210 protein-coding genes and 5 tRNA genes (1 of these 215 only partly in view) are annotated in these 224,722 nt (G+C 63.9%); 119 read left to right on the top strand and 96 right to left on the bottom strand.

What is annotated here, in order from left to right; genetic code table 11:
• Positions 1-692: the 3' portion of a dicarboxylate/amino acid:cation symporter gene (locus tag ACSQ27_RS17045; protein ID WP_436156676.1), read on the top strand. Its footprint begins 664 nt before the window's first position; the window shows 692 of its 1,356 coding nt (coding positions 665-1,356); its start codon lies beyond the left edge, outside the window; the stop codon is at positions 690-692.
• 90 nt (positions 693-782) lie between these two features.
• Here ACSQ27_RS17045 and infA read toward each other — a convergent pair whose 3' ends face one another.
• From infA to ACSQ27_RS17025, 4 genes are all read right to left on the bottom strand, one after another.
• A complete protein-coding gene (gene infA, locus ACSQ27_RS17040; protein WP_092132708.1) occupies positions 783-1,040 on the bottom strand; it encodes a translation initiation factor IF-1 in 258 nt (85 codons plus the stop codon).
• Positions 1,041-1,100: 60 nt separating this feature from the next.
• The gene (locus tag ACSQ27_RS17035; RefSeq protein WP_436156675.1) at positions 1,101-1,337 is read right to left on the bottom strand and encodes a hypothetical protein; all 237 of its coding nucleotides are present in this window, start codon (positions 1,335-1,337) and stop codon (positions 1,101-1,103) included.
• A gap of 468 nt (positions 1,338-1,805) precedes the next feature.
• Positions 1,806-2,861: a response regulator gene (locus ACSQ27_RS17030; protein ID WP_436156674.1), complete on the bottom strand. Its 1,056-nt coding sequence runs from the start codon at positions 2,859-2,861 to the stop codon at positions 1,806-1,808.
• Complete coding sequence (locus ACSQ27_RS17025; protein WP_436156673.1) at positions 2,845-6,375, bottom strand: hybrid sensor histidine kinase/response regulator; 3,531 nt, start codon at positions 6,373-6,375, stop codon at positions 2,845-2,847. The genes ACSQ27_RS17030 and ACSQ27_RS17025 overlap by 17 nt, the downstream gene beginning before the upstream one ends.
• 168 nt (positions 6,376-6,543) lie before the next feature.
• Here ACSQ27_RS17025 and ACSQ27_RS17020 point away from each other — a divergent pair, with 168 nt between their 5' ends.
• From ACSQ27_RS17020 to ureG, 10 genes are all read left to right on the top strand, one after another.
• The gene (locus ACSQ27_RS17020; RefSeq protein ID WP_007874763.1) at positions 6,544-6,846 is read left to right on the top strand and encodes an urease subunit gamma; all 303 of its coding nucleotides are present in this window, start codon (positions 6,544-6,546) and stop codon (positions 6,844-6,846) included.
• Between the two features lie 70 nt (positions 6,847-6,916).
• Entirely contained in the window at positions 6,917-7,519 is a 603-nt protein-coding gene (locus ACSQ27_RS17015; protein WP_436156768.1) for a HupE/UreJ family protein, read from the top strand.
• A 9-nt stretch (positions 7,520-7,528) separates the two neighbouring features.
• On the top strand, positions 7,529-7,834 hold the full coding sequence (locus ACSQ27_RS17010; RefSeq protein ID WP_436156672.1) for an urease subunit beta: 306 nt from the start codon (positions 7,529-7,531) through the stop codon (positions 7,832-7,834).
• A 24-nt stretch (positions 7,835-7,858) separates the two neighbouring features.
• Complete coding sequence (locus tag ACSQ27_RS17005) at positions 7,859-8,548, top strand: LysE family transporter (RefSeq protein WP_436156671.1); 690 nt, start codon at positions 7,859-7,861, stop codon at positions 8,546-8,548.
• A 15-nt stretch (positions 8,549-8,563) separates the two neighbouring features.
• Positions 8,564-10,282 carry an urease subunit alpha gene (gene ureC, locus ACSQ27_RS17000; RefSeq protein WP_436156670.1) on the top strand — a complete coding sequence of 573 codons (1,719 nt, stop codon included), beginning with the start codon at positions 8,564-8,566 and terminating at the stop codon, positions 10,280-10,282.
• A gap of 20 nt (positions 10,283-10,302) precedes the next feature.
• Positions 10,303-10,638: a hypothetical protein gene (locus tag ACSQ27_RS16995; RefSeq protein WP_436156669.1), complete on the top strand. Its 336-nt coding sequence runs from the start codon at positions 10,303-10,305 to the stop codon at positions 10,636-10,638.
• Positions 10,639-10,842: 204 nt separating this feature from the next.
• A complete protein-coding gene (locus ACSQ27_RS16990; protein WP_436156668.1) occupies positions 10,843-11,778 on the top strand; it encodes a hypothetical protein in 936 nt (311 codons plus the stop codon).
• A 16-nt stretch (positions 11,779-11,794) separates the two neighbouring features.
• Positions 11,795-12,436, top strand: a complete 642-nt coding sequence (ureE, locus tag ACSQ27_RS16985) for an urease accessory protein UreE (protein WP_436156767.1) — start codon at positions 11,795-11,797, stop codon at positions 12,434-12,436.
• 7 nt (positions 12,437-12,443) lie between these two features.
• Positions 12,444-13,151, top strand: coding sequence for an urease accessory protein UreF (locus ACSQ27_RS16980; protein ID WP_436156667.1), 708 nt, complete (start codon positions 12,444-12,446; stop codon positions 13,149-13,151).
• Positions 13,152-13,194: 43 nt separating this feature from the next.
• Positions 13,195-13,866, top strand: a complete 672-nt coding sequence (gene ureG / locus ACSQ27_RS16975; protein WP_436156666.1) for an urease accessory protein UreG — start codon at positions 13,195-13,197, stop codon at positions 13,864-13,866.
• Between the two features lie 55 nt (positions 13,867-13,921).
• Here ureG and ACSQ27_RS16970 read toward each other — a convergent pair whose 3' ends face one another.
• Both ACSQ27_RS16970 and ACSQ27_RS16965 read right to left on the bottom strand, forming a co-directional pair.
• Positions 13,922-14,230 carry a hypothetical protein gene (locus tag ACSQ27_RS16970; RefSeq protein WP_436156665.1) on the bottom strand — a complete coding sequence of 103 codons (309 nt, stop codon included), beginning with the start codon at positions 14,228-14,230 and terminating at the stop codon, positions 13,922-13,924.
• Positions 14,231-14,661: 431 nt separating this feature from the next.
• Positions 14,662-14,751: transfer RNA gene (locus ACSQ27_RS16965), tRNA-Ser, on the bottom strand.
• Positions 14,752-14,983: 232 nt separating this feature from the next.
• Here ACSQ27_RS16965 and ACSQ27_RS16960 point away from each other — a divergent pair.
• Entirely contained in the window at positions 14,984-16,051 is a 1,068-nt protein-coding gene (locus ACSQ27_RS16960) for a hypothetical protein (protein WP_436156664.1), read from the top strand.
• Positions 16,052-16,206: 155 nt separating this feature from the next.
• Positions 16,207-16,512, top strand: coding sequence for an I78 family peptidase inhibitor (locus ACSQ27_RS16955; protein WP_436156663.1), 306 nt, complete (start codon positions 16,207-16,209; stop codon positions 16,510-16,512).
• Positions 16,513-16,544: 32 nt separating this feature from the next.
• On the opposite strand, the gene ACSQ27_RS16950 is transcribed toward ACSQ27_RS16955, so the two are convergent.
• From ACSQ27_RS16950 to ACSQ27_RS16925, 6 genes are all read right to left on the bottom strand, one after another.
• Complete coding sequence (locus ACSQ27_RS16950) at positions 16,545-16,757, bottom strand: hypothetical protein (RefSeq protein WP_436156662.1); 213 nt, start codon at positions 16,755-16,757, stop codon at positions 16,545-16,547.
• 20 nt (positions 16,758-16,777) lie between these two features.
• Positions 16,778-17,968, bottom strand: coding sequence for a radical SAM family heme chaperone HemW (gene hemW / locus ACSQ27_RS16945; RefSeq protein WP_436156766.1), 1,191 nt, complete (start codon positions 17,966-17,968; stop codon positions 16,778-16,780).
• A gap of 8 nt (positions 17,969-17,976) precedes the next feature.
• On the bottom strand, positions 17,977-18,597 hold the full coding sequence (gene rdgB / locus ACSQ27_RS16940) for an RdgB/HAM1 family non-canonical purine NTP pyrophosphatase (protein ID WP_436156661.1): 621 nt from the start codon (positions 18,595-18,597) through the stop codon (positions 17,977-17,979).
• Positions 18,598-18,609: 12 nt separating this feature from the next.
• Entirely contained in the window at positions 18,610-19,338 is a 729-nt protein-coding gene (rph, locus tag ACSQ27_RS16935; protein WP_436156660.1) for a ribonuclease PH, read from the bottom strand.
• A gap of 91 nt (positions 19,339-19,429) precedes the next feature.
• Positions 19,430-20,332: a PP2C family protein-serine/threonine phosphatase gene (locus tag ACSQ27_RS16930; RefSeq protein ID WP_436156659.1), complete on the bottom strand. Its 903-nt coding sequence runs from the start codon at positions 20,330-20,332 to the stop codon at positions 19,430-19,432.
• On the bottom strand, positions 20,329-21,336 hold the full coding sequence (locus tag ACSQ27_RS16925) for a serine/threonine protein kinase (RefSeq protein ID WP_007874747.1): 1,008 nt from the start codon (positions 21,334-21,336) through the stop codon (positions 20,329-20,331). The genes ACSQ27_RS16930 and ACSQ27_RS16925 overlap by 4 nt, the downstream gene beginning before the upstream one ends.
• A gap of 72 nt (positions 21,337-21,408) precedes the next feature.
• On the opposite strand from ACSQ27_RS16925, the gene ACSQ27_RS16920 reads away from it, so the two are divergent.
• From ACSQ27_RS16920 to ACSQ27_RS16905, 4 genes are all read left to right on the top strand, one after another.
• On the top strand, positions 21,409-22,326 hold the full coding sequence (locus ACSQ27_RS16920) for a YicC/YloC family endoribonuclease (RefSeq protein ID WP_436156658.1): 918 nt from the start codon (positions 21,409-21,411) through the stop codon (positions 22,324-22,326).
• Between the two features lie 61 nt (positions 22,327-22,387).
• Positions 22,388-23,008 carry a guanylate kinase gene (gene gmk, locus ACSQ27_RS16915; RefSeq protein WP_436156657.1) on the top strand — a complete coding sequence of 207 codons (621 nt, stop codon included), beginning with the start codon at positions 22,388-22,390 and terminating at the stop codon, positions 23,006-23,008.
• A gap of 41 nt (positions 23,009-23,049) precedes the next feature.
• The gene (rpoZ, locus tag ACSQ27_RS16910) at positions 23,050-23,253 is read left to right on the top strand and encodes a DNA-directed RNA polymerase subunit omega (RefSeq protein ID WP_348046396.1); all 204 of its coding nucleotides are present in this window, start codon (positions 23,050-23,052) and stop codon (positions 23,251-23,253) included.
• A gap of 110 nt (positions 23,254-23,363) precedes the next feature.
• Positions 23,364-25,610 (top strand): RelA/SpoT family protein, encoded by a 2,247-nt coding sequence (locus tag ACSQ27_RS16905; protein ID WP_436156656.1) that lies wholly within the window; start codon positions 23,364-23,366, stop codon positions 25,608-25,610.
• 11 nt (positions 25,611-25,621) lie between these two features.
• Here ACSQ27_RS16905 and greB read toward each other — a convergent pair whose 3' ends face one another.
• The 3 genes from greB to ACSQ27_RS16890 all read right to left on the bottom strand — a co-directional run bounded on the left by greB (position 25,622) and on the right by ACSQ27_RS16890 (position 26,703).
• The gene (gene greB / locus ACSQ27_RS16900; RefSeq protein WP_436156655.1) at positions 25,622-26,188 is read right to left on the bottom strand and encodes a transcription elongation factor GreB; all 567 of its coding nucleotides are present in this window, start codon (positions 26,186-26,188) and stop codon (positions 25,622-25,624) included.
• A 44-nt stretch (positions 26,189-26,232) separates the two neighbouring features.
• On the bottom strand, positions 26,233-26,487 hold the full coding sequence (locus tag ACSQ27_RS16895; protein ID WP_436156654.1) for a hypothetical protein: 255 nt from the start codon (positions 26,485-26,487) through the stop codon (positions 26,233-26,235).
• 139 nt (positions 26,488-26,626) lie between these two features.
• Positions 26,627-26,703 (bottom strand) — tRNA-Arg (locus tag ACSQ27_RS16890).
• Positions 26,704-26,970: 267 nt separating this feature from the next.
• Here ACSQ27_RS16890 and ACSQ27_RS16885 point away from each other — a divergent pair.
• From ACSQ27_RS16885 to ACSQ27_RS16850, 8 genes are all read left to right on the top strand, one after another.
• Positions 26,971-28,338 carry a tyrosine-type recombinase/integrase gene (locus ACSQ27_RS16885; RefSeq protein ID WP_436156653.1) on the top strand — a complete coding sequence of 456 codons (1,368 nt, stop codon included), beginning with the start codon at positions 26,971-26,973 and terminating at the stop codon, positions 28,336-28,338.
• A 31-nt stretch (positions 28,339-28,369) separates the two neighbouring features.
• Positions 28,370-28,927, top strand: coding sequence for a hypothetical protein (locus tag ACSQ27_RS16880; protein WP_436156652.1), 558 nt, complete (start codon positions 28,370-28,372; stop codon positions 28,925-28,927).
• 28 nt (positions 28,928-28,955) lie between these two features.
• Positions 28,956-29,663 (top strand): hypothetical protein, encoded by a 708-nt coding sequence (locus ACSQ27_RS16875; RefSeq protein ID WP_436156651.1) that lies wholly within the window; start codon positions 28,956-28,958, stop codon positions 29,661-29,663.
• Positions 29,664-29,951: 288 nt separating this feature from the next.
• A complete protein-coding gene (locus ACSQ27_RS16870) occupies positions 29,952-30,323 on the top strand; it encodes a hypothetical protein (protein WP_436156650.1) in 372 nt (123 codons plus the stop codon).
• A 67-nt stretch (positions 30,324-30,390) separates the two neighbouring features.
• Positions 30,391-31,083: a DUF6988 family protein gene (locus ACSQ27_RS16865; protein WP_436156649.1), complete on the top strand. Its 693-nt coding sequence runs from the start codon at positions 30,391-30,393 to the stop codon at positions 31,081-31,083.
• A gap of 145 nt (positions 31,084-31,228) precedes the next feature.
• Positions 31,229-31,732 carry a helix-turn-helix transcriptional regulator gene (locus ACSQ27_RS16860; protein WP_436156648.1) on the top strand — a complete coding sequence of 168 codons (504 nt, stop codon included), beginning with the start codon at positions 31,229-31,231 and terminating at the stop codon, positions 31,730-31,732.
• Entirely contained in the window at positions 31,729-31,941 is a 213-nt protein-coding gene (locus tag ACSQ27_RS16855) for a hypothetical protein (protein WP_436156647.1), read from the top strand. The genes ACSQ27_RS16860 and ACSQ27_RS16855 overlap by 4 nt, the downstream gene beginning before the upstream one ends.
• A gap of 638 nt (positions 31,942-32,579) precedes the next feature.
• Positions 32,580-33,464 (top strand): type IV toxin-antitoxin system AbiEi family antitoxin domain-containing protein, encoded by an 885-nt coding sequence (locus tag ACSQ27_RS16850; protein WP_436156646.1) that lies wholly within the window; start codon positions 32,580-32,582, stop codon positions 33,462-33,464.
• Here ACSQ27_RS16850 and ACSQ27_RS16845 read toward each other — a convergent pair.
• The 3 genes from ACSQ27_RS16845 to ACSQ27_RS16835 all read right to left on the bottom strand — a co-directional run bounded on the left by ACSQ27_RS16845 (position 33,441) and on the right by ACSQ27_RS16835 (position 40,372).
• Complete coding sequence (locus tag ACSQ27_RS16845) at positions 33,441-34,343, bottom strand: nucleotidyl transferase AbiEii/AbiGii toxin family protein (RefSeq protein WP_436156645.1); 903 nt, start codon at positions 34,341-34,343, stop codon at positions 33,441-33,443. The two genes, ACSQ27_RS16850 and ACSQ27_RS16845, sit on opposite strands and share 24 nt — an antisense overlap.
• Positions 34,344-34,505: 162 nt before the next feature.
• Positions 34,506-38,306: a hypothetical protein gene (locus ACSQ27_RS16840; protein WP_436156644.1), complete on the bottom strand. Its 3,801-nt coding sequence runs from the start codon at positions 38,304-38,306 to the stop codon at positions 34,506-34,508.
• Between the two features lie 560 nt (positions 38,307-38,866).
• A complete protein-coding gene (locus ACSQ27_RS16835) occupies positions 38,867-40,372 on the bottom strand; it encodes a hypothetical protein (RefSeq protein ID WP_436156643.1) in 1,506 nt (501 codons plus the stop codon).
• Between the two features lie 272 nt (positions 40,373-40,644).
• Here ACSQ27_RS16835 and ACSQ27_RS16830 point away from each other — a divergent pair, with 272 nt between their 5' ends.
• On the top strand, positions 40,645-43,482 hold the full coding sequence (locus tag ACSQ27_RS16830; RefSeq protein ID WP_436156642.1) for an AAA family ATPase: 2,838 nt from the start codon (positions 40,645-40,647) through the stop codon (positions 43,480-43,482).
• A gap of 362 nt (positions 43,483-43,844) precedes the next feature.
• Here the strand turns inward: ACSQ27_RS16830 and ACSQ27_RS16825 are convergent, their stop codons facing one another.
• The 4 genes from ACSQ27_RS16825 to ACSQ27_RS16810 are packed head-to-tail and all read right to left on the bottom strand — an operon-like array spanning position 43,845 to position 50,614.
• The gene (locus tag ACSQ27_RS16825; RefSeq protein WP_436156641.1) at positions 43,845-45,032 is read right to left on the bottom strand and encodes a DUF3322 domain-containing protein; all 1,188 of its coding nucleotides are present in this window, start codon (positions 45,030-45,032) and stop codon (positions 43,845-43,847) included.
• The gene (locus ACSQ27_RS16820; RefSeq protein WP_436156640.1) at positions 45,029-48,478 is read right to left on the bottom strand and encodes an ATP-binding protein; all 3,450 of its coding nucleotides are present in this window, start codon (positions 48,476-48,478) and stop codon (positions 45,029-45,031) included. The genes ACSQ27_RS16825 and ACSQ27_RS16820 overlap by 4 nt, the downstream gene beginning before the upstream one ends.
• The gene (locus ACSQ27_RS16815; protein WP_436156639.1) at positions 48,478-49,167 is read right to left on the bottom strand and encodes a DUF4194 domain-containing protein; all 690 of its coding nucleotides are present in this window, start codon (positions 49,165-49,167) and stop codon (positions 48,478-48,480) included. Before ACSQ27_RS16815 ends, ACSQ27_RS16820 begins: the two co-directional genes overlap by 1 nt.
• Entirely contained in the window at positions 49,151-50,614 is a 1,464-nt protein-coding gene (locus ACSQ27_RS16810) for a DUF3375 domain-containing protein (protein WP_436156638.1), read from the bottom strand. Before ACSQ27_RS16810 ends, ACSQ27_RS16815 begins: the two co-directional genes overlap by 17 nt.
• A 597-nt stretch (positions 50,615-51,211) precedes the next feature.
• On the opposite strand from ACSQ27_RS16810, the gene ACSQ27_RS16805 reads away from it, so the two are divergent.
• The 5 genes from ACSQ27_RS16805 to ACSQ27_RS16785 all read left to right on the top strand — a co-directional run bounded on the left by ACSQ27_RS16805 (position 51,212) and on the right by ACSQ27_RS16785 (position 57,924).
• Positions 51,212-53,551, top strand: coding sequence for an ATP-dependent nuclease (locus ACSQ27_RS16805; protein ID WP_436156637.1), 2,340 nt, complete (start codon positions 51,212-51,214; stop codon positions 53,549-53,551).
• A complete protein-coding gene (locus tag ACSQ27_RS16800; RefSeq protein WP_436156636.1) occupies positions 53,548-55,449 on the top strand; it encodes a UvrD-helicase domain-containing protein in 1,902 nt (633 codons plus the stop codon). Before ACSQ27_RS16805 ends, ACSQ27_RS16800 begins: the two co-directional genes overlap by 4 nt.
• 131 nt (positions 55,450-55,580) lie before the next feature.
• Positions 55,581-56,000: a hypothetical protein gene (locus tag ACSQ27_RS16795; protein ID WP_436156635.1), complete on the top strand. Its 420-nt coding sequence runs from the start codon at positions 55,581-55,583 to the stop codon at positions 55,998-56,000.
• A 231-nt stretch (positions 56,001-56,231) separates the two neighbouring features.
• Complete coding sequence (locus ACSQ27_RS16790; RefSeq protein WP_436156634.1) at positions 56,232-56,438, top strand: helix-turn-helix domain-containing protein; 207 nt, start codon at positions 56,232-56,234, stop codon at positions 56,436-56,438.
• Positions 56,439-56,955: 517 nt separating this feature from the next.
• Positions 56,956-57,924, top strand: coding sequence for a DUF2726 domain-containing protein (locus tag ACSQ27_RS16785; RefSeq protein ID WP_436156633.1), 969 nt, complete (start codon positions 56,956-56,958; stop codon positions 57,922-57,924).
• A 405-nt stretch (positions 57,925-58,329) separates the two neighbouring features.
• Here ACSQ27_RS16785 and ACSQ27_RS16780 read toward each other — a convergent pair whose 3' ends face one another.
• The 5 genes from ACSQ27_RS16780 to hrcA form a co-directional block, all read right to left on the bottom strand.
• Positions 58,330-59,025, bottom strand: a complete 696-nt coding sequence (locus tag ACSQ27_RS16780; protein ID WP_436156632.1) for a hypothetical protein — start codon at positions 59,023-59,025, stop codon at positions 58,330-58,332.
• A complete protein-coding gene (locus ACSQ27_RS16775; RefSeq protein WP_436156765.1) occupies positions 59,025-59,240 on the bottom strand; it encodes a helix-turn-helix transcriptional regulator in 216 nt (71 codons plus the stop codon). The genes ACSQ27_RS16780 and ACSQ27_RS16775 overlap by 1 nt, the downstream gene beginning before the upstream one ends.
• Before the next feature lie 124 nt (positions 59,241-59,364).
• Complete coding sequence (locus ACSQ27_RS16770) at positions 59,365-60,081, bottom strand: hypothetical protein (protein ID WP_436156631.1); 717 nt, start codon at positions 60,079-60,081, stop codon at positions 59,365-59,367.
• A 103-nt stretch (positions 60,082-60,184) separates the two neighbouring features.
• Positions 60,185-60,261: transfer RNA gene (locus ACSQ27_RS16765), tRNA-Ile, on the bottom strand.
• Between the two features lie 46 nt (positions 60,262-60,307).
• The gene (hrcA, locus tag ACSQ27_RS16760) at positions 60,308-61,327 is read right to left on the bottom strand and encodes a heat-inducible transcriptional repressor HrcA (protein WP_436156630.1); all 1,020 of its coding nucleotides are present in this window, start codon (positions 61,325-61,327) and stop codon (positions 60,308-60,310) included.
• Between the two features lie 48 nt (positions 61,328-61,375).
• Between hrcA and ACSQ27_RS16755 the strand changes: the two genes are divergently transcribed.
• Genes ACSQ27_RS16755 through rapZ form a run of 3 tightly spaced genes read left to right on the top strand, consistent with a single transcriptional unit; the run spans position 61,376 to position 64,777 of the window.
• A complete protein-coding gene (locus ACSQ27_RS16755) occupies positions 61,376-62,251 on the top strand; it encodes an NAD kinase (protein WP_436156629.1) in 876 nt (291 codons plus the stop codon).
• Between the two features lie 16 nt (positions 62,252-62,267).
• Positions 62,268-63,911 carry a DNA repair protein RecN gene (gene recN / locus ACSQ27_RS16750; RefSeq protein WP_436156628.1) on the top strand — a complete coding sequence of 548 codons (1,644 nt, stop codon included), beginning with the start codon at positions 62,268-62,270 and terminating at the stop codon, positions 63,909-63,911.
• Positions 63,911-64,777 (top strand): RNase adapter RapZ, encoded by an 867-nt coding sequence (rapZ, locus tag ACSQ27_RS16745; RefSeq protein ID WP_436156627.1) that lies wholly within the window; start codon positions 63,911-63,913, stop codon positions 64,775-64,777. The genes recN and rapZ overlap by 1 nt, the downstream gene beginning before the upstream one ends.
• Before the next feature lie 12 nt (positions 64,778-64,789).
• Here rapZ and mutY read toward each other — a convergent pair whose 3' ends face one another.
• The 3 genes from mutY to mutM form a co-directional block, all read right to left on the bottom strand.
• A complete protein-coding gene (gene mutY / locus ACSQ27_RS16740) occupies positions 64,790-65,872 on the bottom strand; it encodes an A/G-specific adenine glycosylase (protein ID WP_436156626.1) in 1,083 nt (360 codons plus the stop codon).
• A gap of 62 nt (positions 65,873-65,934) precedes the next feature.
• Positions 65,935-67,911, bottom strand: a complete 1,977-nt coding sequence (locus ACSQ27_RS16735) for a dynamin family protein (RefSeq protein ID WP_436156625.1) — start codon at positions 67,909-67,911, stop codon at positions 65,935-65,937.
• A gap of 78 nt (positions 67,912-67,989) precedes the next feature.
• Complete coding sequence (gene mutM / locus ACSQ27_RS16730) at positions 67,990-68,805, bottom strand: bifunctional DNA-formamidopyrimidine glycosylase/DNA-(apurinic or apyrimidinic site) lyase (RefSeq protein WP_436156624.1); 816 nt, start codon at positions 68,803-68,805, stop codon at positions 67,990-67,992.
• 136 nt (positions 68,806-68,941) lie between these two features.
• On the opposite strand from mutM, the gene ACSQ27_RS16725 reads away from it, so the two are divergent.
• The 7 genes from ACSQ27_RS16725 to pth all read left to right on the top strand — a co-directional run bounded on the left by ACSQ27_RS16725 (position 68,942) and on the right by pth (position 75,192).
• Entirely contained in the window at positions 68,942-70,723 is a 1,782-nt protein-coding gene (locus ACSQ27_RS16725; RefSeq protein ID WP_436156623.1) for a tetratricopeptide repeat protein, read from the top strand.
• A gap of 15 nt (positions 70,724-70,738) precedes the next feature.
• Positions 70,739-71,260 carry a lipoprotein insertase outer membrane protein LolB gene (locus ACSQ27_RS16720; protein WP_436156622.1) on the top strand — a complete coding sequence of 174 codons (522 nt, stop codon included), beginning with the start codon at positions 70,739-70,741 and terminating at the stop codon, positions 71,258-71,260.
• Between the two features lie 43 nt (positions 71,261-71,303).
• Positions 71,304-72,224, top strand: a complete 921-nt coding sequence (locus ACSQ27_RS16715) for a 4-(cytidine 5'-diphospho)-2-C-methyl-D-erythritol kinase (RefSeq protein WP_436156621.1) — start codon at positions 71,304-71,306, stop codon at positions 72,222-72,224.
• 85 nt (positions 72,225-72,309) lie between these two features.
• Positions 72,310-72,386: transfer RNA gene (locus ACSQ27_RS16710), tRNA-Gln, on the top strand.
• Between the two features lie 231 nt (positions 72,387-72,617).
• Positions 72,618-73,592, top strand: coding sequence for a ribose-phosphate pyrophosphokinase (locus tag ACSQ27_RS16705; protein ID WP_436156620.1), 975 nt, complete (start codon positions 72,618-72,620; stop codon positions 73,590-73,592).
• A 111-nt stretch (positions 73,593-73,703) separates the two neighbouring features.
• Positions 73,704-74,399 (top strand): 50S ribosomal protein L25/general stress protein Ctc, encoded by a 696-nt coding sequence (locus tag ACSQ27_RS16700; protein WP_436156619.1) that lies wholly within the window; start codon positions 73,704-73,706, stop codon positions 74,397-74,399.
• Positions 74,400-74,550: 151 nt separating this feature from the next.
• Positions 74,551-75,192, top strand: coding sequence for an aminoacyl-tRNA hydrolase (pth, locus tag ACSQ27_RS16695; protein ID WP_436156618.1), 642 nt, complete (start codon positions 74,551-74,553; stop codon positions 75,190-75,192).
• 4 nt (positions 75,193-75,196) lie between these two features.
• Here pth and ACSQ27_RS16690 read toward each other — a convergent pair whose 3' ends face one another.
• The 5 genes from ACSQ27_RS16690 to ACSQ27_RS16670 all read right to left on the bottom strand — a co-directional run bounded on the left by ACSQ27_RS16690 (position 75,197) and on the right by ACSQ27_RS16670 (position 79,599).
• Positions 75,197-75,466 (bottom strand): YfhL family 4Fe-4S dicluster ferredoxin, encoded by a 270-nt coding sequence (locus tag ACSQ27_RS16690; protein WP_436156617.1) that lies wholly within the window; start codon positions 75,464-75,466, stop codon positions 75,197-75,199.
• A 2-nt stretch (positions 75,467-75,468) separates the two neighbouring features.
• Positions 75,469-75,978, bottom strand: a complete 510-nt coding sequence (gene coaD, locus ACSQ27_RS16685) for a pantetheine-phosphate adenylyltransferase (RefSeq protein WP_436156616.1) — start codon at positions 75,976-75,978, stop codon at positions 75,469-75,471.
• Between the two features lie 87 nt (positions 75,979-76,065).
• Positions 76,066-76,719, bottom strand: coding sequence for a 16S rRNA (guanine(966)-N(2))-methyltransferase RsmD (rsmD, locus tag ACSQ27_RS16680; RefSeq protein WP_436156615.1), 654 nt, complete (start codon positions 76,717-76,719; stop codon positions 76,066-76,068).
• Positions 76,716-78,080: a M16 family metallopeptidase gene (locus tag ACSQ27_RS16675; protein ID WP_436156764.1), complete on the bottom strand. Its 1,365-nt coding sequence runs from the start codon at positions 78,078-78,080 to the stop codon at positions 76,716-76,718. Before ACSQ27_RS16675 ends, rsmD begins: the two co-directional genes overlap by 4 nt.
• A 19-nt stretch (positions 78,081-78,099) precedes the next feature.
• Positions 78,100-79,599 carry a M16 family metallopeptidase gene (locus ACSQ27_RS16670; protein ID WP_436156614.1) on the bottom strand — a complete coding sequence of 500 codons (1,500 nt, stop codon included), beginning with the start codon at positions 79,597-79,599 and terminating at the stop codon, positions 78,100-78,102.
• A gap of 73 nt (positions 79,600-79,672) precedes the next feature.
• On the opposite strand from ACSQ27_RS16670, the gene ftsY reads away from it, so the two are divergent.
• Entirely contained in the window at positions 79,673-80,797 is a 1,125-nt protein-coding gene (gene ftsY / locus ACSQ27_RS16665) for a signal recognition particle-docking protein FtsY (protein WP_436156613.1), read from the top strand.
• Positions 80,798-80,807: 10 nt separating this feature from the next.
• On the opposite strand, the gene ACSQ27_RS16660 is transcribed toward ftsY, so the two are convergent.
• The 3 genes from ACSQ27_RS16660 to ACSQ27_RS16650 are packed head-to-tail and all read right to left on the bottom strand — an operon-like array spanning position 80,808 to position 83,482.
• Positions 80,808-81,821, bottom strand: a complete 1,014-nt coding sequence (locus ACSQ27_RS16660; protein ID WP_436156612.1) for a YeiH family protein — start codon at positions 81,819-81,821, stop codon at positions 80,808-80,810.
• A gap of 51 nt (positions 81,822-81,872) precedes the next feature.
• Positions 81,873-82,658 carry an inositol monophosphatase family protein gene (locus ACSQ27_RS16655; protein ID WP_436156611.1) on the bottom strand — a complete coding sequence of 262 codons (786 nt, stop codon included), beginning with the start codon at positions 82,656-82,658 and terminating at the stop codon, positions 81,873-81,875.
• Complete coding sequence (locus ACSQ27_RS16650) at positions 82,655-83,482, bottom strand: GntR family transcriptional regulator (protein WP_436156610.1); 828 nt, start codon at positions 83,480-83,482, stop codon at positions 82,655-82,657. Before ACSQ27_RS16650 ends, ACSQ27_RS16655 begins: the two co-directional genes overlap by 4 nt.
• A gap of 86 nt (positions 83,483-83,568) precedes the next feature.
• Between ACSQ27_RS16650 and ACSQ27_RS16645 the strand changes: the two genes are divergently transcribed.
• The 12 genes from ACSQ27_RS16645 to ACSQ27_RS16590 all read left to right on the top strand — a co-directional run bounded on the left by ACSQ27_RS16645 (position 83,569) and on the right by ACSQ27_RS16590 (position 95,902).
• On the top strand, positions 83,569-83,850 hold the full coding sequence (locus ACSQ27_RS16645; protein ID WP_007862870.1) for a UxaA family hydrolase: 282 nt from the start codon (positions 83,569-83,571) through the stop codon (positions 83,848-83,850).
• A 148-nt stretch (positions 83,851-83,998) separates the two neighbouring features.
• On the top strand, positions 83,999-85,174 hold the full coding sequence (locus ACSQ27_RS16640; protein WP_436156609.1) for a UxaA family hydrolase: 1,176 nt from the start codon (positions 83,999-84,001) through the stop codon (positions 85,172-85,174).
• Positions 85,175-85,186: 12 nt separating this feature from the next.
• Entirely contained in the window at positions 85,187-86,113 is a 927-nt protein-coding gene (locus ACSQ27_RS16635) for a hydroxyacid dehydrogenase (protein ID WP_436156608.1), read from the top strand.
• Positions 86,113-87,123: an Ldh family oxidoreductase gene (locus tag ACSQ27_RS16630; RefSeq protein ID WP_436156607.1), complete on the top strand. Its 1,011-nt coding sequence runs from the start codon at positions 86,113-86,115 to the stop codon at positions 87,121-87,123. Before ACSQ27_RS16635 ends, ACSQ27_RS16630 begins: the two co-directional genes overlap by 1 nt.
• A gap of 27 nt (positions 87,124-87,150) precedes the next feature.
• On the top strand, positions 87,151-88,125 hold the full coding sequence (locus tag ACSQ27_RS16625; RefSeq protein ID WP_436156606.1) for a Bug family tripartite tricarboxylate transporter substrate binding protein: 975 nt from the start codon (positions 87,151-87,153) through the stop codon (positions 88,123-88,125).
• Positions 88,126-88,260: 135 nt separating this feature from the next.
• The gene (locus tag ACSQ27_RS16620) at positions 88,261-88,725 is read left to right on the top strand and encodes a DUF962 domain-containing protein (RefSeq protein WP_436156605.1); all 465 of its coding nucleotides are present in this window, start codon (positions 88,261-88,263) and stop codon (positions 88,723-88,725) included.
• Between the two features lie 83 nt (positions 88,726-88,808).
• Positions 88,809-89,099 (top strand): hypothetical protein, encoded by a 291-nt coding sequence (locus ACSQ27_RS16615; RefSeq protein ID WP_436156604.1) that lies wholly within the window; start codon positions 88,809-88,811, stop codon positions 89,097-89,099.
• Positions 89,100-89,354: 255 nt separating this feature from the next.
• Entirely contained in the window at positions 89,355-90,101 is a 747-nt protein-coding gene (locus tag ACSQ27_RS16610) for a GntR family transcriptional regulator (protein ID WP_436156603.1), read from the top strand.
• A gap of 78 nt (positions 90,102-90,179) precedes the next feature.
• Entirely contained in the window at positions 90,180-91,151 is a 972-nt protein-coding gene (locus ACSQ27_RS16605; protein ID WP_436156602.1) for a Bug family tripartite tricarboxylate transporter substrate binding protein, read from the top strand.
• A gap of 101 nt (positions 91,152-91,252) precedes the next feature.
• Positions 91,253-92,629, top strand: coding sequence for an MmgE/PrpD family protein (locus ACSQ27_RS16600; protein WP_436156601.1), 1,377 nt, complete (start codon positions 91,253-91,255; stop codon positions 92,627-92,629).
• A 338-nt stretch (positions 92,630-92,967) separates the two neighbouring features.
• Entirely contained in the window at positions 92,968-93,903 is a 936-nt protein-coding gene (gene rpoH, locus ACSQ27_RS16595; protein ID WP_436156763.1) for an RNA polymerase sigma factor RpoH, read from the top strand.
• Positions 93,904-94,102: 199 nt separating this feature from the next.
• Positions 94,103-95,902 carry a diguanylate cyclase gene (locus ACSQ27_RS16590; protein ID WP_436156600.1) on the top strand — a complete coding sequence of 600 codons (1,800 nt, stop codon included), beginning with the start codon at positions 94,103-94,105 and terminating at the stop codon, positions 95,900-95,902.
• An 18-nt stretch (positions 95,903-95,920) separates the two neighbouring features.
• Here ACSQ27_RS16590 and ACSQ27_RS16585 read toward each other — a convergent pair whose 3' ends face one another.
• Genes ACSQ27_RS16585 through ACSQ27_RS16565 form a run of 5 tightly spaced genes read right to left on the bottom strand, consistent with a single transcriptional unit; the run spans position 95,921 to position 100,128 of the window.
• Positions 95,921-96,550, bottom strand: coding sequence for an SCO family protein (locus ACSQ27_RS16585; RefSeq protein ID WP_436156599.1), 630 nt, complete (start codon positions 96,548-96,550; stop codon positions 95,921-95,923).
• A 6-nt stretch (positions 96,551-96,556) separates the two neighbouring features.
• Positions 96,557-97,477, bottom strand: a complete 921-nt coding sequence (gene cyoE / locus ACSQ27_RS16580; protein ID WP_436156598.1) for a heme o synthase — start codon at positions 97,475-97,477, stop codon at positions 96,557-96,559.
• A gap of 9 nt (positions 97,478-97,486) precedes the next feature.
• A complete protein-coding gene (locus tag ACSQ27_RS16575) occupies positions 97,487-98,626 on the bottom strand; it encodes a COX15/CtaA family protein (protein WP_436156597.1) in 1,140 nt (379 codons plus the stop codon).
• A gap of 39 nt (positions 98,627-98,665) precedes the next feature.
• Positions 98,666-99,370, bottom strand: coding sequence for a hypothetical protein (locus tag ACSQ27_RS16570; RefSeq protein ID WP_436156596.1), 705 nt, complete (start codon positions 99,368-99,370; stop codon positions 98,666-98,668).
• On the bottom strand, positions 99,367-100,128 hold the full coding sequence (locus ACSQ27_RS16565; RefSeq protein WP_436156595.1) for an SURF1 family protein: 762 nt from the start codon (positions 100,126-100,128) through the stop codon (positions 99,367-99,369). Before ACSQ27_RS16565 ends, ACSQ27_RS16570 begins: the two co-directional genes overlap by 4 nt.
• Positions 100,129-100,146: 18 nt before the next feature.
• On the opposite strand from ACSQ27_RS16565, the gene ACSQ27_RS16560 reads away from it, so the two are divergent.
• Positions 100,147-100,377: a twin transmembrane helix small protein gene (locus ACSQ27_RS16560; RefSeq protein WP_436156594.1), complete on the top strand. Its 231-nt coding sequence runs from the start codon at positions 100,147-100,149 to the stop codon at positions 100,375-100,377.
• A 351-nt stretch (positions 100,378-100,728) separates the two neighbouring features.
• On the opposite strand, the gene ACSQ27_RS16555 is transcribed toward ACSQ27_RS16560, so the two are convergent.
• The 8 genes from ACSQ27_RS16555 to ACSQ27_RS16520 form a co-directional block, all read right to left on the bottom strand.
• Complete coding sequence (locus tag ACSQ27_RS16555; protein ID WP_436156593.1) at positions 100,729-101,646, bottom strand: cytochrome c oxidase subunit 3; 918 nt, start codon at positions 101,644-101,646, stop codon at positions 100,729-100,731.
• Between the two features lie 77 nt (positions 101,647-101,723).
• On the bottom strand, positions 101,724-101,936 hold the full coding sequence (locus ACSQ27_RS16550) for a DUF2970 domain-containing protein (protein WP_436156592.1): 213 nt from the start codon (positions 101,934-101,936) through the stop codon (positions 101,724-101,726).
• Positions 101,933-102,535: a cytochrome c oxidase assembly protein gene (locus ACSQ27_RS16545; protein ID WP_436156591.1), complete on the bottom strand. Its 603-nt coding sequence runs from the start codon at positions 102,533-102,535 to the stop codon at positions 101,933-101,935. Before ACSQ27_RS16545 ends, ACSQ27_RS16550 begins: the two co-directional genes overlap by 4 nt.
• 21 nt (positions 102,536-102,556) lie before the next feature.
• Positions 102,557-102,670 carry a cytochrome oxidase small assembly protein gene (locus tag ACSQ27_RS16540; protein ID WP_436156590.1) on the bottom strand — a complete coding sequence of 38 codons (114 nt, stop codon included), beginning with the start codon at positions 102,668-102,670 and terminating at the stop codon, positions 102,557-102,559.
• A gap of 24 nt (positions 102,671-102,694) precedes the next feature.
• On the bottom strand, positions 102,695-104,332 hold the full coding sequence (gene ctaD / locus ACSQ27_RS16535) for a cytochrome c oxidase subunit I (protein WP_436156589.1): 1,638 nt from the start codon (positions 104,330-104,332) through the stop codon (positions 102,695-102,697).
• Positions 104,333-104,436: 104 nt separating this feature from the next.
• Positions 104,437-105,615, bottom strand: a complete 1,179-nt coding sequence (coxB, locus tag ACSQ27_RS16530; RefSeq protein ID WP_436156762.1) for a cytochrome c oxidase subunit II — start codon at positions 105,613-105,615, stop codon at positions 104,437-104,439.
• Between the two features lie 137 nt (positions 105,616-105,752).
• Complete coding sequence (locus ACSQ27_RS16525) at positions 105,753-106,253, bottom strand: DUF2244 domain-containing protein (RefSeq protein WP_436156588.1); 501 nt, start codon at positions 106,251-106,253, stop codon at positions 105,753-105,755.
• Between the two features lie 188 nt (positions 106,254-106,441).
• The gene (locus ACSQ27_RS16520) at positions 106,442-107,344 is read right to left on the bottom strand and encodes a methyltransferase domain-containing protein (RefSeq protein ID WP_436156587.1); all 903 of its coding nucleotides are present in this window, start codon (positions 107,342-107,344) and stop codon (positions 106,442-106,444) included.
• A gap of 59 nt (positions 107,345-107,403) precedes the next feature.
• Between ACSQ27_RS16520 and ACSQ27_RS16515 the strand changes: the two genes are divergently transcribed.
• The 3 genes from ACSQ27_RS16515 to ACSQ27_RS16505 all read left to right on the top strand — a co-directional run bounded on the left by ACSQ27_RS16515 (position 107,404) and on the right by ACSQ27_RS16505 (position 109,187).
• Positions 107,404-108,180: a ComF family protein gene (locus ACSQ27_RS16515; protein WP_436156586.1), complete on the top strand. Its 777-nt coding sequence runs from the start codon at positions 107,404-107,406 to the stop codon at positions 108,178-108,180.
• Between the two features lie 30 nt (positions 108,181-108,210).
• Positions 108,211-108,687: a tRNA (cytidine(34)-2'-O)-methyltransferase gene (locus ACSQ27_RS16510; protein ID WP_436156585.1), complete on the top strand. Its 477-nt coding sequence runs from the start codon at positions 108,211-108,213 to the stop codon at positions 108,685-108,687.
• A 179-nt stretch (positions 108,688-108,866) separates the two neighbouring features.
• Positions 108,867-109,187 (top strand): hypothetical protein, encoded by a 321-nt coding sequence (locus ACSQ27_RS16505; RefSeq protein WP_436156584.1) that lies wholly within the window; start codon positions 108,867-108,869, stop codon positions 109,185-109,187.
• A 21-nt stretch (positions 109,188-109,208) separates the two neighbouring features.
• Here ACSQ27_RS16505 and ACSQ27_RS16500 read toward each other — a convergent pair whose 3' ends face one another.
• Positions 109,209-109,664 carry a MaoC family dehydratase gene (locus tag ACSQ27_RS16500; RefSeq protein ID WP_436156583.1) on the bottom strand — a complete coding sequence of 152 codons (456 nt, stop codon included), beginning with the start codon at positions 109,662-109,664 and terminating at the stop codon, positions 109,209-109,211.
• A gap of 72 nt (positions 109,665-109,736) precedes the next feature.
• Positions 109,737-110,354, bottom strand: coding sequence for an AAA family ATPase (locus ACSQ27_RS16495; protein ID WP_436156582.1), 618 nt, complete (start codon positions 110,352-110,354; stop codon positions 109,737-109,739).
• A 71-nt stretch (positions 110,355-110,425) separates the two neighbouring features.
• On the opposite strand from ACSQ27_RS16495, the gene ACSQ27_RS16490 reads away from it, so the two are divergent.
• Complete coding sequence (locus ACSQ27_RS16490) at positions 110,426-111,130, top strand: NAD(P)H-dependent oxidoreductase (RefSeq protein WP_436156581.1); 705 nt, start codon at positions 110,426-110,428, stop codon at positions 111,128-111,130.
• Complete coding sequence (gene kefC, locus ACSQ27_RS16485) at positions 111,130-112,980, top strand: glutathione-regulated potassium-efflux system protein KefC (RefSeq protein WP_436156580.1); 1,851 nt, start codon at positions 111,130-111,132, stop codon at positions 112,978-112,980. The genes ACSQ27_RS16490 and kefC overlap by 1 nt, the downstream gene beginning before the upstream one ends.
• A gap of 48 nt (positions 112,981-113,028) precedes the next feature.
• Here kefC and ACSQ27_RS16480 read toward each other — a convergent pair whose 3' ends face one another.
• From ACSQ27_RS16480 to ACSQ27_RS16450, 7 genes are all read right to left on the bottom strand, one after another.
• Positions 113,029-115,182 (bottom strand): serine/threonine-protein kinase, encoded by a 2,154-nt coding sequence (locus ACSQ27_RS16480; RefSeq protein WP_436156579.1) that lies wholly within the window; start codon positions 115,180-115,182, stop codon positions 113,029-113,031.
• Between the two features lie 172 nt (positions 115,183-115,354).
• Positions 115,355-116,245, bottom strand: coding sequence for an adenylate/guanylate cyclase domain-containing protein (locus ACSQ27_RS16475; RefSeq protein WP_436156578.1), 891 nt, complete (start codon positions 116,243-116,245; stop codon positions 115,355-115,357).
• A gap of 174 nt (positions 116,246-116,419) precedes the next feature.
• Complete coding sequence (locus tag ACSQ27_RS16470; protein WP_436156577.1) at positions 116,420-117,175, bottom strand: sulfite exporter TauE/SafE family protein; 756 nt, start codon at positions 117,173-117,175, stop codon at positions 116,420-116,422.
• Positions 117,176-117,257: 82 nt separating this feature from the next.
• The gene (locus ACSQ27_RS16465) at positions 117,258-118,238 is read right to left on the bottom strand and encodes a Bug family tripartite tricarboxylate transporter substrate binding protein (RefSeq protein ID WP_436156576.1); all 981 of its coding nucleotides are present in this window, start codon (positions 118,236-118,238) and stop codon (positions 117,258-117,260) included.
• 13 nt (positions 118,239-118,251) lie between these two features.
• Positions 118,252-119,454 (bottom strand): 3-oxoadipyl-CoA thiolase, encoded by a 1,203-nt coding sequence (gene pcaF, locus ACSQ27_RS16460; protein WP_436156575.1) that lies wholly within the window; start codon positions 119,452-119,454, stop codon positions 118,252-118,254.
• 31 nt (positions 119,455-119,485) lie between these two features.
• Entirely contained in the window at positions 119,486-120,130 is a 645-nt protein-coding gene (locus ACSQ27_RS16455; protein ID WP_436156761.1) for a 3-oxoacid CoA-transferase subunit B, read from the bottom strand.
• A 2-nt stretch (positions 120,131-120,132) separates the two neighbouring features.
• A complete protein-coding gene (locus tag ACSQ27_RS16450; RefSeq protein WP_436156574.1) occupies positions 120,133-120,849 on the bottom strand; it encodes a 3-oxoacid CoA-transferase subunit A in 717 nt (238 codons plus the stop codon).
• 112 nt (positions 120,850-120,961) lie between these two features.
• Here ACSQ27_RS16450 and ACSQ27_RS16445 point away from each other — a divergent pair, with 112 nt between their 5' ends.
• Entirely contained in the window at positions 120,962-121,765 is an 804-nt protein-coding gene (locus ACSQ27_RS16445; protein WP_436156573.1) for an IclR family transcriptional regulator, read from the top strand.
• Between the two features lie 152 nt (positions 121,766-121,917).
• Here ACSQ27_RS16445 and ACSQ27_RS16440 read toward each other — a convergent pair whose 3' ends face one another.
• A complete protein-coding gene (locus ACSQ27_RS16440; RefSeq protein ID WP_436156572.1) occupies positions 121,918-122,139 on the bottom strand; it encodes a hypothetical protein in 222 nt (73 codons plus the stop codon).
• Positions 122,140-122,334: 195 nt separating this feature from the next.
• On the opposite strand from ACSQ27_RS16440, the gene ACSQ27_RS16435 reads away from it, so the two are divergent.
• Positions 122,335-122,769 carry a DUF1841 family protein gene (locus ACSQ27_RS16435; protein ID WP_436156571.1) on the top strand — a complete coding sequence of 145 codons (435 nt, stop codon included), beginning with the start codon at positions 122,335-122,337 and terminating at the stop codon, positions 122,767-122,769.
• Positions 122,770-122,941: 172 nt separating this feature from the next.
• On the opposite strand, the gene ACSQ27_RS16430 is transcribed toward ACSQ27_RS16435, so the two are convergent.
• A complete protein-coding gene (locus tag ACSQ27_RS16430; protein WP_436156570.1) occupies positions 122,942-123,679 on the bottom strand; it encodes a c-type cytochrome in 738 nt (245 codons plus the stop codon).
• A 134-nt stretch (positions 123,680-123,813) separates the two neighbouring features.
• Here ACSQ27_RS16430 and ACSQ27_RS16425 point away from each other — a divergent pair, with 134 nt between their 5' ends.
• The 10 genes from ACSQ27_RS16425 to ACSQ27_RS16380 all read left to right on the top strand — a co-directional run bounded on the left by ACSQ27_RS16425 (position 123,814) and on the right by ACSQ27_RS16380 (position 136,405).
• Positions 123,814-124,668 (top strand): AAA family ATPase, encoded by an 855-nt coding sequence (locus ACSQ27_RS16425; RefSeq protein ID WP_436156569.1) that lies wholly within the window; start codon positions 123,814-123,816, stop codon positions 124,666-124,668.
• A 15-nt stretch (positions 124,669-124,683) separates the two neighbouring features.
• Positions 124,684-124,905, top strand: a complete 222-nt coding sequence (locus ACSQ27_RS16420; protein ID WP_436156568.1) for a hypothetical protein — start codon at positions 124,684-124,686, stop codon at positions 124,903-124,905.
• A 27-nt stretch (positions 124,906-124,932) separates the two neighbouring features.
• Positions 124,933-125,709 (top strand): hypothetical protein, encoded by a 777-nt coding sequence (locus tag ACSQ27_RS16415; RefSeq protein ID WP_436156567.1) that lies wholly within the window; start codon positions 124,933-124,935, stop codon positions 125,707-125,709.
• A 31-nt stretch (positions 125,710-125,740) separates the two neighbouring features.
• Positions 125,741-126,328: a GNAT family N-acetyltransferase gene (locus tag ACSQ27_RS16410; RefSeq protein ID WP_436156566.1), complete on the top strand. Its 588-nt coding sequence runs from the start codon at positions 125,741-125,743 to the stop codon at positions 126,326-126,328.
• 28 nt (positions 126,329-126,356) lie between these two features.
• On the top strand, positions 126,357-127,571 hold the full coding sequence (locus tag ACSQ27_RS16405; RefSeq protein ID WP_436156565.1) for a vWA domain-containing protein: 1,215 nt from the start codon (positions 126,357-126,359) through the stop codon (positions 127,569-127,571).
• Positions 127,572-127,680: 109 nt separating this feature from the next.
• Positions 127,681-129,621 (top strand): autotransporter assembly complex protein TamA, encoded by a 1,941-nt coding sequence (locus ACSQ27_RS16400; protein ID WP_436156564.1) that lies wholly within the window; start codon positions 127,681-127,683, stop codon positions 129,619-129,621.
• A complete protein-coding gene (locus tag ACSQ27_RS16395) occupies positions 129,621-133,541 on the top strand; it encodes a translocation/assembly module TamB domain-containing protein (protein WP_436156563.1) in 3,921 nt (1,306 codons plus the stop codon). Before ACSQ27_RS16400 ends, ACSQ27_RS16395 begins: the two co-directional genes overlap by 1 nt.
• Before the next feature lie 68 nt (positions 133,542-133,609).
• Positions 133,610-133,684, top strand: a tRNA-Arg gene (locus ACSQ27_RS16390).
• Positions 133,685-134,114: 430 nt separating this feature from the next.
• Positions 134,115-135,629 (top strand): hypothetical protein, encoded by a 1,515-nt coding sequence (locus ACSQ27_RS16385; RefSeq protein ID WP_436156562.1) that lies wholly within the window; start codon positions 134,115-134,117, stop codon positions 135,627-135,629.
• On the top strand, positions 135,626-136,405 hold the full coding sequence (locus ACSQ27_RS16380; RefSeq protein WP_436156561.1) for a C1 family peptidase: 780 nt from the start codon (positions 135,626-135,628) through the stop codon (positions 136,403-136,405). Before ACSQ27_RS16385 ends, ACSQ27_RS16380 begins: the two co-directional genes overlap by 4 nt.
• 349 nt (positions 136,406-136,754) lie before the next feature.
• Here the strand turns inward: ACSQ27_RS16380 and ACSQ27_RS16375 are convergent, their stop codons facing one another.
• The 3 genes from ACSQ27_RS16375 to ACSQ27_RS16365 form a co-directional block, all read right to left on the bottom strand.
• Positions 136,755-137,789, bottom strand: a complete 1,035-nt coding sequence (locus ACSQ27_RS16375) for a hypothetical protein (RefSeq protein WP_436156560.1) — start codon at positions 137,787-137,789, stop codon at positions 136,755-136,757.
• A gap of 168 nt (positions 137,790-137,957) precedes the next feature.
• Positions 137,958-139,397, bottom strand: a complete 1,440-nt coding sequence (locus ACSQ27_RS16370; protein ID WP_436156559.1) for an N-acyl-D-amino-acid deacylase family protein — start codon at positions 139,395-139,397, stop codon at positions 137,958-137,960.
• Positions 139,398-139,403: 6 nt separating this feature from the next.
• On the bottom strand, positions 139,404-140,384 hold the full coding sequence (locus ACSQ27_RS16365; protein ID WP_436156558.1) for a Bug family tripartite tricarboxylate transporter substrate binding protein: 981 nt from the start codon (positions 140,382-140,384) through the stop codon (positions 139,404-139,406).
• Positions 140,385-140,489: 105 nt separating this feature from the next.
• Between ACSQ27_RS16365 and ACSQ27_RS16360 the strand changes: the two genes are divergently transcribed.
• A complete protein-coding gene (locus tag ACSQ27_RS16360; RefSeq protein WP_436156557.1) occupies positions 140,490-141,398 on the top strand; it encodes a LysR substrate-binding domain-containing protein in 909 nt (302 codons plus the stop codon).
• A gap of 15 nt (positions 141,399-141,413) precedes the next feature.
• Here the strand turns inward: ACSQ27_RS16360 and ACSQ27_RS16355 are convergent, their stop codons facing one another.
• From ACSQ27_RS16355 to ACSQ27_RS16325, 7 genes are all read right to left on the bottom strand, one after another.
• Positions 141,414-142,133: an aspartate/glutamate racemase family protein gene (locus tag ACSQ27_RS16355; RefSeq protein WP_436156556.1), complete on the bottom strand. Its 720-nt coding sequence runs from the start codon at positions 142,131-142,133 to the stop codon at positions 141,414-141,416.
• 42 nt (positions 142,134-142,175) lie between these two features.
• The gene (locus ACSQ27_RS16350) at positions 142,176-143,453 is read right to left on the bottom strand and encodes an NAD(P)/FAD-dependent oxidoreductase (RefSeq protein ID WP_436156555.1); all 1,278 of its coding nucleotides are present in this window, start codon (positions 143,451-143,453) and stop codon (positions 142,176-142,178) included.
• Positions 143,454-143,524: 71 nt separating this feature from the next.
• Positions 143,525-144,250 carry an amino acid ABC transporter ATP-binding protein gene (locus tag ACSQ27_RS16345; RefSeq protein ID WP_436156554.1) on the bottom strand — a complete coding sequence of 242 codons (726 nt, stop codon included), beginning with the start codon at positions 144,248-144,250 and terminating at the stop codon, positions 143,525-143,527.
• Between the two features lie 16 nt (positions 144,251-144,266).
• The gene (locus ACSQ27_RS16340; protein ID WP_436156553.1) at positions 144,267-144,917 is read right to left on the bottom strand and encodes an amino acid ABC transporter permease; all 651 of its coding nucleotides are present in this window, start codon (positions 144,915-144,917) and stop codon (positions 144,267-144,269) included.
• 11 nt (positions 144,918-144,928) lie between these two features.
• Positions 144,929-145,597 carry an amino acid ABC transporter permease gene (locus tag ACSQ27_RS16335; RefSeq protein WP_436156552.1) on the bottom strand — a complete coding sequence of 223 codons (669 nt, stop codon included), beginning with the start codon at positions 145,595-145,597 and terminating at the stop codon, positions 144,929-144,931.
• Positions 145,598-145,687: 90 nt separating this feature from the next.
• Positions 145,688-146,488 carry an ABC transporter substrate-binding protein gene (locus tag ACSQ27_RS16330; protein WP_436156551.1) on the bottom strand — a complete coding sequence of 267 codons (801 nt, stop codon included), beginning with the start codon at positions 146,486-146,488 and terminating at the stop codon, positions 145,688-145,690.
• A 50-nt stretch (positions 146,489-146,538) separates the two neighbouring features.
• Complete coding sequence (locus ACSQ27_RS16325; RefSeq protein ID WP_436156550.1) at positions 146,539-147,075, bottom strand: Lrp/AsnC family transcriptional regulator; 537 nt, start codon at positions 147,073-147,075, stop codon at positions 146,539-146,541.
• Positions 147,076-147,347: 272 nt separating this feature from the next.
• Between ACSQ27_RS16325 and ACSQ27_RS16320 the strand changes: the two genes are divergently transcribed.
• A complete protein-coding gene (locus tag ACSQ27_RS16320; RefSeq protein WP_436156549.1) occupies positions 147,348-147,689 on the top strand; it encodes a helix-turn-helix domain-containing protein in 342 nt (113 codons plus the stop codon).
• Between the two features lie 68 nt (positions 147,690-147,757).
• On the opposite strand, the gene ACSQ27_RS16315 is transcribed toward ACSQ27_RS16320, so the two are convergent.
• The 3 genes from ACSQ27_RS16315 to ACSQ27_RS16305 all read right to left on the bottom strand — a co-directional run bounded on the left by ACSQ27_RS16315 (position 147,758) and on the right by ACSQ27_RS16305 (position 162,550).
• Positions 147,758-150,568: an autotransporter outer membrane beta-barrel domain-containing protein gene (locus tag ACSQ27_RS16315; RefSeq protein ID WP_436156548.1), complete on the bottom strand. Its 2,811-nt coding sequence runs from the start codon at positions 150,566-150,568 to the stop codon at positions 147,758-147,760.
• A gap of 190 nt (positions 150,569-150,758) precedes the next feature.
• Positions 150,759-154,904 (bottom strand): OmpA family protein, encoded by a 4,146-nt coding sequence (locus ACSQ27_RS16310; protein ID WP_436156547.1) that lies wholly within the window; start codon positions 154,902-154,904, stop codon positions 150,759-150,761.
• Positions 154,901-162,550 carry an SdrD B-like domain-containing protein gene (locus tag ACSQ27_RS16305; protein WP_436156546.1) on the bottom strand — a complete coding sequence of 2,550 codons (7,650 nt, stop codon included), beginning with the start codon at positions 162,548-162,550 and terminating at the stop codon, positions 154,901-154,903. Before ACSQ27_RS16305 ends, ACSQ27_RS16310 begins: the two co-directional genes overlap by 4 nt.
• A gap of 298 nt (positions 162,551-162,848) precedes the next feature.
• On the opposite strand from ACSQ27_RS16305, the gene ACSQ27_RS16300 reads away from it, so the two are divergent.
• The 3 genes from ACSQ27_RS16300 to ACSQ27_RS16290 all read left to right on the top strand — a co-directional run bounded on the left by ACSQ27_RS16300 (position 162,849) and on the right by ACSQ27_RS16290 (position 167,250).
• The gene (locus ACSQ27_RS16300; protein WP_436156545.1) at positions 162,849-163,556 is read left to right on the top strand and encodes a response regulator transcription factor; all 708 of its coding nucleotides are present in this window, start codon (positions 162,849-162,851) and stop codon (positions 163,554-163,556) included.
• Positions 163,557-163,632: 76 nt separating this feature from the next.
• Complete coding sequence (locus ACSQ27_RS16295) at positions 163,633-165,306, top strand: FecR domain-containing protein (RefSeq protein WP_436156544.1); 1,674 nt, start codon at positions 163,633-163,635, stop codon at positions 165,304-165,306.
• Between the two features lie 6 nt (positions 165,307-165,312).
• Positions 165,313-167,250 carry a CHASE2 domain-containing protein gene (locus tag ACSQ27_RS16290; protein WP_436156543.1) on the top strand — a complete coding sequence of 646 codons (1,938 nt, stop codon included), beginning with the start codon at positions 165,313-165,315 and terminating at the stop codon, positions 167,248-167,250.
• 21 nt (positions 167,251-167,271) lie between these two features.
• Here ACSQ27_RS16290 and ACSQ27_RS16285 read toward each other — a convergent pair whose 3' ends face one another.
• From ACSQ27_RS16285 to ACSQ27_RS16275, 3 genes are all read right to left on the bottom strand, one after another.
• A complete protein-coding gene (locus ACSQ27_RS16285; RefSeq protein WP_436156542.1) occupies positions 167,272-168,219 on the bottom strand; it encodes a succinylglutamate desuccinylase in 948 nt (315 codons plus the stop codon).
• On the bottom strand, positions 168,219-169,211 hold the full coding sequence (locus tag ACSQ27_RS16280; RefSeq protein WP_436156541.1) for a Bug family tripartite tricarboxylate transporter substrate binding protein: 993 nt from the start codon (positions 169,209-169,211) through the stop codon (positions 168,219-168,221). The genes ACSQ27_RS16285 and ACSQ27_RS16280 overlap by 1 nt, the downstream gene beginning before the upstream one ends.
• Positions 169,212-169,298: 87 nt before the next feature.
• A complete protein-coding gene (locus ACSQ27_RS16275) occupies positions 169,299-170,192 on the bottom strand; it encodes a LysR substrate-binding domain-containing protein (protein WP_436156540.1) in 894 nt (297 codons plus the stop codon).
• 273 nt (positions 170,193-170,465) lie between these two features.
• On the opposite strand from ACSQ27_RS16275, the gene ACSQ27_RS16270 reads away from it, so the two are divergent.
• The 20 genes from ACSQ27_RS16270 (at position 170,466) to ACSQ27_RS16175 (ending at position 188,238) form a co-directional block, all read left to right on the top strand.
• Positions 170,466-171,254: a beta-ketoacyl synthase chain length factor gene (locus tag ACSQ27_RS16270; protein ID WP_436156539.1), complete on the top strand. Its 789-nt coding sequence runs from the start codon at positions 170,466-170,468 to the stop codon at positions 171,252-171,254.
• Positions 171,247-172,038, top strand: a complete 792-nt coding sequence (locus ACSQ27_RS16265; protein ID WP_436156538.1) for a lysophospholipid acyltransferase family protein — start codon at positions 171,247-171,249, stop codon at positions 172,036-172,038. The genes ACSQ27_RS16270 and ACSQ27_RS16265 overlap by 8 nt, the downstream gene beginning before the upstream one ends.
• Positions 172,013-172,285 (top strand): phosphopantetheine-binding protein, encoded by a 273-nt coding sequence (locus ACSQ27_RS16260; protein WP_436156537.1) that lies wholly within the window; start codon positions 172,013-172,015, stop codon positions 172,283-172,285. The genes ACSQ27_RS16265 and ACSQ27_RS16260 overlap by 26 nt, the downstream gene beginning before the upstream one ends.
• Before the next feature lie 20 nt (positions 172,286-172,305).
• Positions 172,306-172,569 carry an acyl carrier protein gene (locus tag ACSQ27_RS16255; protein WP_436156536.1) on the top strand — a complete coding sequence of 88 codons (264 nt, stop codon included), beginning with the start codon at positions 172,306-172,308 and terminating at the stop codon, positions 172,567-172,569.
• Positions 172,562-173,128: a hypothetical protein gene (locus ACSQ27_RS16250; protein WP_436156535.1), complete on the top strand. Its 567-nt coding sequence runs from the start codon at positions 172,562-172,564 to the stop codon at positions 173,126-173,128. The genes ACSQ27_RS16255 and ACSQ27_RS16250 overlap by 8 nt, the downstream gene beginning before the upstream one ends.
• 4 nt (positions 173,129-173,132) lie before the next feature.
• Positions 173,133-174,911: an AMP-binding protein gene (locus ACSQ27_RS16245; RefSeq protein ID WP_436156534.1), complete on the top strand. Its 1,779-nt coding sequence runs from the start codon at positions 173,133-173,135 to the stop codon at positions 174,909-174,911.
• Complete coding sequence (locus ACSQ27_RS16240) at positions 174,904-175,644, top strand: glycosyltransferase family 2 protein (RefSeq protein WP_436156533.1); 741 nt, start codon at positions 174,904-174,906, stop codon at positions 175,642-175,644. Before ACSQ27_RS16245 ends, ACSQ27_RS16240 begins: the two co-directional genes overlap by 8 nt.
• Positions 175,641-176,636: an LpxL/LpxP family acyltransferase gene (locus tag ACSQ27_RS16235; RefSeq protein WP_436156532.1), complete on the top strand. Its 996-nt coding sequence runs from the start codon at positions 175,641-175,643 to the stop codon at positions 176,634-176,636. Before ACSQ27_RS16240 ends, ACSQ27_RS16235 begins: the two co-directional genes overlap by 4 nt.
• Entirely contained in the window at positions 176,626-178,170 is a 1,545-nt protein-coding gene (locus tag ACSQ27_RS16230) for an HAL/PAL/TAL family ammonia-lyase (protein WP_436156531.1), read from the top strand. Before ACSQ27_RS16235 ends, ACSQ27_RS16230 begins: the two co-directional genes overlap by 11 nt.
• Entirely contained in the window at positions 178,163-178,615 is a 453-nt protein-coding gene (locus tag ACSQ27_RS16225; RefSeq protein ID WP_436156530.1) for an acyl-CoA thioesterase, read from the top strand. Before ACSQ27_RS16230 ends, ACSQ27_RS16225 begins: the two co-directional genes overlap by 8 nt.
• The gene (locus tag ACSQ27_RS16220; RefSeq protein WP_436156529.1) at positions 178,612-179,241 is read left to right on the top strand and encodes an outer membrane lipoprotein carrier protein LolA; all 630 of its coding nucleotides are present in this window, start codon (positions 178,612-178,614) and stop codon (positions 179,239-179,241) included. The genes ACSQ27_RS16225 and ACSQ27_RS16220 overlap by 4 nt, the downstream gene beginning before the upstream one ends.
• A complete protein-coding gene (locus tag ACSQ27_RS16215) occupies positions 179,238-181,565 on the top strand; it encodes an MMPL family transporter (protein WP_436156528.1) in 2,328 nt (775 codons plus the stop codon). The genes ACSQ27_RS16220 and ACSQ27_RS16215 overlap by 4 nt, the downstream gene beginning before the upstream one ends.
• Positions 181,562-182,794: an NAD(P)/FAD-dependent oxidoreductase gene (locus ACSQ27_RS16210; protein WP_436156527.1), complete on the top strand. Its 1,233-nt coding sequence runs from the start codon at positions 181,562-181,564 to the stop codon at positions 182,792-182,794. The genes ACSQ27_RS16215 and ACSQ27_RS16210 overlap by 4 nt, the downstream gene beginning before the upstream one ends.
• On the top strand, positions 182,782-183,345 hold the full coding sequence (locus ACSQ27_RS16205; RefSeq protein ID WP_436156526.1) for a DUF3261 domain-containing protein: 564 nt from the start codon (positions 182,782-182,784) through the stop codon (positions 183,343-183,345). Before ACSQ27_RS16210 ends, ACSQ27_RS16205 begins: the two co-directional genes overlap by 13 nt.
• Positions 183,342-184,526: a beta-ketoacyl-ACP synthase gene (locus ACSQ27_RS16200; RefSeq protein ID WP_436156525.1), complete on the top strand. Its 1,185-nt coding sequence runs from the start codon at positions 183,342-183,344 to the stop codon at positions 184,524-184,526. The genes ACSQ27_RS16205 and ACSQ27_RS16200 overlap by 4 nt, the downstream gene beginning before the upstream one ends.
• Positions 184,527-185,000: an ApeP family dehydratase gene (locus ACSQ27_RS16195; protein WP_436156524.1), complete on the top strand. Its 474-nt coding sequence runs from the start codon at positions 184,527-184,529 to the stop codon at positions 184,998-185,000.
• Positions 184,997-185,725, top strand: coding sequence for a 3-oxoacyl-ACP reductase FabG (gene fabG, locus ACSQ27_RS16190; RefSeq protein WP_436156523.1), 729 nt, complete (start codon positions 184,997-184,999; stop codon positions 185,723-185,725). The genes ACSQ27_RS16195 and fabG overlap by 4 nt, the downstream gene beginning before the upstream one ends.
• Positions 185,722-186,951 (top strand): beta-ketoacyl-ACP synthase, encoded by a 1,230-nt coding sequence (locus ACSQ27_RS16185; RefSeq protein WP_436156522.1) that lies wholly within the window; start codon positions 185,722-185,724, stop codon positions 186,949-186,951. Before fabG ends, ACSQ27_RS16185 begins: the two co-directional genes overlap by 4 nt.
• 154 nt (positions 186,952-187,105) lie before the next feature.
• Complete coding sequence (locus ACSQ27_RS16180; protein ID WP_436156521.1) at positions 187,106-187,522, top strand: hypothetical protein; 417 nt, start codon at positions 187,106-187,108, stop codon at positions 187,520-187,522.
• A gap of 17 nt (positions 187,523-187,539) precedes the next feature.
• Positions 187,540-188,238 carry a 4'-phosphopantetheinyl transferase family protein gene (locus ACSQ27_RS16175; protein ID WP_436156520.1) on the top strand — a complete coding sequence of 233 codons (699 nt, stop codon included), beginning with the start codon at positions 187,540-187,542 and terminating at the stop codon, positions 188,236-188,238.
• Positions 188,239-188,869: 631 nt separating this feature from the next.
• On the opposite strand, the gene ACSQ27_RS16170 is transcribed toward ACSQ27_RS16175, so the two are convergent.
• On the bottom strand, positions 188,870-189,190 hold the full coding sequence (locus ACSQ27_RS16170) for a hypothetical protein (protein WP_436156519.1): 321 nt from the start codon (positions 189,188-189,190) through the stop codon (positions 188,870-188,872).
• Positions 189,187-189,894 carry a class I SAM-dependent methyltransferase gene (locus ACSQ27_RS16165; protein ID WP_436156518.1) on the bottom strand — a complete coding sequence of 236 codons (708 nt, stop codon included), beginning with the start codon at positions 189,892-189,894 and terminating at the stop codon, positions 189,187-189,189. Before ACSQ27_RS16165 ends, ACSQ27_RS16170 begins: the two co-directional genes overlap by 4 nt.
• Before the next feature lie 616 nt (positions 189,895-190,510).
• Between ACSQ27_RS16165 and ACSQ27_RS16160 the strand changes: the two genes are divergently transcribed.
• From ACSQ27_RS16160 to ACSQ27_RS16135, 6 genes are all read left to right on the top strand, one after another.
• Positions 190,511-190,840 carry a hypothetical protein gene (locus ACSQ27_RS16160; RefSeq protein WP_436156517.1) on the top strand — a complete coding sequence of 110 codons (330 nt, stop codon included), beginning with the start codon at positions 190,511-190,513 and terminating at the stop codon, positions 190,838-190,840.
• Entirely contained in the window at positions 190,837-191,454 is a 618-nt protein-coding gene (locus tag ACSQ27_RS16155) for a hypothetical protein (protein WP_436156516.1), read from the top strand. The genes ACSQ27_RS16160 and ACSQ27_RS16155 overlap by 4 nt, the downstream gene beginning before the upstream one ends.
• Positions 191,455-191,484: 30 nt before the next feature.
• Positions 191,485-191,691 (top strand): hypothetical protein, encoded by a 207-nt coding sequence (locus tag ACSQ27_RS16150; RefSeq protein WP_436156515.1) that lies wholly within the window; start codon positions 191,485-191,487, stop codon positions 191,689-191,691.
• Complete coding sequence (locus tag ACSQ27_RS16145) at positions 191,688-192,326, top strand: hypothetical protein (RefSeq protein WP_436156514.1); 639 nt, start codon at positions 191,688-191,690, stop codon at positions 192,324-192,326. Before ACSQ27_RS16150 ends, ACSQ27_RS16145 begins: the two co-directional genes overlap by 4 nt.
• A gap of 26 nt (positions 192,327-192,352) precedes the next feature.
• A complete protein-coding gene (locus ACSQ27_RS16140; RefSeq protein ID WP_436156513.1) occupies positions 192,353-192,565 on the top strand; it encodes a hypothetical protein in 213 nt (70 codons plus the stop codon).
• 67 nt (positions 192,566-192,632) lie between these two features.
• The gene (locus tag ACSQ27_RS16135; protein WP_436156512.1) at positions 192,633-193,694 is read left to right on the top strand and encodes a calcium-binding protein; all 1,062 of its coding nucleotides are present in this window, start codon (positions 192,633-192,635) and stop codon (positions 193,692-193,694) included.
• Between the two features lie 136 nt (positions 193,695-193,830).
• Here the strand turns inward: ACSQ27_RS16135 and ACSQ27_RS16130 are convergent, their stop codons facing one another.
• Genes ACSQ27_RS16130 through hutC form a run of 5 tightly spaced genes read right to left on the bottom strand, consistent with a single transcriptional unit; the run spans position 193,831 to position 198,623 of the window.
• The gene (locus ACSQ27_RS16130; protein ID WP_436156760.1) at positions 193,831-195,219 is read right to left on the bottom strand and encodes a formimidoylglutamate deiminase; all 1,389 of its coding nucleotides are present in this window, start codon (positions 195,217-195,219) and stop codon (positions 193,831-193,833) included.
• A gap of 9 nt (positions 195,220-195,228) precedes the next feature.
• Entirely contained in the window at positions 195,229-196,068 is an 840-nt protein-coding gene (gene hutG, locus ACSQ27_RS16125; RefSeq protein ID WP_436156511.1) for an N-formylglutamate deformylase, read from the bottom strand.
• On the bottom strand, positions 196,065-197,279 hold the full coding sequence (hutI, locus tag ACSQ27_RS16120) for an imidazolonepropionase (protein ID WP_436156510.1): 1,215 nt from the start codon (positions 197,277-197,279) through the stop codon (positions 196,065-196,067). Before hutI ends, hutG begins: the two co-directional genes overlap by 4 nt.
• Positions 197,276-197,854 carry a HutD/Ves family protein gene (locus ACSQ27_RS16115; protein ID WP_436156509.1) on the bottom strand — a complete coding sequence of 193 codons (579 nt, stop codon included), beginning with the start codon at positions 197,852-197,854 and terminating at the stop codon, positions 197,276-197,278. The genes hutI and ACSQ27_RS16115 overlap by 4 nt, the downstream gene beginning before the upstream one ends.
• 58 nt (positions 197,855-197,912) lie before the next feature.
• Positions 197,913-198,623, bottom strand: coding sequence for a histidine utilization repressor (gene hutC, locus ACSQ27_RS16110; protein ID WP_436156508.1), 711 nt, complete (start codon positions 198,621-198,623; stop codon positions 197,913-197,915).
• A gap of 189 nt (positions 198,624-198,812) precedes the next feature.
• Between hutC and hutU the strand changes: the two genes are divergently transcribed.
• Genes hutU through ACSQ27_RS16070 form a run of 8 tightly spaced genes read left to right on the top strand, consistent with a single transcriptional unit; the run spans position 198,813 to position 207,550 of the window.
• Positions 198,813-200,519, top strand: a complete 1,707-nt coding sequence (gene hutU / locus ACSQ27_RS16105; RefSeq protein WP_436156507.1) for a urocanate hydratase — start codon at positions 198,813-198,815, stop codon at positions 200,517-200,519.
• Positions 200,520-200,524: 5 nt separating this feature from the next.
• The gene (locus ACSQ27_RS16100; RefSeq protein ID WP_436156506.1) at positions 200,525-201,538 is read left to right on the top strand and encodes an ornithine cyclodeaminase family protein; all 1,014 of its coding nucleotides are present in this window, start codon (positions 200,525-200,527) and stop codon (positions 201,536-201,538) included.
• Between the two features lie 22 nt (positions 201,539-201,560).
• Entirely contained in the window at positions 201,561-202,388 is an 828-nt protein-coding gene (locus ACSQ27_RS16095; protein WP_436156505.1) for a phosphate/phosphite/phosphonate ABC transporter substrate-binding protein, read from the top strand.
• The gene (locus ACSQ27_RS16090; protein WP_436156504.1) at positions 202,388-203,353 is read left to right on the top strand and encodes a Bug family tripartite tricarboxylate transporter substrate binding protein; all 966 of its coding nucleotides are present in this window, start codon (positions 202,388-202,390) and stop codon (positions 203,351-203,353) included. Before ACSQ27_RS16095 ends, ACSQ27_RS16090 begins: the two co-directional genes overlap by 1 nt.
• A gap of 42 nt (positions 203,354-203,395) precedes the next feature.
• Positions 203,396-204,940, top strand: a complete 1,545-nt coding sequence (gene hutH / locus ACSQ27_RS16085) for a histidine ammonia-lyase (RefSeq protein ID WP_436156503.1) — start codon at positions 203,396-203,398, stop codon at positions 204,938-204,940.
• 52 nt (positions 204,941-204,992) lie between these two features.
• Positions 204,993-205,949: an ABC transporter substrate-binding protein gene (locus tag ACSQ27_RS16080; protein WP_436156502.1), complete on the top strand. Its 957-nt coding sequence runs from the start codon at positions 204,993-204,995 to the stop codon at positions 205,947-205,949.
• Between the two features lie 12 nt (positions 205,950-205,961).
• The gene (locus ACSQ27_RS16075; RefSeq protein WP_436156501.1) at positions 205,962-206,741 is read left to right on the top strand and encodes an ABC transporter permease; all 780 of its coding nucleotides are present in this window, start codon (positions 205,962-205,964) and stop codon (positions 206,739-206,741) included.
• On the top strand, positions 206,738-207,550 hold the full coding sequence (locus tag ACSQ27_RS16070) for an ABC transporter ATP-binding protein (protein WP_436156500.1): 813 nt from the start codon (positions 206,738-206,740) through the stop codon (positions 207,548-207,550). Before ACSQ27_RS16075 ends, ACSQ27_RS16070 begins: the two co-directional genes overlap by 4 nt.
• Here the strand turns inward: ACSQ27_RS16070 and ACSQ27_RS16065 are convergent.
• A complete protein-coding gene (locus ACSQ27_RS16065) occupies positions 207,547-208,509 on the bottom strand; it encodes a YeiH family protein (RefSeq protein WP_436156759.1) in 963 nt (320 codons plus the stop codon). The two genes, ACSQ27_RS16070 and ACSQ27_RS16065, sit on opposite strands and share 4 nt — an antisense overlap.
• A 428-nt stretch (positions 208,510-208,937) precedes the next feature.
• On the opposite strand from ACSQ27_RS16065, the gene ACSQ27_RS16060 reads away from it, so the two are divergent.
• Genes ACSQ27_RS16060 through ACSQ27_RS16040 form a run of 5 tightly spaced genes read left to right on the top strand, consistent with a single transcriptional unit; the run spans position 208,938 to position 213,607 of the window.
• A complete protein-coding gene (locus ACSQ27_RS16060; RefSeq protein ID WP_436156499.1) occupies positions 208,938-209,819 on the top strand; it encodes a glycine betaine ABC transporter substrate-binding protein in 882 nt (293 codons plus the stop codon).
• A gap of 41 nt (positions 209,820-209,860) precedes the next feature.
• Complete coding sequence (locus tag ACSQ27_RS16055) at positions 209,861-211,381, top strand: HAL/PAL/TAL family ammonia-lyase (RefSeq protein ID WP_436156498.1); 1,521 nt, start codon at positions 209,861-209,863, stop codon at positions 211,379-211,381.
• Positions 211,378-212,001 (top strand): ABC transporter permease, encoded by a 624-nt coding sequence (locus ACSQ27_RS16050; protein WP_436156497.1) that lies wholly within the window; start codon positions 211,378-211,380, stop codon positions 211,999-212,001. Before ACSQ27_RS16055 ends, ACSQ27_RS16050 begins: the two co-directional genes overlap by 4 nt.
• Before the next feature lie 17 nt (positions 212,002-212,018).
• Complete coding sequence (locus tag ACSQ27_RS16045; protein ID WP_436156496.1) at positions 212,019-212,660, top strand: ABC transporter permease; 642 nt, start codon at positions 212,019-212,021, stop codon at positions 212,658-212,660.
• Positions 212,657-213,607, top strand: coding sequence for an ABC transporter ATP-binding protein (locus ACSQ27_RS16040; RefSeq protein ID WP_436156495.1), 951 nt, complete (start codon positions 212,657-212,659; stop codon positions 213,605-213,607). The genes ACSQ27_RS16045 and ACSQ27_RS16040 overlap by 4 nt, the downstream gene beginning before the upstream one ends.
• On the opposite strand, the gene ACSQ27_RS16035 is transcribed toward ACSQ27_RS16040, so the two are convergent.
• From ACSQ27_RS16035 to ACSQ27_RS16025, 3 genes are all read right to left on the bottom strand, one after another.
• The gene (locus ACSQ27_RS16035; RefSeq protein WP_436156494.1) at positions 213,604-214,995 is read right to left on the bottom strand and encodes an MFS transporter; all 1,392 of its coding nucleotides are present in this window, start codon (positions 214,993-214,995) and stop codon (positions 213,604-213,606) included. The two genes, ACSQ27_RS16040 and ACSQ27_RS16035, sit on opposite strands and share 4 nt — an antisense overlap.
• Positions 214,996-215,211: 216 nt before the next feature.
• On the bottom strand, positions 215,212-215,784 hold the full coding sequence (locus ACSQ27_RS16030) for a hypothetical protein (RefSeq protein ID WP_436156493.1): 573 nt from the start codon (positions 215,782-215,784) through the stop codon (positions 215,212-215,214).
• Between the two features lie 66 nt (positions 215,785-215,850).
• The gene (locus ACSQ27_RS16025) at positions 215,851-216,072 is read right to left on the bottom strand and encodes a CsbD family protein (protein ID WP_436156492.1); all 222 of its coding nucleotides are present in this window, start codon (positions 216,070-216,072) and stop codon (positions 215,851-215,853) included.
• 209 nt (positions 216,073-216,281) lie between these two features.
• Here ACSQ27_RS16025 and ACSQ27_RS16020 point away from each other — a divergent pair, with 209 nt between their 5' ends.
• Complete coding sequence (locus tag ACSQ27_RS16020) at positions 216,282-216,698, top strand: MarR family winged helix-turn-helix transcriptional regulator (protein WP_436156491.1); 417 nt, start codon at positions 216,282-216,284, stop codon at positions 216,696-216,698.
• An 86-nt stretch (positions 216,699-216,784) separates the two neighbouring features.
• Complete coding sequence (locus ACSQ27_RS16015) at positions 216,785-217,183, top strand: tautomerase family protein (protein WP_436156490.1); 399 nt, start codon at positions 216,785-216,787, stop codon at positions 217,181-217,183.
• A gap of 10 nt (positions 217,184-217,193) precedes the next feature.
• On the opposite strand, the gene ACSQ27_RS16010 is transcribed toward ACSQ27_RS16015, so the two are convergent.
• A complete protein-coding gene (locus ACSQ27_RS16010) occupies positions 217,194-218,813 on the bottom strand; it encodes an ABC transporter permease (protein WP_436156489.1) in 1,620 nt (539 codons plus the stop codon).
• A 112-nt stretch (positions 218,814-218,925) separates the two neighbouring features.
• On the opposite strand from ACSQ27_RS16010, the gene ACSQ27_RS16005 reads away from it, so the two are divergent.
• Positions 218,926-219,999 carry an ABC transporter ATP-binding protein gene (locus ACSQ27_RS16005; protein WP_436156488.1) on the top strand — a complete coding sequence of 358 codons (1,074 nt, stop codon included), beginning with the start codon at positions 218,926-218,928 and terminating at the stop codon, positions 219,997-219,999.
• Positions 220,000-220,100: 101 nt separating this feature from the next.
• On the opposite strand, the gene ACSQ27_RS16000 is transcribed toward ACSQ27_RS16005, so the two are convergent.
• The 6 genes from ACSQ27_RS16000 to ACSQ27_RS15975 are packed head-to-tail and all read right to left on the bottom strand — an operon-like array spanning position 220,101 to position 224,699.
• Positions 220,101-220,850, bottom strand: coding sequence for a lysophospholipid acyltransferase family protein (locus ACSQ27_RS16000; RefSeq protein ID WP_436156487.1), 750 nt, complete (start codon positions 220,848-220,850; stop codon positions 220,101-220,103).
• A gap of 15 nt (positions 220,851-220,865) precedes the next feature.
• Complete coding sequence (locus ACSQ27_RS15995) at positions 220,866-222,164, bottom strand: dihydroorotase (RefSeq protein ID WP_436156486.1); 1,299 nt, start codon at positions 222,162-222,164, stop codon at positions 220,866-220,868.
• Positions 222,161-223,123: an aspartate carbamoyltransferase catalytic subunit gene (locus ACSQ27_RS15990; RefSeq protein WP_436156485.1), complete on the bottom strand. Its 963-nt coding sequence runs from the start codon at positions 223,121-223,123 to the stop codon at positions 222,161-222,163. The genes ACSQ27_RS15995 and ACSQ27_RS15990 overlap by 4 nt, the downstream gene beginning before the upstream one ends.
• Positions 223,124-223,174: 51 nt before the next feature.
• The gene (gene pyrR, locus ACSQ27_RS15985) at positions 223,175-223,687 is read right to left on the bottom strand and encodes a bifunctional pyr operon transcriptional regulator/uracil phosphoribosyltransferase PyrR (protein ID WP_436156484.1); all 513 of its coding nucleotides are present in this window, start codon (positions 223,685-223,687) and stop codon (positions 223,175-223,177) included.
• The gene (gene ruvX / locus ACSQ27_RS15980; RefSeq protein ID WP_436156483.1) at positions 223,684-224,115 is read right to left on the bottom strand and encodes a Holliday junction resolvase RuvX; all 432 of its coding nucleotides are present in this window, start codon (positions 224,113-224,115) and stop codon (positions 223,684-223,686) included. The genes pyrR and ruvX overlap by 4 nt, the downstream gene beginning before the upstream one ends.
• On the bottom strand, positions 224,112-224,699 hold the full coding sequence (locus ACSQ27_RS15975) for a YqgE/AlgH family protein (protein ID WP_007864998.1): 588 nt from the start codon (positions 224,697-224,699) through the stop codon (positions 224,112-224,114). Before ACSQ27_RS15975 ends, ruvX begins: the two co-directional genes overlap by 4 nt.
• Positions 224,700-224,722 lie beyond the last annotated feature (23 nt).

Below are 224,722 nucleotides of genomic sequence, written 5' to 3'. Positions count from 1 at the left end.
GCGTCGACAGCCTGGTGTCGCTGGGCAAGCTGATGGCCGCTTTCTACGCGACCTGCCTGATCTTCATTTTCGTGGTGCTGGGCACCATCGCGCGCATCCACGGCTTCAGCATCTGGAAGTTCATCAAGTACATCAAGGAAGAGCTGCTGATCGTGCTGGGCACTTCTTCCTCCGAGTCCGTGTTGCCGCGCATGATGGAGAAGATGGAGAACCTGGGCGCGAAAAAGACCACCGTGGGCCTGGTGATCCCGACCGGCTACTCCTTCAACCTGGACGGCACGTCCATCTACCTTACGATGGCGGCGGTGTTCATCGCGCAAGCCACCAACACGCCGATGACGCTCACGCAGGAGCTCACGCTGCTGGCGGTGCTGCTGCTCACGTCCAAAGGGGCGGCCGGCATCACCGGCAGCGGCTTCATCGTGCTGGCCGCCACGCTGTCGGCCGTGGGCACCGTGCCCGTGGCCGGACTGGCACTGATCCTGGGCATAGACCGCTTCATGTCGGAGGCACGGGCGCTGACCAACCTGATCGGCAATGGCGTGGCCACGCTAGTGGTGGCCAAATGGACCAACGAACTGGACACCGACAGGCTCAAAGCCGGGCTCGACAATGAGAGCTGGGTCGAGGCCCAGGAACCCGAGGTGCTGCTCAACAAGAAGACCGAACACATGGCGACCGGCCGCCACTGAAATAGCGCTGGAAAAATGACAAAGCCCGGCAGGCGGAGAAAAATCTCCACCTGCCGGGCTTTGTGCTTTGTGGCGCGGCGAGCCGCCGGCTTAACGGGCCTGGCGTGGCGCGGGGCCTGGGCCGCGGCCTGCGATGTGTCGGAAGGTGATCCGGCCCTTGCTCAGGTCGTAAGGCGAGAGCTCCAGCGACACCTGGTCGCCGGCAAGGATGCGGATGTGGTTCTTGCGCATCTTGCCCGAGGTGTAAGCCACAAGCTTGTGGCCGTTGTCGAGCGTGACGCGAAAGCGCGAATCCGGCAACACTTCGTCGACCAGCCCATGCATTTCAATCAGTTCTTCTTTGGCCATGATGTAACTCCTAGGGAATTGAAAAAATTGTCGATGATGTCTGTTGCGTCGGGCAAGGCTTCAGGCGCAGGCGGGCGCCGAGCGCTCATTGATCCAGCGCAGGGCGTGTTCCGTCGCGTAATGCACGGCCGCGGCCGCGCTGTCGAAGAGGCCGCTGAAACGCAGCACGCGGTCGTGCGTGGCGCTGCCGCGGCCTGAGCGGATGGAGACCGATGCAGCGTAGCCTTCGCCTTGCTGTTTGGCCAGTGGTGAGACAAGGTACTTGCCCACCGCGATTTTGGTGTGATCTACGTTCATAAAAAGTCCATGCCGGGTATGTGTCCCGGCTTGATAAATAAGGAGAATCGGCTTGCGAGCAAGCCGGCGGGTGTTCGGTGTCCACCCACCTGGCCCTTGGCAGGGGCTGGGCTGGTTGAGCCATGCGTGGGCACTGTCGGGAATAGTGCTCGCCGGGAAAACGGAACAATGTTGAGAGGGTTCAGGGCTGTATGGGCACTGAAAACACTGTGGATTCGGGCTCTGGGAAGCGCCGCAATTGAGAAGGAAACCTGTTGGGAAAAGGCTTCGATGAAAAAAGCTGATGCTTTACCGAAGCTCTCATTATAACCGCCCGACGCAAATCGCGCTTTTGACCCGGCACAGCCAACGGCGGGCCCTGTCTTCTTGCAAGTAGGGGCCGCGGAACCGGCTTTGCCGGGCCGCAGGCGCAGCGCCCCCTCGGGGGGCAGCGCAGTACGCGAAGCGACAAGCGTGGGGGCTCTATCTTTAGCCTTCAAACTGCGGGTGCAATTGCCGGATCCGGTTCATGGCCATGCCCGCGGCGGCGGTGCGGGTTTCCACGCCCAGCTTGGCGTAGACGCGCTCCAGGTGCTTCTTCACGGTGGCCGGGCTGGAGCCCAGGATGTCGCCGATGTCGCGGTTGGTCTTGCCCTTGACCACCCAGTACAGCACTTCGGCCTCGCGGGCCGTGAGCTTGAAGCTCAGGCTCATGGCCTCCACCACCGCATCGTCGGAGATCTCGCGCATCACGATCAGCCAGTCGCCGCTGACACCTCCTCCACTTCCAACGCCGCCTTCGCCGTCGCCGGTCTGCCGGTGCAGCCGGAAGGTCAACCGGCGCGGCCCCTGCTCCACCGCCAGGCGCGGCGGCTCGACCTGGCGTTCCGCGTCCGCCATGTGGCTGCGCAGCCAGTCCAGCACCGGTTCGGGCGTCTGCGGCGCCGAGGTACCGTAGTAGCGCATCAGCAGCTCGCGCGCCAGCGGCGTCTGCCAGACCAGCCGGCCGTCGGCCGAGCCGCCCATGCGCACCGTGATGCTGGCATAACCGAAGGCGTCCAGCGCGTTGCGCGCCTGGCCGGCCTGGCGCGCCTCCTGGCGGGCGCGGCGCGCGCCCTGCAGGTGCACACCCATGCGCGCCATCACTTCCTTGGGCTTGATGGGCTTGGTCACGTAGTCCACGCCGCCGGCCTCCAGCGCGGCCACCAGGTGCTCGGTTTCAGTGAGGCCGGTCATGAAGATGATGGGGATGTGGTGGGTCTCGGCCATGGCCTTGAGGCGCTTGGCGACCTCAAAGCCGTCCATGCCAGGCATCATGGCGTCCAGCAGCACGATGTCGGGCCTGGCCTGCAGCGCGCGCTGCAGCGCGGCCTCGCCGCTGGTGGCCACCAGCACGGTGTAGCCCGATTCATCGAGGGCGTCGTGCAGCACCGACAGGTTATCGGGCACGTCGTCCACGATAAGCACGACGTCGCTGTTGGCCCGGTCCAGCGTGCGGTCCAGGCTGCGGTTGAGCAAAGGGGAATCTTCAAGCACGCGGCTCATGGTCGGCCTCCTGGTTGGCGAGCTGGCGGCCCATGGCTTCGAACTGGAACTGCCGCGCCAGCACCCGCATGTCGTCGACAAACGCGGCGGTGTCCGGCTGCTGCCGCTCAATTTCCGCCAGCATGTTCATGATGCCGCGGTAAAAGCCGAGGCTGACCACCTCCTGCAGAGCGGCCAGTTGCGAGTCGTTCGGCAGCACGCGCCGCGGGGGCGTTGCCGCGGGCGAAGCCTCCGCGGCCGGCGTTTCATAACACCACACCAGCGACAGGCGCCGCTCCAGCCAGGCGATCAGCTCGGTGTGGCGCACGGGTTTGAGGATGAAGTCTTCGGAGAGGATGCCGGCATCGTTCTCCATGCCCTTGTCAAAGGCATTGGCCGACACAATGGCCAGGTGAATGCCTTCATGGCCGGAACCGCGCACGCGGCGCAGCGTCTCCCAGCCGTCTATGCCCGGCATGGCCAGGTCCATGAAGATCACGTCGGGCTGGTAGCCGGCGGCCAGCAGGTCCAGGCAGTCGTGGCCGCTGGCGGCGGTGCGCAGCTCAAAGCCCATGGGCTGCAGCAGTTGCACCAGCAATTCGCGGTCGGGCTCCTCGTTGTCAACGACCAGCAGCTTGCGGCGCACGCCCTCGTAGCCGTGCGGCCGGCGCCGCACCGGCGGGGCGGCGGTGTCCCTGGCGGCGCCCGCCGGCAGATGCACCTCGGGCAGGAACAGCCGGATGCGGAAGACGGAGCCCTGGCCCGGCGTGCTCACCACCGTCATCTCGCCGCCCATCAGGTCGGTCAGCATCTTGGCGATGGTCAGGCCCAGGCCGGCGCCGGGCGTGCCTTCGGCGCTCTGGCCCGCGGCCGCGCCGCGCGCGAAGGGCTCAAAGATGCGCGCGAGCTCGGCCTCGCGCATGCCGGGGCCGGTGTCCTCAATATCGATGTAGGCCATCTCGCGCGCATGGCGCAGCCGGAAGGTCACCTGCCCCTGCACCGTGAACTTGATGGCATTGCCCAGCAGGTTGATGAGGATTTGCCGCACACGCTTTTCGTCGGCGCGCACCAGTTCGGGCAGGTTGCCGCTGGCCTCGAAGTGGAAGGCCAGGCCCTTGGCCGCGGCCTGCAGCTCGAACATGCCGGCCATCTCATGCACACAGTCGGCGAATTGCATGGGCTTGACGTTGAGCGTGAGCTTGCCGGCCTCAATGCGCGCGATGTCCAGCGTGCCTTCGATCAGCGACAGCAGGTGCTCGCCGCCGCGCTTGATGACGCTGACGGCCTGCTTGCGGTGCGGCGGGATGGCGTTGTCCTCACCCATGAGCTGGGCATAACCCAGGATGCTGTTGAGCGGCGTGCGCAGCTCGTGGCTGATGGCGCTGATGTAGCGGCTCTTGGCCTGGTTGGCCTGGTCGGCGTGATGGCGCGCCTCCTCGGCCACCTGCTTGGCCTGCTGCAGCGCCTCGTCGGTCTGGCGGTGTGACTCGATCTCGCGCATCAGCAGATGCGTCTGGCGATTCGATTCCTCCTGCGCGACCTGCCGGCTCTTGTGCGCCAGCACCAGCCACCAGGCGACCAGGCCGGCGATCACCAGCAGCGCCATATAGGCTTTGAGGAAACCCGACTTCAGGGCCGGCTCGGACGGCGTCAAATCAGTCAGCGCGCTGAGTTCCTGGTGGTAAAGCAGGCCGAACACGCTGGCCAGCAGCGGCACGATGATCAGCATCAGCAGCAGGAAGTGGCCCAGCCCGGTGTCCAGGTAAGGCCAGGCGCGGCGCGGCAGCAGCCAGCGCAACGCCCCCGACCACTGGGCCGACAAACTCGCATGCGGCTTGCACAGGTCGCCGCAGCGCGCGTCCAGTGTGCAGCACAGCGAGCAGATGGGCCCCTGGTAGGCCGGGCAATGCGCCATGTCCGGGCCCTCGTAGGCACGCTCGCAAATCACGCATTGCTGCGTCGCATAACGTTTGTAGGCGCCCTCGCCAGCCGCAGCAACTGAACTACGAGCGATGTAATAACGGCCCTTGGTCGCCCAGGCAATCAGCGGCGCCGTGACAAACGCCGTGCCCATGGCGATCACCGCGGAAAAGGCCTGCGCCATTTCGCCGTACAGCCCCAGGTGCGCCGTGATGGACAACACCGAGGCCAGGGCCATGGCGCCGACACCGACCGGGTTGATGTCATACAGGTGCGCGCGCTTGAACTCGATGCCCGGCGGGCTCAGGCCCAGCGGCTTGTTGATGACCAGGTCGGCCACCACCGCCATCACCCAAGCAATCGCGATGTTGGAGTACAGGCCCAGCACGTCGCCCAGCGCCTGGAACACGTTCATCTCCATCAGCATGAAAGCGATCAGCGTGTTGAACACCACCCACACCACGCGCCCCGGATGGCTGTGCGTGATGCGCGAGAAAAAATTCGACCAGGCCAGGGAGCCCGCGTAGGCGTTGGTGACGTTGATCTTGAGCTGCGACACCACCACGAAAAGCGCGGTCGCGGCCACGGCCATGCCGTAGTGCGGAAACACGTATTCGTAGGCCGCGAGGTACATCTGGTTGGGGTCCACCGCGCGGTCCAGCGGCACCATGTTGGAAATCGCCAGGTAGGCCAGGAAGGCGCCGCCCAGCATCTTCACCACGCCCAGGAGCACCCAGCCCGGCCCGCCGGCCAGCACACCGCCCCACCAGCGCCAGCGGTTGGCCGGCGTCTGCACCGGCATGAAGCGCAAATAGTCGGCCTGCTCCCCCATCTGGGTGATCAGCGCGATACCCACCGTCAGAGCAGCACCAAATAGGTGCAGATTAAACTCGCCGCCCGTGCCCCTCTCACCGCCATAGTGCAGCACGCCGGAAAAAGCACCAGGATCGCGCAGCAGCACAAACACAAAGGGCACAACCAGCATGACCAGCCACAAGGGTTGCGTCCAGACCTGCAGGCGCGAAATGGCCGACACGCCGTGGGTGACCAGCGGGATCACCACCAGCGCGCAGATCAAATAGCCCCAGCTGGGTGGGATGCCCAGCGCCAGGTCCAGCGCATAGGCCATGACGGCCGCCTCCAGCGCGAAAAAGATAAAGGTGAAGGAGGCGTAGATCAGCGAGGTCAGCGTGGAGCCTATGTAGCCGAAGCCGGCGCCGCGCGTCAGCAAATCCATGTCCACGCCGTAGCGCGCCGCGTAGATGCTGATGGGCAGGCCGGCCAGGAAGATGATGAGGCCGGTGGCGACGATGGCCCAGAAGGCGTTGGTAAAGCCGTACTTGACCAGCAGCGTGGCGCCCACCGCCTCCAGGATCAGGAAAGAGGCCGCGCCGAAAGCGGTGTTGGCGACCCGCCATTCCGACCACTTGCGAAAGCGCTGCGGCGTGAAGCGCAGCGCGTAGTCTTCCATGGTTTCGCTGGCCACCCAGCTGTTGTAGTCGCGCCTGACCTTGATGATGCGCTGCAGCGGCGCTTCGACGCCGGCCGCCAACGGCGCGGCCGTGGCCGCATCGGGCGGCGGTGGCGGCGGCAGGGGCGTGAGCGGGGCGTCCATGGGTGGGCAGATGCGCCGGGCGCGTGGTGATTGACCCTGCTCAAGTGCATGTTCTGTGCCATGCCCCCGCTCAGCCCGGCCAGGCTGGACCGTGGACGGCTTCTTATGGCACCATTCTTGCACCCCGGCAAGCATCCCCAAGCCGGCAGCCTGCCCTGAGAGAGCCCCATGGAATTGACGCCCCGCGAAAAAGACAAGCTGCTTATTTTTACGGCTGCCCTGCTGGCCGAAAGGCGCCGCGCCCGCGGCTTGAAGCTCAACTACCCCGAGTCCGTGGCGCTGATCAGCGCCGCCGTCATGGAAGGCGCGCGCGACGGCAAGTCCGTCGCCCAGCTCATGAGCGAGGGCCGCACGGTGTTGACCCGCGCCGACGTGATGGACGGCATCCCCGAGCTGATCCCCGACATCCAGGTCGAAGCCACCTTTCCCGACGGCACCAAGCTGGTCACCGTGCACCAGCCCATCGTCTGAGCGCCGCACCCCATTTTTCGCCTCAAACTGCCACATCGCTCAACAGGAGATTGCCGTGAGTTTTTCCTTGATGCCTTCATCCCGCAGCCTGCGCGCCTTGCTCCCTCTCGCGGCTGCGCTGCCCGCCGCCGCCTTTGCGCACACCGGCGTGGACGGCCACTCGCACCTGGATTTCATGACCGGCTTCCTGCACCCGCTGACGGGCATGGACCACCTGGCGGCCATGGTGGCCGTGGGCCTGTGGAGCGCGCTGGCTGCGCGCCGCGCCGGGCCTGGGCTGCTGTGGGGCCCGCTGGGTTTTGCCGGCATGCTGCTGGCGGGCGCAGTGCTGGGCCTTCAGGGTCTGCAGCTTCCGGCGGTGGAGCCCATGATCGCGGCCTCGCTGCTGGTCACCGGCCTGCTGGTCGTCACGCGCTGGCATGTGCCCGGCTTCGCGGCCGCGCTCATCGTCGGCATGTTCGCGGTCTTCCACGGCCTGGCCCATGGTCATGAACTGGCCGGGTCGCCCAGCGCGTTGGTCACGCTGTCGGGCATGCTGGCCGCCACTGTACTGCTGCACCTGGCGGGCCTGGGTGCCGGCTGGGCGCTGCGCAGCGCCAATGCATGGCTGCCGCGCGCGGCCGGCGGCGCCGTCGCGCTCTTCGGTGTGGCCCTGCTGGCCCGGCTGGCCTGAGGACGCAGCATGATTCCCGGCGAACTCATCACCGACGGCGCGGACCACACGCTTAACGCGGGCCGGCGCACGCTGACCATCGTCGTGCAAAACACGGCCGACCGGCCTATCCAGGTCGGCTCGCATTACCACTTCGCCGAAACCAACGGCGCGCTCGGCTTTGACCGCGACGCGGCGCGCGGCATGCGGCTGAACATCGCGTCAGGCACGGCCGTGCGGTTTGAGCCGGGACAGCAGCGCACCGTCGAGCTGGTGGACTTCGCCGGTGAACGAAACGTCTACGGCTTTCGCGGCCTGGTCCAGGGCGGGCTCTGAGCCCCGCCAACCCAGGGCAAAGCCATGACGACACTGTTCATCTCCGCGTTTTTCCTGGGGCTGGTCTTTAATGCCGCGCCCGGCGCGGTATTTGCCGAGACGGTGCGCCAGGGCGTGCGCGGCGGCTTCCGGCCGGCCTTCCAGGTGCAGGCGGGCTCGCTGGTGGGCGATGCCGTCTGGGCGGTCCTGGGCCTTGCAGGCATAGGCATGGCCATGCAATTCGACGCCTTGCGCTGGCCGCTGGGCCTGGCGGGCGCCGCCTACCTGGCCTGGCTGTCCTGGGACAGCTGGCAAGCCGCGCGGGTCGAACACACGATGGACAACGCCGGCGCGGCAACAGCCGGCCAGGGCGCCCTGAAAAAAGGCATGGCGCTGTCGCTGACCAACCCGCAGAACATCGCCTACTGGGCCGCCATGGGCGGCGCCATGGGGACGGTAGGCGTGGCGCACCCTGGCGCCGCGGACTATGCCGTCTTTTTTGCCGGCTTCATGGTGGCGTCCGTCGTGTGGTGTTTTGTGTGTGCCGCCGTGGTTGACCGCGTGTTCCGCCGCCTGGGCGCGCGCTGGGCCCGCTTCACCTATCGCCTCTGCGCAGTGGCCCTGCTGGCCCTGGCCCTGGGCACGCTGCGCGAACTCTTTTACCCGGTGGCAGGCGGTGAGACCAACGGGCCGCGCACCGGCCAGCCCACAACGCCGGCACCGAAATTTTTCTGAATCAAGGACACAACGATGGCAACGATTGGACGCCGCGCCTACGCGGAAATGTTCGGCCCCACGGTCGGTGACCGCCTACGCCTGGCCGACACCGAGCTGCTGGTCGAAGTCGAGGCCGACTACACCTTGCGCGCCGGCAGCTACGGCGAGGAAGTCAAGTTCGGCGGCGGCAAAACCATTCGCGACGGCATGGCCCAGTCGCAGAAGACCCGGGCTGAAGGCAGCATGGACTGCGTGATGACGAATGCGCTCATCATCGACCACTGGGGTATCGTCAAGGCCGACATCGGCCTCAAGGGCGGGCGCATCGCCGCCATCGGCAAGGCCGGCAACCCCGACACCCAGCCCGGCGTCGACATGATCATCGGCCCCGGCACCGAAATCATCAGCTGCGAAGGCATGATCGTCACCGCCGGCGGCATCGACTCGCACATCCACTTCATCTGCCCGCAGCAAATCGAGGAAGCGCTGGCATCCGGCATCACCACCATGCTGGGCGGCGGCACCGGTCCGGCCACCGGCACCTTCGCCACCACCTGCACGCCCGGCCCCTGGAACATCGAGCGCATGCTGCAGGCGGCCGACGCCTTCCCCATGAACCTGGGCTTCCTGGGCAAGGGCAACGCCAGCCTGCCCGCCGCGCTGCATGAGCAGATCAACGCCGGCGTGATCGGCCTGAAGCTGCACGAGGACTGGGGCACCACGCCGGCCGCCATCAGCAACTGCCTGGACGTGGCCGAAGAAACCGACACGCAGGTTGCCATCCACAGCGACACGCTCAATGAATCGGGTTTTGTCGAGAACACGATTGCCGCGACCAAGGGCCGCAGCCTGTGCGCCTTCCACACCGAAGGCGCGGGCGGCGGCCATGCGCCCGACATCCTGCGTGTGGTCGGCGAGGAGAACTTCCTGCCCTCCTCCACCAATCCCACCATGCCTTACACCGTCAACACGCTCGACGAGCACGTCGACATGCTGATGGTGTGCCACCACCTGGACGCCGGCATCGCCGAAGACCTGGCCTTTGCCGAAAGCCGCATCCGCAAGGAAACGATTGCCGCAGAAGACGTGCTGCACGACCTCGGCGCGATCAGCATGTTCAGCTCCGACAGCCAGGCCATGGGTCGCGTCGGCGAGGTCATCATCCGCACCTGGCAGACCGCGCACAAGATGAAGCTGCAGCGCGGCAAGCTGCCCGGCGACAGCGAGCGCCACGACAACTTCCGCGCCAAGCGCTACATCAGCAAATACACCATCAACCCGGCGATCGCCCACGGCATCTCGCACGAGGTCGGTTCGGTCGAGCCCGGCAAGTGGGCCGACCTGGTGGTCTGGAAGCCGGCCTTCTTCGGCATCAAGCCATCGGTGATCCTCAAAGGCGGCTTTATCGCCATGGCGGCCATGGGCGACCCCAACGCCTCCATCCCCACGCCGCAGCCGGTGCACTACCGCCCCATGTTCGGCAGCTTCGGCAGCGCCATCGCCAGGGGCTCGCTGACCTTTGTCTCGCAGGCCGGCCTGAACGCCGGCGTCAAGGAACGCTTCGGCCTGGCCAAGACCCTGAGCGCCGTGAAAAACGTGCGCGGCGTGCGCAAGCAGCACATGGTCCACAATGCCTACCTGCCCAGCATGGAAGTCGACCCGCAGACCTATGCTGTGCGTGCCGACGGCCAGCTGCTGACCTGCGAGCCGGCCAGCAGCCTGCCGATGGCACAACGCTATTTTCTTTTTTAGATGAAAGCCCCTTAAAAACCGTGGACCTGGAAGAACGTTTTGTCTGCACCGTGATGGGCGCCATCTGGGGCGCCCTGCTGGGCCTGATGCAGGCCATGGCGCTGTCGCTGGTCCGGCCGCTGTTGAACCACAACGACTATCTGGTCTTCAACTGGGTCGAGCTCATTGCCGCGTGCTCGGCGCTGTTTGCCGTGCTGGGCCTGCTGTTCAAGACATCGATCGCGGCCATCCTGGGAAACCTGATCGCGCTGACCTACACCCACGGCCTGCGCCGCGAAGCGCCCGATGGCCTGCCCTGGTGGATCCAGGTCTTGTTTTTCGCCGCGGTGGCGGCGCTGGCCTACTGGTTTTTGTGAAGCCCGGACGGGGCCCGGCCCTCTCCAGGATGCACGCTTGTTCCCTGTTCTGATCTGATGCACGCCTCAAGACGCCCCAAGCCTTTTACGTTCTGGATGCATACGTGCGTCGTGTTGGCGGGAGGGTTTCTGCCGTCGCTGTCGCAGGCGACCGCCCCGTGCGAGGGAATCTGGTCGGGCACGCTCGGGGCCATCCCCATCACGATGGAAATCACCGGAACCTATGGCCGGTATTACTACCGCGAAAATCTCTCGGATCTGGTGCTGGTGTCGACCAACTCTCTCGCCACCGAATGGCAGGAGTCGGACTCCAAAGGCAAACAAACGGGCCGCGCCTATTTCAACTGCGAGCCGGGAAAACTCCAAGGCATCTGGATGAGCGCGGACGAAAGCAAAACGCTCTCGATCAACGCGGTCTCGAGCACATCCTATGACGCCCGTAGAACGGCCAGGTTGCCCCTCAAAGTACGCAAAACACAAACATGGGGGTCGCGTTCGATTGACACGGTCTTTGTCAACGGCATTCCTTCCTTGAATTCACTTCGCCTCCGCGGGGAAGGGCCTGGAATACAGCGGGTTAACAGATTGCTGCAAAAAGACCTGGCCGACAACGTCAACAGTCACCTGCGCTGCGTCGCCGGGAGCCTGGCGACCGGCCGGTTCGAGGATCCCTGGGGCGACGAGCTTGACCAGCAAGCCGTATTCTGGGCGGGAGATGTTTTGTCCGTCCAGACTTCATACGGCGGTTACTGCGGAGGAGCGCATCCTTATCATGGGCAGTCTTACCAGACCTATGACACATCGACAGGCAAGGCCATACCCATTGCGAACTGGCTGGACACCGCCTATCGCAAGAAGGTGGACCTGGAATCCACCCTGGGAAAGATGATCAAGGCAAAGCTGCTGGGTGGAAAAAAATCCCCAGAGGGCTTGCCTACCGATGAGCGGGAATGCGTCGAGGAAGCCTTGACCAAGGCTGCGTACATTACCGCTATAGAGAAGCAGGGGATTGGCTTTAGTTTTCCTTTCTCCTACGCGATGAGTCCTTGCCAGTTGGATCACTTCATCCCATGGACCAAAATGCGCCCTTTCCTGTCCGAAGAAGGAAAACGCCTCTTGAACGAAATCGAACGGAATTAGCATGAGCACCGCACCCCTGACATCCTGCAGCAAGATCATCCCGCGCGGCCAGGGCCTCGCCCCCGTGCTCGTCAAACGCGCCGCCAGCGTCGAACTTGACTGGGACGTGCGCCAGAAAAGCCGCTTTGACGCAACCGACTCGCTGGGCCGCCAATTAGGCGTGTTCCTGCCGCGCGGCACGCTGGTGCGCGGCGGCGACGTGCTGCTGGCCGAAGACGGCTCCATGGTCAGGGTGATTGCCGCGCCGCAGGCGGTGTTGCGCATCACCGCCTGCGCTTCGCACGGCTCGCCCTTCGACCTGACGCGCGCGGCCTACCACCTGGGCAACCGCCATGTGCCGATAGAGCTCAAGCCCGACCATCTCAAGATAGAGCCCGACCATGTGCTGGCCGACATGCTGCGCGCCATGCACCTGATCGTGAACGAAGCCGAAGAAGCCTTTGAACCTGAAGGCGGCGCCTACAGCTCGGGCGGCCATGGGCATGGGCACGACCACGGAAAGCATGCGCACAGCCATGCGCCTGGTGCTGCCGCTGCAAGCGAAACAGTCCCGCACGTGCACGGCCCCGGCTGCAACCATGGCCATGATCACGGCCATGCACACGAGGCCAAGCCCGTGGCCATCCAGGTCCACCCGCACAAGCCGCACAGCCACTAGGCCGCCCGTGGACACGCCCACACCGCCCGCGGCCTCCTTGCCGGCGTCCAGCCTGCTCCAGCTGATATGGCTGGCCTCACCCGCCCTGCCCGTGGGCGGTTTTTCTTATTCGGAAGGCCTGGAAGCCGCCGTCGACTGCGGCGAGGTCACGACCGAGGACATGGCCGCGCGCTGGCTCAGCGACCAGCTCCAGCTGGCCCTCACCCGCGCCGACCTGGCCGTGATCGCCCTGGCGATTCCGGCCTGGCGCGAGGGGAAGCTGGAGCGCATCGCTGAACTGAACGCCTGGGTGCTGCAAACGCGTGAGACCAGCGAGCTGCGCGCGCAGGCCGAGCAAATGGGCCGCTCGCTGCTCGAATGGCTGCGCAACCATGAAGGCGCCAGCGCCGCGCACATAGCCGCCTGTGCCGCGCTGCAGCCTACCTATCCCGTGGCCTATGCGCTGGCGGCCTCCCAGACCGCCGCCGGCGTGCGCGACTGCCTGCTGGCCTATGCCTTTGGCTGGGCCGAGAACATGATGCAGGCCGCGATCAAATCCGTGCCCCTGGGCCAAAGTGCCGGCCAGCGCATCCTGGCCCGCTTGAGCCGGGACATCCCCGATGCCGTCGAGACAGCCCTTCGCCTGCCCGACGGCGAGCGCCAGGCGTTTTCGCCGATGCTGGCGATTCTGTCGTCGCAGCATGAAACCCAGTATTCGCGGCTGTTCCGCTCCTGATCCCGTCCACGCCGCCCTCCTTCACGATCTTCAAGGTATCCCCATGAGCTTGCACCACATCCCCAACCGCACCAAAAAACTTCCACCTTTGCGCGTGGGCATAGGCGGCCCGGTGGGCTCCGGCAAGACCACGCTGCTGGAAATGCTGTGCAAGGGCATGAAGGCGAAGTACGACCTGGTGGCGATCACCAACGACATTTACACCAAGGAAGACCAGCGCCTGCTGACCGTGAGCGGTGCGCTGGATGCCGAACGCATCATGGGCGTGGAAACCGGCGGCTGCCCGCACACAGCGATCCGCGAGGACGCCTCCATCAACCTGGAGGCGATTGACCGCATGCTGGTGGATTTCCCCGATGCCGACGTCGTCTTCGTGGAGTCCGGCGGCGACAACCTGGCGGCCACCTTCAGCCCCGAACTGAGCGACCTGACGATTTACGTGATTGACGTGGCGGCCGGCGAGAAGATCCCGCGCAAAGGCGGCCCGGGCATCACCAAAAGCGATTTGTTCGTGATCAACAAGACCGATCTGGCACCTTATGTGGGCGCGGATCTGGAGGTGATGAAAAAAGACACCACCCGCATGCGGACCACATCCAAGGGTTTGAAACCATTTGTAATGACAAACCTCAAAACCCAGGCCGGCCTGGCCGAGGTGATTGCCTTCATCGAAACCCGGGGAATGTTGTTGCAGCCCAACACAACAGCCGCCTGAGGCAGGCGATGCGTGAATCGGCCGGCGACGGGAAGCCGGCGTAGGCCAGAAGCGTTTAGCCCTGGAACTCGCTCGGATGCACGGTCTCGTACATCTTGCCGTCGCGGAAAAAGACCACCATCCAGTTGCCGAATTTTTGCGAGGGGTGGGTGGGAATAACCTCGTTCAAGGCTTGGGCGATCGACTTTTTGACCGGCAGCTCGATCTCCTGGGCGTCCGGCGTCAGGGCGTCCACGCTGATCAGCATGAATGTCCCTCTGTCTTGCATGTCCACCCGCGGAAACGACCAGCGGGCGGCGGTTGCCTTGACAAAAGCGGTGGCCACCTTTTCGGCGACTTCGGGGTGGAAAGCAGGAATTGTCATGGGATTGGGGCGCCCTTCTACGCTGTAACGGAATGTTTCTATGATGGCCTTGCGCGCCGCATTCGTCACTGTCCTGAAAAAGGTTTTCAGAACTGGGCGGCAATAGTTCCAGGAAATAATTCCGTTTTTTCGAGTCTCTTTGTTGTCGCGGGGACATAAAGAGTACCTTTGACTTGCCACAGCTCGGGCCAGTGAGGCTTTTTGGTTGCAAATTAGTTGTCGCGTAACCCGGCCAAAAAATCGCGCAGATAGTGGTGAAAAAGCCTGAACGGCCCATCAAACCGGCAGGATCCAAGCAGCGACAAACGCCGTGTTGGCTGCGAGCCATGAGATTGAACGGGGGAATGTCTGCGCACTGAGGTGCGGTTGCAGCAACGGTGGCTGGACCGGAGTGCGGGATTTGAGTGGCGTTAAAGCCGATGCCACTTAGGTGGCGGAAGCGGTGAGATTCGAACTCACGGAGGACTTGCATCCTCGGCAGTTTTCAAGACTGCTGCATTCAACCGCTCTGCCACGCTTCCGAGTCGGGTAGTTTAACCGCATCGTTTGTAGTGACTGCGAACGAATCGAGGCCAGGGCGGGGTATCCGCATAGGCAGGCCGCGAAGCCAGCCAAACGGGACTCTCGAGCAGCCGGCCGGTCCCTCTCATTTAGCCTACGTTAGACTGAGATCGAGTCCTTACGCAAAGCCATCCAGGCATCGAAATGTGGCTCAATCTCATCACAATCTGTTTTTTTCACCCAGGAAGACCCATGCCGATACGCGACGCCGGAATGACACTGCACAAAAAAATCGGCCGCAAGCTGGCCATTCTGGCGAGTGTGGTTTTGCTGTCCGTCGGCCATGCGAATGCAAGCCCCCTCGAGCCGAAACCATCTCCTGGTTCTTCGAAAGACTGTGCGCTTTTGAGCGAGATCAACTACAACAACCACGATGAAGCCGTTGCACACCTTCGTCACCTGTACCAGACATCCAACTTCACCGACCTTGACGCAATCCTGGCCTGCCTGGTACGCGATCCCAGGCGATTCCAGTCGGGCAAGCCAGGCGCCAGCGCCGCATACTGGTTCTTCCGGCGTGAAATGCCTGCCCCGGGCGTAGATGCCGCACAGGGGGCCCGAATCAAGGAATGGCAGAGACAAAATCCTGATTCTGTCTTCCCTGCATTTGCGGCTCTCCGGCTCCAATACGCGCTCGCCTGGAATGCGCGCGGATCAAGCCCGGCAAAAGATGTGCCCGGCGGCGGCATGCAGTCATTTCAGCAAGGCTTGCTTCATACCGAAAAATTACTTCTCGAAGCCCGCAAGGAGTTTCAGCAAACGCCTATATGGCAGAACCTTCTGCTGGCGGTCAGTCTTGATGCGGAACAAGGAAAATCAGACCCGAACTCCGTTTTCGAAGACGGCGCCAGGCGCTGGCCGAATTACTACGATTTTTACGAAGTTGCCTTGACGCGACTGGTTCCCAAATGGGGAGGCAGCTGGGAAACTGTCGATGCCTTCATCACTGGCCGGACCAAGCAGTTGCAAGCAAGTGAGGGAGAGTCTCTTTACGCCAGGTTGTACGCAAGCGTTGCTTTCAGCGGCGCAGACCCTCGTGAAACCCGTCTTGATTGGCCGCGAATGAAAAAGAGCCTTGACGACCTCATCAAGCGCTACCCCGACCCTGTTCACAAAAACTGGGCCGCTGCATTGGCATGTGTCTATGGCGACTCGGCCTACTACAAGGCTTCCATACAGCGCATCGGTGCCCGGGAAATGAGGCCCCAAGCATGGATTCGTGGAACCGACCCGGCCTCATGTTCGCGCCAATACCAATAACGGGGACCGCAGAACGCCCGCCATCATTCCCCTCCCAAAAAGGCTAGCGCCTACAAGAAACAGCGGCAAGCGTCCCATGTGTCATGGCGTCGTCGCGCGGTAAGCTCCAGGCGATGCCTTCTCAGGATATGTCCACCGTTCGAAAGGACCGCACCATGCGTTCGTTGATATTGGCAGCCCTTGCCACCACCTCGCTCCTGATGTCGGCCTGCGGAACCGCCCCCGCCGGCCAGGCACCCGATCCCGCTCCCGTGTCAAGCCGCTGCAACGCTGCGCCGGCCCAGTTCGCCATGGGACGCAATGTGGATGCCGCGCTCGAGAATGAAGCGCGCACGCGTGCCGGGGCGAAGACCGTACGGACACTCAGGCCCAACCAGGTGGTGACGATGGAGTTCAATGCCGAGCGGCTGAACCTCACGGTGGATGGTGCGGGTCGGGTGACGCGGGTCAGCTGCGGTTGATGCTGCCGGCCTGGCCGCCGCTGCGCCGATGATCAGCGTTTGTCTTTGGCGGCTTGCTGAAGTTGACGCTTGCGTTTGGCCTTGTTGAGCGACTCGGGTTCGGCCGGGCGGTTGCGCAGTGCCGCGGCCGCGCGCTCTTCGGCAGCCTTCTTGCGTTTCTTGTCGCGGAAGTGCACAAAGAGCCGGCCCAGTCCGAAACTGACGGCGCAGCTGACAACGAGAAAAATAAGGGCTGGAGTTTCCATGTGGTGAAGGGCTTTTCCGTTTAACCGGCCAGGAACAAGGACTGCAGGTCGTTCAGAAAATCAAAGCCACGCTCCGTGGGTTTGACGTGCACGAAATCCCGCTCTATCAAGCCCTTGCGCTCGGCTTCTTCGAGGCCCTGCTGGATGGCGGTGATCGGCAGGCCGGTCTTCTCGCTGAAATCCTGCAATTTAAAACCATCGCGCAGGCGCAGGGCGTTGAGCATGAATTCAAACGGCAGGTCGGCACGGCTGACTTCGGTCTCTTGCGTCACGGCTTCGCCGGCCAGGGCTTTTTCCATGTAGAGCTTGGGTTCGCGATAGCGCACCTGGCGTACCACACGATGCGCGAAGCTGAGCTTGCTGTGGGCGCCCGCGCCTATGCCGAGGTAGTCGCCAAACTGCCAGTAATTGAGGTTGTGGAAACAGCGGTGGCCGGGCTTGGCGTAGGCCGACACTTCATAACGCTGCAGGCCCGCGGCTCCGGTCATCTCGGTAATCTTGTCCAGCATGGCATAGGCCGTGTCTTCCTCAGGCACCACGGGCGGGAATTTGGCGAAGTAGGTGTTGGGCTCTATCGTGAGATGGTAGATGGAGATGTGGGGCGGCTGCAGGGCCAGGGCCTGGCGCATGTCGCGCTCCAGGCTTTCCATCGTCTGCCCGGGCAGCGCATACATGATGTCCAGGTTGAAGGTCTCAAAGGCCTGCGCGGCTTCCTCAACCGCGGCGATGGCCTGGGCGCGGTCGTGCACGCGGCCCAGGGCCTTGAGATGCTGGTCGTCAAAACTCTGCACGCCGACGGACAGGCGGGTGACGCCGGCGGCGCGAAAGGCCTTGAACCGGTCTTTCTCAAAGGTGCCGGGGTTGGCTTCGAGCGTGATCTCGCAATCAGCCTCCAGCCGCAAACGCGCCCGAATGTCGGCCAGCAGGCGGTCTATGGCTTGCGGCGAAAACAGGCTGGGCGTGCCGCCGCCTATGAAAATGCTGTGCACGGTGCGGCCCCAGACCAGGGGCAGCGCGGCTTCGAGGTCGGCGATCACCGCATCGATGTAGCGCTGCTCGGGCATCTCGCCCACCGCTTCGTGCGAGTTGAAGTCGCAGTAGGGACATTTGCGAATGCACCAGGGCAGGTGCACATACAGCGACAGCGGCGGCAGCGCGGCCAGCCGAAGCGTGCCGCTGCGCATGTAGTGCTGGATGTCCTGCGGCGCCATGGCGAGTGTCAGGGTGTGGGCAGCCACTGTTCGCGCATCAGCGCGATCATCTGGCGCGCGGCCTTGCCGCGGTGGCTGTTGGCGTTCTTGACCTCGACCGGCAGTTGCGCGAAGGTTTTGCCGAACTCGGGGATAAACATCACGGGGTCGAAGCCAAAGCCGTTGTCGCCCAGGGGCTGGGGCGCAATCTGTCCGGCCACGCGACCGGAGGCAATCAGCGGCTCGGGGTCCTTGTCGGAGCGCACGGCCACCAGCGTGCTGACCAGCGCGGCGCGGCGTTCGGAAGGCTGCGCCAGGTGCGCCATCTGCTCAAGCAGGGCCTTGACGTTGTTGTCGTCGCCCTTGGTGTAGCCATAGCGGGTGGCATAGAAGGCGGTATCGACGCCGGGCAGGCCGCCGAAGGCATCGACGCATAGGCCCGCATCGTCGGCAAGCGCGGGCAGGCCGCTGAGGCGCGAGGCCTGGCGGGCTTTGGCGAGGGCGTTTTCAACAAAGGTGCGAAAAGGCTCTTCGGCCTCAGGCAGGCCGAGCTCGGCCTGGCTCACGAGCTCTAGCCCCAGGGGCGCGAACATGGCCTTGAGTTCGGCGAGTTTGCCCTGGTTGTTGGAGGCTAAAACGATTTTTTTCATGGTGACAGGCGCTCAACCGGCCAGCGCCTGCTTCTGCAGACCGACCAGCTCGGTGATGCCTTTTTCGGCGAGCACGAGCAGCGCATCCATTTCCTTGCGCGAGAAGGCCACGCCTTCGGCCGTGCCCTGCACTTCCACATAATTGCCGGCGCCCGTCATGACGACGTTCATGTCGGTGTCGCAGGCGGAATCTTCGATGTATTCGAGGTCCAGCAGCGGCGTGCCCTGCACGATGCCGACCGAAATGGCGGCGACGTGGTCAATGATCGGGCTTTGCGTGAGCTTGCCGCCGGCAATCAGGGTGTTGACGGCGTCCTGCGCCGCGACAAAGGCCCCGGTGATGCTGGCGGTGCGGGTGCCGCCGTCAGCCTGGATCACGTCGCAGTCAAGGTGGATGGTGCGCTCGCCGAGTTTTTTCAGATCGAACACCGAGCGCATGGAGCGGCCGATCAGACGCTGAATCTCTTGCGTGCGGCCGCTTTGTTTGCCGCGCGCGGCTTCGCGGTCGCTGCGGGTGTGGGTGGCGCGGGGCAGCATGCCGTATTCGGCAGTGACCCAGCCTTCGCCGCTGCCTTTTTTGTGGCCGGGGACTTTTTCTTCGACGGAGGCGGTGCACAGCACCTTGGTGCCGCCGAACTCGATCAGCACCGAGCCCTCGGCATAGGCGGTGTAGTGGCGGGTGATGCGCACGGTGCGCAGGGCGTCGGCGGCGCGCGCGCCGCTTCGTTCAAACTGGCTCATCGGAATAGCTTTCTGGCAAAAACGCCGGGGGTTCAGCGAAGTGAAAAAATCAAGGGGAAAAGCGGGTGATCCGGCAGCGCCGGCCCCGGTATCAGGCTTTTCTGGCGGCCGAGCGGCGTATGGCTTCGTTGATCTCGGCGATGGATCGCTCGATGGTGGCTTCGTCGAGGTCGTCGACCATGGTGTCGAGCACGCCGGCCTGGATGGTCGAGGCGAACACGCCGTCCATGATGCTGTCGGTGGAGACGCCGCGGGTGGACTCGAAGGCGTCGGGCGTTTCCCACTCCATGGCCAGCACGGTGACGTTGTCGCTGTGCTCGCCGCCGGTGCGCAAGGCGTTTTCGACCAGATCGGGCACGGCGTCGGACACGCCCTTGCTGGCCAGCTGGCGCACGATTTCGGCGTCGCTAAGGCTGCCCCAGAGGCCGTCGGAACACAGCAGCAGCTTGTCGCCCTGCTGCAGGGTGACGGGGCCGGCGACGTCGAAGACGGGCTTGGTGGGCGAGCCCAGGCAGGTGAAGAGGATGTTGCGGTTGATGCGCTCGAGCTTGATCACGCCGGCGCTTTGCTGCTCAAGGTAGGAGTGGTCGCGGGTGCGTGTGAGCAGTTCACCGTCGCGCACGACGTAAAGGCGCGAATCGCCGCAGTGCACCCAGGTGGCGCCCGTACCCTGCAGGATGGCGGCCACCAGCGTGGTGCGGGGGGTGTCCAGCATGCCTTTTTCGCTGGCGTAGCGGATGATCTGGTGGTGCGCCGCCATCAGGGCGGTGGAGAGGAATTCGGTGGTGTCTTCAATGACGGGGCGCGCTTCCTTCTGGTAGAGCGCCGAGATGGTCTGCAGGGCGAGCTGGGCCGCCACCTCGCCTTCAGGATGGCCGCCCATGCCGTCGGCCAGCACGAAGAGGCCCGATTCGCGCGTGTAGCAATAGCCCATGCGGTCTTCGTTCTTTTCGCGCCCGCCTTTGCGGCTGACCTGAAAGACTGAGAATTTCATTTGAATTTGGTCGCGTAGCCAGTGGCCTTGCGCGCGGATTTTTTGGTGTCGGACACCATGTTGTCAAACTGCAGGCGAACCTTTTCGCTGACGGTGAGCTTGGTGTAGCGGCGCTCGCCTTCCCGGCTCAGCTCTTTTTGCAGGGCGAAAACCGACTGGGGGCGGGACAGCGGGTCGAGGGACATGCACCACTCTACAACCTCGATCAGGTTATCGGAATAGACGCCGCGCAAACGCGACAGGGCAAGCGACAGACGGTCTTTTTCGAGGCGCTGGGGCGCGTCGTTGGGCGGGTAGCCCTGCATCGTGGCGTAAATGCAGGCGCCGATGGCGTAAATATCGGTCCAGGGGCCCATGGAGGAATCGCGGCGGTACATCTCGGGCGCGGCGAAGCCGGGCGTGTACATGGGGCGGATGAAGTTGCCTTCTTTGCTCAGCACCTCGCGGGCGGCGCCGAAGTCAATCATCACGGCGCGGTTGTCGTCGGTGATGAAGATGTTGGCGGGTTTGATGTCCAGGTGCAGCATCTTGTGCTGGTGCACGATGCGCAGGCCGCGCAGGATCTCGTCGAACAGCGAGCGGATCGTCGATTCACGGAAAACCTTCTGCTTTTTGAGCTCCCGAGCCGTGATGATGAAGTCCTGCAGGGTGCCACCCTCCAGGTAGTTCATCACCATGTAGACGGTTTCGTTCTCGCGGAAAAAATTCAGCACGCTGACGACGGAACCGTGGGAAATCTGGGCGAGGGAGCGGCCTTCCTCGAAAAAGCTCTTGAGTCCCAGGCGGTACAGTGAGAGTTTTTCAGGCTGGACCTGGGGAAGCAGTTCGCCGGGCGAGCGGCTGGCCAGGGAAGACGGCAGGTATTCCTTGATGGCGACCTGCTGGCCCTCGTTGTCCACGGCCAAGTAAACTACCCCGAAGCCTCCGGCCGAAAGCTTTCGCACAACACGATAGCCACCAATCACGGTGTCGGGCGGCAACGGTGCAGGCTTGACCTTTGACATAATTTGGGGCTGCCCGGGCGTGACAATGTCGGCCTGGGTCTTGGTTCTCTCTCTAGTAAAGCGTATCTACAAATGTCAGTTTACAGCATGACGGGTTATGCAACCGTGCAATCGAGCATGGCGCAGTCCGCCCCGGAAACTGAATCGGGCCCGGACGCCAACTCCCGTCTGGGTGTCGAAATACGCTCCGTCAACAGCCGTTTCCTGGACCTGGCCTTCCGCCTGCCCGACGAACTCCGGCAGGCCGAACCGGCCCTGCGCGAACTGCTCACCGGCAAACTCAAGCGCGGCAAGGTCGAAGTGCGGGTGTCGCTCGAAAGCGCCTCGTCGGGCAACCTGCGCGCGCCCTCGTCGGCCACCCTGCAGCGCCTGGGCTCACTGGAAGACAGCATCAAATCCTGGCTGCCGCAGGCCGGGGCGCTCAGCGTCGCAGATATTCTCAGAATTGCGACGAATGAAGACAAAAAACCACACGACTACAGCGATGAGCTGCTCAAGCTGGCCAAAAAGGCCCTGAAAGAGCTGATGGCGGCCCGCGAACGCGAAGGCGCCCGCCTCGCGGAGATGCTGCTGGACCGCACGGCGCAGTTGCGGGCATTGGCCGCGCTGGCCGTACCCATGGTCCCCAAGCTGGTGGAGCAGCAGAAAACCCGCTTCCTGGAGCGCTGGAAAGAGGCCATGGCCCTGTCCGACGGCGGCGCGCTGCCGGAAATTGCCCAGGACCGGGCCCTGACCGAAGCCACCGCCTTCGCCATCCGGATCGACGTGGCGGAAGAAATCACCCGGCTGTCATCCCATCTCGACGAAATCGACCGCCTGCTCGCCGGCGGCGGGGAGCTGGGAAAGCGCCTGGATTTCCTGATCCAGGAACTGCACCGCGAAGCCAATACACTGGGCTCCAAATCCGCCTCCCTGGAGCTGACCCGCATCTCCGTGGACATGAAAGTGCTGATCGAGCAGATCCGCGAGCAGGTCCAGAACATCGAATAAGCCCCTGTAACGCCCGACAGCCCCGCCCCTCTAATAACTCAGCACTCAACGCCCTGTACGCATGGACTATCCCGGAAACCTTTTTGTCGTGGCCGCCCCGAGCGGGGCGGGCAAATCCAGCCTGGTGAAGGCCCTGATGGAGCTGGACTCGCGCATCCAGCCCTCGGTGTCCCACACCACCCGCCCTCCGCGCGGGCAGGAAAAGCACGGCAGGGAGTACTTTTTCCTGTCGCCCGAGGATTTCGACGGCATGGTGTCTCGCGACGCCTTCCTGGAGTGGGCCCATGTGCACGGCCACCGCTACGGCACCTCGCGGCAGACCATCGAGGAGCGGGTGGCCCATGGCGCCGACGTGATCCTGGAGATCGACTTCCAGGGCGCCATCAACATCAAGCGGATTTTTGCCAATGCGGTGCTGATCTTCATCCTGCCGCCCAGCTGGGAAGAACTGCGCTCCCGCCTGCAGCGGCGCGGCGAGGACAGCCCCGAGGTCATCGAACTGCGGCTCAAAAACGCGGCCACCGAGATGGCCCAGGCCCGGGAATTCGACTTCGTTATAATCAATGAGTTGTTTGAGCGGGCAGTTTTCGACCTGAAAACCATTGTGCATGCCCAGCGGCTCAAGTTTTCGGCCCAGCGACGCGCCCGTGCCGAGACCTTCCAGGCCCTTCAAATTCCCTGATTTCAGCGCTTTTCACCTTATCGATCACACCGGAGATCACCATGGCCCGCATTACCGTCGAAGATTGCCTCGAAAAAATCCCGAACCGTTTCCAGCTGGTGCTGGCCGCCACCTACCGCGCGCGCATGCTGAGCCAGGGCCATGCCCCCAAGATCGAAAGCAAGAACAAGCCCGGCGTGACCGCCCTGCGCGAAATCGCCGACGGCAAGATCGGCCTTGAAATGCTGAAAAAAGTCCCCTCCTGAAACACTGTTCAGGCTCGCAAAAAAGCACCGAATATCGGTGCTTTTTTCATTTTCAGACCTCCAAAGTCCATTTTTTTCAGGTTTTTTTCATGCCGCGATACATTTAAGGCATGAGCGCCATGCTTTCGCCCGTTGTTGCCAGCAAATCGACCCCGGCCGCCGCCAATGCCGCGGCCGCGAGTTTTGCCGCGCTCACGGCCAGGCTGGACTACATGAGCGCGGCCGACATCGACAACGTCCGCCGCGCCTACCGTTTTGCCGATGAGGCCCACCTGGGCCAGCTGCGCAACAGCGGCGAACCCTACATCACCCACCCGATCGCCGTGGCGCAGCAGTGCGCCGAATGGAAGCTGGACGCGCAGGCCCTCATGGCCGCCCTGCTGCACGACGCGATTGAAGACTGCGGCGTCACCAAGCCCGAATTGATAGAGCGCTTCGGCGCCCCGGTGGCCGAACTGGTGGACGGGCTGACCAAGCTCGAGAAGCTGGAATTCAACACCCGCGAGGAAAACCAGGCCGAATCCTTCCGCAAGATGCTGCTGGCCATGGCGCGCGACGTGCGCGTCATCCTGATCAAGCTGGCCGACCGCACCCACAACATGCGCACGCTGGGCGACGTCCCGCGCGCCAAGTGGACCCGCATTTCGCGCGAAACCCTCGATATCTACGCGCCCATTGCCCACCGCCTGGGCCTGAACACCACCTACCGCGAGCTGCAGGACCTGTCTTTCCAGCACCTGCACCCCTGGCGCTACGCCACCCTGACCAAGGCGCTGCAAAAGGCGCGCGGCCGCCGGCGCGACGTGATCAAGCGGGTCCAGGGTGAGGTCGAGTCGGCCTTTAGCAGCGCGCAGGTGCCCGTGCTGATCTCGGGGCGCGAAAAGACGCTGTATTCCATCTACCGCAAGATGGACGAGAAGCACCTGTCCTTCGCCCAGGTCACCGACCTCTACGGCTTTCGGGTGATCGTGAAGGACCTGACCGCCTGCTACACGGCGATGGGCGTGCTGCACCAGCTCTACAAGCCCCTGCCCGGCAAGTTCAAGGACTACATCGCGATCCCCAAGATCAACGGCTACCAGTCGCTGCACACCACCCTGGTCGGTCCTTTCGGCACGAATATCGAGTTCCAGATGCGCACCGAGGCCATGCACGTGGTGGCCGAGTCCGGCGTGGCGGCCCACTGGCTGTACAAGGCCACGGACCCGGACAGCGACGCCTCGCAACGCCTGGGCACGCAGTGGCTGCAGTCGCTGCTCGACATCCAGCATGAAACGCGCGACGCGGCCGAGTTCTGGGACCACGTCAAGATCGACCTGTTCCCCGAAGCGGTTTATGTGTTCACGCCGAAAAGCCAGATCATGGCCATGCCGCGCGGCGCAACCATCGTGGATTTCGCCTATGCCATCCACAGCGACGTGGGCCACCGCGCCGTGGCCGCCAAGGTCAACGGCGAACAGGTTCCGCTGCGCTCCGAACTGCACAACGGCGACGTTATCGAGATCATCACGGCTTCCGTCTCCAGCCCCAACCCGGGCTGGCTGGGTTTTGTGCGCACAGGGAAGGCGCGCTCCAAGATACGCCACCACCTGAAAACCATGGCGCTGTCGGAATCGCAGGACCTGGGCGAAAAAATGCTGGCCCAGGCGCTGCGCGCCGAGGGTATAGAGCGCGAGCGCCTGCCCGAGGACGATGAGGCCCACCACGCCACCTGGGAAAAAATCCTGCGCTTTACCGGCAACCGCACGCGCGCCGACCTGCTGACCGACATCGGCCTGGGCAAACGCATCGCCAGCATGGTCGCAAAGCGCATCGTGACCCTGCTCGCCGAGACCGGTGAAAAACCCAACGCGCTGCTGATGAGCCGCGAGCGTTACACCGCCCATGAGTCGGTGTCGCAAGGCGCCCTGGTGATTGACGGCAGCGAAGGCGCCTCGGTGCAGTTCGCGCCCTGCTGCCGGCCCATCCCGGGCGACGGCATCGTCGGCTACCTGGGCCGCGGAGAGGGCCTGGTCATACACACCGACGACTGCGCCGTCGCCAAACGCCTGCAGCATCGCGACAGTGAGCGCTTCATCGCGGTTGACTGGTCGGACGAGCCGGTGCGCACTTTTGAAACCAACCTGCTGGTCACGGTGTCCAACGGAAAGGGCGTGTTGGCACGCGTCGCGGCCGCGCTGGCCAGCGCCGAAGCCGACATCACCCATGTAGACATGGAGCAGGAGCCCTCGCACGACGCGACCGACCTGCGTTTTGGCGTGGCGGTGCGCGACCGTGTGCACCTGGCTTCGGCCCTGCGCAGTGTCAAGCGCACGCCCTCAGTGCTGCGGGTTCAGCGAGCCAAGTCGACCGGTTAGTAGCGGGCTGCTCAACCGGCCGTACGCTCATCAGGCGCCGGGTAATCCACCTTCAGCACCTCCAGCGTCTGCAAGCCTTGCGGCGTCACGAGGCTCACCTCATCCCCCACCCGCGACTTGAGCAGCGCCCTGGCGACGGGCGATATCCAGCTGATTTGCCCCAGGGCGCTGTTGGCCTCGTCGATGCCGAGTATGGTCACCGTGCGCTCGGCGCCGCTGTCATCGGCATAACTCACGGTCGCGCCGAAGAAGACCTGGTCGCTGCCGTGATGGAGGGAGGGATTGCTGATCTCCGCGATCTCCAGCCTCTGCGTGAGGAAGCGGATGCGCCTGTCAATTTCCCGCAGGCGCTTTTTGCCATAGTGGTAGTCGCCGTTTTCCGAGCGATCGCCGTTGCTGGCAGCCCAGTGAACGATTTCCACCATCTTGGGGCGCTCGTTGTCGATCAGGTCCAGCAGTTCTCTGCGCAGGCGCTCATAGCCCTGCGGTGTGATGTAGTTTTTGCCGCCCGCGGGCAGCGGCGGGAGCGCCGGCTCGTCGTCTTCGGCGTCGGTTTCTTTGGTAAAGGCTTTGTTCATGCTCCGGCCACCATAGCATTCATGGCCGCCGGCCGCGAATGCCTCTAGAAATCTTCCATTTTCAGCGTCAGGGGATTGTCTGGCGTGTAGTTCACGCCCGCCACGACCAGGTCGGCGGCCCGGGCGTGAATCATTTCAGCATCACGCTCGTAGGCTTTTTTGAGGGAGTCCGGCTCCGGCACGGCACCGAAGAACTCCTCCATCGCCTCGCGCGAAATCCTGACCGGAATGGTGCTGCCTGCGTGCGACAGGCCAAAACTCAGCCAGTCGCCGTGGTCCTCGACGTTCAGTGATCCCATGTCTCTCCTCCGGAATGAGCTTCCAGAATAGCTGAGCGGCTGGTGGACGTACAGCCCCGGAAAACCACTAAAAACACCGGCGCAAAGAAAAATAGCCTAGAGGGGTGAGCCTCTAAGCTATTGAAATCACTAATAAAAGTGGTGCGGCTGGCAGGAATTGAACCCACGACCCCTTGGTTCGTAGCCAAGTACTCTATCCAACTGAGCTACAGCCGCTAAGCCTCAAATTATAGCTTATTTAAATGGTAGGGCGTGAGTGACTTGAACACTCGACCAAAGGATTATGAGTCATGCCAGCGGTTTTACAGTCCAACGTCATATCGCATCAAGCGGGTTCAAGACGTCTCAGAGCGCATCAAGCCGATTTAGAAATACCCTTTTAAATCAGTCACTTAGCTGGATTTTTTTCCTCGACAGTCATACATTGACGAACAAAGGAGCAACAGGACGATTACGAAATCGGTAACTGGGTACGAGTTAGCAATGCACCAGCGACTAAATGCCTCGAGGATAAAAAAATCAACTCAACTCGCCCACTCGACAGGCCGTGAGCTGTGGTTGAGTGACGACCATGGGGCTTACGGGATGGGCCGGTTGGTTTTACGGATCTCACCAGGCGGAGCCCGGCGCTTCTATTACAGGCCGCTCCGTGCAGCTGGACAATCAAAAGCCGTTCCTCTTGGGCTTTATTCCAGAATAAAGCAGATTGGATACCTGACCCTTTCTCAAGCGCGAAAACAGGCATCCAATCTAGGAGTATCACTTGAGAACTCACCCATCGTCGATGGGGGCGAAATAGCCACCCCGACGCCAACACCTCCAGCAATAGCACCGCCTGCGGACAACCCAAGACCTGCAACTACAGAGCCTTCAAACCTTAGCCTTATTCAAATGTGCCGCTCATATGCCCGGCACCTCAAGGACACCGGTAAATCCTCTGCGCGAGAGGTGGAGCAACTGCTCGAGCGGTTCGTTGCCCCCTCTGAGCTGGCGAACCAGCCAGCGCGACAAATCACACCGATCGCATTCACCAATTTTCTGAGGGAAGTTATCAGCGAATCCTCCGGCCGAACCGCAGGAAAAGTGCGCTCCTACTTGCACGCCGCATATGCTCGCGCGCAAAGCGCACAGTTAAATCCGTCAGCACCCAAATCACAACTTGACTATGGAATCGAATCAAATCCGATCTCCGGAATCGACTCATTAGCACAGTACCAGACGGCCCGGACTCGCTACCTGCGCGACGGTGAGTTCAAGGAGATATGGCGGCGTATTCAATCGAAGACCAAACCCACCATAGCGAAGAGAGGCTTACGCCTGTGCATTTTGTTAGGCGGGCAGCGTGCCGAGCAGGTGGTATCAATCAAGGTTGCTCATGTTGACCTTGAAGCCGGAACAATTCTGCTCTTCGATGGGAAAGGACGCCGCGTAACCCCGCGGCAACATCTGCTTCCCCTTCTCCCCCACGCCATGGAAGAGGTGCGGTGGCTAGTGAACTACGCAAAAAGTGCCCACTCATCCTACTTGCTACCAGGCTCAAGACAAGACACCGCGCTCAATGCTGAGTCGATTTCCAAAGAAGTATTGCGGATCCGCCGCGAGTTGGAAGCGGAGGGCCTTTGCGCAGAACATTTTGAGTTCTCAGACTTTCGCCGCACTATCGAAACAAAACTGGCGTCGTTAGGCGTTTCTAAAGACCATCGCGCGCAGCTTCAGTCTCACGGTCTAAGCGGTGTTCAGAACAAGCACTATGACAGGCACGACTACATGCGTGAGAAGCGAGATGCTTTGGCACTCTGGGAGAAATATCTATCGACATTAACAGAGGACCTTCCGTCAATCGCGAGTTGAGCAGGCCCGCACACACTGAAGGAACTAGCATATGACCACAATCCCGGACGACGCGATTACTGAAGCTATTCAGTACTTCGGCATGGCGCATGTGCAACGCATTCAACAAGAGCTGGTCGAGGGCATGCGTAACGGAGAACCACGCGGATATGTCGCGCTCCGCGGATTGCTCGGACAGCTTGAACAAATCTCGCTGTTGACGGATAAACAGGTGGAACTCGCGACAGATTGGAACGTCATTGAAGACCTGCAGGATCCCGAGCTTGCACCGATGCTCTCGCCGGCCCGATACATCAGTCTGCTCGGGATCGACGTCGAAATGTTGTCTCGGAATGCCCAAGTGTCTGTAAGCGCAATCACGGAGAGGCCAGGCACGGCCAAGATCCAAGTACATCTCAGGAAAAACCTCCTCGTCATCAAAGCCGCCTATGACGCATCAGGCAGCGATCTACCGAAAGCGCTGCATTGGTTCCGATCAGAACAGCTTTCTCCATTTGGTCAAAGAACCGCGGAGAAAGCAGTTGCGGACGGCCGAGCGTACGACGTGATCCGCCTGATTGAGTCCCTCCACGCGGGCGCTGCAGGCTAGTTATCTGCAATTTCGCCAGGAGTATTCAGTGCAGCTCAAAGGTATTGAGGCAGTCAGCGTGGTCGATCAAATCAGGTGCGATCGATGTGACAAGGAAGTCCATCGTACCGAGTCCGATTTCGAACAAATGACGTCCATTGGCTTTGACGCGGGCTATGGTTCGATTTTTGGTGATGGGAATAGAGTGGAAATCGATTTATGCGAGCCATGCTTGCGTGCAACCCTCGGTACCTGGCTTAGAGTGCTTGCGCCCTGGAGTATTGATCAAATGCCCTTGTGGCAAGTTTGGACCGCTGTCGGGCGGCCGCTACCAATCATGGACAGCCAGAATCCCGGTCGCTTTATGCATCCATACAGAGTGCTGACAGTCCAGGAGATGGCGGATCATCTGAAGTGCTCGCCCGAGGCGGTTTATGAGCGCGCACACGCCGGTGAATTCATTTTCCTTTCGTCGCCAGACCGAGTCGATGACCAGCGCTACCCTGCGTTTCAGCTCGATGAACGCTTGGACAAGTCGCTGCTGAAGCAAATCATCCAGAAATACCTTGAAGCCGACGTCAGTTCGACCTTGCTCTGGAGTTTCTTGCGGAGCCCGCAAAAGATATACGCCGGCCTGACCGCCATTGAAATGCTGCTGGGCGGTATGCCGCCTCAATATGACACTCTGACGCCCGAAGAAAGGGCCGACATATTCCTCGACGTGGTGGACGAAGAGATTTCCCGCGTGCGCTGGTAGCCTATTCGATAAAGAAAAGCTCGAACATGGAAAAGTTGACACCTTGGTTTGATGCCAAGTTACATTCTCCGTCCCGCGAGGGATGGTACGACTGCAAAGAATGCAACGCCAGGCATTATTTTAGGGATGGGCTTTGGTACAGAAACCAAAAATCAATCCGTGACGGAAACATGACGATCCGGAAGATGCACTGGAGAGGTCTGAGACGGGAGTCATTGGTCACAGGATTTTGATTTTCTCTGAAGCGCTGTGGCCTTTGTGTTCAACAGAAACCGCAAGGAAGTGCGTATGAAATCCTCCGATGTGACCGGGGAAGATACTCCCGACGACGAAAAAGAAGTCTTGGTGCCAGAAGACTTCCCTCACGATCCATTTCCCACTACGCTGACCGGCACGCAACCGAAAGTTGCTGCACGTGAGGTCGATGGCCGCTATGTGGTTGGCCTGACTGAAGAGGAACGCCGTGGACGGTACCTTATGTGCATAGATCTTGTAGAGCAACTGACCGACTACACCGAAAGGAAGCGCATTGAACGCCACGATCTGACTTTGACCAAGCTATTGGATGAGGTCGATGTCGGCATCAGGCGTAAGGGATGGGAGCTTGGCAAAGTCGAGTTCGACTGGATCATGAGTAGATTGCGATCGCATTTCCTGTGAAGCCTAAAGAGCACGAATGTGACGCGTATGCATACGCTTGCCAACCGCACATTCGAGGATATGCTTGATGCCCATGAGTTCCCCCGAGCCGTCGCCCAGTTATCCGCGCACCTTGGATTTGAAAGGGATGCTCCGGCGTTCAGTGGAGCTCGACCTCGCGGCGCTCGACATCCTGCGGCCAGAGTCCTATGAGTTGCACGAAGAGGCGCTCGACACGGTTCTTAGTTTCAGCGCGGGCGAACTTGGCATCCAGCACGCGCGAGCGATTCGAACGTTGGTGGCCGAAGGCTTCGATCCGTCGGCAGCGTCTTTGTTGCGGCTCCAATTCGAGGCACTGGTCAGATCGATCTGGCTCGCTTGGGCCGCCGAAGAGAAGCATCTTTTGGCGCTCGATGCCGAAGTATCGCTGGACGCTGAGCTCGCGGCCGGCAAGGCGCTGCCAGGCGTCACATCAATGATCAAAGCTTTGCGCGATGTTGGCCCGTCGGGGTGCTTTGAGATGCTCGACGGATTCCGGGCAATGATTCTGCCGACGCTGAACTCGTTCGTGCATTCCGGCTTCCATCCGTTGAAGCTGCGAAGCGCCGGCTACGATGAGAATTTGATGATCCGATTCTTGAAAGACTCTAATGCGATCTTCACCATGACAGCCATGCAGCTTGCCGCCCTCACAGGCGACCCGGAGATCATCTCGCCGATGTCCAAAATTCAACCGCACTTCGCCGACTGCCTGCCACCTCTTCTCAGATCAAGCGCGTAAGTGTGCCGGTGCCATTTCGAGGACTCAACTTCTATATTTGCTGTACAGCTAAGAATGCATCAATAGCTAAGGAGTGTGAAATACATTCGTCATTCAGAAGTCGAATATATTCGACTATCCCTATGGCTTCTGCTATGGTGCCAGCATGGCCATCCTCAGTGAACTTTCGCATGTTGTAAAACGCCAGAGATCCGACATGGGTCTCAGCCAGGAACGTCTTGGTGAGTTGGCAGGCCTATCGCGTGCAACGATCAACGCGCTTGAAACCGGGAAGCTAGCCAATCTAAGTCTCACGCGTGCCGAACGCTTAGCTAACGTGTTGGGTTACGGCCTGGGGGTTACGGGCATCCGCAAGTCAAAATCAGATGAACAACCTGGCAACGCGCTAGAAATGGCAGCACGTTCAGGCAGCATTAGCTACAGCGAGCCTATACCGCCCGCCACCCTGCGTCACGCACTGGTCACCGGCACAATTCCTCCCAAGCACATTGCACAGATGCGGGCCGTGCTTGACGAGGCTCCGTTGAGCGTGCTGTCTGCGGCCGTGGCTCAAATAGAGTTGGAGAACGGTGCGTCGCGCAAGGTAACGTGGCAGAGAATGCGCCAACTGGCAGGGGTAATGGCCTGTACCCGCGATATCTGGTCTTGACTGAGGTCCTCCTTCACTGCGGGAAAGCCGTCAATCGCGCCGGGCTCTGGAAAGAAAGCGCAAAGCTTGACCGCGACACGCTGCCGACGGTGGGCCACGTCATGGCGTCGTTGGCCAGGCTCGCGGACGTGCCAACCGAAGTGGATGCCGCGCAGATCGAGAAGATCAACGTGCATTACGATCACGCCGTCCGCCATGACCTGTATTGACGTCGCGAATCCTTCGAGGTGGCATCGGGACTTGGGCAACGTCAGATGCTTTATCTTGGGCGGATCAAACCCTAAAAGCGCTTCCGCTCAGGATCGTCCCTGACGAGGTGAGAGACCTCTCTGTGTTAATTCGCGTCGCAGTGTGGTTTGTGACCGTTCAACTGGCATCCTCTCCGACGGGTACGTCAGCCGGCATATTGGCTTGTCTCTGCACTTCGCCAGATCCGCAGACTCGCAGCGCTTTCCGTTTCCTTATTGCGATTGTTAAAAGCACTAGTGCTATGAAGCATTAATGCTTCATAGCATAACACATTTTTCTTTGCCCGTAAACTCTATATTTCTCAACCCGAGCATTAAAATGAAGCATTAATGCTTCATTTTAATGCTCGAGGGTGCTCAGATGATGCTAGCTTTGCCTCTAAATTTCTTCTTAATGGTAAGAACCTTAGAGCCGCACGGCTGAGCCAGGAGATCGGAAAACTAACAAAAAATGTGTTATGCTTTGCAGCGTTAACGCTGCAAAGCACAATAGGTCAATCTAGAAGCTTGGGTGGTCAGTATTTGCCAAGATTAAAAGATTACTTCATACTTGGCAGCATCAATGCTGCCAAGTACGTTCATACACATCAGGAAATACTATGGCACGCTCTCGAATTCAGATTGCCAAAGCAGACATAGTCAGTCACTTCGATCAGCTTCCTAACCCTGTTTTGAAGCTCAAGGAAGTGAGGGATATTCTCACGACGCAAAGAAGTTTTTGGCGCCTAGCTGCCAACACAACGGCTGCCCAGTTCATCTCTTTCCTTAAAGACCATTCAAAGCTGAAGATCTACGAGTTCCCATTTCCTCAGCGCAGTGAAACTGCATACGTATGGGGGGATGTTCCGCTGCTCCAAGTTTTGCTGAATATCAAAAAAAACGTTCACTTCAGCCACTACACCGCTGTGCGCATGCTTGGGCTAACTGAACAAGTTCCCAACAGCATCTATCTCACGAACGAGAGAGCAACCTGGCCAACAGATCCACCTGAACTCACTCAATCAGAAATTGACGATTCGTTTAAACGTCCCGAGAGACTGACGGCCAACTGGATTGAACAAGGTGACAAAAAGATATTTCTACTCAACGGCGCGGGCACAGGGCATCTGGGCGTAGTTGTCCAGCCGGCAAACGACGATGACGGCCGGGTAGTGCAAGCGCGGCTAACTAATATGGAACGCACCTTGATTGACATCACGGTGAGACCAGCATATGCCGGAGGTGTATTCGAGGTAGCCAAAGCTTTTGAACTGGCGAAAGACCGAGTCTCAGTGAACAAGCTAGTGCCGATGCTTCGCAAGCTCGACTTTGCTTACCCATATCACCAAGCCATAGGGTATTACTTGGAAAGAGCTGGCTACAAACCTGCGCAACTGGATTTGATACGCCGTCTACCTATGGTGCATGATTTCTATCTTGCCCACGACATGCCTGATACCAGGTATGAACAGGCTTGGCGACTATTTGTCCCAAAAGGGTTTTAATTTATCGATGAGCTTCAGCACGTAAGCGAAGTAGAAGTCGAACTCCTTGAGTTTGAAGTCTGGGGTAACGGTTGCTTCAACTGACGAATATGCTGCCGCGTGAAAATCATGGGTTTGCCCAACCTTCCCCAAAAAAGCTAACGGCACTTTCTTCAACTCGAACATGGCGGCCAGTATTTCAGCCGCCTTGTTCGATGTCATATCCAACTGCAACGTGTCCACGAGCACAAAGATGTCCAGAAAATCACGAGGGCGGGGGGTGCTGCCACGAGTTCGCTTAACGATTGGCCCGTATTCGGGCATTTGCTGGCAAATTGCACGGAGCTTTTCACAAACAATCATCTCGGGCGAGTAGACGTAGATGAGGTAGCCGTCAAAATCGAACTCTTGCTTGTGCTCAACATACTCAAAGCGGCTGATATCGATCAAAAACTTGGGGCCTTGGCCGAGATTGATCGATAACCTTCTCAGAACCTCAATGTCAGTGGAGTTGGCCTTGAAAACTTCAGCGGTGACAAGCTTGAATTCCACTTTGTAGCCGCCCCAGAAATGCTTCATGTCATCCGAGATGGCCTTTGGGGTTTCACACATCAAGAAATCTATGACGTGGTAACCCTCGGCCTCGAACTTTTCGCTCAGCGCTGAAGCAATTTGAGACTGGACCTCCGCAATTGCGTCACCAAAATCCTGTTTCAAAGAAAAGTCCAAGTCGACGGATGCGCGCGCGCTGACTTGATGGATTAAGGCCATGGCATTGCCACCTTTGAGGACGAGTTGCTCCAGCAGTTCATCCTCCGAAAACATGGCTTGGATGGCCCAAGACTTAATCTGCACTAGCAGCTTGCCAAATTCGTCCGAGTTAGTTTTTGCTTTCGCCATGATTGCCTATAGTGAACCACGTCAATTTTCCCACTATCTTCGCCACAGGTGAGCCGGTATTTGGCATCTGCCTGAGCCTCCCTCCTCTGACGCTTGATGCCACACCGCAATATCGACCTGCCGATCGACCTGTGGCAGGCGGGGTGGCCTGATTTGACAGGCTCAAGACAGACCTGTGACCGTGAAGAGCTCGGTGCTTAGCCAAGAATCCAACGTCGAAATTCTCACGAAATGGGTAGGCACACGGTAGGGCGGGTGAACCATCCAGTAGTAGATGTCCCTGCTGACGTACAGCTCCACATAGCGCTCTGGAACTTCGGCGGGCTTCGGCCATCCTAGGAGCTCCAGCATTCGGGTTCGGTGCTGCTCCAAGAAGATACCTCTGCGGAGCACCTTTCCAATCTGGCCCTTGTCGTCGTCCTTGCGCCCAAAAATCTTGTCGCGAATCCGGCGACCGTCCTTCATTGTGTAGGCCGGCTGGTTGTACTTGCATTCGACCGCGACCAAGAGATTTTGATCGGGCCAATACGCGAGGACGTCGAAGTCACCAACATCTTCGAATCCTTCATCCCGAAACCTCCGGTAAAAGTCGATGCCTCGCGCGACAAACGAGGTGTGCCTGCGGAAGATCTCTTCACTGCGGAACTCCAGCCGCTTCTCGATGCTGGCCTTCACCTGCCGAACTGCGGGTTCGATGTTAGGCCAACCGAAATCGGCAGGCAGGTAGCCATCGCGCACCGACGACATCCAATTGAACATGCAGCGACTTGCCGCCTCCGCGCCCCAGCGCAGCTCATCACCGAGCCGTACCAGTGGGCGGATGGCGTATCGGTGAACGCGCTTGCTATGCTCCCAGTAGGGTACCTCCTCCTCTTGGACGTCCCGGCCGGCCAGTCGCAGAAGGCCGGTCTCTGAGAGGGTCAGGAAGGCAACGATGCGCTCTGCCTTCTCCTGTCCAAGGTCCTTGACCTCCGAGGCAAGCTTCTCTGCCAGTTTGACTCGGCTTGCGCCATACGAAAGCGACAGATCCTTGGCGAAACCATGGTGCTGAGCTTGGGCCAGCACGGATATGGACGTGAACAGGTCCGACAGGTTGAACCCAAGGTCGGTCTCAAAAGCGTTGTTGAAATCGACTGACTCCAACAGGGCCTCCGACTCGCCCTCGACTACGTCCTTGCGGTTTTCTCCCAGACCAAGTCGTGTCTTGGCGTACTCACGCGCGAACCGAATCTCCCGGTCATTGGAACCGTCGGAGTAGAAGACCTCCGGGATGAACGAATCGTTGATGGTGACGCCCGCAACATCGAACCCGTTGTGGAGGACGTCGCTGGCTCCTGCAAGCGACATAAGCCAGTCAACTTTGCCGACCAGCTCGCGCAGCACATCGGGAGTGACCTCACCGGGTCCAGATGCTTGGCTACTGACGGCCTTCTCCAGCAAGTATCGATAGTGACGAGCTAAAGTGCCGTATCGCTCGCGCGCCTCTTCAACAGCATCAACTCGGTCATAGTCCACCTGGTGAGACAGGCTCTGGCGGGCTCTGTCAATCCGCCCTCGCTCGGTGGCTAGGAGCGCATCGTGCTGTTCGATGCAAGCTCGAATCAACTGAAGTCGGTCGAGCTGAGCGAGCCGCCCTTCGATGCGAAGCCTGAACTGGGCGCTGGCTAGGTCAATTTTCTCTTTGGCCTCAGACAGCGCGTATCGGCCAGGCGCCATGCCTAGGTCTCGGATCACCTCAGCGAGTTGCTTGCGAGCCAGCTTGTAGTCGGACATCCTTGGAATGACCACCGGTGGGTGGTCGGGAACGTCGACGCGCCGAGTGGCGACCCGCAGCGTGTATCGGGCGAGCTCACCTGACTTTGATAGAACTGATTCTTCCAGCCCCTCCGGCAGCGACATGCCAAGGGCGTCGTGGCTCTTGCGCACCGCCTCCACAAGGCACTGCACCTCGAAAGTCCCGTTGGTAGCGTCAGTCAAGCCTGCGAGTACCGCACGAACATCGACATCAAGGTGAACAACTGCAGCTCTACCGAAATGTCCTTCGGCAGCAGCTACGACCGGACCTGCATTATTAGCCGCGCCAGAGTCCGCTTCACCATCGTCAGTGATGGTGCTGGACGCGCTGCGTTTGCAAACAAACAGAACATGGTCAAGCTGGAACAGGGGCGCGGCGGCCAGCAGCCCACGGCACCTGAAAGAGCTGTCGGCGAGAATCTGGATGAACAGGTCGACCATGCGCCCATCTTCCAAGTCCAGGTCGCCCTTGATTTCCAGCAAGGCTTGAACAGTGCAGGTGCCGACGAGCGTGGAGTAGGCGATGACCTTGCGGCCGCGCGAGCTCATCTCGATGACGCCTTCGGTCCCTGGACGCAATCGCCAGCCAGATGTGCGATCTGGAAAGACGCGAGGAGCCCTTGACCAGAACTCCGCGAGTACCTTGAACCGCCACGAAGTGCCCCAGCTTGGGTCGAGGCTGATCATCGTGGGCTCGACGGCGCCATCAACCAGAACCGCGTCGGTGTCCTTAAATGAAGCGAAGAGATCGACAGGACCGCGGGAGAAGGGATTTAGGGCCGACCCCTGCCTATCGCAAAAAGCCCAGTAGCGCTGCAGATCCTCCAGATTCTTCAGGCTGTCGAAGATGGTAATGAGATCCGCGAGCGGCAGGAGTCGCAACGGTTCGTCTGGATGGTTCAGGAGCCCCGCAGTGGTAGCTGCCAAAGTAGGCGCGAGGATAATGCGCAGCTCATCGGCTGACGGGCCATTGACGCCGTCCTTCGAGAGCAGGACCTCTGGGCCTCCAGCGATCTTGAAGCGAATGTGCGTTGCTTGTCGGGCCTTGGCCAGAACGGCGGCCGCAACCGCCGACTGCTTGTCAAGCAGTTCATGATCGCAAGCGCAAACAAGGTACACACCTGTCGGCGCGGAGGTCACACTGCTGATGGGCAGCTCTGTGCATATCTCGCCGCCGAGAATCAACATCAGCGGCCCTGGCAGCGTGTCGTAAAACCGTTCGAGGACAAACTGGCCCAGCCTCCTGTGCACTTGAGGGCTGACACCCGAAGCGTTCTTCTTTGCCCAGTGGTCGACGACTACCCCTGGAGCGCTTCGTACCGCCATCGGATACCAGGTTCCGGCGACATTGACGCCCAAGAAGGGAACGGCATCGCCAGTGAATGCTGCGTCGCCGAACGATTCCCACGTTAGCGGAGCCTTGTAGCCACCGACTTCCCCTTCGAGAGAGGTTCCCGCGCGCTGGCGGCGGGCGACAGTCTGTCGAGCGATGTTTTGCAGCACGTCCCTGCACGGAAGCCAGAAATCTTCCGGGGGAAGTTCCACAAGGCCGGATTCGGTATCGACAACAGGGGACTGCGTGAGGTGTGGAATGGCTTCAATGATCAGTGCCTGCAGCTCGACGACTAAGTCCATGTGGGCCAGGGCGTCGGGCACATCGGCGTAGGTGATTCGAAAGGCTTCCATGAAGTCCGGAACCCGCTCGATGCTACTGCCGTAAAAGACCGGTACGAACCGGTCGCCGAGGCTCACCTTGGTCTGTCCCCAATCCGCTTCAGGAGAGAAGTCTTCAAGGGTAGGAAAGTGGGGCCAGGTGGCATAAAGTGCATCGACAAACTGTTGGAAGTCGGAATAGCTCTCGATTCTTCTACTGCCGCGTCCTTCGAGCGGGGTGTCCAGGAACACACACCATGCGAACGCATGTTTGACGTGGCTACCGGAATTCGCCGGCCAGAGCTCGGAAACGCCGATCGCACGCGCTACGTCTGCGGCATCGTACTGGCACAGGAGGGCGCGGGTCTCCCTTACTTGGGAGAGGAATGTGTCCTTCACCTGTGTGCGCTCGCCAAAATGGTCAGGCATGCTGATCATCTGGCGAAGTAGAAAACCAGGATCCTCCGCGATCTTGGCAAATCGTCGCTCGCGCTTCTCTCTGGACTTTCTACCCACGAGGCCTCCTTGACGTTCTTGAAAGCTCACCTGTTGCCGATTTCTGGTACTACAGCGCAGCAGAGGAAATACTTGCGACCCAGCGCATATTTATAGGTGAGTGGACAACACTTGCCTAGAGCGAATGTCGGTCGTCTTTTACGCGACCATAGAGTGCTCGCAAGGCACCGAGCCTCGGCTAACTAATTTACCTTGCATTGCTGTCGACAACTGAAATATTCGAGCGGCTAACTATCGAAAATTGTCGATTATCGATAGTCAGCCGCTGAGACTGCTTTGGGCCAGGTGGCGATGGCTTTGGCGCGGGTGTACTGGATCCGCGCGTCACACCTCTGCTACAAGCCTGTTTATGAGCACCCTCGTTCCGCCGCTGACTGCCGGATGAACGGCCTTTCTGCAAGTGTCTGCGCGTAGCACGATTTATTTGAATATTCTCAAGCCGTGGTCACTGCCTAGCTTGAGTCCGATCCCAGCCTGTACAGGGTGTTAATTCGCAAAGTCCTGCAGCAGCTGTGGCGCCAAATATATGTGCTGAGACCGGTCATTCGCGAACGACAGCACTACACGGCCACTGCCAAAGCCCTGAATCGCGAGATCTCGCCGTAGGCCAAAACGCGGGGGTTCTGTGTTGCGACTGGGAAGCGACTCAGAACAAAATGCTTGATCGCTGTCAGACCCAACTCCCCCAGGAGCACCTGCTCGCGACCGCGCTCCTTCTCGAGGGCCTTCCGGTAGGCCCGGTCAAGGGAACCGTTGTAACGGACAAACCTGCGCATGTCGGCCTCGATCCGATTCAAGTCGACGAGGTTGTTCTTGCACTGGACGTTGTAGATCACATCATCTAGCGTCGCAACGACGTCAAACTCGGCGCGTCCGACTCTTTTGATCTCCGTGACATCGAACCCTTGCGTCCGCAGCGCAGCTTTGACCGACTTCTCGAAAATGAATCCGGAACGGATCTGGTATCGACGAACGCGGTTCAGACAAACATTCTTCCAGTGGTTCGCGAATCGACTGAGCAAGGTAACCGAAGTGACCAGGTCGCAGCCGATGCGAGTGAACGGCGCGTAGGTGCTGGTGTTGTCGACGTAGTCGGAGCCTTCAACAACAAGCGCTTTTCTGAGGGTATCGGATAGCTTTTTCTCTGAACACAACTCGTCGAAGCGCTTGACTGGCAGCCGAACGAAATACTCTTCAACAACGAGAGGAATCAAGCTGCGGATGAACGCGGCCAACTGACCATATGACGTGTCGTGGAGGTTGAACTCCGAGTATGCCGCGGCGATGAGCGCGAGATTGTTCTCTAGCTCCGCCTTGGAAAAAATAAGTCGGCGGTTCACTGGGACACGTTTGACTCCGGTGAAATCGACGTCGGCCATTTCGGTGATAGCCACTCGCTCAGGCTCCAGAAACAACAAGTCCAGCCCGTTGAAACTGTGGCTTGCCAAGATCCCCACCTCATCGACGTCCAAAGCGAAGTCCGGGTACACCTGGGCCAGCATCAGGTTTTGATGCATCGACGTTGTCCCTAGGCCGGCGGTCTCGATCAAGTACAGGAACTGATTGAGGCCGTCCAGCTCGTGCAATCGCTGAGTTCCCCGGCAAACGGCGGGAATCGTGTGAAGCAGAGCCAGCAGATGTCGTCGGCGCGACTGCAAGTAGCCGATGGCCGTGCCGACGGTCGCCATTTCCCGAGCTGCAGGCAGCTGGTGCGTTGCAAACGATGTGACGATGGCATGCAGCTGAATGAGCGTGTGCATCAGCCGCTGTGCTACCAAGTGGGAGAAGCGGGACTCCAAGCCTGCTTTGATGGATGGCAATGCCAGGAGCACTCCGCCCATGTCAAGCAGGTCCAAACCCACAATCTCTTCAAGGAGCGGCTCGCCACACAGTTCTCCAGGCAGGTTGATCAGCTCTTCGATACCGCGGAAGGTCGAGAACCAGACCTCGAATGTGCTTCTTGGCTCGAAGGGCGCCAGAGACGATTCGATGCCAACCCGAGAAAGGGTAAGCACGCGAATAGCTTCGGCCTGCGCGGCCGCGCCCGTCAATCGTTGTTTTACCATCCATCGGATCCTTGGGCAAGGCGCTGAATCGTCGCCCAGCGCCATCTTGTGTTTGAAGCAGCCTAATATAGAGTAGATCCGCCGCAAGGGCGGCCGTCGAGCGCATCGCTTCGGTGTCAGCTGACGTGCGGTCGGCCTGCAGGCCTCAGAATGACTTGTACGCTCGTTTCACCCATAGTAGTGGGGCAGGATGGGTATTACATTCCAGATGGGAAGATCAGCTACCGCTGGAGAAAGCACCTGAGAGACCGAAAACCAAGTCTTCTGCTCATATGACCTATATCCAGACGCTTGATCCAGCCCAAGAGATCCGTATTGAGGCGGTGCACCGCGGCTTCCTGTATCAGCATTTATATGCTGCCGCGTGTCTTCTTACTTCAGGGCAGATCGGTGCGAGTTCCGTGATGATCGAGCGTGACGAGGACATCGAACTTGTCACGCCGGCAGGGCGAATTTACATTCAGGTCAAGACGCGCGGCCAGGCAATCATGCCGGCGGACATCAAGTCGGCTCTGGAACGATTCGACGCGCTTCGGCAAGAGCACCTGCAGGGTCGACGGCCCGGCCGAGCGACGCTCGTAGTGGTGGTCAACCGCGCCTTGGGTCCGTCCTTGATTGAACAGGTCGAGACGGGAAAGCTGGCGGGCGACGTTGAAATCCTGTGGCCAGGCCGCGTGTGTTCTGGTGACTTTGGTCAACTTCCGCCGGCTTGGGCAGACATCGATGAAGCAGTCTTATGGTGCGTCGATCGAGCGGAGGCAGTACCGCTCGCCATGCTCGCGCCTGATTCCCTAGTGTGGAAACTGGCTGGACGCGTCCAAGCTGCGGCCGCCGGGGAGTCGCCCCATGCGGATCACACTTTCGTGGTCGCGGATTTGCCGACGCTATTCGACCAGATCCTGATTCAGCTGCAGGAATTCCCTGCGCCGCCGGAGCAGTACCGTCCCCAGGAGAACGAACCTAAAATCGACTCTAGTTCCAGGATCCGGATCGTTTCCGGCTTCTCGGGCGCAGGGAAGACCGCATGGGCGTCACAGGCGGCCACCTTTAGCAGCCACAACTGCGCTTACTTCGACTGCTCGGAGACGCCGGGGGAGGCCCTCGCCCTATCACTGGTGCGTGAGCTGGCTGCCAAATTGGCCGACGCTGGCTCGGATGCGGTGCGCAAGGTCCTGTTGCCGGGCGCCACTGGCGTCGAGTCACTGCGCCAGCTGGACATCTATCTTAAGGGCGAGGGCCTCTCACCGATCGTAGTGCTGGACAACGTGCATCGTGTTTCGGCCGAGAGCCTCAAACGCATAGTGAATGTCACATCGGCGCTGAAATTCGTGCTCCTGGCGCAGCCCCTCGGAACATTGCCCGAGATCGAAGCCCTTTTGGGCCTGACGCGGGAAACGCTGAATGGGTGGGGTGTCGACGATGTGGCGGTGGCGGCGGCTGGGTGGGGATGTCGAGGTGATGCAGCCACCATGGGACGCCTGAAGATGCTGACGGCTGGCATGCCTCTGTTCGTCAGGAGTGCCGCGACGATTGCTCGCGAAGAATACGGAGGGCGTATCGACCAAATGTGCGACGCCGTGGACGCGTTGACCAACCTGACCCAGACAGCGCAAGAGATCATCTTGGCGAAGGTCTTCGGCGCGTTCCCGCTCGCCGCGCGAGAGACAATCGCGGTGCTGAGCCTGTCCGATATCGGCCTGCTCCCAACTGAGATCAACAAGCTGCTGGACGCGGCCCTTGAGATGGACGAGCGAGCGGTTGCCTGCGTGATCCGGGCATTGAGAGCCGCTGGGGTCGTGGAGATCTATGGCAACAAGGAGATCAGACTGCATGACGCCATTCGTATTGTAGGGAGCCAGCACCTTTCAGGCATGCCTGCAGAGGTCGCGTCACGGGCTCGCGTTGCCCTCAAAAAACTGATGGTCGAGGCGTTCGAGCGTGATCGCAATACGGCGCGCTTCTCGCTCTACACCCGGCTGCTGCTGGCCACTGGGGATGTCAAGACGCTGGTAGAACTCATCGGCGAAGAGATGTTCCACGAGATGGGCGTTGCCGTAGAGGTCTGGCAAGGCCTAGAGGCTCTGGTCGCCAAAGACGGATCAGATCCGGAACAGCGGTATTGGGCTCTCGATGGTCTTGTCTTTTCGGACATGAAGCTCGGGAACATGGATCGTCTGGCGCCTAGGTTGGCGGCGATGGAGCAATTGATCGACAGCGGCGTGCTCGGCGAGGACGAAGTTCTGTCCTTCTTGATGAAACGCATGCTTCACTACTCGAATCAAGGCGACGAGGACGGTGTTCGACGCGCGATTCGCGAGTTGGACAGCCGATTGCCGGACAAACCTGTCCACCGACGCATCTTCCTATACAACGCGGCAGCAGCACTCTTTCGTCTTCAGCGCTACGAAAGCTCCATGGGTGTGGTCGAGCAGGTGATAGACGAGACGTTTGCGGTTCTCGGCATTCGCCCCGAGCAGGTCGTTGGCGCAAAGAATGCTTCGCTCTGGGCACTCATCAACAAGCCGGGACTTGATCACGCAGACATCAAGCGACTCGCGGATGCGCTTGAACTCAAGGCCATGTTGGCCGACAAGCTCCACGTGCTCGCGCCTTTCGCGCGAATCCATGCCATGAAGTTCTACAACATGGCCGGTGCCATCGACTCGCTCATACGAGTCGGACAAGACCTCGCCGACGAGTTCGTAGCTCGACATGATTTCGTCGGCGCGCGCGAGGTTCTTGAGTTGTACGTCATGCCGGTGGTCGTGGACAACCAACTGCTGAATCGACACTTGAATGTCCGCGCGCAGTACGCCGTCGTTCTGGCCTACTGCGGGTTGTACTCTGAGGCGGAGCGGGAGATGGCGCGGCTTCAGGCTTACGAGGCAGGCCTGACGCCCAAGGCCCGGCTGACCCTCGCGAACCAACGCCAGCTGATAGCGGAAATCAAAGCGAATCCCATACCTCAGTGGCGTCCGGGAGGGCATCCTCCGGCAATCCAAAGGAGCAAGCCGATTTTCGCGGGGGTCAAGATCGGGCGCAATGAACCCTGCCCTTGCGGTTCTGGCAAGAAATTCAAGAAGTGCGACTGCGTGTTGGCGTCAACTTAAATTTGCCCCACCGTGAGTGACCTGCTGACCTCAAATCAACTCGGGTGTTCCATTTACCCCGCCCGTGATATGCACAAATGGGCGGCGGTTCGAGCTTGGCATCGGCTCCCTTAAGAACCGTTTTCGGATAAAGCCGGACTTTTTGGACAATTCGCAATTACCGCTTTCAGGCGCTGAGTCTGGTTACTCGGAATCCGCTTTGTCGTCGAAAACGGTCAAAAAGCTGACCAACGACAATATTGCATTATCGATAGTCAGCGCACTTTACTATCAACGTTTGCATCGCGTCTTTGGTAGCAGATCCGCCCAGGTTCACGATTCGGCTGTCGACGTATGCGAGGCCCAGTGCGTGGCTAAAACTCCTATACGGAACAGACTGATAGTAGACGCTCCATCGCAGTTGGCCAAGATATCCGTTCTTGCTCAAGTCGCACCTGCTGTTCCCAACGGTTGCTTCGGATACCGTCATAAACATCGAATTCCGCCTCCGTAAGGTTGTCAAATGACTCAACCTTGCTGGGTTTCTCTTCTCGAACCCACATCGACCGGTGGCTCAGGAGCGTCTCTTCGGTCATAAGAACGGAAACCATCGCCGGGAAACGCCGCCTTGCCCGCGCCAACGCAGCAAAACCGTGCGTGTCCAGGTCGCCCCAATACACCTGTAGAAAGGCATCGCGTATCCATCCGATAGGGTCTAGTTGATCAACTGCCAACCCAAGACGCATAAAGACCACGGCACCTGCGATGTTTGGGAGCGCGATCCCTGTATTCTGGTTCTCCACAACTATGCAGGTGCGTGGCCGAATAGGGAGCGAAGCGAGCTCGGCAACTGGAGCCTCGATATCGCATAACCCGCCCAGCTGGCCCCTAAGCTGAGGGCATAAGACTCGAATTCGGATCCGGGATGGTTCCGTCAGAAGTCCACATACCTGGTGCAGGCTAGTGGTGTCGGGCGCATTGAAAAGGTGACGAACCAAGTCGGAAACGGCACCACGGCGTCTCTCGACCCACTTTGTATCAACGTCAGGAACTGGCAGCTGACGCAAATATAAACCTGAACGGGGACAATCGAGAAACCACTGCAGCAGGCTATTGAGCCGCTGGAAATCCTCATCGCTGTACTCGACAAGAACAGCGTCGCTTTGTCGGGCAGCAGCCTTGGAACCTGCCAATTTCGGGAACCGCTCGCACCATTGGGCGTACCTGCGCTTGGCACGATCCCAAACTGACTTTTGGCCGAGGAAAGCGGCCGCAGCCTCAGCCGAGGGGATGACGAGCCGCGTCGGCAATTCCTGGTCCCCCGACGGCCATCTGCGGCTGACCCACTGCACAGAGCAGCTACCGGGATCCCAGGCCCGCCACGTCTGTACCCATTTCCGAGTCTCTGCAAGGCCGGAGGACACGTCCTTCTGGGTAAGCTCGTGAAGGAGCACCGTGAGAGGCCAAGTTGCTTCCAGCGGCGAGACGAGCCAACTGGAATGGTACGCATCCCATTTCTTGCGAACAAGAGCATGGACTTGCTGTGGTGTAAGTCGCTTCGGCTCGGTCATGCAACAGGCTCGCCCGCTGGGGCATCGGCAGAATCTGCTGTCAGTTCCTCGGCCAAAACCTCTTGGGCCTCAAATGGCAGATCCAGCCGGCCTGTCTGATCCACGTAGGTAATGGCCAGCGCTTCAGAGTGCTTGCGGTCGCGAATACTCACAAATGTCCCGCCACCAATGAATGGCTCCAACGCCATTACATTTTTCACCGGCGTTGCCGCCACGACCTGAAACCCGAAACTCTTAAAAATGTTCATCACCATCGCAGTGAATTCATTGTCTGCACGGTCGAAGGCTTCGTCCATGACAACGGTCGAATAGGTAGGCCAGACGCCGTCTTCGCCCGCGAGTTGATAGCGCAGGGCCGCAGCCAGTACAGTGGTGGTGAGTTTCTGCCGCTGGCCGCCTGACTTTCCAGCCCCGCTATCGTAAGTTTCCACCTCGATACTGGTGTCATCGAACTCCGTTGCGGAAAAAATCACGTGCTGACGCACGTCCAAAACCAAGCTGCGCCACTTCACGTCGGCAGGCTGCTGGCTACCCAAGCGCTGCACAACAGCGTTCAGGGCAGCGAAGCGTCTCTCCATCTCCTCGTCGTCATCGTCCTTGAAGCTGTGACTCAGGGCCGCTTTCAGTTGTCCACGGAACTCGATAACTTCTTGCGTGGGCTTGTCGTCGTAATTGATTTTGAGGTAGGTGTTCTCGTTGAACGCGCACCGGCGAAGGCTGTCGTTAACCTGCTCCATGCGCTCGCCGATGTTGCGGCGTTCCTGGTCGAGCTTCGAATGCAGCACGGCTAAATTCTGGTCACTCTGCTCGCTCAACAGCGCTTTGAAGCGGGCGACGTACTCGTGGAGGCCGTCCGTTTCTAAGCGCTGAAGCTTGGCCATGAAGTCAGGTGCAGATTCCAACTTCGGGTCGAGACCTTGGGCTTCCGCCGTCCATCGGTTGCAAAAGAGGTAGAGCTTGTGTTCAATACCCTGCTTGATATCGGCAGTCTTGCCTATTGCAGTGCTTTCTTCATCGCCGATAGCTCTGACCATGGCCGTGCAGGCGGAGTCGAGCTGATCCACCGTCATTTTCTTGCCCGTTTTTTCAAATCGCGCAGCTAGCCGCTCCTTCTGCGTGGGCGACAGCGGAAACGAGAGTTTCTCCGCAGGCAACTCGTCCACGCGCTTTTGCGCATTCGAACACTCCCGCCTCACGCCAACAGCGTCGCCCTGGGCATCTAGCAAGGCCTTGCGCGCTTTGTCCCAAGCCTTGCGCTGCAAACCAACTTTCTTGTCCAACTCGGACAACTCGGGCCTCGCCTTGAACTCCTGCTCGATGCGTGCTTTGAGCGACCGGATCTCGTCAAGCAAAGCTGCAATGTTGCTATTTTCCCAGCTGAGATTCACCAAATTCTGACAATGTTCGACCTGCCTGCTCTCATTCTTCGCGGTCTCGCGCGCCTGCTCAAGTGCCTTTTCAGCCTTGTCAACATCGCCCTGTAGCGTGAAAAACTCTTCTTGGTAGGCCTGCAGCTTCTCCGCGTTTGAAAAACCCAGAACCCAGTTGCTTCTGTCATTCACGCGGCGGGAGTCGTCCTTCTCGTGAAGGCTTCGGTTGTGCTTGACTTGACCGGCCAAGGTGACGCCGCGCTCGAGCTTTCGCAATTCCTCGGCGGTATCGACGCATGCGTAGTCAAACCGTCGCAACTCTTCACTGAGCCAGTCCTTGTGTTTCGGCGCGATATCCAGCTTCCGCAGCAAGGAATTGGCGGCTGGTTGGGCTGTCGAACTCTGGGTGGCCCGACCCGCCATACGGCGGTAGCCAAGACGCAAACCCAAATGGGTGCGGTCTACCCAGGCGGCGACATCGCTGTAGTAGCGCTCTTCAACAAGAATATCTCGCGCTAAGCCCCCAAGCACCCGTTCGACGGAGCCCGTCCATTGGCTCTCCTTGGCCTTGACCTGAAGCAGCTCACCAACGAAAGGCAGTTCCTCTTCGGGGATGCCAAGGTCGTGACACATGCGCTCGCGAATTTCGAGAAGGCGCGCCGGCAGGTTGGACGTACGACCTTCCATCGCGCGGATTTCTTTCAGGAGCGCGGCGAAACGCTCATCCAAGGCATTTTTTTCCTTCTTTCTGTCATCGAGCAACTTCTCATGACGGTCGGCCATCGTTTCGCGCCCTTCGAAGATCACACGCGCCTCGGACTGGGCGATTGCGAACGTCTCCGGTGACGCTGGTAGCGCCCAATCTAGTGCCTTGCAACTCAACACCATGCGCTGGTGATTGGCGGATACGTCAGGCACCCTGACACGCTCAGCCTGCTCTACCTGCGCCTGCAGGTGCGCAAGCACATTTCCACCGGCGCCGGCCCGGATCGTCAGAAGCGCGTTGAAGTCGTCTTCTTCCCGCCTGTCCCTTGTTTTGAGTTCCTCAATACTCGCCTCAAGGCCCTCCCACTTGATCGTCAACTCTCGAATTTGCGTCAGCAGCAACTCGTTTCTGTTTTGCTCGCGCCAGTACTCGACCCCGACCTTTTCCTCAGCCAACAGCGATAGCAGCAATTTCGTCTGTTCATACGCGGTAAGACCATCACGGACCGGACGAAGCGCGTCAATCTGGTTGCGCGCCGTGAGGACAGCCTCGTGCGCAGCGTGGAGAACCTGGAACTCATTAACCAGGGTGTCAGAAACTTTAAAAGTCTCCGGGGGATCCAGCATGAAGTCGCGTAAAAATTTGTTCAAGTCGCCCAGATCCTTGGCGGACTGGGTCTTGTGCAGTAAGCGCAGCGCACGGTCGCTTTTAATATCGAACAGACGCATGAAACGGGTCTCATAGGCACCGAATTCATCCGTGAAATATAGATCCGAAAGCTTCGCCTTTAGTCGTCTAACTTCGAAGCCGGCACCCTCGTCTTTGAAAAACTCGAGCTCCCGCAAGTTGAACTCATGTGTCGCGATGAAGAATAGCCTGTGTACATCTGACTCCGCTGATGCGTTCCCCTTGATCCAGAGAATGCGTCCGAGCACGACTGTGCGACCGGTTCCATCCTGGTAAGTCTCTGAAATAGCGGACCAAGTGGTTCCCGTACGCAGGTAGCGTTTGACCTTCTCGCCCTCCTCTCCGGTCTGCGTAGCCCATGCACCTCGAACATAGGTGGCGAGGCTGCGGTCGCCTGAGCCCTTTTCGGAGCTGCGGGCCGCAGTATTGAAGTCCAACCAGCGCGGAGGTGTCAGTAGGGAGGTATGGCCATCCAGAAGCGTCGATTTACCTGAACCTGATGGCCCAAGCACCAGGTGGCCTTGCGACGCAATGTGGATTTCCCGCAGCTTGTCGAATGTGCCCCAGTTATAGGTCTGGATACATCGAAGCTGGAACTGAAATTCCCGCCCAGGATGAAGTGCCATGGCGGCTCGGAGCGTAGCGGGAGGAGACAGTTCCCCAGCGATGGTGATGGTATCCATCAAAGCGGCCCCTCCGCCGTAGAAACGGAATCCGCCGGCAGGTGTCGCCGGTAGGCCTCAGTGAGGGCCTGGATTTCCTCCGCGGGAAACAGCAGTCGCAGGCTGGCTGAGATTTCGAAACGGTCCTCTGCGCCAGGCAACTTCAGAAGCACGCCTAGCTTTTTGGCCTTCTCGATGGCACCTTCGGTCTGGCGTCCGAAGCGGGACATATCGACGTTGTCGCTGCGCTCATAGGCTTTCAGGTACTCGGTCATTTCCAGTTGATCGACGACCGCCCGCTCTGCCTGCGCGTCGGAATGGGTGAACTTCTGCCGCAGGAAGAGCAGCAGCACCGATTCGAGGAAGCTCAGGCTCTGCTTGCGCAGCAGTATAGGCACCTCGACCTCATCGGAGACAACCTGACGCGTAAACGCTACCTTGGTCTCATTGTCTACAACGAGCTCCAGGAAGATGTCGTGCAGACGGGACTTGAGGTCTCTTTCATACCGCTTGAAGACGCCCCAGAGCTTCTCGTGCCGGCGGGCGTCCAGGGAGGGGCCTTGCAAAAGACGAACCAGCACGCGGCGCGCCGGTATCGGCAGCGTGCCCGTATCGCCCGCAAAACGTGCCTCATTTTCCAGAGCAACATCGTCCTCCCCCTGGTCGCTATAGTCGAAGTCGTCTGAATCTGTGTCAGCGGGCGAATTCATGTTCTTTTTCCTTCAGGAAGTAAACGGCCGGGACGACCGCGCTGCGCGCAACCGCATCCATGCCCGTCCAGTTCACTTGTGCAATGCTAGGGGTCACTTGTCCGTAGCGCAGGGCCAGATGGATGTAGCCAACAACCGACCCCAGCCCTTGACTGGCCGGATAGACCCGCAGTAACTCCTCAATGCCTACCACTGGGGAATGCTGCAAGCACTCGTAGATGTTGCGGCGCAAAAGACCGAAGTCGATCTCGGAGTTGCGAACCATGCTCGCGATATCTTGCAGACTCATGCTTGATTCGGGGGCGTCCTCCATACCGCCAGGCGCAGCACGGTCTGCCGGATCGTAGAGCCGCCATTGAGCCGCCGACCGCAACTGGGCGCTCGGCAGCCATAACGAGAAGCCAACATCCTGATTGGGTCGAATATGCTCCTTGATGGACAAGGCGTCGCGTTGGGACACTCGCAAAAGAGCACTGAAACGTCGCTGCTCCTGATATTCCCGACTCTGGACAAAGTTACGCAAGCTGCGCGAGAACGTCTGCAGCACCTCGTGTACGTTCCCACCCTCGTCGAGCAATCTGTTTGTCAAATTTCGAAGGAACTTTTTTTCGCCGGCACCAAGTTCGCTCGCAAAGTCGCGCGTGACCACTTCTGTGAGCGACTCAGAGAAGATGGTGGCCTGCTCGATGTCCGTAAGTAGTCGCCAAAAGGCGTAAAAGGTTTTTCCTGCAGGTGTCTCGCCAATGAGGTCCATGCCTGCAAACAGCTGCTCCAGAACCTGACCGCGACTACCCTCATTGTTCAACAGGTCGGCGCGGAGCTGTCGATTGAGCTGATCGAAGTCCTCTCGTACGCGCCGGAAGTCTGCCACCAGTTCATCAGCTAAGCCGATGATGTCCCGAGCGCGTTCCAGCGCGCGCTCGGCGGGCAGCGTCTCAACTATCCCGCGTCCCACCTGCTCGAGCTCCCGGTCGATTCGGGCGCGCTCGGCTAGTAAAGCAGAGCGTCGGCTACTCGGGTCGGGGTTAGTGTCCTCAGCCAGTTTCGTGAGCTGCTGCATAACAATGGCCAGCCGGCTTTCCGTGGCCATGGCGCGAGGCTGTAGGACACCTTGCAGGAAGCGGATGGCAGTGACCGCGTCCGTTGTAAGTTCGTATTGCTCCTCTTGGGCGCCGGCGGGCAGGCGCCGCGTAAGCCATCCCTCCGACAACCACAGAGCCAAATACGCTTGGGCCGTCTGCGCCATGTCCTCTCCGGCGCTTTTGAGTAGCAGCAACTCTTGCTGTAATTTTTCGAGCAGCACCGAAGCGGAAACGACCTTCTCCTCCCCCAGCAGCAGATCTTGCAGCACCCCTAAGACCATCGGAGCCTTATCTGAGGCCAGCAGCCTCCACAGCGGCTGTTCTCGCAGCTGCCGCAGCTGAGCAATTGTCTTGACTGCGCTCACTATTCGCCGTTAAGGTTTTCGTGGAACGGTCGAAAATGGAGCACCCCGCAGCGAAGTCCGCAAAACATTACGTTGCTTGCGTTCAGGATGCTGAAATTGGCTCGACAGTACATGCGCCTATGCGCCAAAAATAGCCAATGAATGCCGGGGTTCATGCCACTCCGTCCAAATCCATAGTAGACAACTATCTTTACTTTGTTGCAAGCAACCATGCAACCCTCACTAGGGCTCCATTTTCGCTTTGGCGACAACGTTGTACCTATACGGCTGACTCGGATTTTTCGGAGCTCCGCCTGGAGCCTACGCGTTCGCATTCCGTGAGGTTCAAATGGCGATGTTGCGAACGCCCTTGTTATCCTCTAAATAGAGGAGGTGCTTAGCGGGACCACCTGTCACTATCTTAGATATGGCTGGGGACGCCATGAGCTGTTATGGACGCTCGGCCTGCGCGAGATGTCAAGGTTCCGGTGGCCGTTCCATGGATGTGCGGCTACAGTTAAAAGGCAATTACGACTTCGATCTATCTGTACCGTGCGTAGCCCTACTGAGCGATACGAGTGAGAACGGGACACGAAACGTCATTAATAAGAGGGGACTATGCATATTGAAACCGTCTGGGTCCGCAACTTCCGGCGCCTACAGGATGCCCGCATCGATCTTGCGTCGGACATATCCATATTCGTCGGGGCAAACAACAGCGGCAAGACGTCAGCAGCGCATGCATTGCAACTCTTCACTGCGGCTTCGAGAGAACGGTTCTCGCTTCACGACTTTAGTTCTGAATGCTGGGATGCCATCAACGCTTTTGGGGAAGGGACACCAGGCACCGAACTGCCGCACATTTCCATAGACATTTGGTTTAGCGTCCAGCCCGCCGATCTGCATCGAGTTGTGGATCTGTTGCCGAGTTTGACCTGGCAAGGCAGCCGCGTCGGGGTTCGGGTTGAATTGGCGGCCTCAGACGCCTTGGCGTTAAAAGGCAGCTTTCAAGAGGCCCGAACTCGAGCACGGCTCGCTCACGCGCAAGCCGCAGGGGAAGCTCAAGCTCCGGCTGACGCGGTGCCAGCTCCGGCCAACGGTGGCTACAACCCACAGCCGCGCACCCTTTGCGACTACCTAGAAGCCTCCACTGGCGACCACATGCGGCACGATTTCGAGCTGCGTTACTACGTTCTCGACAGCGCGCAGTTCGGCGCCAATTTGCAACCCGCTGAGGACTATGTGCCGCTGCGACTAATGCCTGACAAAGGCCGCAGCGGCAAAGATGTGCTGACCAGCCTCGTCAAGGTCGACTTTCTGCATGCCCAGCGTCATTTGTCAGACTCCAATGGGGGTGCGCGATCAGAAGATCTGTCCCGCTGTCTGAGTCGTTTCTACGAGAGAAACCTCGAAAAGCGTGGTGAAGACTATGAGGCCCAGCAGGCATTGTCGCAATCCGAAACATTGCTGAACGATCACTTGGAGCGCGTCTTCGGTCCCACGCTTGCGCGCCTGGCCGATCTTGGATATCCCGGCGTCCACAATCCTCGGCTGCTGATCAAGACTGCCCTGAATCCGGCAACGATCCTAAGCAGCAACGAAGGGGCTCGTGTCCATTACGCGGTAGGACCCATGGGTCGCGCGGGCGGCGGGGCGACCTTGCCTGATCGCTATAACGGCCTTGGCTTTAAAAACTTGATCTACATGGTTGTCGAGCTGCTCGATGTTCATGCCCGATGGCTAGACATCGAAGAGAACCGTCCACCCCTCCACCTAATCTTTATCGAGGAACCGGAAGCACACCTGCATGCGCAACTGCAACAGGTTTTCATCCGCAAAGTGCTTGACATTCTGGCGGTGTCGGCGGAAGACAGGCCGTATTGCACCAGCCAACTCGTGGTCTCAACGCATTCACCGCACGTACTCTTCGAACGCGGTTTTCGACCCATTAGGTATTTTCGCCGGACCGCCGATGCAGGAGTCCAGCGCTCCCAGGTCCTGAGCCTGGCGGCCTTTTACGAGACGGCCAATGATCCTGACGATCCGACTGATCGCACTCGAGATTTTCTTGAGCGCTATTTAAGGCTCACGCATTGCGACCTATTCTTCGCCGATGCTGCCATCTTGGTTGAGGGTAGTGTCGAACGTCTGTTGATGCCGCAGATGATCGCCAAGACCGCACCACGGCTGCAGTCGACCTATCTGAGCATTCTTGAGATCGGCGGCGCGTTCGGCCATCGATTCAAACACTTGATCGACTTTCTAGGCCTGACATCCCTCATCGTGACAGACATCGACAGCGTATTGCCACCGGCGGCAGGCTTCGCAGCAGCAGCTGCGGGACACGAGCCGATCGATGAGGACGATCCCAACTCAGCCCCTGACGGCGACGAAGAGGCAGAAGAAGCGGAGGTGGCTCGTCGTGGACGAAAGGCATGCATGGTCCATGAGATTGGAGCGCTCACGTCCAATCAAACGCTGGTCAAGTGGCTTCCGGGGCGCAGGAGTATCGCTGAGCTGCTCGCTGCCACCGTTGATCAGCGCATCCAGCCGCGCGTGATAGCTAGCGACGCGCTCGTGCGAGTTTCTTACCAGACCCCGGTTGAGGTGACTTGGCGCGGAACGATGGAGCTTAAGACCGGCAGGACGTTAGAGGAAGCTTTCGCATTGCAGAATCTGGCGTGGTGCCAAGATCCCGACCGAAAACACCTCGGTTTACGCGTCAAGGGCTGCAACACGCTGGATGTTGATTCCATTGCGCGTAGCTTATATAGGAAAGTTAAGAACGCAAGCTTCCATAAGACTGATTTTGCGCTCGCGCTGCTGGCCCAAGATCCCGCTGCATGGACAGTGCCTGGCTACATCTCCGAGGGCCTTCAATGGCTTGAGGAGCAGGTCGCCCCTCCTCCCGCGCTTGTGCCGGAACCTCAAGCGGGCAACGCGGATGCTGCAGTATGACTAAGCGCGTCGGCCAGCCTGACACGCAGGCAGATCTGGAACTGCGCGCTTGCCTGGACGAGCGGCCCCAACGCAGCTTCGTGATGGTCGCCGGGGCCGGCTCGGGGAAGACGACGTCGCTTGTAAAGGCTCTAGCTCATCTTGGGCGGACTCGAAGAACAGAGCTCAAGATTCGCAGCCAGCGAGTCGCCTGCATCACCTACACCGACGTGGCGGTCAAGGAAATCTGGGGCGACGTGGGGAACGATTCGTTGTTCCATGTTTCGACTATTCACAGCTTCTTATGGACTGTGATCCGGCCGTTCCAGGTCAATCTGAAGGCCTGGATGATTTCGCGGATCCACGAAAAAATCGCCGATGCACAGGAGCACCACGACAGGCCCAGGACGCAAGCGGCGACCCGGGAGCGTCTGATCGGTGACATCGCTCGTTACCGGCATCAGCTGGTGACAGTAGAGCATCGAACCCATTTCTCGTATGGTGCGGGCAGCGACTTCACGCGTGGCATCCTTGGCCACACCGACGTCATTGCGGCGGCCGTAGATCTGATCCAGCAGAGTCAGTTGCTCCGCGACGTCATTGCGAGCCGGTATCCTTTGCTGTTCGTAGATGAGAGCCAGGACACCAAGCCTGAAATTGTGGCCGCCTTTCGTCGCATAGCCGAGACCACTCCTGTGGAGTTCTGCCTCGGATTTTTCGGCGACCCCATGCAGAAAATCTACATGGACGGCGCCGGTGCGATCGATGCCCCCGGCGATTGGCGACGGGTCACCAAGCCCGAGAACTTTAGGTGTCCGAGCCGCGTATTACGCATTGTGAACGCAGTTCGCCAACCGGGCGATGGCTTGGTTCAAACGCGCGGCCGTATGACGTCAGTCGACGGCGCCCCAGTCGTGGTCGAAGGATCCGCGCGAATGTTTCTGCTCTCCGCCGATGATCACCGCTCAGCGAAGCTGGCAAAAGTTCGAGAATGGATTCGACGGCGTAACAACGATGATCTTTGGGTAAGTGAGGATCGCGCGGCTGATGTCCGGGCACTGGTCGTCGTGCACCGTATGGCTGCAACCCGGCTCGGCTTCCCCAACCTGTATGCGGCTTTGAATGACGACGCGCCTTCAAGCATCAAGGAAGGCTTGAAGGACGGCACTGCATGGCCGCTCCGTCCTTTCCTGACCTACTTGCTGCCGTTGACCATGGCGGTGCGCGAGAACCGCAACTTCGATGTGATGACGCTCTTGCGCTCCGAATGTCCGTTGCTAAGTCCGGCGGGCCTGTCCGGCGCGGATGCCCCAGAAGTCCTGGCGGGGTTGCGAGCATCCACCACAGAGCTGGTCCAAATAATGCGGTCGAACAACGCGACCCTTAGGGATGTCCTCGCCTATGCTTCTCATGCCCGAATACTGCAGCTCGACGATGCATGGACAAAGTACCTCGACGCAGATCCCGCGGCGCTCGTTATTGATGATGACCCTGAAGTGGTTCCCGTGACAGCCCTACTGAACTGCGGTGTCGCCGAGCTAACCGGCTACCGTCACTACCTTGAGGATCTTTCGCCGTTTGCCACCCAGCAAGGAGTCAAGGGTGCAGAGTTCGAGCGAGTGCTCGTGATAATCGATGACGAGGAAGGCAAAGGACAAAGACATTTCTCCTATGAGAAGTACTTTGGTATGACTGCACTCTCAAGAACGGACAATGAAAACATCGCCGAGGGCATCGACAACGTTGTTGAGCGCACGAGACGGCTCTTCTATGTTTGCTGTTCACGCGCTACACGCGATCTGGCTGTGGTTATGTTCGTAGCCGACATCCCCGCAGCCCGAGCAAAGATCGAGGAGGCCGGCCTCTTCGAGCCCGGTGACATCGTGGACGAACCGGCTCTTGAGGCTGCTTTGGCCTAAGAAAACAGCAGCTCCCCTAGTTTGGCCTCTTAAGACCAAGTCTTTTCGGTCACATAGCGGCGCCAACCCCGGTCCAAAGCATCCTCGATTGAAAAGACGCTAAGTGGAGCCTGCGCCCCCTGGCGAAGAAGGTGAGCCTATTTCTCTCCAACGGGACTGTTGAATTCAACCTCGTGGAAGCACAATGGGCGTTCAAGCTGGCCGACCTGTCGGCGGCAATTTTTGTCTTGTTGGAGCCCATACCGCATATGAAGAAGCCGACCATCAAGGAGTTCAACCGTGCCTACGTCAGACTCTACGGCATAGTCAAGAAGCAGGGAGACTGGGAGGAGTTTAAGGCTCACTACAGGGTAGAAATTATTGAGTTCGGTACGCGCAAACACGGTGATTGCGGTGTGCGAGTCCTTGACACAGATGGTGCACCGGCAACTCTTGGGAGTGTCATTCCGAACAAGATCACTTACAGGTGCTTCGTAGAGCCTTCACGGACGACGTGGGTGGAGTACTTCAGAGAGGGTGACACCACTAGGTGCGAAACGATTTCTGGGTAGCTTGTCCAACCAGGAGCCCAGCTTTCTAACCTCCTCAATTGCCTTGTAAGCTTCACCGAGTCAACATAGACTGTAGGAGGCAGTAGCCACCCCTAACACCCGCATCACAGTGGGTAACCAGGCTGCGGGTATCAAGGCTCCCGATAAATTATGCGAATTAGTGTTTATGTGAATTAGGGTATTAGGCAGATATTCACCAAGGTGAAAAAAACCTTGGCCTTGAGAGTGGGAATGACCGTACGCAACCTCCGTGTCGAGAGCGGAATGAGCCAAGTTGTTTTTGGTGAGCGCTGCGGTTTTTATCAAACGTACCTCAGTCGACTTGAACGAGGTCAAGCCAACCCCACGCTCAATGCGCTTGAGGTCATTGCTGGTGCATTCAATCTCTCGATTTTTGAGTTCTTCGAAAAGGTAAGGTCCTCCGGCGAGACCAAGTAATGCCTTAGGGCGGGCCTAATCGTGTCAGCCCACCCCGCAGGTACTGAGCCCCTAGCCGTCCTGTCCAGCGATCCTCCCCAAGAAGTGATTGAAACAGGCGCGTTATCTCAGGGGCCTCTATTGGCCACAGAGGAGGGCGCTTGAGCGCTTCATCCAAAGCATCAAGAGTCGGATCCCAAACACCGCAATCACATGCCATCACAGTGCTAACAGCGCACTGTGCTGAGCTCCCTTGTGGCAAAAAACACAAAAATTACGCAGCGAACCAGGTAGGTTCATGAGTATCCATAGCGATTCATGCCCTTTTGACGCGCTCCCAAATGTTTACCAGTTACCAATTTCAGGAAGCGCGTAAAGGTGTTTTTCTTCACACAGGGTATTACTTCGAATATGCTCTGGATCACATAAACACTAATTCACATAAGTACTCATGACGGCCGGCAAGCGCACCTCTTAAAACCTGGTGTGTGCGCCCTACAAATTGAAGTTCCACCATCGAACATAGGCGCAGTTCTTTGTGAAAACAATTCGAGTAAGTGCTGCGATTAAGCATATGAAAAAACGGCTGGAGGCCGACGACTTAGAGGGCTTCCTGGCGGCATATGAGAACTACGTGCTCACCGTAGTATTTGAACCCGCTGCGATACCCCTTACACAAGTTGCCCTCCCCTCAGCGCTGCGTAGGGGCTTCGAAAAAGGGAGCATCACAGCCCTTACGCTAGTGACGTTATGGCGGCTTGTGCTGAACGGAAGCTTGCTACTCGTTGAGGACGACCTGAGAGACATGATCAATCAGAACATCGATGGCGCCCTGAAGACGCTAACAACGCCTACTTCTGACTCTCCTGCTAAGGCGCTGCCTACTATAGTTGAGACAGCGCAGAAACTTCCTGATTCTGTTCGACGGTATCGCAAGCCCACCCCCACTCCAGAGTGCTCACAGATAAAGCGTATCTCGATCATCAGCACATTCTCTATTCGCGCCTGGTCCGCGTCCGACGCGCTCGACTTTCGGAGGAACCTGTGTTTAAGCAACCAAGAGAGAGAATTCCTGCGCGCGATCCGTCAGTATTTTCCCTCGATGCAGTCCTATCCAAATATCCCGCTGCGCAACTTCATCAACCTTGATGAGATTGGACTCTCCATACCCACTAGTTTTCGAGAATTTGCATGGCAGTCTCAGGTTGACACTCTTTTGTGCACCTGCGACGAGGATCCAGTAGCGGGCTTCGAACTGGACTCATCTTGGCATGACAACGAAGGTGCGGCTCGTCGTGATGACATCAAAAACAAGCTGTTCCAGTTGGCGGGGTTGCCGCTATTCAGGATTCGACCAGCCGACCCGCATCTCGTCCGTGCTGAAGATTTCTACGATCTTCTGAATGCCGAGCCTGCCCTGGAGACGATTCGTCCCCGGCGTATGCGACCTCGGCGTTCTCACGACGGGTTAGCTCCTGAAAGCGCAGAAACTGTCCGCCGCTGGTGATGACATAGGAAGCTGGGCAATGAGAGATACAGATCGATCAGCCTTCGCAAGCTTTGATAGTCTGCCTTCTTCGGCGGGTGTCCGCCTTCCCGTTGTCGCTGCTCTATTCGCGATCTCGCCGGCAACCGTCTGGCGCTGGTGCAAATCAGGTCATCTACCGCAGCCCACTCGAATCGGTAGAGTGACGTTATGGAACGTTGGGGAGTTGCGCCTTCGATTGAAAAGCGCAACTATGCAAGCAATCGAACCACCGGAGGCCAGAGAAAAACCATAACTGCGAAAAACTCACCATCGCTGATTGCGCGCCAGCGGAGCAACCGATAACCGTTAAATCGTGATTAATTTGGACTCATCTTGGCGTTAATTACTGGGGATCTTATTGCTACAGGTCACTTACCAAACTAATTATCTCTGCTGTACGGAGAGCCACCATCCGGGATTTCTTTCTCCTGAGGCCACACAGCGACACTCTTTGATGACTTGAGCAATAGGGTCAGACTGAGAAAGAAAAACTCTTGCGGCACCGGTCCACAAAATAAGCACTGCTCTGGTGGGCGCATCACAATCCTGGCCAGCCTCTCTCAACGCCTCAATGAAGCGTGTGGCTGATTCATATTGGCCATGAAGTGTCGCCAGTGCCATGATATCCGCGGGATCGGCAATGGACTCGCACGCCTGCTCAGCGAAGCTGACCTGAAGGCTTTGAATATCGCTCACAAACCCACTTGTGACCAAAACCTCGGACGCTTCGATATGCTCCGGAATCTTCGGCGCACCTATTCCCCCACGGGAATCGTCAGATGCCATCGGGGCTGCCGGCAATTCAACAAACGGCACCGGTAGCAGATCCAGCTCCGCCGCCCGCTCTTGACTCACTTTTATGGACACCGGATTAGAGCCCTTTTCGGGATCCGGAAGCGGCAAGCACCGCATCTGTTTTCCCAGTGCTAACTGGTGCCAGTAGCCTCGACCGGGTGTTGGGACGTCGTATGCCTTGCACTTTCTGCCAAGGCCGGAACCGGAAACACCAAGTTCCTCGGCGATTCTCGTCACCGGACAATTCCATACCCATTTATAGAGCTGCTCGCGGGTCAATTTCATTATTGGCCCACCTCTGCCCAATCCTGAGCGTTCTTTATCCAGTCAAACACAACGCAGCTCCGCCACACGGTTATTCTTCCGGTTATTTTGAAGCCTGCGGGAAATTTTCCGTCTTTGACCCACCGTCTAAAGGTGGATTGCGACACCGGAATCAACTGAAGAATTTGCCTCTCGCGCAACAGTGAAAGATCTTTTGATTGCTCTTTTTTGGTCATCATGCTCGCCCAGTGAACCGTAATGAGGCCACATGCTGCGTTAGGCGCGAGCAAAAGAAAAGTTAACTAGATATTTCTCCCCGCGGTCGAAAGGCCTTAACCCTTTCCAAGGGGATAAATTCAGCTACCACTCGGCTTTAGGACGCCTGCCGATGTGGGCAAAGGATGGTCGAAAAGCTGCGGCGAAAGCTTTACTTTGGTAGGCTGAATATCCCTTGCCCACAAAGAATTTCATCAAATCTGGTTCGGTTGACGGGCACCCAGGGATAACAGTTCCCCCCTCGGTAACAGTTTTCCAAAGTTGCATCCCTTCCCACATATCTCGTAGCTTTGGCGGTAAGGACGCCGCATCGAAAGGCAACCTCTCCCGCGTCGGCGCTCGCTGTGGATAAGCCCTCAATCGCTGATCGCTGACATAGGACTTGAATCGTTGGAGCGTCGTAAAGCTTTGCAGAAGATCTGCAGCGACTTTGACGCAGACAAGCTTTCCCTGATCAATGTCCAGCAGCAAAGGCGGCACAGCACCAACAAAATTTAGCAGTCGAGTGCTTGAAGGCAGAAGCTCGTGTGCCACTCGCTTTAACTCACCCAAGCGGCCTTTCCTGCCCAAGCCCAGGACCGCGGGGTCCATGTAGTGATGCAGTGCCAATGCCTCCCAAACGCGAAGTTGTGGGATGCCGTGGTAGCGCTGATAGGTGTAGTCGTCGGCCTCAAGACGCTTGGCGAACTCTTTTAATTCGTCTTGAGTTAGCTCGGCTAACGGTTTAGGACGACTCGCAACCAGTTCGATTCCGCCCATTGAGTGATTCAAAAGAGGCTTCAACAGCTCGGCTCGCTTCATCGCCCGACCCTTTCGCAGCAAAAACGGCAACGAAGTGGCAACTGAGCGCTGTTTAGGCCAGGCACATGTTAGCGCACACTCTCGCCGAAAAGCTTTATTTAAATGGTAGGGCGTGAGTGACTTGAACACTCGACCAAAGGATTATGAGTCCTCTGCTCTAACCAACTGAGCTAACGCCCCACACAAGAGGGAGATTGTAAGGGCCTCCGAGGACCTGCTCGCGGGCCTATTTGCTGTGGCTCAGGGCGGTGCTGACCAGTTTGGAGGTGATATCGACGATCTGGATCATTTTTTCGTAGGGCATGCGCATGGGGCCAATGACGCCCAGCGTGCCCACGACCTGACCGTCGACTTCATAAGGCGCGGTGACCACCGACAGCTCCTGGTAGGGAATGACCTGGCTTTCGCCGCCTATGTAGATGCGAACCCCCTCGGCGCGGCTGGACACGTCGAGCAGGCGCATCAGCTGCGCCTTTTGCTCGAAGAGGTCGAACAGCTTGCGCAGGTTGCCCATGTCGCCGGAGAAATCGCTGACGGCCAGCAGGTTGCGCTCGCCGGAGATGACGACCTCGTCGCGCGATTCGATGGCTTCGGAGCTGACCTTGACCGCGGCCTGCATCAGCGTGGCGATCTCGCCGCGCAGCGCCTCAACCTCGTTTTTCAGCCGCTCGCGCACTTCCTCGATCGCCATGCCGGCGTAATGTGAATTGAGGAAATTGGCGGCCTCCACCAGTTGCGACTGGCTGTAGTCGGCCTCGGTGAAGATGACCCGGTTCTGCACGTCGCCGTCGGGCGACACGATGATCACAAGGAAACGTTTTTCGGACAGGCGCAAAAATTCAATATGACGGAACACCGACGTCCGGCGCGGCGCCATGACGACGCCGACGAACTGCGACAGGCTGGAGAGCATGTGCGCCGCGTTGCTGAGCACCTTTTGCGGCTGGTCGGGCGCCAGCCGGGGGGCGCCTATCTGGCCCGCGGCGGGGAAGGGGTCGCGCTGCGTGGTCAGCATGGTGTCGACGAAGAGGCGGTAGCCGCGCGCCGTGGGGATGCGGCCGGCGGAGGTGTGCGGGCTGACGATCAGGCCGAGCTCCTCGAGGTCGCTCATCACGTTGCGTATGGTGGCGGGGGACAGCTCCAGGCCCGAGGCCTTGGACAGCGTGCGTGAACCCACCGGCTGCCCATCGGCAATGTAGCGCTCTACCAGCGCCTTGAGAAGCAACCGCGCACGATCATCAAGCATGCCGACATTCTACGAAGCTTGGGGCGGATGTTGTGATGTAATTTGCCGATGAAATCGCAATTCCGCCATGTCGCACTGATCGGCAAGTACCACGCACAGGGTTCCCGGTCGGCGCTGGAGGACATTGCGCATTTCCTGGGCACCCAGGGCTGCGAGGTGGCAATCGAGCAGGACACCGCCAGCAACACGGGTCTCACGCAGTTTCCGACGTTGGATGCGGCCGGCATAGGCGCGCAGTGCGACCTGGCCCTGGTGGTCGGCGGCGACGGCACCATGCTGGGCATAGGCCGGCTGCTGGCGCAGTTCGGCATTCCACTGGTGGGCATCAACCAGGGCCGGCTCGGCTTCATCACCGACATCGCCTTCGAGGACTACCAGAACACCCTGATTCCCATGCTGCGCGGCGAGTACGAGGAAGACCGCCGCTGGATGATGCAGGCCAAGGTCGTGCGCGACGGCCGCTGCGTCTTCAGCGCCACCGCCATGAACGACGTGGTGGTTAACCGCGGCGCGACCGCCGGCATGGTGGAGCTTCGCGTCGAGGTGGACGGCCGCTTCGTGGCCAACCAGCGCGCCGACGGCCTGATCATCGCCTCGCCCACCGGCTCCACGGCCTACGCGCTGTCCGCCGGCGGACCCCTGCTCCACCCCTCGATTGCCGGCTGGGTGCTGGCGCCGATTGCACCGCACACGCTGTCGAACCGGCCCATCGTGCTGTCGGACTCCGGCGAGATCACGATTGAAATCGTCGCCGGCCGGGACGCCAGCGCCAACTTCGACATGCAGTCGCTGGCCAGCCTGCTGCACGGCGACCGCATTACCGTCAGGCGCTCGGAGCACCAGATGCGCTTTCTGCACCCCAAGGGCTGGAGCTACTTCGACACCTTGCGCAAAAAACTTCACTGGAATGAAGGCGTGGCCTGAACGGCACGATTTATTTATGAGCCTCAAAAGCATCTCGCTTCGCGATTTCGTCATCGTCCACGAACTCGAGCTGGACCTGTCCGGTGGGTTCACGGTGCTGACCGGTGAAACCGGCGCCGGCAAATCCATCCTGATCGACGCCCTGCAACTGGCCCTGGGCGCACGCGCCGATGCCGGCGTGATCCGCGAAGGCGCGGCGCGCTGCGAGATCAGCGTCGAGTTTGACAGCCCCAAGGGCCTGGCCGCCTGGCTGGAACAAGCCGGCTTCGACGGCGGCGACACCCTGCTGCTGCGCCGCACGATAGACGTGCAAGGCAAAAGCCGCGCCTGGATCAACGGCAGCGCGGCAACCGCCACGCAGCTCAAGGAGATCGCCGACCACCTGGTGGACATTCACGGCCAGCATGCCTGGCAAAGCCTGACCCGGCCCGACGCGGTGCGCGGCCTGCTGGACTCCTATGCGGATGTTTCCACGGATGAACTCTCGCGCCGCTGGCAGCAGTGGCGCCAGGCCCAGAAGACGCTGCTGGAGGCGCGTGACGCCCAGGACAGCCTGCAGCGCGAACGCGAGCGCCTGGCCTGGCAGATCGGCGAGCTGGACAAGCTCGCACCGGGCGCCGACGAGTGGGACGAACTTAATGCCCAGCACGGGCGCCTGTCGAATGCCCAGGCCCTGCGTGACGCGGTGCAAACCGCCGTCGATGCATTGCAGGAAGCCGACGAGAACGCCAACGCGCTGTTGGGCCGCGCGATTGCGGCGCTGCAAAACCAGGAACACATAGAGCCCGAGTTCAAGGCCATGGTGGAAGTCCTGAACGGCGCCCTGGCGCAGATGGAAGACACGGTCCACTCGCTCAACGGCTATGCCCGGCATGCCGAACTCGAGCCGCAACGGCTCGCCGAACTCGACGAGCGCCTGTCGCAATGGGTCAGCCTGGCGCGCCGCTACAAACGCACGCCGGCCGAGCTGCCTGAGCTGCTGGCCTCCTGGCAGGCCGAACTGCAAAAACTCAATGCCGCGGCCGACCTGGCCCAGCTTGAGAAGAACGAAACCCAGGCCAAGGCGGCCTACCTCGAAGAAGCCGGCCAGGTGTCCAAGGCTCGCGCCAAGGCCGCACCCAAGCTCGCCAAGGCCATCACCCAGGCCATGCAGGGCCTGGGCATGCAGGGCGGCAAATTCGACGTGGCACTGGCCAAGCTCGAGCAACCCGCCCAGCACGGCCTGGAACAAGCCGAATTCCTGGTGGCGGGCCACAGCGGCAGCACGCCGCGCCCCGTCGGCAAAGTAGCCTCCGGCGGCGAGCTGTCGCGCATCGCGCTGGCCATTGCCGTCACCACCAGCCAGCTCGGGCAGGCTGAAACATTGATCTTTGACGAGGTGGATTCAGGCGTGGGCGGCGCCGTCGCCGAAACCGTGGGCCGCCTCATGAAACAGCTGGGCAAGGACCGCCAGGTCATGGCCGTCACCCATTTGCCCCAGGTGGCGGCCTGCGCCGACCAGCACCTGGTGGTCGCCAAACGCTCCGAGAACGGCGTCACCCTGAGCGCCGTCGACCATGTCAACGGCGAGCAGCGTGTGGCCGAGATCGCCCGCATGCTGGGCGGAGAACGCCTTTCCGGCACCACGCTGGCCCACGCCAAGGAAATGCTGGGGCAGTGATGGCGACGCTGGAAATGGTCCTCATCACCGGCATGTCGGGCTCGGGAAAATCCGTCGCCCTGCACGCGCTGGAGGACGCCGGCTACTACTGCGTCGACAACCTGCCCCCCGAGCTGCTCACGCCTTTCGTGGCGCTGGAGCAAAAGCACGGCGCGCAGAAAGTCGCGATCGCCATGGACGTGCGCAGCGCAACCTCGCTGCCGCTGGTGCCCCAGCAGCTGCGCCAGCTGCGCGAGTCCGGCGTGGTGGTGCAGTCGCTGTTCCTGGACGCCAACACCGAAACCCTGGTGCGCCGCTTTTCGGAAACGCGCCGGCTACACCCGCTGTCGCGCATAGACGCCTCCGACCAGCACCGCGCGCTGGTGGACGCCATCGAGCTCGAACGCGAGTTGCTCGGCGAAATGCGGGAGCAGGCCCATGTGCTGGACACCAGCATGATCCGGTCCTCGCAGTTGCAAGGCTATGTGAAGTCGCTGATTTCCGCGCCTACCACGCAGCTGACGCTGGTGTTCGAGTCCTTCGCGTTCAAGCGCGGCGTGCCGCTGGACGCCGACTATGTCTTCGACGTGCGCATGCTGCCCAATCCGCACTATGAATCCGGCCTGCGCCACCTGACGGGGCGGGACGAGCCGGTGGCGGACTACCTCAAGGCGCATCCCGAGGTCGGCGACATGTTCCGGCACATCGAACAATTCCTCAGCCACTGGCTGAATGCGCTGGTGCGCGACCACCGCAGCTACGTGACGGTCGCCATCGGCTGCACCGGCGGCCAGCACCGTTCGGTCTACCTGGTCGAGGAACTGGCGGCGGCTTTCAGCCCGCACTGGCGCACGCTGAAGCGGCACCGCGAACTCGACGCCGGCTGAAAGGGGTGCCGGTCAGGCGACCTGCGCGAGCAGCTTGCGTATAGGTGCCGGCAGGCCCAAGGCGGGCCAGGCGCTGGGGCCGAACCAGGCACCCGGCCGCTCCTCCGACACCATGGCCTTGGGCAGCGCCTGGCCGGCGCCAAGGCCCGCGACCCACGGCGACAAGTACAGATCCTTATGCGTGAGTACATGGACAAACTGCGGCAGGGGAGCTAGCCGAGACTGCAACGCGGGCGGCAGCACTGCTTTCAGCTCATCGTCGCTCTCGAAGACCGGCAGGCAATACAAACCGCCCCAGACACCCCGGCCGGGACGCCTTTCAAGCCAGACCGAGCCGTCGGGCCGCTGCGCCCACAACAGGCTCAGGCCCTGGGCGCTGCGCTTGAGCTTGCGTGTCTTGACGGGGTATTTGCCGGGGTCGCCCTCGGCAAAACCTCGGCACAGCTTCTGCACCGGGCACAGCAGGCACTGCGGCTGGCGTCCGGCGCAAATCGAGGCGCCCAGGTCCATCAACCCCTGGGTGTAGCGCGGCATGGTGTCTGGCAGGTTCCGCTTGGGCAGCAACTCTGTGGCCAGATTCCACAGCGCTTTTTCATTGGCGCTTTGGGCGAGGTCGGCGGAAAACGCCAGCACCCGCGTGAGCACCCGCTTGACGTTGCCATCCAGAATCGCGACACGCTCGCCGAAGCAGAAGGAAGCAATCGCGGCCGCCGTCGAACGACCTATGCCGGGCAGAGTCTGGAGTTGCTCCGCCGTGCCCGGGAATTGCCCGCCATGCAGGGCTACAACGTCTTTCGCACAGCGATGCAGGTTGCGCGCGCGGCTGTAGTAACCCAGCCCGCTCCACAGGCCCAGCACTTCATCTTCGCTCGCGGCGGCCAGTTCGGCGACCGTGGGGAAGCGATCGAGAAAACGCGCGTAGTAATCAAGGACCGTGGCGACCTGGGTCTGCTGCAGCATGATCTCGGAAAGCCACACGCGGTAAGGATCGCGCGTGTTCTGCCAGGGCAGGCTGTTGCGCCCGTGCGTGCTTTGCCAGCGCACGATTTCCCCGGAAAAACCGGGAGGCGGGGTTTGCAAGGCGGATTGCTTCATCGCCGGCTTTGCGCCCTGGGAGGAAAAAGGCGCTGGATGGCTGACTGGCCTGCCGGCAAGGCTCAGGCTGCCTCGGGAACGGCCGCGTTCTGGGCGGCTGCAGCGGCCTGCGCCTTGTCCTGCGCAGAAGTGCCGCCCATCAGGTGGGCGGTCAACTCGGTGAGCTTGTTGTCCAGCTCGTTGAGCACACCTTCCTGCTCGTCGATTTCGGCGATGCGTTCGTCCAGGCCCGATGCCGCTTGCTGGATGCGCTCAATGGCCTCCAGCCTGCGCCCGAAATTGCGGCGCCGCTCGCGCAACTGGGCATCCAGTTGCGAGGCCGCCGACTTGTTCCAGAGCTCGACCTCGCCCAGCGCGGTCTCGTAGACCACGCGCAGGCGCGTGGCCAGCGCACGCACCAGGCGCTCGGAAAAGTCCGCCTGGGACAGCTTGATCACATTGCTCAGCCCGAGGTACTGCAGGTGGCTACGCTCTATCAGTTCGAGGTCGTGCTCGTAGCGGATCAGTTCCGGCTCTTTGGGCGCCTGCAGCGAGAAGCTGAATTCGGCATTGAGCTGGCGGAAGGACGCAGTCAGCATGGACTGGATCTCGCCGCTCAGGATCTGGGATTTCTGCAGGCCCTCGCGCAGGCGAGAGAAGGTCTGCCCGTAGGCTTTTTTGACGCCCAGCTTGATGCCCGGCTGCTTCAGCGCCTGCGTGAGTTCGGCCAGTTCGGCCTTGAGGGTCGGCGTGCTGAGCAGGTTGAACAGGTCGCGCAGCATCTTGAGGTGGACCGAACGCACCGCGTGGATCTTCGAACCGCTGGTGTCGAATTCGGCTTGTTCCTGCTCGATGCGGCTGCGCATGTGCTTGATCACCGACACGTTTTTGCCGCGCAGGCCGCGCAGCTCGATCATCTGCTCGGCCAGGTCGCGCCGGCGTATGTGCATGGCGCGTCCGGCTTCCGTGCGGAGTTCGCCGATGCCGGCGGCTACCGCCGAGCGCAGGATTTTCTGGCGCTGGCCCATCACGCCCTGGCCCAGCGCGAGCTCGAGCGCCGGCAGGTGGCTGGCTTCCAGCAAGGCCTTGTCGCGGGTCACCTTGGCCACCAGGCCCTTCTGGGCCGAGACGGGGATGACCTGGGACTCCGGCAGGCCCAGGATTTCGGCCGAGGTCGCGCGTTGCCGGTCGATCTGCGCCTTGATTTGCTCAGGCGTGCTCAGCGCGTCCCAGAGCGTGTCTATCTTGTTGAGCACCACCAGGCGCGCGTCGCTGCCCTCGCCCTCGGTGATCAGGTGTTCGCGCCAGATCGCCAGGTCGGACTTGGTGACGCCGGTGTCGGCGGCCAGGATGAACACCACGGCATGCGCCTGGGGAATCAGGCTCACCGTCAGCTCGGGCTCAGCGCCTATGGCGTTCAGGCCGGGCGTATCGAGGATCACCAGGCCCTGCTTGAGCAGCGGGTGCGCGATGTTGATGAGGGCATGGCGCCACTTGGGCACCTCGATCAGGCCGTCGGGGCCGGCCAGCGGGTTGTCGTCGGGGCTGCTGTCGTGCCAAAAGCCGAGCGCGCGGGCCTCGTCCTTGGTGACGTGGCGCACTTCTGCGACTTTTTCCAGGGCTTGGGCCAACTGCGCCGGGTCGTTGACGTCCAGGTCCAGCCGGGTCCACTTCTCGGGGGCCGAGCGCCATTCCATCAGGGCCTGTTTCTGCAAACGCGTCTCGATGGGCAGCAGGCGCAGGCAGGGCGGCACGTCCGCGTCGTAGCCGAGCTCGGTCGGGCACATGGTGGTGCGGCCGGCGCTTGCCGGCATGATGCGGCGGCCATAGCCGGCAAAAAAGATCGCGTTGATCAGTTCGGACTTGCCGCGCGAGAATTCCGCCACAAAAGCCACCATGACCTTGTCGGAACGCACCTGGGACTCCAACCGCTGCAGGCGCTCCTCGACGGCCGCGTCGAGCAGGTCATGGTCTTTCATCCACTCAGCAAGCAGCTTCAGGCGAAGTGCAAATTCACGCCGCCACGCGCCATGCTGGTCAAATTGTTCGTTAAAAGACATCGGTCTTCCGTTAAGTGTGGTCGGTCAATATAGCATCGCAGCCCCGAAAGGCCTATTGGCGCCTCTACGTATCCAGGTTCAAGGTTTCTGGCAGGCCGCGCAATAAAAAGTGGAACGCTGGCCCTGGCGGATGCTTTTGACGGGCGCGGCGCACACCCGGCAAGGCTGGCCGGCCCGGTCGTAAACCATGGCTTCGAGCTGGAAATAGCCCGATTCGCCCCAGGCATTCGAGAAGTCCCGCAAGGTGCTGCCGCCTTTTGTAACAGCCTGCGCCAGCACCTGGCGTATGGCCGCGTGAAGCAGCGCCGCGCGCGGCTTGCTGATGCGGCTGGCCCGCGTGGTGGGGCGTATGCCCGCCAGGAACAAGGCCTCGGAGGCGTAAATATTGCCGACGCCGACCACCGCCTCGCCGGCCAGCAGGACTTGTTTGATGGGCGTTTGCCGCAGTTTGAGCGCCTGGTGGAAACCGGCCGCATCAAAAGCGTCGCTGAGCGGCTCCACGCCCAGGCGGCCGAGCAGCTTTTGCGCGGCCGGGGCGTTTTCACCGCTGGCATAGACCACCGCACCAAAACGGCGCGGGTCGTTCAGCCTCAGGGTTCCCAGGCTGGTGGCCATATCGAAGTGGTCGTGTTTGCCCGGTGCGGGAAAGCCGGTGCCAAAACTCACGCTGCCGGACATGCCCAGGTGGATCATCAGCAGGCCGTCGCTCAGGTCGACCAGCAGGTATTTGCCGCGCCGGCGAACGGCGAGCACCTGCCGGCCGACCAGCTGACGCGGCTGGCAGCCCAGCGGCCAGCGCAGGGGCTTGCCCATTTCGACGCGCTCGATGCGCGCGCCCGCGATGCGGTCCGCAAAACTCAGGCGGGTGACTTCGACTTCCGGCAGTTCAGGCATAGGGGTGAAAGTTAGGGGCGCCGGTCCGCTGGCGCAAGGGGCGGTTCACGGCGCCGTGCAAGGCCGGCCACAAAAGCTTTCAAGGCGGCAGGGTAAAGCGGGAGCGCGACCCGGAAGCATCAATTATCATGGTTCGATGAAGAAAAAATCTGGCCTTGTCGGCCTTGCCCTCAGCGGCCTGTGGTTTGTCGCACCCCTGGCCCTGGCGCAGACCGACGAGCCTGTTTCCGCCGCGCCCGCCACGCTCAGCGAGGCCAAGGCCGCGCAGGAAGCCACCCCCTCCTCGCTTCTGGACAGCGCCCTCTTCTACCAACTGCTGGTTGGTGAAATGACTTTGCAGGACGGCGAGCCGGCCGCCGGCTTTGCCCTGATGCTGGATGCCGCCCGCAAAACCAGCGACGCCCAGCTTTACCAGCGCGCCACCGACATCGCCCTGCAGTCGCGCTCGGGCGACGCCGCCCTGCAGTCGGCCCGAGCCTGGAAACAGGACCAGCCCACCTCGCGCGAGGCCAACCGTTACGTGCTGCAAATCCTGGTGGCGCTCAACCGGATTGCCGACACGGTGGAGCCGCTGCAGACTGAAATCAAGCTGGCCCCGGACGTGGAACGGCCTTCCGTCCTGACTTCGGTGCCACGCGTCTATGCCCGCGCGACGGACAAAAAACTGGCCAGCACCGTGGTGGAAGAGGCCCTGGCCGACTACCTGGGCAATCCCGCCACCGCCGGCGCCGCCTGGACCACCGTCGCGCGTATGCGCCTGGCCGCGGGCGATGCCGGCGGTGCGCTGGCCGCCGCCCGCCGCGGCCAGGCCGCCGCCCCGCGCGCCGAAGGCCCGGCGCTGGTGGCGCTTGAATTGATGGACCCCAAGCTGCCCGAAGCCGAAACCGTGATCCGCAATTATTTCGAGGGCAACACCAAGGCCATGCCTGAAATCAGGATGGGCTATGCCCGGGCCCTGCTGGACGCCCAGCGTTATGCCGAGGCCTCGGCCCAATTGCAGGTCGTGACGCGCGACAAGCCCGACCTCCCTGAGGGCTGGCTGGTGCTGGGTTCCCTGCAACTGCAGGACAACCAGTTGGCGCAGGCGCAAAGCTCGCTGGAGCGCTATGTCGGCCTGGCGCAGCAACAGACTGCCGAAGGCGAACGCAACCGCGGCCTGGCCCAGGCTTATTTGTCGCTCTCGCAAATTGCGGAAAAACGCAAGGATTACGCCGCGGCGGAAAGCTGGCTGGCCAAGATCGAGAACTCCTCCGACCTGGCGCTGGCGCAGACCCGGCGCGCTTCCATCCTGGCCAGCCAGGGCAAGCTTGAAGAAGGCCGCCAGCTGATCCGCAAACTGCCCGAGCGCAACCCGGCCGAGGCCAGGATCAAACTCAATGCGGAAGTGTCCCTGCTGCGCGAGTTCAAGCAATACCAGCTGGCCCACAAGGTGCTGGCCGAGGCGCTGGTGAAGGCGCCGGAAGAAACCGAGCTGATTTACGACCAGGCCATGATGGCCGAAAAGCTGGGCAAGCTCGATGAAATGGAAAGCCTGCTGCGCAAGGTCATCCAGCTCAAACCCGACTACCACCACGCCTACAACGCCCTCGGTTACTCGCTGGCCGATCGCAGCGTGCGGCTGCCCGAGGCGCGCGAGTTGATCCGCAAGGCGCTGGAATTCGCCCCCGCCGACCCGTTTATCCGGGACAGCCTGGGCTGGGTGGAATTCCGCATGGGCAACAAGGCCGAAGCTGCGCAGATCTTCGAGGCCGCCTACAAGGCCAAGCCCGATGCGGAGATCGCCGCGCATTTCGGCGAAGTACTATGGGCCATGGGCCAGCGCGACCGCGCCATCGCCATCTGGAAGGAAGGCCGATTGCTCAATCCCGAGAACGAAACGCTGCTGGAAACGCTCAAGCGCCTGCGCGTGAAGCTGTAAGCCGGGATACCCATCTTGCCCTTCACCCTCCACATGCGCCTGGCCCGGCTGGCCCTTGCTTTTGCAACCCTCTTCACCGTGTTTTTTCTTGCCGGTTGTGCGCAAATTCCCAGGGCCGCAGCCCAGGATGGGTTGAAAAACGACTTCTGGACCGGCCGCATCAGCCTGCAGGTTCAAAGCGAGCCGGCGCAGTCTTTTTCGGCCAGCTTCGAACTCAAAGGCCGGGCCGAACGCGGTGAACTCACGCTGATCAGCCCCTTGGGCAATGTGCTGGGCGTGCTGCGCTGGTCGCCCGGCGAAGCGGTACTGGACTCGGGCGGCGGCAAAGTCCAGCGTTTTGCCTCCGTCGACGAACTGATGGCCCAGGCCACGGGTGCGGCCGTGCCGATAGATGCGCTGTTTGCCTGGCTGCGCGGCGACAATGCCGCCGCCAGCGGCTGGTCGGCGGACCTCTCTCGCCAGAAGGAAGGCCGGATTTCGGCCAAAAGGTCGCAGCCGGCGCCGCAGGCCGACCTGCGTGTTGTGCTCGATCAGTAGCCATAAGTACCACCGCCGCCCTGTCCGGCTTTTGCTTTTCTTCATGACCTCCATCGCTCCCGCCTCAGGCACCGTGTCGCCGCTCAAGGCCCTGTATGACGTGCCGGCACCCGCCAAGCTCAATCTTTTTCTGCACATCACCGGCCGCAGGCCCGACGGCTACCACCTGCTGCAGTCCGTCTTCATGCTGATCGACTGGTGCGACACCCTGCACTTTGAGGTGCGCACCGACGGCCGCATCAGCCGGGAGGACCTGGAAACGGACGGCCACGCGGCAGAAGCTTTGCCGGCGGACGACCTGGCGGTGCGGGCCGCCCGGGCATTGCAAGCCGCCAGCGGCACCTCGCTGGGCGTGCACATCGGCCTGCAAAAGCGGATTCCTTCACAGGCAGGCATGGGCGGCGGTTCGTCCGACGCGGCCAGCTGCCTGCTGGCCCTGCAGCGGCTGTGGGGCGTGCGCTTGCCGCCTCAGGAACTGCGCTCCCTGGCACTTTCGCTGGGCGCCGACGTGCCTTTTTTCCTCTCGGGCGGCCATGCCTGGGTGGAGGGCATAGGCGAGAAAATCACGCCGCTGGCGTTGCCGCCGGCCCGGTTTGTGGTGGTCAAACCGGCGGCCGGGCTCCCCACGCAAGGTATTTTCAGCGCGCCCGGGCTCAAACGCGACACAGAAACTGCTACAATCCAAGGCTTTGCTGCAAATGCTGAAGGCCAGTCGAAATCGCTTGATTTCGGATTCGGCCGCAACGACTTGCAGCCGGTAGCGCAGGAGATGTGCCCGCAGATAGGCCAATCGCTCGATTGGCTGAAAAGCAGACATCTTCAAGGGCGCATGACCGGCTCCGGAAGTGCTGTATTTGCGCAACTGCCGCATGAAATGGATTTGCCGGACACCTCAGGATTGCCTGAGGGCTGGAAAGTCCGCAAATGCGGTAATTTGGAGGCGCATCCCCTGGCCGGTTGGTAAAATAACCGCTCTCGAAATGTGTTTCCAAGCGACCATAAATGAATAAGTTATAGGTCTGTTGTTGGCAACAACAACTGTCCTGTGTAGGGGTGTCGCCAAGCTGGTTAAGGCACCGGATTTTGATTCCGGCATTCGCAGGTTCGAATCCTTCCACCCCTGCCAAATTTAAGACTGAGGGCCACAGCCCCAGTGTTGCGGACCCGCCCGGAGCGGGCCCGCGTGACTCCTGACAGACCCGCATGATGTGTATCAGCGGGTCTGTATGTTTTTGGAAACACGGCAGCCAAGCGGCGCTCACTGCCAAGCCCGTAGCAACGTGTTGTCCCCCGTGCGTATTTTGCTTTGATCAGAAATTTCAGCCACGTTCAAGTCCTTGTAGCAGCTGGGCCCCACATGCAAACGCACCATCCCGACTTCATGGTTTTTACCGGCAATGCCAATCCGAGCATGGCCTCCGACATCGCCCAGCACCTGGGCATTTCGCTGGGTGCGGCCCATGTGGGGCGTTTTTCGGATGGTGAAGTCACCGTCGAGATCCAGCAGAACGTGCGGGCTCGCGATGTGTTTGTGGTTCAGTCGACCTGCGCGCCGACCAACGACAACCTGATGGAATTGCTCATCATGGTCGACGCGCTGAAACGGGCTTCGGCCGAGCGCATCGCCGCGGTGATCCCCTACTTCGGCTACGCCCGGCAAGACCGCCGCCCGCGTTCGGCGCGTGTGCCGATCACGGCCAAGGTGGTGGCCAACATGCTGCAGGCCGTGGGCGTGTCGCGTGTCTTGACGATGGACCTGCACGCCGACCAGATCCAGGGCTTTTTCGACATTCCGGTTGACAACATTTATGCATCGCCGGTGCTGCTGGGCGACTTGCGCCAGAAGAACTACGCCGACCTGATGGTCGTCTCGCCCGACGTGGGTGGTGTGGTGCGCGCCCGGGCGCTGGCCAAGCAGCTGGGCTGCGACATGGCCATCATCGACAAACGCCGCCCCAAGGCGAACGTATCGGAAGTGATGCACGTGATCGGCGACATCGAAGGCCGCAACTGCGTGATCATGGACGACATGATCGACACGGCCGGCACGCTGGTCAAGGCCGCCGAGGTGCTCAAGGAGCGCGGCGCCAAGAAGGTTTACGCGTATTGCACGCACCCGATTTTTTCGGGCCCGGCCATAGACCGCATCGCCAAGGGTGACGCGCTCGATGAAGTGGTGATCACCAACACCATTCCGCTGAGCCCCAATGCAGAAGGCTGCAAGAAGATTCGCCAGCTCTCCGTGGCGCCGCTGATCGCTGAGACCATACAGCGCATCGCCAAGGGAGAGTCGGTCATGAGTTTGTTTTCGGACCAGGACAACCTGTTCTGATCTGAGACCAAAAGGTAGCTGCCCTCGCCCCGTGATATTTGTCATGAGGCAAAAGCAGCTTTTTAAACCAGAACGAGACTGGTCGCGGTCCGTTCTTTATTGGAGTTGATTATGAAATTCGTCGCTTTTGAGCGCGCAAAGCAGGGCACGGGTGCGAGCCGCCGTCTCCGCATCACGGGCCGTACGCCCGGTATCGTCTACGGTGGCACCGGTGAACCCACGCTGATCGAACTTGATCACAACGCGTTGTTCCACGCCATCAAGAAAGAAGCTTTCCATGCTTCCATCCTCGAGATGGAACTGGCCGGCAAAGAACACAAAGTTCTGCTGCGCGATCTGCAAATGCACCCGTACAAGCAGCAGATTCTGCACATCGACTTCCAGCGCGTGGAAGCCAAGACCAAGATGACCGTCAAAGTGCCCGTGCACTACAGCGGTGAAGAAGAGTCGCCGGCCGTCAAGACCGAGAACTGCCTGGTCAACCACGTGATCACCGAGCTGACCGTCTCCTGCTTCCCGGCCGACATCCCCGAATTCATCGCCGTCGACCTGAAGGGCCTGAAGAAGGGTTCGCCGCTGCACATCAAGGACATCACGCTGCCAAAGGGCGTGAAGTTCGTGGCCAAGGGCCAGGACAACCCGGTTCTGGTGTCTGTGTCCGCTGTTTCCGACGAAGCCGAAGCCGATGCCGCAGCAGCCGCTGCCGCAGCCGCACCGGTGGACCCGAAAGCCGCCAAGGCCGCAGCCGCCAAGGAAGCCAAAGCCGGCGCCAAGGCTGACGCCGCCAAGCCTGCCGCCAAGAAGTAATCTACTTCCCGCGCAGGCCTGAAAAGGCCCACGGCCCTTGTCCTCTTGCGGGACAAGGGCCGTTTTTCTTGGTTAGCGCTTCAACCAGAACCGCCGGCTTGCAAAGACACAAGGCCACGCACCCTAAAATTGGACAGATGGAAATCTCCAAATGATCAAATTGTTTGTCGGCTTGGGCAATCCTGGCCCCGAATACGAAGCGACCCGCCACAACGCCGGTTTCTGGTTTATTGACGCCCTGTCGCAAGAGCTGAAAGCCCCGCTGAGCCTGGACAAGAGTTACCACGGCCAGGTCGCGCGCATCACCATCAACGGCCAGAACGTCTGGCTGCTCAAGCCGCTGACCTTCATGAATGTCTCCGGCAAATCCGTGGCGGCTCTGGCGCGCTTCTTCAAGGTCGCGCCTGAAGAGGTGCTGGTGGCGCACGACGAGATGGACATCGTGCCGGGACAGGTCAAGCTCAAGTTCAGCGGCAGCCACGCCGGCCACAACGGCCTGCGCGACATCCATGCGCAACTGGGCACGGCCGACTACTGGCGCTTGCGCATCGGTGTGGGCCACCCGGGCGTGAAGGCCGAGGTGGTCAATTGGGTGCTGAAAAAACCCTCGCAGGAGCACCGCGTGGCGATCGAGGACTGCATCGCCCGCTGCATCAAAGCCGTGCCGGAGCTGCTCAAGGGCGAGATGGAAAAGGCCACGATGATGATCCACACCAGCACGCCGCCGCGGCCCAAACCGCCGCGCAAACTCGTCGAACCCGGATCCGAACCGAATCCAAAGACTGGGGATTAAACCCTCAGCGCGCCGCAATGATGGGAATCACGGCCTGCAGGCGCTGGTATTTTTCCCACAGGGTTTCCCGCGTTTCGATGTGCTGCGGGTTCAGGGGAATGCAGGCCACGGGGCAGACCTGCACGCACTGCGGTTCGTCGAAATGGCCCACGCATTCGGTGCACTTGTGCGGGTCGATCTCGTAGATCTCCTGGCCCAGGTAGATCGCCTGGTTGGGGCATTCTGGCTCGCAGACGTCGCAGTTGATGCATTCGTCGGTGATCATCAAGGCCATGCTCAGCCTCCCTTATCCGCTTTGGCCGTCCGGTACGCGGCCGCCAGGGCCGACGCCACTGCGGGGCTCACCATCTGGGCGACGTCGCCGCCCAGCTTGCTGATCTCGCGCACCAGTGTGCTGCTGATGCACTGCAGCGGCGCGTCGGGCAGCAAAAACACGGTTTCCACCTGGGGGCGCAGCTTCCGGTTCATGGCCGCCATCTGGGCCTCGTAATCAAAGTCCGTCAGGTTGCGGATGCCGCGCACCACGGCCGAGGCTTTTTGCGCCGCGCAAAAATCCATGATCAGGCCGTCAAAAGGCAGCACGGCCACGCCGGCAATGCCCTGTGTTTCGGCCTTCACCTGCGCCACGCGGGCCTCCAGCGAAAACAGGGTTTTCTTGTGGTGGGCCGCGGCCACGGCGATGACGATCTGGTCAAACAGCCCGGCCGCGCGGCGCACCACGTCGCCATGGCCCAGCGTGAAGGGGTCAAAAGTGCCGGAATAGACAGCGATGCGCGGGGTGGCCATGCTGGAATTATGCCCGCCCCACCGCTGCAACCGGGCCACTGGCCCCTTGTAACCACGCGGCAGGCAAGGCTGCGGAGACGGCAGGGTTCAGGTAGCCGGCGCCCCCAGCCCGGCCAGCAGGTGGAAATGCACGGCACCGGCCTTGCCGTTGCGGTGCAGTTTGAGGCCCAGCGGCAGCAATTCCTCGTCACTCCAGGCTTTGGGGGATTCCAGGTAGACCAGGCCGGTCGGGCCTATGGCCCGCGCCGCGGCCTGCAGCGCGGATTCGAACAGCGTGGATTCAAAGGGCGGGTCCAGCAGCACCAGTTGCAGGCTGCCAGGAGCAACGCGCTTGAGCGCGCTGAGCCCGTCGCCGCGCTCGATGCGGCACATGTCGGCCTTGAGCCTGGCCTGCACCGCCTTGAGCTGCAGCACCAGGGCCGGGTCCTGCTCACACAGCAGCACGTCGGCGGCGCCGCGCGAGGCGGCCTCAAAACCCAGCGCGCCGGTGCCGGCGAACACGTCCATGCAGCGCCAGCCCGTCAGGTCCTGGCCCAGCCAGTTGAACAGCGTTTCGCGCACGCGGTCGGGCGTAGGGCGCAGGCCGGGCTTGCTGGGCACCGGCAGCTTGGTGCGTTTGTACAGCCCGCCGATGATGCGGATTTCCCCTGGCGGCACGGTCTTGCGGCCCACCACCTTGCCGCTTTTGGGACGCGGTTTTTTACCGGCGGGGGTTTCTGTGGGTGCGGGGGTGTATTTCATGGTGCGGCGCCGAGGATAACAGTGACCATTTTCTCAGGCTGCAGCTTGCGCGCAAAGGCGGCCTTGATGTCGGCCACCGTCACCTTGTCCACCTGCTGCGTCCAGGTGTCCAGGTAATCGAGCGGCAGCTTGTTCCAGGCGATGCTCGCGATGTTGTCCAGCAGCTTGCGGTTGCTGTCGATGCGCAGCGCAAAACCGCCTATGAGGTTGTCCTTGGCGGCCTTCAGCTCGGCCTCGGTGGGGCCGTTGACGACAAAGTCCTTGACCACCTCGCGCGCCAGCTTCACCGCCTGGTCGGCCTGGTCGGGCCGCGTCTGCAGGCCCACGGTGAAGCTGCCGGCATGCAGGCCGGGCGAGAAATAGCTGTAGACGCCGTAAGTCAGTCCCCGCTTTTCACGCACTTCCCGCGTCAGGCGCGAGACAAAACCGCCGCCCCCCAGGGTGTAGTTGCCGACGGTCAGCGCAAAATAATCCGGGTCGGCGCGCTTGAAGCCGGGCTGGCCTATCAGCACATGGGCCTGCGCCGAATCAAAGGGAATGCGCTTTTCCTCGGCCTGGGCCAGTGGTGCCACTTCGGCCACCTCCGGCAGGGGCGGCAGGCTGGCGCAAGCCACCTGCGGCAGGCGCGACAGCAGGCGCGTCGCAATCGCATCGGCCTGCGCGCGCGTCACGGCGCCCACCATGCTGACGCGCGCGCGGCAGGCCACCACGCCGGCGCTGTAAAAGGCGCGCATGTCGGCCACGCTGATGCGCGCCAGCGTGGCCTCGGTCACTTCGTAGCCGTAGGGGTGCGTACCGTAAACCGCTTTCGCATAGGCACGGGCAATGACGCTGCCGGGCCGGGTGTAGGACTCCTTGAGCGAGGCCACCGTGCGCTCGCGTTCGCGCTGCCAGATGGTGCTGGGAAAGGACGGCTCGGCGATCTGGCGTGCCGCGAGCGCCACGGCCTTGTCGAGCAGTTCAGGATCGGTCAGGGAGCGCAGGGAAAAACCCAGGCGCTCACCCGTGGCGCTGGCACCGAACTGTGCCCCCAGGTCGGCCCAGGCCTCGCTGAGCGCATTTTCGTCCATGGCGGGTTCGCCGTTTCTGGCTTCCAGGCCTTTGTCCAGCATGGTCGTCGTCATGCTCGCCAGGCCCGCCTGGGCGGCCGGGTCGCGCCGGGTGCCGGCATCAAAATCGATCTGCACATCCAGCATGGCGATCGCCGGGCTTTCGACCAGGTAAATCTGCGCGCCGTTCGCCTGTGTCCATTGCTGGATGGGGATGGCCGCGTCGGCCGTTGCCTGCAGGCACAGGCAAAAAAGGCCGGCAACCCAGGGGGTGAGAGAGCTGCGAGCCCCGTTTTTCGTGGCGATGTTCATGAGGATTCGGGTGTCGGGTTCAGGAGCCGTCATGGCGGATGGGGAGCGCCGGCTTGCGGGGTTTGCGATTGGGGTCCACGGGCTGCGGCAGCAAGGAGACCTGGGTCATCTGGTCGTCGCCGAAGTATTTGGCGGCCACCGCCTGCACTTCGGCGGCGGTGACGCGGCGCAGGCCGGCAATCACGCGTTCGCTGCCGTCCAGCGGAAAGCCCTGCACCCAGTTGGAGCCCAGTTCGCGCGCCTGGCTGAACACGGAGTCGAGCTTGTAGGTCTCGCTGGCCACCCACTGGGTCTTGACGCGCTTGAGTTCCGCCTCGCTCACGCCTTCGCGCGCGACACGCGCCACTTCGCGGCGCAAGGCCTCGGCCACCTGCTGGGTGGTCTTGCCGTCCGCGGGAACGCCGTCGAGCACAAAAAGCTGCGGCCCCCGCCCCACCAGGCCATTGGAGGCGCCCGCGCCGTCGGACAGCCGGTTGTCGCCCTGCCCCAGGGCCCGTTCCAGGCGTGCGCCGCCATAGCCGTCGAGCACCGCGGCCAGAACGGTCAGGGCCAGCGCATCGCGGCTGCCCGCCGCCGTCGGTGAGGCCGGCGCGCCGGTGACCGGATCCGCAAGGTCGGCCGGCTCCAGCTTGGGCACCTTGAAGGACATGCCAACGTAAGCCTGGCTGGCGGGCGCCTTGTAGTCCAGGCGGCGCAGGCCGTCCTGCTCGGGCTCATCGCGAGGCTTGCGTACGGGCACCGGCCGGGCGGGAATGCCGCCGTAGTATTTCTCGACCAGTTTCCGGACCTTGGCGACGTCCACGTCACCCGCCACCACCACGGCCGCATTGGCCGGCACATACCAGCGCCGGTAAAAATCGCGGACGTCGGCCGGCGTCATGGCGTCCAGGTCGCTCATCCAGCCGACGACGGGACGCCGGTAAGGCGAGGCCATGAAGGTCATGGCCGTGCCCTGTTCGTGGAGCATGGCGCGCGGCGAATCCTCGGTGCGCAGGCGGCGCTCTTCCTTGACCACTTCGATCTCGCGCTTGAACTCATCATCGGGCCACTGCATATGGGCAAAACGGTCGGCCTCCAGCCGCATCACCTCTTCAAGCTTTGCGGCGGGAATCTGCTGGTGGTAACCGGTGCTGTCGCGGCTGGTGAAGGCGTTGTCGCGGCCGCCCAGCGCGGCAACCCGATTGGAAAACTCACCGGGTTTCACCGTCGGCGTGCCCTTGAACATCATGTGTTCCAGCGCATGGGCCACACCGGAGGTGCCATCCACTTCGTCCATGGAGCCGACCCGCACCCACAGCATGTGCGCCACCGTGGGCGCTCTATGGTCGGGTTTGACAATCACCGTGAGGCCGTTGGCCAGCGTGAATTTCTCCACCACCGGCACAGCGGCGGGCGCCTGTGCGAAGGCGGCGCCTCCCAGGCACAGCGCCAGCAGGGCGGCCAGGGCACGGGGAAATCGAAAAACGGGACGGGAAAGGGGTACTGGGGGCGTCAAAAGGGTTTGTCTGGGGTGTTTCATAGAATAGCTGGGTGGCGCCGCACGTTGCCCCGCAATGGTGCAACAGCCCACTAGGACTCCGCAAGCATACCCAATGTTCAGTTTTTTCAAGAAAAAATCCCCTCCCCCCGCCGCCGCGCCCTCTCCGGGCCCTGACGCCCCGACCACCGCGGCCGTGGACAGCGCAGCGGTGGCGGCCCCAGCGCCGGCGCCCGCCGGAGGTGGGTTGATAGGCAGCGCGCTGGTCACCCCCATCGCCATTCCGGTCCCGGGTGCCATCGCGCCGGAGCGTGAGCGCTGGCTGGGCAAGCTGCAGGCCGGCCTGCGCAAGACCGGCTCCAGTATTTCGACCGTGTTCACCGGCAGCCGCATCGACGATGCGCTTTACGAAGACCTTGAGACCGCGCTGCTGATGGCCGACGCCGGCACCAAGGCCACCGAACACCTGCTGGCCGACGTCAAGCGCCGGGTGCGCGAGGGCGGCATGACCCATCCGGTGGCGGTCAAGAACGCGCTGGTGGACTCCATCTCGCAGTTGCTCAAGCCGCTGGAACAGCCGCTGGTGATCGGCCAGTACCAGCCTACCGTGATCATGGTGACCGGCGTGAACGGCGCCGGCAAGACCACCTCCATCGGCAAACTCACGCGCCACCTGGCCACCGAGGGCGCTTCGGTGCTGCTGGCGGCGGCCGACACCTTTCGCGCGGCGGCGCGCGAGCAACTCAGCGTCTGGGCCGACCGCAACACCGTCGAGATCGTCAGCCAGGAAGGCGGCGACCCGGCCGCCGTGAGTTTTGATGCCGTGAGCGCCGGCAAGGCGCGCGGCAAGGACGTGGTGCTGGTCGACACCGCCGGCCGCCTGCCCACACAGCTGCACCTGATGGAAGAGCTGCGCAAGATCAAGCGTGTGGTGCAAAAGGCCGACGCCACCGCACCGCACGAGGTACTGCTGGTGATAGACGGCAACACCGGCCAGAATGCGCTGGCCCAGGTCAAGGCCTTTGACGACACGCTGCAGCTGACCGGCCTGATCGTGACCAAGCTGGACGGCACGGCCAAGGGCGGCGTGCTGGCGGCCATCGCGCTGTGGGCCCGCGAACGCGCCCTGGCTTCGCCGGCGTTGCGCCCCGTGTCGGTGTATTTCATCGGCGTGGGCGAGCAGTTGGAAGACCTGGAAACCTTTAACGCGCGCGAGTTCGCGCAGGCCCTGCTGGGCTGAAGCGCTTTCTTCAGGCGCCGCCAAGCCGCAGCAGCAACACCGCGGCCACCACAAAGACCACAATAAAGACGGTTTCGGTCACCAGCAGCGCCACCGGCTTCCAGCCCAGCTTGAGCAGGTCCTCGAAACTGGTCTTGACGCCGGCGGCGGCAATCGCCGTCACCAGCATCCAGCGCGAGGCGTCACCAGCCAGCTGAACCAGCGGCGGACTGATGAGGCCGGCACTGGCCAGCATCACCAGCACGACAAAAGCCAGCAAAAAGCCCGGCACCAGCGGCACTTCGGTTTCCGGGACCTTCACGGCCGGATGCTTGCGGTACATCACCGCCACCGCCAGCACCACGGGCATCAGCAGCATGACGCGGAACAGCTTGACCACCGTCGCCGTATCGCCGGCCTGCGGGCCCAGCATCATGCCGGCCGCCACCACTTGCGCCACGTCGTGGATGGAGCCGCCCAGCACGATGCCGGCCTGCCCCGGCAGCAGGCCTATGGCTTGCAGGCTGAAGGGGTAGACCACCATGGCCAGCGTCGACAGCACCGTGACGCCCACGACGGCTAGCAGCGTGAAGCGCTCGTTCTCTTTGGTCTGGGGCAGCACAGACGAAATCGCCAGCGCCGCCGACGCGCCGCAAATCGCCACCGCGCCACCTGAAAGCAACCCCTCATCGCGTGAGCACTTGAGCCAGCGCGCCAGCAGCAGGCCCAGCCCTATGGTGAGCAGCACCGCCAGCACGATCACCGCCGCGGTCCCCAGGCCCAGCTGGGCCACCTGCGAAAAGGTGATGCGCGCACCCAGCAGCGCCACGCCGACGCGCAGCACCACACGGCCGCAAAAACCTATGCCTTTGGCCGTCTGGGGGTTGCTGTTGAGGAAATGAAAGGCCAGGCCTATCAGCAGTGCATACAAAAGTTGCGGCCCGCCGTAATGCTCGGAAACAAAAGTGGCCGCCAGCGCAATCACCATGCACACCAGCACACCGGGGAAATACGAAGCCAGCTGCAAGCGCCATTTGAGAATCATCGGGACCCAGTCAAAATAAATCAGGAAGAGATCGGCAAGGCGATGCCCGCCTCATGGGCGCTTGAGCACGTCTTCGAGCAAGGCGGCGCCGGCCGGGCTGCCGGCCACCAGCATGCGGCTTTCCAGCAGGGGCAAGCCGTCCATCGCATGCATCACGGCACCGGCTTCGCGCAGCAGCACCGCGCCGGCCGCCGCGTCCCAGGCGCCCATGCCGCGCTCCCAGAAAGCATCGACCCTGCCGGCCGCGACATAGGCCAGTTCCAGCACCATCGCGCCGCTGCGGCGAACCTGCCCGAAGATCTTCAGCACGCGGCCGAATTCGGCGAGGTAGTCATCCATGAAGGGCGCACCGGGTTTGGGAAACACCGTGGCGACCAGGCACTGGCCCGGCAGGCGCGGCTCGGCGCAGGCGATGCGCTGCCCATTCAGCCGGGCGCCCAGGCCGTTCGCGGCCGTGAAGACTTCATCGCGCGAAGGATCGACCACCACGCCCAGCACAGGCTCGCGCCCCACGCAGAGCGCAATCGACACCGCGTACTGTGGATAGCCGCGCGCGAAATTCGCCGTGCCGTCAATCGGGTCGACCAGCCAGGTAGGCTGGTCCGTCAACTCGCCGCCGCCCTCCTCGCCGACAAAGCAGCCCTCCGGCAGGGCCTGCTGCAAGGCTTCCTGCAAATCCTCTTCCACTTCGCGGTCAAAGCGCGTGACCCAGTCACCGGGCGCTTTTTGGCTGACGTCGGCCGGCCGCAGGGCAACTCGCGCCTGCCTGATGCGGACGGCCGCTTCCATGCCGGCAAGCCGGGCTTTTTCCAGTAAAAAACCAAGGTCCATGCTCATGCTTTCTTGGACAGCACACTGACATAGTCGTGTGCCTGGGTGTTGATGGTCGACACGCGGTACTCCACCGGCTTGTCGCCAAAGGTCAATGCCAGCCGGTGCACCTCCATGACCGGGGCGCCCGCCGCCACGCCCAGCACGCGGGCCGTGGCCTTGTCGGCCGCCGCCGCGCGTGCGCGCTCCTGGGCGCGCAGCACGGTGATGCCGAAGTCGGTCTGGTAGAGCGCGTAAATCGTGCTGGGCCTTTCGACGAAGCGCTTTTCGGTGAGGTTGCGAAACAGGGCCGCCGAAATCGAGAGCCTGTCGTGCATCACCACGCGGCCGCCCAGGGCGAGCCGGTTCTCCACCCTGAACACGGGCTCGCCGGCCTTGATGCGCAGGGCGGTGGATTCGAACTCGGTCGCCCGTTCGCGCGCAAAGGCAATGCAGTCGATCTCGGGGTAGTCGCGGTCGCGCGCCGCATCGTCGTCGCCGAAGTTCCAGCGCGGCTCGACATGGAAAAACTGGAACATGAAGCGGGCATTGGTGTGCGGCGCCACAAAAGTGCCCTTGCCCTGGCGGCGCAGCAACACGTGCTCATGCACCAGTTCGTCCACCGCATGGCGCAGTGTTCCCACGCTCACTTGCAAAGTCCCCGCGATTTCGGTCTCGCTGGGCAGGGGTTTACCCGGACCGTAGTGCCCCGCTTCTATGAGTTTTTGCAGCTCGCGCTTGACCTGGCGGTACAGCGGCAACGCGTCCCCGCCCGCCAGCGGGCGCAGGGGAGTGGATAGTTTTTTTTCGATCACGGCCGCCATTGAAACACCGATGGCCGGGTCGTACAAGTCATATATATGAGTGAATTGACAAGGCCCCGACCGTCCATAAAACTGGCGGCTCGAATTAACCCAGGCCCCTTGATGGAGAACCCATGATTCATTTTGTATTGCATGACGCCAAAGACACCGTGGCCGTTGTGGTGGTGGAAGGTGTGAAGGCGGGAACCGCCATGACCGGCTGGATCATGGACGAGGACCGCATGATCAATGTGCAGGCCCAGCAGGACATCCCCATAGGCCACAAGGTGGCGCTCAAGGACATGGCCGTCGGCGATACGGTGCTGAAGTACGGCATCGACATGGGCAAGGTCGTCGCCAACATCAAGGCGGGCCAGCATGCACACGTACATAACATCAAAACAAAGAGGTGGTAGTTGATGGCTTGCCTGGCTACTGCGCGGGCGGGATGCTGCGTTGCAAATCCTCGCCGGGCACAAGCCCGTCTGCGGTTTGCGCCTTGCCTGCCGCCCGCTCGCTACGCCATCCAAACCATCAACTCTCAAAAACTTTAAAGGACTCCTCATGTCAGTGATTAACAAAGACACCACATTTCTGGGTTATCGCCGCGAGAACGGCCGCGTCGGCGTGCGCAACCACGTCATCATCCTGCCGCTGGACGACCTGTCCAACGCGGCCGCCGAGGCCGTGGCCCACAACATCAAGGGCAGCATGGCGATCCCGCACCCCTACGGCCGCCTGCAGTTCGGCGCCGACCTGGAGCTGCACTTCCGCACGCTGATAGGCGCGGGCTGCAACCCCAACGTCGCGGCCGTGGTGGTGATCGGCATTGAAGACAGCTGGACCAAAAAGGTGGTCGACGGCATCGCGACCACCGGCAAACCCGTGATCGGCTTCGGCATCGAAGGCCACGGCGACCACGAAACCATCATGAAAGCTTCCAAGGCGGCGCGCGAATACGTGCAATGGGCCAGCGAGAAGCAGCGCGAGGTCTGCGGCATCTCCGAACTCTGGGTCTCCACCAAGTGCGGCGAGTCCGACACCACCTCCGGCTGCGGCGCCAACCCCACGGTGGGCAACGCCTTCGACAAGCTGCACCCGCTGGGCAACTACCTCTGCTTCGGCGAGACCTCGGAAATCACGGGCGGCGAAAAAATCGTGGCCGACCGCTGCGCCAGCGACGCGGTGCGCGACCAGTTCATGTTCATGTTCAACCGCTACCAGGACATGATCAACCGCCACAAGACCAGCGACCTGTCCGACTCGCAGCCGACCAAGGGCAACATCGCCGGGGGCCTGACGACCATCGAGGAAAAAGCCCTGGGCAACATCCAGAAGATCGGCAAGGTCTGCACCGTGGACGGCGTCATCGACAAGGCCGAGAAGCCCACGCATCCGGGCCTGTGGTTCATGGATTCGTCCAGCGCCGCCGCCGAGATGGTGACCTTGTGCGCGGCTTCCGGTTATGCCGTGCACTTCTTCCCCACGGGACAGGGCAATGTGATCGGCAACGCCATCGTTCCGGTGATCAAGATCTGCTCGAACCCGCGCACCGTGCGCCTGATGAGCGAGCACATCGACGTGGACACCTCGGGCCTGCTGCAGCGCGAGATCACGCTGGACCAGGCCGGCGACAAGCTGCTGGAGAACATGTTGCGCACGGCCAACGGCCGCCTGACCTCCGCCGAAGCGCTGGGCCACCGCGAGTTCGTCTTGACCCGCCTGTTCGAATCAGCGTAAAGCGGAGGACGCATGGCGCGCATAGTCATCTGTGAATTCATGGACGAGCGCGCCGTGGCGCGGCTTGAGGCGGCACACGAGGTGCTCTACGACCCGCAACTGGTGGGTGATGCCACCCGCCTGCGCGCCGAGGCGGCCAAGGCCGATGCGCTGGTCGTGCGCAACCTGACGCAGGTACGCGGCGAGCTGCTCGCAGCGCTCACGCGCTGCAAGGTGGTGGGCCGGCTCGGTGTCGGGCTGGACAACATCGACGTGCCGGCCTGCGAGGCCAAAGGCATCAAGGTGATCCCCGCCACCGGCGCCAATGCGCTCAGCGTGGCCGAATACGTGATCGCCAGCACCATGCTGCTGCTGCGCGGCGCCTTTGCCTCCAGCGCGGCGGTGGCCGCCGGCGAGTGGCCGCGGGCGGCGCTGGGCAACGGGCGCGAAACCGCCGGGCAAACACTGGGCATCATAGGTTTCGGCTCCATAGGCCAGACCACGGCGCGCCTGGCGCGTGGTCTGGGCATGCAAGTGATCGCTTACGACGCGATGCTGGCGCCCGATGCGCCCCTCTTCGCGCAGGCCGGCGTTCGTCATGCCGGGCTGGACGAACTCATCAGCAACGCGGATGCCGTCACATTGCACGTTCCCCTGGTGGATACGACGCGCGGGCTGTTCAACGCGGCTCGCATCGGCCAGATGAAAAAAGGGGCCGTGCTGATCAATACGTCACGGGGCCACATCGTCGACGTCGCTGCTGTCAGCGCGGCACTGCGGTCGGGGCAACTGGGCGGTGCGGCCATCGATGTATTCGACGTCGAGCCCCTGCCGGCGAGCGCGGCCTTGCAAAGCTGCCCCAATCTGTTGCTTACACCACACATATCGGGTGTCAGCATGCAATCAAATGAACGCGTATCGTTCATGATTGCAGACAAGGTGATGGAGAGCCTGAAGTAATGGTCCAACTGTCTATTGAGGAAGCAACCCGACTGGCCACGCTGGCGCTGCGCAAGGCGGGCGCGGCGCAGGCCATGGCCGCCACCACCGCGAGAGCACTGGTTCGCGCCGAAGCACAGGGGCTCGCTTCGCATGGTTTAAGCCGCGTGCCGCAATACGCCACCCATCTTCGCAACGGCCGCGCAGACGGCCATGCCGTCGCCGTCGTCGCGCACAAAAAAGGTGCGGCGGTGCTGGTGGATGCAAGGCAGGGCCTCGCCTTCCCCGCCTGCGACCTGGCCATCTCCACAGCCATCACCACCGCCCGGGAACTGGGCGTGTGCTTTGCAGGAGTGACCAACAGCCACCATTGCGGCGTATTGGTGGACCATCTGCGCGCCGCAACCGATGCGGGCCTGGTGGGCCTGGGCTTTGCCAATGCACCGGCGGCCATGCCGGCGGCAGGCGGCAAACATCCGGTATTTGGAACCAACCCGATTGCCGCCGCCTTTCCCCGCAGGAATGCCGACCCCCTGTTGATTGACCTGTCACTGAGCGAAGTGGCGCGCGGCAAGGTGATGGTTGCAGCCAAGGAGGGCAAGGCCATTCCGCTGGGCTGGGCGCTGGATGTACAAGGCCGGCCCACAACGGACGCACAGGCGGCCCTGGAAGGCTCCATGCTGCCGCTGGGTGCCGTGAGCAGCCCCAAAGGTTCCATGCTGGCGCTGATGGTGGAGCTGCTGGTGACAGCCGTGATTGGCGCGCAGTTCGCTTTTGAGGCATCATCGTTTTTTGTCGATGAAGGTAATCAGCCGCGTATCGGCCAGGCTTTCATCCTGATTGACCCGGGCGCGCTTGCAGGCGCTGACACCTATTTTGAACGCATGGAAACCGTGATCGCCGAAATGCTGCTGGATGAAGGCGTACGCCTGGCCGGCGCGCGGCGCCTCGCACTCGAAACGAAAGCACTACAGACGGGACTCAGCATTCCCGACGCACTCAAATCACAGTTGGATCAGTTAGTGGGTTAACAATTATTCAATCAAGAGGAGATAGGCATGAAGCGTCGTGACATCGTATTGGCATCAGCAGGTGCAGCCCTGACGGGCGTTCCGGGCCTGGGGCTGGCCCAGCAGACCTTTCCCAAGCCAGGCAGCACCATCAAGTATGTGGTCCCGTTCACGCCCGGCGGGCTGACCGACATGATGGCCCGCACGGTTGCCCAAAAGCTCTCCGAAGCGTGGAAAACTTCCGTGATTGTCGAAAACAAGGCCGGTGGAAACGCGCAGATCGGCGCCGAATTGGTCGCCAAATCACCGCCCGACGGCAATACCATCCTGGCCATCACGTTGACGCACGCCGCAAACGTGTCTCTCTATCCCAACGCACCCTTCAGTTTCACCAAGGATCTGCGTCCTGTCGCCCTGCTGGCCAATTCGCCGATGCTTGTGGTGGTTCCCACCGCCAGTCCCATCAAGGACTTCAAGGACCTGATGGCGGTGTCCAGAACCAAGCAGCTGAGCGCGGGCTCGAGCGGCAACGGCACCCCGGCGCACCTGACCATGGCTTTGTTCAACGAGCTGAACAAGACGAAGATGATCCATGTGCCTTACCGCGGTGGCGCGCCATCGATGGTCGACCTGATCGGCGGCCAGCTGGACGTGGTCTTTTCCAACTATCCGGAATCGATCGCCCATGTCAAAGGCGGCAAACTGCGCGCGATCGCGATCTGCAGCCTGGGCCGGCACCCGGGGGTGCCTGATGTTCCGACCGCCCTGGAAGCGGGCATGCCTGGTCTCTTTGTCGAGAACTGGACAGGCGCCATGCTGCCGGCCAAGACACCGGATGACATCGTGGATAAATTCTCGCGTGAGATGATCAAGATCATGTACAGCGCTGAAGTGGAAGAACGCGCCAAGCAGCAAGGCTTTCGTGTCTCACAAAAAGGTTCAGAAGAGTTCGGCCGCTTCCTGAAAAGCGAAATAGACCGCTGGAGCCGGATTATCAAGACCGCGAAAATCACGCCAACCTGATCGGCAAGCGGAGCTGCCAGGCACAAAGTTCGCAGGCCGCTCCCGGCCTGCGTTACCTTGTGTAAAACGCCGCTCCGGTTCTTGCGGCCTGGCGGAAAATCCGCCCATAGGCAATCCCCGTCACTGGAGACAACCATGAACGACATAGCGGACATCCCTGATGCCGTTGCCGAACCACGCAAGGTCGACCAACTGCTGGCGCACTACGGCGAAAGCCACCAGAACCCGCGCAACGAACTGATCCACTTCATCGCCATCCCGCTCATCATGCTGAGCCTGGTCGGCATGCTGTTTGCGCTGCATCCCTATGTGGCCTATGCCTTTGTCGCGGCCAGCATGGTCTACTACGCGCGCCTGTCCGCGGTGTTTTTTGCGAGCATGGCGTTGTGGTCGGTGGTGTTCCTGGCAGTGATATTCGCCATGGGCCCGCTGGTGCTGCCGATCTGCATCGCCATTTTTGTCGGCGCCTGGATTTTGCAGTTCATCGGCCACAAGATCGAAGGCAAGAAGCCCTCGTTCTTTGAAGACATCCAGTATCTGTGGGTCGGCCCGCTGTTTGTGCTGAGCAAGCTGTTTGTCAAGCTGGGCATTCGCTGGTGATTCATCCGGCATGGCTCCCCAGCTTGAAATAGCGCCTCCTGGCTCCATGTGGGAGGTTTAAACCTTTTAACGGGTGCTCCGCTTTGATCAGCAAAATTTTGCGTTTTTTCCTCAAACTGGTGCTGGGCCTGTTTGCGGCGGTGTTCGCCGTCAGCCTGCTGGTCGCCGCGCTGATCGTCGTTGCGCTGAGCCTGCTGAAGTCCTTGCTTACCGGCCGCAAGCCGGCGCCTGCCATGGTGTTCGGCCGCTTCCAGCGCTACTCGCCCCAGGGTATGTGGCCGGGCGGTGCCGGCCGTGACGCCAACGCGCCGCGCGCTGGCGACGTGGTGGACGTCGAGGTGCGTGAAGTGCGCGAGGACAAGCGCCTGCCCTGAGCGCCGCGCGAGGCCCAGTTCCAGGGCGTCCGCTTTTCCCCCTATTGCTCCACCAGTTCCACGCGACGATTCTTCGCGCGGCCGGCTTTATTCGCGTTGCTGGCCACGGGAGCGATGTGGGCCGTACCGCGCGATCGGCCGCATGGCCTCAATAGTGACCCGCATCAATCCCGAATAAAAAACCCTTCGCCACCTGTTTTTCGGCCAATTTACTGGCAAAATCCATTTTCGTATACGAAATAACGGATGCCAACCATGACCCCCACGCTCCCCTGGCTGACGGAATCGCCCGCCGGGCATTTCGACACCGTGCGCGACATCCCGCTGTCCAAGCTGGTCCGCGACGACATGCTGGCGCTGATCCTCAAGGGCGTCCTGGTGCCGGGCCAGCGCATCAATGAGCCGGACGTGGCCAGCCGCCTGCAGGTTTCGCGGGTGCCGGTGCGCGAAGCGCTGCGCGAGCTCGAAAGCTCGGGCCTGGTGATTTCGCGCAAGCATTCGGGCGTGTTTGTGCGCCAGCTGGATGCGGCCGAAGTACGCGACCTCTACCAGATGCGCGGCCTGCTGGACGGCTTTGCCGGGCGCTGCGCCGCACGCCTGCCGGATGCGCAGCGCGAAACACTGCTCACCGTGCTCGAAACCTCGGTCAACGCCATGCAGCAAGCCGCCGCGCAGCATGAGGTGCAGCGCTACTACTCGGAAAACCTGCTTTTTCACTGGGCCATCGTCGAGGCCGCCGGCAACCGCCAGCTCTCGGAAACCTACCGCGGCATCGTGCAGAAGCTGCACCTGTCGCGGCTGAAAAACCTGTCGCAGGACGTCGGCATGAAAGCCTCGATCGCCGAACACCTGGACATCGTGCAAGCACTGCGGGACGCCGACGCCGAACGCTGCGAAACGCTGATGTCGCACCACGTGGGCGATGCCTACCAACGGCTGCAAAAAGCCGGCCTTCCCAAACCCGCCGCGGCAGGGGCCGCCGGATCCGTGACACCCGAATAGCGGACAGCCAGGCGCCCAGACCGGTTCAAGCCGGCGAAGCCTGACTGCCCTTCCCTCATCAACCCTGGAGACAAAACCATGAAACGACGCACCCTGCTGCATGCGGCACCGGCCCTTATTTACGCCCCCGGACTGGCATTGGCCCAGCCCGCTTATCCCAGCAAGCCCATCCGCTACATCGTGCCGGTGGCGGCCGGCGGCGGCAGCGACCTGGTCGGGCGCACCATCACCGAACGCTGGGGCAAGGTGCTCAACCAGAGTTTCATCGTCGACAACCAGGGCGGCGGCGGCGGCGTGATCGCCTGCCAGGCCACGGCGCGCGCCGCGCCCGACGGCTACACGCTGATGCAGGGCTACGTCGCCACGCACGGCACCAGCCCGGCCACGCGCAAGCTGCCTTACGACCCGATCAAGGACTTCACGCCCATAGGCATGATTGGCGCGACCCCGAATGTGCTGGTGGTCAACGCCAGCCTGCCCGTCAAGAACGTCAAGGAACTCATCGAGTACCTCAAGAAGAATCCCGGCAAGGTGAGCTACGGCTCGGCCGGCCCCGGATCGCTGACCCACCTGACGGCCGAGCTGTTCAAGCAGGCCACCGGCTCCTTCATGGTGCACATCCCCTACCGCGGCATCGCGCCGGCGATTACCGACCTGATAGGCGGGCAGACCCAGGTGATGTTCCCGGGGCTGGCCGCCGCGCTGCCCCACCTCAAGGGCGAACGCATGCGCGCGCTGGCCGTGACCGGGCGCAAGCGCCACCCGGTGCTCAAGGATGTGCCGACCATGGAGGAATCCGGCTTCAAGGGCTTTGATGCCATCCAGTGGTACGGCGTGGTCGGCCCGGCCAAAATGCCCGAAGCCGTCGTGAAGACACTGAGTTCGTCGCTGGCGCAGGTGCTGGCGCAGCCCGACATGAAGGGCAAACTCTCCTCCGAAGCCATCGAGCTGGTGCAGATGTCGCCCGAGTTCTTCGGCACCTTCATGCAGATCGATATCGCTCGCTGGACCAAGCTCGCCAAGGAAAGGAATATCCAGCTCGAGAGTTAACGTTTTCCTTCCCGCGCCCGCGCCACCCTCCCGCGGCGCGGGCAGCCTATCCCGGCATTCACCCCTATTCGCAGGATCCCCTGCTGCTTCAGAAGAAACCTATGGCCCGCAATACCCAGGTCGCCGCCGACCACAACGCCCCGCCCGTCACGCAAATCCTCGCGCAGTTCGTCGCCACCCATCCGTCGCGCGGCTGGAGCGACGCGGTTGACCATGAGGCGCATCGCACCTTCATGAACTGGCTGGGCTGCGCCGTGGGCGCGGCCGGGCATGAAGCGGCCGACGCGGCACTGGCCGCGGTCCGGATGCTGCAGCCCGCGGCGCAAGCCAGCGTGCTGGGCCGGCGGGAGAAGGTTGACATGGCGAGCGCGGCGCTGGTCAACGGCATCACCTCGCACACCTTCGACTTCGACGACACCCACCTCAAGACCATCATCCACCCGGCCGGCCCCGTGGCTTCCGCCGTGCTGGCGCTGGCCGAGCACACCGGTGCCTCCGGCCGCGACCTGATCGACGCGCTGGTGATCGGCATCGACGTGGCCTGCCGCGTCGGCAACGCCATGTACCCGGAACACTATGACCGCGGCTGGCACATCACCGGCTCCACCGGCACCCTGGGCGCCGCCGCGGCCTGCGCCCGCCTGCTCAAGCTCGACGTGCAGAAGACCGCCATGGCGCTGGGCATCGCCGCCTCGCAGCCGGTCGGCATGCGCGAGCAGTTCGGCACCATGACCAAGCCCTTTCACCCGGGCGCCGCCGCGCGCGCCGGCCTGATGTCGGCGCTACTGGCCAGCCAGGGCTATACCGCCAGCCCGAAAGCGCTGGAAGCGCCGCGCGGCATGATGCAGACCGTCTCGACCAAAAACGACTGGAATGAAATCACCGGCGAACTGGGCCAGCGTTTTGAAATCTCTTTCAACAGCTACAAGCCTTTTGCCTGCGGCATCGTGATCCACCCCAGCATCGACGCCTGCGCCCAGCTGCGCGCCCAGGGCGTGACGCCGGAACAGATAGAGCGCATCGAGCTCAAGGTGCATTCGCTGGTACTGGAGCTGACCGGCAAGAAGGAACCCGCCGACGGCCTGCAGGCCAAGTTCAGCGTCTACCACGGCTGCGCCGCGGGCCTGACTTTCGGCCGCGCCGCCGAGGAAGAATTCTCCGACGAGATCGTCAACCGTGCCGACATGGTCGCGCTGCGCCGCAAGGTCGTCGCCACGGTGGACGACTCCATCGACGAAGCCAGCGCCGACGTGACGGCGGTCCTGAAGGACGGCCGCCGCGTGCATGTGTTTGTCGAGCACGCCATCGGCTCGCTGCAAAACCCCATGACCGACGCCATGCTGGCAGCCAAGTTCCACGGCCTGTCGGACGCCATTCTGGGCGCCGGGCAGGCCGGCGAGCTGATCGAGGCCTGCTGGGCCGTGGGCCAGGCCGCCAATGTGTCGGCCATCACCGCGCTGGCGGCACCGAAGGGCTGATCCGGTCGGCCCGATTCGGGCTTAAAAACCTCTCCTCCACCCAAATTGGGCAATTTCGCTATTGAAAAAATAGCGGAATTGCCCATTTTTGTGTCATCGGCGTTTGTCTGGCTCGACCGGCACACCCAAGGATTACCAGCGTTTACACCCCGGAAACCAAAGCCCACGAACCAAAACCGTCTCCTTTGGTCATACTGCAGACCAAGGGTTACTACTTATTAGCCTTGCGCTATCCGAGTCATTGAACCTATTGCTTAGCACTCGCTCCAACAGAGTGCTAATATTTAGCACTAGAGAAAAGGAGTTCTGCAGTGTCATATGCTCTTTCCCCCCAATCGCTGACCGCTGCCGTGGCCGTGCCCCAGACGGGCGCCGTCGCAGCCGTCAACCCTTGGTCGCTGGTTCCCCCGCTGGGCAACCTGGACGCTTACATTTCCGCCGTCAACCGCCTGCCCATGCTCACCTTGGAGCAGGAGCAGGAATTTGCCAAAAACCTCAAGGAAAACAACGATCTTGACTCGGCCGGTAAGTTGGTGCTCTCTCACTTGCGCCTGGTGGTGTCGATTTCGCGCAAATACCTGGGTTATGGCCTGCCCCACGGCGACCTGATCCAGGAAGGCAACATCGGCCTGATGAAGGCCGTCAAGCGCTTCGATCCGGACCAGAACGTGCGCCTGGTGAGCTACGCCATGCACTGGATCAAGGCCGAGATTCATGAGTACATCCTGAAAAACTGGCGCATGGTCAAGGTCGCCACGACCAAGGCCCAGCGCAAGCTGTTTTTCAACCTGCGCTCCATGAAGCAGGGTTTCAAGGACGACGCCGACGTGGCGACGCACCGCGACACGCTGACCGAAGGCCAGATCGATTCCATGGCGAAGACGCTGAACGTCAAGCGCGAGGAAGTCATCGAGATGGAGCAGCGCATGTCGGGCGGCGACGTGCTGCTGGACCCGAGCCCCGGCGACGACGGTGAAGACGCTTTCGGCCCGATTGCCTACCTGGCCGACGCGACGCAGGAACCGACCGCCTTGATGGAATCGCGCCAGCGCGACAACCTGGCCTCGGACGGCATCACGGCCGCGCTGGAAGAACTGGATCCGCGCGCCCGGCGCATCGTGGAAGAGCGCTGGCTCAAGGTGAACGACGACGGTTCAGGCGGCATGACGCTGCATGACCTGGCCGCCGAGTACAAGGTCAGCGCCGAGCGCATTCGCCAGATCGAAGTCGCCGCGATGAAGAAGATGAAAAAAGTGCTTGCGGCCTACGCATAAGCGAAGACGCATAAAGCGGGGCCCGCCCGCTTTCACCAAGCCCGCACCCTCCACAGTGCGGGCTTTTTTGTGGGCGCATTCCGCCTCACCTGGTCTGCCGCCATAAATTGCCGTTGCGCATGCGCACTACTTCACGCGCGCACGGGAGGCCGGCGAAAATTTAAAACTTTTTGCCCGCGCGCGGCCGCACAATGAATTTGTGCTGATCTATCACGCGCTCACCGGCAAGCCCGGACGCTTTCAGCAGTTCGTGCGCGCCCTTCTCTGCGGCAATGGCATCAGGGGAGTGCTGGCAATGTGCCTGCTGGCTTGCGTCATGCCGGGATGGGCACAGCAAGGCGCCGACGCGCGGCTTCCGGTGCTACAGCTCAACGCACCCGACGGCCATATTCCCCTGGCTGAGCACAGCCAGTTCTGGATCGATACGACCGGCCAGGCTGTGCTGGAACAGGTGGAGGCCTGGGAGTACGACCTGCCGTTCGAGATGCGTCCAGCCGGCCATACCGTCATGCTGGAAGGCCAGGTGATGTGGCTGCGCTTTAACGCCATGCAGCCGGACTTGTCGCAGCGCTGGGCGCTGGAGGTGAGCAGCGCCGGCGTCGACCGCGTGAGCCTGCACTACCGTGACGCCGCTGGAAACTGGGTCGAACAAGCGGCCGGCGACAAAATCCCGGTGAGCCAGTGGCCGCGCCCAGACCGCTTTCCGGTCTTCGATCTGGACACCGAGCAGACCCGGCCGGTCACCTATTTCATCCGCATAGAGCAGGCGCGCAGGCCGTTTTCAGCGCCGCTCTTTATTTACAAGCACCCTGCCTTGCTGGCGCAGCGCATGCAGGAACAATTCCTGCTGGGCGCCTACTTCGGCCTCGCGCTGCTGATGTCCCTGGTGGCCGTCGCCAATGCCGTGGCGTTCAGGGACAGGAGTTTCGCGGCGTATGCCGTCTACATCTCCGCGCTGGCGGCCGCGCAAGCCGCGCTGCTGGGCGTAAGCGGGCAATACCTCTGGCCGGACTCACCGACATGGAACGACCTTTCGGCCTTCCTGCTGCCGGTGCTGGCCACCTGCAGCGGCCTCTGGTTTGCCCGTGTGGTGACTCGCCCGCGCCAGTTCTCGGCTGTGCTGGACTGGTTGTCGCTCAGGCTGATCACCGTGCTGGCACTGCTGACACTGCTGGACACCATGTTCCCGGCACGCGCGGGCTTCATCGCCGTCACGGCCCTCATCGTCACGGCCTTGGTGCTGATCTGCGTGATGGTGTTCATCGCGTGGCGAAGCGGAGACCCCACCATGCGCTGGATCGCGCTGGGCTTTGTGCCGGTCGCGGTCGTGGTGCCCTTCCCCATCCTGCGCGACCTGGGCCTGATCCCGATCAGCTTCCTCACCCAGTACGGTCTCACCCTGGGCGCTGCGCTGGAAACACCGCTGCTGTTTTACGGCTTGTTGCGGCGGGCCGCGCAGCGCCGCGAAGCCCGGGCGCGCGCCGCGGCTTTGGCGCAGGTCGAGCCGCTGACCGGCCTGAGCAACCTGCACACCTTCGAGGCGCGGCTGCAGGAGGCGCTGCTGCGCTCCAGCCGCTACCGGCACCGCAGTGCACTGCTGATGATTGACCTCTCCAACCACGGCTGGTTCGCCAAAGAGCACGGGCGGCAGATCGCCGACTATGCGCTGGTGCTGACGGGCTCCTGCCTGCGCAAGCTGGCGCGCGACATCGACATCGCGGCGCGCGTCGGCGACAGTGAATTTTCCCTGCTGATCGAAGGCCCCGTGAGCGCCGCGCAGGCCGTGGCCGCGGCCACGCAACTGGTGGCGCACGCGCTGCAGCCGTCCGACTTGCTGCCGGTGGGCTCGCACCTGAAACTGCATGTGGCGATTGCCATGGTGCCGGACGCGCATTGCGGCGCACAGCCGGATGCCGCGCTGCACCTGGCTTATATGCTCAACTCCCTGCGGGAGATGCCGGCCAATACGCGCAAGTCCATCAAGACGGTGAACTTTTAAGCCGGCCGCTCAAGCCGCTCAGGAATTCTTCAGCAGCAGGCGAATGTCGGATGCCAGCGCTTCCGCGCCGCTGCCGTAGCGGTTGTAAAGGCGTATGCGGCCCTTGCCGTCGAAGACGTAGCTGCCCGCGGAATGGTCCATGGTGTAGCTGCCGGGGGTTTTGCCGTCGACCTTTTTGTAATAGACCTTGAAGTCCTTGGCGACCTCGGGCAGCTGGGCCATGGTGGGCCGCAGCGCCAGAAAAGCCGGGTCGAAATTGCCCATATAGGCTTTGAGCAGTTCAGGCGTGTCGCGCTCCGGGTCGACGGTGATGAAGATGGCCTGCAGCTTGTCGCCGTCGGCGCCCAGCAGCTTCTTGACCTGGGCCAGCTCGGCCATGGAGGTCGGGCAGACGTCGGGGCACTGCGTGAAGCCGAAGAACACCACCACCACCTTGCCGGGGAAATCCTTCAGCGTGCGCACCTGGCCGTTATGGTCGGCCAGCGTGAAGCCCTGGGCGTAGTCGGCGCCGGTCAGGTCTATGCTTTTGAACTGCGGCTTGTCGGGCGCACAAGCGGCCAGCAGGCCGGCCGTGGCGGCAAGCGCCGCGGCGCCGGCCAGGGTTTTGACGGCGCTGCGGCGCGTGGACAAGGTGCTTGGGGTTTTCATGCGGTATCAGACAAGGTAGTGGTCCAGCAGCAGGGCCGCGAACAAGACCGAAAGATGGATCAGTGAAAAACGGAAAGTCTTGCGCGCCAGCGCATCGGAATAATTGCGCCACAGGCGCCAGCCGTACCAGCTGAAACCTATGCTCAGCGCCACGGCGGCCACCAGGTAGAGCCAGCCGCTCATTTTGAAGATGAAGGGCATCAGGCAGGCGGGAAACAGCACCAGCGTGTACAAAAACACCTGCAGGCGCGTGAACTCGTTGCCATGCGTGACGGGCAGCATGGGCAGGCCGGACTTGCGGTAGTCCTCGACGCGGTAGAGCGCCAGCGCCCAGAAGTGCGGTGGCGTCCACAGGAAGATGATCAGGAAGAGGATCAGCGCCTCGGGGCCGACCGAACCCGTCATCGCGGCCCAGCCCAGCACCGGCGGCATGGCGCCCGAGGCGCCGCCAATCACGATGTTCTGCGGCGTCATGGGCTTGAGGATCACGGTGTAGACCACCGCGTAACCGATGAAGGTGGCAAAGGTCAGCCACATGGTGAGCGGGTTCACCCACACATACAGGATCCAGGAGCCCAGCGCGCACAGCCCCGCTGAAAAGGACAGCGTGAGCGGATTGCTGAGTTCGCCCTTGGCCGTGGGGCGCCAGGCGGTGCGGCGCATGCGCGCGTCGATCTGCTGCTCGACCAGGCAATTGAAGGCCGCGGCCGCGCCCGCGACCAGCCAGATGCCGGCACAGGCGACCAGCGCGAGCCGCACGTCGGACCAGCCGGGCACGCCGGGAACGGCCAGCACCATGCCGATCAGCGCGCAGAACACGATGAGCTGCACCACGCGCGGTTTGGTCAGCGCGTAGAACTGCGCGAACTTCGACGGAGCGTGGGGCGTGGCGGAAGCCGGGGCGGCGGACGGGGTGCTGGGGTTCATGGGGAGTCGCTAGGCATTCAATTTTGACGCATGTGGCGCAGGGGACCGGCTGCGGCCGGAAAAGACCACGCCGCTGAGCACAATCACCAGGGCCGCGGCGCCGCCGGTGTGCGACACCGCCGCGAGCAGGGGCCAGCCCAGAACCGCATTGCTGATGCCCGTGACGGCTTGCAGCACGACGAGCCCGGCCAGCCAGCGTGCGGGCATGCGAAAGGCCGGGACACGGTGCAGGAAGAAGGCCAGCGCCAGGAACACGGCAAACACGAGGTAAGCCGCGAGGCGGTGCACATAGTGGATGGCAGTGAGTGCCTGGAAGCTGATGTTGGCGCCGTCATGGCCCGCGCCCAGTTCACGCCACAGCGTGAAACCCTGGCGGAAGTCCATGGCCGGCCACAGCGAGCCCTGGCACGCCGGAAAGTCGGTGCACGCCAGCACCGCGTAGTTGGTGCTGACCCAGCCGCCCAGGGCGATCTGGATCCAGAGCAGCGCAAAAGCCGCCACGACGGCACGCCACAGGCCGGTGGAAAGAGCGGTGGCGTTTGCACCCTGCGCCTGCGCCTGCGCATACCGCACAGCCTGCGCGCGCAGCAGTGCCAGCAACACCAGGCCGCCCAGCAGGTGCAGCGTGACGATGGCGGGGAACAGCTTCATGGTGACGGTCAGCGCGCCAAACGAGCCCTGCAAACACACCCACACCAAGGTGACGGAGGGCCACCACGGTGACACGGCTATGCGCTTGCGCTCCAGCCAGCTGGTCACGGTGAGCGTGAGGATCAGCACCCCGACGCCGGTGGCCAGGTAGCGGTGGATCATTTCGATCCAGGCCTTGGAATGCGTGACAGGCCCGGTCGGCATGGCGGACTGCGCGGCCTCGATATGCACCTGGGCACCTACCGGGCTGGCGCTGCCGTAGCAACCGGGCCAGTCGGGGCAACCCAGGCCCGAATCGGTGAGCCGGGTGAAGGCGCCGAAGATCACCAGGTCAAAGGTGAGGAATAGCGTGACCAGCGTCAACACCCGCAGGCGCTGCGCCACCGGCGCGTTCTTGTTGTGCACCCACACCCAGGCCAGCGGCCCGAGCGCAACCGCCAGGCCCATGATCATCAGGCGCAGGGCGGGGCTGAGGTCGTAGAGTGCGGCGCTTGACATGATGATGCGGGATTTAGACGTTGAGCCGGCTTTGCAGGCTCAACGACCTTCCTTGTCCCAGCTGCTGGAGGCGCGCAGCAGCCGCTCCAGGTCACGCTTGGCCTTGGCCGCTGCGGCGGCATCCATGTCCGCCGGGAAACGCATCATCCAGTTGCCGATCGGGTCGACCAGGTAGAGGTGGTCTTCCAGGCGCTGGCCCGCGGCGGGCTCCAGCCACTTCGCGAGTTCGGCCGGCGCCACGCGCAGCACGGCCGACGAAGCCAGCGCCGGCAGCAAGGCATCGCGCACGGGTGCCTCGTCGGCCACCAGCCAGACGCGGTCCAGGCGTTCTTTTTCCTTGCCCAGCGACTCGCGCAGCTGGCGCTGGAAATACAGGTTCTGCTCGCAGCGCGTGTCGCAGGCGCCACCGGCCACGCTGATCAGCAGCCACTGGTCCTTGAGCGCCGTCAGCGTGCCGCTGCGGCCGTCGAGCGCGCGCGTGGCCAGCGGCGGCAGGGGCCGCTGCGGGTCGATCAGTTCGCCGAAGTTGCGACGGCCTTCGGGCCGGACCACGTAGTAGGTGAAATAGGAGGCGACCACCGGTGAGGCGCATACCAGCAGCACGGCCAGCATCTTCCAGCGGCCGGCGACGGTGCTCGGCGCGCGCGTGGCGGACTGGTCCGGCACGGGCATGGTGTGCACGGTCAGGCCCAGAGGCTGGTCCTGCAGGGCGGGCTTGGGGGAGGTGTCAGGCGTAGTGGTCACGGCAGTTGATCGCGGCTTTTTGGGCGGCGTGATGAAGTACGGGCACGAAAGGGAAGAACCAGCTGAAACCAGCCATAGAGGATGAACACCAGGGCGCAGAGGCCGAACCACTGGAAGGCATAGCCGTAATGCTTGTCCACGCCGAGATTGGGCGGCGCCCATTCGCGCAACAGGCCTTCGCCCGCGGCGCCGGTCTGCAGCAGCGAAACCTCCAGCAGCGGCAGGCCGGTTTGCGACCGGTAGGCAGGCAAGTCGAGATTTTGCCGTATCCGGCCGGTCTCTATGCCCTGGAACTCATAAAGCTTGGAGGGCGGCGGGGCAATGCGGCCCTCCACTGTGACGGTGCCCGCAGGCGTCGCCACCTCGGGCAGGCGGGTGCGGTCGGCGAAATTGCGCGGCACCCAGCCGCGTTGCACCACGATGGCCTGGGTCGTGCCTTCCAGCACCAGCGGCGTGAGCACCCAGAAACCCGTCTTGCCGCTCATGGGCCGGTTGTCGAGATAAACGGTGTGTTCCGCCCGCCAGACACCCTTGAGCACGGCCGGCCGGTGGATATCGTCGGTGACGTTTTTGGCCGCGAGCAGCGATTGCGCATCCAGCGCGGGGAGCCGGCCCTTGGACTCGATGGCGGCCTGCAAGGCCTCCTTTTGCGCGGCGCGGCGCAGCTGCCATTGGCCAAGCGAAAACGTGGTGCCTGCCACCAGCACGGCGGCCGCGGTCAGCAGCCAGAAGCGCGGAGAGTGCAAAGCCGGTGTCATGCGCCGATAATCCTGTTCATGACTTACCTTGTTGCACTGGCGTTTATCGCCATCTTCGCCAGCCTGGCTTCCGCGCTTTTTTTCATGCTCAAAGGCGGCAAGGACCCCGAAGGCAGCAAACGCAAAACCAGCAACATGGCGCGCGCCTTGGCGTTCCGTATCGGGTTTTCGGTCTTGCTGTTCATCTGCATTCTGATCGCCTGGAAGTTGGGTTACATCCAGCCCACCGGGATCCCGGTAGGCAAATAAGTGCCACTTCAAGTGACGAAATAAAGAACAAAGGCCGCATTGAGCGGCCTTTGGTTGAGCGGCCGTAGCCGCAATGGTTCCAAAGAACCTGTTCACGACCTAAACGGGGCCGCGTTGGGGTGCAATCGGGATGAGTGGGCCGACCGGGCACGCCGCATGGGCTAATGCCCATGCAAGGGCTCGGGTGGCTCAATCGCCCGATTTCACCCCAACCCGGAGGGCAAGTGCCTTCTCGGGCGGTCTGCGGCGTTGCGGCGCTAGCCCATAGCTGCACTATGGGCGTCGCACCGCGCCTTGCATCCCATCCCGAGAAGGCGCTTGCGCGGCCCCGTTTAGGCCGTGAACAGGTTCTTACAGCCAGTACACCAGGATGTACAGGCCCAGCCACACCACGTCCACGAAGTGCCAGTACCAGGCGGCGCCTTCAAAACCGAAATGCTTTTCAGGCGTGAAGTGGCCTTTTTGCAGACGCAAGGTGATGAACAGCAGCATCAGCATGCCGACGAACACGTGGAAACCGTGAAAACCGGTGAGCATGAAGAAGGTCGAGCCGTAGACGCCGGAAGACAGCTTCAGGTTCATCTCGTGGTAGGCGTGGAAGTATTCATAGCCCTGCACGAACAGGAAGACCACACCGAGTATCACCGTGGCCCACATGAAGCCGATGGTACGGGCACGCTTGCCTTCGATCAGCGCGTGGTGGGCGATGGTGATGGTGACGCCGGAGCTCAGCAGCAGCGCCGTGTTGACCGTCGGCAGGGAGCCCATGATGCTGGCCCAGATGCCGCCGCCAATCATCAGCGGCTTCATCGCGGTGAAAGGCTCGATGATGTCGGCGGGCGAAGCGGTTACACCGGCGGCGAGGCTGGGCCAGACGGCTTTGAAGTCCGGCCAGAGCAGCGCGTTCTCGAGGCTGCCCAGCGCGGGCAGCGAGTGCGCGCGGGCCCACCACAGGGCGGTGAAGAAGGCGCCGAAGAACATCACTTCCGAGAAGATGAACCAGCTCATGCTCCAGCGGAAGGACATGTCGATCTTGCGGCCGTACATGCCGCTTTCGCTTTCGCCGATGGATTGGCTGAACCAGCGGTACAGCGTCACCAGCCACCACACCATGCCGAAGGCCAGCGACCATTGGCCCCAGTCGTGGCCGTTGATCCATTGGCTGGCACCGAGAATGACAAAGAACAGGCCGATAGACGCCATCACCGGGTGGCTCGATGGGCTGGGGACGAAATAGTGGGGGGTTGACCCGTGGGTTGCTGATGACATCGCTCGACTCCTGTTTTTCTCTCGAATTTCCAATAATCTCTTAACTCACACCGTGATGGGCTGCGGGTGCCGCAGCCTCAGCGCGCGACCATCCACTTGGCCAGCAGCACCAGGACGGTGACAAACACCACCACGGCGATCAACCCGACCACAATGATGTGGAGGGGATTCAAATTCTTCACGTCTTCTTCGTAATCGCCGCGCGCGCGCAATCCCACAAAGGACCAGGCCACGGCCTTGACCGTGCGCCAGAAAGAGGGTTTTTTGGCGGGTGCGGCAGCCATGCTCATGCGCCTGCCTGCTTTTCAGGCACCACGGCGGCGGTCGGCGTGACCGGCGCGGCGGGCGTCTTGCCGCCGACTTCAAAGAAGGTGTAGGACAGCGTGATGGTGCTCACGTCTTTCGACAATTTCGGGTCGATGACAAAGGCCACCGGCCACTGCTTTTTCTCGCCGGGCGCCAGGGTGTACTGGCTGAAGCAGAAGCATTCCAGCTTGTTGAAATGCGCGCCGGCCTGTGCCGGGGCGTAGCTGGGAATGGCTTGGGCCGACATGGTCCGGTTCTGCACGTTCTGGAATTCGTACATCACCGTGGTCAGCTCGCCCGGGTGCACCTGCAGCGTGTTTTTCGCGGGCTTGAAATGCCAGGGACCGCGCGAGTTCGCGTCGAACTCGACCGTGATGGTGCGGGTCAGGTCCACCTGGGTATTGGCCGGCTGGCTGGACGTCGCTCCGGGAATCTGGCGGTCGGAAAGGGCCAGCACGTTAATGCCGGTCATCTCGCAGATCGCCTTGTAAATGGGCACCAGCGCGTAACCGAAGGCAAACATGCCGAGCACGATCACGCCCAGCTTGCCCATCATGTTGAAGTTTTCGCGCTTGAGCCGCATCACAGTGGTACCGGTTTTGGCTCAGCGGCCCAGAAAAATCATCTTGGCCATGAAGCCCAGAAAAAAGACGATCGCGACCGAAGCCAGTATCAGGGCCAGCCTCAGGTTGCTCTTCTTTTGTTCAGGTGTCGTCATGGCTGTTTACCGATGGGATTCGAATCAGCCGATCACGCGGGTTGCCGAGGCATCCAGCTTGGGCGGGGTTTCATAGGTGTGGAAAGGCGCGGGGGATGGGACTTCCCATTCCAGGCCTTCGGCGCCCTTGCCGCCTGCTTCGTCGAGCCAGGGGTTCTGCTTGGCCGGTGCACCCTTGCCGCGCATCGTGGGCACCACGATGAACAGGAAGAAATAGAGCTGCGCGAAGCCGAAGAAGAAAGCGCCCACGCTGGCCACGGCGTTGAAGTCGGCGAACTGCATCGGGTAGTCGGCATAGCGGCGCGGCATGCCGGCCAGGCCCAGGAAGTGCATCGGGAAGAAGGTCACGTTGAAGGAAATCAGCGACCACCAGAAGTGGATCTTGCCGCGGGTTTCGTTGTACATGACGCCGGTCCATTTGGGCGACCAGTAGTAGTAGCCGGCGAACAGGGCGTAGAGCGAGCCGGCCACCAGCACGTAGTGGAAGTGGGCCACGACGTAATACGTGTCCTGCAGCTGCGTGTCGATAGGCGCGACCGACAGGATCACGCCGGTCAGGCCGCCGATGGTGAACACGAAGATGAAGCCCACCGCGAACAGCATGGGGGTTTCAAAGGTCATGGAACCGCGCCACATGGTGGCGATCCAGTTGAACACCTTCACGCCCGTGGGCACGGCGATCAGCATGGTGGAGTACATGAAGAACAGCTGGCCCGTGACCGGCATGCCGGTGGTGAACATGTGGTGTGCCCACACGACGAAGCTCAGGATGGCGATAGAGCCGGTGGCGTACACCATGGAGGCGTAGCCGAACAGGCGCTTGCGCGAGAAGGCGGGAATGATCTGGCTGATGATGCCGAAGGCCGGCAAGATCATGATGTAGACCTCGGGGTGGCCGAAGAACCAGAAGATGTGTTGGTACATCACCGGGTCGCCGCCGCCGGCGGGGTTGAAGAAGCTGGTGCCGAAGTGGCGGTCGGTCAGCGTCATGGTGATGGCGCCTGCCAGCACCGGCATCACGGCGATCAGCAGGTAGGCGGTGATCAGCCAGGTCCAGCAGAACATCGGCATCTTCATCAGCGTCATGCCGGGAGCGCGCATGTTCAGGATGGTGACGATGATGTTGATCGAGCCCATGATGGACGAGGCGCCCAGGATGTGCATCGCAAAAATACCGGCGTCCATGGACGGGCCCATCTGCAGCGTGAGCGGCGCGTAGAGCGTCCAGCCCGCGGCGGGCGCGCCGCCGGGCATGAAGAAGGAGCCGCCCAGCATCAGGCCGGCGGGAATCATCAGCCAGAAGCTGAAGTTGTTCATGCGGGCGAAGGCCATGTCGGCCGCGCCGATCTGCAGCGGGATCATCCAGTTCGCGAAGCCCACGAAGGCCGGCATGATGGCGCCGAACACCATGATCAGGCCGTGCATGGTGGTGAGCTGGTTGAACAGCTCGGGATTGACCAGTTGCAGGCCGGGCTGGAACAGCTCGGCGCGGATCATCAGCGCCAGCACGCCGCCGAACATCAACATGAAGAAGCTGAACAGCAGGTAAAGCGTTCCGATGTCTTTGTGGTTGGTCGCGAAGACCCAACGGCGCCAGCCCACGGGGGCGTGGTCGTGGTGGTCGTCGTGCGCGTGGTCGTGATGGTCTAGAACTGCACTCATCTTGGCTTCCTTTGGTGGCTTTTTTGGCCTGTAGCTTTATCTTGGCGGCCGGCGCACATATGAATATGGCGCCGGCGAATTCTGGTCGTGGGGGGCGGATCGGCTTACTTGCGGGCAGCCTGCACTTCGGCGGGCTGGACGATCTGGCCGGTCTGGTTGGACCAGTTGTTCTTGGAGTAGCTGATCACGGCGGCGATGTCGGTGTCGCTGAGCGCCTTCCAGGAAGGCATGCCGCCCGGGCCGCCCTTGCCATTCAGCACGATTTCGATCTGCTTGCCGTGGTCGGCATCCAGCACGATGGGCGAGGCGTCCAGCGGCTTGATGGGGCCGGCGCCTTTGCCGCTGGGCAGGTGGCAGCTGGCGCAATTGGCGTTGTAGACTTTTTCGCCGCGGGCCTTGAGGTCGCCCAGGGTCCAGACCTTGGAAGGATCATCGGCCTTGGCGGCGGCTTCCTTGGCCTTGACGGCAACCCAGGCGGTGTAGTCGGCGGCGGACACGACCTTCACGTGGATGGGCATGTAGGCGTGTTCCTTGCCGCAGAGCTCCTGGCACTGGCCGTAGTAGTCGCCTGGTTTCTCGGCGCGGAACCATGTGTCGCGCACGAAGCCGGGAATCGCATCCTGCTTGATGCCGAAGGCCGGCACCGCGAAGGCGTGGATCACGTCGCTGGCGGTGGTGATGATGCGGATTTTCTTGTTGACGGGAACGACCAGCGGGTTGTCGACCTTGAGCAGGTAGTTGTCGGGAGCTTCGCCGGCCTTGGGGCCGCCGTTGTTGGACATTTCGCGGTGGGTGTTGTCCAGCGTGGAGACGAAGCCGATGCCTTCGCCTTCGCCCTTGATGTAGTCATAGCCCCATTTCCACTGGATGCCGGTGGCCTTGATGGTGAGGTCGGCGGCGGTGGTGTCCTTCTGGGCGACCAGCACCTTGGTGGCCGGCAGGGCCATGGCGATCACGATGATGAAGGGAACGATGGTCCAGGCGATTTCAACGGCGGTGGACTCGTGGAAGTTGGCCGACTTGTGGCCCACCGACTTGCGGTGCTTCAGGATGGAATAGAACATCACACCGAACACCGCCACGAAGATCACGAGGCAGATGGCCATCATGAACCAGTGCAGCCACTGCTGCTCTGCGGCGATCTTGGTCACGGCCGGGTGCAGATTCAGCTGGTTGACGGCCGGGCCACCGTCCAGGTCCTTGACGGCGTAAGCGGCGGTGCTGACCCAGGCGGCCGCAGATACCAGAATTGCGCCTGCATGCTGCATGCCAAGCCGTGTCATTTTGCTCATGGTGTTGCTTACGTTCATCGTGATCACTTTTTCTGCTTCAATTACCGACCAAATTAACCGGCTGATTATAAAGTTAGCGGCGGGTCCCCCCGCCGCACCTGAACTGACGCGAGACTTTCAGCGCCTCTTCAACCGCCCCGCAACGCCATCCGGATCTCGCGGGCCAGGGCCGGGCGCAGTTCAGGCCGCACATGCCGCCCCACCTGCACCGACCGCCCCTGCCCCGACACTTCGATCAGCGAGCCGTCTCCATCCGTGGGCTCGATTCGCACCCATTCGCGGTTGAACTCCGCGCGCTCGGTGCGCCCCGCCGTCTCCAGTTCCACCACCAGCTGCCCGCCTTCGAGGACGATTTTTTCACCGTCCCCCGCATGGCGGGCATACACCACAAAAGCCGCGCCCACCGCGAGCAACTCGGCCCAGGCAAAAGGCATCACCATGGTGGCGCCCTGGGCCCAGAAGAATGCCGCGATGCCCAGCGAAACGCCGCACAGCGACACGTACAGCCACCCCAGTTGGGCCGGGGTGAGTGAACAGTGACGCTTGAGAAGCCACAGCACAGCATCGTGGCTGTGGGTGCCCTGCGCGGGCAGGGTGGCAAAACGAAACGCTGGCGTTGGCTGCAGCATGCGGCAACCCCCCAAAAAAACAACAGTCCATGCCGGGCATGGGCCGCATGAGGCTTGGGAACATCCCCAAAATTCTGTTGTGAATTGTAGCCGGTTTGCCCTGCCGCTCCCCTGAAAAAGCCCCTGAACCGGCGCTCGCGGCAGGCGCTATGGGCGCCCGCGCAACAGCCCGGGCCCGAAGCAAGTTCTCAGGCGCCGGGCCGCCCGCCCTGCAGCATGCTGCGCATGTCGGCGACCGACACCGCGCTGAGCGCGCTGACCTTGACCTTGGGCGGTGCCTTCAGCGCGTGGCCGTAAATGACTTCGAAGGTCAGCGACAGGCGCCCGTCCTCGCCTTTGGCGAGATGGCGGCCCAGTGCGTCTTCAAGCCGCGCCCTCCAGGCACGCCCGCGCAGGGCCGGAAAGCGCGCAGGGTGGAAGTTGCGGCCCAGCTCGGCAAGGTCCTGCAGCAGCCGCGCGGGTGTCGCGTAAGTCAATGTGATGCGCTCCATGTCCATCACCGGTTCGGCAAAACCGGTCTGCACCAGCATGTCGCCCCAGTCGTGCATGTCGGTCAGTTCATGGCCCGCGGGCGGCCAGCCCAGTTGCGCATAGACCTCGCGCAGCTCCTTCGCGGTGTCGGGGCCCAGGCAGGAAAACATCAGGAAGCCGTTGACCTTGAGCGCCCGGTGCCATTGGGCCAGCAAGGCCTGCGGGTCGGCCGATTCATGCAGCGCCATGTTGGCCCACAGCATGTCGGCACTGCCGGCCGGCGGCGCTTCGAAGCGCACCGGGGCGGCCGTCCAGCGCCGCGGCGTCCACCAGGGGGCCACGATGTGCTTCATCGCCTCCTGCTGGCGCCCTGGCCCGTTTTCCAGCACGAAGGCCGTCGCACCCGGGTAGGTTTTCGCCAGTTGCGCATGGGCCTGCAGCCCGCCGCGCAGCGCGCCCCAATGCACCCAGGCCTGCGGCTGCAGCTTGATCCACTGCAGCCGGTCCATCATGCGGCGCGCCACTTCCTCATGCAGCCACGGCGAGGCCAAAGGCGCGCTGCGCTCCCAGCGGCTCACGGCAATCGGGTCCAGCGTGGGCGGGCGTTCGGTGGGGGTCATGGAGGAAGGCAAAGGAAGAGAACGTGTATCGCTGAAAAGTACGCGAGTATATTGACACGGTGTTCACCCGCCTGCTTGCGTCCCCCGCATTCCTCTCACCCCTTTCCGGCTTTGCCTCCGGAATCGCCAGCCAGTGCGCGGTCTGCCGCAGCTGGCCCGCGCGGCAGGTGTGCGCGCCTTGTGTGGCCCGTTTTGCACCGCCGGCACAGCGCTGCATTTGCTGCGCGCTGGCCTTGCCGGCCGATCTTTCCGGCGGGCTTCGATGCGGCCCGCCGCTGTGCGGCGCCTGCGCCATCGAAGCGCCCCCGCTGGACCGCGCCTTCGCCGGCGTGGCCTATGCCTATCCCTGGTCCACGCTGGTTGCCGGCTACAAGTTCGGTGAACGGCATGGCTGGGCCGGCTTTTTTGCGGCGCTGCTGCTGCAGTCGCCCGGCCTTGCCCAGGTGTTTGGCGAACTGGGGCCCGACGACTGGCTGCTTCCGATACCGCTGTCGGCGGAACGCCTGCAGTCACGCGGCTTCAACCAGGCCTGGGAGCTGTGCGCCGCGCTGGCCCGGCAGACACAGACATCCGCCCGCCCCGACGCCCGGCTGCTGCTGCGCGTCAGGCACACCCGCCCGCAAAGCCTGCTCAAGCGCCCGGAGCGGCTGGCCAATGTCAAAGGCGCCTTCCAGGTCGACCCGCTGCGCGCGGCGGAACTGCGCGGCCGGCGCGTGGTGCTGGTGGACGACGTGATGACCAGCGGCGCTTCGCTGTACACCGCCGCGCAGGTTTTGCGGGATGCGGGCGCTGCGCACATCACGGCCGTGGTGCTTGCACGAACGGCGCCCGCCTAGAATCCCGGGCTCCCTTCACCGGTCTCCCGCATGTTCAATATCGTTCTGGTCGAACCCGAAATCCCGCCCAACACCGGCAATGTGATCCGGCTGGCGGCCAATACCGGCTGCCGGCTGCACCTGGTGGAGCCGCTGGGCTTTTCGATGGACGACAAGCACATGCGCCGCGCCGGGCTGGATTACCACGAGTACGCGCAGCTGCTGCGCCATGCGAACTGGCAGGCCATGCTCGAAAGTGAGCAACCACCCGCAGACCGCCTGTTTGCCATGACCACCCGGGGGTCGGGCAGCATTTATGACATGCGCTTCCTCCCCGGCGACTGGCTGGTGTTTGGCGCAGAAACCCGCGGCCTGGCGCCGGAGTTGCGGGAGTCCTTTGCCCCCACCCAGCGCCTCAAAGTGCCCATGCGGCCCGGCCAGCGCAGCCTGAACCTGTCCAACAGCGTGGCCGTCACGGTGTTCGAGGCCTGGCGGCAGAACGGTTTTGGCGGCGCGGCGCAAGGCTGACGACCGGCTGACGGCCTACCCGCCGTCCATCTGAGGGCGGCCCAAATGCCTTGCCAGAAAGTAGGTGAAAACCCTATGATCGATCCTTCGACTTTTTAAGCGCGTGGATGCCGACACCCGGCGAATCCGGCCTTATCCCTTCCCATAGTCCCAGTTCACAAGACTGGCTGGAGTCTTCAGTGAACACGGTCATCAAACGTATTTTGGGCATGGCGGCGCCTGCCTTTTCCGATTCCGGGCGCCCGGTCGACCGCGTGCCGCTGGAACAGGTCCGCGAAAGCCTGCTGGCCTTGCTGCACGACTGCCGCGACATGCGTTCCCAACGGGTCATCTACCGGATCAACATGGCTAAAACGCCGGCCGAGTTGTGGCTGCTGCGCAGCGACCTGCACCAGTGCATCGCACAGACGCACAGCCAGGGCGAAGCGGCCGAACGCATCAACAGCCTGATCGAAGTGTTTGAAGGCTGGCTGCCGGCCGGCCAGCTGCTGCGCATCTAGGCGCCCGGACTCCCCACCCGCTCAGGGATAACGCCGCACCAGCGACTCGGCCACGCAAACCGGCTTGGCGGAGCCCTCACGCTCCACCGTCACTTCCCAGTTCATCTGCATGCCGTCCCCGGCGACGGCCTCGGCAGCCAGCAGCTTCATGCGCCCCCGCAGGCGGCTGCCCACCGGCACAGGCGCCGTGAAGCGCACCTTGTTGAGGCCGTAGTTCACGCCCATGCGCGAGCCGGTGATGTCAAAAGACGACTCAAAAAAGCGCGGCAGCAGCGACAAGGTCAAAAAACCGTGCGCGATCGGCCCGCCAAACGGCCCGGCGGCGGCTTTTTCGACATCGACGTGTATCCACTGGTGGTCGCCCGTGGCCTCGGCGAACAGGTTGACCTGCTGCTGGGTGATGGTGATCCAGTCGCTGACGGCGACTTCCTGGCCGGTGCAGGCGGCCAGTTCGGCCAATGTCTCAAAAATTCTCATGCCGCCACTGTAGCGGCAGGGCCGCGCAGCGTTTGTCGGCTCAGCGACAAGCCCCCACGCCGAAGCCCGTTCTCAGCGGTCCAGCCACTGGCAGATGGCTTTCCACTGCTCCATGTCTTTTTCGACCCGGCTGGGCGCCACGTCGAACAGGGTCAGGCCGCGGGCCGCCAGGTGGATGTAGTTCTGTGTGTCGCGCAGGTAGCCCAGCACCGGCAACCCCAGGCCTTCGACGAAGCCGCGCAGCTTGTCGGCGGCGATGGTGCGCGAGTCCACGCGCATGCCGACAATGCCCACCTGCATCTTGCCGGCGTGTTTGTGCTCGGCGAGCTGGTCCAGGAAAGTGCGGGTGGCGAAGATGTCGAACACGCTGGGCTGCAGCGGCACGATGACCTTGTCGGCCAGCTTGAGGACGTCGTTGAAGCGCCAGCCGTGCAGGCCGCCGGGGGTGTCCAGCACCACGTGCGTCGTGCCCCTGGGCGGCTTGACGATCAGGTCGGCGTTCACATCCCAGGTGGCGATCTGCCGGGCGGCCGGCGGCCTGAGGCCCAGCCACAGCCGCGAAGACTGCTGCCGGTCGGCGTCCCCCAGCATGACCGAATGGCCCTGGCTGGCGAAGTATCCGGCAACGTTGGTGGCCAGCGTCGTTTTTCCGACGCCCCCCTTCGGATTGGCGATCACAACCACGGGCATGCGAATCTCCTCGGTTTGGAACTTGTCGTTCTGGGGAACTCTTGGTCTTGCTTTTCCGCTATGGTAACGGCATGGACAGCGTTATCACAACCACAGAAAAACCCACGGACGGCACGGCCAACCCTGACATTTATGTCATTGCGGCCCATCCGGCCTGGCGCGAATCGCGGGTCAACCGCCCCCTGATGGAGGCCGCGCGGGCCTTGCCGCGCGTGCAGGTGCAAGACCTTTACTCGAGTTATCCCGACTACGCCATCGACGTGCCCAGGGAGCAGGCCGCCCTGGAACGCGCGCAGCTGGTGGTGCTGCTGCACCCCATCCAGTGGTATTCCATGCCCCCGCTGCAAAAGCTCTGGCTCGACGACGTCTTCAGCTACGGCTGGGCTTACGGCGAAGGTAATGACGACGAGGGCCACGGCAAGGGCCGGGCGCTGCAAGGCAAGGACTTGTGGCTGGTCGCCACCACCGGCGGCCCCGAGGACTCCTACCACCCGCAAGGCTACAACCGCTACTTTTTTGACGCCTTCCTGCCGCCCTATGAACAAAGCGCGGCCCTGTGCGGCATGCGCTTTTTGCCGCCGCTGGTGCTGCACGGCGCCCACAGCGTCGACCGGCAGACCGTCGCCAGCCACGTCGCCACCTTCAGCCAGCGCCTGCAAAGCTACCCCGACTGGCCCGAACTCGAAGACCTGGAGCAATGCGCCGCCTGCGTGGTGCCCATGAAGGACCGGCTTGTCGAGCACGAAGCCACCACCGATGCCGTGAGGGCCCTCTGATGGAGCACGCGCCGACCTGGCTGGTCAACAGCTTTATTTATCTGGCCGCCGCCGTCATCGCGGTGCCCCTGGCCAAAAAACTCGGCCTGGGCTCCATCATCGGCTACCTGGCCGCCGGCATAGGCATAGGCCCCTGGGGCCTGGGCCTGGTCACCAACGTGCAGGACATCCTGCATTTCGCCGAGTTCGGCGTGGTGCTGATGCTGTTCCTGATCGGCCTGGAACTCGAACCCAAACGCCTGTGGAACCTGCGCCGGCCCATCTTCGGCTGGGGCAGCGCGCAGGTGCTGGGCTGCGCCGCCCTGCTCACCGGCACGGCCATGGCTTTCGGCGTGGGCTGGCAGATCGCGCTGGTCGCCGGGCTGGGCCTAGCGCTGTCGTCCACCGCGATCGCGCTGCAGGCCATGGGCGAGCGCCACCTGATGCCGACCTCGAGCGGGCAGGCGGGCTTTTCCATCCTGCTGTTCCAGGACGTCGCGGCCATCCCCATCCTGGCGCTGCTGCCGCTGCTGGGCGCCATGGCCGGCGACAACGAGGCCGTCAGCCACAGCGGCCGGGCCCTCGAAGCGCTGAAGATCGTCGGTGCCATCGCCGCCATCATCCTGGGCGGCCGCCTGCTGCTGCGCCCCCTGCTGCGCTGGATCGCCAACAGCGGCACGCCCGAGATCTTCACGGCGGCCTCGCTGTTGCTGGTGGTCAGCATCGCGGCGCTGATGCAGTTCGTCGGCCTGTCCATGGCGCTGGGCGCCTTCCTGGCCGGCGTGCTGCTGGCGGAAAGCGAGTACCGGCGCGAACTGGAAACCGACATCGAACCCTTCAAGGGCCTGCTGCTGGGCCTGTTCTTCATCGCCGTGGGCATGAGCATCGACTTCGGCGTGCTGTGGCGCTCACCCGGCCTGATGGCCGTCATCCTGTTCGGTTTCCTGGGCCTGAAGCTGGCCGTGATCTATGGCCTGGCCAAACTCATGAAGCTGCCCTTCCAGGAGCGCCCGGTGTTCGCGGTGCTGCTGGCCCAGGGCGGCGAGTTCGCCTTCGTGGTGTTCCAGGCGGCCGCCGGGGCCCAGGTGTTTTCCGCCGAGACAGCATCGCTGCTGATAGGCGCGGTGGCGCTGTCCATGCTGCTGAGCCCGCTGCTGCTGGTGGCCGTCGACAAATTCTGGGTGCCGCGCTACGCCAACTGCAACCTGCCCCAGATGGAGGAAATCTCCGAGCAGCAGGAAGCGCCCATCATCATCGCCGGCTTCGGCCGCTACGGCCAGATCGTCGGCCGCATGCTGCTGGCCCAAGGCATCCCGGCCACGGTGCTGGACCACGACGCCGAGATGATAGAAACCGTGCGCGCCTTCGGCTACCGCGTCTTCTACGGCGACGCGACGCGCCTGGACCTGCTGCGCACCGCCGGCGCGGCCACGGCCAAGATCCTGGTGCTGTCGGTGGACGACATGGAGCAGTCGCTCAAGATCGTCGACATCGCGCGTGAGAACTTCCCGCAGATGCAGATCGTCGCCCGAGCGCGCGACGTGACGCACTGGAACGCGCTGCGCGACCGCGGCGTGATGCTGGTCGAACGCGAGGTCTTCGAGTCCAGCCTGCGCAGCGCGCGCAGCGTGCTGGAACTGCTGGGCCAGCCGCCGCACGAAGCACGCCAGGCCGCCATGCGTTTTCGCCAGCACAACCTCGACCTGTTCGAGCGTATGTACCCGCACCGCAAGGACCGCACCAAGGTCATCGCCGTGGCCACGCAGGGGCGGCTGCAACTGGAGGAGCAACTGGCCCAGGAGCGCCAGCAGCAGGCGCAGCGCCGGCCCGCCGGCTGGCAGGACGGCCCGGAAGCGCCGAACGCGGAATAAACAGGAAAGGGGCGGGGAAGCGCCTCTGTGGAGGTCCCCGCCTCGCGTTTAGCGCCTGAGCTGCTCGGCCTCGCGCCGCCGCTGCTCCATCGCGCGGCGCTCCACACACACCGGATGGTTGGTGAAGGCCGGCTTGGCGCATTGGTCATTCATGCAGATCTGGAAACCGATCAGCATGCGGTCTTCACAGGCCTGGCGCGGATTGCCGGACGGCGCGGATGACGGCGCCGGCGCGGCGGCATGCTCGGCGGCCGCCGGCGTGGCCGCGGCGCCACCAGGTTTGCCCTGTGCCGCCTGCTGTTTGGCCTGCCGCTCCTTCTCCAGGGCGGCCTTCCTGGCCGCAAGGGCCTGGGCCGCCGCGGCCTTGGACGCAGGAGACAGGGGTGCGGCCGCTGTGGCCGGAGCCGACGCCGTCGCCGCTGCGGGCTGGGCCTGCGCGGCCTGCACCACCGGCTCCGGAGCCTTGGCCGCCGGTGCAGGCGCCGCCGCACCGGCATTGGCAGCCGCAGCCGCCGGCAAGGTGGACTCCGCCACCGGCGCCTTCGGCTTGCTGCACTGTTTGAGGCCTATCCCCAGGAGGGCCAGGCCCACCAGGCCGGCCACGCCCAGGGCCAGGTAGCGGGATGTCGGTGCGGAAGTTTTTGCGGCGGCCACCGGCTCGGCCGGGCGGGGCTTGCGCCTGGACTCCGCCCTCGCCGGCCTGGCGGAGGACTCGGTGGCGGCAACCGGCGCTGCGGGGTTGGCGGCAGCCGCTGCGGCGGCCTTGGGTTCTGCTGGCGACAGGGCGGCGTCGCTGAACACGGTTTCAGGCCACTCGGAAGCTTGTTCCTGCGCTGGCGGCTGCGGTTCGGCCTGCGCCGGCATGGCCATCACCGGCGCACCCAGCCGTGTGGCATCCGGGTCGTCCGCGGCGGGCGCGGGCGGCATTGCGGGGGGCGTCACCGGCGCCTGCGCCGCGGCTTCCTCCAGCGCCTGCCAGGCCATGTCGGTCGACGTGCCCGAACCACTTGCCCCGGGCACGGACGCGTCCAGGTCCACCGGGCGCGGAACGATCAAGGTGCCGGTGCCCAGGCGCCTGCCGATGTCGGAATCCTCACCGCCCGGCACACCCATCTTTCTGAGGCGGCGGCGCGCCAGGTCGGCATAGATGCCGGAGGGGAATTTGGTGAGAAAACCCTGGATGTCTTCGACATCCATGGATTCCTTGATCTCTTTCCAGTAAACCAGTTCGAGTTCCTGCGTCACCACCGAGATGTTGGCGCTGGTGCCCGACTGCAGGCCGACCAGCGCTTCGCCGGCCAGCAGCGTCGACGTCCAGGTCGAGTTGGTGCCCGGCCCGGGCGGCAGCGCCGGCGGCAGCACCTTGGTGTCGGCCGCTTCGCGGGCCGCGGCCTGCAGCGCCGTGAGGAATTCCTGCGCGCCGGCATAGCGCTGGTCGCGCGACTTGGCGAGGGCCTTGAACACCACCGCGTCGATCGCGGCGGGTAGTTTGGGGTTGAAGCTGCTGGGCGCGGCGGGCGTGTGGCCCACGATCTGCTGGATGGTGGAGAAGTCGGTGTCGCCGTCGAAGGGCCGCTTGCCCGTCAGCAGCTGGTACAGCACGATGCCGGCGGCGAACAAATCGGCCCGCGCGTCTATCGGCCGGCCCTGCACCTGCTCGGGCGACATGTATTTGAGCGTGCCCACCATGGAGCCCTGCGTGCGCGTGGCCTCGCCCGAATCCTGGATGCGCGCCACACCGAAGTCGGTGAGCTTGACCCGCCCGCCGGTCTCTATCAGCAGGTTGGCCGGCTTGATGTCGCGGTGCACGATGCTTTGCCGGTGCGCATAGTCCAGCGCCGACAGCAGGTCGCCCATGATGCCCAGGGTCTGCTCCAAGGTGTAGAGGTCACCCCTGTCCAGGTGGTGCTTGAGGTCGTCGCCGTCGATGAATTCCATGACCAGGAAGGCGATGTCGCCGTCGCGGTCGGAGTCGTAGACGCTGACGATGTGGGGGTGCTGCAGGCGTGCGGCCGAACGGGCCTCGGTGCGAAAGCGCACCTCGTATTCGGCGGCGGCTTCCTCGGAGAGGTTTTCCACCTTGATGGTCTTGATCGCCACGCGCCGGTCCAGGTTCGGGTCGCGTCCCTCGTACACCAGCCCCATCGCGCCCTTGCCGAGGACGCTGATCAGATCGTATCGGCCAAGCTTCTTGAGACTCATGAGGAGGTGGAATTGGGCGAAATGGGCGGGGCGGCAAAAAAGGCGGGATGGCCTGCGGGCTGCCCGGAAGCCCGGCTACGTCTTGAAACAAAAACGATTCTAGCCTGCATCGCCGGACGGACAAACCTTTGAAAACCGGTAACTTTTTCCGGCCCGCCGCGCCCGTCCGCGCTCAGGTGCGTATCGAAAACGCGACCAGCGGCGCGTTGTCGTCCTTGCGGTCGCAGCCCGGCACGATGTGGCCGCTGCCCACCAGGTAGCACTCGGTGCGCCGCAGCACCACCGCTTCGCTCTGGTTGCCCAGGTAGACCCAGGTGCCGTAGCTGGAAGCGTCGGTCAGCACGAATTGCCCGCCGCGCCACTCCAGCGTGGCATGCATGCGCGAGACGCGCGGGTCGTTCAGGTTCAGCGCCGCGTCGGCGCCCCGGCCCAGCGCCAGCTTGCTGCTTTTGGCGTCCAGCCGCACCGTCTGCCCGGCAAAGCTCAGCTCCAGGAAGGCCTGGCTGGGCGAGGCGAACATGGAGCGGCCGGCCATGGTGGCGTCTTCGTCGCGCCCGGTCTGCCATTCGACCCGATAAACGTGGCTGGCCTCGGCCCGGCCGCGCAGGTACATCGGGCCCATGCTGCGCAGCGCGGCCCTTTGCACCGGCAGCAGCGCCGTCCAGACGTTTTCGGTGGTGAGGATTTGCGCGGCGCCGGCCAGGTCGGCCAGCCGGGCGGCGGAGTTCACGGTGTCGCCGAAGCAGTCGCCGTCGATCTCGACCACTTCGCCCGACTCGATGCCCATCTGCATCTGCACCGGCGCGCCGCTGCCGCCGGGCTTGATGGGTTTTTCCTGCAGGCGCTTCTGGATGCTGATGCAGGCCGAGAGCGCGTCGCCCTCGTTGGGGAAGACCACGAACAGGCCGTCGCCCAGCAGCTTGACGACCCGGCCCTGGTGCTGCTGGAACACCTGGCTGAGCACGCCGATGAGCTGCGTCACGAAACGCGACGCGGTCTCATCGCCCAGCCGTTCAAACATGCTGGTGCTGCCCACGAGATCGGCAAAAACAACGGTGGTCATGAAGGGAAGGTCAACTGCAATGTAAGCATATTGTTCTCATGCCCGCGATTCTCACAGAAATTCGCGAAATGCATGCCGGTAAAAGTCCCCGGGGCCGGGCTAAAACCCATCGGGGCATGGGGCCGCGCTGGCATCACACTGGACGCGAGAGGCGAATAGCGCTAAGGGCTGCCCTCAGTGAAAGCCATCCCAGAGCAATTTGCAGCCGGTCAGCAGCATACCCACGTAGAGCAGGCGGTAAAACAACACCGGGCTGATGCTGCGCGCCATGCGTACGCCCATCCACACGCCCAGCGGCGCCAGCGGCAGCAGGGCCAGCGAGGTCGCCATGTTGCGCAGGTCCAGCAGGCCCAGCCAGGCATAGGGAATCCACTTGGACAGGTTGATGACAAAAAAGAAGGCCGCCATGGTCGCCGTGAACTTCACCGGGCTCAGGCGCATGGGGATCACATAGGCGCTCAGCGGCGGCCCGCCGGCATGGGAGACGAAGCTCGTGAACCCCGAAGTCACCGTCAGGATCGCCCCCAGCCAGCGCGGCGGCGGCGGGCTGTCGGGCCGGGGCGGGAACAGCAGGCGCTGCGCCAAAAACAACAAGGTGAATATTCCCACCAGGGCCGCGACCACCTTGGCATCCAGCACCTTGAACAGCAATGCCCCCACCAGCGTGCCCACCAGGCCGAAAGGAACCAGGAATTTGAGGAACTTGAAATCGAAGTCGCGGCGAAAGGCCGCCAGCCCCAGCAGGTCCATCAACAGCAGCACCGGCATCAGGATGGCGGCGGCCTGCGGCACCGTGACCGCCAGCGCCATCACCGGCACCGCCAGCGACCCGAAGCCCGCGCCGAAACCGCTTTTGCTGACGCCCAGCATCAGCACGGCGGGAACGGCGACTGCGTAGAAATAGGGGTCGGTGATCAGCGGGAAACTCACGGCGTGTCTTTCAGACTGGGGGCAAGCCAAGGCCGTGGTGTACAGGCGCAAGGGGCGGCAGGCGCCATGTTATCCGGCAGCGTCACTCCACCGTGGCGCCGGAGACTTTCACAATGTCCGCCCACTTGGCGCTTTCCCGGCGGATCAGCGCGGCGTACTCGGCCGGTCCGCCCAGCAAGGGCACCGCGCCCTCCACGCCCAGCCGCGACTGGAAATCCGCGGTGGCGGCGATCTTCAGCATCTGCTCCGCCAGTTCCTTGACCACGGCCGGCGGCGTGTTGCGCGGCGCGAGGATGCCGTAGGTCAGCGTGCTCTCGAAGCCGGCCAGGCCCGCGACACCCGACTCGGCGACGGTGGGCACCTCCGGCAGCGAAGGCAGGCGCTGGTTGCCCGTGACGGCCACGGCGCGCAGCCGGCCGCTCTTGACCAGCGCCAGCGCCGGCGGGATCACGCTGAACATCATCTGCACCTGCCCGCCCACCAGGTCGGTGAGGCCGGGCGCCGTGCCCTTGTACGGGATGTGGCCTATCTTCACGCCGCTTTTCTGCTCGAACAGCTCACCCGTCAGGTGGCCGCCCGTGCCGCTGCCGCTGGACGCGTAGTTGAGGCTGCCCGGTTGGGATTTGGCCAGGGCCACCAGGTCGGCCACGGTTTTCACGGGCGACGCGGCCGGCACCACCAGCACCAGCGCCGACGAGGCGAACATGGCGACCGGCGCCAGGTCTTTCTGCGGGTCGAACTTGAGCTGTTTGTAGAGCGCCGGGTTGATGGACACCGTGCCCGAATGCCCGAGCAGCAGCGTGCTGCCGTCCGCGGCGCTGCGCACCACCTGCTCGGTTCCCACGTTGCCGCCGGCACCGGGCTTGTTGTCGACGATGACGCTCTGCCTGCGCAGTTCGCCCAGGCTTTTGGCCATCTGGCGCGCGAACACGTCATTGCCGCCGCCGGGCGCGAAAGGCACGATGATCTTGATGGCCTTGCCGTCCTGGGCCCATGCCGGCAGGCCGGCCGAGGCCAGCGACACCAGCAGCAGCGCGCGGCGTTTCAGCGGGGCGGAGTCCATGGGAGGCCGCCGCTCAGACGCGCTCGAGAATCACCGCAATGCCCTGCCCCACGCCTATGCACATGGTGGCCAGCGCATAACGCCCGCCGCCCTTGTGCAGCTGGTTGACGGCCGTGGTCGCCAGCCGCGCGCCCGAGGCGCCCAGCGGGTGGCCCAGCGCGATCGCGCCGCCGTTCGGGTTGACGCGCGGGTCGTCGTCCCGCACGCCCAGCATGCGCAGCACGGCCAGGCCTTGCGCGGCGAAGGCTTCGTTGAGTTCGATCACGTCCATCTGTTCGATGGTGAGGCCGGTCAGCGCCAGCACTTTTTGCGTGGCCGGCGCCGGGCCTATGCCCATGATGCGCGGCGCGACGCCGGCGGTCGCCATGCCGACGACGCGGGCGCGCGGCGTGAGGCCATTTTTTGCGGCCGTGGCTTCATCGGCCAGCAGCAGCGCGCAGGCGCCGTCGTTCACGCCGCTGGCATTGCCGGCGGTCACCGAACCGTCGGGCCGCACCACGCCCTTGAGTTTGGCCAGCGCTTCGAGCGAGGTCTCGCGCGGATGCTCGTCCTTGCTGACCACGATGGGGTCGCCCTTTTTCTGGGCAATCGTCACCGGCGTGATCTCGGCATCGAAGTAGCCGGCCTTTTGCGCGGCCACGGCTTTCAGCTGGCTCGCCAGCGCCATCTTGTCCTGGTCTTCGCGGCTGATCTTGTAATCGGTGGCCACGTTCTCGGCGGTCTCGGGCATCGCGTCGACGCCGTACTTTTCTTTCATCAGCTTGTTGATGAAGCGCCAGCCGATCGTCGTGTCGTAGACAGCATTGGCGCGACTGAAAGCGCTTTCGGCCTTGGGCATCACGAAGGGCGCGCGGCTCATGCTTTCAACGCCGCCGGCGATCATCAAGGTGGCCTCGCCCGACTTGATGGCGCGCGCCGCCGTGCCCAGGGCGTCCAGGCCCGAGCCGCACAGGCGGTTGATCGTGGCGCCCGGCACGTCCATGGGCAGGCCGGCCAGCAAGGCCGCCATGCGCGCCACGTTGCGGTTGTCTTCGCCGGCCTGGTTGGCACAGCCGTAGATCACGTCGGTGACGGCCTGCCAGTCGACATTCGGGTTGCGCGCCATCAGCGCCTTCAGCGGGATCGCGCCCAGGTCGTCGGTGCGCACGCTGCTCAGGGCGCCGCCGTAGCGGCCGAAGGGGGTGCGGATCGCGTCGCAGATAAAAGCTTGGGTCATGGTGTGTGGTCTTTGTCGAAGAGGGTGGGGTTCAGGCGGCCGCGATCGGCAGGCCGACCAGTTTTTCGAGTTCCGCGTGCGAGAGGCCTTCGACGGTGTCGATCAGCTTCAAGCCATGCGGCGTGCATTCCAGTGTCGCCAGGTCTGAATACACGCGCTTGACGCAGCCTATGCCGGTCAGCGGGTAGCTGCATTGGCTCACCAGCTTGCTGGCGCCCTGCTTGGTCAGCAAGTCCATCATGACCCAGGTCTGCCGCGCGCCTATGGCCAGGTCCATGGCGCCGCCCACGGCCGGAATCGCGCCGGGCTCGCCGGTGCTCCAGTTGGCCAGGTCGCCGGTGGCCGAGACCTGGAAGGCGCCCAGCACGCAGATGTCGAGGTGGCCGCCGCGCATCATCGCGAAGCTGTCGGCGTGGTGGAAGAAGGCGCCGCCCTTGAGCAGCGTCACCGGCTGCTTGCCGGCGTTGATCAGGTCGTAGTCTTCCTGGCCTTCGGCGGGCGCCGGGCCCATGCCGAGGATGCCGTTCTCGCTTTGCAGGATGACCTCGCGCCCTGCCGGCAGATGGTTGGCCACCAGCGTGGGCTGGCCTATGCCGAGGTTGACGACGGCCCCGTCAAAAATATCCTGCGCGACGCGGGCGGCGAGCTGCTCCTTGCTGCGGCGTTGGTAAGTCATGGTCATGCCGCTTTCTTCAAACCGCCGGCCTGGGTGGCGATGCGTGGGATTTTGACGACGTGGTGGACGAAGATGCCCGGCGTCACGATGGTTTCGGGATCGAGTTCCCCGAGTTCAACGATGTCATGCACGGTGGCAACGGTTTTCTTTGCCGCCGTCGCCATCACCGGGCCGAAGTTGCGCGCCGCCATGCGGTAAGTCAGGTTACCCCAGCGGTCGCCGCGTTCGGCCTTGATCAGCGCCACGTCGCCGTAGATCGGCATCTCGAGCACGTACTGCCGGCCGTTGATCTCGCGGGTTTCCTTGGCGCTGCCGTCGGCGTTCAGGGCCAGTTCGGTGCCGAAGCCCGTGGGGCAAAAGAATGCGCCTATGCCGGCGCCCGCCGCGCGTATGCGTTCGGCCAGGTTGCCCTGCGGCACCAGCTCGAGCTCCAGCTTGCCGCTGCGGTACAGGCCGTCAAACACCTGGCTGTCGGCCTGGCGCGGAAAGCTGCAGATGATCTTGCGCACGCGCCCGGCCTTGAGCAGCGCGGCCAGGCCGACTTCGGCATTGCCCGCGTTGTTGTTCACCACTGTGAGGTCCTTGGCGCCCTGCGCGATCAGGCCGTCAATCAGCTCGTTGGGAATGCCCGCAGTGCCGAAGCCGCCTATCAGCACCGTTGAGCCGTCTTTCACATCCGCCAGCGCGTCGGCGACGGAAGCGGCAATCTTGTTGATCATCCAGAAGTCTCCAGGTACGGCGGCTGCCTCACATTGAATGGGGGCCGCGTCAAATATTGTTCGACATTAGAACAAGAGTTCGTATAATGAATTTTAGGAGATTTCCCCCACCATGGCAAACGCCGCATCCACGCCCGCCACAGCCCACAAGCCGGGCGACGGCTATGTCCAGTCCTTTGCGCGCGGGCTGGAGGTCATACGCTCCTTCAGCGCCGACGCGCCGCGGCAGACGCTGACCGAAGTCGCCGGGCGCAGCGGCCTGAGCCGCGCGGGCGCGCGCCGCATCCTGCTGACGCTGGAAACGCTGGGGTATGTCACTACCGACGGCAAACTCTTCAGCCTCACGCCGCGCATCCTGGACCTGGGCTTTGCCTACCTGTCGTCCATGCCGATCTGGAACCTGGCCGAGCCGGTGATGGAAGCGCTGGTCGGCGAGGTCAAGGAATCGTGCTCGGCCGCGGTGCTGGACGGCACGGACATCGTCTACGTGCTGCGCGTGCCCACACATAAGATCATGAGCATCAGCCTGGGCGTGGGCTCGCGCCTGCCGGCTTATTGCACCTCCATGGGCCGCATGCTGCTGTCGGCCCTGCCCGAGGCCGAACTCATGAAGTGCCTGCAGGCCTCAACATTGACGGCCCGCACCAAATACACCGTGACCGATGTGAAAGAGCTGGTGGCCAAGGTGGCCCAGGCGCGCAAGCAGGGCTGGTGCCTGGTGAACCAGGAACTGGAAGAGGGATTGGTGTCCATGGCGGCGCCGATTACCAACCGCGCCGGCCAGACGGTGGCCGCCCTCAACATCAGCGGCCAGGCCAACCGCACCAGCGCCAAGGTCATGCAGGAGAGCATGCTGCCGCAACTGCTCGAAGCGGCTCAGACCATCTCGCGCCTGCTGAGCGTTCAACGCAACTAGGGCGTGTTAACGCTATTTACGACGCGACGGGGAGACACTTCCCCCTCAAGGGATCATTGAGGTCTTGTTTTCAATCTGCGTTCATCTGCGAAATCTGCGGATAAATTCTTTCAAATCCGCAGATGACGCAGATTTACGCAGATGAAGTCAGATCAGCTTTTCTTGAAGCCCACGACCAGGACAACCGCACCGAGAACGATAGCCCCCAGGCTCAGCCACTGCGGAATGTTGACCGACTCTTTTTCCTTCACGGTCAGCTGGATGGGTCCCAGCTTGGCGGCCGTCGTGTCCTTGGTGAAGCTGAAACCGCCGGTGAAAAATCCGGCCAGGCCCAAAACGATCAGGACAATGCCTGTGATGCGTGCTGCGTTCATTTGAAAATCTCCTCGCCGGGCTTGTGGATGGTTATGGAGTGGCCTTGCCCCGGGACTGCGCCACTGTGCTTCGTAATATAGGCAGGGGCAGAAAAACTGTCTGTAGGACGTGACCGGGGAGCCCCGTGGCCCAAGCGCTGAAAAGCACAACCCCAGGCCGGCATTGGAAAACACCCGCGTGATACGCTTTCGCCCATGTTCACGCCCTCGCAAGCCGACGTTCGCCGCTTCTTCTGTTCCGTCTATGCCAAAGGCCGCGCCGGCCAGCCCATGGAAGCGATTGAAACCATCGCCAGCCAGTGGATAGCAGAACACCCCGAATACCACGCGGATTTCGCCGATGCCGACGCCGCGCTGGAAAAGATGTACGACGTCGAGGCCGGCAAGACCAACCCGTTTCTGCACCTGTCCATGCACCTGTCGATCAGCGAGCAATGCTCCATTGACCAGCCGCGCGGTATACGCCAGGCCGTGGAACTGCTGACGGCCAGGCGCAACTCCCTGCACGACGCCCACCATGAAACCATGGACTGCCTGGGCCAGATGGTCTGGGAAAGCCAACGTGCGGGGCGGCCGCCGGATGGCGCTGCTTACATAGACTGCGTTCAACGCCGGGCAACAAAAGATTAACTAGCCCCCACGGTCGCTCACTGCGTGTAGCTCCCTGCCCCCCGAGGGGGCCGCTGCGCCTGCGGTCTGGCAAAGCCAGTCCCGCGGCCCCGGCTGGTAGAAACCGGGAGAAATCAAGCCATAAAAAAAGCCGCTGGAACAGCGGCTTTTTTGTTGGGCGGAATCTTCCGGCTTAGCGGAATTTCTTCTGCGGAATGGTCTTCAGGTCGCCGTCGATGGAGGCCAGGTAGTTGGCCAGCAGCTTCAACTCGGTATTGGTGTAAGGCTTGATCATGGCACCCATGACAGCATTGCCACGGCCGACCTTGGGATTGCCGGGATCCATCTTGTACGCCTTCAGGGCCACAAAGAGATAGTCGGCGTGCTGGCCGCCGATCTTGGGATATCCCTCGTTCGGAAGGCTGAAGTTGCTACCGTGGCAAGACGCGCAATTGGCTTTGTCCAGCAGCGCCTTGACTTCAGCGCTGGGTTCCTTGCTGGGCTTGGGGGCGTCAGGGGCCTTGGCCGATGCGGAGGCAGCCTGGGCCGGCGCGGCGACGGCCTTGGCCAGCTCGGCGGCTTTGGCCAGTTCGGCGGCCGTCATGCCGTCGACGCTGTAGTGGGCGGCGAGGTCGGCGATGTCCTGGTCGCTCAGGGAGTCGGCGATGGCACGCATCGTCGGATGTTTGCGCTCGCCTTTTTTGTATTCATTGAGCGCGGCGATGATGTATTTGGCGCTCTGGCCGGAAATTTTCGGGACCTTGTAGACCTCGGGGAAGGAGGCCTGGTAACCCTGGATGCCGTGGCAGCCGATGCACATGGCATTCTTGGTTTCGCCGGCCTTGGCGTCGCCCTTGATCTCCTGGGCCAGGCTGGCGGCCGTCGCACAAGAGACAGCAACGGCAAATATCGTGGTGAACAGCTTATTCATTTTGCGCGCACAATCAGGTGGGAATTCATCTTATAAACAACCCCGGATTATATCTGGGCCTGTTGCCCCAAAGCACCGGCTGCTTTCAAACCAAGAGAATAGCCCCCCAAACCCGCTCACATTGACGCCAGACCATGAAATTCCAAGGATCCAAGAACTACGTCGCCACCCAGGACCTGATGCTTGCCGTGAACGCCGCCGCCGCCCTGAAAAAGCCGCTGCTGGTCAAGGGCGAACCCGGCACCGGCAAGACCATGCTGGCCGAGGAAGTGGCCGAATCCCTGGGCCTGCCGCTGTTGCAATGGCACATCAAATCGACCACCAAGGCGCAGCAGGGCCTGTATGAATATGACGCGGTGTCGCGCCTGCGCGACTCGCAGCTGTCCACCGTGGACGGCGGCGAAAAGGTCAAGGACATCCACAACTACATCGTCAAGGGCGTGCTGTGGCAGGCCTTCACCTCGGAAACGCCGGTGGCGCTGCTGATCGACGAGATCGACAAGGCCGACATCGAATTCCCCAACGACCTGCTGCGCGAGATCGACCGCATGGAGTTCTATGTGTACGAAACACGCGAACTCATCAAGGCCAGGCACCGCCCGCTGGTGTTCATCACCTCGAACAACGAAAAAGAACTGCCCGACGCGTTTTTGCGCCGCTGCTTCTTCCACTACATCAAGTTCCCCGACGCCGACACCATGAAGCAGATCGTGGACGTGCACTTCCCGGACCTCAAGAAAGAGCTGCTGACGGCCGCGATGAAAACGTTTTACGACGTGCGCAACCTGCCCGGCCTCAAGAAGAAACCGTCCACCAGCGAACTGCTGGACTGGCTCAAGCTGCTGGTCGCCGAGGACATCCCGCTGGACGCCCTGCAAAGCAAGGACGACAAGGTCGCCGTGCCGCCGCTGGTGGGCGCGCTGCTCAAGAACGAGCAGGACGTGACCCTGTTCGAGAAGCTGGTTTTCATGCAGCGCAACAATCGCTGAACACGGGATTCATCCATGAGCCAAAAATCCTTGCTGGTCGAAGGCCTGTCCGACGCGGTCGGTTTTATCGGCGGCGCGCTGCTCGGCTTCTGGGCCGGCCATTTGCTCGGCTTCGATATTTTTGAATCCGGCTACGGCAACGGTGCCATCGCCGGCATCGCGCTGGTCGGCCTGGGCGGCGGCGGCGGTTTGCAGCTTGCGCGGGCCTGGCGCGCGCGCCGCAAGAAAGCCGACTGACCCGCAGCACCTGACCGGAAGACGTTCATGCAGCACTCAACAGCCCCCATCCGCCGCGCAGCCGTGCACGGCAGTTGCCTGGCGGCATTGCTGGCCTTGGCACTGCTCCCCGTTCCGTCCCATGCCTTCTGGGGCGCCCTAGGCAAACTCGGCTCCGCTGCCGGAAAAGGCGCCGGCGCCGCCGGTGCCGCCGGCAAAGGCGCGGCTGGCGCAGCGGGCGTGGCCGGCGCCGTCGAAGTGACACAGGGCGCCAATGCGGCGGCGAAGGCAGGCAAGGCCGCCGGCGCGGCGGAGCTGGGCGCGGGCGACGCGGCAGCCGCGGCCGGCGCCGCCGAACGCAACGCGGCGGCTGGCGCCATGAGCGCCGACGAACTGTCGCGCGCCTCAGGCCTGGGCAAGGCTGTGCCCGACGAGGTCGCCGCCATGCTGACGGCGCCCGGCCGAAAGCTCAGCGATGTGCCTGACGCCGGCACACGCTCCTGGCTGTCGCTCCCGCGCAAGCAGTTGACGGCGACGGATGCCGACCTGATGGTCCATGACTACGTGAAGCTGCTGGAAGGCCGGCCCGCCGCCGGGCCGCCGAGCCGGCGCGCCAAGGTCTCCCTCGAATCCGAGAAGGCCGCCGCCGCGCGACCGGTGCCGCCGCACCGCCCTGCCGCCGACGTCCCCTGGCATGCCGTGGAGCTGTTGGTGCGCGCGGCCCATGCCGGCCACGCCGGTGCCAGGAATGAACTCAACAAACTGTGCCGGGACAATCCGCGCGGCCAGGCCGCCGCGGCCTGTGCCAGGCTGCAGTCCACGTGAACACACTGCTCAACAGGAAAAGGATTGCCGGATGGCCTTCGTAGAACCCGTCACTCTCACGGCGCGCGGCGTCAAGCTGGTCCCGCTCGCGCTCGAACACGAAGCCGGCCTCCAGGCCGCGGCCGCCGACGGCGAACTGTGGAAGCTGCGCATCACCTCCGTGCCCGAGCCGCATGAAACCTGCGGCTACATCGAAACAGCCCTCGCCACGGCCAACCGCTTCGCCTTCGCGGTGACCGACGCGGCCAGCGGCGAGGTGCTGGGCTCCACGAGTTTTCACGACATCGTGCCCAACCTCAAGCGTGTCGAGATCGGCTACACCTGGTACGCCGCGCGCTGCCAGCGCACCCACGTCAACACCACCTGCAAGCTGCTGATGCTCACGCATGCCTTCGACACCCTGGGCTGCAACATCGTCGGCTGGCGCACCGACAACTTCAACTTCGCCTCCCAGCGCGCCATAGAACGCCTGGGCGCGCGCAAGGACGGCGTGCTGCGCGGCCATGCGCTGCGCCGCGATGGCACGATTCGCGACACCGTGATGTACAGCCTCGCTGCCGGCGAATGGCCCGAAGTCAAAGCGCAGCTGCTGTATTTGCTGGACAAACCCCGAACCTGAAGCGTTAACAGGCGCCAAGGAGTCTTCCATGCTCATCGATTTTTTCTACACCCTGCGCTCGGCCAAGCTGCCGGTCTCCGTCAAGGAATACCTGATGCTGCTCGAAGCGCTGCAGGCCGGTGTGGTCGGCCCGAACAGCGACAAGCTCGAAGCCCATGCGGGAGAAGGCGCCTGGAAGATCGACGACTTCTATTACCTGAGCCGCACGGTGCTCGTGAAGGACGAAAAAAACTACGACAAGTTCGACCGCGCCTTTGCCGCCTACTTCAAGGGCGTCGAAATGCTGGCCGACTTCACCAAGGACATCCCCCTCGAATGGCTGCGCAAAAACCTTGAGCTCGAACTGAGCCCCGAGGAAAAAGCCAAGATCGAAAAAATGGGCTGGGACGAGCTCATGGAAACGCTCAAAAAGCGTTTTGAGGAACAGAAGGAACGCCACGAAGGCGGCAGCAAATGGATAGGCACGGGCGGCACCTCGCCCTTCGGCGCCAACGGCTTCAACCCCCAGGGCATACGCATAGGCCAGGAAAAAAGCCGCAACAAGAGCGCCGTGAAGGTCTGGGACCAGCGCGCCTACAAGGACTACGACGACACCCAGGAACTCGGCACGCGCAACATCAAGGTCGCGCTGCGGCGCCTGCGCAAGTTCGCGCGCCAGGGCAACGTCGAAGAGCTGGACCTGGACGACACCATACGCTCCACCGCGGCCAATGCCGGCTGGCTGGACATCAAGATGGTGCCCGAGCGCCACAACAACGTGAAGGTGCTGCTGCTGATGGACGTGGGCGGCACCATGGACGAGCACATCCACCGCGTCGAGGAAATGTTCTCGGCCGTGAAGGCCGAGTTCAAGCACCTGGAGTTTTATTACTTCCACAACTGCGTCTACGACTTCATGTGGAAGAACAACCGCCGCCGCTTCAGCGAAAAATTCCCGACCTGGGACATCATCCGCAAGTACAACAAGGACTACAAACTCATCTTCGTCGGCGACGCGACCATGAGCCCTTACGAAATTTTGCAGCCCGGCGGCAGCGTGGAATACAACAACGAAGAAGCCGGCGCCGAATGGATGCAGCGCCTGACCAACGCCTTCCCCAAGTTCGCCTGGATCAACCCCGAGCCGCAAGGCGTCTGGCAGTACCGGCAAAGCATCGCCGTGATCCAGCAACTGGTGAACCAGCGCATGTTCCCGTTGACGATAAAAGGCCTTGAGGAAGCGATGCGACTTTTGTCCAAATAAGGACGGCCTCCTACGCGGGCACGCGGGAGTGCTCAAGTAAACTGCCCCCGTGACCCCTCCCAGCACCCACAGTTTCCAGTGCGCACGGACGGCCACCCCGGCAGGACTGATGACAGCCAGCGCCGGCCTCATCCCTGCCCTCGCCCTCTTTGCGGCCCTGCTGGCGCTCCCGGCCGGCGCGCAGACGGCTGCGCCCATGGACAGCAGCACGACCCCACCCTCCGGCGTCACGCAGACCGCGCCCGCCCCGCCCCCGCCCCCTGAAAAAGTCACACCCGAGCCCACACCCCAAGGCGCCACCGGCCCGACCAGCGCCCAGCCCGAGGTCACGGCCTTCGACATCGCCGTGCGCGCGCCGCAGCCCGTCAAGGACCTGCTCGAAAGACACCTGGAGCTGCAGCGCTACCGCGCCGTCACCGACCTCGACGAGGCCGAACTCGCGCGGCTGATGGTGCTGGCCGAGCGCAATGTGCGCAACCTGGTCGGCACGCTGGGCTATTTCAGCCCCACGATCACCATCACGCGTGAAGGCGGCACCGTGGCCTCGGGCCAGCGGCCGACCATCGTGGTGGCCGTGGAGCCCGGCCAGGCCACCACCATAGGCGCCGTGGCCATCGATTTCGCGGGCGACATCGCCCAATCGCCCGACCCCGACGCGCAAACCCAGCGCGCCAACATCCAGCGCGACTGGCGCCTGTCCGTGGGCCAGCGCTTCACCCAGGACGCCTGGGACAGCGCCAAGACCCAGGCCCTGCGCGACCTGGTGGCGCGCCGCTACCCCGCCGGCAAGCTGGCCGGCAGCCTGGCCGACGTGGATGCGCCCGAGCACAGCGCGGCGCTCAGCCTCAAGCTCGACTCCGGCCCGCTGTACCGCCTGGGCCCCATGCAGGTCACCGGCGTCGAACGCTACGACCCGGTGCTGGTGCCGCGCCTGGCGCGCCTGAGCACCGGCGCGCCCTACGACCAGTACCAGCTCGTCGAGGCACAGCAGCGCCTGGCCGCCAGCGGCTACTTTGATTCGGCCTACATCTTTGTCGACCCCGAAAGCGACCCCAACGCCGCGCCGGTTCAGGTGCAAGTGCGCGAGGCCAAGCTGCAAAAAATCATCCTGGGCGTGGGCGTCACCACCGACACCGGCCCGCGTGCCTCGGTCGAGCACACGCATTTGCGCGTGCCCGGCACCAACTGGCGCGCCGTCAGCAAGCTGCAGCTTGAAAAGAAAGCCCCCTTCGCGCAGACCGAATGGACTTCCATTCCCGACGAATCCAGCTGGCGCTGGGTGGCGCTGGCGCGCGCCGAGCGCGTCGACGACGACGAACTCGTCACACGCTCCGGCCGCCTGCGCTTCGGCCGCACCCAGGCCGGCGACCGCATAGACCGCAACGTCTACCTGCAGTACGACAGGGCCAGCGTCAGCGGCAGCGGCCAGATCAACAGCTCCGCCGCCGACGTCGGCGACGGCTCGGCCCTCACGGCCAACTACGTCTGGACCGGCCGTTACTTCGACAGCCTGATCGCCCCCAACAAGGGCTACGGCCTGGGCTTTGAGCTGGGCGCCGGCAGCACCATGGGCTCGCAGCACCTGCCCCTGGGCCGCGCCGTGGGCCGCTGGCTCGGCATCGTGCCGCTGGAGCGCGGCCGCATCGCGCTGCGCGCCGAAGGCGGCGCCGTGATCGCCAAGGACTCGGCGCGCATTCCCGGCACCCTGCTGTTCCGCACCGGCGGCGACACCACGGTGCGAGGCTACGGCTACCGCGACATCGGCATCAAGCTCGACAACGGCGTCATAGCCCCCGGCCGCTACCTGGCCGTCGGCAGCGTCGAATACCAGCGCCCCATGATGAAAGACGGCCGGCCCAGCGAGTGGGAGAACACCTTTTTCATCGACGCCGGCGCCGTCGCCGACAACCCCAAAGACATGAAACCCTCCGTCGGCATAGGCACCGGTGTGCGCTGGCGAAGCCCCATAGGCCCGCTGCAGATCGACCTGGCCTACGGCGTCAAGCCCAAGCAGTTTCGCCTGCACGTCAGCGTGGGATTTGTTTTCTGATGGACACGCCCGCCATTTCCACACCGCCGGCGGCCCCCTCCCGACCGCCCCGCCCGCCGCGCCGCTGGCTGCGCGCCACGGCCTGGGCCGCGGCCGGCGTCGCCGCGCTGGCCGTCACCGTCACAGGCGGCGCCTGGTGGTGGGCCGGCACCGACGGCTCGCTGGCCACCGCGCTGGCCTGGATGGCCCGCTCACAACCTTTGAGCGCGGACCGCGTCACCGGCTCGCTTCGCGCCGGCGGCCACGTGGACCAGTTGGTCTGGCAGCAGGACGGCCTGCGCGTGGACGTGCGCGACCTCACGCTGGCCTGGCAGCCCTGGTCGCTGCTGCACGGCACGCTCAAGGTGAATCGCCTGGCCGCCGCCGGCGTGCAGGTCGACGACCAGCGCCCGCCCTCCACCACACCCTCGGTGCCGCCCTCGGCGCTGGGCTTGCCGCTGCCGGTGCTGCTCGAAGGCTTTTCCGTCGGCCGGCTGCAATGGACCGGCGGTGCGGCGTTTACCGCGTCGAATATCAGCGGCCACTACGCCTTCAACGGCCTGTCGCACCAGCTTGAATTGCTCAGCGCGCAGCTCGCGCAAGGCCGTTACAGCGGCAAGGCCTCGCTGTCTTCGCGCGGCGCGCTGCAGCTCGATGCCAGCCTCAACGGTGCACTCGATGCGCCCCTCCCAGGCGGCAAGACTTCGGTTCCGTTAGCCTTCAAGGCAACGGCCAAGGGCCCGCTCACCGAGCTGCTGCTCAAGGCCGATTTGCAGATGCAAACGCCGCCACGCAAAGGCCAGCCGCAACCGCAAGCCAGTGCCACGGCCCGCGTCATGCCCTGGGCCGCGCAGCCGCTGCCGCAAGCCGACGCAAACTTCCGCGACCTCGACGTCGCCGCCTTCTGGCCCGAAGGCCCGTTCACCCAGCTGACAGGCAGCGCCAGCGTGCGGCCGGCTGACAGCGCGCCGGTGTCGGCGGCTTCCGCCTGGGGATTGCAACTGCAGCTCGCCAATGCCCAGCCCGGCCCTTGGGACCAACACAAGCTGCCGCTGGAGCGGCTCGAGGGCCAGGGTGAATGGCGCGGCGGTGCGGCCCTGGTGCGCACGCTCAAGGCCAGGCTGGGCGGCGGCGAGCTGCTGGCCAGCGGTGAGTGGGTCGATGCGCCCGCTGGGGCCACAACGTCCAAGGCACCCGCCTGGAAACTGCAAGCCAGCCTGCAACAAATCAACCCCGCCCTGCTGCACAGCCAGCTTGCGCCGCTGCCGCTGGACGGCAAGGCCCAGGCCCACAGCCAGGGGGCAGCAATTGCCTTTGACGCGAATGTCCAGGCGGCGCGCAACGATGCCAACGCGAAGAACAATCCCCTGGGCGCGCTGCGCCTGCGCGACGCCAGCGCCACCGGTAGCTGGAACTCTGAACAAGCCGGCGGCACCCTGCAACTCTCGGCCCTGCGCGTGCGCAGCGACGATGCCGAACTGAGCGGGCAGCTCGAAGCCCAGCCCGCCGCGCAAGGCGGCAAAGGAAAGCTGGTGCTCACCGCCCCCGGACTCGATGCGCAAGTGCAGGGCGAGCTGCGGCCCGCCAGCGGCAAGGGCGGCTTGAGCCTGCGCGGCCGCGACATGGCGCAAGCCTTGCGCTGGCTGCAAAAGCTGCCCGGCATCCCCGCCTCACTCAAATCCGCCTCGGCCGCCGGCAGTGCCGAGTTGCAAGCCGGCTGGCAAGGCGGCTGGCAAGACCCGGCCCTGCAGGCGCGGCTGGACCTGCCCTCGCTGGACTGGCGCATGGCGGCATCGGCGCCAGATGCCGAGCTGGTCAAGGTCCGCGCCTTCCAGGCCACGCTCTCGGGCCGCCTGAGCCAGGCGCAGCTCAACACCCAGGGCCGCGTCGAAACCGGCGCGCGCCGCTACACACTGCAGCTCGCGGCCCAAGGCGGGCGCGGCACCACATCGCGCAACACCTCGCTGGCCGAATCGGCCTGGCAAGGCTTGCTGCAGCAGCTCAGCCTCAGCGTGCAGGACCCCGCACTCGGCACCGGCGCCTGGCAGCTCAAAACCCGCGCGGCCGTCCCGCTTAAATGGACGCCGGCACGCAACGGCGGTGCATTTGAAAGCGGCGCCGGCGAGGCACTGCTGGCCGCGCCGGCTTCCGGTGCTTCAGGCTCAGGCGCACCTTCGCAGGCCACACTGGCCTGGCAGCCTGTGCGCTGGCGGCCGGGCCGCGAGCTTGTCACCGCCGGCAAACTCAGCGGCCTGCCCCTGGCCTGGATAGAACTCTTCGCCGGCCCGCAAATGGCCGGCGCCGGCCTGGGCGGCACCCTGCTGCTCGACGGCGACTGGGACGCCACGCTGGGCGACACCTTGCGCCTCAAGGCCAGCCTGGCGCGCAGCAGCGGCGACATCACGGTGCAGGCCGAAACCGCGCAAGGCACCTCGGCGCGTGTGGCGGCCGGCGTCAAGGAAGCGCGGCTCTCGCTGCAAAGCGAAGGCGAGGCCGTCACGGTCGCGCTGCGCTGGGACAGCGAACGCGCCGGCACCGCGGAAGGCCAGCTGCGCACACGCCTGGCGCGCGCGCCCGCCACGGCCGGCGGCGGCTGGCTCTGGCCCGCCGACGCGCCCCTGGCCGGCCAGTTGCGCGCCCAGTTGCCGCGCATAGGCGTGTGGTCGGTGCTGGCGCCCCCGGGCTGGCGGCTGCGCGGCTCGCTGGGCGCCGACGTCGCCATCAGCGGCACACGCGCCGCGCCGCAACTGGCCGGCGACCTGCAGGCCGACGACCTGGCTTTGCGCTCGGTGGTCGACGGCATCGAGTTCGGCAACGGCAAACTGCGCGCCAAACTCGACGGCACCCGCATGCGCATCAACGAGTTCACGCTGCAAGGCGCCGGCGACAAAGGCACGGGCGGCATCCTCACGGCCCAGGGCGAGGCCGGCTGGGTCGACGGCAAACCGCAGGTGCAGCTCAACGCCAAGCTCGAACGCCTGCGCGCCAGCATACGCACCGACCGCCAGCTCACGGTCTCGGGCGAGGTGCAGGCCGGCCTTAAAGGCCAACAGAGCGAACTCACCGGCAAGCTGGTGGTCGACCAGGCCCGCATCATCCTGCCCGACGAAGGCACACCGCAGCTGGGCGACGACGTGGTGGTGCGCAGCACACGCGGCGCGGCGGCCGGCCAGAAGGCGCCGGCCCAGGCCGGCAGCGACACCGCCGACCGCGACGCGCGTCCCGTCAAGCTGGCCGTCGAGCTCGACCTGGGCCGCGACTTCCGCATCCAGGGCAAGGGCATAGACACCCGCGTGCGCGGCACCCTGGCCCTGAGCGGCGACACCCTGCGCGACCCCAAGCTCAACGGCACCATCAACACCGCCGGCGGCCAGTACCGCGCCTACGGCCAGCGCCTGGACGTCGAGCAAGGCATGCTGCGCTTCACCGGCGCCATCGACAACCCCACGCTGGACATCCTGGCGATACGCCCCAACCTCACACAGCGCGTCGGCGTGCAGATCACCGGCACCGCCCTGCTGCCCCGCGTGCGCCTCTACGCCCAGCCCGAGCTGCCCGACGCCGAAAAACTCTCCTGGCTGGTGGTGGGCCGATCCTCCGCCTCCGGCGGCGCCGAAGCCGCGCTGCTGCAGCAGGCAGCCCTGGCCTTGCTCGGCAGCAAAGGCGGAGGCGGCATGTCCGGCGGCCTGGCCGCCTCGCTGGGACTCGATGAACTGTCCTACCGCGGCGCATCGAACAACACCGACGGCAGCACCACCGAAAGCGCCCTCACCCTGGGCAAGCGCTTTTCGCGCAACTTCTACGCGGCGTATGAACGCACCATCTCGGGCGCGCTAGGCACGCTGTATGTGTTCTACGACCTGTCGCAACGCTTCACCGTGCGCGCCCAGGCCGGCCAGCAAAGCGCGGTGGATTTGATCTTCACCGTGCCTTACGACTGAGGCTCTTCGGAGGCACAGGAGGGGGCCTCCACCACCGAATACAATCACGGCTTCTCTCCAAGAGACGTGCGGCCATAGTTCAATGGATAGAACGGCCCCCTCCTAAGGGGCAGATAGGGGTTCGATTCCCTTTGGCCGCACCATCATCTTCATTCATGTTTTCGACAGCCGTGTGATGTACGCATAGTGCACAAACTCAGCAATGAGATATGCCTTCCACACCTTGCCAATGTCGGAATCCTTGTTGATCCTGCCGCTGTAGAGGCCAAGCAGCGCACAGACTCAACCCAAAAAAGAGAAAACCAAGAACGTATCCACATCGTGAGCACCTTCTGCTCACAAAGAGTGGGGGTCAATATTCGATGAAAACTCGGGTCAGACCTCAGCGGAATTCAACACCATTCGAATCTCCTCTAATCGAAGGAGGCGTTATGCATGCGTTCATGTCACGATGGACCTAGAGCATCGAAAGACCATCAACGCATGCGCGCAATCGCGCTCTTTCTGAGTGATTGCCTAGAAGTGCAGCAGGATGGAATTTCGGTTCTATAAAGATTCACACGGGAGGATCTAATGCGCTTACAAAAATTGCGAGTGAGTGTCTTCGTTTTTGCACTGCTCTCGATATTAGGGATGCAAGGTTGTACGCAGTTGGACGCAGTTAGAGTGAAGGACGGCAAGTCCATTGCTGCAGAAGGTGCGCCGTATAACCTTACATTCACCCAATACGAGATTGCGGTCACCAGGCGTCTTGCCTCATGTATTGATGACAAGACCCGAACGCCGCTGATGAAAGTGGTAACCACAGCGGATGCAACGCGAAAAGAAGTTCGCGATCCCACTCGGGAGTACATCATCGACTTTGCTGCTCTTCGTAGCTTCTTCAAGACATCGGATATCACCATTGAGTACTATGACAACGGTTCCCTAAAGACCGTCAATGCCTCCGTTGCCGATAAGACAGGTGAATTTCTCAAAAGCGCATTCGCTTCCGTTGGGAAGATTGCTCTGATGACTGCCGGTGGTGGAGGTCCAGCAGAAGCTTGCACGCCCGAAATCGCAAAGATTGTCCTGGCAGCTGAAGTTGCCGAGAAATCCTTAGTGGCAAAAAAAAACGACCTTACGCTTAAGACGGGACGACTCGAGAAGCGCATTGCTGTATCGGCTGCACAAGGCCGTGCTCGAAGTGACGAAGAGCGCCGGGCCTTTGGTCGCGAAGTTGATGCGCTCTTCCTCGCAAAAACAGATGTAGATGCAGCACAGAAGGCACTTGCCTCGCTTTTGAAGAAATTGACCATCTCCTCCAAACTGAAATGGCCTTCGGATGGCAGCACATTCGAGGGGCAACTCGTCACTCCTCTAACCCCTGATGGCATAAAAGATTGGGGAAGTTTGTCAGACGAAGGCGAAGCCAAACTTAGCGCTGGAACTGGAGTGTGGGCAAAAATCACCACAGACAGTCCCATGGGGCGCCACGCGATCTCCAAGGGCGTCCCTTGTCCGGATGACGAGCCCAAGAAGGGACTTAACGCGATCTTCAAGGGGGTCACTTGTCTGGATGACGAGTCCAAGAAGGGGCTTAAGTACCGCATACCGGTCCCCGGAACACTACTCCTCTGCAGCAGCAAGGATTGCAAGGGAGAAGACGCAGTCTTGGCAGAAATTCCGGACCTTTTTAGCCAATTGGGCCCCATATTGACACTACCTCTTCGCAACTACCCTTTCATGGATCAGACCGTTGTGTTGAACTTCAATGAAGCCGGGCAACCGACGAAAATTGGTTACAAGTCCACGGCCGCTGCCGATAAGGCTGCAGACGCGTTCGGCACCTACGTGGATGAGCTTGGTAAAGTACGGTTAGCGCGCAAGCCGAAGTCCGAATTGGACGTTATCAAGGAAGAGACTGAGCTCCTGGAAGCTAAAGCCAAGCTAGCTTCTGCGAAGAAGGGACTTGAGCCTGCTTCAAATGCACAGCAGGCCGTCGCAACATCAGCATTGAAGGCGGATACGGAACTTCTAGAGGCAGAACTTGCGAAGATGAAAGCACAAGCGGCCCTAGATGACGCGCGCAAGCAATCGGTGCCATGAACGTTCCGTCTGAATTGAAGAGGCGGGCAGCGTCGTCCATGAATCGCATAATTTTCACCGGAGCACTTCCGGATGATCAGGAGGTTCATGCGCCTGAAATTCAAAGAGCGCCCCAAGTACTCGTGGAGGTTGGGTATCCCGATCGGTTTAATTGGGATACTCTTGGAGTAATCCCAGACCCGGGCACTCAGCTCCCACTCATGGCCTGTGTGTCTTATGCCGCGTCGGCGGTTGTTGCAGCTCGAGTGAAGATCAAAACAAGCACTACAGTCGTATTGGCACCTAGAGCAATGCACCTTTGTACCCTGGATCTTGCTCCTTCGTCCGGCACGAGTTCGCGGCTTCTCGTAGAGAGCGCGCTACGTCATGGATTTCCTGTTGCTGGACCGAATTCCAATGCGGCACTTTCAAGGATGACGCAGAAAGCTCAATGTCCGATAGCATCGGAACTCGCTAGGCTACCCATAACCGGAGCATTTGCCTTCACGACACCCGAGGATGTCAAACGTGAGATCAGTTCCCGCGGCCCTGTCGTAGCGCACATCAGTTTGTATAGCGACTTCGGGGATTATCCTGGCGGAATTTATTCTCCCAAACCACCGATGCCTAAAGGCGAGCACGCCGTTTGTCTGATTGGCTACGACGACTTGCAGCAGTGCTGGATCGGGCTAAATAGCTTTGGCACGGAATGGGGGGAGCGTGGTAGGTTTCGACTGCGCTACGGCACTTGCAACCTTCTTGCTCAGTACAAACCGACATATTCGCTGGTGGTCTAGCCGTCGAACTTGCGCGGGTATACCGATGACCGTTTGCGGCGACCCCACGTCTGCTTCTAGTGGGCCGAGGTAGCTTCTGGGTCAGAAAAGTCGATCTCGGCATCCGGTTCCGCGAACATCCGGTCCATTCCGGGCACCGCTCCAGGCCCAGGATATGCAAACCGTCCATGCTCGCGATGCCGGCGACCATCAGGTGGCGCGGGCTGAAGGCGCGCGTTGGCGGTGATGACGGCAATCTCGCTCTGCGGGCCGTGGAGCAGCCTGACAACGGAGACTTGCAAAAGCTGGAGTCAGCGCCGGCTCGTCCGGCGGCCTGGGTGGGGCCTGGACCAGTCCGCGCTGCAAGCGGCTAGTGGCCGTAGCAGGTGGAAGCAAGCGCCAGAAATGGCGGCAATGCAAGGGCTTTGTCCAAGCCCTTCTCTAACCTCTCCTCTTCCCCAGGCTCAAAAATGAATGACTCAATCTCGTGAGCCGTCTCTGCGGATAAAGAGTGGGTACGGTACCAGCGCAGCGTCACCAACTCTGTATGGATGGCGCCAACGGCATCTTCGGTGTCAATGGCTTTTTTGATCAACAGCTGCAATTCGCTGACGGCTGCCGCTCGAGCAGAAGAGAAAGCCGAATCAACGACCTGCCTCTCATGCGTCTCGACGATGGTTCTGTAGAACTGACGGCAGCAGTCTTCGTTGTGATACGGTTCGCTGCGCGTAGTTGTGTAGGTTTCAGTGATGTGCCGGTCCGCCGCGGGCGTGTATTGCAATTGATGGACGGACTGGATGGTTTCAATATTGCTGGATGCGAAGTGGCCTGACTTCAGCTGTAGCTGTATGGCCATGAAGTGGGTATTGAACTGCTGAATGAGAACCCGCTCGAGCGATTCCATCTTCTGCTCACGCCCAAACACGATCGCCGACAACACCTTCCGCACGTCGCGCTGTTGCTTCGTGGCGATATCCGCAAAGTCCACGTACGCAAACATCGGGCCCAGCGCGCCGACCTTGGGCTCATGCTGAAAGATGTAGTTGAGGCTGGTGTTCAGCTGGACAAATCCGCTGGACGTGACAACATCAAATTTCGCTGCAGCCCCCATCTGCTCGAACATGGTGCGCAAGCTGGATAGTTCGAAGTATTTTTCTTCCAGGGCGTGCGCATTCAACTCTTCCGCAACGATTCCCCTGATCACGACGGGTAGCTGGCTTACCTTTTCGTAGATCGCGATGTTTTGCTGCCTGATGAGCTCCATGCCTTGCAAAATCGCATTGAGGTAGGGCTTGAGCTTTTCGACGGGATCCGTGACTTTGGGCTTCCCACCGAACAATTGTTTGATCTTGTCGATGGCCTCCGCAGCCTGGATAACGACGGCGATGACGGTACCTGGGTCCATTTTTTCCCCTCCTCAGTTATTGATTGAGCCATCGATCCAGCGGATCGATAACAAAATGTAACTGCAGGACCTCCGGGTGTCATTCGGAAATCAATGGTGAATATTGACAAAAATGGCCATGAAAAAACATGGAAGGCCTCAAGGCTCATAGAATTTTTTATCCTGACCTCATAAAGGCGCATCCCGCCTGCGCAGCACCCGGCCGGCATCCACGTTGACGCTGAGGCCATCGCGGCAGGCGAGGCGGCCGTTGACAAAAACCGCATCGATCCCCGAACTGAGCTCGGTAGGGTTCTCATAGCTGGCGTTGGCGGCGATGCGGTGCTCATCAAAGATGACGACATCCGCGTGGTTGCCGGGCGCCAGGATTCCCCTGCCGGCGAGGCCGAAGCGCCTGGCGCTGAGTCCGGTCATTTTGTAGATGGCGGCCTCGAGCGAAAACAGCTTTCTCTCGCGCACGTAATGCCCCAGCACGCGCGGGAAAGTCCCCCACAAACGCGGATGCGGGCGCATGTCATGCGCCAGGCCGTCCGAGCCGACCATGGCCATCGGATGGCTCAGGATGCGACTGACGTCCTCTTCGCTCATGGCGAAGTAGATGGCGCCGGCCGGTTGCAAGGCCCGCGCCACCTCTTCCTCGCTCTGGTTTCTCTCGCCGGCAAGTTCTTTCAAGGAGCGGCCCGCCACACCGGGCTCGGGCTGGGACCAGGTCACCAGCACGTCGCTCGACTGCTTCACACGCGACGGCAGCAGCATGGTGGACGAGGCGTTGTAGGGATAGCAGTCAAAGCAGACCGACTGCCCTCGCGCCGCCTGCTCCAGCATCGCCAGGGTCTGCACCGAGCGGCCGTGGTTGGCCGTGCCGACCAGCTTGTGGTGGGAAATGACGGTTCCCACGCCCAGTTCCCGGCCTATGTGCAGGGCCTCGCGCAGCGCCTCGTCGATGGCGTCGCCTTCATCGCGGATGTGCATGGCCACGATGCCGCCGGCGGCCTTGAGCTGCGCGCCCACGGCAATCACCTCTTCGGCCGTGGCCGCTTTCGCGGGCGGATAGTACAAGCCCGTTGACAGGCCGATGGCGCCCGCGGCCAGCGCGCCGGCGAGTTCCGCCGCCATGGCCGCCGATTCCGCGAGGGTGGCGGGCCGTTCAAGGTCGGCCATGTGCTTGACCCGCAGCGTGGCGTGGCCCACGAGGCAGGCGACGTTGACGGCCAGGGGGGACTGGTCGAGCGCATCCAGGTAGGCGGCGAAGCTCGGGTAGATCCAGCCGTCCGTTCCCAGGATGTCCAGCGGCGGCGGCGGGTGGCGGGTCTGCAGCGGGGCCAGGCTGACGCCGCAGTTGCCCGACACCACCGTCGTCACGCCCTGCGACAGCTTGGGGTGCGCGCCCGTGGCGGGCAAGAGCAGCAGGCGGTCGTCATGGGTGTGCACATCGATAAAACCCGGCGCGACAATTCGCCCGTGCGCACTGACCCGTTCGCGTGCGGGGACGGCCGACAGGTCGCCGATGGAGAGAATTTTTCCCTGGGACATGCCGAGGTCGGCGCGCACCCGGGCGGCGCCGGTCCCGTCAATCAATTCACCGCCTTCAATGATGAAATCGAACATGCGCGTTCAATCCACCTGGACGCCGGCGCGTTTGACGACCTCCGTCCACATCCGCGTCTCGCGCAGCGCCCGGTCAAACAGCCGGTCGGGCGAGCCTATGGTGGTCTCGAAGGAGATGGCGGCATAGCGCTCATTGACCGCGGCATTGCCCAGCACCTTGTTGATTTCCCCGTTGAGCCGCAGCACGACCTCGCGCGGCGTGCCCGCCGGCGCAACAATGCCGCCCCAGGCGGTCGTTTCATAACCTTTGACGAACTCCCCGATGGTCGGCACCTCGGGAAACAGCGGGCTGCGCGCCCGGCCGGAAACGCCGAGCGCCTTGATGCGCCCATTCTTGATGTGCGGCGCGATGGACGACAGGTTGTCGAACATCAGGTCGACCTGCCCGCCCATGAGATCCTGGATGGCCTGCGGGCTGCCGCGGTAAGGCACGTGGGTCATGAAGGTGCCGGTCATGCTCTTGAACAGCTCGCCGCCCAGGTGGCCGGTGGTGCCGTTGCCCGGAGACGCCATGCTGAGTCTTCCGGGACTGGATTTGGCCAGGGCGATCAGCTCGGCCACGTTCTTCACGCCCAGGTCGTTCCTGACGACGAGCGCGTTCTGCACATAGCCGAGCAGCGCCACGGGAACCAGCTGTTTGTCCGGGTCGTAGGGCAGCTTGGAGAAAAGCGATTTGTTGATCGCCAGCGTGCCCACATTGCCGTAGCCCAGCGTGTACCCGTCCGGCGCCGCGCGCACGATTTCCTGCATGCCGATATTGCCGCTTGCGCCGGGCTTGTTGTCGATCACAAAAGGCTGGCCCAGGACTTTCATCAACTCGCTGGTCAGGATGCGGCAGATGTTGTCGGGCGAGCCACCGGCGGCGGAGGGCACGATCAGGCGTATGGGCCGGTCGGGCCAGGCGGCGCGTGCCAGCAGGGGCGCTGAGGCCATCGCGACAGCCCCCAGCTTGAGGAGTGTTCGCCGCGTTGTCCGGGAGTCGGTCATGGAGGTCACCTTGAATTCAGCAATGAGGAAACTGAATGATGCGTGGACAAATCATTGGCTACAAACGACAATTTCTGCGTCTTCCATGCTTTTTTCTCATGCACCATGATGTTGCGCGCCCCCTCCACCATGTCCCTGGTCTGCCTTGAAGCCAGCGCGCGCCTGCGGTCTTTCACCGCCGCCGCGCAAGAGCTGCACCTGACACAAGGCGCGGTCAGCCGCCAGATCATGGCGCTTGAAAGCCGCCTTGACGTCCAGCTCTTCGTGCGGCGGCGTGATGCGGTCGTGCTCACCGAAGCCGGCCGCTACTACCTGGACGAGGTCGGCCCCATTCTCCAGCGCCTCGAGCGCGCGACGGCCAACGTGATGGCGCTCAAGGGGCGCGGGGGTTCGCTGGCCGTGTCGGTCGGCGCGTCGCTGGGCAGCTATTGGCTGATCCCGCGCCTGCCGGACTTCACGCGGGCGCACAGCGAGATCACCCTGAATTTCGCCACCCGCGTGGGTTCGGTTGATTTCAAGAGCATGGCGGTCGATGCCTCGCTCGAATTCGGCGACGGCAAGCGTGCCGGCCTGCGCAACGATTTTGTCCTGCCCCTGGCAATGGCGCCTTACGCCGCACCGGCATGGATCGCCAGACACGGCAAGTCGCTGACGCCCCGCACGCCGATGTCCGCGCTGGTGCACCACACGACCGTGCTGGACGCTTGGCGCAATTGGTTCGACCACGCCGGCATCGAAATAGGCAGCGGGCAGGAGGGGCCGCGCTATGAGCTGATGTCGATGGCACTGAATGCCGCGATAGCGGGCCTGGGGGCGGTGCTGCTGCCCGACTTCATGGCCAGCGATGCGCTGGCGACCGGCCGCCTGCGCCGGCTGTCGAAGAAACAATGGATTTCGCCCCGCGGCTACTACCTGGTGTATCCCGAGGAATCATCGAAACTTGAGGCGCTCACGGTGTTCCGCACCTGGTTGCTCGCGCAGGCAACGGCCGGGAGCAGCCGCACGGATCCGTAGCAACCTGCAACCCCCTCAAATAGCCGAATGCAAAAAATTCACCATGGTGATGAAATCAAACACCGGCAGCCCTGACTGCTGCCGGATCGCTTCCGAATAAGGCGGCAGGTCTGTGCACTCCAGGACAAAAGCCCGGATGCCCGGATGCTTCTGGAGCGCGCCAAGTGCCGTGCCCAAAACTTCCTGCTCGATGACATTGAGATCAATCCCGGCATCCGGTTCGGCGAACATCCTGTTCCACTCCGGGCATTGCTCCAGGCCCAGGATGTGCAGGCCGTCCATGCTCGCGATGCCGGCGGCCCTCAGGTGGCGCGGGCCGAGGGCACGTGCGTTGGCGGTAATGATGGCTATCTCGCTCTCGGGGCCGTGGAGCAGCCTGACAAAGGGGACTTGCAACAGGCTGGAGGTCAGCACCGGTACGCCGGCAGCCTGTGCCAGTTCGCGCTGGAAGATGGCGTTGAAGCCGCAGCTCGTGGTGATGGCCTTGATGCCTTTTTCGGCCACCATGGCCGCGGCGTCGGCCATCATGGTCGCTAGCACTTTGGGGTCCGGGTTCTCCAGGATCGTATGGACGTTGGCGCCACGCACGGGATGGAAGCTCACGGGATAGGCGTAGGACGCGGGATTGGTGCTGTTGCCGACCAAGGTTTCAAGTTGCTGCAGCCCCCTGGGCACCTGCCCGGTCTCCCAGCAGAGGACGCCGATCTTGGCCGCTTCATCCCTTACAGCCGGCATGGGGTGCTTTCGCGGGTGTGTTTGTTGTTCATGTTTTTCGATTCAAAACCTGGCAATGCGGTAGGGCGAGAGGTCAAAGGGTTCAGGGTCGCCGCTGACCATTCCTGCGACCAGCTGGGCGGTGATCGCCGACAGGGTCAAGCCGAGGTGGCCGTGGCCAAAGGCGTAAAACACCTTGGCGCAGCGCGGCGAGCGTGCGATCACGGGCAAGGAGTCGGGCGTCGAAGGGCGGTAGCCCATCCATTCGCGCTGTATCGCCTGGCCCATGAGGGCAGGCAGCACGTTGCGGGCAAAAGGCACCAGGGCGCGGATGCGCCGGAAGTCCGGCGGCGCAACCAGGCCCGCGAGTTCATCACCGCTACTCAGCGAAATGCCGTCGTGCATGGGCGAGAGCACACACTGCTTTTCCGGGAAACACACGGGGCGGCCCAGCAAGGATTCACCGGTCGAGGCAAACGACAGGTGATATCCCCGCTCGGTGTCCAGGCTGACCTTGTCGCCGACCTGTGCGGCAAATTGTTTGGACCATGCGCCAGCCGCGACGACCACGGCGTCAAACTGCCGCGTGGCCTGGTCCGTCCGGATGGATACACCGCCACCGTCGACGGGCCGCAGTTCCAGCACCGTCTCCTGAAGGTAAAGCGCCTGCCGCTGCCGCGCGCATTCGAAGTAAGACTGCGCCAGCGCCCGGGGGTAGTTGACGAAGCCGCTGTCAGGCTGGAACAAACCGCGGGTGTAGGCATTCTTGTTGAGCCGGGGCTCAAGCTCGGCGACCTCGGCGGGCTGGAGGACGGAAAAATGCACGCCGTGGCGCGTCATCAATTCACGCTCCAGCGCGCTGGCCGAAAATCCGGCGGCGGAGGTATAGAGTTTCAGCCAGCCGCCGGGCCGGATCAGCTCACGGGCACCACTCATGTCGGCCAACGCGAGGTGGGCCTGCAGGGACTTGGACACGAGCGGATGCAGGGCCGCTGCGATGCCCACCACCCGCTTTGGCTGCCCTGCTGCGATAAACCTGAGAAGCCAGGGCAGGCTGCGGAAAAAATGCGCCGGCCGCAAAACTGCGGCACTGTTGGGGTCCAGGAGGTAGGAGGGAATGGAGCGGATCACGCCCGGCGTGGCGGTCGGCGTGACGGCGCCCGTCACGATGGCGCCGGCATTTCCGGAGCTGGTTCCAGCGCCGACTTCACCGCGGTCGATGACGGTGACGGCGTGGCCCCGGGCCGCGAGCGCCAAGGCCGTCGCCGCACCGACTACGCCGGCCCCCACGATGGCGATGGAGCGCCCGCCCTGTGTTTCATGCCTGCCCGTGTCAGTCATCCCATGTCTTTCTGAAGTGTGTGCCGCCACATGCGGCGGCCGTGATGACGGTTGATCACCACCAGCCCGGGCTAGTGGTGAAGAATCTTTCCGAGGAACTCACGCGTGCGTTCACTCTGCGGTGCGGTAAAAAAGGCTTCGGGCTTGGCGACCTCGACCATGACGCCCTTGTCGATAAAGGCCACGCGGTCGGCCACCTTGCGGGCAAAACCCATCTCGTGCGTGACCACAATCATGGTCATGCCGTCTTTGGCCAGCGCCACCATCACGTCCAGCACCTCGTTGATCATTTCGGGATCGAGCGCGGAGGTCGGCTCGTCGAACAGCATGACCTTGGGCTGCATGCACAGGCTGCGGGCGATGGCGACGCGCTGCTGCTGCCCGCCCGACAGCTGCTGCGGATAGGCGTCGCATTTGTCCGCCAGGCCGACCTTCTCGAGCAGCTCGCGGCCGCGGTCGGTGGCTTCCTTGCTGGAGAGCTTGCGCACGTGGATGGGCGCGAGCGTGACGTTTTCAAGCGCGGTCTTGTGGGGATAAAGATTGAACTGCTGAAAGACAAAACCCAGCTCCATGCGAAGCTTGCGCAGGTTCGCCTCGCTGGCGACCGGCATGCCGTCGACCGTCAGCGAGCCGGCCTGGAATTTTTCCAGCCCGTTGACGCAGCGGATCAGTGTGCTTTTGCCGGAGCCGCTGGGCCCGCAGACCACCACCACCTCGCCTTTTGCGACATCGAGGTTGATGTTCTGCAAGACGTGGTGCGTGCCGTACCACTTGTTGAGTTCGCTGAACTGGATCATCCTGGGTATTCCTTTATCAAGCCTTTTCCAGCCGCCGCGACAGATACAGCAGCGGATAGCAGATCAAAAAGTAGCCCACGCCCACCGCGGTAAAAACCAGCAGCCCGTTGGGAACGGACTGCACGATCACCCAGCCGGAGCGCGTCAGGTCGAGGAGCCCGATGGCGGAGACCACCGATGAATCCTTGACCAGCAACACGTATTGCCCGACCAGGGAAGGGACGATCATGCGGGTGGCTTGCGGCATCACCACCAGCCTCAGCTGCTGGAAGCGGCTCAGCCCCGAGGATGCGGCCGCTTCGAGCTGCCCTGTGGGCACGGCCCTGATCCCGGCGGCCACGATTTCAGAGATGAAGCAGGCCGCGATGTTGGACAGGGCAATCACGCCCGCCGTGAAGGAGTCGAGCTCGATGCCCGCCTCGGGCAAGACAAAAAAGACGACGAACACCTGAACCAGCACAGGTGTGCCGCGAAACAGGTCGGTGTAGGCCCCGATGGCGAACGACAGCCACTTGCGCGGGCTGGCGCGGCCTACGCCCAGCACAAAGCCGAGCACCGTTCCCGCAAAAATCCCGATGAAGGACAGCGCCAACGTGACGCCTATGCCCTTCAGCACAACCGGGTAGTACTGGGCCATGCCGTAGAGCTGCTCGAAGAAGAGGGTCATGGTCGTGGCTTTCAGCAGCGCCCGGGCTGCCGCCCGATGCGAACCCATGCGGCGGCCGCGAGCTTGAGCCCGAAATAGATGATCAGGTAGCCGACGGCGGTGCTTGCCAGGCCTTCAACCGGCATGAAGCGGTCATTGGCCAGTGTCTGCCCCACGCGCGTGAGCTCCAGCACCGAAATCAGCGACAGCAGGGACGAGTCCTTGACCAGCACAATGGCCTGCCCGATCAGCGGCGACACCATGGGCCGCACGGCCTGCGGAAGAATGATGAGGCGCATCTGCTGCCAGTAGGTCATGCCCGAACTGGCGCCCGCCTCCAGCTGCCCCTTAGGGATCGAATGGATGCCGGAGCGGATGATCTCGCTGACGTAGGCGCCGCTGTTGATGGACAGGGCGACGATGCCGATCATGATTTCCGGCATGATCACGCCGAAATTCGGCAACCCGAAATACAGAAAATACAGCTGGGCCAGCAAGGGCGTGGCCCGGATCACGTCCACGTACACCACAGCCGGCGCCCGGACGACGCGCGAAGACTGCAGGCTCATCACACAGGCCAGCATGCCGATGGCGACGGCGCCCGCAAACGCGGCCAGCGAAATGGACAAGGTGGAGACAAAGCCCCCGAAGAAATCGGGGAGCGTCTCCCCTATCACCCTGAAGTTCAGGTTCAGCAGCATGCGCCGGCCCCGACATAAAGGGCGTGAAGGGCTTGCGGCACGGGAATCGACACCATGGTCATGAGGCCGGCCCGTGCTCAGGTTCGGAAATCAGTGCTCTTCTTTCCACTTGGGCGTGTTGACCCAGTAGTCGAGGTTTTGCTGAAGGCGGCCGTCCAGTGTGGTCTGGTCGATGAACAGGTTGATCCAGCTCAGAAGATCGAGGGAGTCATAACGGGTCGCATAAGCCAGGGGTTCCTTGGCCAGCAGTTCCGGCATGACCTTGAAGGTTCCCTTGGGGTATCCGGCCGCCTGGCCTGCCACCGCCGAGCTGTCATTGAGCAGGCAGTCGGCCTGGCCGTTTTTCACGGCGTCCAGCAGCAAGGTTCCACCGCCCTTGTAGCTCTTGATCTCGCCCTTGGGGAAAACGGTTTTTGCGAGCTTCTCGCCGGTGCTGCCGAAAAGCACCGCGATCTTGGTGCCGGGCGCCTTGCAGGCATTCGTGGAAGTGAATTTGCTTCCCTCCTTCGAAGCCACAACAGGCCCTATATACATAAAGGGCTTGGTGAAGGCGACTTTGGTCGCGCGGGCCAGCGTGGGCGTCATGTCGGCCGCGAGCAGGTCGGCCTTGCCGGAAATCAGGGCCGGCAGCAGCCCATCCCAGTCGAGGTCGAGGAACACCACCTTGACGCCCATTTCCTGGGCCATCAGTTTGGCAAGCTCCACCGAGCTGCCGGTGCGTGCGCCGTTTTTGTCGATCATCGAAAACGGAGGGCCTTGTGTCTGCACGGCGATGCGCAGTTCGCCGCGTTTCTGGATGTCCTCCAGGGTGCCGGCATGGGCGGCGCCGCACACACCCAGGAAGCCCGCGCAGGCCAGCAGCCCTGCGGCCAGGGAATTCGAGATCTTCATTGCTTTCTCCTTTGACAATCTCCCCGGAGGAACATCCGCCGGGGACGAGCTCATTTCCCAGCCGCTGCGGGCTGAGGGGGCGGCGGCTCGGCGCCGCCATCGGCGCCCTGCTCCCAGCAGCCGCGCGGCAGGTTGACCCATTTGTTGCGCGACTTCATGACCACAAAGGTCTCGCTGCGGCTGATGATCCCGGGCCCGGCGACCCTGGGAAGCAACTCGCTGGTGAAACGGTAGAGGTCCTGGACGTCCCCGGCCACCAGCACCTCGACGATCAGGTCGAAACGGCCGGTCACCACACTCACGGAAGTCACGAAGGGCAGCTCCGCGAGTTTTTGCGTGAGTTCGTCAAGGTGTCCCTGCGCGTTGGCGCTGATGCCGACGATGGCGCCAATCAGTTCCGGCCGTTCCGACAGGTTCAGCAGGCCGACGATCTTCAGGGCGTTTTTTTCGATCAAGGCCTTCAGGCGCGTGCGGACCGTGGGCGGGCTCAGCTGCATTTTTTCCGCCAGCTGGTTCACGCCGTCCTGCGCGTCGTCGGACAGCAGCCGGGTCAAACGGCGATCGGTGGCATCGAGGAGTTCACGCATGGAGTTACTTAGAAAATTAATGTCGTTTATTTTTCTAAAAAGAAAATAAACGTCTTATTAATTACTTTATTGGTAAATTTTCTATGGCGTACTGTCGTTTACACCTACTGCGCTGCCATGCTCGGTGCCCCGCGCCGCAGCATAATGCTCGTTAAATCAATCATTATGATGCTAAGGCTTGATTAATCGATCATCGATGGATCATTAGCAGTTCATCAAGTAAAATGCTCGTTAAATCGATCTTTATCAATATAACGAATGATTTGACGAACATGAAAATAGACCAATCCGCCATACTCAGCCCGCAGCTTGCGCGGGAGACTGCTCACCTCGGACATCTTCTTGCGCGGCTGCGCCAGGCGCGCAAGGTCAAACAAGCCGACGCAGCGCTGCGTGCGGGCTTCTCGCGCAATACCGCCTACCGCCTGGAAAAGGGTGACCCCGGCCTGGCGATTGGACAGGTGCTTCGCTACCTCGATGCCATCGCGCCAGGGGCCACGCTGGTGGACCTGTTGACGCAGGCCGACCCGGCGCTGATTACATTGCAGGCCCGCGAATCGACAAAGCGCGTTCGTGACCTGACGGCCGCCGAGCTCGCCGAGTTGAACTTCTGATTTATCAGGCGGCTGAGCCCCAGACGATTAGCGCCGCCGGACGGCGGAGCTATCAAACTTGCTCTTGCTTAAAAAGCGAAGCGCATGCCCAGGTTTCCGCTCCAGGTGTCCGCGGCCCCACTGCTCAAGCCTTTGCTGTAGTTCACGCTGGCATACAGCGTGGTGTTAGCGCCAAGCTGGGCATTAAAGCCGGCCCCCAGCTGCGCGCTGGTGCCCAGGGAGTCCGATGCGAAGGAGATGCCGCTGGCCGTGATGCCGCGGTCTTTCAGGAACTCGTGAACCAGGTTGCCTTCGGCGTACAGCGTCCATTGACGGCTGGTGTTGGGGTTGAAGGCCTTCTTGATGCGGGCACCCACGCGCCCCTGCAAACTTTCCCCGTCCTGCAGGTCGACCGTGACGCGGTCCGCATCGACGAAGGTGTCGAATTTGATCTTCTGGTAGGACAGCTGCGCCTGGGGCTCGATGACCAGGCCGCCGCCGATATCCATGGGGTAACCGCCTTCCACCGACAGGCCCAGGCCCAGTCCATCGGGCGCTCCCACCCGGCCGCGCTCACGGGTCTGGATGCCGGAGGTGTAGTCGGTGAGCTGAGCAACACCATCGAGATACCAGCCCGCCGCCGTCTGGTAGGTCGAGGTCAGGGCGAGCGTTGTGCCCTTCAGGTCCACCTGGGCGCCGGATGCAGCAACCCGCAGCTTGGACTGGCCGCGGCTGAGCGCACCGCCGATGCGCAAGATGGAGCCATCTGCCATGTCGCGCCCGAACACATAAGCTCCGGCCTGGAGGTAGTCGATGTCCTGGTCGTAGCCCGACGCGCGGTTGCCGGTGACGTCGCTGCGGGAGCCGTTCACACGCACAAAGAATGCGCGCTCGCCTTGTTCGCTGCTGCTGCCACGGCTTGCCGCCAGGTCGCGCAACTCGCCCTGCCGCTTGTGCACGGAGTCCAGCAGCGAGGCCCCGTAGCGCACGGCGCCCGTGGGCATGGCCTGGTAGCCGGCGATCTGCGGCACGGCAACCGGCCTGCCGCTGGCGTCCACCACCGATTGCAGGCGGTAGTCATAAAACGGCACGGCCCCCAGCAAGGGATCCGCCTGGCTGGCGGCCGAGCTTGCGGGGTCGAACATCCGCAGCTGGTACTGGTAAGGCCCGGCGGCGGCATACCCGCCCGCCAGCTGGAACGTGGTGGCCGCGCTGGTACCGCCCACCTGGACGATGGAAATGCCGTCGGTGTTGCCGGATCCGGTCAGCGCACCCGTGCCGCCCGTGTTGATGGTTTGTATGCTGGTCGTGCCGCTGGCGTTGCCCGTAATCACGAGCCTGTCGGCGGGAGAGCCCGTGCCCCCGAGCACGCCTTCGATTTCCAGTACTCCACCGCTTCCCACGTAGTTGCCCGCGATCAGCAGCTTGCCGATCGAATTGCCCGGTGCGATGGTGCCGCCGGCGAAGTTTGTTGTGTTGCCGACCCTGCCGTTGCCCTGCAGACGCCCGCCGAGCACGTTCACGGCGCCGGTGAGCGTGCCATTGACGGAAAGGGTTCCGCCTTCGACCGCCGTGGTGGTGATGGTGGCGGTGTTGCCGAGCGTCAGCATGCCGCCCTTGACGTTCAGGGTATTGGCCGCCACGGTGCCGTCAAGCCGCACGGTGCCTGAATTCATGACGATGCCGTTCATGCCGCTGATGGCGTAGGCCGCACCGTGGGTAAAGCTGTTGGTGCCGAGGTTCAGGTTCAGCGCATCGGCGCCGTCGCCCGTGATGTTGCCGTTGATCGCGCCGCCGGTCATGGTGAGGGTGTCGGTGCCGCCGCCGAGCACGACGGCGCCATTCAGGGTGCCGGCGGTGGTGATGACCGAATTGCCGCCGATTTCGTCGATGCCGTCGCGGTTCAAGTCGCCGTCGCGCAGCGCCACGCCGGAGGCGCCTGCGTTGAGCACGGCCCCCGCGCCGATGTTGACGGTGCCGCCTCCGGCGCCCGAGGTGTGGACAGCGGCGCCGAAGCCGCTGCCGCCGGTGGCGGTGCCGCCTGAAATGTCGACTGCGTACGTGCCGGTACCGATAGAGGCGAGGATGCCGTCGCCGTTGTTCCCGGTGGCGGCGACCGTGCCGCCGCTCATCTGGAGCAGGGTTGATCCTGTGCCGCCGTTCCGCGCCCACAAACCGTTGCTGTTGGCCCCTGAGGACACAACAGAACCACCAGTCATGGTGAGGCTAGACGTACCGATGCGTGCGGCGCTCGCGATCGACGATTGGGCGCCTGAGCCGACTGCCTGGATAGCGCCACCGGTGATCAGGACAGTGGTGTTGCCTGTCCCAGTGGGGGTCGTCAGCGTGGCAATGATCCCGCCGCCCGTTCCGGTGTTCAGGACTTGCCCGCCGGTCAACGTCACCTGGGCATTCCCTGTCGTTTGGGCGAGGCCCGCCGACACGGTGTTGGCCGCCCCGGTTGTGGTGAGCGTTCCGCTTTGGACGTTGATGGAGGAAGTCCCGCCGACACCTTGGTTGGTGATCGTCACGGCGGAGCCCGTGGCGGTGATTGTGTTGACGTTGGTCACATTGACGGTCAACTGGGGGTTCACCGGGCCGACCACAGCCTGAATGGATACCCCTTGAGCGCCCGTCACCACCATGGCCGGATTGTCCAGGTTGAGCGTCAACCCGTTGGAGCTGGTATAGGCGATGCCGGTCGCATAGTTCGCGGCGGAGCAGGTCAGCGTGTCCTGCCCCGCCACCTCCGTACCGCACTCATTGGCGGCGCGTGCGACCTGGGGAGACGCGGCGAGCAGTGCGACTGCGAACGCTGTTGCCGAAATCGCAAACCCGGAGGCCTTGTTTGTAGCGGGGCCGCCTGGCGCGGCCACCGAACCCTTCTTCCTGCTTGACATGAGACGCTTGAGTTCCGGTTTTCCTGCACACGATTTCATCAAAAAATCCTTCAGATTAATGTTCAGGAATTATCAGAGTACATATGAGTTACAACGCCCGCCCCATCAGCATTAGGTGTTCATTGCGGCGCTTTCTTTTGTAAGTGTGGGTTGATAGAGACAAGCGGCACGCGCAGTGGCCGCCCCACCCTCAATACGCGGCCAGCACGTTCAAAAACCAGCCACGGCTGCGGTAAGACAGATCGGTCAAATCATCCGAGTACTGCGTGAAGTTGTAACCCACACCCACCTTGACGCCCTTGCCGAGGTGGCGGTAGATACCGAGCAGCGCGCCGGCTTTTGCATCCTGGGCTTCGGTGGCGCGCAGGTTGCGCAGCTCGACCAGAGCGTCCCATTCCTTGACCAGGTGCAGGTCGGCGCGCAGGATCAGCAGGTCGGCACGGCTGGAGAACCATTCGCCGCCGGCCACCGGTGACTTGAGTTCGCCGATACGGAAGGCGTACTTGGCGCCGACCGACAGCCAGGGCTTCACGTCGTAAATCGTGTCGACCGAGAAGACCTGGCTGCGCTGTGCGTAGTCGGCTGCCTGGCCCGAAGGCGTGAGCTGGCCGGCGGTGGGCACGTTGTTCAGGTTGGTGTACTTGAACAAGGTGTTCCAGCGGTCGTTGTCGACGGGCCGGTAGGCGCTGCCGATGACAAACTCATGGTAATTGCCGTCGACGAAGGCGCCCTGGCTGTTGCTGGAGCGCGAGACGTTGAGCTTGCCGAGCAGGCGCCAGGCCGGGTCAACCTGCAGGCCGACGGTGTTGCGCATGAGCCAGGTCGTGCGTTCACCCGAGATGTTGCCTTTGTCATGGCGCCACTCGAGGTTGCCGCCGTACTTGAGGCCGTCTTTTTTGTAGCCGATGGAGCCGCCCAGTGCGCGGCGCTTGAGGTCGCCGGCCAAAGGATCGGAGACGGTGCCGAACTCGACTTTCGCGCCAAAGTTCCAGCGGTCGTTGGGCGACCAGTCGGTGCCGAAGGCCTGCGTCAGGCTTTGCGGGCCCGCGCCGTTGACGGAGCGGCCTTCGCCAAACACGCGCAATTGGTCGGACACGCGCGTGCTCGCGCCTGAGACCAGCGTGCCCTGGCGGCCGCGCCAGGCGACGTCGGGGCTTTCGGTTTCCACGGTGTAGGCCAGGTAGGCATTGCTGCGGTCGGAGATGCGGTAGTCGGCGCCCAGTTTGCCGCCCACGCCCATGCTGCCGCTGGAGGCTTCGCCGCTGAGTTTCACGCGTTCGCTGACTTGCAGCGCGCCGCCCAGGCCGACGCGGTTGTTGGGATCGCGCGTGTCGTCGCGCTCGAGCGTGCCCTGCACATAACCGTAGGCCTCCCAGTCTTCCTTTTCGCCGGGCTTGCCGCCCTGGCGATCAGGCCGGTAGTCGGCACGCAGTTGCGCATCGGTGCGCGAGCCGGTTTGCGACAGCAAGGGGCTGGCGTTCGGTACGACATTGGAGCGGTCGTCGGCGCGCACGCCGACGGCGACTTCCCATTCGCTGTTCAGCGTCTGGCGTACCGCGAGTTCAGCGTTCTGGCTGTCCTGCAAATCGCCATCGCGCTTGTCGGCCTTGAGCAGGATGCGCGTGCCCGGCATCACTTCCACGTCGGCGGAGGCACCGGCCTGCTTGACGGCTTCGCCGCCAATGCCGATCTGCCCCGGGGCCGAGTAGCCGCGGTCGCGGTTCTGCGCGTAGGCGGTGACCTTGCCCTTCATGCTGTCGGTCACTTCGGCCAGGTCGACCGAGGCTTCGAGGCGTTCGGCGCCGGCCGACTGGATGGCGCCGCTGCTCAAGGTGTTGAAGCCGAAGCCGCCGTCAATCGAGGTCTGCGCGCCGTTGCCCGGGCCCTTGGAGCGGGCCGCCTCGAACTTGAGCCAGGTACCGGGCTTGTAGCGCAGCGTGCCGTCCACGCCTTTGAGCGTCTGGCTGGAACCGGTTTCGCCCTGGTGGTAAGTGCTGGCACCCAGCTGGAAGTGGTCGTTGATCCACTGGCTGGCGCGCAGGCCGGTCGAGAGGTTGCTGATGGCGGTGACGCCGGGCGCGAACTCATAGGTCGTGACCAGGTAGACCGGCTGGCCGCCGACCGCCGAGGTCATGATCAGGCCGGCGCCGCCGCCGGTAGCGGACAGCGGCGACTGCAGCAGGATGCGGCCCTGCAGGTAGTTGACCTCGTAGTCCTGGGTGGGCGCGAGCTCGCGGCGCTCTATCACCATGCCGGAATCCTTGTCGCGCACTTCGATCCATACCCGCTCCGAACCCTGGGTGATGTCCAGGTGGCGCAGGTAATAGATGGAGCCGCCGGTGCCGCGGAACTCTTCGCGCGAGGCCAGGGTGCCCGGGTCGGCCGCGAAGGCGTCGATCTGCGTGCGTTTCTCGCCGTAGGCCGTGGCTTCTTCCGAGCGGTGGCGCAGCTGCGCGCCGTACAGGCCGCGCGAATATTGCATCAGCTCGGTGCCGCTCCAGGAGGTCTGGAAGTTGCCCCACATGACGTGCGAATCGCCTTTTTGCAGCTTGACGAAAAACTTGCCCTGCGTGGGCGCGTCGTCCACGGTGGTGCTGTCGTCGCCGTAGACCGGGTAGTACAGGTTGGGGTCTATGCTGCGCAGCAGGTACTTGGGGTCCTTGCTCGAGAAGTTGGAGAACAGGTCCTCGATGGGGCCTTCGCGCGTGTCGGCCGACGCCGTCAGCAGCCACTCGCCCTTGATCTTGCCCTTGAGGTAAAAAGCGGCGCGGCCGTCGACGTAGACCTTGTCTTCGTAGTGGCTCAGGTCGCCGGTCACCAGCTTGGCGGGGCCTGAGACATTGTTCTTGCCGACCGTCAAATCACCGAGTGCCAGGTAGAACCAGTCGTCGGCCGCGATGTTGAGGTTGCGGCGGAAGGTGGTGGCCTTGCCGTCGGTCTCCTTGAGCGTCACTTCCACCGACTGCGGGCCGGCCGGCATGATCTGCTTCATCGCAAACTTGCCTTGCGCGTCTATGGGCAGCTCCAGGCCCAGCGCCTCTATGCGCTGGCCCGGTTTCAGGTTTGTGCCGTTGACCGTGACCGTGCCGCCCGCCACCGGGATGTTGCGCAAGGCCAGGCTGTTCTCGCCATACCCCGTGAGGCGTTCGCGCTCCAGCTTGTCCTGGTCCTCATTGGCCGGCATGGCGCGCGCCAGCAGGTTCAGCGCCTTGAGGCTGGTTTCGTCGAAGCGGCCCTGCGCGTCGTAGACACGCAGCAGGTAGAACACCTGGTCGCCCGCGGTGTGGGCCGGCACCGTCCAGCGGCTGGCGCCCGACCATCCGATCGGCACGATCTCAAACGGCTGCTCCTGGGTTTTCTGCCCGGGGCGGAAGAGGCGCAGCTCGGCCTTTTTGATCCACGGAATGTAGTTGGACCAGGCGCGGAATTCCACGGCTTCGCCCTTGACGGCCGTGCCGGGTGTGGCCCAGGCGTTCATCAGCGGCACGGCGGCCAGGCTGTCGTAGCGGACCTGGATGTCCGCCCGCTCAAGCGCGACGTCGGCGCAGCGCTGGCCGTCGGCCTCGTTCGGAATCTCGGCCGTGTTGATGGGCTCGCCGTCGATGGTGATGCGGAAGGGCACATTCGACTGGCCGACCGATTGCGGCGTGCACGGCGGCAGCGTGGCCGCGGGCGGCGGCACAGGCGCGGCTGCCAGCGCCGCGGGCTGGAACCACACGCGCAGTTCGACACGGCGGTTACGGGCCATGCCTTCGGGTGTCGCGTTCGAAGCCAGCGGTTGGCTTTCACCCTCGCCCTGGATCGAATAGGTGATCGCGGGGTTGTTGAGGACTTGTTTGAGATAGGCGGCCACCGCCAGCGCACGTGCTTCGGACAAGCCCTGGTTGTCCTTGAAGATACGTTTGGTCTCGGGCGCCAGGCGCTGGTTGTCGGTGTGGCCGACCACGGCAATGCGTGTGGTCGAAGACATTTTGGCTTTTGCGCCAATACCCGCGGCCATGGAATCCAATACCGCACGGGCCTCGGGTGTCAACTCGGCTTTTCCGGAAACAAACAGGTTGGAACCACCGATCTCCTGGAGTGAACGATCGACCTGCGCAGGGCGTGCGGGCACTTGCGCGGCGAGGCTGCGCATGGAAGCAGCCTCTTCGCGCGTCACGCCCGAGGGCATGGGATAGGCGATGGCGGGCTGCTTTTCCGCCGGCGGCGGCACGCTGAACAGGTCTATGCGCCCGTTGTCGATCCGTTTGCCGCTGACTTCGGTGGCGGCCCAGGTCGATGCGCCCGCGCAAAGCAGGCCGGCGGCGACGGCTATCGCATGTGTACGGAAATTCATTTCGCCGTCTCCAGCTCGGTTTCAATCATCAGGGGGTGCAGGGGTTCGCTTTCGGCGGACTCATTCCCGTCTTTCCTCTTTCGTCTGGCCTCCCACAAGGCCTGTATTCGCTCACTGACCGCAGCCACGCGTTTTTCGGCAAGGCCGGCCGCCTCGCCGCTGTTGCGGTAGGCGATGCGCAGCACCGACGGCCGGGCCGCGAGTTGCTCGGGCAGCTTTTGCAGGGTGGCGAGGTAGGCGGGCTGCAACTCGGTGCTGTCGTTTCCGCTGAAGGCGGCGCCCGAAAGCTCAAGCCGGACCACGCGGTGCACGGTGGCGCCGAAATTGAGCTTGACCATCTTGCCGCGCGTCACACGCACGTCGCGCGGATTCTCCGTGGTCAGGCGGTAGCCCGAGGGCAAGGTCCGCTCGTCCACCTTCATGACGAAGTTGGAACCGCGGTCGGCGTTCGGGATCGCCGCGCAGGCGACGTGGAAACGGCCGTCGTGGTCGCTGGTGACCAGCAGGCCGCGCGCCGTGGCGATGCGCACGTTGGCGATGCCGGGCTCGTCCTGGTCCTGGTAGCCGTTGGCGTTCTTGTCGTCGAAGACCTTGCCGATGATGTCGGAGCAGTCGAAGGTCGGGTCCGGCACGACACGCACGGCGGCCGTCGCGGTGTTGGATATCTGCGCATTGACCAGGGCGTTGCGGGCCGCGACCTGGTTGGTGTAGGTGCCTTCGGACACGCCGGTGCCGACCACCAGCAGCATGCGCCAGGTCTTGCGTTCACCGGCGGCGAACACCTGGTTGGCCCAGGTCAGGTTGCGGCCGCTGATGGCCGGCTCCAGCGCCGCGCCGTTGAGCGAGGCCGAGCCGGTGCGGTAGCGAAAGCCCGCGGGAATCAGGTCCACCACACTGACGTTGCCGAGCACGGCGTTCAGCGTGTTGGTGGCGGTGATGGTGTAGGGCACCAGGTCGCCGCGCACCACGTTGACCAGCGGCGTGCTCTTGGTCATCAGGATGGCGCCGCCCAGGATGGGGTCCAGCGGGATGTGGTTGTTCAGCACGTTGGCGGAGCCGGGAATCGCGGCAAAGGTGAACGTGAAGAAGTACTGCGTGGTGGCCGCGCCGCCCGCCAGGGCCAGCGTGTTGTTGGGGCAGGCCGCGGGGTTGTGCTGCGGCACGCCGGTGCCGGGCGCGAAGTTGCTGTTCTGCACCAGCGCCGGGTCCGGGCTGGGTGGCGCCAGGCCGACGCCCAGGGTGGCCGTGCAGGCCGGGATCATGGCCGAGGGGCCGGGCAGGTAACCGGCCGGCGAGGTCACGGTGAGCGTGTACAGCGTGCCGCCCACGGGCGCGCCGCCCAACAGCAGGAACTGGTAGGCGCCGTCCGCGCCGGTGGTCTGCGTCAGGCTGCCGCCAATCACGTCGGCCGCGGTGAGGCCGGGTGCGGAGAGTGTCACGACGGCGCCGGGCACGGGCTGCCGGGTGACGGCGTCGTAGACCACGCCGCTAGGGTCCAGCGGCAGGCTTTGCGCCACCGTGGTGGTGCCAGCGGCCAGGGTCAGGCCCTGCAGGGTGCCGTCGGTGTTGTTGGCACCGGCGGGATTGGCGTTGGCGTTGGGCGTGCCATTGGTATACGGCAAGCCGGTTTCATTGGGCACCGGGCGGCCGTAGATGCGGCCGCTGGTCGGCTCGCGGAAACGGATCTGGTAGCCCGTGCCGGGCGCCACGCTCGGGAAAGCGTAGGCGCCCCTGGCGTCGGAGGTGGTGGTGCCGACCACCACGCCGCCCAGCGTCAGTTCCACGATCCAGCCGGGGACCAGGGGCTCGCCGGGGTCCTTGATGCGGTCATGGTTGAGGTCGCGCCATACCGTGCCGCGCACCGCGGCCACGTCGGAGATCACCGTGGGGTCGGTGGCGGTGTTGTTGCCGTTGAAGCCGGCGGGCTCATTGCCGCCCGAAACCACGGCCGTGTTCACCAGCACCTGGCCGGAGAGGCCCGCGGCAACCGCCACGCGCACCGTGAAGACAGGGGCGGTGCCGCCCGCGGCGATCACGCTGGCGGTGGTGCAGGTGACGGTGGTGACGGCGCTGCTGCAGGACCAGGTGGCGCCGCCGGCGACGGCGGCCACCGTCATGCCCGCGGGCAGGGTGTCGACCACGGTGATGGTGCCGGAGGTCGCCACCGTGCCGACGTTGGAGACGGTGATGGTGTAGAAGCCGGTGCTCGAGCCCTGCGCGAAGCTGACCGGCGAATGGGTCTTGGCGATCGCGAGGTCGGGCGCGGCGCCGGGGATCTCGGCGAAGTTGTTGTCGGCCGACACGGCATTGGCGGTGGCCAGCGGAATCGCCGAGATAGCGGACACCGGGTTGGCCGGCAGGGTTGCCACGCCGCCGGTGCTGCCCGCGAGGGTCTGGCCGTTGGTCGTGCCCGCCGCCTGCGGCAGCGGCTGCGTGACGGTGTAGTTGCCTTGCGCCAGGCCGGTGAAGCTGTAGCGCCCGTCGGCCGTCGTGGTGGTGGTCCTGGAAACGGCCAGGCCGTTGATGTCGGTGCCGGTCAGGTTAATGGTCTGCCCGCCTATGCCGTGGTCGCTGCCGTTGACCGCGCCGTTGTTGTCGTAGTCCAGGAAGACCCGGCCGGAGATCGTTCCGCCATTGGCCACTTCGGCGAAGTTGTTGCCGGACGAGACCGTGTTGGGCGGCAGCACGAGGGTGCTGATGCGGCTGGGCGTGACGGCCGGCGTGGTGGCCGTGCCGGGCGTGCCGCCATTCGGTACTGCACCGGCGGTGGTGATGCCGTTGGAGGTTCCGGCGGGCTGCGCGGGTTCCACCACGGTGTAGGAGCCGGGCAGCAGGTTGCCGAAGCTGTAGCCGCCCGCGGCGTCGGTGACGGTGGTCGCCAGCAGCGCGTTGGTGCCGGGGTCACGCAGTTCAATCGTCACGCCGGGCAGCGGGTCGTCGGCGCCATCCTGCACGCCGTTGTTGTTGAGGTCCTTGAAGACCTTGCCGTTGATGGTCGAAGGCGCGACTTCGGCGAAGTTGTTGTTGGCCGAGCCGGAGATTTCGCCGCCCGCGCCGTTGCCGTTGAGCGTGATGTTGGTGACCTGGCTGCTGGTCGCGGTCGGGTTGGACGCGGTGCCGGCCGTGCCGGTGCTGCCGTTGATGCCGCTGATCGGGCCGGCCGTGGTGATGCCGTTGGTGGTGCCCGCGGGCTGCGCGGGCTGGCACACGGAATAGCTGCCGGCCGCCAGCGACGAGAACAGGTAGTTGCCGAGCGCGTCGGTCGTGCCCGTCGCCAGCAGCGCGCCGCTGCAGTTCACGCCGCTGCGCAGCTCAATGCTCACGCCGGCGATGGGCGTGTCGGTGCCGTTCTGGAAAGTGCCGTTGGGCGTCGGGTTGTTGTCCTTGAAGACCTTGCCCGAGATATAGCCCAGGGTGCTGATGGTCAAGGGTGCGTTGGCGGGCGCCTGGTTGTTGCCCAGGTTGGTCTGCAGCGCGCCGGCCGGAATGTTGTTGGTGTGCGTGCCGGCGGTGAGGCCGGTCACGTTGACGTCAATCGTGCAGCCGCCCGCGGGAATGGTGCCGCCGCTGTTCAAGCGCACGCTGGTGGCATTGGCCGCGGCGACCACGGTGCCGCCGCAGGAGGTCGTCATGCCGGGCGTGGCGGTCAGCTGGATCTGGCCGGGCGCAGTGGGCAACACGTCATCAAAGTTCGCGCTCAGCGTCATCGCGGTGGTGTTGGCATTGCCCAGCACGATGCTCAGGCGCGAGGTGCCGCCCGGTGGGATCACGGCCGGCGAGAACTGCTTGCCGACGGTGGGCGGGGTGGAAACAATCAGCTGCGCGCTGGTGGGCTCCTCGTTGCTCACGCCTTCGTTGGTGGTGATGCTGCCGGTGGGAACCGTGTTGGTGTAGACGCCCGAGATGTTGCTCAGCACGTTGACCGTGACCGTGCAGGAGCCGGCCGCCGCGAGCGTCGCGCCGGTCAGGCGCACGCTGGTCGTGGAGGCGGCCGCGACGACGGTGCCGCCGGCGCAGGTGGTGGCCGCCGCCGGCGTGGGCGCGACCACCAGCCCCGCGGGCAAGGCGTCGGTCAGGGTCATGCCGGTCAGGGGCGTGTTGTTGGGGTTGTCGAAACGCAGGATCAGCACGGCCGGCGCGCCGGGCGCCTTGCTGTCGGAGCCGGTGGTGAAGCCGACCGGGTTGCCCGCGTCCAGGGTGCGGGCGCTGAAGGCCTTGTGCACCACCACCGGCGATTTGGCGCGCAGCGTGTCGCTGGTGGGCTGCGTGTTCGTCAGCGGGTTGCCGCCGGCGCTGGCGGTCAGCGCGTTGGCGGGAATGGTGTTGACGTAGTCGCCCTGGGCCGCGACGAGCACGTCGATTTCAACCTGGCAGCTCGCCGGCGTGTTGCCGGCCGCGGCGGGGATGGTGCCGCCCGACACCTGCACGCTGTTGACGGTCGAGGACACCGTCGCGCCCTGGCAGGTCGTCGTCGGGTTGGCGCCGCTGGGCACGGTCACGCCGGCCGGCAGGGTGTCGGTGACGGCGAGCGCGCTGACGGGCTGCGAGAGCGGGTTGTAGAAGGTGATGCGCAGGCGCGAACGTTCGCCCGGCTTGACCACGTTCGGCGTGAATTGCTTGACGACGCCGATGTTGGCGCTGATGGCCAGGCTGGTGGTCGCCGGGTTGCTGTTGCTCAGGTTCTGGTCGGTCACGATGGCGCCGGCCGGAATGGTGTTGGTATTGCCGCCCGTCACGGTGGAGGTGACGTTGACGCTGAGCTGGCAGCTGGCGTTGGCCGCGAGCGCAGCGCCGGCCAGGCTGACCAGGCGGGTGTTCGCCACCGCGGTGACCACGCCGCCGGGGCAGGTCGTGGCGGGCGCGGGGTTGGGCGTCAGCACCCAGCCGTTGTTGGTGCCGCCTGCCGTGCCGCCCACGGTGAAGTAGTCGGTGAAGCGCAGGTTGGTGACCGCCTGCGTGCCGTTGGCGATGTTGATCGTCAGGCGGCTGGGCTCGCCCGGAAAGGTCAGCGAGCTGATGGAGGTGGTCTTGCTGACCGCGATGCCGGTGGGAGGGGTGAACAGCAAGGTGCCGCTGACCGGCGCGACGTTGCGCACACCACCGTCGGCCAGGATGGAATCGGGCGGAAGGGTGTTGACCCAGTTCGCCGCACCGGTGGCAACCACGTCGAACAGGAAGGCGCAGTTGCCGCTGCCCGCGATGCTGGCGCCCGTCAAGGAAATGCTGCCGGCGCCGGCGGCGCCGGTGATGGCCGTGGGGCCGGCGCAGGTGGTCTGCCCGTTCGGCGGGTTGGCCAGCACCATGCCCGCGGGCAGAGGGTCGGTCACGCTCACGTTGGTCAGGGCCAGCGCGCTGGCGTTCAGCAACTGCACCGTGACGGTGGACTTGCCGCCCGAGGACACGTTGGCCGGGTTGAAGCTCTTGGCCGCGCTCAGGGCCGAGGTGTAGGTCAGCGTTGCGGTGTTGGTGGTCACGGGGACCAGCGCCTGCGTGCTGCCGTTGCCGAAGGTCTGCGTGCCGCCCACGGTGGCGGTGTTGGGGTAGACGCCTGCCGGGCCGACGACGTCGACCTGCAGCACGCAGCTGCCGTCGGCGCCCAGGCCGTTGCCGGCGCGCGCGGGCACGGTGCCGCCGTTCAGGCCCACCGAGGTGGAGCCGGCAACCGCGGTGATGACCGGGCTGCCGCAGGTGCTGGCCGCGTTCGCGGGATTCGCGATGCGCAGCTGCCCGCCTCCGCTGTTGGCCAGCTGCAGCGTGTCGGAAATCGAGACGTTGCTCAGCGGGTTCGCCGACTTGTTCGTCAGCGTGATGGTCATGCGGACGATGGTGCCCTCGGCGAACGTGTTGACGCCGGGAGACGATTCGGCGAAGGCCTTGGTGGCCGCCATCACGGGGGCGTTGGTCGTCACGCCGGTCGAGTTGGAAGCGCCGCCGTTGCAGGTCGCGCCGGCGTTGTAGCAAACGCCGCCGGCCGCAATCGTGTTCGCCGAAGACGCGACCGCCGTGGTGGACGTCATGGCCCACATCGTGATGACGCAGGCGCCCGGCACGCTGACACTGGCGCGAGCCGGAAGGGTGTCCACCGTGAACACCGCCGTGGAGCTGCCAACGGGACTCGCGGAATTGACGTTGCCGCAGGCTGCGCTCACGGTCGGGGTGTAGTTGATTCCGCCTATCGTGCCGGTCAGAAAGGTCTGGCCATTGGTGAAGTTGTCGGTCACCGTGAAGTTGTTGATCACGCCGGCGCCATAGTTCTGCACCGTGACCTGGTACTGGATCGGGTTGCCGGGCGCGACCGGGCTGGCCGGCTGTGCCGACTTGAGCACGCGCAGGTCGTCGGCCACGAGGATGGTGGCCGAGGCGCTCTGGCTCTTGATGGCGGCGTTGCCCACGTCGACCGCGCCTTGCGGGATGTTGTTGGTGTAGGTCACCGGAACGCCCGAGGCCTGGACAAAGCCGGTGTAGTTGACGGTGACCGTGCAGCTGCCGTTGGCGGGAATGGTGCCGCCGGTGAGCCGCACGCCCTTGTTGCTGTTGATGGCGGCGGCCGCGCCGCCGGCGCAGCTGGTGGACGCCGAGGTGACGTTCAGGCCGGTAGCGGGGTTCACGCCGCCCAGGCCGTCGATCGGGCTGTCGTCGAAGGTGGTGACGTTGAGCGGCGTGCCGCCGCTGTTGCTCAGCGTGATGGTGAGGCTGCCGGCGGAACCGCTGGACAGCGAGGTGCCGGAAAAGGCCTTGGCCACGCTGAGCGGCGACCTGGCGGTGATGTTGGCCTGCGCGTTGGCCTGCGCGGGGATGCCCAGCGCATTGCTGAAGTCGCTGCTGCGGTTGATCAGGTTGCTCTGGGCGTTGGTGGTGTACTGGCCGTTGGTCTGCGACGCTTCCACGGCGACCACGAACGTGCAGCTGCCGTTGGCGGGAATGTCGCCCGTGCCGGTCACGCTGGTGGCGCCTGCCGCCGGCGCCGGGTTGAAGGCGGGCGCGGGCCCGCTGGTGCAGCTTGCGCTGGCGCCGGGCACGGCGGCTACCTTGATGATGGCGCTGCCACCGAGCTGCGGAAAGTTGTCGGTGATGCTGAAGCCTTCGATCGCCACCGGGTTCGGGTTGGTCAGCGTGATGGTCAGGTTGGTTGCCGCGCCTCCGAGCACCACGGTGGAACTGCCGAAGGCCTTGGCAATCTGCGGCTGCTGGAGCGCGCGCACGTTGAAGGTCTGCGAGACGTCGCCGCTGTTGCTGCCGGCGCTGCTGCTCACCGCGCCGTTGAGGATTTGATAGGCATAGGAGGTCGCGTTGCCGGTCGAGGTGCCTGCGGTGACCGGGATGTCGATCACGCACTGGCCGTCGATTCCGCCGGCGGCGGCCGGAATGCTGCCGCCCGTGAGGTCCAGCACCTGCGTTCCGAGGGCTGCCGTGAACGCGCCGCCGCAACCGTTGGTGACCGCGCCGGCCACCTTGAGGCCGTTGGGCAACAGGCCGGGCAGGCTGTTGCTGAACGCCACGTTGGTCGCCGCCACCGGATCGCTGTTGGACAGCGCGATGCGCAATGTCGCTATTTCACCCGGATAAATACCCTGTGCCGGAATCACGGCCGTCACCGAGGCGGTCAGGGCAAAAGCGGCCGCCGGCAGCAGTCCCAGACCGAGCAAAACGGACCCCGGGCGGATCCAGGAAGCCGGGGTCGGCAGCTTGCACAGGGGTTTCGCGCAACGTCGGAATAGTTCGAGCATAGTTGTGACAGGAGGTAATAGGTACTAGCGCGGCGGATGATAGGAGGCCTGTCACAAACAGAGGGTAAATCCTTGTTTACACTTACGAATTACCAACACTCGAGGCGAAAAGGGGTGGGCAGACAGTTGTCAGACCACTAAACTTGCAAAGCTCCAAACCCCAAAACATGTAACTGCAAGTAACGATTCGGCTTAATCCGCCGGCACCTGAATCCGTATGCCCCACACCTCCGCCCCCCGAATCGCCTACCTGGAGGACGAGCCTGAAACCGCCGAAGCGGTGTGTGGATGGATCCGGGAAGCCGGCCTGGCGGTGGACCTGTTCAGCCGCGGCGCCGACTGCGCCCGGGCCGTGGAAAGAGGGCAGTACGCGGCCTGCCTGCTGGACTGGCTGGTGCCGGACATGTCGGGGCCCGAGGTGCTGACCAGGCTGCGGCTGCAGCTCAAGGACGCCTGTCCGCCGGTGATTTTTCTGTCGGCGCGCGACAGCGAGGACGACGTGGTGCAGATGCTGTCGGCCGGCGCGGTCGACTACCTGGTCAAACCGGTTTCCCGGCCCATCCTGCTGGCGCGGCTCAATGTCGTGCTGCACCGCTCAGGGCTGAAACAGGAAACACGGCGCAGCGCCTGGGGGCCGCTGGAAGTGGACTTCAGCACCCGGCAATGCTTTCTGGAGGGCCGGCGCGTGGAGCTGACCGACCTGGAAACCGATTTCGCCCTGCACCTGCTGCAAAACGTGGGGCGCCTGCTGACGCGCTCCCACCTGCTGCTGACGGTCTGGGGGCACAACACCGACGTGGAGTCGCGCAAGGTCGACGTACAGGCCAGCGCCCTGCGCAGAAAGCTCAGGCTGTCTCCGGAGTCGGGCTGGCGCCTGGTGTCGGTCTACGGCCAGGGCTACCGTCTCGAGTGGCTGCATGACTGAGGTCCACTCACCCTCTTCCCGCCAGTTCGAGCCGGGCCCTCGCCCTCGCGGGCCGGCATGTTCCGGAAGCCTTTCCATGTACAAAAAAATTGCCGCCGGCGGATTTCTGTCGCTTGGCATCGCCGCCTTCGCACCGGCCCAGCCTTTGCCCGCCGCCGGCGTGCCCGACAAGGCGTCCAGCGCGCCGGCCTGGCTTTACAGCGTGCGCCCCGGGGACACGCTGATCAGCCTGGGCCAGCGCCACCTGGTGGAACCGCAGCGCTGGGACGTGGTGCAGCGGCTCAACCGGATTGCCGATCCGCATCGCATCCCGCCCGGCACGGTGCTGCGCATTCCCGCCTCCATGCTGCGCAGCAGCCCCGGCCAGGCCACCTTAAAAACGGTGCACGGCAGCGTGCGCTGGCGTGAGCCCGAGGGCGCGTGGAAAACCGCGTCCACGGGACAGGTCTTGTCGGTGGGCGCCGAGCTCCAGACCGAAGCGCTGGCCAGCGCCACGCTGGAGCTGGCGAACGGCACGCAGCTGCGCGTGCACCCGGGCTCGACGCTGGTGCTGGACACCCTCAGCCTGTATGCCAACGGCCTGATGGCCGACACGCGGGTCCGCCTGCTGCGGGGCCAGACGGAAATCACCGACAACCCGGGAAAGCGAGCCCAGCAGAATTTGCGCGTGCTGACGCCCAGCGCCCAGGCGGTGGTGCGCGGCACGGTGTTCCGCGTCGGCGTGGAAGCCGGCCAGACGCGCGAGGAAACCCTGGAAGGGTCCGTCGGCGTGGATGCCACCGGAAAGACCGTGGTGGTGGGGCCCGGCTTCGGCACGGTCGCGCGCCCGGGCGAAGCGCCCTTGCCGCCCCGCGCCCTGCCCCGCGCGCCCGACGTGTCCGGCCTTCCGACGCGCCTGGAGCAACTGCCGCTGCGCTTTTCATCGCCTCCCGCGCGCGGCGAACAAGGCGCTGTCTTGTGGGGCCAGGTTTCCCAGGACAGCAACTTTGACGCCATCCTCGCGGAAAGGACTTCGGCGCCGGGCTCAGGCGTCCTGAGTTTCGCCGACCTGCCCAACGGCCGCTACATCCTGCGCGTGCGCGCCCTGGATGCGCTGGGCCTGCAGGGACTGGAAGCGCGGCACGGCTTCACCGTCGCCGCCCGCCCTTTCGCCCCCGCCTTGCAGGCACCGGGCCGCGCCGCCACGGTGCGCTCGCCGCGCCCGGCCCTGCGCTGGACCAGCGCGGTGGACGCCGCGCGCTACCGCGTGCAAGCCTCCAAGTCTGAAGATTTCGCGCAAGCCCTGCTGGACCAGCCCGTGGCGCAAACCGAGTGGCTGCCCACGGACGACCTGCCCGAAGGCAAGCTGCACTGGCGCGTGGCCAGCATCACGGCGCAGGGCGAACAAGGGCCGTGGTCTGCCGCGTCGTCCTTCAGCTACAAACCCGCGCCGGGGATGCCCGACCTGGGCCAGGCCGCCCTGCGCTACGAAACCGACGCGCTGCTGCTGGATCTGCCCGCGCCGCCGGCGGACCATCACTACCGGGTCTCGGTGTCGGCCACGCCCGGCATGGCGCCCGAAGACCAGCAACAGGACTCCTTCGACGGCGCGGTCCGCCTGCCCCGTCCCTCGGGCGGTACGCATTTCCTCGGCGTCCGCCTGGTCGACAACCAGGACGGCACCGCCGGGCCGCCCATGCTGCAGAAGATAGACGTGCCCTCGCGCCATCCCTATCTATGGCTGCTGGGCTTGCCGCTGTTGCTGCTGTAGGCCGGCATGCAAAACACGCCTCCGCCCCGCAGCGCGCACAGCCTGCGTGAACTCCTGGGCATGGGCCTGGTGCTGGCCGCGCTGGCGCTGGGGGTGAGCGCCAGCGGCTGGCTGGCGCGCATCGACCATTTTGTCTTCGACCTGTCGCAGCGGCTGGGCGCGCAGCCCGCGCCGTCCGGCGTGGTGATCGTGGCGATCGACCAGGCCAGCCTGCAGGAACTGGGCCGCTGGCCCTGGCCGCGCCGCGTCCACGCCGAGCTGCTGCAGCAGATATGCCGGGCTTCGCCGAAAGCCGTGGCGATGGACATCGCCTTCAATGAGGTCGGTGACGATACCGCCGGCAACCAGGCCCTGGCCAAGGCCATGCGTGCCTGCGGCAACGTGTCGCTGCCCGTTGTGATGGAAAGCGCCCGCCTGGGCGGCCAGTTGCTGGAGTCGCCGCCGATCCCGCTGCTGGCCCGGTCCGCCGCCGGCCTGGGGCGCGTGAGCGTGCGCCTGGACGACGACGGCGTGGCGCGCGGCGTCGACCTGTGGGAAGGCGTGGGCAGCGCCGACTGGCCCCTGCTGGCGCAGACCGCGCTGCAGATCAGCGGCTGGCAGCCTCCGGCCGATGCCGCCCACCTGCAGCCCGGCGATGCGGCACGGCCCGTCACCGAGCAGGCACCCACACTGGTGCGGCGCGAGCCGCGCCTGCTGCGCTTTGCCGGCCCGCCGGGCACGATTCCCACCGTCTCGGCGGCGGAACTCATGCGCCCCGGCGAACCCGCGCAGGCACTGCGCGGCAAGGTCGTCTTCGTGGGCGCGACGGCGGCCGGCATGGGCGACATCCTGTCCACGCCGGTCACCACCAACGGCGCCGCCATGCCGGGCGTGGAAGTGCTGGCCAATGTGCTGCTGAACCTGCGCGACGACCGTTTTATCGTGCCGCTGGGAAGGGCCTGGACGCTGGCGCTGAGTGCCGCGCTGGCGCTGGTGCCGCTGCTGTGGGCACTGCGCTTCATGCCGCTGCCGGGCCTGCTGGTCAACACGGCATGGTTTGCGGCGCTGGTGGCCTTCAGCGTTGCCCTGCCCCTGGTGTCCGGGCGCTGGTTCGCGCCCTCGGGCGCCCTGGTCGCCGCGATCGCGGCCTACCCCTTGTGGAGCTGGCGCCGCCTCGAAACGGCCAGGCGCTACCTGGACTGGCAGCTCCATCAATTGACCGGCGCGGCGGCGGACAGCCCGTTTCACCGGCTCCGGTTCGAGCAGCGCATCGACCACGTCAAGCAGGCGCAGCAGCGCTTTCACGACCTGCACAAAGAGCGCGAAGAGACCCTGGCCTTCCTGTCACACGACATCCGCGTGCCCCTGGCCGCCGCCGTGCAGCAGCTGGGCGGCGGAACGCTGGACGAAACCCACCAGCACCGGCTTTTCCAGCAACTGCGCCGCGCGCACAAGCTGGCGCAATCCTTTCTGTCGATTGCCCGCGTGCAAAGCCTGGAGCAGAAAGACCTGCGCGAGATCGACCTCGGCAGCGTCGCACACCAGGCCACCGACGCGGTCTACGAATCGGCGCAGGGAAAATCCGTGCGCCTGCTGCGCCACATCCCCGATGAGCCGGTGTGGATACGCGGCGACTTCCACCTGATCGAGCGCGCGCTCGACAACCTGCTGCACAACGCCCTGCGCTTCTCGCCCGCGGGCAGCACCGTCACCCTGACGCTGGCCCTGCAAAACGGAAAAGCCGAACTGTCGGTGGCCGACCAGGGGCCCGGCGTCAGCGCGGAAATGCTGCCCCACCTGTTTGAACGCTTCAGCACGCAAAAAGCGGCGCAGCAGACGGCCCACGGCACCGGCCTGGGCCTTTACTTCGTGCACAGCGTGGCCGAGCGGCACGGCGGCCAGGCGGGTTATGAAGCCCTGGCACCCACGGGTGCGCGTTTATGGATACGGCTTCCGATGCTGTAGCGCTTTACGCGCTTTCCAGGCTCAGGCCCGCCGCCCCAGCCGCACCGTCGTCACCCCCGGCCGCAATTGCCGCAGCGAGGGCATGACCAGCACGCAGTCGTCATAAGGCGTGAGCACTTCGCGGCCCGCATCGACGGCGATCATGGTGCCGGCTTTGCGGATGGTTTCGCCGCCGGTGTAGTTTTCGCGAAAACTGAAATCCATGGACGTCGCCACCACACGGTCGGTGACCACCACAGGCGCGGGCGGCTCCCGGTCGGGGAGCAGCCAGCCGACAGGCACTTCGCGGCGGGCCAGCGCGCCGGCCTGCACCAGGAAGCGCATCAAGGTGTCGCGCGCGGCGCTGACGGCGCGCGGGTCCCAGTGCTGGCCGGCCTCCAGCAACAGCGCGATGCGCCCGCCTTGCTTGTTCGCAAATTCGCCGTAGTCGCGCATGCGCACGCCGTTGGCATGGCCGGCGTCGACGATGACTTGCCCCGCGGTGCGCAAGCCCTGGGCAAACGCGATGTTGCGCGCCAGGGTGCCGGTGACCAGCAAGGGCGCGCAGGGTTCGTGCATGGAATGCAGGTCCAGCAAATGCGTGGCGCGGTCCACAAAAGGCCTGATCTGGCGCGCGCGGTCCAGCTCGGCGCTGCGGCGCGGCCCGTCGAGCACGTCGGCGGCCCAGACGCGGTTGAAGTCTTCGTCGACAAAACGCGAGGCGTCGGGCTGGGCGGTGTCGAAGCGCTCAAAGGCGGCGACGTTGCAGAAGGCCAGCGTGACCCGGCCGCACGCCGGTTGCCAGCCCGCGGCCAGCAGTTCGGCCAGCGCGATGGCGCCCGAAAATTCATTGCCGTGCACCAGCGCCGTGACCAGGATCTCGGGGCCGGGCGCGGCGCCGCTTCGCTCATGCACATAAGGAACGCCGGTGGGTGACTTCGCCCAGCGCGCCAGCTTCGGCGGCAAGGTCAGGACCGGGTGGTGTTGCATCAGTTCGCAGCCCCGGTGCTAACGGCCTTGTTGACGACGGCGCGCACGCGCTGGGTTTCGGCGCGCACAAAAGCCGTGAGCGCCTGGGGTGTGCCGCCTTCGTTGGAGATGCCGGCTTTTTGCAGTTTTTGCCAGACGGCTTCCTCGCGCAGGATGTCGTTGAGTTCACGGTTGAGCCGCGCGACCATAGGCGCCGGCAGTTTGGCGGGGCCGAAAAGGCCGAACCAGACGTTCATGTCATAACCCTTGAGCCGGGGATTCTCGGCCAGCGCGGGGATTTGCGGGGCGGCGCGCGAGCGTGTGGGCGTGGTGACGCCGAGCGGAATCATCCTGCCCGACTCGATATGGGGCAGCGCGGAGGACAGCACCGAGACGCTGAACTCGATGTTGCCGCCCAGCAGGTCCTGCAGTTGCTGGCCCGCGCCGCGGTAAGGCACGTGGCGGAAGCTGGTGCCGGCCATCAGGTTGATGAGTTCACCGGACACGTGCAGAGGCGTGCCTATGCCCGAAGACGCAAAGCTCAGCTGGTTGCGTTCGCGTTTGGATTTGGCGATGGCTTCTTCGATGGTCTTGACGCCGGTCTGGGTGTTGGTCACAAACACCATGGGCGTGACGCCTATCAGCCCCACCGGCGCCAGGTCGGTTTCGCCGTTGTACTTGATGGCGGCGTTGTAGAGCCTGGCGATGGACACCTCGCTGCCCGAACCCAGCAGCAGGGTGTAGCCGTCGGGATTGGCGCTGACGACCTTTTGCGCGCCTATGGTGCCGCCGGCGCCGCCGACGTTCTCGACGACGACGGGCGTGCCCAGGCGCTTGGCCAGCGGCTCGGCAATGATGCGCGCGACCAGGTCCACGCTGCCGCCGGCGGGGTAGCCCACCACCAGCGAGATCGGCTTGGCCGTGGGCCAACCCTGGGCCTGGGCGGTGGAAAGGCCCGAAAAGGCCAGCAACGCCAGCAGGGCGCGGCGGGAAAAGGTGGAATGTGGGGGCATGACGACGGTCTCCTTGTTTAGTGGAGCCAGTCTAGGAAGCCCTCCCTGGACGCCGCATGCGCATCACGCATGGGCGCATGCGGATCATCAGTTTGTGCTTGCGGCCCAGATTTTCTGCACCAATTCGTTGCGCGGGCTGCGATTGCGGTACAGCCGTATCTCGAAGCGCACGGCCAGCGCCTGCGGGTCGGCCGCGACCAGCCGGCCGCTGCGCAGGTCGTCGCCGACCAGGCCGCGCGGCAGCCAGGCCAGGCCCACGCCCTGCAGGGCCTGCTCATGCAGGGACTCGGCGAAGTCGGACTCGGTCACGGTGTACAGGAAGAACTCGCGCGCATCGCGGCTCAGCCCGTCCTGCAGGACCTGGCCGAGCGCCAGCGTGGGCGCGTAACCGAGCACGCGCGCCGGCTCGCGCGCGCTGCCGGGCAGGGTATGCAGCGCCTGCCCGTCGGGGCGCGGCGCGCTCACGGCCACCAGTTCGTCGGTGCCCAGGGTCAGCCCCTCGAAAGCCTGGTCGTCCAGCCGCATGGGCAGGCGCGGGTGCGTGAAAGACAGCAGGAAGTCGGCCGCGCCCTGCTCCAGCGCAGTGGCGCCTTCGTGGATGGAGCCGGTGAGGATGCGCAGGCGGAATTCGCCGGCGCCGCGCTTGACGCGCGCCAGCCAGGCCGGCACGGTGGTGCGCGACAAGGTGCGGCCGGTGGCCAGCGTGACCCAGTCGAGGCCGCCCTGCGCATGGCGTATGCGGGCGCGCACGTCGCCCAGGCCGTCCACGGCGCGGCGCGCCACGGGCAGCAGTTCTTCGCCGGCGGCCGTGAGCGCCAGCGGCACGACGGCGCGGTTGACCAGGTCGGCGCCGGCCCAGAGCTCCAGCGCGCGCACGCGGCGCGAGAACTGCGGCTGGGTCACGTGGCGCAGTTCGGCGGCCCGCGAAAAGCTGCGCTCGCGTGCCAGGGCGATGAAGTCTTCCAGCCATTTATGGTCCACGGCAGCACCTTGTTGGGAAAATGAAACGATGGTATCGCCTGGGCCTGCGAAAAACGCTGCGGGTCTGGCTACTGGTTTCCCCCGATTTGCCTCGATTTACCTCTGGCGAAGAGCGCCAAACTGTGGGTAAAAGGCGTCAGGGCGGGGCCTGGGCCCGTGTAAAATCGCCCAAAACACAAGAGGGCGCCGGTATCCGGGGCCACAAGGGGGGCACGGTGAATGGTTTGTGATCGGCCCGATCAGTCATTGAGGTCATCCACCCACGAGTCAGTTTTGCGCTTCGAATTCATCATTCTCGAATGGTCGGCCTATGCCGACGGGCTCACCCGTCATGACGACTGGCTCAGGTGGGCCAAAGGCTTTCCCCAGCTTCCCCGTCCCCTGGTGGAGACCGTGCCCGCGCTCGCGGAAATGCCCGCCATGATGCGGCGCCGCGTCGACCGCCTGGGCCGCCTGGCCTGCCAGGTCGCCTACTGGTGCCAATCCCCCGCCGGCGCGCCCATGGTGTTCGCTTCGCGTTACGGCGACGCCACCCGCTCCCTGGCACTGCTCGGCGACCTGGTGCAGGGCCAGCCGCTGTCGCCGGCCGGTTTCGGCCTTTCCGTGCACAACGCCGTCTCGGCCCTGTACTCGATTGCCCAGGGCCATACCGACAACACCGTGGTGGTGGCGGGCGGCCGCGCCAGCGTCGCGGCGGCGCTGACCGAAGCCGCCGCCCTGCTGGCCGACGGCGCGCCCGAGGTGCTGGTGGTGTATTACGAAGCGCCCCTGCCGGATGGCTATGCCGAATTTGAAGACGAGCCCGCCTGCGAATACGCCTGGGCCTGGCGCGTGGCGCGTCCAGGGACTTCGGGTCAGAACGCTTCACCGGCACTGAGCCTTGAACTCTGCGGCGATGAGGCCGACGGCATCGCCGACCCCGGCACCGCGGGCTGGCCCGCCGGCCTGGCCGTGCTGCGCCACTTGCTCCAGTCCATTGCTTTGCGGGACATCACCGCTCCCGCGCCGCTGCTGCGCCATGACAGGGCCGGCACAAGCTGGCGCTGGAGCGCCCATGCTTAGGCGCCTGAATTACGCCTGGCGCCTGTTTGCGACCGCGCTGAGTTTTACCTGTTTCGGGCTGGGCGGCCTGCTGCTGTGGATTGTGGTGTTCCCGGCGCTGTCGCTGTTCATCCGCGACCCTGGTCGCCTGTCGGTTTCGGCGCGCTGGGTCATCCACCAGTCCTTTCGCGCCTTCGTGGGCCTGATGCACGGGCTGGGCATCTTCAGCTACGAGACGCACGGCCTCGAAAAACTCAAGCGCCAGGGCCTGCTGGTGCTGGCCAACCACCCGTCGCTGATCGACGTGGTCTTCCTGATCTCGTTCACCGCCCGGGCCGACTGTGTGGTCAAGGCTGCGCTGGCGGCCAATCCCTTCACGCGCGGACCGGTGCTGGCCGCGGGCTTTATCTGCAACAACGGCGGCCCGGCGATGGTGGAAGACAGTGTGGCCTCGCTGCGCGCGGGCAACAACCTGATCATCTTTCCCGAAGGCACGCGCACGCCGATCAACGGCGCGCCCGGCAAACTCCAGCGCGGCGCCTCCAACGTGGCGGTGCGCGGCAAGGTGGACGTGACGCCGGTGCTGATCCAGTGCAACCCCTCCATGCTTGCCAAAGGCGTACCCTGGTGGCGTATCCCGGCGCGCCGCCCGCATTTCCGCATCGAGGTGCGCGACGACATGCCCATCGCTTCCCTGGTGGACAGCTGCGGCAGCGAGGCCCTGGCCGCGCGCCGCCTGACCGAACACCTGGCCGACTATTTCACCACGGAGACACGCAGTGACCCAAGACACGCAAACGCTTGAAAGCGAGATCAAGGAACTGATCATCAGCGCCTTGGCCCTCGAAGACCTGACGCCCGACGACATCAATGCCGCCGAGCCGCTGTTCGTCAAGGGCCTGGGGCTGGACTCCATCGACGCCCTCGAACTGGGACTGGCCCTGCAACGGCGCTACGGCGTCAGCGTTTCGGCCGATTCCGAGGAGACGCGCAACTACTTTTCCAGCGTGCAGGCGCTCGCGGCCTTTGTCGGCTCGCAGCGCACGCGTTGATTTCACTGCAGGACGCCATCATGACCAAAAACGAAATATTCCAGCGCATCGTGACCATTCTTGTGGAAACCTTCGGCATCGAAGCCGAGCGCATCGTGCCCGAAGCCCGGTTGCGCGACGACCTGGACATCGACAGCATTGACGCGGTCGACCTCATGGTGCAGCTCAAGCCGCTGGTGGGGCAAAAGCTGCAGCCCGAAGCCTTCAAGATGGTGCGCACCGTGAGCGACGTCGTCGACGCCCTGCACAAGCTGACGGCCGGGCATGAGGCGGCGGATGCCTAAACATGTCATCGGCGTACTGCTGGCGCTTGTCACGCTGGCTTATCCGCTGATTGTTTACCTCAGCCTGGGCCGGCTTGAGCCGCGCTGGCTGGCCTTGCTGCTGCTGGGCCTGGCGCTGGCGCGCCTGGTGGTGAGCCGCACGGCGGTGACCTGGGGTTTTGCCGCCGGCGCCCTGCTGCTGGCCGTCTTCAGCTGGGCCGGCAATGCGTGGATGCCGCTCAAGCTCTACCCGGTGGTTGTCAGCGCCGTGCTGCTCGCGCTGTTTGCCGCCAGCCTGGCTTATCCGCCCAGCGCCATCGAACGTTTTGCGCGCCTGCGCGAGCCCGATCTTCCGCCTGAAGCCGTGGCCTACACACGCCGTGTGACGCAGGTGTGGTGCCTGTTCTTCATCTTCAACGGCATCACGGCTTTCGCCACGGCGCTGTGGGCCAGCGATGCGACCTGGACGCTGTACAACGGCCTGGTTTCCTATTGCCTCATGGGCGTGCTGATGGCCGGGGAGTGGCTGGTTCGGCGCCGCGTGCGCGCCCGCATTGCCGCCAGCAGCGCGCAGGGCTGACAGCATGGCCGACTGGTGGTCCCTGAGCGAGCTGGCCTGCCGCCCGCCGGATGCGCGGCGCCGAGTGGCGCTGCGCGCCGACGGTGGGCACCTGTCGCATGCCGACCTGCTTCACAGGGTGGCGTGCTGGCAGGCCGCGCTCTCCGCGCGGCCCGAATCCCATTGCGCCATCTACTTCAACGACCCCTTTGAGTTCGCGGCGGCGCTGCTGGCCGTCTGGCACCTGGGCAAAACCGCGGTGCTGCCCGGCGACGACCGGCCCGACACGCTCAGCACCCTGCTGGAGGCCGGCTACCTGCTGGCCGGCGACCTGCCCGGCGCGCTGCAGGCCGGCACTGAATCCCAAGCCCCGGCGACGGCCCGCGAGCCCCTGGACCCTCACGCGGCGCGCCTGCGGCTTTACACCTCGGGATCGCAAGGCCGTCCCGAGGCCATCGACAAACGCCTGGACCAGCTCGTATCCGAGGTCGGCGCGCTCGAAGAAGCCCTGGGGCAGCGGCTGGCCGACGGCGCACCCACGGTGTGGGCGACGGTGTCGCACCAACACATCTACGGCCTGCTGTTCCTGGTGCTGTGGCCGCTGGCCGCCGGCCGGCCTTTCGGCTTGCGCCGGCTGCTCTACCCCGAAGACCTGGCCGCCTGCCTGGGCGCCCAGGCGTCCATCCTGGTGTCCACCCCGGCCCACCTCAAGCGCCTGGCCGAGCCGCCGGACTGGCAACTGGCCCGGCAGCAACTGCGCGCCGTTTTCTCTTCGGGCGGGCCCCTGCCCTTTGAGGTGTCCCAGTCCGCGGCCGTGATCCTGGGCCACACGCCCATCGAGGTTTTCGGCAGCTCGGAAACCGGCGGCATCGCCTGGCGCCAGTGCGCTGCGGCGGACCAGCCCTGGCAGCCGTTTGCCGACGTGCAGTGGCGCCTGGACGGCGAGTGCCTGGCCGTGCAGTCGCCGCGCCTGCCCGACACCGCCTGGTGGACCACCAGCGACCGCGCCGCGCCGGCCGGCGCCGGCAGCTTCCGCCTGCTGGGCCGTGTCGACCGCATCGCCAAGATCGAGGAAAAACGCGTCTCGCTCAGCGCGGTCGAGCAACTGCTGCTGAAAACGCCCTGGGTGCAGGAAGCCAAAGCGCTGGTGGTCGACACCGCCGTGGGCGCCCGCGTGGGCTTGGTGGCGGTACTGACCCCAGAGGGCCGCGAGCGGGATAGCCAGGGCCGGCGCGGGCTGCTCGAGTCCTTGCGCGAAGCCTTGTCCAGCGGCGTGGAGGCCCTGGCCATCCCGAGGCGCTGGCGTTTTGTGGAGGCCTTGCCGGTCAATGCGCAGGGCAAGTCGCCGGAAGCGCTGCTGGCGGCGCTCTTCGCAGCCCAGGCGCCCGCGGCGCGCCCTGAAATGCCGGCCGTGCAATGGCTGGAGCGCGGCGACACCGACGCGCTGGCCACGCTGGATATCCACGCGGGCCTGACGGTGTTCGACGGCCATTTCGAGGTCGCGCCCATCCTGCCGGGCGTCGCGCAACTCGACTGGGCGCTGTCGCTGGGGCGCGAATGTTTTGCCCTGCCGCAACACTTTGTGCGCCTGGAAGCCCTCAAATTCGTGCGGCCGGTGCAGCCCGGCACGGCCTTGTACATGGCCCTGCAGTTCAAGCCCCGGCTGGCCGACGCGAGCCTGTGCAGCCTGAGCTTTCGCCTGTACTCGCATGAGGGCTCGGATGCTTCCGGCGCTTCAACCCCGAACGAACACGCCAGCGGCCGCGCGGTCTGGTCTTATGGAACCGGGGCCGCTAATGCATAAAGCTGTCGCGGTCATCCCCTGCTACAACCACCCGCAAACCATAGGCACCATGGTGGCCGCGGTGCGCGCCCATGGCCTTGAAGTGGTGGTGGTCGACGACGGCAGCGACGCGGCCTGCGCCCAAGTGCTGGACGAACTCGCCGCGCTGCACGGCGCCGGCATGGTGCTGCTGAGGCTGGACCACAACCAGGGCAAGGGCGGCGCGATGATGGCCGGCCTGCGGCATGCACTGTCGCTGGGCCATACCCATGCGCTGCAGATCGACGCCGACGGCCAGCATGAAGCGGCCGACATTCCCCGCTTCCTCGCAGCCTCGGCAAGCCACCCCGATGCCGTGGTCTGCGGCGTTCCCATCTATGACGAGTCCGTTCCCAAGGCCCGGCTGTATGGGCGCTACGCGACCCACGTCTGGGTCTGGATCAACACCTTGTCGCTGGACATCGCAGATTCGATGTGCGGCTTTCGCGTCTACCCGCTGGCGCCCGTCGTGAAGCTGTTCAACCAGGCCCGCCTGGGCCGGCGCATGGACTTCGACTCCGAACTGCTGGTGCGCCTGCACTGGCGCGGCGTGCGCATCGTCAACCTGCCGACGCGGGTGCGCTACCCGGCCGACGGCGTGTCGCACTTCCAGCTGGTGCGCGACAACCTGCTGATCTCCGGCATGCATGCGCGCATGCTGGCCGGCATGCTGCTGCGCCTGCCGATCTTGCTGTGGCGCAAGGTGGCCTCATGACGCCGTCTCTCACGCCGCCGGCCGCGCCGCACTGGGCCAGCCTGGGCGAACACACTTTTGTCGCCGGCGTGCGGCTGCTGTTCTGGGTCTACCGTGTGCTGGGCCGTCTGCCCTTTCGCATTTGCCTGTACCCGGTAGTGACGTATTACTGGGCGACACGCGGCGATGCGCGGCGCGCCTCGCTGGACTACCTGCAAAAACTCGAGACGGCCACCGGTAGCCTGGGCCATGCCCCCGCGTGGCGCGACACCCTGCGGCATTTCCTGGCCTTTGCCGACGCCATCCTGGACAAGCTGCTGGCCGTGAGCGGCGGCCTGCCACAAAGCGCGCTTCGCGTGGAAGGCGAGGAAGGCCTGCTGGCCCACCGCGCCACGGGCCGGGGCGCAGTGATCGTCACCGGCCACATCGGCTGCATGGAGCTGTGCCGCGTCAGCGCTGAGCGGCATCGCGGCGTGCGGCTCAACGTGCTGGTGCACACGCGGCACGCGGAACGCTTCAACCGCATCCTGCAGCAGCTGCACCCCGACAGCGAAGTGCGTTTCATCCAGGTCACCGACGTCAACCCGGCCACCGCCATGATGCTGGCCGACAAGGTGGCGCAGGGCGAGTTCGTCGCGATCGCCGGCGACCGCGTGCCGGTGCGCCAGAGCATGTCCGTGCCGGCCCGCTTCCTGGGCCACGAAGCGCAATGGCCGGTCGGCCCCTATGTGCTGGCCGCCCTGCTCAAATGCCCGCTGTATGCCATGGCCTGCGTGCGCGAAAGCGGCGTGCAAGGCAGCGGCTACGTGCTGCGCGTGCACTGCCTGGCCGAGCAGGTGGCACTGCCGCGCAATGCCCGCCGCGAGGCGATGGTTGCCCATGCGCAGCAATTCGCCGACTGGCTGGAAGTACTGCTGGCGAACGCGCCGCTGGCCTGGTTCAATTTTTTTCCTTTCTGGGCGCAGGCCATCCCGCCGCGCACCGCACAACCTGATCGCGACCATGACCGCTGAAGCTATGCAACCCGTGATTTTTGACGGCCGCCGCCTGGGCGTGGAAGACGTTGTCGCGCTGTCGACGCGCGCCCGCCCCGCGGTACTGGGCCAGGCCCCGGCCTTTCGTGAGCGCATCGTGCGCGGCGCGGCTTTCCTGGACCGCCTGCTGCGCGAGGACGGCGTGGTCTACGGCGTGACCACCGGCTACGGCGATTCCTGCACCGTCAGCATCCCGCCCGAACTGGTCGCCGAGCTGCCGCACCACCTCTACACCTTTCACGGCATTGGCGCCGGCCGCTGGCTGACGCCCGAAGAAACCCGCGCCGTGCTGGCCGCGCGCCTGGCCTCGCTGTGCCAGGGCGTGTCGGGCGTGAGCTGGGAACTGCTGATGCAGCTTGAGCAGTTGCTGGTGCACGATGTGCTGCCGCTGATCCCGGCCGAGGGCTCGGTGGGCGCCAGCGGCGACCTGACGCCGCTTTCTTATGTGGCTGCGGTGCTGTGCGGCGAGCGCGAGGTGCTGTTCGAAGGCCGGCGCCAGCCTGCCGCCGAGGCGCTGGCCCGCATCGGCCTGCAGCCCCTGCGCCTGCGGCCCAAGGAGGCACTGGCGCTGATGAACGGCACCTCGGTCATGACCGGCCTCGCCTGCCTGGCCTGGGAGCGCGCCGACGGCGTAGCGCGCCTGGCGACCCGGCTGACCGCCTGCAACGTCTGGGCCAGCGACGGCAATGCCCACCATTTCGACGAAACGCTGTTTTCGCTGAAGCCGCATGCGGGGCCGCAACTTGTGGCGCGCCGCCTGCGCGAAGACTTGCTGTCCGACCGGCCGGCCCGCAACGAGAGCCGCCTGCAGGACCGCTATTCGCTGCGCTGCGCGCCGCACGTCATCGGCGTGCTCGAAGACGCGATGCCCTGGCTGCGCCAGCTGATCGAGAACGAACTCAACAGCGCCAACGACAACCCGCTGATTGAGCCCGACGAGGAGCGCGTGCTGCACGGCGGGCATTTCTACGGCGGCCATATCGCGCTGGCCATGGACACGCTCAAGAACGTGGTGGCCAACGTGGCCGACCTGCTGGACCGCCAGCTCGCGCTGCTGGTGGACACGCGTTTCAACCACGGCCTGCCGGCCAACCTGTCGGCCGCCACCGGGCCGCGCGCGGCCATCAACCACGGCCTGAAGGCGCTGCAGATCAGCGTCTCGGCCTGGACCGCCGAAGCCCTCAAGCAAACCATGCCGGCCTCGGTGTTCTCGCGCTCGACCGAATGCCACAACCAGGACAAGGTCAGCATGGGCACCATCGCCGCGCGCGACGCGCTGCGCGTGCTGGAGCTGACCGAGCAGGTGGTCGCCGCCCTGCTGATCGCCGCGCGGCAGGCCCTGGCCCTGCGCCTGCCCCTGAGCAAACTGCCGCTGCCCGCACCGCTGGCCGGCTTCCTCGAACGCCTGTCCAATGAGATCGCGCTGGTCGAGGAAGACCGTGCGCTGGACGCCGACCTGCAGCGCCTGCTGGCCGGCATGCGCGCGGGGCAATGGAGTCTCTACCATGGCTGAAGCATCCACACCCGCCGCAAACGGCCCCGACCTCAGCCACGAGATCGAACTGAGCCCGGCCTTCCATGACCTGGACCCGATGAACATCGTCTGGCACGGCAACTACGTCAAGTACCTGGAGCTGGCGCGCAACGCGCTGATGGCCAAGTTCAACTACGACTACCCGCAGATGCACGAATCCGGCTACGCCTGGCCCATCGTCGACCTGCGCGTGAAGTACGTTGGCTCGGTGCGTTACGGCCAGCGCATACGCATACGTGCGCGCATCGTCGAGTGGGAAAACCGGCTCAAGATCGACTACCTGATCCTGTGCGCCGAAACCAATGCACGGCTCAACAAGGCCAGCACCATCCAGGTCGCGCTGGACATCAGCACGCTTGAAATGTGCTGGGTCTGCCCGCCGGTGTTGTGGGAACGCCTGGGCGTGAAGGGGCCTGGCGCATGATGCAGCGCCGCGCCTTCCTCTCCCTGCTGCCGGCCGGCCTGACAGTCGTTTGCGCTGGCGCATACGCACAGAACGCGCCCGAGCTGCTGGCCGAGATAGGCCGGCGCCTGGAGAACCCCGCCGTGCTGCGCGGCGAGTTCGAGCAGACCAAGACCATCAAGGGCTTCAAGCGCCCGCTGGTGTCCAAGGGCACATTCGTCATGGCGCGTGACAAGGGCGTTCAGTGGGTTACGGCCCAGCCTTTCGCGTCCACCGTGGTCGTCACGCGCGAACGTCTGCTGACGCTGGGCGAAAGCGGCGCCAGCCGCCAGATCGACACGCGCCAGGAGCCGGGCCTCAAGGCCGTCAATGAAATGCTGATGGCGCTGCTGGCCGGCGACGTCAAGGCTTTGGCCGAGCGCTTCCAGGCCGAAGGCGCGCTGCAGGGCGCGCAGGGCTGGCGCCTGGCGCTCAAGCCGCGCGACGCCAACCTGGCCGGCTTCATCACGCGCATAGAACTCGAAGGCCATCGCCATGTCGACAGCGTGAACCTGTACGAGGCTTCGGGCGACGCCAGCCGCATCCGCTTTTTCAACCACGCGGCGTCCAGCCTGAGCCCGGCCGAAGCCGGGCGTTTCGGCCCATGAGGCTATCGGCCCGCCTGGGCACACCGCAGTGGCTGGCACTCGCCTGGTTGCTGGTGGTGGCCGCCATAGGCTGGCACCAGTGGCAGTTCTGGCAGGCACCCCGGCTCGACACCGACGTCTTCGCGCTGCTGCCACAGGACGACAAAGCCCCGGTCGCGCAGCGCGCCATGCGCCAGCTCGGCGAGCAGGGCGAGCGCCGCGTCGTGGTCATGCTGGGCGCGCCCGACTGGCGCGGCGCCCAGGATGCGGCCGCGCGCTTTGACGCTTCCGTGGCGGCTGCGCATGCGGGCCTGCGCCGCGCGAACGACGGCAGTGTGGCCACGCAGTCGCTGGATTTTTACCGTCCCTGGCGCGATGCGCTGCTCACCGACGGCCAGCGCGAGGAGCTGCGCAAGCCCGACACTTCCACACTGGCCGCGCAGGCGCTGGAACGGCTGCACGGCCTGAACACCGGCCAGCCGACGGCCTGGCTGGCCGACCCGCTGGGCCTGTGGACCGACTGGTGGTCGCAACGCGGGGGCCTGACAGCGGCCCGGCCGCGCGACGGCCTGCTGTGGGTGGCCGACCCGGACGGCAAACGCGACTGGGCGGTGCTGCTGTATGAAACCGAAGGCTCGGCCTTTCGCCTCGACGGTGAGCGCCGCTGGGGTGACGCGCTGGACGCGGCCGGCCGGGCGGCGGCCGAAGCCGGCCCGGTCACCCTGCTGCGCGCGGGCGTGCCCCTGCATGCCGAAGCCGGCGCGGCCCAGGGCAACCGCGAGATGAACACCATAGGCTGGGGCTCGCTGGCGGCCGTCATCGCGCTGGTGTGGTGGGCCTTCCGCGCGCTGCGGCCGGTGGCGCTGATCGCGGTGTCGCTGCTGGTGGGCTGCGCCGCGGCGCTGTCCGTCACGGTGTGGGTGTTCGGCCAGGTGCATTTGCTGACGCTGGTGTTCGGCGCCAGCCTGGTCGGCGTGGCCGAGGACTTCGGCATCCACTATTTCACCTCGCGGCTGGCCTCGCCCGGCACCGCGCGCTGGCCGCTGATGAAACACCTGCTGCCCGGGCTGGCGCTGGCGCTGCTGACCAGCGTGCTCGGCTACCTGGTGCTGGCCGTCGTGCCTTTCCCGGGCTTGCGGCAGATGGCGGTGTTCTCGTCCGTGGGGCTGGTCGCCGCGTTCCTGACCGCCGTGTGCTGGTTTCCCGCGCTGGACCGCGGCACGCTGCGCGGCAGCCGCATGGCGAGCGCGGTGGCCGCCAACCTGGCGCGCTGGCCTGCGCTCAAGGGACGCCGGCTGTGGGCCCTGCTGGCGGTCTTCACCCTGCTGTGCGCCTGGGGCGTCTCCCGCCTGCAGGCCAACGACGACCTGCGCCAGCTGCAGTCCTCGCCGCCGGAGCTGATCAAGGACCAGATCGAGGTCAGCCGCCTGCTGCAGATACCGAGCCCGGCACAGTTTTTTGTGGTGCGCGGTGCCACGCCCGAGGCCGTGCTGCAGCGCGAAGAAGCGCTCAAGGACAAACTACGCAGCGACCCGGCCAAGGCCGGCAAGCCCGCGCTCAGCGCCGTCTCCGACTGGGTGCCGTCCGCCGCGCGACAGGCCGAGAACCGCCGCCTGAGCAGCGAGGCCGAACAACAGGTGCTGCGCAAGGTCAGCCAGGCGCTGGGCGAAGACCTGCAACGCCCGGCCTTCAACCCGGCGCCGCTGGAACTGCAGGCCTGGCTGGCCAGCCCCGCTTCTGCCGCGGCGCGCGCCCAATGGCTGGGGCCCATCGACGGCGGTTATGCCAGTGCCGTGCTGATACGCGGCCTGGCCAACCGGGCCCAGGCCGAAGCGCTGCACACGCTCGGCGAACAGGTCGAAGGCGTGCACTGGGTGGACCGGGCCGGCGACATGTCGGGCTTGCTGGGGCGCTTTCGGGTCACCATGGGCTGGCTGCTGCTGGTGGGGCATGTGGTGGTATGGTCGGCCATGGCCTTGCGCTTCGGGCGCTCGGCCTGGCGCGCCTGGCTGCCGACTGCACTGGCGTCGCTGGGTTGCCTGGCCGCGCTGGGCTGGCTGGGCGAGCCTTTCCAGCTCTTCAATTTGCTGGCGCTGATGCTTTTGCTGGGCATGGGCGTCGACTACGGGATTTTCCTGCTCGAGCACCAGGGCGAGGACCAGGGCCACGCCTGGCTGGCCGTGCTGCTGGGCGCGCTCAGCACCGGCCTGTCCTTCGGCCTGCTGGCCCTGTCCGCGACACCGGCCCTGCATGCCTTCGGACTGACCCTGCTGATAGGGCTGGCGCTGGTGTGCCTGCTCGCGCCCCTCTTTCGATTACATCAACCCAACCCAAGGCAGGCATGACACAAGAACACACAGACATCCTGATCATCGGGGCCGGCCCGGCGGGCGCCGTGGCTGCGGGCCTGCTGCGCCAGCAGGGGCGCCAGGTATTGATCCTTGAGCGCGAGCAGTTCCCGCGCTTTTCGATCGGCGAGAGCCTGCTGCCGCAAAGCATGGAATACATCGAGGCCGCCGGCATGCTGCGGGCCGTCGTCGAGGCCGGCTTCCAGTACAAGAACGGCGCGGCCTTCACCTGCGGCGACCGGCACACCGAATTCGACTTCCGCGACAAATTTTCTCAGGGTTGGGGCACCACCTACCAGGTGCAACGCGCCCGCTTCGACGAGGTGCTGGCGAACGAAGCGGCCCGCATGGGTGCCGAAGTCCGCTACCGCCACGAGGTGCTGGCGGTGGACGTGGCCGGTGAGCGGCCCAGCGTGCAGGTGCGGGACGCCGACGGCCGCACTTACGGCGTGACCGCCAACTTCCTGCTCGACGCCAGCGGTTTCGGCCGCGTGCTGCCGCGGCTGCTGGGCCTGGAATACCCCTCGGGCTTTCCCACGCGCGGCGCTATCTTCACCCACGTGCAGGACAAGGTTCCGGCCGGCGCGGGCTTTGACCGGCAAAAAATCCTGGTCACCGTGCACCCCGAACATTGCGACGTCTGGTACTGGACCATCCCGTTTTCCGACGGCCGCTGCTCGCAGGGCGTGGTCGCGCGCACCGAGTTCCTCGCGCAATACACAGGCAGCGACACGGAGCGCCTGCAGGCGCTGGTGAGCGAAGCGCCCGGCTTGCGCGCCCTGTACGCGAATGCGGTGTGGGACACCCCGGCGCGCAGCATCACGGGCTACTCGGCCAACGTCAAGTCGCTGTGGGGCAAGAACTACGCCCTGCTCGGCAATGCCGGCGAATTCCTGGACCCGGTGTTTTCCAGCGGCGTGACCATTGCCTTCAAGTCAGCCAGCCTCGCGGCCGCCTGCCTGAAGCGCCAGGCGGCGGGCGAGATCATCGACTGGGAAAGCGACTACGCGCGCCCGCTCAAGGCCGGTGTCGACACCTTCCGGGTGTTCGTCGAGTCCTGGTATGCCGGCGGTTTCCAGAAAGTCATCTTTCATGAAAACGCCAGCCCCGAGATACGCCGCATGATCTCGTCCATCCTGGCCGGTTATGCCTGGGACACCGGCAACCCTTACGTCGCCGAGTCCAAACGGCGCCTGGCCGTGCTGGAGGAATTGTGTTCGGCCTGAAGTACCTCGCCGCCGTGCTTGCCGCCGCAGCCGTGCTCGCGGGCTGCGCGTCTTCGCCGTCCTCGCCGCCGGCCGCCACGCCGCTGCTGCGCCTGGCCCCGGCCTCACTGGGCCGCGAACTCGCGGTGGTGCAGCAGCTCGACATCCAGGCCGCGGGCCAGTCGCGCTCGCTGGACGTGGCGCTCGAAGTTGACGCCCAGTCGGTGCGCATGGCCTTTCTGCAGCTGGGCCAGACCGTGGCCCGCCTTGAATGGGACGGCCGGCAGCTGGAGCAAAGCCTGGCACCGGGCTGGCCCAAGGTGGTGAGCGCCGAACGCGTGCTCAGCGACTTGCAGCTGGTCTGGTGGCCGGCTGAGGCCGTGCGCGCGGGCCTGGCGCCGGGCTGGCAGCTGGCCGAGTCGCCGCAAACGCGCGAGTTGAGCCAAGATGGCCGTGTGCGGGTGTCGGTGCGCAAGCTGGCGGCCGAGCATGTCGAGCTGGTCCAGCATGCCGAAGGCTATACCGTGCAAATCCATACCCGCGGCGCATCGCCGGTTTTTTCATCGCCATGAGCACGATTTATCTTCACCCTCCCGGCCTGGTCTGCGCGCTGGGCCACGGCCTGCCCCAGGTGCGCGAAGCGCTGTGGAATGCGGCCGGTCCCGGCGGGCTGGTGCAGACCGAGCGTTATTCGCCCGGGCGCAGCCTGCCGCTGGGCGAAGTCCAGGCGGCCCTGCCCAGCCTGGACCATGCCGCGCCGCAGTTCCGCGTGCGCAACAACGCCATCGCCTTGCTGGCCCTTGAAGCGATTCGCCCCGCCGTGGAGGCCGCGATCAACCGCTTCGGCCCCTCGCGTGTCGCCGTCGTGGTCGGCACCAGCACCTCGGGCCTGGCCGAGGGCGAGGCCGCGCGTGCGCTGCATGAGCGCAGCGGCACCTGGCCCACGGGATTCAGCTACGCCCAGCAGGAGCTCGGCAACCTGGCCGACTTCCTGGCCGCCGAATTGGGCCTCACGGGCATCGCGCACGTCATTTCCACCGCCTGCTCATCGGGCGCCAAGGCGCTGGCCAGCGGCGCGCGGCTGCTCAACGCCGGCATGGCCGATGCCGTGGTGGCCGGCGGCTGCGATGCGCTGGGCGCCTTCACGGTGGCCGGCTTCTCGGCGCTGGAATCGGTCTCGGCCACGCGCTGCAACCCGATGTCGCTGAACCGGCGCGGCATCAACCTGGGCGAAGGCGCGGCGCTGTTCCTGATGACACGCGAGGAAGCGCCGGTGCGCCTGGCGGGCTGGGGCGAAAGCTCGGACGCCCACCACATGTCGGCGCCCGACCCAACAGGGCGCGGCGCGATGCGCGCCATGCAGGGCGCCCTGCAGCGTGCCGGCGTGGCGCCCGGCGCGGTGGACTACCTGAACCTTCACGGCACCGCGACACCGCACAACGACATCATGGAAAGCCTGGCCGTGGCCGAGGTGCTGGGCACCGGCGTGCCGGTCAGCTCCACCAAACCGCTGACCGGCCATACCCTGGCCGCCGCGGGCGCCGTCGAGGCGGCCTTCAGCTGGCTGACGCTGGTGGACAACCCGCAAGGCCGGCTGCCGCCGCACTGGTGGGACGGCGAGGCCGACCCCGCCCTGGCGCCGCTGCGCCTGGTGGCGCCCGGCGAAAGCCTGGGCCGCGCGCCGCGCCACGTCCTGAGCAACTCCTTCGCTTTCGGCGGGAGCAATGCCAGCGTCCTTCTGGGGAGTAGCTGAATGAGCATGATGGACACGTCCCTGCCGGTGGCGGACCTGGTTCCGCACCGCGGCACCATGAGCTGGCTGGACCGCATCCTCAGCGTCGACACCGAGCGCGTGGTGGCCGAGGCCGACATCGCCGAGGACAGCCTGTTCCTGCGCGACGGACAGCTGGCCGCCTGGATAGGCATCGAATACATGGCCCAGGCCATCGCGGCCTGGGCCGGCCAGCGGGCGCGCCGCGAGGGGCGCGCCATCACGCTGGGTTTCCTGGTGGGGACCCGTCGCTATGATGTGTTTCGCCAGTCCTTCAAGGCCGGCGAGTGCCTGCGCATCGAAGCCAATTGCGAGCTGATGGCGGACAACGGCCTGGGCATGTTCGCCTGCCGCATCCTGGTGGGCGGCGAACTGGCGGCTTCGGCCAACCTGTCGGTGTTTGAGCCCCCCGAAGGCGGGGCATTTATGGATAGCAAAAAGGGAGAAACATCATGAACCGCTGCGTGCTGGTCACGGGATCGAGCAGGGGCATAGGGCGGGCCGTGGCGCTGCGCCTGGCCAAAGACGGCTATGACGTAGCCGTGCACTGCCGCCAGCAGCGCGAGCAGGCCGAAGAGGTGGCCAACGCCATCCTCGAAATGGGCCGCGAGGCGCGCGTGCTGTGCTTTGACGTGACGGACCGCGCCCAGGCGTCCAGCATGCTGCTGGCCGACATCGAGGCCCACGGCGCCTATTACGGCGTGGTCTGCAACGCCGGCATCGCGCGCGACAACGCCTTTCCCGCCATGAGCGGCGAAGACTGGGATGCCGTCATCCACACCAACCTCGACGCTTTCTACAACGTACTGAACCCCATCGTGATGCCCATGGTGCGCAGGCGCGCGCCCGGGCGCATCGTCACGCTGTCCTCCGTGTCCGGCCTGATGGGCAACCGGGGCCAAACCAACTACAGTGCAGCCAAGGCCGGCATCATAGGCGCCACCAAGGCGCTGGCGGTGGAACTGGCCAAGCGCGAAATTACCGTGAACTGCGTGGCCCCGGGCCTGATAGATACCGACATGATTGAACCCCACGTGCTTGAGGAAGCCCTCCACATGATTCCCGCCCGCCGCATGGGCCGCCCCGAGGAAGTGGCGGCCGCCGTGTCCTTCCTGCTCTCGGCGGACGCCGCCTACATCACACGCCAGGTGATCTCCGTCAACGGAGGGATGTTCGGATGAAGCGCGTCGTCATCACCGGCGTGGGCGCCATCAGCCCGCTGGGCCACGACTGGCCCACCGTCAGCGCCCGCCTGCGCGAAGAGCGCAACGTCGTCCAGTACATCCGCGAATGGGACGACTACGTGGGCCTGAACACGCGGCTGGGCACCCGCGCCGCGCCCTTCGAACTCCCCGCGCGCTACAACCGCAAGGTCACGCGCAGCATGGGCCGGGTCGCCATCATGGCCACCCTGTCCGCCGAAACGGCCCTGGCCGACGCGGGCCTGGCCGGCGACCCGCTCGTTACCAGCGGCAAGATGGGCATCTCCTACGGTTCGTCCATAGGCTCGCCCGCCGCCATGGGCGACTTCGGCAACATGATTTCGCGCAAGACCACCGAAGGCATCAACGCCAACACCTACATCCGCATGATGTCGCATTCGGCCGCCGTCAACATAGGCGTGTTCCTGGGCGTCACCGGGCGCATCATCCCGACCTCCAGCGCCTGCACGGCCGGCAGCCAGGGCCTGGGTTACGGCTTCGAGGCCATCCAGAGCGGCCGGCAAGTCGCCATGCTGGCCGGCGGCGCCGAGGAACTCGACGCCACCGATGCCGCGGTGTTCGACACCCTCTTCGCCACCAGCACCAGCAACGACACACCGCACTTGAGCCCCCGCCCCTTCGACGCCGAACGCGACGGCCTGGTGCTGGGCGAAGGCGCCTGCACCCTGGTGCTCGAAGAGCTGGAGCACGCGCAGGCACGCGGCGCAAACATCCTGGCCGAGATCATCGGCTTCGGCACCAACAGCGACGGCACGCACGTGACCCAGCCGAACCCGCGCACCATGGCGCAGGCCATGCGCCTGGCCCTGGCCGGCGCCGGCCTGCCGCCCGAGGCCATCGGCTACATCAATGCCCACGGCACCGCCACCGAGCACGGCGACGTCGCCGAGAGCCAGGGCACGCACGAAGTGTTCGGCGGCCGCACCCCCATCAGTTCGCTCAAAAGTTATATGGGCCACACCCTGGGCGCCTGCGGCGCGCTGGAAGCCTGGATGAGCGTGGAGATGATGCGCGACGGCTGGTTCGCGCCCACCATCAACCTGCGCAACGTGGACCCGCGCTGCGGCGAGCTCGACTACGTGCGCGAAGGCGGGCGCAGCCTGCAGACCGACATCGTCATGAGCAACAACTTCGCCTTCGGCGGGATCAACACCTCGCTGATCCTGCGCCGCTGGCCCAATTGAACATGCGCACCCAAATTTCACCGGCCTGACACGTCACAATGTCCAGCCAACCCACCATCACGAAGGCCCGGAGGAAGCGTCCTCGCGCCTGAATGAAAAGCAGCCGGCCGGATAAGCCGGCACAGTCGTCAACCAAAGAGAGAGGGAACACACCATGAAATCGAAATTTTTTGCCGGCCTGGTTCTTGCCATGGTTTTTGCCGCCGGCCCCGCCAGCGCCCGCTGGCCCCTGCCCATCGTGAACCATCCGGACGTCCCGGTGGTCACCACCAGCGGCACCGCGCCCAGCGCGGCACGCGTCAAGGAAGCCATCCTGGCCGGCGCCGCCGCCAAGAACTGGACGGTCGCCCAGCAGGCCGACGGCAACCTGCAGGCCACGCTGAAGGTTCGCGGCAAGCACACCGTCATCGTGCAGATCACCTACACGCCCGTGAAGTACTCGCTGATGTACCAGGACAGCATCGACATGAACTACGGCCAGCGCAACGGTGAGCCCGTCATCCACCCCTTCTACAACACCTGGGTGGGCGAGCTCAAGGAATCCATCCGCGCCGAAATGCTCAAGCTCTGAGGAACACCGGGCCGGCGATGAGCACGAGCATGGCCCTGGTGACCCATCTCAGGCTTGAAAGCGTGGCGGCCGTCCATGCCGGCCTCTCCGGCCTGGGCCTGGACTGGCTCAGCCAGCAGGAAGAAGCCCGGCTGTCCACCATGAGCGCGCCGCGCCGCCGCACCCAGTTCATCGCCGGGCGTTGGCTGGCCCGCCAGTGCCTGGCGGCCCAGGGCGGCGGCCGATGGCAAGACTACGGCCTCTCGGCGCCCGACGACGGCGCGCCCCAACTGCTGGCCGCGCCGGTGTCCGGTGCCTGGTATTTCTCGCTAAGCCACAGCGGCGACTGGCTGGCCTGCGCGGTTTCATCGCTGCCCGTCGGCGTGGATGTGGAATGCAGCGACCGGGCACGCGATTTCCCGGCGCTCAATGAATGGATGCACGAACCTCAGGCGCTGGCAGACATGCCTGCCGACCCGCGGGAGCAGCAAGCCTGGTTTTATGCGCAGTGGACGCTCAAGGAGGCCTGGCTTAAGCAGGTGACTTCAGCCTCGTCATCAAGGCCGTCGATGCGATCGGCCCGGTTCACGCCTTGCCAGGACAGCAGCGGCTTGGCCATGGTGGGACAGGGGCAAGGTCTCACCGTAGCGGTCTATCCAGCCACACCCGCCTCGTTGCAATGGGAGGGCAGCGCCCTGGAGCAAGTCCAGTGGGGCAACTGGAAATGTGCTGATTGAGGCGCTGAGGTGTTTTAGGGTCCGGAGCCGGGGTCGCCCGGCATGCGACTCACTTTTTTTGCTTCGCCAAAAAAAGTAAGCAAAAAAAGGCGACCCGCAGTCTGGGTCCCTACGCTTCGCTTCGGGCAACCTGCGGTGCTCGACTACGGCGGGGTCTCGCGCAAACTCGCTTCGCTCAAACAAGCGCGATCCCTGATCCGCCTACGTCTGCGCTCCTCGGCCCAGCCAGGACGGGGCAAGCGGGAACGGGGAAAGAAGACAGAAACACCAAGAAGACAAATACAAACAAGGACTCGCCGTGGCGAGTCCTTGTTTCTTCAGGTATTCGGTATTTGGATTCGGTATTCCTTCCCAACCCTTGTGGATGCGCCGAGGAGCGCAGGTTCAGGCGGATCAGGGATCGCGTTGTCTGAGCGAAGCGAGTTTAGCGAGACCCCGCCTGAACCGAGCACCGCAGGTTGCCCGTAGCGAAGCGGAGGGACGCAGCAACCAGGGTCGCCTTTTCTTTTGCTTACTTTTCTTTTGGCGAAGCAAAAGAAAAGTGAGTAGCTGCCGGGCTACCCCCGGCCAACAGAACTAAGAAGAGAACACACCCGCCGGAGCAAGACCGGCCTTAACTCTTCGACCGACCCTAACTCCCAATCAACCCACCAGCCCTAAGCATCCCCACCACCCCAACCAATATCCAGAAAAGGTTCAGCAGCGAATAAGCCGCATCCCGCTTGAGCAACGAGCACCACGACAGCATGATCGCGTCAACGGTATTGAAAGCCCAGACAAACAGAAACGGACTGGCCGGCCCCATCCAGCTGACCAAGCCAAAGCTGAAGATGCGCATCAGCACACCGATCATCTCGATGGTCCGGATGTTGTCCCGGATAAAACCGTTGACCACGGCGAGCAGGCCCAGGCGGGCGGCACGGGCGGCGGGCGTGGCGGTGGCGCCGCTCAAGGTTTCACCGCCACGGCGTTGACCAGGGTTTCCTCGCGATCGGCCGGCAACGGCCGGCCTATCCACTCCAGAAAGCCCAGGTCGGGCCGGCTCCACCACAGGTAGGGCAGCGAAACGCGCGCGTCCGGCAGTTCAAAACCGGCTCGCCTGACCATGGCGATGTACTCGGGCGCGGTGCGCTGCACGTCCATGGGATGGCGGAACAACACGCGTATGGGCAGCGAATGGATGTATTTGCGTGTCGACTCGGCGAACAGCAGCACGCCGCCCGGCTTGAGCACCCTGAAGAACTCGGCCATGGCCTCTTCCTGGGCCACGATGTGGTGGAAGGTCTGGTGGCAAAAGACCATGTCGAAATGGTTATCGGGCCAGGGCATGCGCGAGGCGTTGCCGGCATGCAGCTCCACCGGGCTGGCGCAGGCCCTGGCCTCGGCGCCCGCGCGCTGCTGCAGGTCCGGGTCCATGTCCATGCCGACGATCAGCTGCGGCGAAAAGCGCTTGGACAGCTCGGCAAACGAATGGCCGAAGCCGCAGCCGACGTCGAGTACCCGGTCGTAGCGCGCGCCGGGCGGCAGCAGCGTCTGCAAATCATTCAGGGCGCGGTTCAGCACATGGACCTTCCAGGTCATGGTGCGCAGGAACCAGTTGCCGAAGCCGGTCTCCTCAACAAATGCGTCGACGGCCGACGTGGCGTTCATGGTCATTCAACTCCCCCCTTGTGTCGATTCTTTTGGGCCGGCCGGCGGCTGTGCGGACGGCAAGCCTATGGGCCAAACCGGGCCAGAGCCTGAATCGCGCCTGCCGCCCGGTGAAGGCTTGATTGTCGGGCATGCCGGCCTGCCCGGGCGGCTTGGGGTTGTTCTGAGGCCAGACACCCCTCACCCACCCCTCTTTCCCCCTCTCCCCCTGGGAGAGGGTTGGGGTGAGGGCCACCCGCACATCAAACACACAGCGCGCTCGTTTGCGCTAAAGGCAAAGCGCTGCAAGCCCCGGCAAAAGGCCGGGCTCCACCCGCCTCGCCTGGGCCACCGAGGCCAAATCGCCTCAAAAAACCCACCTCAGCAGTGCTCATCAGCACCAAGGCGCGAGCCTGCCCGACCTGGCGCGGCGCGACCGCAAAAAAAGGTGAATAGCACCCAAATCGCCAAACTTTGTCCGCCTGCGGACAAAGATGTAGCGAATCCCCAGCGAGCGCGGCGCCCAGCGCATAAGCTCCGCAGCGGTCAACCCGTCTTGCGCCGAAAAACAGCACATCGCCCGGTGAAAAAACACCGGCCCCGCAAGACCATTCACACCTTGAAACCGCGAAGGAGTCCAAAAATGCGCGAAGAACACCTGTTCAACAAAAGCCTGCTGCACGCCACCCGCATGGCTTTGGTCCTGATCATCAGCGCGGTGCAGCGCGCGCACGAAGCGACGGTGGCGCTGTGGCTGGCCGGGTCGTGGTGCTGCAACCCGGGTAGCAATGGCACAAGCGTGCCGCACTCGGAGCGGCCTGTCTGGAAAAGACACCAGATAAGCATGTACCCAACACTCTCCCCCATTCCCGACGGCTGGACCCAGATGAGTGTCGCCAGCGGCTACAAGCAGAACGACACCGACACCGGCACAGGCTTGAGGGCCGGTGCGCCGCAAAGGAGGTTCGCATGAAGGTAATTCTCTTCGCACGCCTGACCCTTGTCACGGTCGCCTCTATGCTGCTGGCCGCCTGCGGCACCGACACCATCGAGTGGAAAGAAGAAGTGCTGCTCCTCGACGGCCGGATGATCGTTATTGAGCGCAAAGTCAAGGGCGAAACCACTGGGTTTCTCATCACCCAACGCCATGATCTCGAGTTTGAACTGCACTACAAGCCGATGAATGTTCATTGGAAGGGACATGTGCAGCAAGTCGCATTCGAGATCATCGCGGGCACCCCATACATCGTGCAATGGTCAAACAACGCCGCGGAATTCTGCAAGGCGCGCCCACCAACAGACTTGCTCATCAAGGTTCTCAAGTTACAGGGGCAGGACTGGATTGAAATCCCGCAGTCCGAGTTTCCCATGGACCGCGCCAACTACAACCTCTATCAGAGTTACCGCGGCAACAAACCCAGCGAAGACGCCAAGGGCCTGATCACCTGGAAGCATAAGGGCTCATGGGATAGCTACCCCATTCCTCCCGGCTCCCATATGAGCAACAACATCCCTCGCCGCCCCTACAAGCTCCGCGAGTATTTTGAAAAAAGCAATTCAACTTGCGCGCGCTTTCAACAACCTTAAGTCGTCAAACAATCTCAGGAAATCATCATCATGCCCACCCCAATCGAATACAGCCTCATGTCCGCCAATGTTTACGGTAACTATCCGGACGTCGACCCTGTCAATCCAGTGCGAAGTGGACGCAACACTCTCCCCGTGCCCGACGGCTGGACCCAGATGAGTGTCGCCAGCGGCTACAAACAAAACGACAAGTCCACCAGCTTTATGACCGGTATGCCTCAAAGGAGCTTCGCATGAAGGTTTTTCGCCCCATTCTCATCGCACGCCTGGCCATCGCCGCGCTCGCTACCACGCTGCTGGCCGCCTGCAGCGGCACCGACACCATCGAGTGGAAAGAAGAAGTGCTGCTGCACGATGGCCGGATGATCGTCATCGAGCGCAAGGCCAAGGCTGCCAGCAGTGGATTTCCCAATGCCAATCGCGGGCGCGACCTGGAGTTTGAGCTGCACTACAAGCAGATGGATGTTCATTGGAAAGGCATTCAACCGCAAAGCACGTTCGAGATATTTGATGGCGTGGCATACCTCGCCGTTGCCGGCCCTGACGAACGAGAGGTTTGCAAGGACAAGCCGCCAAGCTACATCCCGCGGCAGATTCTTAAATACCAAGGAAAGGGCCAGTGGGTAGAAATTGATCAAGCGGACTTTCCAATAGACCAAGCCAACTACACGCTCTATCAGCGGTACTGGGGCAACAAACCCAGCGAAGACGCCAAGGGATTGATCACCTGGAAATACAAGGGTGACTGGGATGGCTACCCGGCCACTCAATGGCCGTACCACGACAGCAACAACATCCCCCGCCGCCCCTACAAGTTCCGCGAGTTCTTCGAGACCAATCCATTTACTTGCGCTTCTTTCCAACAACCTTAAGTTCAAACAATTCAGGGAGTCCCCTCATGCCCACCCAAATCGAATACAGCCTGATGTCCGCCAATGTTTATGGCAACTATCCGGATCCGGATGCTGGCTCCGCCAACCCAGTGAGAAGCGCGCGCAATACGTTGCCCGTTCCCGACGGCTGGACCCAGATGAGTGTCGCAAGCGGCTACAAACAAAACGACCTCAGCACAGACTTGAGGGCCGGTGTGCCTCAAAGGAGGTTCGCATGAAGGTAATTCTCTTCACACGCCTGACCCTTGCCATGGTGGCCTCTGTATTGCTGCCGGCATAGACGCGGTGCAGGCCAGCGTCAGCTACACCCTGGGCGCCAATGTCGAAAACCTGATCCTGACGGGCAGTGCTGCCATCAACGGCACGGGCAATACCTTGAACAACGCCATCACCGGCAATGCCGCCGCGAATGTGCTGAACGGCGGTGCGGGAGCTGACGCCATGGCGGGTGGCCTGGGTAACGATTCTTACGTCGTGGACAACGTGAGCGACGTCGTGACGGAAGCGGCCAATGCCGGGATAGACACGGTGCTGGCCAGCGTCAGCTACACCCTGAGCGCCAATGTCGAGAACCTGACCCTGACGGGCACGGTCGCGATCAACGGCACGGGCAACACCTTAAACAACACACTTGCCGGCAATGCAGGCGCGAATCTGCTGAACGGCGGTGCAGGAGCTGACACCATGGCGGGCGGCCTGGGTAACGATTCCTACGTCGTGGACAACGTGAGCGACGTCGTGACGGAAGCGGCCAATGCCGGGATAGACACGGTGCAGGCCAGCATCAATTACACCCTGGGCGCCAATGTCGAAAACCTGACCTTGACGGGCAGTGCTGCCATCAACGGCACGGGCAACACCTTGAACAACAGCCTTGTCGGCAATGCATTGGGCAACACCCTGAACGGCGGCGGCGGCAACGACGTGCTCGATGGGCGGGCCGGCAAGGACGTTCTGGCCGGCGGCGCGGGCAATGACACATTCCTCATGGGTCGGGGTTATGGCGCCGACACCGTGCAGGAGAATGACGCCACGGCGGGCAACTCGGACCAGCTGCAGTTCCTGGGCGGCATCGCCGCCAAGCAGCTGTGGTTTAGCAAAAGCGGCAACAACCTGCAGGTCAGCATCATAGGCACCGCCGACTCAGCCATCCTGCAGAACTGGTATCTGGGCAATGCCTACCACGTTGAGCAGTTCAGGAGTGGCGACGGCAAGGTACTGCAGGACAGCCAGGTCGATACCCTGGTGAAGGCCATGGCCGGCCTTGCGCCGCCGGTCATGGGGCAGATGGATCTCTCGGCCGCCTATGCGGCCCAGCTGGCGCCTGTGCTGGCCGGCTGGTCTTGAAAAAGAGAACCCGGATGGCTGAAAGGTGACGCCCATTCATTGGCCGTAGTTTTTATGAAATTGGGTTTTATACGGCCAATTCCTTCCCAACCAGCAGCAAAGCACTGGAGTTCCAACGCAGCCCCGGTGAACGAGGTCAGCCCGCCCACAACGCCCTCATCGCACGGGCAAAGGCCTGCGCACGCTCCGGCGAAGGCGCAGCAACGCGCTCGCCCGCCACAAACACCTCGCCAAACGCCGCCCCCGGGCTGGAAAACACCAGCGCGTCCAGCAGATGGCCGGCCGGCACGCCCAGCAGGGCGGGGGATTCCAGGTCCAGTGTCACAAAATCGGCGCGGTGGCCGGGCGCCAGGCCGGCCTGCATCTGGCCCGTCGCCGGGAAGCCGCCGGCCAGCGCGGCCTCGAACAGGCCGGCCGCGCTGCTTTCGTTATTGAGGACGCGCGCGGCGATGTTGCGCTGGCGCAGCGTGAGGCGCTGTGAATATTCGAGCAGGCGGAGCTCTTCGGGCCAGCTGCGCGTGACGTGGCTGTCGGAGCCAATCGACCAGCGGCCGCCCGCCGCAGCATAGGCCGGCAGGTCGAACACGCCGTCGCCGAGGTTGGCCTCGGTCGCAGGGCAGATCACGATGGCCGCGCCCGTGCCCTGCACACCCAGCAGTTCGGCCGGCGTGGCGTGGGTGGCGTGCACCAGGTTCCAGCGGGCATCGACGTCGGCGTTGTTCAGCAGCCATTCGATCGGGCGCTGGCCGGTGTGCTCCAGGCAGTCCTGGACCTCCTGCGTCTGTTCGGCGATGTGGATGTGCACCGGCAGGCCGGCCTCTTTGGCGGCGGTGCTGAGCTCATGCAAAGCAGCCGGCCCGGCGGCGCGCAGCGAGTGCACGGCGACGCCGACGTTGATGCGCGCATCGCCTTGTGTTTGCCGCTGCACCTGCTCGACCACGCGCATCACGCTCTCGGGCGTCGAGGCAAAGCGGCGCTGGTCTTCGCGCAGGCCCGCGGCCTTGAAGCCGGAGCGCATGTAGAGCGTGGGCAGCAGCGTGAGGCCCATGCCGGTGCGCTGCGCGGCACGCACCAGGGCCAGCGACATCTCGGCCGGGTCGGCATAGGCCGCGCCGCTGACGTCGTTGTGCAGGTAATGGAAATCGCAGACATGGGTGTAGCCGCCGGCCAGCAGCTCGGCATAGAGCTGGGTCGCAATCACCTCGAGTTGCTCGGGCGTGATGCGGTTGGCGGCGCTGTACATGCGGTCGCGCCAGCTCCAGAAATCGTCGGACGCATGGGCGCCGGCGCTGCGGCGTTCCGTGAGGCCCGCGATGGCGCGCTGGAAGGCATGGCTGTGCGCATCGACCAGGCCGGGCAGCACCGGGCCGGGCAAACGTGTTGCGCCTTGCTGTTGCTGCGCCGTGGCGCCGGGCAACACGCTGTGCCAGCTGCCGTTGGCCGCCACTGTCAGCAGGACGTCTTTGGCCCACGCGCCCTGCACCCAGGCCTGGGGCGCGAAAAATGTCTTGATGCCGCTGCTCATCATGGTGCCTCAGGCGTAAAGATGGTTGGCGGCTTGCAGCGCGCCGGCCACCATGTTTCTCAACAAAGGCTGCACCTGCCAGGCCAGGGCCTCGTCATAGGCATAGGGCGGCGTTTCCTGCATGTAAAGGCTTTGGCACATCTCGAGCTGCACGGCATGCACGTCCTGCGCGGGCTGGCCGTAATGGCGCGTGATGTAGCCGCCCTTGAAGCGGCCGTTGACGGCGGTGCTGATATGGGGCGCGGCATCGCAGGCCTGCACCACTGCGGCGGTGACAGACGCATGCGCGCTGGCGCCGCTGGCTGTACCGATGTTGAGGTCGGGAAGCTTGCCTTCAAACAACCAGGGAATCTGCGAACGTATGCTGTGCGCGTCCCACAGCAGGACAAAACCGTGCTGCGCCTTCAGGCGCACCAGTTCGGCGGCCAGGGCCGAGTGGTAGGGCTGCCAGTAGGCCTCGCGCCGCCGCGCGCGCTCTTCGGGGCCGGGCTCGCGGCCGGCCTGGTACAGCGGCGCGCCGCTGAAAAAATGCGTGGGGCATAACTCGGTGTTGGAGGCGCCCGGGTACATGGGCGCATCGTCGGGTGGTCGGTTCAAATCGATCACATAACGCGAGTAGCGTGGTTGCAGCACGCTGGCGCCCAGTGAGGACAGGAAGTTGTAGAGCCGGTGCAAATGCCAGTCGGTGTCTTCGACTTTCAGCGCTTCGGCCGTGTAGCCGCCCCGCAGTTCAGCCGGTATCTCCGTACCTATGTGCGGCATGCTGACCAGCAAAGGCACGTGTCCCTGATGCAAGGTAAAACCCCCACTGTCGTCTTTGATGTCTTTCATATCTTTCGTATCACTCATGTGATGTTGCCCTTGAAAACGGTTTGCAGGCGCGGGTTCGCGCCCAAGGCATAACTCAACTCGGCGGGGCGCCGCACGCCCCACAGCACAAAATCGGCCCGTTTGCCCTCTGCCAGCACGCCGCGGTCGCGCAGGCCCAGGGCGGTGGCCGCATGGCGCGTGACGCCGGCCAGTGCCTCTTCGGGCGTGAGGCGAAACAGCGTGCAAGCCATGTTGAGCATCAGCAGCAGCGAGGTGCAGGGTGAGCTGCCCGGGTTGCAGTCGGTGGAAATCGCCATGGGCACGCGCTGTTCGCGCAACAGGGCCACGGGCGGCAATCTGGTTTCGCGCAGGAAATAAAACGCGCCGGGCAGCAGCACCGCGACGCTGCCGGCCGCCGCCATGGCCTGTGCGCCTTCGGGTGACAGCCATTCGAGGTGGTCGCAGCTGAGCGCGCCGTAACGCGCCGCGAGCTGCGCGCCGCCACTGTCGCTGAGCTGCTCGGCATGCAGCTTGACCGGGATGCCCAGGGCCTTGGCAGCGGCGAAGACACGCTCGGTCTGCGCGGTGCTGAAGGCGATGCGTTCGCAAAAGGCATCGACCGCATCAACCAGGCCTTCAGCGTGCAATACCGGCAGCATCTCGAGCACGGCATCGACGTAGGCGTCGGTACGGCCGGCGAATTCGGCGGGCACGGCATGCGCACCCAGAAAGGTGGTGCGTATGTCCACCGCATGGGCTTGCCCCAGCGCGCGCGCGACCGACAGGGCCTTGCGTTCGTGCTCCAGCGCCAGGCCGTAGCCGGATTTGATCTCCAGCGTGGTCACACCTTCGGCGATCAACCGTTTGAGCCTGGGCGCGCTCTGCGCCTGCAGCTCCTGCGCGCTCGCGGAGCGGGTAGCCTTGACGGTGGAGGCAATGCCGCCGCCGGCGCGGGCGATGTCTTCATAGCTCGCGCCATTGAGGCGTAACTCAAATTCATGCGCGCGGTCGCCACCGTAAACGAGGTGGGTGTGGCAGTCGATCAAGCCAGGCGTGATCAAGGCACCGCCGGCATCATGCTGTGCGCCGCAGCGGGCCAGCAGCTCGGCCGGCAGCTCGGCACGCGGGCCGACCCAGGCGATGGTTTCGCCCTCCACCACCAACGCGGCGTCTTCCATCAGTCCATAGGGCTGGGCCGCGCCGGCTTGCAGCGTGGCGATGTTGCAGTGGGTCCAGAGTTGCAGGCTCATGCGGGGATCTCCATCCAGAGGGCTTGCTGCGCGGCGATGCGCACCGCGGCACTGCCCGCCACCGTACGCCAGGCCAAAGTGGCGGGGGCCAGTTGCAGCGTCTCCTCGTCAAACAGCACGGTGGCTGCCGAAGCGTGTGCGTACACGGCGATGGTGGTCCCGGTATGCAGGGTTTCCGAAAAGCGGCCGTCCACACGCAGCATGCGCGAAGGCTTGGCCCCCCTGCGCACCATGAGGTTGAAATCGCGCGTCTTGCCGTCTATCAGTTCGCAATCCGTGGCGGCCGCGCCGTCAAAGAACAAGGGTGTGTCGGCGGCCGTCACACGGTGCGGCACACCGGCCACATCGAGCTGCACGCCCGCGCCTTCGAGCACCGCGAACCAGCGCTCTATGCCTTCGAACTTCGAGAAGGGGCCGCTTTTGTCGACGTCGGCCACCGACATGCGCCAGGCCCAATCACCGGCGTCGGGCCACATGGCCAGCTCGCGCGTAACGCCGCCGCCGTTGCGCCAGGGCGTCGCCGGGATGTCGGCCAGGCGGACGATGTTCCAGCCGGGGTGGCTCGTGGAGTTCATGCGAGAGACCTCCGCGCTGCTGCGCTGCGGTATGAGCCCTTGGGGCGGCCCGGCGGGCTCATGCCTGAAACTTCCCGGCAAAGCTGTAGCGCGAGCCCGGATACACCAGGCGCGCCACGCTGGCGATGTTGCTGCCGCTCACGGTGCGCCGCATCATGGCCAGGCAGGGCTCGCCCAGCTTGATCTCCAGGTGCCTGGCCTCGAGCGCCGAAGGCAGGCAGGCTTCGATGGAATAGCTGGCCTCGGTCAGCGGCGCCTCGGCCAGCAGGTGGTGCGTGGGCGAGGTCTCGCTGAAATCGGTTTCCAGGTAGCGCGGTGCCGCCGCCGGGTTGACGTAGCGGTCTTCATACTGGATGGGCACGCCGTTCTCCAGATGGATCAGGATGGTGTGGAACACCCGCCCGCCTGATCGCAGGCCCAGGGTGCGCGCCAGGTCGGCGCTGGCTTTTTCGGATTCGGCCAGCAGCACGCGCGAGGTGTGCACATGGCCGCGCTCCACCACTTCTTCGTGAATGTCACGAATGGTAAGCGTGGACGAAATGCGGTGCAGTTCCGCGACAAAGGTGCCGGAGCCCTGGATGCGGGTGACCAGGCCCTCGCCCATCAACTCGCGCAGCGCGCGGTTCACCGTCATGCGGCTCACGCCGAACTGCTCCATCAGCACGGCTTCGCTGGGCACCGGGTCGCCCGGCTTCCAGGTGCCGGCGCTGATGCGTTTTTTGATGAATGCCTTGACTTGGCCGTAGGCAGGCAGTGGTGTGGTGGCCATGGTTCAACAGAGGTATAAGAAAAAATCATTGTCACCGCAAAAAGCAGCCAAGCGGCCCCTTGCGCGCACAGACCGTAGATTACGCCAGTTGACACAAGTTGTATAGACAACTACGATTTATACCAGTCGCCGTGCATTCCTTTTTGAAAACGTCCGAAAAGTTTTTGTTTTTATTTCCGGAGCAGCCCCATGTCCGACCTTTCCCAAACCCCTTTCCTTGACAGCAAGGCCCGCCCGGTGCGTGCCCCCCGCGGCAGCACGTTGAGCTGCGCCAACTGGCAGATCGAGGCGGCCTACCGCATGATCCAGAACAACCTGGACCCGGAAGTCGCCGAAAACCCCGACGAGCTCGTGGTTTACGGCGGCATCGGCAAGGCCGCCCGCAGCTGGCCGGCCTTTGACGCCATCCTCGACTCGCTGCGCAAGCTCAAGGCCGACGAAACCCTGCTGGTGCAGTCGGGCAAGCCGGTGGGCGTGTTCCGCACCCACCCGGGCGCGCCGCGCGTGCTGATCGCCAATTCCAACCTGGTGCCCAAATGGGCGACCTGGGAGCATTTCAACGAGCTGGACCGCGCCGGCCTCATGATGTACGGCCAGATGACGGCCGGCAGCTGGATTTACATCGGTACCCAGGGCATCGTGCAGGGCACCTATGAAACCTTTGTGGAAGCCGCCCGCCAGCACTACAAGGGCGACCTGGCGGGCCGCTGGGTGCTGACCGCCGGCCTGGGCGGCATGGGCGGCGCGCAGCCGCTGGCCGCCACCTTTGCCGGCGCCTGCTCACTCAACATCGAATGCCAGCAGTCCAGCATCGATTTCCGCCTGCGCACCCGATACGTCGACAAGCAGGCCGCCAACCTTGATGAAGCGCTGGAGATGATCAAGCACCACACTTCGCGCAAGGAAGCCGTCTCCATCGCCCTGTGCGGCAATGCGGCCGAGATCGTTCCCGAGCTGGCCAGACGCGCCAAAGCCGGCGGCCCGCGCCCCGACATCGTGACCGACCAGACATCGGCCCACGACATCATCAACGGCTACCTGCCCATTGGCTGGACAGTTGCGCAATGGAAAGCCGCACAGAAAGACCCGGCCCAGCATGCCGCACTGACCAAAGCCGCGGGCGAGTCCTGCGTGGTCCACGTCAAGGCCATGCTGGCCTTCCACGAGATGGGCATCCCCACGGTGGACTATGGCAACAACCTGCGCCAGGTCGCGAAAGACTTCGGTGTCGACAACGCCTTCGACTACCCCGGCTTTGTACCGGCCTATATACGGCCGCTGTTCTGCCGCGGCGTGGGGCCTTTCCGCTGGGTGGCGCTCTCGGGTGACCCGGAAGACATCAAAAAGACCGACGCGAAGATGAAGGAACTCTTCCCGGACAACAAGCACCTGCACCGCTGGCTGGACATGGCCGAAGAGCGCATCGCCTTCCAGGGCCTGCCGGCGCGCATCTGCTGGATAGGCCTGGGCGAGCGCCACCGCGCGGGCCTGGCCTTTAACGAGATGGTGAAAAGCGGCGAGCTCAAGGGCCCGATCGTGATAGGCCGCGACCACCTGGACAGCGGCTCCGTCGCTTCGCCGAATCGCGAGACCGAGGCGATGAAGGACGGCAGCGATGCCGTGAGCGACTGGCCGCTGCTCAATGCCCTGCTCAATACCGCGAGCGGCGCGACCTGGGTCAGCCTGCACCACGGCGGCGGCGTCGGCATGGGCTACTCGCAGCATTCGGGCGTGGTCATCGTCTGCGACGGCACCGCCGACGCGTCGGAAAAACTCGCCCGCGTGCTGTTCAACGACCCGGCCACCGGCGTGATGCGCCATGCCGACGCGGGCTACGACATCGCCAAGCAAAGCGCCAAAGACAACGGGCTGAACCTGCCCATGATAGGAAGCTGAAACCCATGTCCGATAGCACCGCCGAGATCCACCTCACCTACCTGAACCACCCCGACGTCCAGGCCCTGGCGCTGACCGACGCCGAGATCATCGCCGCCGTCGAGCAGGCCCTGCACGCGCAAGGCAACAAGCAGACGACCATAGAGCCGCGCATGCACCTGGTGCCGGAGAAAGACTACCCCGGCCACTTCAACGTGCTGCGCGGCTACATACGCCCACTGGGCCTGGCCGGCGTGAAGGTGGTGGGCGACTTCTACAAGAACTACGAGCAAGGCCTGCCTTCTGAGCTGGCCGTGCTCAACCTGTTCGATCCCAAGAACGGCTCGCCGATCGCCATCATCGACGCCTCGGACATCACCGACATGCGCACCGGCGCCATCACGGCGCTGGGCGCCAAACACCTGGCGCGCAAGAACTCGAAAATCCTGGGCCACATAGGCGCGCGCGGCACCTCTTACTGGAACGTGCGCCTGCTCGACTCGATCTACAACTTCGACGAGATCCGCGTGCACTCGCGCCGGCCCGAAAGCCGCAACGCCTTTGCCGCCAAGCTTGAGAAAGACCTGGGCAAGAAGATCACCGTGACCGAGGACTGGGAGTCCTGCGTGCGCGGCGCCGACATCGTGGTCGAGGCTTCGCGCCTGGAAAAACCCACGCCCATGCTGAAGACCGAGTGGATCAAAAAAGGCGCTTGTGTGATCCCCTACGGCACCATGAGCGCGGTGGAGCTCTCGCTGACCGACATCATGGACAAGATGGTGATGGACGACTGGGGCCAGGCCAAGGCCGGCCCGCTGGGCGCGCTGCGCGCCCACGTGGATGCCGGCAAGCTCTCGGAGGCCACGCTGCACGCCGAACTCGGCCAGATCGTCGCGGGCCTCAAGCCCGGGCGCGAAAGCGAGGACGAGACCAATCTGTTCTGGCATCGCGGCCTGTCGCTGTCGGACATCGCGCTGGGCGCCTTCATGCTCGAAAAAGCCAAGCGCATGGGCCTGGGGCAAAAGCTGCGTTTCCGCTGAGCAGGCCAGCAGGGTGCATGCCGTGAATTCACCACAAGCAGGGGAGGCACTGGTCGCCAACGCCCGCATGTACTCGGCCACGCCGGCGGCCAAAGCCGACTGGAAGGCCTTGCTGGCCTGGGTGCTGGACCGCGCGGGCCTGCCCTGGGACCTGATCGACTACGACGCGCCCGCGCCGCTGTCGGTGCTGTGGGCGCGCGATGACCTGGGCCTGGCCATGATGTGCGGCCTGCCGTTTGCGCAGCGCGGCGAACGGCCCACGCTGGTGGCCGCGCCGATTCCCTCGCCTGCGCGCTACGGCGGCAAGCCGGTGTATTTCACCGACATCGTGGTGCGCGCCGATTCGCCCTACCAAAGCCTGGAAGACACGTTTGGCGGCGTGATCGGCTACACGCTGGCCGACTCGATGTCGGGTGGTGTGGCGCTGCGCCACCATCTGGCACCTTACCGCCAGGCGAAAGGCTCGCGCCTGTACCGCAAGGCCGTGGGCGAACTGATCAACGCGCGCGGCGTGATCACGGCCCTGGCCGAGGGACGCATAGACGCCGGCCCGCTGGACAGTTATTACCACGACCTGCTCAAGGCCTATGACCCGGCCTTTGCCGCGCAGGTGCGCATTCTTGCCAGTACGGCAGCGCTGCCGATTCCGCCGCTGGTGGCCACCGCCGCCTTGCCGGCCGAAACGCTGTCGCGCCTGCGCGAGGCGCTGCTGGCAACGGGCACGGCGCCCGAACTCGCGCCGCTGATGCAACGCCTGCTGCTCGCGGGTTTTGCTTTCCCCGACGCGAACGACTACCGGCCCCTGGCGGCCATGGACGGCGGGCCCGCGCCCGCACTGGATGACATTTGATGAAGATCACACGACCCGTTTTTCTGGCATTGCTGCTCGCCGCCGCCTCGTTTGGCGCCGCAGCCCAGGCTTACCCATCCAAAGCACTGCACGTCATCGCGCCCTTTCCGCCCGGCGGACCTGTCGACGTGCTGGGCCGCGTGCTGGCGCAGGGCCTCTCGGACGCCATGGGCCAGCCGGCCGTGGTCGACAACAAAGTGGGCGCGGCCGGCAACATCGGCATCGACCTGGCGGCCAAGGCCGCACCCGACGGCTACACCCTGGCCATCGTCCCTTTGGGCAATATCGCGGTCAATCCTGCCCTCTACCCCAACCTGCCCTACAAGGCGGCCGACCTGGCGCCCGTCACCATGCTGGCCACGGTGGAGAACGTGCTGGTGGTGAACGCCGCCGTACCGGCCCGCTCCGTCAAGGAACTGCTGGCGCTGGCCGCGCAAAAGCCGGGCGGCATCAGCTTTGCCTCGCCGGGTGCCGGCAGCCAGGCCCATTTGGCCGGCGAGTTGCTGGCGCTCAACAGCGGCGTGCAGCTGCTGCATGTGCCCTACAAAGGCATAGGCCCGGCGCTCAATGACTTGCTGGGCGGCCAGGTCAGCATGATGTTCGCGCAGATGTCCTCGGTGCTGCCGCACATCAAGAGCGGCAAGCTGCGCGCCCTCGGCGTGGCCAGCCTCAAGCGCTCACCCGTCATGCCTGATACACCGACCATCGCCGAGCAGGGCCTGCCGCGCTTTGAAGCGGTGTCCTGGTACGCGCTGATGGTGCCGGCCGGCACGCCGCGCGCCGTGATCGACAAACTCAATTCGGAGACCGGCAAGCTCTTCGCGCGACCCGAGCTCAAGGAGAAGCTGGCCGCGCTGGGCATGGAAGCCGCAGCCGGAAAACCCGCCGAGCTGGCCGCCGCGATCCAGGCCGACACCTTGCGCTGGACCGAGGTGATACGGCAGAAAAACATCAAGCCCGAATAAACCCCGGCTGTCTCCTTCCTTTTCTCTTACCTTGGCAACACCATGACCCTCACCATTGAACCCGGCCGGCTGACGCTGGCCCAGTTGCGCGACATCCACACCACACCGCAAACGTTGGCGATGGACCCTTCTGCCACGGCCGGCATTCGCGCCAGTGCCGCGCTGGTGCAGAAAGCCGCGCAGGGCGGGGATGCCGTCTACGGTGTGAACACCGGCTTCGGCAAGCTGGCCAACCAGCGCATCGCGCAGGCCGACCTGGAGACCCTACAACTCAACCTGCTGCGCTCACACGCTGTGGGCGTGGGCGAACCCATGCCCGAACGCGTGGTGCGCCTGGTGCTTCTGCTCAAGGCCGCAAGCCTGGCGCGCGGCTACTCGGGCGTGCGTGAAGTGGTCATCGATACATTGATGGCGCTCTACAACAAAGGCCTCACGCCCGTGATCCCTTGCCAGGGTTCGGTGGGTGCTTCGGGTGACCTCGCGCCGCTGGCCCATTTGTGCCTGCCGCTGATTGGCGAAGGCGAGGTTTTTTACAAGGGCAAGCGAATCGCTGCTGCTGATGCGCTCAAGCAGGCCGCCATCACGCCGGTCAAGCTGTCGGCCAAGGAAGGCCTGGCGCTGATCAACGGCACGCAGGTCTCGACCGCGCTGGCGCTGGATGCGCTGCTCGCCACCGACCGCCTGTTTGAAGCCGCCGTGATTTCGGGTGCCGTGACGCTGGACGCCGCGCGCGGCAGCGACGGCCCCTTCGACCCGCGCATCCACGCGGTGCGCGGCCAGCCGGGGCAGATCGCCTGCGCCGCCGCCTACCGCGCCATCATGGTGGGCAGCGAGATCCGCCGCTCACACCTCGAGGGCGACGACCGCGTGCAGGACCCCTACTGCCTGCGCTGCCAGCCGCAAGTCATGGGCGCCTGCCTGGACCAGATGCGCTACGCCACGGAAGTGCTGATGCGCGAAGCCAATGCGGTGACCGACAACCCGCTGGTGTTCGCTGAAGACGAGACGCTTCTGTCCGGCGGCAACTTCCATGCGGAACCCGTGGCTTTGGCCTGCGATGCGCTGGCCGTTGCCATTGCCGAAATCGGCGCGATCACCGAGCGGCGCATCGCCATGCTGGTGGATACCGTGGCCTCGCGCCTGCCGGCATTCCTGACACCCGAGCCCGGCCTGAATTCCGGCTTCATGATCGTGCACGTGACGGCTGCCGCGCTGGCCTCCGAAAACAAATCGCTGGCGCATCCGGCCAGCGTGGACAGCCTGCCCACCTCCGCCAACCAGGAAGACCATGTGAGCATGGCGACCTTCGCGGCGCGCCGGCTGCAGCCCATGCTGCGCAACACCGAATACATCGTGGCCATCGAGCTGCTGGCCGCCGCGCAGGGCATTGAATTTTTGCGCCCGCTGAAGAGCTCGGCCGTGCTTGAAGGCGTGCTGCAACTGGTGCGCCAGGCCTCACCGGCCATGATGCATGACCGCAGCCTGGCACCCGACATGGAAAGGGTGCACCAATTGGTGGCGGGCGGGCGCATAGGCCTGGCCGGGGAGGCCCAAATCACCGAGTTAACCGCCTTGCGGCTGGCATGAAGCCTGCATACATTAGCGGTATCTCAACAGCCATCCCCACAGGAGCCTCTTCATGAAGCAACAACTCGCCCTCTCCCTGCTGGCCGTCGCAGCCGCCCTCACCATGGGCGCCGCCCACGCGCAGGAGACCAAGGTCGCCATCGGCATTTCGGGTTGGACGGGTTTTGCACCGCTGACCCTGGCCAAGGAAGCCGGCATCTTCAAGAAAAACGGGCTCGATGTGTCCATCAAGAAGATTCCGCAGAAAGACCGCCACCTCGCGATCGCCTCGGGTGACGTGCAGTGCGCCGCGACCACGGTGGAAACCTGGGTGGTGTGGAACGCCAACGGCGTAGCCACCACGCAGATCTTCCAGCTCGACAAAAGCTACGGTGCCGACGGCATGGTGGTGAAACCCGCCATCACCAAGATCAGCGACCTCAAGGGCAAGACCGTGGCTGCCAGCGCGCCGGGCACCTCGCCCTACTTCGCCCTGGCCTGGATGCTGAAGAAAAACGGCATGAGCACCAAGGACGTGAAAGTCGTCAACCTCGAGCCGCAGGCCGCGGCCAACGCCATGATCGCCGGCACCGACGGCGTCGATGCCGCGATGACCTACGAGCCCTACCTGGGTGCGGTGCGCGCCAAGCCGGAAGCCGGCAAGATCCTCGCCACCACGCTGGACTACCCCATGGTGATGGACACCTTCGGCTGCACGCCCAAGTTCCTGAGCGAAAACCCCAAGGCCGCCAAGGCTCTGGCCGACAGCTATTTCGATGCCGTCGAGATGATCCAGAAAGAGCCCAAGAAAAGCTTCGAGATCATGGGCGCCGACGTGAAGCAGAGCGGCGAAGCCTTTGAGGCCTCGTCCAAATACCTGCGCTGGCAGGACCGCGCGGCCAACCAGAAATTCTTTGCCGGCGAGCACGCCGCCTTCAGCAAGGAAGCCGCCGAGCTGCTGATGGAGGCCGGCATCATCAAGTCGCTGCCCGACATGGGCAAGTTGGCCGATACCCGTTTTCTGAAGTAGGCCGGCATACGCATGCGGCCATTGCAGCCCGTCTCACCCGGCGCGCGCATCGCGCTGGGGGTGAGCTTCTTTATCCTGTTCTTTGCCGTGTGGGCTTTCTTCACGCTGGGCGGCTACGTTTCCAAGACCTTTCTGGCCGACCCCCTCACCATGCTGAGGTCCGGCTACGACCTGCTGGTGAACCAGGGTTTCATCAAGGACATCGGCATGACGGTGTGGCGGGTGCTGGGCGGCTTTGCCGTCGCGGCCCTGCTGGCGGTGCCGCTGGGCGTGATGATGGGCGCCTACAAACCGGTTGAGGCCTTCTTCGAACCCTTTGTGAGTTTTGCGCGCTACCTGCCCGCGTCGGCCTTCATCCCGTTGCTGATCCTGTGGGCCGGCATTGGCGAGACACAAAAGCTCTCGGTGATTTTTATCGGCTCCTTCTTCCAGCTGGTGCTGATGATCGCCGTGAGCGTGGGCAACACGCGGCGCGACCTGGTGGAGGCGGCCTACACCCTGGGCGCGGCCGACCGCGGCATCGTGGTGCGCGTGCTGCTGCCCAGCGCCGCGCCCGAGATCGCCGAAACCCTGCGCATGGTGCTGGGCTGGGCCTGGACTTATGTGATCGTCGCGGAGCTGATAGGCGCGTCCAGCGGCATAGGCCACATGATCACCGACAGCCAGGCACTGCTGGCCACCGACCAGATCATCTTCGGCATCATCGTGATCGGCGTCTTCGGCCTCGTCACCGACCTGGCTTTCAAGGCGCTGAATCGCAAACTTTTCCCGTGGGCACAGTTGGGCCGATGACTTCTTCCTCTTCCACACCGATCCTGACCGTCACCCAGCTGTCGAAAACCTTTGCCGCCCACAAGGGCCCGGGCACAGTGGCGCTTCTGGCCACCGACCTGAGCGTCGCGGAAAACGACTTCATCACCATCCTCGGCCCCTCAGGCTGCGGCAAGTCCACCCTGCTGCGCATGGTGGCCGGGCTGGACACACCGACCAGCGGCAGCATCGTGCTGGACGGCAAGCCCATCGCCGGCCCGGGCGCAGACCGCGGCATGGTGTTCCAGAGCTACACGCTGTTCCCCTGGCTCAGCATTCTGCAAAACGTCTGCTTCGGTCTGCGTGAAAAAGGTTTGGCGCTGGACGCGCAACTCGATATCGCGCACCAGTTCATCAAGAAGGTGGGCCTGCAGGGTTTTGAGAACCACTTCCCCAAGCAGCTGTCGGGCGGCATGCAGCAGCGCACCGCGCTGGCGCGGGCCCTGGCCAACAACCCGCGCATCCTGCTGATGGACGAGCCCTTCGGCGCGCTGGACCATCAGACGCGCGAGCTGATGCAGGAGCTGCTGCAAGGCATCTGGGAAGCCGAACAGAAAACCGTGCTCTTTGTGACGCACGATATCGACGAAGCTATCTTCATGGGCAACCGCGTGGTGGTGATGAGCGCGCGGCCGGGCCGCATCAAATGCGACATCGCCGTTCCGCTGGCGCACCCGCGCCACTACTCGGTCAAGACGACGCCGGTGTTCACCGAACTCAAGGCGCGGCTGACCGAGGAGATTCGCATCGAAGTGCACAAGGCGGCCGGCCTGCAGGCCCCCACGGCTTAAAGCCCCAACCGTAGGGCAATCACCGCGCCCAGCACAAGCGCGGCGATCAAAATCGTCTCGCCTACCAGCATGGCCACGGGCTGCCAGCCCAGTTTCATGAGGTCTTCAAAGCTGGTCTTGATGCCGGCGGCTGCAATCGCCGTGACCAGCAGCCAGCGTGAGCTGTCACTGGCCACTTGGACCATGGCCGGCGTGAAAGCGCCTATGGTGGCCAGCAGCACCAGCACGATAAAGGCCAGCAGAAAGCCGGGCACCAGCGGGACTTCCTCGTCCACCGCCTTGGCGTCGGGGTGCTTGCGATAGCTGATGGCGATCAGCAGCACGATGGGCATCAGCAGCATCACGCGGAACAGCTTGACCACCGTCGCCGTGTCGCCGACCTCGGGGCCCAGCATCATGCCGGCCGCCACCACCTGCGCCACGTCATGGATGGTGCCGCCCAGGAAGATGCCGCCCTGCGCGGGCTCCAGCCCTATCAGCTTGAGGGCGAAGGGATAAAAAATCATGCTGAGCGTGGAGAGCACCGTGACGCCGACCACGGCCAGCAGGGTGAAGCGCTCGTTCTCCTTGGTCTGCGGCAGCACCGAGGAAATCGCCAGCGCGGCGGAGGCGCCGCAGATGGCGACCGCACCGCCCGAGAGCACACCCTCTTCGCGCGGGCGCTTCAGCCATTTCGCGAGCAGCAGGCCGAACCCGATGGTCAGCGCCACCGCGACGACGATCACCAGCGCCGTCTCTACACCCAGCTTGGCGACCTGCGTCAGCGTGATGCGCGCGCCCAGCAAGGCCACGCCGACACGCAGCAAGGTGCGGCCGCAAAAATCAACGCCGGTCTTGACCTTGGGGTTGCTGTTGAGGAAGTGAAAAGCCAGGCCTATCAGCAGCGCATACAGCAGCTGGGGGCCGCCGTAATGCTCGGACAGGAAGGTCGCCGCCAGCGCGATGACCACACACACCATGGCGCCGGGCACACTGGCTTTCAGGAGGGAGACGGAAGGAAGAAAGGACACTGGAGATGGGACCGGCGATGAGGCCGGGGTAAAGCGGAAAAAGGGCGAAAAGGGCACCGGTGGCCAGACTTCCGCTTGTTGTTTTGTTTATGCGGAAAACAGGGATCACCGGGTGATTTTCCGTCTTGCACGCGCTATTTCCATATGCTACTATTATTAGGTTGTATATACAAGTTGAGGCGCTGGACGCACCAGGATGGCGTGATTTCCAGGCACGGGATGTGCATACAAGATTTCATTTTCAATTCGATGCGAGAGTAGGCGCGTCGCCGCAGACAGTGCTACAGCACGGCAAGGCGGCGCAACGACCTATCGCGTTGAATTGGGAATGAAATCAAGCCGGAAGATTCCTTGTTTCAGTTCATTCGGAGATCAGTATGAAGATCAGCAAACTTTTGGCCCTGTCCGCCTTCGCGCTGGCCACCTTCGCGCCGCTCACCTCCCACGCCCAGCAGGCCGTGCGTGTCGGGTCCAAAAACTTCACCGAGCAGTTCGTGCTGGCCGAAATCTACGCGCAGGCGCTTGAGGCCGCCGGCATCAAGACCGAGAAAAAACTCAACCTGGGCGGCACGCTGATCGCCCAGAAGGCAATGGAAGAAAAGCAGATCGACTTCTACCCCGAGTACACCGGCACCATGCTGCTGGCCGTACTCAAGCAGGAGCCCATGACGGACGCCAAGGCGGTCTACGACAAGGTCAAGGATGCCTATGCCAAGATGGGCTTTGTGGTGCTCAACCAGTCCAACCTGAACAACGGCTATGTGATGGTGGTGCGCGCCGACACCGCGCAAAAGCTCAAGCTGGAGACCCTGTCCGACCTGGCCAAGGCCGCCAAAGACCTCAAGGTCGGCGCCGGCCCCGAGTTCCGCGACCGCAAGGACGGCCTGCCGGGCCTCAAGGCCAAGTACGACATGGTCTTCGGTGAAGACCTGCAGATGGCCATCGGCCTGCGCTACCAGGCCTTGAAGAACGACCAGATCCAGGTCGTCAACGGCTACTCGACCGACGGCATGATCAGCGCGCTCAAGCTCAAGCGCCTGCGCGACGACAAGAGCCTGTGGCCGCCCTACTTCGTGGTGCCGGTGATCCGCAAGGAAGCGCTGGACGCCAACCCGAAGATCGGCGAAGTGCTGAACCGCGTGAGCGCCCTGCTCGACGAAACCTCCATGGCCCAGATGAATTACCAGGTCGACGGCGAGAAACTCGAGCCCAAGGACGTGGCCCGCGAATTCCTGAAGGCCAAGGGCCTCGTCAAATAAACCCGCACCGTTTCAGCGCATCACGTGAAAGCTTGCACGCCATGACACTCGCGGTCGGGGAACAATGGCTGGGCATCCAGGACCTGGTGCGCGTGGCGCGCAGCGGCGAGACTGTTTCGCTGGCGCCGCAGGCGCGTAAACGTGTGGTGGCAGCGCGCGAGCTGGTCATGCGGCTGGCCATCTCGGGCCAGGCGATCTACGGCCTCAATTCGGCGCTGGGCGCCAACACCGGCGCTGTGCTGGCCGAGGGCGATCTTGAAGACTACCAGCGCCGCGCCGTGCGCGCCCGTGCCGTGGCCGTGGGCCCGGCCTACGACAAGGCCTCGGTGCGCGCCATGCAGTTCGCGCGCATCGCCGGCCTGTCGCGCGGCGGCTCCGGTGTCTCGCCCGCGGTGCTGGACGCCTGCATCGCGATGCTGAACTCCCAGGTGCATCCGGTGGTGCCCCGCTTCGGCTCCATCGGCGTGGCCGACCTGCCCCAGCTTTCGCATCTGGCCTTGCCCTTGTTCGGTGAAGGCCAGGCCGAGGTGCGCGGTGAAATTTTGAGCGGTGCTGCCGCCCTTGAGCGCGCAGGCCTTGAACCCGTGACCTTGGGCGCCAAAGACGGCCTCGCCTTGATCAGTTCCAATGCGGCCACCACGGCGCGGGCCGCGCTGGTGCTGCATGACGCCAACGTGGCGCTGGATGCCTGGCTGGCCGCCGTGGCGCTCGGTTATGAAGGCTTCAGGGCCAACCTGTCGCCGCTGCACCCTGGTGCGGTGGCAGCCCGCCCTGCGGCCGGCCAGGTCGAAGTGGCGCGCCAGTTGCGCGAACTGCTCAAAGGCAGCGCCCTGCTGGAGCCGGGCGCCGCGCGCCGTGTGCAGGACCCGGTGTCCATGCGCGTGGTGCCACAGGTGCACGGCGCCGTGCGCGACATGGTGGACGCGGCTTGCGCGCAGGTCGAGATTGAACTCAACAGCGCGGCCGACAGCCCGCTGGTGCTGGCCGAAGAGGGGCTGATGCTCTCCAACGGCAACTTCCACGTGCCGGCGCTGGCCTTGGCGCTGGACGCCTCGGCGATTGCGCTGGCGCAAGCCGCCAGCATGTCGGTGTCGCGCAGCCAGCGTTTCATGTCGCCGGCGCTCACCGGCCTGCCGCTGCAGCTCACGCGCCACGGCCCGGCCCATTCGGGTTTTGCGACAGTGCAGAAAACCCTGACCGCCCTCTGGGCCGAGGTGCGGCTGCGCGCCAACCCGGGATCGCTCGACTACCTGCCGGTGTCCGAAGCACTCGAAGACCATGCCTGCATGGCGCTGGGCGTGGCCGAGAAACTCGGCGAACTGGTGGAGCGCGTGCGCTACCTGATCGCCATCGAACTGCTGGTGGCCGCCCAGGCGGTGGATCTGCGCGAACTCGACACCAGCCAGATGGGCGAAGGCGCGCGGCGCGCCTTTGCGCAGGTACGCAAGCTGGTTCCCATGCTGGACGAAGACCGACCGCTGGGCCCCGACATAGACCGTATCCAGGGGGCCATCGCCGCAGGCGTGTTCGGCCCTGAAACCACTCACCAAGGCGCAGCATGAGCTGGTTTCTGCGCAACTGGCCCGACGTGCTGTATTCACTGTGGGAACACGTCGCGATTTCGCTGACGGCCCTGGTGATTGCCTTCGCGCTGTCGCTGGTCATCGGCATCGTGGCCGCGCGGCGCGAAAAGCTTTACGGCACGGTCATGACCGTCTCGGGCTTTCTGTACACCATCCCGACACTGGCTTTCCTGGCTTTTTTGATTCCCGTGGTGGGCCTGGGCCGCACGAATGCGATCATCACCATGGTGGCTTTTTCGCTGATGATCTTGATCCGCAGCGTGGCCACGGGCATACGCGAGGTGCCGGCCGACATCATCGACGCGGCGCGCGGCATGGGCATGAACAAGGCGCAGATCATGCGGCGCATCGAGCTGCCGCTGGCCCTGCCGCTGATTGTGGCCGGCCTGCGCGTCTCGGCCGTCACCGTGATCAGCGTGACGGTGGTGGCCGCCTACGTCAACGCAGGCGGGCTGGGCACGCTGATCTTCAACGGCATCGCCAGCGACCACCCGGCCAAGATCTGGACCGGCGCGCTGACCGTCTGCCTGCTGTCCGTCGTCGTTGACCTGGGCCTGGCCCTGCTCGAGCGGCGCCTGAAACACCGGCGCGCAGCCTGACCACCCAAGAGGCCCTGATGCTTGCCGACGCCTCGAACTATGTCCTTGCCCATCCCGCGCAGTTTTACCGCGCGCTCGGCGTGCACGTCGCGCTGTCCGCGTCGGCGCTGCTCATCGCCGCGTTGATTTGCATTCCGGCCGGCATTGCCGTGGCGCGCAGGAACGGCTTGTCGCTGGCCGTGGTCAATGCCGCCAACGTGGGCCGGACCCTGCCCTCGCTGGCCGTGCTGGCGCTGGTGATGCCGATTTTGGGCACCGGTTTTACCCCTGCACTGTTTGCCCTCACGCTGATCGCGCTGCCGCCCATCGTGACGCACACCATCGTCGGCATGCGCGGCGTGGATGCCGACGCGGTGGACGCTGCCATCGGCATGGGCATGACACGCGCCGCCCTGCTGTGGCATGTGGAGTTGCCCATGGCCATGCCGGTGATCTTTGCGGGCCTGCGCACGGCCGCGGTGCAGATCATTTCGGGTGCAGTGCTGGCCGCCTTCATAGGCGGCGGCGGGCTGGGCGACTTCATCACCGCGGGCATCGCGATGATGGCCGTTCCCCAGTTGCTGGTGGGCGCCATCCCGGTGGCGCTGCTGGCGCTGGGCACCGACTTTCTTTTTGGCGCGCTGCAGCGCCGCATGACTCCGCAAGGGCTTCGCGCATGATCACACTCGACCGCCTCACCAAGTCCTTCGGCGGCAGCGCCCAGTCGGCCGTCGACGGCTTGTCGCTGACCGTCAACACGGGCGAAATCTGCGTGCTGATCGGCCCCTCGGGCTGCGGCAAGACCACCACCATGCGCATGATCAACCGCATGGTCGAGCCCGATTCGGGCCGCATCGAGGTCGGCGGGCGCGACGTCACCAAGATCGACGCGGTCGAATTGCGCCGCTCCATCGGCTATGTGATCCAGCAGGTGGGCCTGTTTCCGCACATGACCCTGGCGGAGAACGTGGCCACCGTGCCCAAAATGCTGGGCTGGGATTCAGCCCGCATCGCCAGGCGCGTGGACGAACTGCTGGCGCTGGTCCACATGGATCCGTCGATTTACCGCCACCGCTTTCCGCGCGAACTCTCGGGCGGGCAGAAGCAACGCGTGGGCGTGGCGCGCGCGCTGGCGGCAGACCCGCCGGTGATGCTGATGGACGAACCTTTCGGCGCCATAGACCCGATCACGCGCGCGCGCCTGCAGGATGAATTCCTGCGCATCCTGCGCGAACTCGGCAAGACCATTGTGTTCGTCACGCACGACATCGACGAAGCCATTCGCATGGGCTCACGCATCGCGATCCTGCGCAGCGGCAAGGTGGTGCAGTACGACACGCCGGAACGCATACTCGCGCACCCGGCCGATGCCTTCGTCGAAGCCTTTGTGGGCGGCGACCGTTCGCTCAAACGGCTGGCCTTGCTGACGGCGGGCCCTTATGTGGAGAGCGGCACGCCCGCCGCCAATGCACCACGCCTGCCGGCTGCGACGCCACTGCGCGACGCCTTGTCGGCCATGCTGGACGCCGGCGCGAATGAGGCCGGCATTGTGGATGTGGAGGGCAAGCCGCTGGGCCGTGTCACGCTGCAAAGCATCCAGCAAGCCGCAGCGGTCGCTCGCGCTTAAGGCTGGCGCATACGCAAGGCGCTGCAGATTCCCGCCAGCGCCGCAAAACCGGCCGCCAGCCACAAGGCAACAAAGGAGCCGTGTCCGCCCTGCGGGTCGAACATCGTAAAAATCATCGCCAGCAGGACCGCGCCCAAGGTCTGGCCGGTCAGCCGCGCCGTGCCCAGCATACCGCTGGCGCCGCCGCTGCGGTGCGGTGGCGCCGAGGTGATGATGGTGTGGTTGTTGGGAGACTGGAACAGGCCGTAGCCCACGCCGCACAGCGCCATGCGCCAGACGATGTCGAGCTGCGACGGATGCGGCGGCAGCACGGCCAGCAGGACCAGGCCCAGCGACAGCAGCGCCATGCCGGTGCCGCCCAGCAGGCCACCCGAGTAGCGCCCTATCAGCCGCCCGACCACGGGGGAGGTGACCACAATGGCCAGCGGCCAGGCCGTCAGCAGCAGGCCGGCCTGCAGGTGGCTGAAGCCGTAATTGCCCAGCAGCAGGAAGGGCAGGCTCACATAGGCCAGGGTCTGCGCACAGAAAGCGCCTATAGACGTCCCCATGGACAGCGCGAACACCGGGATGCGCAGCAGATCCAGCGGAAACAGCGGCACCGGCTGGGCCAGCTGGCGCCGCACATAAATGACGCCGATGACGATGCCCGCTACGAGTTCGGCCAGCGGCAACCACAGCGAACCGGCAGGTGCGCCGCCGGGCACGGCTTCGACACGGACACCGAGGCCGTCGACGCCCAGGAACACCAGGCCGAACATCAGCGCATTGAGCGCCACGTCGAGCGGCGACAGCCGGCCCTGAGACCTGGACAGGTTGTCAGGCAAGGCCTTGCGGCCCAGCCACACCGACAGCAGGCCGAAAGGCACGTTGAGCGCGAACAGCCAGGGCCAGGAAGCCACGGAGAGGATGGCCGCTGCGATCGAGGGCCCGGCCACCGAGGCTGTGGCCACCACCAGCGAGTTGATGGCAATGCCACGGCCCAGCAGGTGTTTCGGGTAGATCAAGCGCACCAGCGCCGTGTTGACGCTCATGAGGCCTGCAGCACCCAGGCCCTGCAGCACGCGGGCCAGCGCCAGCGTGGTCAATGAATCGGCCAGTGCGCAGAGCAGCGAGGCCAGCGTGAACACCGACAGGCCGACCAGGTAGACGCGGCGGTAGCCGACGATGTCACCCAGTGTGGCCAGGGGCAGCAGCAGCGCCAGCGTGGCGACCTGGTAGGCATTGATGACCCAGATGGACTGCGCGGCCGTGGCGTTCAGCTCACGCGTGATGTCGGGCAGCGCGAGGTTGACGATGGTGCCGTCAAGCACCGCCATGACGATGCCGAGGATGATGACCAGCAGCGCACGCGTGCGCTCGCGCGCGGGCAAACCATCCTGAACAAGCATGCGGACCTTTGTTATTAAGCGGGCGGTCACTACGGCTGCCGCGCAGCACTTATTTTAGGAGCCCCTCCGGAAAAACCGCCGGAGCGGCTACCTTGCCCCAGTGCTGTCCTTGGGAAAGACGGTGCCGGATATGAGAAATCCCGGCATGCAGGTACATGGCCGGGATTTCCTGGGGGGCCGTGACCCCCGATGAGTGCCGCTGGACGCAGCCCCACATTACTTCATGCCGTACTTGGCCTTGGCGTCATTCTGGCACCCGTCTTTGGCGGCACCGGTCAACGCATCGCACCGCTCCTTGGCGGCCTTGTAATCGGCTTCACGTTTTTCCGAGCTGGCGTCTTTTTTGGCTTCGGCGACCTTGTCGGTCTTGTCCTTGCTGGTATCAGCGGCTGTCTTGGTGACCTTGGCGTCTTCCTTGGCCTTGACATGGGCGGCCTTGGCGTCCTTCACACAGACATCCTTGGCATTGCCCTTGAGGTCATCGCACTTTTCCTTGGCGGTGTCGTAGGCGGCATCGGCCTTGGCGAAAGCGACCTTTTCGGTGTTGCGCGGGCTGGGCTTGTACTGGGCCTCGTTTTCAGCCTTCGCGACTTTCTCAACACCCTTGGCCTCCGAGACGCAGATGTCCTTGGCGTTGTCCTTCAGGGTGCCGCATTTGTCGCGGCTGGCCTTGTAGTCGGCCGAGATGCGGTCGTTCTGGGCTTTGTACTCTTCTTTGGTCAGTGCCATGGCGTTGCCGGCGAAAGCGCAGGACATCACGGCGGTCAGCATCAGCAGTCTGGTTTTCATAGTTTGCTCCTTGGGATGGTGTAAATCGTTGTGGTCGCTAGGGTGTTGCGGATGAAAGAAGGTGGATCAGTAGCGCTCGAAGAAGTCCGTCGGGTTGCGGTCTTTCCACACGGCGACCTGCTTTTCAGCTTCTTCCTTGCTGATGCCGTGGCGCTCCTGAATCTTGCCGAGCAGCTGTTCGCGCTTTCCGGCGATCACGTCCAGGTCGTCGTCGGTGAGCTTGCCCCACTGCTCTTTGACCTTGCCTTTGAACTGGCGCCAATTGCCTTCCATGCGGTCGTGATTCATAGTGTTCTCCTCAAAAAAAAGGGTAATCCGCCCAGTGGCCGCAAGCACGACGCTTGCGGGAAAGGGACATGAATTCACCTTACGGCGGGTGCCGTCCGCCCGCCGTAGGCCCGCGTATTCGATGGGCGTAGGCTCATGCTTACAACTCGGTAAAAGGTGTGGCTTTCAAACTAGTTGCATAGCTAATTAATTACTGCTACAGTGCATCCATGTTTGACCACTGCCTTTATTTCAATACCACCGCGCTGGCCCGCCTGGTCGACAAGGAGTGGACGCTGGCTTTCAAGCCCTTCGGCGTCACCCCCTCGCAAGGTTTCATGCTGCGGCTGGTGCTCAAGCAACCCGGCATGCTGCAGCACGAGATCGCCGACGAACTGACAATTTCGCGCCCCACCGCCACGCGCCTGCTCGACGGCCTGCAGGCGCTGGGGCTGATTGAACGCAGGAGCCTGGAATCCGACGGCCGCCACTGGGCCGTGTTCCCCACCGCCGATGCCGAAGCAATGCATGCCGGCATCACCAAAGCCAGCGGCGACGTGACACGCCGCATCCAGCAACAGATCGGAAAGGAGAACTTCGATGAAACCGTAGCCCGTGTCAGGAGCGTGTCTTCCGCGCTGAAATGAAGCGCACGAAACGCTTTTCCATGTCCTTTTTTTTACCCATATAGTTGCATAGCTAACTATTTATTTCAACCCACCGGAGAAATCACATGCCCATCCTCAATGTCAAAGTCAGCCAGCCCGCCAGCCCCCAGCTGACGAACGCCATCGCCGAAACCCTGCTGGAGCTGACCACGCGCATCCTGCGCAAAAAACGCGAACTGACCGCCATCGCCATCGACTTCGTGCCGCCCGAGCACTGGATCGTGGGCGGCAGCACGCTGGCCAGCCAGGGCAAGAACAGTTTTTATTTCGACATCAAGGTGGTGGACGGCACCAACACCAAGGACGAAAAGGCGCAGTACGTGGCCGAGGCCTTTGCCGCCTTCGGCAAGCTGCTGGGCAATGTGCACGATGAAAGCTACATCTATGTGCACGACGTGCGCGCGGAGGCCTACGGCTTCGGCGGGCTGACGCAGGAGTACCGCTACATCAAGGCGAAGCCCTGAGGGCTGCCCCTTACTTTGAGCGCAGCGTGCGGCTCAGCAACGCCACCGGCAGCAGGCCGACCAACACCAGGGCCAGCGCCGGCAAGGCGGCTTCGCCGAGCCGCTCGTCGCGCGCCAGCTGGTAGGTGACGACCGCCAGGGTGTCGCTGTTGAAGGGCCGCAACACCAGCGTGGCGGGCAGCTCTTTCATGACGTCGACAAACACCAGCAGGCCGGCCGCCGCGACCGAGCGCTTGAGCAGCGGCCAGTGCACGCGCGCGAGTATGCCCAAGCCGGGTGTGCCCAGCATGCGCGCGCTGTCGTCAAAGCTGGCGGGAATGCGCGAATAACCGCTTTGCAGGCTTTGCAGGGCCACGGCGCTGAAGCGCACCAGGTAGGCCCAGACAATGCCCAGCACGGTCGCCGTGACCCAGTAGCCCGCGCCGGTTTGCGGCGCGGCCGCCTGCAGCCAGCCCACGGGCAGCAGCAGGCCGACCACGATGACCGCGCCCGGCACCGCATAGCCCAGGCTGGCCAGTTGCACCGCCACCCGGGTCAGCAGGTGCGGCTTGCGGCGCACGGCGAAGGCCAGGCCCAATGCCAGGCCGGTGGCCAGCAGCGCGCTCAGGCCTGCCAGCCAGACGCTGTTCAAGGTCCAGCCGAAGAATTTGTCCCACAGCAAATTGTCCCAGCCCAGGACCAGCGGGCGCAGCATGAACAGCACCGGCAGCACAAACCCCAGCGCGATCGGCACGGCGCACACACACCAGGCCGACAGGGCGCGCAGGCCTTGCAGTTGCACCGGCGCCGCGTCCTGCGCACCGGCGCGCGCGCCACGCCCGGTGGCAAAACGCATGCGTTTTTGCGCGCCGTGTTCTATCCACAGCAGCAGCGCGACGAAAAACAGCAGAACCGTGGCCAGCTGGGCGGCGGCGATGCGGTTGTCCATGGACAGCCAGGCCTTGTAGATGCCGGCGGTGAAGGTCTGGATGCCGAAGTAGCTGGAAACCCCGAAGTCGGCCAGGGTTTCCATCAGCGCCAGCGCGACACCGGCGGCCACGGCCGGGCGCGCCAGGGGCAGCGCCACACCGCGGATGCGGCGCGACAGCGGCGCACCCAGCAGCCGGGCCGCCTCCATCAGGTGAACGGCGCGCTCGGACAAAGCCGTGCGCGCGAGTAGGTAGACATAAGGGTAAAGCGCGACGGTGAACACCAGCACCGCGCCGCCCAGGCTGCGCACCTCGGGCAGCAGCCGGCCCTGCAGGCCGAACGACGAACGCAGCCAGCTTTGCAGGGGGCCGGCGTACTGCAGAAAGTCGGTATACGCATAGGCCAGCACATAGGCCGGCATGGCCAGCGGCAGCAGCAGCGCCCATTCAAACACCCGGCGGCCCGGAAACTCGAACAAGGTCACCGCGCTGGCCGTCGCCATGCCCACCACCGCCACGCCGAAGGCCACGCTGATGCACAGCAGCAAGGAAGTCGCTGTGTAGTCGGGAAGCACCGTCTGCAGCATCTGCAGCAGGATGGACTGTGCCTGGGCGTCGAACTGCAGCCAGGACAGCGCCACGGCGACGACCGGCAGCGTGAGCAGGGCCACCAGCAGAAAGAGCGCAACGGGAGGAAGAACAGAGATAAAGCGACGCAGCATGTAGCCCCGGAAACAGGCCTCTGCAGAAAAAGGGCCCTCCCCTTTGCTGCGTGCGCCATGGTGTTGCAGCGGTCACTGCAAATGAGAATTGTAAGCATCTACAATCGAACCCATGTTTCTGGATATCTCCCAGCTGGGCGTGCACTATGCCGGCCGTTCCAAACCAGCGGTCGACGGCGTGTCTTTCAGCCTCCAGGCGGGGGAGATCGGGGTCCTGATCGGCCCTTCGGGCTGCGGAAAAACCACCCTGCTGCGGGCCGTCGCCGGCCTGGAGCACGCCGGTGCCGGCAGCATCACGCTGGCCCGGCAGCTTGTCAGCAGCGCCACCGTCCATATTCCGGCCGAATCCCGCCGCATCGGCATGGTGTTCCAGGATTACGCGCTGTTTCCCCACCTCGACGCCGCCCACAACGTCGCTTTCGGCCTCACCCACCTGCCTGCCGCCCAGCGGCAGCAGCGCGTGGGCGAGGTGCTGGATCTCGTCGGCCTGGGCAATGTGCACAAGCGTTTCCCGCATGAACTCTCGGGCGGCCAGCAGCAGCGCGTGGCGCTGGCACGGGCACTGGCGCCGCAGCCGCGCCTGCTGCTGCTGGATGAGCCTTTTTCCAACCTCGACGTGGACCTGCGGGAACGCCTGGCGCACGAGGTGCGCGGCATCCTCAAGGCCGCCGGGGCGACCGCCCTGTTCGTCACGCACGACCAGCTCGAGGCCTTCGCCATCGGCGACCGCATCGGCGTGATGCACCAGGGGCGCCTGCACCAGTGGGACGAGGCCTATGCGCTCTACCACCGCCCCGCCACGCGCTTTGTGGCCGACTTCATCGGCCATGGCGTGTTCGCGCAAGCCCATATCGAGCAGCTCGGCGACGAGGTGGTGGTGCACACCGCGCTCGGCGACCTCACGGACATGCTGGAATGCCCCTTGCCGGGCGCTTATGCCGGCGGCTTGTGCGACGTGCTGCTGCGCGCCGACGACATCGTGCACGACGACAACGCCCCGGTCAAAGCGCAGATCCAGCGCAAGGCCTTTCGCGGGTCGGAGTTTTTGTACACGCTCAAGCTGCAGACGGGCGAGACGGTGATGGCGCATGTGCCTTCACACCACAACCACGCGCTGGGCGAGTGGATAGGCATACGGGCCGAGGTCGACCACGTCGTGACCTTCCCGCGAGAAACTGGTGCCTGAGAGCCGCTCACAAAACCCAGCGAAGCGGTCCTGGCTAGGCGCGTCGCCGCAGACAGTGCACCAGCACGGCAAGGCGGCGCAACAACGCCAGGAGGGTTTTGTTAGCGGCTCTCAGCCTGCTGCCGCAAGCTTTCAATATCTTCGCGCAGCGTCTGCGCCCACATTCGCCGCGTCTGCCCCTGGGGCTGCTGCGGCTCGCCGAAGACCACCACCGCCTTGAGCGGCGGCGCCGTCAAGGTCCGCCAGATCGAGCCGGCCAGGGTCTCGTCATCCACATAGCTGGGCGCGAAGCTCGTGGCGCCGCTGGCGGCATCGACGAACTTGAGCGCCACCGGCTGCACCGGCACCGAGGCCTCGATGGCCGCCTGGATCAGGTTGGCATGGAAGTGCTTGAGCGTGATGCCGTCGCCCGTCGTGCCTTCGGGAAACACCGCCAGGATGTCGCCGGCCTGCAGGCGTTCGGCCATCTGCGTGACCACCCGGTGCGCGTCGCGCCGCGACGCGCGCTCGATGTACAGCGAGCCGGCACCGTCGGACAGCGTGCGCACAAAAGGCCAGTCCCGCACATCCGACTTCGAAACAAAACGGCAGTGGCGCGAGGCATGCATCACCAGGATGTCCAGCCACGAGATATGGTTGGCCACCAGCAGCGCGGGGCCGGCGGCGGGCGGGGTTCCCATGACGATCAGTTCGATACCGACGATGCGCAGCATGGCGCCGGCCCAGACCTGCACGCGCGCCTCGCGGTCGGCCTGGTCCAGCTTGGGAAACCGCGTTTTAATCGTCCAGAAGCCTTGCACCGCGTGCACGGTGGCGCGCAGCAGCGTCCAGCAGAAGCGAAGCCATCTCATGGGCTTGCGTGCGCCTCAGTGCGAAGTTTCGTAGGCGAGCTGACCACCCACCACGGTCCATCGCACGCGCACCGGCATCTGGTGGCCAGAGAACGGGGTGTGCTTGCCCTGGCTGCGCAGCGCGGCCGGCTCGACCGTCCATTCGCCTTTGGGGTCGAACACGCAGAGATCGGCCACACCGCCTTTGACCAGCCGGCCTGAACTGCTTTGCAGCGTGCCCAGTGCGTCACCCAGCACGCGCGCGGGCTCGCTGGTCAGCACTGCCAGCGCGCGAACCATCCCGGCGCCGCTGTCGCTGCCCCACTTGCAGGCCAGGCCCAACAGCAGTTCCAGGCCCGTGGCGCCCGGCTCGGCCTCGGCGAAGGGCAGCGTCTTGGCATCTTCATCAACCGGAGTGTGGTCGGACACCAGCGCATCGATGGTGCCGTCGGCCAGGCCCTGGCGTATGGCGTCGCGGTCGCGCTGCTGGCGCAGCGGCGGATCCAGCCGCATGCGGCTGTCGAAGTAGCCGATGTCCACGTCGGTCAGGTGCAGGCTGTTGATGCTCACGTCGCAACTCACGGCCAGGCCCTCGGCCTTGGCCCTGGCGACCAGCGCCACACCCGCGGCGCTGCTGATGCGGCACAGGTGCACGCGCGCGCCGGTGGCGCGCACCAGTTCAAAAATCGTATGCAGCGCGATGGTCTCGGCGGCGACGGACACGCCGCTCAGGCCCAGGCGCGTGGCCAGCGCGCCGCTGGCGGCCACGCCCTGGCCCAGGTAGAGCTCCTGCGGCCGCAGCCACACGGTGTAGCCGAAGGTCGAGGCGTATTGCAGCGCGCGCATCATCACCTGGGTGTTGGCCAGCGGCACTTCGGCCTGGCTGAAACCGACGCAGCCGGCCTCGGTCAGCTCGACCATCTCGGTCAGCGTTTCGCCCTTGAGCGCGCGGGTCAGCGCGCCCAGCGGGAACACGCGCGACTGGTGCAGCTTTTCGGCGCGGAACTTGAGCATCTCGACCAGGCCGGGCTCGTCGAGCACTGGGTCGGTGTCGGGCGGACAGACCAGGCTGGTCACGCCGCCGGCCACGGCCGCGGCCAGCTCGCTCTCGAGCATGCCTTCGTGTTCATGCCCAGGCTCGCGCAGCCGGGCCGACAGGTCAATGAGGCCGGGCGCGACGATGCAGCCCGTGGCGTCTATGGTCTTGTTGGGCGCGAAATCGGCGGGTGTGTTTTTGAGCGAGACGATGCGGCCGGCCGCGATGGCGACGTCGCAGGTTTCGTCGAAACCGGAGCCGGGGTCTATGACGCGGCCGTTCTTGATGAGTATCTTCATGCTTCGTTTCCTGCAACTATGCTCATGACCGCCATGCGGACCGCGATGCCGAAAGTGACCTGCGGCAGGATCACGCTCTGCGTGCCGTCGACCACCGCCGAGTCGATCTCGACGCCTCGGTTGATAGGGCCGGGGTGCATGACGATGGCGTCGGGTTTGGCCAGCTGCAGCTTCTCGGTGGTCAGGCCAAAGCTCTTGAAGAACTCCTGGCTGCTGGGCAGCAGCGCGCCCGACATGCGTTCGTTCTGCAGGCGCAGCATGATGACCACGTCGGCGTCCTTGATGCCTTCTTCGAGCGTGTTGCAGACACGCACGCCCATCTGCGCCATGTCGGCCGGCACCAGGGTCTTGGGGCCGACCACGCGCACCTCGGGGCAGCCCAGCGTAGTCAGCGCGTGGATGTCGGAGCGCGCCACGCGCGAGTGCAGCACGTCGCCGACGATGGCGACGGTGAGCTTGCTGAAATCCTTTTTGTAGTGCCGTATGGTGTACATGTCCAGCAGGCCCTGCGTGGGGTGCGCGTGGCGCCCGTCGCCGGCGTTGATGACGTGCACGTGCGGGGCCACGTGCTGGGCGATCAGGTAGGGCGCGCCCGATTCGCTGTGGCGCACCACAAACAGGTCGGCCGCCATGGCGCTCAGGTTGGCGATGGTGTCCAGCAGCGACTCGCCCTTGGAGGCCGAGGAGCGCGCGATGTCCAGGTTGATGACGTCGGCCGACAGGCGCGTGGCAGCGATCTCGAAGGTGGTGCGGGTGCGCGTGGAGTTTTCAAAAAACAGGTTGAAAACGCTCTTGCCGCGCAGCAGCGGGACTTTTTTGACTTCGCGGTTGTTGACGCTGACGAAGTTGGCGGCGGTGTCCAGGATTTGCGTCAGCGTGGCCTTGGGCAGGCCTTCGATGGACAGCAGGTGGATCAGCTCGCCGTTCTTGTTGAGTTGCGGGTTTCGTCGGTACAGCACGGTGTGGACTCCTCTTGTTCTCTTATGGGTCTCGTTTTATTCTGGAATGGCTCAGGCCTGGTGGTCCTGCACCTGGAAACTGAACTTGCCGTCTTCGGCGCGCGCCAGTTCCAGCGACTGCGAGGCCGGCAGCGCCACCCGCGCCACGGCAAGGTCGGGCTGCACCGGCAGCTCGCGCCCGCCGCGGTCCACCAGCACCACCAGCTTGACGCTGGCGGGTCGGCCGTAGTCAAACAGTTCGTTGAGCACGGCGCGGATGGTGCGCCCGGTGTAGAGCACGTCGTCGACCACGATGAGGTGGGCGCCGTTCACGTCGAAGGGCAACAATGTCTGCCCGCTGGAAGCCAGGCCGCGCTGCGAAAAATCGTCGCGGTGCATGGAGGACGACAAAATGCCGGCCTCGCCGGCCAGGCCCAGGTCTTTTTGCAGGCGCAGCGCCAGCCAGGCGCCGCCCGAGGCCACACCGACCAGCATGGGCGGCTGGGGATAGGACGCCAGCTGCTGGCGCATGCCGCGCAGCAGGTCGCTGTACAGCGCCTCGGCGTCCAATGTCAGGCTGCTCATGGAAGACTCCTTAAAAACTGTTCGAGGATGATGCAGGCCGAAGCGGCGTCGGCGTCAAGCGCGCCGCCGGCCAGGGCTTCGGTGGTGCTGTAGCGCTCATCGACTTCGAAGACCTGCAGGCCGAAGCGGCCGCGCAGCTGGCGGGCGAACTTCTGCGCGCGCAGGGTATTGTCGTGGCTGGCGCCGTCGGGGTGGAAGGGAATGCCGACCACCAGCGCATCGGGCTGCCATTCCTTGATGCGCGCTTCCACGGCCTTGAGGCGGGCATCACTGCCTTCCGCGGAAATGGTGGCCTGCGGCGAGGCGGTGCGTGTCAGCACATTGCCGGTGGCCACGCCGGTGCGCTTGAGACCGAAGTCGAAAGCCAGAAAGGTGTGAAGGTTGGAATTGGCCTTGACGGCCGGGGAAGGCATGGCCGCGAGGCTCATGCGTGGCCGGCCTCGGGAGAGAGCATCCAGCTTTGGAGGCCCAGCAGCATCAGCGCCTTGTCGTAGCGCTGCTCGACCGGCGTGTCGAAGATCACGCCGACGTCGGCGGCGACGGTGAGCCAGCTGTTGTCGGAGATTTCCGATTCGAGCTGGCCTTCACCCCAGGCCGAATAACCCAGGGAGACAAACACCCGGCGCGGGCCAGCGCCCGTGGAGAGCGCTTCCAGCACGTCCTTGGAGGTGGTCATTTCGAGGCCGCCGGGAATCGTCATGGTCGACGCATACACCGATTCGTTGCCGGGCATCATGGATTCGTGGAGCACAAAACCGCGCTCGGTCTGCACCGGGCCGCCCTGGAATACCGGGGCCTGCGTCAGGTCGTCGCGGCGCAGGGGCAGCTCGACTTTGTCGAACAGGTTTTTGAGGTTGATGTCGCTGGGCTTATTGATGACCAGCCCCAGCGCGCCGCGGTCGCTGTGCTCGCACATATAGACCACGCTTTTGGCGAAAGCTTCGTCATCCATCCCCGGCATGGCGATGAGGAAGTGATGCGTGAGGTTGATCGATGCGGAATCCGTGGCCATGGGAGGATTTTACGCGCACTCGA

The sequence above is a fragment of the Polaromonas sp. LjRoot131 genome (assembly GCF_964252805.1).
Taxonomy (GTDB): Bacteria; Pseudomonadota; Gammaproteobacteria; order Burkholderiales; family Burkholderiaceae_C; genus Polaromonas.
The sequence above is the reverse complement of the archived record's forward strand: the minus strand, read 5'-3'. Positions and strand labels throughout refer to the sequence as shown.

Coding starts and splice junctions, on each gene's coding strand:
- ACSQ27_RS16960 (WP_436156664.1), top strand. CDS start 14,984: ATGCCGATACGCGACGCCGGAATGACACTGCACAAAAAAATCGGCCGC.
- ACSQ27_RS16435 (WP_436156571.1), top strand. CDS start 122,335: ATGTTCACGCCCTCGCAAGCCGACGTTCGCCGCTTCTTCTGTTCCGTC.
- ACSQ27_RS16290 (WP_436156543.1), top strand. CDS start 165,313: ATGCAAAACACGCCTCCGCCCCGCAGCGCGCACAGCCTGCGTGAACTC.
- ACSQ27_RS16345 (WP_436156554.1), bottom strand. CDS start 144,250: ATGATCCAGTTCAGCGAACTCAACAAGTGGTACGGCACGCACCACGTC.
- ACSQ27_RS16045 (WP_436156496.1), top strand. CDS start 212,019: ATGCTTGCCGACGCCTCGAACTATGTCCTTGCCCATCCCGCGCAGTTT.
- ACSQ27_RS17035 (WP_436156675.1), bottom strand. CDS start 1,337: ATGAACGTAGATCACACCAAAATCGCGGTGGGCAAGTACCTTGTCTCA.
- ACSQ27_RS16295 (WP_436156544.1), top strand. CDS start 163,633: ATGTACAAAAAAATTGCCGCCGGCGGATTTCTGTCGCTTGGCATCGCC.
- ACSQ27_RS16660 (WP_436156612.1), bottom strand. CDS start 81,821: ATGATTCTCAAATGGCGCTTGCAGCTGGCTTCGTATTTCCCCGGTGTG.
- ACSQ27_RS16550 (WP_436156592.1), bottom strand. CDS start 101,936: ATGAGCATGGCTGCCGCACCCGCCAAAAAACCCTCTTTCTGGCGCACG.
- ACSQ27_RS16425 (WP_436156569.1), top strand. CDS start 123,814: ATGAAATTCCAAGGATCCAAGAACTACGTCGCCACCCAGGACCTGATG.
- rph (WP_436156660.1), bottom strand. CDS start 19,338: ATGAGCCAGTTTGAACGAAGCGGCGCGCGCGCCGCCGACGCCCTGCGC.
- ACSQ27_RS16620 (WP_436156605.1), top strand. CDS start 88,261: ATGAACGACATAGCGGACATCCCTGATGCCGTTGCCGAACCACGCAAG.
- ACSQ27_RS16200 (WP_436156525.1), top strand. CDS start 183,342: ATGAGCACGATTTATCTTCACCCTCCCGGCCTGGTCTGCGCGCTGGGC.
- ACSQ27_RS16195 (WP_436156524.1), top strand. CDS start 184,527: ATGAGCATGATGGACACGTCCCTGCCGGTGGCGGACCTGGTTCCGCAC.
- ACSQ27_RS16180 (WP_436156521.1), top strand. CDS start 187,106: ATGAAATCGAAATTTTTTGCCGGCCTGGTTCTTGCCATGGTTTTTGCC.
- ACSQ27_RS16025 (WP_436156492.1), bottom strand. CDS start 216,072: ATGAATCACGACCGCATGGAAGGCAATTGGCGCCAGTTCAAAGGCAAG.
- ACSQ27_RS16820 (WP_436156640.1), bottom strand. CDS start 48,478: ATGGATACCATCACCATCGCTGGGGAACTGTCTCCTCCCGCTACGCTC.
- ACSQ27_RS16020 (WP_436156491.1), top strand. CDS start 216,282: ATGTTTGACCACTGCCTTTATTTCAATACCACCGCGCTGGCCCGCCTG.
- ACSQ27_RS16630 (WP_436156607.1), top strand. CDS start 86,113: ATGGTCCAACTGTCTATTGAGGAAGCAACCCGACTGGCCACGCTGGCG.
- pth (WP_436156618.1), top strand. CDS start 74,551: ATGATCAAATTGTTTGTCGGCTTGGGCAATCCTGGCCCCGAATACGAA.
- hutI (WP_436156510.1), bottom strand. CDS start 197,279: ATGAGCCTGCAACTCTGGACCCACTGCAACATCGCCACGCTGCAAGCC.
- ACSQ27_RS16885 (WP_436156653.1), top strand. CDS start 26,971: ATGCACCAGCGACTAAATGCCTCGAGGATAAAAAAATCAACTCAACTC.
- ACSQ27_RS16895 (WP_436156654.1), bottom strand. CDS start 26,487: ATGGGATCACTGAACGTCGAGGACCACGGCGACTGGCTGAGTTTTGGC.
- ACSQ27_RS16310 (WP_436156547.1), bottom strand. CDS start 154,904: ATGAATTTCCGTACACATGCGATAGCCGTCGCCGCCGGCCTGCTTTGC.
- ACSQ27_RS16560 (WP_436156594.1), top strand. CDS start 100,147: ATGACTTACCTTGTTGCACTGGCGTTTATCGCCATCTTCGCCAGCCTG.
- ACSQ27_RS16285 (WP_436156542.1), bottom strand. CDS start 168,219: ATGCAACACCACCCGGTCCTGACCTTGCCGCCGAAGCTGGCGCGCTGG.
- ACSQ27_RS16600 (WP_436156601.1), top strand. CDS start 91,253: ATGGCCCGCAATACCCAGGTCGCCGCCGACCACAACGCCCCGCCCGTC.
- ACSQ27_RS16385 (WP_436156562.1), top strand. CDS start 134,115: ATGCGCTTACAAAAATTGCGAGTGAGTGTCTTCGTTTTTGCACTGCTC.
- coxB (WP_436156762.1), bottom strand. CDS start 105,615: ATGACACGGCTTGGCATGCAGCATGCAGGCGCAATTCTGGTATCTGCG.
- ACSQ27_RS17030 (WP_436156674.1), bottom strand. CDS start 2,861: ATGAGCCGCGTGCTTGAAGATTCCCCTTTGCTCAACCGCAGCCTGGAC.
- ACSQ27_RS16565 (WP_436156595.1), bottom strand. CDS start 100,128: ATGACACCGGCTTTGCACTCTCCGCGCTTCTGGCTGCTGACCGCGGCC.
- ACSQ27_RS16075 (WP_436156501.1), top strand. CDS start 205,962: ATGCGGCCATTGCAGCCCGTCTCACCCGGCGCGCGCATCGCGCTGGGG.
- ACSQ27_RS16405 (WP_436156565.1), top strand. CDS start 126,357: ATGCTCATCGATTTTTTCTACACCCTGCGCTCGGCCAAGCTGCCGGTC.
- hutU (WP_436156507.1), top strand. CDS start 198,813: ATGTCCGACCTTTCCCAAACCCCTTTCCTTGACAGCAAGGCCCGCCCG.
- ACSQ27_RS16990 (WP_436156668.1), top strand. CDS start 10,843: ATGGAAATCACCGGAACCTATGGCCGGTATTACTACCGCGAAAATCTC.
- ACSQ27_RS16040 (WP_436156495.1), top strand. CDS start 212,657: ATGATCACACTCGACCGCCTCACCAAGTCCTTCGGCGGCAGCGCCCAG.
- ACSQ27_RS16070 (WP_436156500.1), top strand. CDS start 206,738: ATGACTTCTTCCTCTTCCACACCGATCCTGACCGTCACCCAGCTGTCG.
- ACSQ27_RS16525 (WP_436156588.1), bottom strand. CDS start 106,253: ATGCTGCAGCCAACGCCAGCGTTTCGTTTTGCCACCCTGCCCGCGCAG.
- ACSQ27_RS16640 (WP_436156609.1), top strand. CDS start 83,999: ATGTCAGTGATTAACAAAGACACCACATTTCTGGGTTATCGCCGCGAG.
- ACSQ27_RS16635 (WP_436156608.1), top strand. CDS start 85,187: ATGGCGCGCATAGTCATCTGTGAATTCATGGACGAGCGCGCCGTGGCG.
- ACSQ27_RS16115 (WP_436156509.1), bottom strand. CDS start 197,854: ATGAACTCCACGAGCCACCCCGGCTGGAACATCGTCCGCCTGGCCGAC.
- kefC (WP_436156580.1), top strand. CDS start 111,130: ATGGAGCACGCGCCGACCTGGCTGGTCAACAGCTTTATTTATCTGGCC.
- ACSQ27_RS16265 (WP_436156538.1), top strand. CDS start 171,247: ATGCTTAGGCGCCTGAATTACGCCTGGCGCCTGTTTGCGACCGCGCTG.
- ACSQ27_RS16655 (WP_436156611.1), bottom strand. CDS start 82,658: ATGAGCATGGACCTTGGTTTTTTACTGGAAAAAGCCCGGCTTGCCGGC.
- ACSQ27_RS16575 (WP_436156597.1), bottom strand. CDS start 98,626: ATGTCAAGCGCCGCACTCTACGACCTCAGCCCCGCCCTGCGCCTGATG.
- ACSQ27_RS16735 (WP_436156625.1), bottom strand. CDS start 67,911: ATGTCTTTTAACGAACAATTTGACCAGCATGGCGCGTGGCGGCGTGAA.
- ACSQ27_RS16100 (WP_436156506.1), top strand. CDS start 200,525: ATGTCCGATAGCACCGCCGAGATCCACCTCACCTACCTGAACCACCCC.
- ACSQ27_RS16955 (WP_436156663.1), top strand. CDS start 16,207: ATGCGTTCGTTGATATTGGCAGCCCTTGCCACCACCTCGCTCCTGATG.
- ACSQ27_RS16150 (WP_436156515.1), top strand. CDS start 191,485: ATGCCCACCCCAATCGAATACAGCCTCATGTCCGCCAATGTTTACGGT.
- ACSQ27_RS16000 (WP_436156487.1), bottom strand. CDS start 220,850: ATGAGATGGCTTCGCTTCTGCTGGACGCTGCTGCGCGCCACCGTGCAC.
- ACSQ27_RS16500 (WP_436156583.1), bottom strand. CDS start 109,664: ATGAGAATTTTTGAGACATTGGCCGAACTGGCCGCCTGCACCGGCCAG.
- ACSQ27_RS16490 (WP_436156581.1), top strand. CDS start 110,426: ATGGACAGCGTTATCACAACCACAGAAAAACCCACGGACGGCACGGCC.
- ACSQ27_RS16055 (WP_436156498.1), top strand. CDS start 209,861: ATGACACTCGCGGTCGGGGAACAATGGCTGGGCATCCAGGACCTGGTG.
- ACSQ27_RS16130 (WP_436156760.1), bottom strand. CDS start 195,219: ATGAGCAGCGGCATCAAGACATTTTTCGCGCCCCAGGCCTGGGTGCAG.
- ruvX (WP_436156483.1), bottom strand. CDS start 224,115: ATGAGCCTCGCGGCCATGCCTTCCCCGGCCGTCAAGGCCAATTCCAAC.
- ACSQ27_RS16340 (WP_436156553.1), bottom strand. CDS start 144,917: ATGACCCTCTTCTTCGAGCAGCTCTACGGCATGGCCCAGTACTACCCG.
- ACSQ27_RS16495 (WP_436156582.1), bottom strand. CDS start 110,354: ATGCCCGTGGTTGTGATCGCCAATCCGAAGGGGGGCGTCGGAAAAACG.
- ACSQ27_RS16010 (WP_436156489.1), bottom strand. CDS start 218,813: ATGCTGCGTCGCTTTATCTCTGTTCTTCCTCCCGTTGCGCTCTTTCTG.
- ACSQ27_RS16770 (WP_436156631.1), bottom strand. CDS start 60,081: ATGAAGCGAGCCGAGCTGTTGAAGCCTCTTTTGAATCACTCAATGGGC.
- ureG (WP_436156666.1), top strand. CDS start 13,195: ATGAGCTTGCACCACATCCCCAACCGCACCAAAAAACTTCCACCTTTG.
- ACSQ27_RS16445 (WP_436156573.1), top strand. CDS start 120,962: ATGGCAAACGCCGCATCCACGCCCGCCACAGCCCACAAGCCGGGCGAC.
- ACSQ27_RS16690 (WP_436156617.1), bottom strand. CDS start 75,466: ATGGCCTTGATGATCACCGACGAATGCATCAACTGCGACGTCTGCGAG.
- ACSQ27_RS16605 (WP_436156602.1), top strand. CDS start 90,180: ATGAAACGACGCACCCTGCTGCATGCGGCACCGGCCCTTATTTACGCC.
- ACSQ27_RS15975 (WP_007864998.1), bottom strand. CDS start 224,699: ATGGCCACGGATTCCGCATCGATCAACCTCACGCATCACTTCCTCATC.
- ACSQ27_RS16825 (WP_436156641.1), bottom strand. CDS start 45,032: ATGACCGAGCCGAAGCGACTTACACCACAGCAAGTCCATGCTCTTGTT.
- ACSQ27_RS16480 (WP_436156579.1), bottom strand. CDS start 115,182: ATGAGTCTCAAGAAGCTTGGCCGATACGATCTGATCAGCGTCCTCGGC.
- ACSQ27_RS16805 (WP_436156637.1), top strand. CDS start 51,212: ATGCATATTGAAACCGTCTGGGTCCGCAACTTCCGGCGCCTACAGGAT.
- ACSQ27_RS16145 (WP_436156514.1), top strand. CDS start 191,688: ATGAAGGTTTTTCGCCCCATTCTCATCGCACGCCTGGCCATCGCCGCG.
- ACSQ27_RS16545 (WP_436156591.1), bottom strand. CDS start 102,535: ATGCGGCTCAAGCGCGAAAACTTCAACATGATGGGCAAGCTGGGCGTG.
- ACSQ27_RS16540 (WP_436156590.1), bottom strand. CDS start 102,670: ATGACGACACCTGAACAAAAGAAGAGCAACCTGAGGCTGGCCCTGATA.
- ACSQ27_RS16235 (WP_436156532.1), top strand. CDS start 175,641: ATGACGCCGTCTCTCACGCCGCCGGCCGCGCCGCACTGGGCCAGCCTG.
- ACSQ27_RS16950 (WP_436156662.1), bottom strand. CDS start 16,757: ATGGAAACTCCAGCCCTTATTTTTCTCGTTGTCAGCTGCGCCGTCAGT.
- ACSQ27_RS16300 (WP_436156545.1), top strand. CDS start 162,849: ATGCCCCACACCTCCGCCCCCCGAATCGCCTACCTGGAGGACGAGCCT.
- ACSQ27_RS16335 (WP_436156552.1), bottom strand. CDS start 145,597: ATGCTGCTGAACCTGAACTTCAGGGTGATAGGGGAGACGCTCCCCGAT.
- ACSQ27_RS16705 (WP_436156620.1), top strand. CDS start 72,618: ATGCAAACGCACCATCCCGACTTCATGGTTTTTACCGGCAATGCCAAT.
- ACSQ27_RS16450 (WP_436156574.1), bottom strand. CDS start 120,849: ATGATCAACAAGATTGCCGCTTCCGTCGCCGACGCGCTGGCGGATGTG.
- ACSQ27_RS16430 (WP_436156570.1), bottom strand. CDS start 123,679: ATGAATAAGCTGTTCACCACGATATTTGCCGTTGCTGTCTCTTGTGCG.
- ACSQ27_RS16315 (WP_436156548.1), bottom strand. CDS start 150,568: ATGTCAAGCAGGAAGAAGGGTTCGGTGGCCGCGCCAGGCGGCCCCGCT.
- ACSQ27_RS16420 (WP_436156568.1), top strand. CDS start 124,684: ATGAGCCAAAAATCCTTGCTGGTCGAAGGCCTGTCCGACGCGGTCGGT.
- ACSQ27_RS16800 (WP_436156636.1), top strand. CDS start 53,548: ATGACTAAGCGCGTCGGCCAGCCTGACACGCAGGCAGATCTGGAACTG.
- ACSQ27_RS16440 (WP_436156572.1), bottom strand. CDS start 122,139: ATGAACGCAGCACGCATCACAGGCATTGTCCTGATCGTTTTGGGCCTG.
- ACSQ27_RS16140 (WP_436156513.1), top strand. CDS start 192,353: ATGCCCACCCAAATCGAATACAGCCTGATGTCCGCCAATGTTTATGGC.
- ACSQ27_RS16970 (WP_436156665.1), bottom strand. CDS start 14,230: ATGACAATTCCTGCTTTCCACCCCGAAGTCGCCGAAAAGGTGGCCACC.
- ACSQ27_RS16030 (WP_436156493.1), bottom strand. CDS start 215,784: ATGAAAACCAGACTGCTGATGCTGACCGCCGTGATGTCCTGCGCTTTC.
- ACSQ27_RS16165 (WP_436156518.1), bottom strand. CDS start 189,894: ATGACCATGAACGCCACGTCGGCCGTCGACGCATTTGTTGAGGAGACC.
- ACSQ27_RS16700 (WP_436156619.1), top strand. CDS start 73,704: ATGAAATTCGTCGCTTTTGAGCGCGCAAAGCAGGGCACGGGTGCGAGC.
- ACSQ27_RS16325 (WP_436156550.1), bottom strand. CDS start 147,075: ATGCGTGAACTCCTCGATGCCACCGATCGCCGTTTGACCCGGCTGCTG.
- ftsY (WP_436156613.1), top strand. CDS start 79,673: ATGTTCAGTTTTTTCAAGAAAAAATCCCCTCCCCCCGCCGCCGCGCCC.
- pcaF (WP_436156575.1), bottom strand. CDS start 119,454: ATGACCCAAGCTTTTATCTGCGACGCGATCCGCACCCCCTTCGGCCGC.
- ACSQ27_RS16255 (WP_436156536.1), top strand. CDS start 172,306: ATGACCAAAAACGAAATATTCCAGCGCATCGTGACCATTCTTGTGGAA.
- ACSQ27_RS16280 (WP_436156541.1), bottom strand. CDS start 169,211: ATGCCCCCACATTCCACCTTTTCCCGCCGCGCCCTGCTGGCGTTGCTG.
- ACSQ27_RS16370 (WP_436156559.1), bottom strand. CDS start 139,397: ATGTTCGATTTCATCATTGAAGGCGGTGAATTGATTGACGGGACCGGC.
- ACSQ27_RS16080 (WP_436156502.1), top strand. CDS start 204,993: ATGAAGCAACAACTCGCCCTCTCCCTGCTGGCCGTCGCAGCCGCCCTC.
- ACSQ27_RS16585 (WP_436156599.1), bottom strand. CDS start 96,550: ATGAAAACCCCAAGCACCTTGTCCACGCGCCGCAGCGCCGTCAAAACC.
- ACSQ27_RS16775 (WP_436156765.1), bottom strand. CDS start 59,240: ATGACCAAAAAAGAGCAATCAAAAGATCTTTCACTGTTGCGCGAGAGG.
- ACSQ27_RS16245 (WP_436156534.1), top strand. CDS start 173,133: ATGGCCGACTGGTGGTCCCTGAGCGAGCTGGCCTGCCGCCCGCCGGAT.
- cyoE (WP_436156598.1), bottom strand. CDS start 97,477: ATGAACCCCAGCACCCCGTCCGCCGCCCCGGCTTCCGCCACGCCCCAC.
- ACSQ27_RS16645 (WP_007862870.1), top strand. CDS start 83,569: ATGATTCATTTTGTATTGCATGACGCCAAAGACACCGTGGCCGTTGTG.
- ACSQ27_RS16160 (WP_436156517.1), top strand. CDS start 190,511: ATGCGCGAAGAACACCTGTTCAACAAAAGCCTGCTGCACGCCACCCGC.
- ACSQ27_RS16835 (WP_436156643.1), bottom strand. CDS start 40,372: ATGGTAAAACAACGATTGACGGGCGCGGCCGCGCAGGCCGAAGCTATT.
- rapZ (WP_436156627.1), top strand. CDS start 63,911: ATGGCGACGCTGGAAATGGTCCTCATCACCGGCATGTCGGGCTCGGGA.
- ACSQ27_RS16360 (WP_436156557.1), top strand. CDS start 140,490: ATGATGTTGCGCGCCCCCTCCACCATGTCCCTGGTCTGCCTTGAAGCC.
- ACSQ27_RS16815 (WP_436156639.1), bottom strand. CDS start 49,167: ATGAATTCGCCCGCTGACACAGATTCAGACGACTTCGACTATAGCGAC.
- ACSQ27_RS16250 (WP_436156535.1), top strand. CDS start 172,562: ATGCCTAAACATGTCATCGGCGTACTGCTGGCGCTTGTCACGCTGGCT.
- coaD (WP_436156616.1), bottom strand. CDS start 75,978: ATGGCCACCCCGCGCATCGCTGTCTATTCCGGCACTTTTGACCCCTTC.
- ureC (WP_436156670.1), top strand. CDS start 8,564: ATGGCAACGATTGGACGCCGCGCCTACGCGGAAATGTTCGGCCCCACG.
- hrcA (WP_436156630.1), bottom strand. CDS start 61,327: ATGCTTGATGATCGTGCGCGGTTGCTTCTCAAGGCGCTGGTAGAGCGC.
- rsmD (WP_436156615.1), bottom strand. CDS start 76,719: ATGAAATACACCCCCGCACCCACAGAAACCCCCGCCGGTAAAAAACCG.
- ACSQ27_RS16240 (WP_436156533.1), top strand. CDS start 174,904: ATGCATAAAGCTGTCGCGGTCATCCCCTGCTACAACCACCCGCAAACC.
- ACSQ27_RS16015 (WP_436156490.1), top strand. CDS start 216,785: ATGCCCATCCTCAATGTCAAAGTCAGCCAGCCCGCCAGCCCCCAGCTG.
- ACSQ27_RS16065 (WP_436156759.1), bottom strand. CDS start 208,509: ATGGTGTGTGTGGTCATCGCGCTGGCGGCGACCTTCCTGTCCGAGCAT.
- hutH (WP_436156503.1), top strand. CDS start 203,396: ATGACCCTCACCATTGAACCCGGCCGGCTGACGCTGGCCCAGTTGCGC.
- ACSQ27_RS16755 (WP_436156629.1), top strand. CDS start 61,376: ATGAAATCGCAATTCCGCCATGTCGCACTGATCGGCAAGTACCACGCA.
- ACSQ27_RS16155 (WP_436156516.1), top strand. CDS start 190,837: ATGAAGGTAATTCTCTTCGCACGCCTGACCCTTGTCACGGTCGCCTCT.
- ACSQ27_RS16920 (WP_436156658.1), top strand. CDS start 21,409: ATGTCAGTTTACAGCATGACGGGTTATGCAACCGTGCAATCGAGCATG.
- ACSQ27_RS16555 (WP_436156593.1), bottom strand. CDS start 101,646: ATGTCATCAGCAACCCACGGGTCAACCCCCCACTATTTCGTCCCCAGC.
- ACSQ27_RS16625 (WP_436156606.1), top strand. CDS start 87,151: ATGAAGCGTCGTGACATCGTATTGGCATCAGCAGGTGCAGCCCTGACG.
- ACSQ27_RS16005 (WP_436156488.1), top strand. CDS start 218,926: ATGTTTCTGGATATCTCCCAGCTGGGCGTGCACTATGCCGGCCGTTCC.
- ACSQ27_RS16675 (WP_436156764.1), bottom strand. CDS start 78,080: ATGAACATCGCCACGAAAAACGGGGCTCGCAGCTCTCTCACCCCCTGG.
- infA (WP_092132708.1), bottom strand. CDS start 1,040: ATGGCCAAAGAAGAACTGATTGAAATGCATGGGCTGGTCGACGAAGTG.
- ACSQ27_RS16725 (WP_436156623.1), top strand. CDS start 68,942: ATGAAGAAAAAATCTGGCCTTGTCGGCCTTGCCCTCAGCGGCCTGTGG.
- ACSQ27_RS17015 (WP_436156768.1), top strand. CDS start 6,917: ATGCCTTCATCCCGCAGCCTGCGCGCCTTGCTCCCTCTCGCGGCTGCG.
- gmk (WP_436156657.1), top strand. CDS start 22,388: ATGGACTATCCCGGAAACCTTTTTGTCGTGGCCGCCCCGAGCGGGGCG.
- rdgB (WP_436156661.1), bottom strand. CDS start 18,597: ATGAAAAAAATCGTTTTAGCCTCCAACAACCAGGGCAAACTCGCCGAA.
- ACSQ27_RS16090 (WP_436156504.1), top strand. CDS start 202,388: ATGAAGATCACACGACCCGTTTTTCTGGCATTGCTGCTCGCCGCCGCC.
- ACSQ27_RS16670 (WP_436156614.1), bottom strand. CDS start 79,599: ATGAAACACCCCAGACAAACCCTTTTGACGCCCCCAGTACCCCTTTCC.
- ACSQ27_RS16400 (WP_436156564.1), top strand. CDS start 127,681: ATGACAGCCAGCGCCGGCCTCATCCCTGCCCTCGCCCTCTTTGCGGCC.
- hutG (WP_436156511.1), bottom strand. CDS start 196,068: ATGAGTGATACGAAAGATATGAAAGACATCAAAGACGACAGTGGGGGT.
- ACSQ27_RS16215 (WP_436156528.1), top strand. CDS start 179,238: ATGAGGCTATCGGCCCGCCTGGGCACACCGCAGTGGCTGGCACTCGCC.
- ACSQ27_RS16175 (WP_436156520.1), top strand. CDS start 187,540: ATGAGCACGAGCATGGCCCTGGTGACCCATCTCAGGCTTGAAAGCGTG.
- ACSQ27_RS16780 (WP_436156632.1), bottom strand. CDS start 59,025: ATGAAATTGACCCGCGAGCAGCTCTATAAATGGGTATGGAATTGTCCG.
- ACSQ27_RS16850 (WP_436156646.1), top strand. CDS start 32,580: ATGGCACGCTCTCGAATTCAGATTGCCAAAGCAGACATAGTCAGTCAC.
- ACSQ27_RS16610 (WP_436156603.1), top strand. CDS start 89,355: ATGACCCCCACGCTCCCCTGGCTGACGGAATCGCCCGCCGGGCATTTC.
- ACSQ27_RS16845 (WP_436156645.1), bottom strand. CDS start 34,343: ATGGCGAAAGCAAAAACTAACTCGGACGAATTTGGCAAGCTGCTAGTG.
- ACSQ27_RS16455 (WP_436156761.1), bottom strand. CDS start 120,130: ATGACTTACCAACGCCGCAGCAAGGAGCAGCTCGCCGCCCGCGTCGCG.
- ACSQ27_RS16050 (WP_436156497.1), top strand. CDS start 211,378: ATGAGCTGGTTTCTGCGCAACTGGCCCGACGTGCTGTATTCACTGTGG.
- ACSQ27_RS17010 (WP_436156672.1), top strand. CDS start 7,529: ATGATTCCCGGCGAACTCATCACCGACGGCGCGGACCACACGCTTAAC.
- ACSQ27_RS16880 (WP_436156652.1), top strand. CDS start 28,370: ATGACCACAATCCCGGACGACGCGATTACTGAAGCTATTCAGTACTTC.
- ACSQ27_RS16715 (WP_436156621.1), top strand. CDS start 71,304: ATGACCTCCATCGCTCCCGCCTCAGGCACCGTGTCGCCGCTCAAGGCC.
- fabG (WP_436156523.1), top strand. CDS start 184,997: ATGAACCGCTGCGTGCTGGTCACGGGATCGAGCAGGGGCATAGGGCGG.
- ACSQ27_RS16330 (WP_436156551.1), bottom strand. CDS start 146,488: ATGAAGATCTCGAATTCCCTGGCCGCAGGGCTGCTGGCCTGCGCGGGC.
- ACSQ27_RS16415 (WP_436156567.1), top strand. CDS start 124,933: ATGCAGCACTCAACAGCCCCCATCCGCCGCGCAGCCGTGCACGGCAGT.
- ACSQ27_RS16395 (WP_436156563.1), top strand. CDS start 129,621: ATGGACACGCCCGCCATTTCCACACCGCCGGCGGCCCCCTCCCGACCG.
- ACSQ27_RS16035 (WP_436156494.1), bottom strand. CDS start 214,995: ATGCTTGTTCAGGATGGTTTGCCCGCGCGCGAGCGCACGCGTGCGCTG.
- ACSQ27_RS16375 (WP_436156560.1), bottom strand. CDS start 137,789: ATGGACCCAGGTACCGTCATCGCCGTCGTTATCCAGGCTGCGGAGGCC.
- ACSQ27_RS16220 (WP_436156529.1), top strand. CDS start 178,612: ATGATGCAGCGCCGCGCCTTCCTCTCCCTGCTGCCGGCCGGCCTGACA.
- ACSQ27_RS16925 (WP_007874747.1), bottom strand. CDS start 21,336: ATGTCAAAGGTCAAGCCTGCACCGTTGCCGCCCGACACCGTGATTGGT.
- ACSQ27_RS16410 (WP_436156566.1), top strand. CDS start 125,741: ATGGCCTTCGTAGAACCCGTCACTCTCACGGCGCGCGGCGTCAAGCTG.
- ACSQ27_RS16185 (WP_436156522.1), top strand. CDS start 185,722: ATGAAGCGCGTCGTCATCACCGGCGTGGGCGCCATCAGCCCGCTGGGC.
- hemW (WP_436156766.1), bottom strand. CDS start 17,968: ATGGCGCCGCAGGACATCCAGCACTACATGCGCAGCGGCACGCTTCGG.
- ACSQ27_RS16465 (WP_436156576.1), bottom strand. CDS start 118,238: ATGGACTCCGCCCCGCTGAAACGCCGCGCGCTGCTGCTGGTGTCGCTG.
- ACSQ27_RS16905 (WP_436156656.1), top strand. CDS start 23,364: ATGAGCGCCATGCTTTCGCCCGTTGTTGCCAGCAAATCGACCCCGGCC.
- ACSQ27_RS16475 (WP_436156578.1), bottom strand. CDS start 116,245: ATGACCACCGTTGTTTTTGCCGATCTCGTGGGCAGCACCAGCATGTTT.
- ctaD (WP_436156589.1), bottom strand. CDS start 104,332: ATGAGTGCAGTTCTAGACCATCACGACCACGCGCACGACGACCACCAC.
- mutY (WP_436156626.1), bottom strand. CDS start 65,872: ATGAAGCAATCCGCCTTGCAAACCCCGCCTCCCGGTTTTTCCGGGGAA.
- mutM (WP_436156624.1), bottom strand. CDS start 68,805: ATGCCTGAACTGCCGGAAGTCGAAGTCACCCGCCTGAGTTTTGCGGAC.
- ACSQ27_RS16380 (WP_436156561.1), top strand. CDS start 135,626: ATGAACGTTCCGTCTGAATTGAAGAGGCGGGCAGCGTCGTCCATGAAT.
- ACSQ27_RS16520 (WP_436156587.1), bottom strand. CDS start 107,344: ATGACCCCCACCGAACGCCCGCCCACGCTGGACCCGATTGCCGTGAGC.
- hutC (WP_436156508.1), bottom strand. CDS start 198,623: ATGGCCACCACACCACTGCCTGCCTACGGCCAAGTCAAGGCATTCATC.
- ACSQ27_RS17005 (WP_436156671.1), top strand. CDS start 7,859: ATGACGACACTGTTCATCTCCGCGTTTTTCCTGGGGCTGGTCTTTAAT.
- ACSQ27_RS16865 (WP_436156649.1), top strand. CDS start 30,391: ATGCCCATGAGTTCCCCCGAGCCGTCGCCCAGTTATCCGCGCACCTTG.
- ACSQ27_RS16510 (WP_436156585.1), top strand. CDS start 108,211: ATGTTCAATATCGTTCTGGTCGAACCCGAAATCCCGCCCAACACCGGC.
- recN (WP_436156628.1), top strand. CDS start 62,268: ATGAGCCTCAAAAGCATCTCGCTTCGCGATTTCGTCATCGTCCACGAA.
- ACSQ27_RS16350 (WP_436156555.1), bottom strand. CDS start 143,453: ATGACTGACACGGGCAGGCATGAAACACAGGGCGGGCGCTCCATCGCC.
- ACSQ27_RS16860 (WP_436156648.1), top strand. CDS start 31,229: ATGGCCATCCTCAGTGAACTTTCGCATGTTGTAAAACGCCAGAGATCC.
- pyrR (WP_436156484.1), bottom strand. CDS start 223,687: ATGAGCAGCCTGACATTGGACGCCGAGGCGCTGTACAGCGACCTGCTG.
- greB (WP_436156655.1), bottom strand. CDS start 26,188: ATGAACAAAGCCTTTACCAAAGAAACCGACGCCGAAGACGACGAGCCG.
- ACSQ27_RS16870 (WP_436156650.1), top strand. CDS start 29,952: ATGAAATCCTCCGATGTGACCGGGGAAGATACTCCCGACGACGAAAAA.
- ACSQ27_RS16355 (WP_436156556.1), bottom strand. CDS start 142,133: ATGCCGGCTGTAAGGGATGAAGCGGCCAAGATCGGCGTCCTCTGCTGG.
- ACSQ27_RS15995 (WP_436156486.1), bottom strand. CDS start 222,164: ATGAAGATACTCATCAAGAACGGCCGCGTCATAGACCCCGGCTCCGGT.
- ACSQ27_RS16930 (WP_436156659.1), bottom strand. CDS start 20,332: ATGAAATTCTCAGTCTTTCAGGTCAGCCGCAAAGGCGGGCGCGAAAAG.
- ACSQ27_RS16790 (WP_436156634.1), top strand. CDS start 56,232: ATGACCGTACGCAACCTCCGTGTCGAGAGCGGAATGAGCCAAGTTGTT.
- ACSQ27_RS17020 (WP_007874763.1), top strand. CDS start 6,544: ATGGAATTGACGCCCCGCGAAAAAGACAAGCTGCTTATTTTTACGGCT.
- ACSQ27_RS16830 (WP_436156642.1), top strand. CDS start 40,645: ATGACCTATATCCAGACGCTTGATCCAGCCCAAGAGATCCGTATTGAG.
- ACSQ27_RS17025 (WP_436156673.1), bottom strand. CDS start 6,375: ATGGACGCCCCGCTCACGCCCCTGCCGCCGCCACCGCCGCCCGATGCG.
- ACSQ27_RS16365 (WP_436156558.1), bottom strand. CDS start 140,384: ATGACCGACTCCCGGACAACGCGGCGAACACTCCTCAAGCTGGGGGCT.
- ACSQ27_RS16225 (WP_436156530.1), top strand. CDS start 178,163: ATGGCTGAAGCATCCACACCCGCCGCAAACGGCCCCGACCTCAGCCAC.
- ACSQ27_RS16230 (WP_436156531.1), top strand. CDS start 176,626: ATGACCGCTGAAGCTATGCAACCCGTGATTTTTGACGGCCGCCGCCTG.
- ACSQ27_RS16320 (WP_436156549.1), top strand. CDS start 147,348: ATGAAAATAGACCAATCCGCCATACTCAGCCCGCAGCTTGCGCGGGAG.
- ACSQ27_RS16210 (WP_436156527.1), top strand. CDS start 181,562: ATGACACAAGAACACACAGACATCCTGATCATCGGGGCCGGCCCGGCG.
- rpoZ (WP_348046396.1), top strand. CDS start 23,050: ATGGCCCGCATTACCGTCGAAGATTGCCTCGAAAAAATCCCGAACCGT.
- ACSQ27_RS16060 (WP_436156499.1), top strand. CDS start 208,938: ATGAAGATCAGCAAACTTTTGGCCCTGTCCGCCTTCGCGCTGGCCACC.